At 41.6% G+C, this 230686-nt stretch carries 239 protein-coding genes, 1 other RNA gene, 3 pseudogenes, 1 riboswitch and 1 other annotated feature (2 of these 245 only partly in view); of the genes and pseudogenes, 166 read left to right on the forward strand and 77 right to left on the reverse strand.

Annotation, left to right across the window (positions count from 1 at the left end):
* Positions 1–354, forward strand: the 3' portion of a protein-coding gene (locus CSV69_RS04065) for a DUF421 domain-containing protein (protein ID WP_085426373.1). 282 nt of this gene lie to the left of the window's left edge; only the last 354 of its 636 coding nucleotides appear in the window; the start codon falls outside the window, past its left edge; its stop codon occupies positions 352–354.
* Here the strand turns inward: CSV69_RS04065 and CSV69_RS04070 are convergent.
* The gene (locus CSV69_RS04070) at positions 351–1868 is read right to left on the reverse strand and encodes a putative polysaccharide biosynthesis protein (protein ID WP_099692766.1); all 1518 of its coding nucleotides are present in this window, start codon (positions 1866–1868) and stop codon (positions 351–353) included. The two genes, CSV69_RS04065 and CSV69_RS04070, sit on opposite strands and share 4 nt — an antisense overlap.
* A gap of 132 nt (positions 1869–2000) precedes the next feature.
* On the opposite strand from CSV69_RS04070, the gene CSV69_RS04075 reads away from it, so the two are divergent.
* The 15 genes and pseudogenes from CSV69_RS04075 to CSV69_RS04140 all read left to right on the forward strand — a co-directional run bounded on the left by CSV69_RS04075 (position 2001) and on the right by CSV69_RS04140 (position 20622).
* Positions 2001–2312, forward strand: coding sequence for a post-transcriptional regulator (locus CSV69_RS04075; protein WP_099692767.1), 312 nt, complete (start codon positions 2001–2003; stop codon positions 2310–2312).
* Between the two features lie 131 nt (positions 2313–2443).
* Positions 2444–4711 (forward strand): protein translocase subunit SecDF, encoded by a 2268-nt coding sequence (gene secDF, locus CSV69_RS04080; protein WP_099692768.1) that lies wholly within the window; start codon positions 2444–2446, stop codon positions 4709–4711.
* A gap of 73 nt (positions 4712–4784) precedes the next feature.
* Positions 4785–5144: a LapA family protein gene (locus CSV69_RS04085; RefSeq protein ID WP_085426369.1), complete on the forward strand. Its 360-nt coding sequence runs from the start codon at positions 4785–4787 to the stop codon at positions 5142–5144.
* Between the two features lie 404 nt (positions 5145–5548).
* Positions 5549–5848: a single-stranded DNA-binding protein gene (locus tag CSV69_RS04090; protein WP_233192321.1), complete on the forward strand. Its 300-nt coding sequence runs from the start codon at positions 5549–5551 to the stop codon at positions 5846–5848.
* Between the two features lie 711 nt (positions 5849–6559).
* Positions 6560–8449 carry a group II intron reverse transcriptase/maturase gene (gene ltrA, locus CSV69_RS04095; RefSeq protein WP_199170392.1) on the forward strand — a complete coding sequence of 630 codons (1890 nt, stop codon included), beginning with the start codon at positions 6560–6562 and terminating at the stop codon, positions 8447–8449.
* A 179-nt stretch (positions 8450–8628) separates the two neighbouring features.
* Positions 8629–10011, forward strand: a pseudogene (recJ, locus tag CSV69_RS04100) (single-stranded-DNA-specific exonuclease RecJ); the annotation flags it as partial.
* 33 nt (positions 10012–10044) lie between these two features.
* On the forward strand, positions 10045–10686 hold the full coding sequence (locus CSV69_RS17235; protein WP_255396849.1) for a single-stranded-DNA-specific exonuclease C-terminal domain-containing protein: 642 nt from the start codon (positions 10045–10047) through the stop codon (positions 10684–10686).
* Positions 10677–11189, forward strand: a complete 513-nt coding sequence (locus CSV69_RS04105) for an adenine phosphoribosyltransferase (RefSeq protein WP_085426367.1) — start codon at positions 10677–10679, stop codon at positions 11187–11189. Before CSV69_RS17235 ends, CSV69_RS04105 begins: the two co-directional genes overlap by 10 nt.
* 145 nt (positions 11190–11334) lie before the next feature.
* Positions 11335–13533, forward strand: a complete 2199-nt coding sequence (locus CSV69_RS04110) for a RelA/SpoT family protein (RefSeq protein ID WP_099625902.1) — start codon at positions 11335–11337, stop codon at positions 13531–13533.
* Between the two features lie 15 nt (positions 13534–13548).
* Positions 13549–13989, forward strand: a complete 441-nt coding sequence (gene dtd, locus CSV69_RS04115) for a D-aminoacyl-tRNA deacylase (protein WP_099625903.1) — start codon at positions 13549–13551, stop codon at positions 13987–13989.
* A gap of 248 nt (positions 13990–14237) precedes the next feature.
* Positions 14238–14456: a binding site (T-box leader), on the forward strand.
* A gap of 74 nt (positions 14457–14530) precedes the next feature.
* Positions 14531–15793, forward strand: coding sequence for a histidine--tRNA ligase (gene hisS / locus CSV69_RS04120; protein WP_085426364.1), 1263 nt, complete (start codon positions 14531–14533; stop codon positions 15791–15793).
* 467 nt (positions 15794–16260) lie between these two features.
* The gene (aspS, locus tag CSV69_RS04125) at positions 16261–18030 is read left to right on the forward strand and encodes an aspartate--tRNA ligase (RefSeq protein WP_099625905.1); all 1770 of its coding nucleotides are present in this window, start codon (positions 16261–16263) and stop codon (positions 18028–18030) included.
* Positions 18031–18106: 76 nt separating this feature from the next.
* Positions 18107–18287: non-coding RNA, 6S RNA (ssrS, locus tag CSV69_RS04130), on the forward strand.
* A 134-nt stretch (positions 18288–18421) separates the two neighbouring features.
* Complete coding sequence (locus CSV69_RS04135; protein ID WP_085426362.1) at positions 18422–19189, forward strand: tRNA threonylcarbamoyladenosine dehydratase; 768 nt, start codon at positions 18422–18424, stop codon at positions 19187–19189.
* A 14-nt stretch (positions 19190–19203) separates the two neighbouring features.
* A complete protein-coding gene (locus tag CSV69_RS04140) occupies positions 19204–20622 on the forward strand; it encodes an NAD-dependent succinate-semialdehyde dehydrogenase (protein ID WP_085426361.1) in 1419 nt (472 codons plus the stop codon).
* Positions 20623–20671: 49 nt separating this feature from the next.
* On the opposite strand, the gene CSV69_RS04145 is transcribed toward CSV69_RS04140, so the two are convergent.
* Complete coding sequence (locus CSV69_RS04145) at positions 20672–21244, reverse strand: GDYXXLXY domain-containing protein (protein ID WP_099692771.1); 573 nt, start codon at positions 21242–21244, stop codon at positions 20672–20674.
* 364 nt (positions 21245–21608) lie between these two features.
* The gene (gene ilvA / locus CSV69_RS04150) at positions 21609–22877 is read right to left on the reverse strand and encodes a threonine ammonia-lyase IlvA (RefSeq protein WP_085428957.1); all 1269 of its coding nucleotides are present in this window, start codon (positions 22875–22877) and stop codon (positions 21609–21611) included.
* 686 nt (positions 22878–23563) lie between these two features.
* Between ilvA and yhfH the strand changes: the two genes are divergently transcribed.
* The 3 genes from yhfH (at position 23564) to CSV69_RS04165 (ending at position 25136) form a co-directional block, all read left to right on the forward strand.
* On the forward strand, positions 23564–23695 hold the full coding sequence (yhfH, locus tag CSV69_RS04155; RefSeq protein ID WP_085426359.1) for a protein YhfH: 132 nt from the start codon (positions 23564–23566) through the stop codon (positions 23693–23695).
* 510 nt (positions 23696–24205) lie between these two features.
* Positions 24206–24628, forward strand: a complete 423-nt coding sequence (locus tag CSV69_RS04160; protein ID WP_085426358.1) for a DUF948 domain-containing protein — start codon at positions 24206–24208, stop codon at positions 24626–24628.
* 19 nt (positions 24629–24647) lie between these two features.
* A complete protein-coding gene (locus CSV69_RS04165; RefSeq protein WP_232319572.1) occupies positions 24648–25136 on the forward strand; it encodes a DUF948 domain-containing protein in 489 nt (162 codons plus the stop codon).
* 375 nt (positions 25137–25511) lie between these two features.
* On the opposite strand, the gene CSV69_RS04170 is transcribed toward CSV69_RS04165, so the two are convergent.
* Together CSV69_RS04170 and CSV69_RS04175 are read right to left on the reverse strand one after the other, a co-directional pair.
* Entirely contained in the window at positions 25512–25949 is a 438-nt protein-coding gene (locus CSV69_RS04170; RefSeq protein WP_085426356.1) for a DUF948 domain-containing protein, read from the reverse strand.
* A gap of 5 nt (positions 25950–25954) precedes the next feature.
* Entirely contained in the window at positions 25955–26368 is a 414-nt protein-coding gene (locus tag CSV69_RS04175; protein WP_233192330.1) for a DUF948 domain-containing protein, read from the reverse strand.
* 225 nt (positions 26369–26593) lie between these two features.
* On the opposite strand from CSV69_RS04175, the gene CSV69_RS04180 reads away from it, so the two are divergent.
* Together CSV69_RS04180 and CSV69_RS04185 are read left to right on the forward strand one after the other, a co-directional pair.
* Positions 26594–27592, forward strand: coding sequence for an EAL domain-containing protein (locus tag CSV69_RS04180; RefSeq protein ID WP_099625908.1), 999 nt, complete (start codon positions 26594–26596; stop codon positions 27590–27592).
* A gap of 81 nt (positions 27593–27673) precedes the next feature.
* Positions 27674–28426: an SDR family NAD(P)-dependent oxidoreductase gene (locus tag CSV69_RS04185; protein ID WP_085426353.1), complete on the forward strand. Its 753-nt coding sequence runs from the start codon at positions 27674–27676 to the stop codon at positions 28424–28426.
* Between the two features lie 140 nt (positions 28427–28566).
* Here CSV69_RS04185 and CSV69_RS04190 read toward each other — a convergent pair whose 3' ends face one another.
* Positions 28567–28992 (reverse strand): MarR family winged helix-turn-helix transcriptional regulator, encoded by a 426-nt coding sequence (locus CSV69_RS04190; protein WP_232319571.1) that lies wholly within the window; start codon positions 28990–28992, stop codon positions 28567–28569.
* Between the two features lie 230 nt (positions 28993–29222).
* Between CSV69_RS04190 and CSV69_RS04195 the strand changes: the two genes are divergently transcribed.
* Positions 29223–30935 carry a methyl-accepting chemotaxis protein gene (locus CSV69_RS04195; RefSeq protein ID WP_085428955.1) on the forward strand — a complete coding sequence of 571 codons (1713 nt, stop codon included), beginning with the start codon at positions 29223–29225 and terminating at the stop codon, positions 30933–30935.
* A 107-nt stretch (positions 30936–31042) separates the two neighbouring features.
* Positions 31043–31393 carry a YolD-like family protein gene (locus CSV69_RS04200; protein WP_099692773.1) on the forward strand — a complete coding sequence of 117 codons (351 nt, stop codon included), beginning with the start codon at positions 31043–31045 and terminating at the stop codon, positions 31391–31393.
* A gap of 34 nt (positions 31394–31427) precedes the next feature.
* Here the strand turns inward: CSV69_RS04200 and CSV69_RS04205 are convergent, their stop codons facing one another.
* Positions 31428–31805 (reverse strand): nucleotide excision repair endonuclease, encoded by a 378-nt coding sequence (locus tag CSV69_RS04205; RefSeq protein WP_085426351.1) that lies wholly within the window; start codon positions 31803–31805, stop codon positions 31428–31430.
* A gap of 119 nt (positions 31806–31924) precedes the next feature.
* On the opposite strand from CSV69_RS04205, the gene CSV69_RS04210 reads away from it, so the two are divergent.
* The 7 genes from CSV69_RS04210 (at position 31925) to CSV69_RS04235 (ending at position 36562) form a co-directional block, all read left to right on the forward strand.
* Positions 31925–32542: a DUF3298 and DUF4163 domain-containing protein gene (locus tag CSV69_RS04210; protein WP_099625910.1), complete on the forward strand. Its 618-nt coding sequence runs from the start codon at positions 31925–31927 to the stop codon at positions 32540–32542.
* 89 nt (positions 32543–32631) lie between these two features.
* Positions 32632–33642, forward strand: a complete 1011-nt coding sequence (locus tag CSV69_RS04215; protein WP_099692774.1) for a proline dehydrogenase family protein — start codon at positions 32632–32634, stop codon at positions 33640–33642.
* Positions 33643–34144: 502 nt separating this feature from the next.
* A complete protein-coding gene (locus tag CSV69_RS04220) occupies positions 34145–34567 on the forward strand; it encodes a hypothetical protein (RefSeq protein WP_099625912.1) in 423 nt (140 codons plus the stop codon).
* Positions 34568–34599: 32 nt separating this feature from the next.
* Positions 34600–35070 carry a GNAT family N-acetyltransferase gene (locus CSV69_RS04225; protein ID WP_085426347.1) on the forward strand — a complete coding sequence of 157 codons (471 nt, stop codon included), beginning with the start codon at positions 34600–34602 and terminating at the stop codon, positions 35068–35070.
* 117 nt (positions 35071–35187) lie between these two features.
* Entirely contained in the window at positions 35188–35355 is a 168-nt protein-coding gene (locus CSV69_RS16995) for a hypothetical protein (RefSeq protein WP_198166205.1), read from the forward strand.
* 32 nt (positions 35356–35387) lie between these two features.
* A complete protein-coding gene (locus CSV69_RS04230) occupies positions 35388–36044 on the forward strand; it encodes a hypothetical protein (protein WP_158232604.1) in 657 nt (218 codons plus the stop codon).
* An 80-nt stretch (positions 36045–36124) separates the two neighbouring features.
* On the forward strand, positions 36125–36562 hold the full coding sequence (locus tag CSV69_RS04235; RefSeq protein WP_099692776.1) for a hypothetical protein: 438 nt from the start codon (positions 36125–36127) through the stop codon (positions 36560–36562).
* A 30-nt stretch (positions 36563–36592) separates the two neighbouring features.
* Here CSV69_RS04235 and CSV69_RS04240 read toward each other — a convergent pair whose 3' ends face one another.
* Positions 36593–37609 (reverse strand): DUF1646 family protein, encoded by a 1017-nt coding sequence (locus CSV69_RS04240; protein WP_099692777.1) that lies wholly within the window; start codon positions 37607–37609, stop codon positions 36593–36595.
* A gap of 100 nt (positions 37610–37709) precedes the next feature.
* Between CSV69_RS04240 and CSV69_RS04245 the strand changes: the two genes are divergently transcribed.
* The 6 genes from CSV69_RS04245 (at position 37710) to deoC (ending at position 43130) form a co-directional block, all read left to right on the forward strand.
* Positions 37710–37970, forward strand: coding sequence for a hypothetical protein (locus tag CSV69_RS04245; protein ID WP_099692778.1), 261 nt, complete (start codon positions 37710–37712; stop codon positions 37968–37970).
* A 313-nt stretch (positions 37971–38283) separates the two neighbouring features.
* On the forward strand, positions 38284–38679 hold the full coding sequence (locus tag CSV69_RS04250; protein WP_099692779.1) for a hypothetical protein: 396 nt from the start codon (positions 38284–38286) through the stop codon (positions 38677–38679).
* A 101-nt stretch (positions 38680–38780) separates the two neighbouring features.
* Positions 38781–39722: a DNA-binding transcriptional repressor DeoR gene (locus tag CSV69_RS04255; RefSeq protein ID WP_099692780.1), complete on the forward strand. Its 942-nt coding sequence runs from the start codon at positions 38781–38783 to the stop codon at positions 39720–39722.
* 197 nt (positions 39723–39919) lie between these two features.
* Complete coding sequence (locus CSV69_RS04260; protein ID WP_085426340.1) at positions 39920–41101, forward strand: NupC/NupG family nucleoside CNT transporter; 1182 nt, start codon at positions 39920–39922, stop codon at positions 41099–41101.
* Positions 41102–41143: 42 nt separating this feature from the next.
* Positions 41144–42448, forward strand: coding sequence for a pyrimidine-nucleoside phosphorylase (locus tag CSV69_RS04265; protein WP_099692781.1), 1305 nt, complete (start codon positions 41144–41146; stop codon positions 42446–42448).
* Between the two features lie 19 nt (positions 42449–42467).
* Positions 42468–43130: a deoxyribose-phosphate aldolase gene (deoC, locus tag CSV69_RS04270; protein WP_099692782.1), complete on the forward strand. Its 663-nt coding sequence runs from the start codon at positions 42468–42470 to the stop codon at positions 43128–43130.
* A gap of 438 nt (positions 43131–43568) precedes the next feature.
* On the opposite strand, the gene CSV69_RS04275 is transcribed toward deoC, so the two are convergent.
* Positions 43569–43991, reverse strand: coding sequence for a DUF1259 domain-containing protein (locus CSV69_RS04275; protein ID WP_099692783.1), 423 nt, complete (start codon positions 43989–43991; stop codon positions 43569–43571).
* A gap of 913 nt (positions 43992–44904) precedes the next feature.
* Positions 44905–45018 carry a 50S ribosomal protein L36 gene (gene rpmJ, locus CSV69_RS04280; RefSeq protein WP_099634460.1) on the reverse strand — a complete coding sequence of 38 codons (114 nt, stop codon included), beginning with the start codon at positions 45016–45018 and terminating at the stop codon, positions 44905–44907.
* A gap of 555 nt (positions 45019–45573) precedes the next feature.
* On the opposite strand from rpmJ, the gene CSV69_RS17240 reads away from it, so the two are divergent.
* On the forward strand, positions 45574–45708 hold the full coding sequence (locus CSV69_RS17240; RefSeq protein WP_255396843.1) for a hypothetical protein: 135 nt from the start codon (positions 45574–45576) through the stop codon (positions 45706–45708).
* Positions 45709–45835: 127 nt separating this feature from the next.
* Here the strand turns inward: CSV69_RS17240 and CSV69_RS04285 are convergent, their stop codons facing one another.
* Positions 45836–47041 (reverse strand): MFS transporter, encoded by a 1206-nt coding sequence (locus tag CSV69_RS04285; protein WP_099692784.1) that lies wholly within the window; start codon positions 47039–47041, stop codon positions 45836–45838.
* 450 nt (positions 47042–47491) lie between these two features.
* On the opposite strand from CSV69_RS04285, the gene CSV69_RS04290 reads away from it, so the two are divergent.
* Positions 47492–47857 (forward strand): hypothetical protein, encoded by a 366-nt coding sequence (locus CSV69_RS04290; protein WP_085426335.1) that lies wholly within the window; start codon positions 47492–47494, stop codon positions 47855–47857.
* Between the two features lie 32 nt (positions 47858–47889).
* Here the strand turns inward: CSV69_RS04290 and CSV69_RS04295 are convergent, their stop codons facing one another.
* The gene (locus CSV69_RS04295; RefSeq protein ID WP_099692786.1) at positions 47890–48309 is read right to left on the reverse strand and encodes a hypothetical protein; all 420 of its coding nucleotides are present in this window, start codon (positions 48307–48309) and stop codon (positions 47890–47892) included.
* A gap of 248 nt (positions 48310–48557) precedes the next feature.
* Here CSV69_RS04295 and CSV69_RS04300 point away from each other — a divergent pair, with 248 nt between their 5' ends.
* The 19 genes from CSV69_RS04300 (at position 48558) to CSV69_RS04395 (ending at position 65807) form a co-directional block, all read left to right on the forward strand.
* A complete protein-coding gene (locus tag CSV69_RS04300; RefSeq protein WP_099692787.1) occupies positions 48558–48845 on the forward strand; it encodes a 3-isopropylmalate dehydrogenase in 288 nt (95 codons plus the stop codon).
* Positions 48846–48956: 111 nt separating this feature from the next.
* Positions 48957–49178, forward strand: coding sequence for a hypothetical protein (locus CSV69_RS04305; RefSeq protein ID WP_232319569.1), 222 nt, complete (start codon positions 48957–48959; stop codon positions 49176–49178).
* Between the two features lie 98 nt (positions 49179–49276).
* Positions 49277–49729 (forward strand): immunoglobulin-like domain-containing protein, encoded by a 453-nt coding sequence (locus CSV69_RS04310; protein ID WP_099692788.1) that lies wholly within the window; start codon positions 49277–49279, stop codon positions 49727–49729.
* Between the two features lie 5 nt (positions 49730–49734).
* On the forward strand, positions 49735–49914 hold the full coding sequence (locus CSV69_RS04315) for a hypothetical protein (RefSeq protein ID WP_085426332.1): 180 nt from the start codon (positions 49735–49737) through the stop codon (positions 49912–49914).
* A 135-nt stretch (positions 49915–50049) separates the two neighbouring features.
* On the forward strand, positions 50050–50883 hold the full coding sequence (locus CSV69_RS04320) for a hypothetical protein (RefSeq protein WP_085426331.1): 834 nt from the start codon (positions 50050–50052) through the stop codon (positions 50881–50883).
* Positions 50884–51032: 149 nt separating this feature from the next.
* A complete protein-coding gene (locus CSV69_RS04325; protein ID WP_085426330.1) occupies positions 51033–51572 on the forward strand; it encodes a hypothetical protein in 540 nt (179 codons plus the stop codon).
* Positions 51573–51739: 167 nt separating this feature from the next.
* Positions 51740–51878: riboswitch (cobalamin riboswitch) on the forward strand.
* Between the two features lie 180 nt (positions 51879–52058).
* The gene (locus CSV69_RS04330; RefSeq protein WP_158232605.1) at positions 52059–54104 is read left to right on the forward strand and encodes a DUF4430 domain-containing protein; all 2046 of its coding nucleotides are present in this window, start codon (positions 52059–52061) and stop codon (positions 54102–54104) included.
* Positions 54105–54122: 18 nt separating this feature from the next.
* Positions 54123–55958, forward strand: coding sequence for a prenyltransferase/squalene oxidase repeat-containing protein (locus CSV69_RS04335; RefSeq protein ID WP_099692790.1), 1836 nt, complete (start codon positions 54123–54125; stop codon positions 55956–55958).
* Between the two features lie 9 nt (positions 55959–55967).
* The gene (locus tag CSV69_RS04340) at positions 55968–56522 is read left to right on the forward strand and encodes a DUF4430 domain-containing protein (protein WP_099692791.1); all 555 of its coding nucleotides are present in this window, start codon (positions 55968–55970) and stop codon (positions 56520–56522) included.
* The gene (locus CSV69_RS04345) at positions 56523–57392 is read left to right on the forward strand and encodes an energy-coupling factor transporter transmembrane component T (protein WP_099692792.1); all 870 of its coding nucleotides are present in this window, start codon (positions 56523–56525) and stop codon (positions 57390–57392) included.
* Positions 57365–58990, forward strand: a complete 1626-nt coding sequence (locus tag CSV69_RS04350; RefSeq protein ID WP_099692793.1) for an ABC transporter ATP-binding protein — start codon at positions 57365–57367, stop codon at positions 58988–58990. The genes CSV69_RS04345 and CSV69_RS04350 overlap by 28 nt, the downstream gene beginning before the upstream one ends.
* Positions 58991–58993: 3 nt before the next feature.
* Positions 58994–59938 carry an AAA family ATPase gene (locus CSV69_RS04355; RefSeq protein WP_099692794.1) on the forward strand — a complete coding sequence of 315 codons (945 nt, stop codon included), beginning with the start codon at positions 58994–58996 and terminating at the stop codon, positions 59936–59938.
* Between the two features lie 11 nt (positions 59939–59949).
* Positions 59950–60996 (forward strand): DUF58 domain-containing protein, encoded by a 1047-nt coding sequence (locus tag CSV69_RS04360; protein ID WP_099692795.1) that lies wholly within the window; start codon positions 59950–59952, stop codon positions 60994–60996.
* Positions 60993–63212: a transglutaminase-like domain-containing protein gene (locus tag CSV69_RS04365; RefSeq protein WP_099692796.1), complete on the forward strand. Its 2220-nt coding sequence runs from the start codon at positions 60993–60995 to the stop codon at positions 63210–63212. Before CSV69_RS04360 ends, CSV69_RS04365 begins: the two co-directional genes overlap by 4 nt.
* 436 nt (positions 63213–63648) lie before the next feature.
* A complete protein-coding gene (locus CSV69_RS04375) occupies positions 63649–63834 on the forward strand; it encodes a hypothetical protein (protein WP_099692798.1) in 186 nt (61 codons plus the stop codon).
* Between the two features lie 285 nt (positions 63835–64119).
* On the forward strand, positions 64120–64380 hold the full coding sequence (locus CSV69_RS04385) for a hypothetical protein (protein ID WP_099692800.1): 261 nt from the start codon (positions 64120–64122) through the stop codon (positions 64378–64380).
* A gap of 68 nt (positions 64381–64448) precedes the next feature.
* Positions 64449–64625, forward strand: a complete 177-nt coding sequence (locus tag CSV69_RS17000; protein ID WP_198166203.1) for a hypothetical protein — start codon at positions 64449–64451, stop codon at positions 64623–64625.
* Between the two features lie 81 nt (positions 64626–64706).
* Positions 64707–65102 (forward strand): VOC family protein, encoded by a 396-nt coding sequence (locus tag CSV69_RS04390; RefSeq protein WP_085426318.1) that lies wholly within the window; start codon positions 64707–64709, stop codon positions 65100–65102.
* Positions 65103–65501: 399 nt separating this feature from the next.
* Positions 65502–65807: a TIGR04104 family putative zinc finger protein gene (locus CSV69_RS04395; RefSeq protein WP_099692801.1), complete on the forward strand. Its 306-nt coding sequence runs from the start codon at positions 65502–65504 to the stop codon at positions 65805–65807.
* A 132-nt stretch (positions 65808–65939) separates the two neighbouring features.
* Here the strand turns inward: CSV69_RS04395 and CSV69_RS04400 are convergent.
* Positions 65940–66910, reverse strand: a pseudogene (locus CSV69_RS04400) (siderophore ABC transporter substrate-binding protein).
* A gap of 281 nt (positions 66911–67191) precedes the next feature.
* Here CSV69_RS04400 and CSV69_RS04405 point away from each other — a divergent pair.
* From CSV69_RS04405 to CSV69_RS04420, 4 genes are all read left to right on the forward strand, one after another.
* Positions 67192–67443: a hypothetical protein gene (locus CSV69_RS04405; protein ID WP_099692802.1), complete on the forward strand. Its 252-nt coding sequence runs from the start codon at positions 67192–67194 to the stop codon at positions 67441–67443.
* Between the two features lie 499 nt (positions 67444–67942).
* Positions 67943–68260, forward strand: coding sequence for a hypothetical protein (locus CSV69_RS04410; RefSeq protein WP_085426316.1), 318 nt, complete (start codon positions 67943–67945; stop codon positions 68258–68260).
* Between the two features lie 133 nt (positions 68261–68393).
* Positions 68394–68945 (forward strand): CPBP family intramembrane glutamic endopeptidase, encoded by a 552-nt coding sequence (locus CSV69_RS04415; protein ID WP_099692803.1) that lies wholly within the window; start codon positions 68394–68396, stop codon positions 68943–68945.
* 112 nt (positions 68946–69057) lie between these two features.
* Positions 69058–69777: an endonuclease V gene (locus CSV69_RS04420; protein WP_099692804.1), complete on the forward strand. Its 720-nt coding sequence runs from the start codon at positions 69058–69060 to the stop codon at positions 69775–69777.
* Positions 69778–69850: 73 nt separating this feature from the next.
* Here the strand turns inward: CSV69_RS04420 and CSV69_RS04425 are convergent, their stop codons facing one another.
* Positions 69851–70279, reverse strand: a complete 429-nt coding sequence (locus CSV69_RS04425; RefSeq protein ID WP_099692805.1) for a HEAT repeat domain-containing protein — start codon at positions 70277–70279, stop codon at positions 69851–69853.
* A gap of 262 nt (positions 70280–70541) precedes the next feature.
* On the opposite strand from CSV69_RS04425, the pseudogene CSV69_RS04430 reads away from it, so the two are divergent.
* The 6 genes and pseudogenes from CSV69_RS04430 to CSV69_RS17115 all read left to right on the forward strand — a co-directional run bounded on the left by CSV69_RS04430 (position 70542) and on the right by CSV69_RS17115 (position 73576).
* Positions 70542–70810 (forward strand): annotated as a pseudogene (locus tag CSV69_RS04430) (VOC family protein).
* Between the two features lie 164 nt (positions 70811–70974).
* Complete coding sequence (locus CSV69_RS04435) at positions 70975–71385, forward strand: SRPBCC family protein (RefSeq protein ID WP_099692806.1); 411 nt, start codon at positions 70975–70977, stop codon at positions 71383–71385.
* A gap of 233 nt (positions 71386–71618) precedes the next feature.
* Positions 71619–72044, forward strand: coding sequence for a GyrI-like domain-containing protein (locus CSV69_RS04440; RefSeq protein WP_085426313.1), 426 nt, complete (start codon positions 71619–71621; stop codon positions 72042–72044).
* Positions 72045–72127: 83 nt separating this feature from the next.
* On the forward strand, positions 72128–72547 hold the full coding sequence (locus CSV69_RS04445; protein WP_099692807.1) for a DUF1801 domain-containing protein: 420 nt from the start codon (positions 72128–72130) through the stop codon (positions 72545–72547).
* Between the two features lie 81 nt (positions 72548–72628).
* The gene (locus CSV69_RS17110) at positions 72629–72949 is read left to right on the forward strand and encodes an alpha/beta hydrolase family protein (protein ID WP_233192324.1); all 321 of its coding nucleotides are present in this window, start codon (positions 72629–72631) and stop codon (positions 72947–72949) included.
* A 54-nt stretch (positions 72950–73003) separates the two neighbouring features.
* A complete protein-coding gene (locus CSV69_RS17115) occupies positions 73004–73576 on the forward strand; it encodes a dienelactone hydrolase family protein (protein WP_233192325.1) in 573 nt (190 codons plus the stop codon).
* 64 nt (positions 73577–73640) lie between these two features.
* Here the strand turns inward: CSV69_RS17115 and CSV69_RS04455 are convergent, their stop codons facing one another.
* Together CSV69_RS04455 and CSV69_RS04460 are read right to left on the reverse strand one after the other, a co-directional pair.
* A complete protein-coding gene (locus tag CSV69_RS04455; protein WP_085426310.1) occupies positions 73641–74300 on the reverse strand; it encodes a hypothetical protein in 660 nt (219 codons plus the stop codon).
* A 41-nt stretch (positions 74301–74341) separates the two neighbouring features.
* Positions 74342–75817, reverse strand: a complete 1476-nt coding sequence (locus tag CSV69_RS04460) for a BCCT family transporter (protein WP_099692808.1) — start codon at positions 75815–75817, stop codon at positions 74342–74344.
* Positions 75818–76382: 565 nt separating this feature from the next.
* On the opposite strand from CSV69_RS04460, the gene CSV69_RS04465 reads away from it, so the two are divergent.
* From CSV69_RS04465 to CSV69_RS04485, 5 genes are all read left to right on the forward strand, one after another.
* Positions 76383–76691 carry a hypothetical protein gene (locus CSV69_RS04465; protein ID WP_085426308.1) on the forward strand — a complete coding sequence of 103 codons (309 nt, stop codon included), beginning with the start codon at positions 76383–76385 and terminating at the stop codon, positions 76689–76691.
* 165 nt (positions 76692–76856) lie between these two features.
* Positions 76857–77651 carry a conserved phage C-terminal domain-containing protein gene (locus CSV69_RS04470; protein ID WP_099692809.1) on the forward strand — a complete coding sequence of 265 codons (795 nt, stop codon included), beginning with the start codon at positions 76857–76859 and terminating at the stop codon, positions 77649–77651.
* A complete protein-coding gene (locus CSV69_RS04475; RefSeq protein ID WP_099692810.1) occupies positions 77648–78901 on the forward strand; it encodes a replicative DNA helicase in 1254 nt (417 codons plus the stop codon). The genes CSV69_RS04470 and CSV69_RS04475 overlap by 4 nt, the downstream gene beginning before the upstream one ends.
* Positions 78902–78918: 17 nt before the next feature.
* Positions 78919–79383 (forward strand): hypothetical protein, encoded by a 465-nt coding sequence (locus tag CSV69_RS04480; protein WP_085426305.1) that lies wholly within the window; start codon positions 78919–78921, stop codon positions 79381–79383.
* An 18-nt stretch (positions 79384–79401) separates the two neighbouring features.
* Positions 79402–79656, forward strand: a complete 255-nt coding sequence (locus CSV69_RS04485) for a hypothetical protein (protein WP_085426304.1) — start codon at positions 79402–79404, stop codon at positions 79654–79656.
* Positions 79657–79759: 103 nt separating this feature from the next.
* Here CSV69_RS04485 and CSV69_RS04490 read toward each other — a convergent pair whose 3' ends face one another.
* Genes CSV69_RS04490 through CSV69_RS04505 form a run of 4 tightly spaced genes read right to left on the reverse strand, consistent with a single transcriptional unit; the run spans position 79760 to position 83952 of the window.
* Positions 79760–80872, reverse strand: a complete 1113-nt coding sequence (locus CSV69_RS04490; RefSeq protein ID WP_233192326.1) for a GerAB/ArcD/ProY family transporter — start codon at positions 80870–80872, stop codon at positions 79760–79762.
* Between the two features lie 35 nt (positions 80873–80907).
* Positions 80908–81141 carry a hypothetical protein gene (locus tag CSV69_RS04495; protein WP_085426302.1) on the reverse strand — a complete coding sequence of 78 codons (234 nt, stop codon included), beginning with the start codon at positions 81139–81141 and terminating at the stop codon, positions 80908–80910.
* A gap of 6 nt (positions 81142–81147) precedes the next feature.
* Positions 81148–82338, reverse strand: coding sequence for a Ger(x)C family spore germination protein (locus CSV69_RS04500; protein ID WP_369823934.1), 1191 nt, complete (start codon positions 82336–82338; stop codon positions 81148–81150).
* A gap of 12 nt (positions 82339–82350) precedes the next feature.
* A complete protein-coding gene (locus CSV69_RS04505; protein ID WP_099692811.1) occupies positions 82351–83952 on the reverse strand; it encodes a spore germination protein in 1602 nt (533 codons plus the stop codon).
* A gap of 612 nt (positions 83953–84564) precedes the next feature.
* Here CSV69_RS04505 and CSV69_RS04510 point away from each other — a divergent pair.
* The 15 genes from CSV69_RS04510 to msrA (CSV69_RS04580) all read left to right on the forward strand — a co-directional run bounded on the left by CSV69_RS04510 (position 84565) and on the right by msrA (CSV69_RS04580) (position 98138).
* Positions 84565–85479 (forward strand): ABC transporter ATP-binding protein, encoded by a 915-nt coding sequence (locus CSV69_RS04510; RefSeq protein WP_099625300.1) that lies wholly within the window; start codon positions 84565–84567, stop codon positions 85477–85479.
* Between the two features lie 12 nt (positions 85480–85491).
* Positions 85492–86262, forward strand: a complete 771-nt coding sequence (locus CSV69_RS04515; protein WP_099625299.1) for an ABC transporter permease — start codon at positions 85492–85494, stop codon at positions 86260–86262.
* A gap of 310 nt (positions 86263–86572) precedes the next feature.
* Positions 86573–87799 (forward strand): S-layer homology domain-containing protein, encoded by a 1227-nt coding sequence (locus CSV69_RS04520; RefSeq protein WP_158232607.1) that lies wholly within the window; start codon positions 86573–86575, stop codon positions 87797–87799.
* Between the two features lie 231 nt (positions 87800–88030).
* Complete coding sequence (locus CSV69_RS04525) at positions 88031–88882, forward strand: DUF5067 domain-containing protein (RefSeq protein ID WP_099692812.1); 852 nt, start codon at positions 88031–88033, stop codon at positions 88880–88882.
* 117 nt (positions 88883–88999) lie between these two features.
* Positions 89000–89641 (forward strand): hypothetical protein, encoded by a 642-nt coding sequence (locus CSV69_RS04530; protein ID WP_099692813.1) that lies wholly within the window; start codon positions 89000–89002, stop codon positions 89639–89641.
* 251 nt (positions 89642–89892) lie between these two features.
* Positions 89893–90864, forward strand: a complete 972-nt coding sequence (locus tag CSV69_RS04535) for a 2-hydroxyacid dehydrogenase (protein WP_099692814.1) — start codon at positions 89893–89895, stop codon at positions 90862–90864.
* A 1083-nt stretch (positions 90865–91947) separates the two neighbouring features.
* Positions 91948–93018, forward strand: a complete 1071-nt coding sequence (locus CSV69_RS04540) for a pyridoxal-phosphate-dependent aminotransferase family protein (protein WP_099692815.1) — start codon at positions 91948–91950, stop codon at positions 93016–93018.
* 14 nt (positions 93019–93032) lie between these two features.
* Positions 93033–93752, forward strand: a complete 720-nt coding sequence (locus CSV69_RS04545) for a phosphocholine cytidylyltransferase family protein (protein ID WP_085426293.1) — start codon at positions 93033–93035, stop codon at positions 93750–93752.
* Positions 93753–93870: 118 nt separating this feature from the next.
* Positions 93871–94140, forward strand: a complete 270-nt coding sequence (locus CSV69_RS04550; RefSeq protein ID WP_198166202.1) for a hypothetical protein — start codon at positions 93871–93873, stop codon at positions 94138–94140.
* Between the two features lie 180 nt (positions 94141–94320).
* Positions 94321–94950 (forward strand): DUF3885 domain-containing protein, encoded by a 630-nt coding sequence (locus CSV69_RS04555; RefSeq protein WP_099692816.1) that lies wholly within the window; start codon positions 94321–94323, stop codon positions 94948–94950.
* A 190-nt stretch (positions 94951–95140) separates the two neighbouring features.
* Positions 95141–95512, forward strand: a complete 372-nt coding sequence (locus CSV69_RS04560; RefSeq protein ID WP_099625291.1) for a GntR family transcriptional regulator — start codon at positions 95141–95143, stop codon at positions 95510–95512.
* A gap of 1 nt (position 95513) precedes the next feature.
* On the forward strand, positions 95514–96386 hold the full coding sequence (locus CSV69_RS04565; RefSeq protein ID WP_099692817.1) for an ATP-binding cassette domain-containing protein: 873 nt from the start codon (positions 95514–95516) through the stop codon (positions 96384–96386).
* Between the two features lies 1 nt (position 96387).
* Positions 96388–97092: a hypothetical protein gene (locus CSV69_RS04570; protein WP_099692818.1), complete on the forward strand. Its 705-nt coding sequence runs from the start codon at positions 96388–96390 to the stop codon at positions 97090–97092.
* A 51-nt stretch (positions 97093–97143) separates the two neighbouring features.
* On the forward strand, positions 97144–97506 hold the full coding sequence (locus tag CSV69_RS04575; RefSeq protein ID WP_099692819.1) for a hypothetical protein: 363 nt from the start codon (positions 97144–97146) through the stop codon (positions 97504–97506).
* 95 nt (positions 97507–97601) lie between these two features.
* The gene (gene msrA, locus CSV69_RS04580) at positions 97602–98138 is read left to right on the forward strand and encodes a peptide-methionine (S)-S-oxide reductase MsrA (RefSeq protein WP_099692820.1); all 537 of its coding nucleotides are present in this window, start codon (positions 97602–97604) and stop codon (positions 98136–98138) included.
* A gap of 124 nt (positions 98139–98262) precedes the next feature.
* Here msrA (CSV69_RS04580) and CSV69_RS04585 read toward each other — a convergent pair whose 3' ends face one another.
* Complete coding sequence (locus tag CSV69_RS04585) at positions 98263–99063, reverse strand: arylamine N-acetyltransferase family protein (protein ID WP_099692821.1); 801 nt, start codon at positions 99061–99063, stop codon at positions 98263–98265.
* 750 nt (positions 99064–99813) lie between these two features.
* Between CSV69_RS04585 and CSV69_RS16765 the strand changes: the two genes are divergently transcribed.
* The 4 genes from CSV69_RS16765 to CSV69_RS04600 all read left to right on the forward strand — a co-directional run bounded on the left by CSV69_RS16765 (position 99814) and on the right by CSV69_RS04600 (position 103632).
* Positions 99814–99966, forward strand: a complete 153-nt coding sequence (locus CSV69_RS16765) for a hypothetical protein (protein ID WP_158232608.1) — start codon at positions 99814–99816, stop codon at positions 99964–99966.
* Between the two features lie 12 nt (positions 99967–99978).
* Positions 99979–100446: a cytochrome c oxidase subunit II gene (locus CSV69_RS04590; RefSeq protein WP_085426284.1), complete on the forward strand. Its 468-nt coding sequence runs from the start codon at positions 99979–99981 to the stop codon at positions 100444–100446.
* A gap of 12 nt (positions 100447–100458) precedes the next feature.
* Complete coding sequence (locus CSV69_RS04595) at positions 100459–102123, forward strand: cbb3-type cytochrome c oxidase subunit I (RefSeq protein ID WP_099692822.1); 1665 nt, start codon at positions 100459–100461, stop codon at positions 102121–102123.
* A gap of 159 nt (positions 102124–102282) precedes the next feature.
* Positions 102283–103632 carry an S-layer homology domain-containing protein gene (locus tag CSV69_RS04600; protein WP_158232609.1) on the forward strand — a complete coding sequence of 450 codons (1350 nt, stop codon included), beginning with the start codon at positions 102283–102285 and terminating at the stop codon, positions 103630–103632.
* Positions 103633–103756: 124 nt separating this feature from the next.
* Here the strand turns inward: CSV69_RS04600 and CSV69_RS04605 are convergent, their stop codons facing one another.
* Positions 103757–105124: an MDR family MFS transporter gene (locus tag CSV69_RS04605; protein ID WP_099692919.1), complete on the reverse strand. Its 1368-nt coding sequence runs from the start codon at positions 105122–105124 to the stop codon at positions 103757–103759.
* Positions 105125–105369: 245 nt separating this feature from the next.
* On the opposite strand from CSV69_RS04605, the gene CSV69_RS04610 reads away from it, so the two are divergent.
* The 4 genes from CSV69_RS04610 to CSV69_RS04625 all read left to right on the forward strand — a co-directional run bounded on the left by CSV69_RS04610 (position 105370) and on the right by CSV69_RS04625 (position 109502).
* On the forward strand, positions 105370–106425 hold the full coding sequence (locus tag CSV69_RS04610; RefSeq protein WP_099692824.1) for a dipeptide epimerase: 1056 nt from the start codon (positions 105370–105372) through the stop codon (positions 106423–106425).
* A gap of 166 nt (positions 106426–106591) precedes the next feature.
* Complete coding sequence (locus CSV69_RS04615) at positions 106592–107440, forward strand: aldo/keto reductase (protein WP_099692825.1); 849 nt, start codon at positions 106592–106594, stop codon at positions 107438–107440.
* 174 nt (positions 107441–107614) lie between these two features.
* Positions 107615–108073: an OsmC family protein gene (locus tag CSV69_RS04620; protein ID WP_099692826.1), complete on the forward strand. Its 459-nt coding sequence runs from the start codon at positions 107615–107617 to the stop codon at positions 108071–108073.
* Between the two features lie 202 nt (positions 108074–108275).
* Complete coding sequence (locus tag CSV69_RS04625; protein ID WP_085426278.1) at positions 108276–109502, forward strand: AI-2E family transporter; 1227 nt, start codon at positions 108276–108278, stop codon at positions 109500–109502.
* Between the two features lie 74 nt (positions 109503–109576).
* Here CSV69_RS04625 and CSV69_RS04630 read toward each other — a convergent pair whose 3' ends face one another.
* Positions 109577–111289: an ABC transporter ATP-binding protein gene (locus tag CSV69_RS04630; protein ID WP_099692827.1), complete on the reverse strand. Its 1713-nt coding sequence runs from the start codon at positions 111287–111289 to the stop codon at positions 109577–109579.
* A gap of 316 nt (positions 111290–111605) precedes the next feature.
* Here CSV69_RS04630 and CSV69_RS04635 point away from each other — a divergent pair, with 316 nt between their 5' ends.
* Both CSV69_RS04635 and adhP read left to right on the forward strand, forming a co-directional pair.
* Positions 111606–112559 carry a calcium/sodium antiporter gene (locus CSV69_RS04635; RefSeq protein WP_099692828.1) on the forward strand — a complete coding sequence of 318 codons (954 nt, stop codon included), beginning with the start codon at positions 111606–111608 and terminating at the stop codon, positions 112557–112559.
* 214 nt (positions 112560–112773) lie between these two features.
* Positions 112774–113787 (forward strand): alcohol dehydrogenase AdhP, encoded by a 1014-nt coding sequence (gene adhP / locus CSV69_RS04640; RefSeq protein WP_099692920.1) that lies wholly within the window; start codon positions 112774–112776, stop codon positions 113785–113787.
* A gap of 257 nt (positions 113788–114044) precedes the next feature.
* On the opposite strand, the gene CSV69_RS04645 is transcribed toward adhP, so the two are convergent.
* The 3 genes from CSV69_RS04645 to CSV69_RS04655 all read right to left on the reverse strand — a co-directional run bounded on the left by CSV69_RS04645 (position 114045) and on the right by CSV69_RS04655 (position 116408).
* The gene (locus tag CSV69_RS04645; RefSeq protein WP_099692829.1) at positions 114045–115646 is read right to left on the reverse strand and encodes a GMC family oxidoreductase; all 1602 of its coding nucleotides are present in this window, start codon (positions 115644–115646) and stop codon (positions 114045–114047) included.
* A 147-nt stretch (positions 115647–115793) separates the two neighbouring features.
* On the reverse strand, positions 115794–116078 hold the full coding sequence (locus CSV69_RS04650; RefSeq protein WP_099692830.1) for a hypothetical protein: 285 nt from the start codon (positions 116076–116078) through the stop codon (positions 115794–115796).
* An 84-nt stretch (positions 116079–116162) separates the two neighbouring features.
* Positions 116163–116408 carry a hexameric tyrosine-coordinated heme protein gene (locus CSV69_RS04655; protein WP_085426275.1) on the reverse strand — a complete coding sequence of 82 codons (246 nt, stop codon included), beginning with the start codon at positions 116406–116408 and terminating at the stop codon, positions 116163–116165.
* A 274-nt stretch (positions 116409–116682) separates the two neighbouring features.
* On the opposite strand from CSV69_RS04655, the gene CSV69_RS04660 reads away from it, so the two are divergent.
* The 5 genes from CSV69_RS04660 (at position 116683) to CSV69_RS16770 (ending at position 121481) form a co-directional block, all read left to right on the forward strand.
* Positions 116683–118845, forward strand: a complete 2163-nt coding sequence (locus CSV69_RS04660; RefSeq protein WP_099692831.1) for a M28 family peptidase — start codon at positions 116683–116685, stop codon at positions 118843–118845.
* A gap of 225 nt (positions 118846–119070) precedes the next feature.
* Positions 119071–119946, forward strand: coding sequence for a M23 family metallopeptidase (locus CSV69_RS04665; protein ID WP_233192327.1), 876 nt, complete (start codon positions 119071–119073; stop codon positions 119944–119946).
* Positions 119947–120016: 70 nt separating this feature from the next.
* A complete protein-coding gene (gene csaA / locus CSV69_RS04670; protein WP_099692832.1) occupies positions 120017–120346 on the forward strand; it encodes a chaperone CsaA in 330 nt (109 codons plus the stop codon).
* A 229-nt stretch (positions 120347–120575) separates the two neighbouring features.
* Positions 120576–120938, forward strand: coding sequence for a hypothetical protein (locus CSV69_RS04675; RefSeq protein WP_369823935.1), 363 nt, complete (start codon positions 120576–120578; stop codon positions 120936–120938).
* 393 nt (positions 120939–121331) lie between these two features.
* The gene (locus CSV69_RS16770) at positions 121332–121481 is read left to right on the forward strand and encodes a hypothetical protein (RefSeq protein WP_157129913.1); all 150 of its coding nucleotides are present in this window, start codon (positions 121332–121334) and stop codon (positions 121479–121481) included.
* Positions 121482–121650: 169 nt separating this feature from the next.
* On the opposite strand, the gene CSV69_RS04685 is transcribed toward CSV69_RS16770, so the two are convergent.
* Entirely contained in the window at positions 121651–122322 is a 672-nt protein-coding gene (locus tag CSV69_RS04685) for a response regulator transcription factor (RefSeq protein ID WP_099692923.1), read from the reverse strand.
* A gap of 18 nt (positions 122323–122340) precedes the next feature.
* Positions 122341–123699: a sensor histidine kinase gene (locus CSV69_RS04690; RefSeq protein ID WP_099692834.1), complete on the reverse strand. Its 1359-nt coding sequence runs from the start codon at positions 123697–123699 to the stop codon at positions 122341–122343.
* 219 nt (positions 123700–123918) lie between these two features.
* On the opposite strand from CSV69_RS04690, the gene CSV69_RS04695 reads away from it, so the two are divergent.
* The 16 genes from CSV69_RS04695 (at position 123919) to CSV69_RS04770 (ending at position 135620) form a co-directional block, all read left to right on the forward strand.
* On the forward strand, positions 123919–124476 hold the full coding sequence (locus CSV69_RS04695; RefSeq protein ID WP_099692835.1) for a YdhK family protein: 558 nt from the start codon (positions 123919–123921) through the stop codon (positions 124474–124476).
* A gap of 54 nt (positions 124477–124530) precedes the next feature.
* Positions 124531–125058: a CueP family metal-binding protein gene (locus CSV69_RS04700; RefSeq protein WP_099692836.1), complete on the forward strand. Its 528-nt coding sequence runs from the start codon at positions 124531–124533 to the stop codon at positions 125056–125058.
* Positions 125059–125311: 253 nt separating this feature from the next.
* A complete protein-coding gene (locus CSV69_RS04705) occupies positions 125312–125704 on the forward strand; it encodes a disulfide bond formation protein DsbD (protein ID WP_099692837.1) in 393 nt (130 codons plus the stop codon).
* An 11-nt stretch (positions 125705–125715) separates the two neighbouring features.
* Positions 125716–126003: a hypothetical protein gene (locus CSV69_RS04710; protein ID WP_099692838.1), complete on the forward strand. Its 288-nt coding sequence runs from the start codon at positions 125716–125718 to the stop codon at positions 126001–126003.
* A gap of 45 nt (positions 126004–126048) precedes the next feature.
* Entirely contained in the window at positions 126049–126204 is a 156-nt protein-coding gene (locus CSV69_RS04715) for a tRNA U-34 5-methylaminomethyl-2-thiouridine biosynthesis protein (protein WP_099692839.1), read from the forward strand.
* Between the two features lie 30 nt (positions 126205–126234).
* Positions 126235–126699 carry a hypothetical protein gene (locus CSV69_RS04720; protein WP_099692840.1) on the forward strand — a complete coding sequence of 155 codons (465 nt, stop codon included), beginning with the start codon at positions 126235–126237 and terminating at the stop codon, positions 126697–126699.
* A gap of 158 nt (positions 126700–126857) precedes the next feature.
* Positions 126858–127442 carry a GNAT family N-acetyltransferase gene (locus CSV69_RS04725; protein WP_085426265.1) on the forward strand — a complete coding sequence of 195 codons (585 nt, stop codon included), beginning with the start codon at positions 126858–126860 and terminating at the stop codon, positions 127440–127442.
* 334 nt (positions 127443–127776) lie between these two features.
* Positions 127777–128697: an urea transporter gene (locus CSV69_RS04730; protein WP_099692841.1), complete on the forward strand. Its 921-nt coding sequence runs from the start codon at positions 127777–127779 to the stop codon at positions 128695–128697.
* A 107-nt stretch (positions 128698–128804) separates the two neighbouring features.
* Positions 128805–130385: an ABC transporter substrate-binding protein gene (locus tag CSV69_RS04735; RefSeq protein ID WP_099692842.1), complete on the forward strand. Its 1581-nt coding sequence runs from the start codon at positions 128805–128807 to the stop codon at positions 130383–130385.
* On the forward strand, positions 130375–131343 hold the full coding sequence (locus tag CSV69_RS04740; protein ID WP_099692843.1) for an ABC transporter permease: 969 nt from the start codon (positions 130375–130377) through the stop codon (positions 131341–131343). Before CSV69_RS04735 ends, CSV69_RS04740 begins: the two co-directional genes overlap by 11 nt.
* Complete coding sequence (locus tag CSV69_RS04745; RefSeq protein WP_099625266.1) at positions 131344–132156, forward strand: ABC transporter permease; 813 nt, start codon at positions 131344–131346, stop codon at positions 132154–132156. It begins immediately after the preceding gene.
* Positions 132149–132898, forward strand: coding sequence for an ATP-binding cassette domain-containing protein (locus CSV69_RS04750; protein ID WP_099692844.1), 750 nt, complete (start codon positions 132149–132151; stop codon positions 132896–132898). Before CSV69_RS04745 ends, CSV69_RS04750 begins: the two co-directional genes overlap by 8 nt.
* A 15-nt stretch (positions 132899–132913) precedes the next feature.
* A complete protein-coding gene (locus CSV69_RS04755) occupies positions 132914–133678 on the forward strand; it encodes an ABC transporter ATP-binding protein (protein WP_099692845.1) in 765 nt (254 codons plus the stop codon).
* Positions 133679–133836: 158 nt separating this feature from the next.
* On the forward strand, positions 133837–134037 hold the full coding sequence (locus tag CSV69_RS04760) for a hypothetical protein (protein ID WP_143560798.1): 201 nt from the start codon (positions 133837–133839) through the stop codon (positions 134035–134037).
* Between the two features lie 88 nt (positions 134038–134125).
* Positions 134126–134926: a metallophosphoesterase gene (locus tag CSV69_RS04765; RefSeq protein WP_369823936.1), complete on the forward strand. Its 801-nt coding sequence runs from the start codon at positions 134126–134128 to the stop codon at positions 134924–134926.
* Positions 134927–135275: 349 nt separating this feature from the next.
* The gene (locus CSV69_RS04770) at positions 135276–135620 is read left to right on the forward strand and encodes a PadR family transcriptional regulator (protein WP_099692848.1); all 345 of its coding nucleotides are present in this window, start codon (positions 135276–135278) and stop codon (positions 135618–135620) included.
* Between the two features lie 57 nt (positions 135621–135677).
* On the opposite strand, the gene CSV69_RS04775 is transcribed toward CSV69_RS04770, so the two are convergent.
* Positions 135678–136736, reverse strand: coding sequence for an acyltransferase family protein (locus tag CSV69_RS04775; protein WP_099692849.1), 1059 nt, complete (start codon positions 136734–136736; stop codon positions 135678–135680).
* Between the two features lie 320 nt (positions 136737–137056).
* Here CSV69_RS04775 and CSV69_RS04780 point away from each other — a divergent pair, with 320 nt between their 5' ends.
* Positions 137057–137383: a YnfA family protein gene (locus CSV69_RS04780; protein ID WP_085426254.1), complete on the forward strand. Its 327-nt coding sequence runs from the start codon at positions 137057–137059 to the stop codon at positions 137381–137383.
* 110 nt (positions 137384–137493) lie between these two features.
* Here CSV69_RS04780 and CSV69_RS04785 read toward each other — a convergent pair whose 3' ends face one another.
* Together CSV69_RS04785 and CSV69_RS04790 are read right to left on the reverse strand one after the other, a co-directional pair.
* Positions 137494–139914, reverse strand: coding sequence for an ATP-binding protein (locus CSV69_RS04785; protein WP_099692850.1), 2421 nt, complete (start codon positions 139912–139914; stop codon positions 137494–137496).
* A 260-nt stretch (positions 139915–140174) separates the two neighbouring features.
* Positions 140175–140339, reverse strand: coding sequence for an aspartyl-phosphate phosphatase Spo0E family protein (locus CSV69_RS04790; RefSeq protein WP_099625258.1), 165 nt, complete (start codon positions 140337–140339; stop codon positions 140175–140177).
* A 313-nt stretch (positions 140340–140652) separates the two neighbouring features.
* On the opposite strand from CSV69_RS04790, the gene CSV69_RS04795 reads away from it, so the two are divergent.
* Positions 140653–140865 carry an alpha/beta-type small acid-soluble spore protein gene (locus CSV69_RS04795; RefSeq protein WP_085426251.1) on the forward strand — a complete coding sequence of 71 codons (213 nt, stop codon included), beginning with the start codon at positions 140653–140655 and terminating at the stop codon, positions 140863–140865.
* Positions 140866–141013: 148 nt separating this feature from the next.
* Here CSV69_RS04795 and CSV69_RS04800 read toward each other — a convergent pair whose 3' ends face one another.
* Entirely contained in the window at positions 141014–141238 is a 225-nt protein-coding gene (locus CSV69_RS04800) for a hexameric tyrosine-coordinated heme protein (RefSeq protein WP_085426250.1), read from the reverse strand.
* Between the two features lie 232 nt (positions 141239–141470).
* On the opposite strand from CSV69_RS04800, the gene CSV69_RS04805 reads away from it, so the two are divergent.
* On the forward strand, positions 141471–142448 hold the full coding sequence (locus CSV69_RS04805; RefSeq protein ID WP_099692851.1) for a DUF5050 domain-containing protein: 978 nt from the start codon (positions 141471–141473) through the stop codon (positions 142446–142448).
* Between the two features lie 213 nt (positions 142449–142661).
* On the opposite strand, the gene CSV69_RS17390 is transcribed toward CSV69_RS04805, so the two are convergent.
* Positions 142662–143213, reverse strand: coding sequence for a YhgE/Pip family protein (locus tag CSV69_RS17390; protein ID WP_369823937.1), 552 nt, complete (start codon positions 143211–143213; stop codon positions 142662–142664).
* Positions 143207–144667, reverse strand: coding sequence for a YhgE/Pip family protein (locus CSV69_RS04810; protein WP_369823938.1), 1461 nt, complete (start codon positions 144665–144667; stop codon positions 143207–143209). The genes CSV69_RS17390 and CSV69_RS04810 overlap by 7 nt, the downstream gene beginning before the upstream one ends.
* Before the next feature lie 425 nt (positions 144668–145092).
* Between CSV69_RS04810 and CSV69_RS04815 the strand changes: the two genes are divergently transcribed.
* The 7 genes from CSV69_RS04815 (at position 145093) to CSV69_RS16605 (ending at position 149546) form a co-directional block, all read left to right on the forward strand.
* The gene (locus CSV69_RS04815) at positions 145093–145977 is read left to right on the forward strand and encodes a D-alanyl-D-alanine carboxypeptidase family protein (RefSeq protein WP_085426248.1); all 885 of its coding nucleotides are present in this window, start codon (positions 145093–145095) and stop codon (positions 145975–145977) included.
* A 265-nt stretch (positions 145978–146242) separates the two neighbouring features.
* Positions 146243–146716 carry an Rrf2 family transcriptional regulator gene (locus tag CSV69_RS04820; protein ID WP_099692852.1) on the forward strand — a complete coding sequence of 158 codons (474 nt, stop codon included), beginning with the start codon at positions 146243–146245 and terminating at the stop codon, positions 146714–146716.
* Positions 146717–146750: 34 nt separating this feature from the next.
* Positions 146751–147707, forward strand: coding sequence for an LLM class oxidoreductase (locus CSV69_RS04825; protein WP_085426246.1), 957 nt, complete (start codon positions 146751–146753; stop codon positions 147705–147707).
* Positions 147708–147726: 19 nt separating this feature from the next.
* Positions 147727–147942: a DUF896 domain-containing protein gene (locus CSV69_RS04830; RefSeq protein WP_085426245.1), complete on the forward strand. Its 216-nt coding sequence runs from the start codon at positions 147727–147729 to the stop codon at positions 147940–147942.
* 30 nt (positions 147943–147972) lie between these two features.
* The gene (gene hslO / locus CSV69_RS04835; protein WP_099625253.1) at positions 147973–148836 is read left to right on the forward strand and encodes an Hsp33 family molecular chaperone HslO; all 864 of its coding nucleotides are present in this window, start codon (positions 147973–147975) and stop codon (positions 148834–148836) included.
* A gap of 197 nt (positions 148837–149033) precedes the next feature.
* Positions 149034–149303 carry a hypothetical protein gene (locus CSV69_RS04840; RefSeq protein ID WP_099692853.1) on the forward strand — a complete coding sequence of 90 codons (270 nt, stop codon included), beginning with the start codon at positions 149034–149036 and terminating at the stop codon, positions 149301–149303.
* A gap of 72 nt (positions 149304–149375) precedes the next feature.
* Positions 149376–149546, forward strand: a complete 171-nt coding sequence (locus CSV69_RS16605; RefSeq protein ID WP_158232610.1) for a hypothetical protein — start codon at positions 149376–149378, stop codon at positions 149544–149546.
* On the opposite strand, the gene fabG is transcribed toward CSV69_RS16605, so the two are convergent.
* Positions 149521–150264 carry a 3-oxoacyl-ACP reductase FabG gene (gene fabG, locus CSV69_RS04845; RefSeq protein ID WP_099692854.1) on the reverse strand — a complete coding sequence of 248 codons (744 nt, stop codon included), beginning with the start codon at positions 150262–150264 and terminating at the stop codon, positions 149521–149523. The two genes, CSV69_RS16605 and fabG, sit on opposite strands and share 26 nt — an antisense overlap.
* A gap of 90 nt (positions 150265–150354) precedes the next feature.
* Here fabG and CSV69_RS04850 point away from each other — a divergent pair, with 90 nt between their 5' ends.
* The 6 genes from CSV69_RS04850 (at position 150355) to CSV69_RS04875 (ending at position 154766) form a co-directional block, all read left to right on the forward strand.
* On the forward strand, positions 150355–150750 hold the full coding sequence (locus CSV69_RS04850) for a hypothetical protein (protein ID WP_143560800.1): 396 nt from the start codon (positions 150355–150357) through the stop codon (positions 150748–150750).
* Positions 150751–150905: 155 nt separating this feature from the next.
* Positions 150906–151337, forward strand: coding sequence for a BrxA/BrxB family bacilliredoxin (locus tag CSV69_RS04855; protein ID WP_085426240.1), 432 nt, complete (start codon positions 150906–150908; stop codon positions 151335–151337).
* Positions 151334–152119 carry a class I SAM-dependent methyltransferase gene (locus CSV69_RS04860; RefSeq protein ID WP_199170393.1) on the forward strand — a complete coding sequence of 262 codons (786 nt, stop codon included), beginning with the start codon at positions 151334–151336 and terminating at the stop codon, positions 152117–152119. Before CSV69_RS04855 ends, CSV69_RS04860 begins: the two co-directional genes overlap by 4 nt.
* A 362-nt stretch (positions 152120–152481) precedes the next feature.
* Complete coding sequence (locus tag CSV69_RS04865) at positions 152482–153069, forward strand: YpjP family protein (protein ID WP_099692856.1); 588 nt, start codon at positions 152482–152484, stop codon at positions 153067–153069.
* Between the two features lie 259 nt (positions 153070–153328).
* Positions 153329–154270, forward strand: coding sequence for a thymidylate synthase (locus tag CSV69_RS04870; RefSeq protein WP_099692857.1), 942 nt, complete (start codon positions 153329–153331; stop codon positions 154268–154270).
* Between the two features lie 13 nt (positions 154271–154283).
* Positions 154284–154766 (forward strand): dihydrofolate reductase, encoded by a 483-nt coding sequence (locus tag CSV69_RS04875; protein WP_099692858.1) that lies wholly within the window; start codon positions 154284–154286, stop codon positions 154764–154766.
* Between the two features lie 9 nt (positions 154767–154775).
* On the opposite strand, the gene trhA is transcribed toward CSV69_RS04875, so the two are convergent.
* The gene (gene trhA / locus CSV69_RS04880) at positions 154776–155411 is read right to left on the reverse strand and encodes a PAQR family membrane homeostasis protein TrhA (protein ID WP_099692859.1); all 636 of its coding nucleotides are present in this window, start codon (positions 155409–155411) and stop codon (positions 154776–154778) included.
* 82 nt (positions 155412–155493) lie between these two features.
* Here trhA and CSV69_RS04885 point away from each other — a divergent pair, with 82 nt between their 5' ends.
* The 10 genes from CSV69_RS04885 (at position 155494) to CSV69_RS04930 (ending at position 163090) form a co-directional block, all read left to right on the forward strand.
* Entirely contained in the window at positions 155494–156330 is an 837-nt protein-coding gene (locus CSV69_RS04885) for a DegV family protein (RefSeq protein ID WP_099692860.1), read from the forward strand.
* A 25-nt stretch (positions 156331–156355) separates the two neighbouring features.
* Entirely contained in the window at positions 156356–157159 is an 804-nt protein-coding gene (locus CSV69_RS04890; RefSeq protein WP_233192328.1) for a GDSL-type esterase/lipase family protein, read from the forward strand.
* A gap of 8 nt (positions 157160–157167) precedes the next feature.
* On the forward strand, positions 157168–157740 hold the full coding sequence (locus CSV69_RS04895; protein WP_085426233.1) for a YpmS family protein: 573 nt from the start codon (positions 157168–157170) through the stop codon (positions 157738–157740).
* A gap of 13 nt (positions 157741–157753) precedes the next feature.
* Positions 157754–158284, forward strand: a complete 531-nt coding sequence (gene msrA / locus CSV69_RS04900; RefSeq protein ID WP_099692862.1) for a peptide-methionine (S)-S-oxide reductase MsrA — start codon at positions 157754–157756, stop codon at positions 158282–158284.
* Positions 158281–158706 carry a peptide-methionine (R)-S-oxide reductase MsrB gene (gene msrB, locus CSV69_RS04905; RefSeq protein ID WP_099692863.1) on the forward strand — a complete coding sequence of 142 codons (426 nt, stop codon included), beginning with the start codon at positions 158281–158283 and terminating at the stop codon, positions 158704–158706. Before msrA (CSV69_RS04900) ends, msrB begins: the two co-directional genes overlap by 4 nt.
* Positions 158707–158721: 15 nt before the next feature.
* Positions 158722–158946 (forward strand): YozE family protein, encoded by a 225-nt coding sequence (locus CSV69_RS04910; RefSeq protein WP_085426230.1) that lies wholly within the window; start codon positions 158722–158724, stop codon positions 158944–158946.
* 76 nt (positions 158947–159022) lie between these two features.
* A complete protein-coding gene (deoD, locus tag CSV69_RS04915) occupies positions 159023–159727 on the forward strand; it encodes a purine-nucleoside phosphorylase (RefSeq protein WP_085426229.1) in 705 nt (234 codons plus the stop codon).
* 75 nt (positions 159728–159802) lie between these two features.
* Complete coding sequence (locus tag CSV69_RS04920; protein WP_099625242.1) at positions 159803–161299, forward strand: lmo1851 family serine protease; 1497 nt, start codon at positions 159803–159805, stop codon at positions 161297–161299.
* Between the two features lie 64 nt (positions 161300–161363).
* Positions 161364–162263, forward strand: a complete 900-nt coding sequence (locus CSV69_RS04925; protein ID WP_085426227.1) for a CobW family GTP-binding protein — start codon at positions 161364–161366, stop codon at positions 162261–162263.
* 179 nt (positions 162264–162442) lie between these two features.
* Positions 162443–163090 (forward strand): CAP domain-containing protein, encoded by a 648-nt coding sequence (locus tag CSV69_RS04930; protein ID WP_099692864.1) that lies wholly within the window; start codon positions 162443–162445, stop codon positions 163088–163090.
* A gap of 326 nt (positions 163091–163416) precedes the next feature.
* Here CSV69_RS04930 and CSV69_RS04935 read toward each other — a convergent pair whose 3' ends face one another.
* Positions 163417–164775, reverse strand: coding sequence for an MATE family efflux transporter (locus tag CSV69_RS04935; protein ID WP_099692865.1), 1359 nt, complete (start codon positions 164773–164775; stop codon positions 163417–163419).
* Between the two features lie 83 nt (positions 164776–164858).
* Between CSV69_RS04935 and CSV69_RS04940 the strand changes: the two genes are divergently transcribed.
* The 4 genes from CSV69_RS04940 (at position 164859) to CSV69_RS04955 (ending at position 170518) form a co-directional block, all read left to right on the forward strand.
* Positions 164859–165932, forward strand: coding sequence for an undecaprenyldiphospho-muramoylpentapeptide beta-N-acetylglucosaminyltransferase (locus tag CSV69_RS04940; protein WP_099692866.1), 1074 nt, complete (start codon positions 164859–164861; stop codon positions 165930–165932).
* 186 nt (positions 165933–166118) lie between these two features.
* On the forward strand, positions 166119–168929 hold the full coding sequence (locus tag CSV69_RS04945; protein ID WP_099692867.1) for a 2-oxoglutarate dehydrogenase E1 component: 2811 nt from the start codon (positions 166119–166121) through the stop codon (positions 168927–168929).
* Positions 168930–169027: 98 nt separating this feature from the next.
* Positions 169028–170257, forward strand: a complete 1230-nt coding sequence (gene odhB, locus CSV69_RS04950) for a 2-oxoglutarate dehydrogenase complex dihydrolipoyllysine-residue succinyltransferase (RefSeq protein WP_085426223.1) — start codon at positions 169028–169030, stop codon at positions 170255–170257.
* Positions 170258–170320: 63 nt separating this feature from the next.
* Complete coding sequence (locus CSV69_RS04955; protein WP_085426222.1) at positions 170321–170518, forward strand: DUF6501 family protein; 198 nt, start codon at positions 170321–170323, stop codon at positions 170516–170518.
* A 286-nt stretch (positions 170519–170804) separates the two neighbouring features.
* Here the strand turns inward: CSV69_RS04955 and CSV69_RS04960 are convergent, their stop codons facing one another.
* Positions 170805–171995: a toxic anion resistance protein gene (locus tag CSV69_RS04960; protein ID WP_085426221.1), complete on the reverse strand. Its 1191-nt coding sequence runs from the start codon at positions 171993–171995 to the stop codon at positions 170805–170807.
* Positions 171985–172644: a 5-bromo-4-chloroindolyl phosphate hydrolysis family protein gene (locus CSV69_RS04965; RefSeq protein WP_085426220.1), complete on the reverse strand. Its 660-nt coding sequence runs from the start codon at positions 172642–172644 to the stop codon at positions 171985–171987. The genes CSV69_RS04960 and CSV69_RS04965 overlap by 11 nt, the downstream gene beginning before the upstream one ends.
* 234 nt (positions 172645–172878) lie before the next feature.
* Between CSV69_RS04965 and CSV69_RS04970 the strand changes: the two genes are divergently transcribed.
* Together CSV69_RS04970 and CSV69_RS04975 are read left to right on the forward strand one after the other, a co-directional pair.
* Positions 172879–173172, forward strand: a complete 294-nt coding sequence (locus CSV69_RS04970) for a DUF1033 family protein (RefSeq protein ID WP_099625234.1) — start codon at positions 172879–172881, stop codon at positions 173170–173172.
* Between the two features lie 210 nt (positions 173173–173382).
* Complete coding sequence (locus tag CSV69_RS04975; protein WP_085426218.1) at positions 173383–173583, forward strand: cold-shock protein; 201 nt, start codon at positions 173383–173385, stop codon at positions 173581–173583.
* Between the two features lie 47 nt (positions 173584–173630).
* On the opposite strand, the gene CSV69_RS04980 is transcribed toward CSV69_RS04975, so the two are convergent.
* The gene (locus tag CSV69_RS04980) at positions 173631–174317 is read right to left on the reverse strand and encodes a hypothetical protein (RefSeq protein ID WP_085426217.1); all 687 of its coding nucleotides are present in this window, start codon (positions 174315–174317) and stop codon (positions 173631–173633) included.
* 168 nt (positions 174318–174485) lie between these two features.
* Positions 174486–175244: a hypothetical protein gene (locus tag CSV69_RS04985; RefSeq protein ID WP_099692868.1), complete on the reverse strand. Its 759-nt coding sequence runs from the start codon at positions 175242–175244 to the stop codon at positions 174486–174488.
* Positions 175245–175511: 267 nt separating this feature from the next.
* Between CSV69_RS04985 and CSV69_RS04990 the strand changes: the two genes are divergently transcribed.
* Positions 175512–175877 carry a helix-turn-helix domain-containing protein gene (locus tag CSV69_RS04990; protein WP_085426215.1) on the forward strand — a complete coding sequence of 122 codons (366 nt, stop codon included), beginning with the start codon at positions 175512–175514 and terminating at the stop codon, positions 175875–175877.
* Positions 175878–175987: 110 nt separating this feature from the next.
* Here the strand turns inward: CSV69_RS04990 and CSV69_RS04995 are convergent, their stop codons facing one another.
* A complete protein-coding gene (locus tag CSV69_RS04995; protein WP_099692869.1) occupies positions 175988–177586 on the reverse strand; it encodes an ABC-F family ATP-binding cassette domain-containing protein in 1599 nt (532 codons plus the stop codon).
* A 150-nt stretch (positions 177587–177736) separates the two neighbouring features.
* Between CSV69_RS04995 and CSV69_RS05000 the strand changes: the two genes are divergently transcribed.
* The 8 genes from CSV69_RS05000 to CSV69_RS05035 all read left to right on the forward strand — a co-directional run bounded on the left by CSV69_RS05000 (position 177737) and on the right by CSV69_RS05035 (position 185279).
* Positions 177737–178915 (forward strand): MFS transporter, encoded by a 1179-nt coding sequence (locus CSV69_RS05000; protein ID WP_099692870.1) that lies wholly within the window; start codon positions 177737–177739, stop codon positions 178913–178915.
* A 73-nt stretch (positions 178916–178988) separates the two neighbouring features.
* Entirely contained in the window at positions 178989–179945 is a 957-nt protein-coding gene (locus CSV69_RS05005) for an LCP family protein (protein ID WP_099625231.1), read from the forward strand.
* Between the two features lie 73 nt (positions 179946–180018).
* Complete coding sequence (locus CSV69_RS05010) at positions 180019–181215, forward strand: AI-2E family transporter (RefSeq protein WP_099692925.1); 1197 nt, start codon at positions 180019–180021, stop codon at positions 181213–181215.
* Between the two features lie 314 nt (positions 181216–181529).
* A complete protein-coding gene (modA, locus tag CSV69_RS05015) occupies positions 181530–182318 on the forward strand; it encodes a molybdate ABC transporter substrate-binding protein (protein ID WP_099625230.1) in 789 nt (262 codons plus the stop codon).
* A 28-nt stretch (positions 182319–182346) separates the two neighbouring features.
* The gene (gene modB, locus CSV69_RS05020) at positions 182347–183021 is read left to right on the forward strand and encodes a molybdate ABC transporter permease subunit (RefSeq protein ID WP_199170394.1); all 675 of its coding nucleotides are present in this window, start codon (positions 182347–182349) and stop codon (positions 183019–183021) included.
* 17 nt (positions 183022–183038) lie between these two features.
* Positions 183039–183707 (forward strand): ABC transporter ATP-binding protein, encoded by a 669-nt coding sequence (locus CSV69_RS05025; protein WP_099692872.1) that lies wholly within the window; start codon positions 183039–183041, stop codon positions 183705–183707.
* A gap of 126 nt (positions 183708–183833) precedes the next feature.
* Positions 183834–184865, forward strand: a complete 1032-nt coding sequence (gene fni / locus CSV69_RS05030) for a type 2 isopentenyl-diphosphate Delta-isomerase (RefSeq protein WP_099692873.1) — start codon at positions 183834–183836, stop codon at positions 184863–184865.
* A 39-nt stretch (positions 184866–184904) separates the two neighbouring features.
* Positions 184905–185279 carry an rRNA methyltransferase gene (locus CSV69_RS05035; RefSeq protein ID WP_099692874.1) on the forward strand — a complete coding sequence of 125 codons (375 nt, stop codon included), beginning with the start codon at positions 184905–184907 and terminating at the stop codon, positions 185277–185279.
* Positions 185280–186401: 1122 nt separating this feature from the next.
* Here CSV69_RS05035 and CSV69_RS05040 read toward each other — a convergent pair.
* From CSV69_RS05040 to parE, 14 genes are all read right to left on the reverse strand, one after another.
* Positions 186402–188402, reverse strand: coding sequence for a helix-turn-helix domain-containing protein (locus CSV69_RS05040; protein WP_158232611.1), 2001 nt, complete (start codon positions 188400–188402; stop codon positions 186402–186404).
* A 168-nt stretch (positions 188403–188570) separates the two neighbouring features.
* Entirely contained in the window at positions 188571–189557 is a 987-nt protein-coding gene (locus CSV69_RS05045; RefSeq protein ID WP_085426205.1) for an electron transfer flavoprotein subunit alpha/FixB family protein, read from the reverse strand.
* A 29-nt stretch (positions 189558–189586) separates the two neighbouring features.
* Entirely contained in the window at positions 189587–190360 is a 774-nt protein-coding gene (locus CSV69_RS05050) for an electron transfer flavoprotein subunit beta/FixA family protein (protein ID WP_085426204.1), read from the reverse strand.
* A gap of 33 nt (positions 190361–190393) precedes the next feature.
* Positions 190394–191836 carry an MFS transporter gene (locus CSV69_RS05055; RefSeq protein WP_085426203.1) on the reverse strand — a complete coding sequence of 481 codons (1443 nt, stop codon included), beginning with the start codon at positions 191834–191836 and terminating at the stop codon, positions 190394–190396.
* Positions 191837–191996: 160 nt separating this feature from the next.
* Positions 191997–193484, reverse strand: a complete 1488-nt coding sequence (locus tag CSV69_RS05060) for an aldehyde dehydrogenase family protein (RefSeq protein ID WP_085426202.1) — start codon at positions 193482–193484, stop codon at positions 191997–191999.
* An 18-nt stretch (positions 193485–193502) separates the two neighbouring features.
* On the reverse strand, positions 193503–194636 hold the full coding sequence (locus CSV69_RS05065; RefSeq protein WP_099692876.1) for an acyl-CoA dehydrogenase family protein: 1134 nt from the start codon (positions 194634–194636) through the stop codon (positions 193503–193505).
* 20 nt (positions 194637–194656) lie between these two features.
* Entirely contained in the window at positions 194657–195853 is a 1197-nt protein-coding gene (locus tag CSV69_RS05070) for an acyl-CoA dehydrogenase family protein (RefSeq protein WP_099692877.1), read from the reverse strand.
* Between the two features lie 31 nt (positions 195854–195884).
* Positions 195885–196322, reverse strand: coding sequence for a Zn-ribbon domain-containing OB-fold protein (locus tag CSV69_RS05075; RefSeq protein ID WP_099692878.1), 438 nt, complete (start codon positions 196320–196322; stop codon positions 195885–195887).
* 11 nt (positions 196323–196333) lie between these two features.
* The gene (locus CSV69_RS05080; RefSeq protein ID WP_099692879.1) at positions 196334–197494 is read right to left on the reverse strand and encodes a thiolase C-terminal domain-containing protein; all 1161 of its coding nucleotides are present in this window, start codon (positions 197492–197494) and stop codon (positions 196334–196336) included.
* A gap of 30 nt (positions 197495–197524) precedes the next feature.
* The gene (locus CSV69_RS05085) at positions 197525–197950 is read right to left on the reverse strand and encodes a MaoC/PaaZ C-terminal domain-containing protein (RefSeq protein ID WP_099625221.1); all 426 of its coding nucleotides are present in this window, start codon (positions 197948–197950) and stop codon (positions 197525–197527) included.
* Positions 197951–197964: 14 nt separating this feature from the next.
* Positions 197965–198408 (reverse strand): MaoC family dehydratase N-terminal domain-containing protein, encoded by a 444-nt coding sequence (locus CSV69_RS05090; RefSeq protein ID WP_099625220.1) that lies wholly within the window; start codon positions 198406–198408, stop codon positions 197965–197967.
* 19 nt (positions 198409–198427) lie between these two features.
* Positions 198428–200578 carry an acetate--CoA ligase family protein gene (locus CSV69_RS05095; RefSeq protein WP_099692880.1) on the reverse strand — a complete coding sequence of 717 codons (2151 nt, stop codon included), beginning with the start codon at positions 200576–200578 and terminating at the stop codon, positions 198428–198430.
* Between the two features lie 335 nt (positions 200579–200913).
* Complete coding sequence (parC, locus tag CSV69_RS05100; protein WP_085426194.1) at positions 200914–203340, reverse strand: DNA topoisomerase IV subunit A; 2427 nt, start codon at positions 203338–203340, stop codon at positions 200914–200916.
* Entirely contained in the window at positions 203337–205352 is a 2016-nt protein-coding gene (parE, locus tag CSV69_RS05105) for a DNA topoisomerase IV subunit B (protein WP_232319564.1), read from the reverse strand. Before parE ends, parC begins: the two co-directional genes overlap by 4 nt.
* Before the next feature lie 231 nt (positions 205353–205583).
* Here parE and plsY point away from each other — a divergent pair, with 231 nt between their 5' ends.
* Together plsY and CSV69_RS05115 are read left to right on the forward strand one after the other, a co-directional pair.
* The gene (gene plsY / locus CSV69_RS05110) at positions 205584–206186 is read left to right on the forward strand and encodes a glycerol-3-phosphate 1-O-acyltransferase PlsY (RefSeq protein WP_099625216.1); all 603 of its coding nucleotides are present in this window, start codon (positions 205584–205586) and stop codon (positions 206184–206186) included.
* 28 nt (positions 206187–206214) lie between these two features.
* Positions 206215–206508 (forward strand): HesB/YadR/YfhF family protein, encoded by a 294-nt coding sequence (locus tag CSV69_RS05115; protein ID WP_099625215.1) that lies wholly within the window; start codon positions 206215–206217, stop codon positions 206506–206508.
* A 21-nt stretch (positions 206509–206529) separates the two neighbouring features.
* Here the strand turns inward: CSV69_RS05115 and CSV69_RS05120 are convergent, their stop codons facing one another.
* The 3 genes from CSV69_RS05120 to acnA all read right to left on the reverse strand — a co-directional run bounded on the left by CSV69_RS05120 (position 206530) and on the right by acnA (position 210717).
* Positions 206530–206847: a hypothetical protein gene (locus tag CSV69_RS05120; protein ID WP_085426190.1), complete on the reverse strand. Its 318-nt coding sequence runs from the start codon at positions 206845–206847 to the stop codon at positions 206530–206532.
* Positions 206847–207272 carry an acyl-CoA thioesterase gene (locus CSV69_RS05125; RefSeq protein ID WP_099692881.1) on the reverse strand — a complete coding sequence of 142 codons (426 nt, stop codon included), beginning with the start codon at positions 207270–207272 and terminating at the stop codon, positions 206847–206849. The genes CSV69_RS05120 and CSV69_RS05125 overlap by 1 nt, the downstream gene beginning before the upstream one ends.
* 730 nt (positions 207273–208002) lie before the next feature.
* Positions 208003–210717 carry an aconitate hydratase AcnA gene (gene acnA, locus CSV69_RS05130; RefSeq protein WP_085426189.1) on the reverse strand — a complete coding sequence of 905 codons (2715 nt, stop codon included), beginning with the start codon at positions 210715–210717 and terminating at the stop codon, positions 208003–208005.
* Positions 210718–211072: 355 nt separating this feature from the next.
* Between acnA and CSV69_RS05135 the strand changes: the two genes are divergently transcribed.
* Positions 211073–211621, forward strand: a complete 549-nt coding sequence (locus CSV69_RS05135; protein WP_099692882.1) for a cysteine hydrolase family protein — start codon at positions 211073–211075, stop codon at positions 211619–211621.
* A gap of 139 nt (positions 211622–211760) precedes the next feature.
* The gene (locus CSV69_RS05140) at positions 211761–212015 is read left to right on the forward strand and encodes a GlsB/YeaQ/YmgE family stress response membrane protein (protein WP_085426187.1); all 255 of its coding nucleotides are present in this window, start codon (positions 211761–211763) and stop codon (positions 212013–212015) included.
* 339 nt (positions 212016–212354) lie between these two features.
* Here the strand turns inward: CSV69_RS05140 and CSV69_RS05145 are convergent, their stop codons facing one another.
* The 5 genes from CSV69_RS05145 to CSV69_RS05165 form a co-directional block, all read right to left on the reverse strand.
* Positions 212355–213059, reverse strand: a complete 705-nt coding sequence (locus CSV69_RS05145; RefSeq protein ID WP_232319563.1) for a lytic transglycosylase domain-containing protein — start codon at positions 213057–213059, stop codon at positions 212355–212357.
* Positions 213059–213649 carry an SCO family protein gene (locus tag CSV69_RS05150; protein ID WP_085426186.1) on the reverse strand — a complete coding sequence of 197 codons (591 nt, stop codon included), beginning with the start codon at positions 213647–213649 and terminating at the stop codon, positions 213059–213061. Before CSV69_RS05150 ends, CSV69_RS05145 begins: the two co-directional genes overlap by 1 nt.
* 119 nt (positions 213650–213768) lie before the next feature.
* Positions 213769–213897 (reverse strand): YvrJ family protein, encoded by a 129-nt coding sequence (locus tag CSV69_RS05155; RefSeq protein WP_085426185.1) that lies wholly within the window; start codon positions 213895–213897, stop codon positions 213769–213771.
* A gap of 66 nt (positions 213898–213963) precedes the next feature.
* Positions 213964–214182, reverse strand: a complete 219-nt coding sequence (locus tag CSV69_RS05160; protein WP_085426184.1) for a DUF2922 domain-containing protein — start codon at positions 214180–214182, stop codon at positions 213964–213966.
* 23 nt (positions 214183–214205) lie between these two features.
* A complete protein-coding gene (locus CSV69_RS05165) occupies positions 214206–214427 on the reverse strand; it encodes a DUF1659 domain-containing protein (protein ID WP_099692883.1) in 222 nt (73 codons plus the stop codon).
* Between the two features lie 133 nt (positions 214428–214560).
* Between CSV69_RS05165 and CSV69_RS05170 the strand changes: the two genes are divergently transcribed.
* Positions 214561–214971, forward strand: coding sequence for a DUF2621 domain-containing protein (locus CSV69_RS05170; RefSeq protein ID WP_085133516.1), 411 nt, complete (start codon positions 214561–214563; stop codon positions 214969–214971).
* Between the two features lie 487 nt (positions 214972–215458).
* Here CSV69_RS05170 and CSV69_RS05175 read toward each other — a convergent pair whose 3' ends face one another.
* The 8 genes from CSV69_RS05175 to CSV69_RS05210 form a co-directional block, all read right to left on the reverse strand.
* Complete coding sequence (locus tag CSV69_RS05175; protein WP_099625210.1) at positions 215459–215992, reverse strand: CcdC family protein; 534 nt, start codon at positions 215990–215992, stop codon at positions 215459–215461.
* Positions 215985–216314 (reverse strand): thioredoxin family protein, encoded by a 330-nt coding sequence (locus CSV69_RS05180; protein ID WP_085426181.1) that lies wholly within the window; start codon positions 216312–216314, stop codon positions 215985–215987. Before CSV69_RS05180 ends, CSV69_RS05175 begins: the two co-directional genes overlap by 8 nt.
* 31 nt (positions 216315–216345) lie before the next feature.
* Positions 216346–217056, reverse strand: coding sequence for a cytochrome c biogenesis CcdA family protein (locus tag CSV69_RS05185; RefSeq protein ID WP_099692884.1), 711 nt, complete (start codon positions 217054–217056; stop codon positions 216346–216348).
* 130 nt (positions 217057–217186) lie between these two features.
* The gene (locus tag CSV69_RS05190; RefSeq protein WP_099692885.1) at positions 217187–218959 is read right to left on the reverse strand and encodes an ABC transporter ATP-binding protein; all 1773 of its coding nucleotides are present in this window, start codon (positions 218957–218959) and stop codon (positions 217187–217189) included.
* A complete protein-coding gene (locus CSV69_RS05195; RefSeq protein WP_099692886.1) occupies positions 218952–220712 on the reverse strand; it encodes an ABC transporter ATP-binding protein in 1761 nt (586 codons plus the stop codon). Before CSV69_RS05195 ends, CSV69_RS05190 begins: the two co-directional genes overlap by 8 nt.
* A 172-nt stretch (positions 220713–220884) precedes the next feature.
* Entirely contained in the window at positions 220885–222135 is a 1251-nt protein-coding gene (locus CSV69_RS05200) for a Y-family DNA polymerase (RefSeq protein WP_099692887.1), read from the reverse strand.
* A gap of 201 nt (positions 222136–222336) precedes the next feature.
* Entirely contained in the window at positions 222337–222750 is a 414-nt protein-coding gene (locus tag CSV69_RS05205; protein ID WP_099692888.1) for a pyridoxamine 5'-phosphate oxidase family protein, read from the reverse strand.
* A 79-nt stretch (positions 222751–222829) separates the two neighbouring features.
* Positions 222830–223582, reverse strand: a complete 753-nt coding sequence (locus tag CSV69_RS05210; RefSeq protein ID WP_085426175.1) for a DUF2087 domain-containing protein — start codon at positions 223580–223582, stop codon at positions 222830–222832.
* Positions 223583–223802: 220 nt separating this feature from the next.
* On the opposite strand from CSV69_RS05210, the gene CSV69_RS05215 reads away from it, so the two are divergent.
* Positions 223803–224582 (forward strand): NRDE family protein, encoded by a 780-nt coding sequence (locus CSV69_RS05215; protein ID WP_085426174.1) that lies wholly within the window; start codon positions 223803–223805, stop codon positions 224580–224582.
* Between the two features lie 52 nt (positions 224583–224634).
* Here the strand turns inward: CSV69_RS05215 and CSV69_RS05220 are convergent, their stop codons facing one another.
* From CSV69_RS05220 to CSV69_RS05240, 5 genes are all read right to left on the reverse strand, one after another.
* Positions 224635–225090, reverse strand: coding sequence for a helix-turn-helix transcriptional regulator (locus CSV69_RS05220; protein ID WP_099692889.1), 456 nt, complete (start codon positions 225088–225090; stop codon positions 224635–224637).
* Positions 225091–225281: 191 nt separating this feature from the next.
* A complete protein-coding gene (locus tag CSV69_RS05225) occupies positions 225282–226736 on the reverse strand; it encodes a carbon starvation CstA family protein (protein WP_085426172.1) in 1455 nt (484 codons plus the stop codon).
* Positions 226737–226873: 137 nt separating this feature from the next.
* Entirely contained in the window at positions 226874–227599 is a 726-nt protein-coding gene (locus tag CSV69_RS05230) for a LytR/AlgR family response regulator transcription factor (RefSeq protein ID WP_369823939.1), read from the reverse strand.
* Positions 227568–229328: a sensor histidine kinase gene (locus CSV69_RS05235; protein WP_099692890.1), complete on the reverse strand. Its 1761-nt coding sequence runs from the start codon at positions 229326–229328 to the stop codon at positions 227568–227570. The genes CSV69_RS05230 and CSV69_RS05235 overlap by 32 nt, the downstream gene beginning before the upstream one ends.
* 27 nt (positions 229329–229355) lie before the next feature.
* Positions 229356–230189, reverse strand: a complete 834-nt coding sequence (locus CSV69_RS05240; protein ID WP_099625203.1) for a squalene/phytoene synthase family protein — start codon at positions 230187–230189, stop codon at positions 229356–229358.
* 287 nt (positions 230190–230476) lie between these two features.
* Between CSV69_RS05240 and CSV69_RS05245 the strand changes: the two genes are divergently transcribed.
* Positions 230477–230686, forward strand: the 5' end (the start) of a protein-coding gene (locus tag CSV69_RS05245; RefSeq protein ID WP_099692891.1) for an MOSC domain-containing protein. Its footprint extends 474 nt past the window's final position; only the first 210 of its 684 coding nucleotides appear in the window; the start codon lies at positions 230477–230479; its stop codon lies off the right edge, out of view.

The raw sequence follows: 230686 nt of genomic DNA on the forward strand, positions 1-230686 counted from the left end.
ACCCTAATTATTAGGCATGGAGAGATCCAGCAAGATGAAATGCGTAAACAGCGATATAATCTCGACGATTTGTTTCAACAATTACGTGAAAATCAAGTAGGCTCGATTCATAATGTAACGTTCGCTTATCTCGAACCTTCCGGAAATTTATCCGTATTCACAAAAGACGGTGATTTGCCGATTGTGGGACTGGTGCTTGATGGTGATATTCAGCCAGAGCATTTGGAATTGATTGGCAAGACAGAAGACTGGTTGCTACAAGAGTTACATGCTAAAAATATCACTGATTTAAGCAAAATTTTCTATTGCTCGTATGAACAAGGTGAAATAAGAGTACAACTCAAACATGATTAATAACGTTTAACTAAATTCCGTAGCATGATAAAGTCCTGCGCTTTGATTTGTCTAGTCAGTAATAATAAAGCGAACAGCACACCTGACGTAATGGCGCATTCGACAAATAAATGTTGCGAACCGATCGGAATGAAAATCGGACGGATGACGACGGTCAGTAAAAATACAATATAGGTCATTGCGAACATCGAGAATCCTGTGGCGGTCGATTTGTTTTTACGCAGTGTCGCGATATGTAGGAAAGACGTGATGAGTACGCCGAATCCGATCGCTAGTACAGCACCTGTTTCTTGAAGACCAGGTTGCGATGCTAAAATGAACATGACTGCAAGCTTCGCGATCCCGCCATAGACGGAGTTCATCATGCCGGCTTTTGCGTCACCGGTGGCCTGCAAAATTGAATAAAGTGGACTTTGAATATAATAAAAGAAAAAAATTGGCGCGAGCATCGTCATATAGCTGCCGCCATCTACAATATGAAATAGCTTCTCGGCGAGTTCTTGGCCGTGAATATAAAATACAGTAGCCGCAAATGCACCTGTCAAAGCGGATAAACGTAATGCCAAGTGAATTCTTTCTTGCAACTTTTTGACGTTACTCGAAGCAGCTGCACCGCTGACGGCCGGTACAAGCACGACGGATAATGCATACGGAATGAATGCCGGAAACAATAATAACGGAATAAGTACCCCTGAAATGACTCCGTACAATGAAGTGGCAGCTACCGTTCCGACGCCTGCCATGGAGAGTGCGCGTAAAAAGATAATAGGCTCGAGAAACCATGTGAAAGTTCCAAATAGACGACTGCCTGACGAAGGAAGTGCCACCTCTAGAATGGGCTCCATCGGATAGCGCGGTTCTTTTTTTTGTGGTTTTGGCTCCTTCTTTTGTTGCTGGCGGTATTTGTACAAAAGATACAGTACCGACACGACTTCAGCTACGAGTGTCACAGCCATCGCATATGCCGCGTTCATCATCGGATCATCAGGAGCTAAAATGTACGGAAGCATCCACGTGATCAATAAAATACGGAAGATTTGCTCGATGACTTGTGCCCATGCGGTTTCCTCAATTCGTGAAACCCCTTGAAAATATCCTCTGATTAATCCACCAATTGAAGCGATAGGTACGATGGCGAGGCCTACGTATAATGCAGTGGAAGTTGCGCTATTACCGAGTAAAGTTTCGGCTAGAAAAGGGATAAACAGAATACATGCTGGAATGAAGACTGCGCCAGATAAGATCGTAATAAATGTGGCAGTTCTCATAACTTGTCGTAATTGTACAGTGCTGCCTTGCGCTTTTAGTTCCGCTATCACCTTAGCTATTGCAATTGGTACGCCAAGCTGTACTAAGGAGAGGAAAAAGATGAATGCCGGGTATGCGGTCATATAGATTCCAACCGTTTCTTCTCCCGCTACTCGCATAAATTGAATTCGATAGACAAAGCCGAGTAATTTCGATAAAAACACGGCCGCCATCAAAAAGATTGTCCCACGTATGAATGACGACACCCTGCACCACTCCTTCTGTTTTGCCGCTCGTTCAATTACTTACATAATGCTTGGGCAAAACCCAAATATAGTTAAGTGTATGTGATATAATCAAGTTTATTCCGGAACAAAACGCGAGGGGGGGAAGCGGCATTGGATCAACAGCTGACAGACTTATGCAGACAGTTGCTCCCTGCACTAGAAAGTAAAAAAAAAGAATTGATGTTTTACGGCTACTCGGAGATTACGGAAGAAGATTTATTAGGATATTTGGTAGCGAAGAAGTGGCGGAAAAAGGATGTTTCCACTATGCGTTTCCATGAAATGATTTCAGATGTCCTGGCAATTACCGCGGCGCAGTTCATGACCCATACACAAACAGAGGCTCAACGCAATAGCGAAGACGTCTTGGAATTGAGCGAAGAGGAATGGTCTGTGTTATTTTCGCCCAAAAAAACTGATTGATTTGCGATTCTAGTCATGAAGTATTTGACACAGACAACCGACTGTTTCATAATTGGTATGTTGTACAATGAGAGATCGAAAGTACATAACAGGTGCTATGCCGCTCTAGTATATGAGGGGGAAAAGGAAATATGAAAAACAGAGGAAGGATCGTCGCGTTTTTGCTGCTTATCGTTATTTTGGCATCAACGGTATTTTCCACGACGAGTCCGATTTTAAAAGATGTCAAGCTAGGTCTAGACTTGCAAGGTGGTTTCGAGGTTCTGTACCAAGTGAAGCCATTGAAAGACGGACAGAAGATCACGGAGTCGACGGTTGCCGATACGGCCCGCGCTTTGACGAATCGTATTGACGTACTCGGTGTAAGTGAGCCAAGTATTCAAATCGAATCGAACAACCGGATCCGCGTTCAGCTTGCTGGGGTAGAAGATCAGGAATCTGCCCGCGAATTATTATCCACTCAAGCTAATCTGTCGTTCCGTAATGCGAATGATGAATTGATGCTAGATGGAAATGATTTGAAAGAAGGTAAAGCAAAAGCCAATTTCGATGAGAACAACAATCCTGTTGTCACATTGGAAATGAAAGATCCAAATAAGTTTGGAGAAGTTACATCTCAAATTGTACAAATGAAGCCAGACAATATGTTGGTCATCTGGTTAGACTTCATTGAAGGCGAAAGCTCCTTTAAAGAAGAAGCCATGAAACCAGAACCTGCTTTTATCTCGGCTCCTTATGTGTCTAAAACGATCAACTCTTCAAATGTCGAGATCTCAGGTAACTTCTCTATTGAAGAGACAAAGAACTTGGCGGGTATTCTAAACGCCGGTGCATTACCTGTTGATTTAGAGGAAATTTACTCGACTTCTGTCGGTGCACAATTTGGTGAGCAAGCACTTGATAAAACGATATTTGCTGGAATTGTCGGTGTCAGCTTGATCTTTATCTTTATGGCACTCTATTACCGTTTGCCAGGGCTTATCGCAGTTGTCACACTCTCTGTTTATATCTTTTTGATTTTGCTAGTGTTTACATTAATCAATGGTGTATTGACACTACCAGGTATCGCGGCATTAATGCTCGGGGTCGGGATGGCAGTCGATGCCAATATCATCACCTATGAGCGGATCAAAGAAGAATTACGTGTCGGAAAATCGGTTAAAACGTCCTTTACGGCCGGAGCGAAGTCTTCGTTCACCGCAATTCTTGATGCGAACGTCACGACACTCCTTGCGGCAGTAGTATTGTTCATTTATGGTACAAGCTCTGTTAAAGGTTTCGCGACAATGTTGATTATCAGTATTATGGTCAGTTTCTTAACAGCAGTTTGGGGATCACGTCTATTGCTTGGTCTACTCGTTCACAGTGGATACCTCGACAATAAAGTCAGTTGGTTTGGACTGAACAAGAAACAAGTTCACTCAGCGGATGAAGGCTATGAAACACTTGATTTGACTACGAAATTCGATCGTTTTGATTTCGTTCATTCAAGAAAACGTTTCTATACATTGTCCATTGTCTTGTTGTTAGTCGGAGCGATCATGCTCGGGGTCTTCAAGCTCAATCTCGGAATCGACTTCTCCGGTGGTACACGTGTTGAAGTACTGGCTGAACAGCAGCTGGATGAAGCAAAAGTAACGAAACAGCTTGAGGATATCGGTCACCCAACGTCAGACGTCGTCATTTCAGGCGATGAGAAAAATATTGCGGTGGCTCGATACAAAGAAGACTTCTCACAAGAAGAAGTCAATAAAATTAAAAAAGAAATGTCTGCACTTTATGGCGCAGAGCCAAATGTTTCGACGGTTTCGGATACAGTAGGTAAAGAGCTTGTGCGCAATGCGATCTATGCATTAGCCATTGCAGCACTCGGTATCATCATCTACGTGGCGTTCCGTTTCGAATGGCGTATGGGTCTTGCGGCCATTATCGGTTTACTGCATGATGCGTTCTTCATGATTGCGATCTTCAGTATTTTACGATTGGAAGTAGACATTACATTCATCGCGGCGGTTCTGACGATTATCGGTTACTCTATCAACGATACGATCGTCACCTTCGACAGAATACGTGAGAACTTGCAGCGCTCGAAGCATATTAATAACGACGACGAGTTGGCATCCATCGTCAATAAATCATTGCGACAAACACTTGGACGTTCGGTGAACACGGTTCTGACAGTTATTTTCGTCGTCGTGGCATTGATGGCACTTGGTGCAGAATCGATCCGACCGTTCTCGATCGCATTATTGATCGGTTTGATTGCAGGTACGTATTCTTCCATCTTCATCTCTGCTCAACTTTGGTTCGATCTAAAGAGAAAGCAGATTGCAAAGAGTGGCGGAATGAAAGTAGAAAAAGAGAAAAAGCAATGGGGCTCAGACGAACCTGTTGTGTAATACGTTTGAACTATATAAAAAGCAGGGTATACTTCGGTATATCCTGCTTTTTTTGAATGGAGGAATGAAGCCTATGAAATTTCAGTGGACAGTGTTATTCGGTTTGTTATTTGCTGTGTTGATCGCAGTGTTTGCGGTGTTTAATGTGGAGTCTGTACCGGTGAATTATTTCTTTGGTACAGAGATGATCCCACTTGTGTTAATTATTTTAGGTTCGGCTTTGCTAGGTGCGATTATTAGTGGGTTCTTTGCTATTTATAAGTCATACCGAAATAGTCGCCGTGTGAAGGAGTTGGAGAAGCAGTTGCATTTGAAAGAGGAAGAGTTGACTGCGCAGCGTAGGCAGATGCAGGAGATGGAGGAGCGTATCGATACGTTGATGGAGCCGCCGTTGGTTCAGGCGGAGATTATTCCACCGAAAGAGTTATATTGAGTTCGTGTTGCCACAACAGGTCGTGCTTTGCGACTTGTTGTGGTTTTTTTGATAAGTGAGTGAGGGTAGAGTTGAGTTTTTGATGGTTGCGTAATAAGCGACATTGGTAGTTGTTCTTGCAAGTGATTTTTCGATTGGGGATTGAATGGTGGTAGTGGTTCTGCTGACGATTTGAGTGGGGCGGTCATTGACCCCACTTCGGTGTTGGTGGAAGGCTTTCGTGAGGAGATTGAGACAGCGAGGGCGCCTGACTTAGTCTCCTCGCTACGCCTACCACTGGCAGCACCTTCGTTGGAATCAGCCTGTGCCTGGAACGCTGATCATCGGAGCCATCCGATTCCCAATCTCCTCATATCGTTTCCTTTCAGTCTCCACCTACATTAGCTATAATAAGAACAGAGGAAGTGAACGCATTGATACAATCCAAAAAAAGATGGAAAATCGATCGGCCTGATGAAGAACTTGTCAACCAGCTAGCGAAAGACTTGAAGTTATCGACTATGCTGACCAAAATACTTGTCTCGCGCGGCATCACGACAAGCGAACAAGCAAACGCGTACTTGTACATGGACGAAACCAACCTACACGACCCGTTTTTATTCCATGACATGCAAAAAGCTGTTGACCGTATTAAGCAGGCCATCGACACACAACAACAAATTACAATATATGGAGATTACGACGCGGGTGCGACACGTTTCTAACTGAAAAGGTTAGACACTAGGGAGTCGAATAAAATCCCTAGGAGAACTGATTTCTTGATAGGTGGAATGATTGGGTAACGCCTTGAAACGCCTACTCTGATACTCCGACATGCCTTCTAAATGGTTAAATCAAAAGGTGTGAAGCTCGGTGAAGTCGGCAGAGAGATACCGTAAGTTAGGGAAAGCATAGCGAGTACCTGACACGAAAGCTGTCCAGAGGTGGACGGTGTATCCTATATGCCGGGAGTCCATAAAGTATCTATGGTTAGAATGTGCTGCAGAAGCACTGACGAATCTCTGAATGTACGGGTCTAGACGTAGTTGTCACAGAAATGTGACAGGTGGCAGTGCCATCGTATGTGTGGGCGAGTAAAAATCTGGCGTTATGAAACCCCATAACTTGTTATAGGCAAGTTCAAGCATACAGGACCATAGGAGAAACCTAAGGATATATGTAAGGATAAAGAAATTGGAACGTGGAAAGCGAAGGATGTGGAGGTATTAACCTACCTACGAAGCAGTTCGGTATATAAAGGGGCGACCTATTAAAACTGATTTACCATTCGTGAGAGTGGAGCCATAGTACCTTTGAAACCATGATAATAAGTGGTGGAGGAATAGGCTCTAGTCGGAAATTTCAAAGACTTATAAATGCATAACAGACACAGATTCGAGTATGACTAAAAGAATCACCACTTGAGAGAGGGGTTGATGTCTGTGGCAAATTCACAAATCGTTAAACATGTTAAAAAGTCCAAGCTCAGAAACGCAGAGTATTATCACATGCAAGATACATTTGACATGTTGCATGAACAAAGCAAAAATGACAGTTCTTTTAAAAACTTAATGTCCATGATTAGTTCAGTTGAAAACATTAAGTTGGCGTATCGAAATATTAAGAAAAATACAGGCAGCAAAACGGCTGGCGTAGATGGTCGAACAATCGATCATATTTCCGAGCTGACCGAAGAGCAATTTGTTGGTTTTGTTAGAAACAAACTGCGAGATTATAAACCGAAAGCAGTTAGACGAGTAGAAATACCAAAGCCAAATGGAAAAATTAGACCTTTAGGAATTCCCGCTATTTGGGATAGGATAGTCCAACAATGTATATTGCAAATTCTTGAACCCATAGTGGAAGCAAAATTCTCGGGGAGAAGTCATGGATTTAGACCGAACCGCTCAGTAGAGAATGCGATAGCTCAAAGTTATCGTCTTATGCAGAATTCAAAAATGTCATATGTAATTGATATAGATATTAAGGGATTCTTCGATAACGTGTCCCATGCCAAGTTGTTAAAACAAATGTGGGCAATGGGTATTCAAGATAAGAATTTACTCACTATTATTTCGAAAATGCTTAAAGCAAAAATCAAGTTGCCGGATGGTCGAATCATTGAGAATGAGAAAGGTACGCCACAAGGTGGCATCCTATCTCCATTATTATCTAATATTGTTCTTAATGAACTTGATCGTTGGATTGAAAGCCAGTGGGAGACAATCCCTATCTGCGAAGATAAAATAATCAGACGTGAAGATCGTGGGAATTCCACGGACAAAGGAAATCAATATAAATCGTTACGTAAAACTAACTTGAAGGAATGTTATATTGTTCGATATGCAGATGATTTCAAAATCTTTTGCAGTAATCCTAATCACGCCAAACGATTATTTTTTGCAGTACAAAAATGGCTGAAAGAAAGACTTGGTTTAGAAATAAGCGAAGACAAATCAAAAATAGTGAATCTCAAAAAGAGTTACTCAGAATTCCTAGGGTTTAAGATGAAGTTAATTCCAAAAGGCGAGAAATGGGTTGTGAAAAGTCATATGTGCGACAAAGCAGTTCAACGCACAAAGAAAAACTTGAAGCAAATCATAAACGGTATTCGATATGATAGCGGTGTTAACGACCAAGCAAGAAAAATAGCACTCTACAACTCGACTGTAATAGGACTTCATCAATATTTCCGTACCGCTACAATGATTTCCGAAGACATGGGGAACATTGCATACGAAGTGAATGCATGTATGAAAGACCATCGTATGAAAAGGCGAATTAAGAAAACAGGTGTGATAACATCTGATTTTATTAAGAAAGAATACGGGAAGAGCAAACAATTAAGATTTATATCACGAGATCCGCTACTTCCAATTGGATATATTAAACATAAGAATCCGATGATGAAGCGTAACACGGTTAATGCATATACAAAAGAAGGCAGAGAAGAAATTCACAAAAATCTGACGACTGTTGATATCACTATACTTCGTTTTCTGATGGAGCATCCAATTCCACAGCGAAGTATAGAGTACAACGATAATCGTATTGCATTATACTGTGCACAAAGAGGGAAATGCCACGTAACAGGGCAAATGTTAAACCCGATGACGATTCATTGCCATCACAAAGTACCACGGTTGCAAGGTGGTACTGACCAATATAACAACCTCTGTCTCGTTGATAAAGACATTCACATCTTAATCCATGCAAAAGATGAAGAAATAATCGCAAAGTATAAAAAGTTAATAACCAACTCACAAAGCCTTAATAAAATAAATACGCTACGAAAGAAACTGGAACTACAGCAAGTAACACTCTAATTGGACGATTAGACATACCAACGAACAAGTGAATTCTGTTAAGTTATGTAGATTACCAAAGTTTTGAAATTTTTCGATGGAACGCCGTGTGAGGTGAAAGTCTCACGCACGGTGTGAAGTGGGGGAAAAGCCGGAGATAACTTTCAAAGGTTTACCTATCACTATACGGCGTAACAAGCGTCACTGTGCTAACGACAGCACTTGAACGTCTCGGTGCTAAAGTGAACTTTGCCATTCCGAACCGTTTTGAACACGGTTATGGACCGAATAGCGACTACTTTGAACAACTACATATAGACGGAACCGAAGTGCTCATTACCGTTGATAACGGAATTTCAGGCATTGAGCAAGTCGCATTTGCGAAATCGCTCGGCATGACGATCATCGTTACTGATCACCACGAAATGGGCGAAGTATTGCCTGATGCGGACGCAGTCATTCATCCTCGTCATCCTGAAGGCAATTACCCGTTTGGAGAACTCGCGGGGGTAGGTGTAGCGTTCAAACTCGCTTCTGCGCTACTTGGAGAGCCACCACTCGACTTGTTAGAATTTGTCGCAATCGGCACCATTGCAGATTTGGTTCCGCTAGAAGATGAGAACCGGTATATGGTGAAGGAAGGGATTCGCAGATTGCGTCGCACGCAGCGTTCGGGAATTAAAGCATTGATGCAAGTGAGCGGACATGACCAGAACGCATTATCGGAAGAAACGATTGGCTTTACGATAGGTCCACGCTTAAATGCACCTGGGCGACTCGGTGATGCGGACGTCGCTGTGGAGTTATTGAAGTCTGACAATGATCAACAAGCGCTCGGAATTGCGGAGTCATTGAATGATTTGAATAAAGAAAGGCAACAATTGGTGAAAGAGATCGCAAAAGAGGCGGAAGAACAAGTGGAAATTCGCTATGGCGATCAAATTCCTCACGTTTTAATCGTCGAAGGTGAAGGTTGGAATCCGGGTGTTGTCGGCATCGTGTCGTCGAGGTTGACGGAGAAACACTACCGTCCTTCCATCATTTTGTCGCTTGACCATGAGACAGGGATCGCAAAAGGTTCTGCCCGCAGTATCGAAGGCTTTGATTTGTATAAGGAATTGTCTAAGAATGCATCGATTCTGCCACATTTCGGCGGGCATGCGATGGCGGCTGGAATGTCATTGAAAATAGAAGATGTCGAATTATTGCGTTCGAATTTGAATGAACAGGCGAGAGACGTGTTGACGGAAGAAGACCTTCAGCCTATTTTATCGATCGATGTACCGCTGTCGATGAATGAAATTGATATTGCGTCCATCGAAGCGCTTGAGAAAATCCGACCATTTGGTATGGGGTTCCCGAAGCCTGTTTTCTTGCTTGAAGATCTAGATACGATATCTGTCCGCAAAATCGGTACGGCGAAAGATCATCTAAAACTGGAAATGGGTGATCACGGTGAGCGACTGGACGCGATTTATTTCGGAGCGGGTGCATTGGCAGATGAAATGGCACCACAGAGTAAGTTGAGTTTGACGGGTGATTTGCAGATCAATGAATGGAACGGCAATAAGAAAGCGCAGTTGCTTGTTGGTGACGTAAAATGTGACGAATGGCAGTTGTTTGATTATCGTGGAATTCGTGAACCGGCTAGATGGTTGCCGATGATTCCAGATAAAGCGCAATTCATTGCGTTCAGTGAAGAAGCCATTCAGCATTTCGCACCATTCTTTAAAGAAGTTCCGATTGCTTTGATCGGACGCGATGAAGTGTATCCGTCTTCCGCGATTGTTTTGCTCGATATGCCACAGGCGAAAGAACAGTTGAAGCTAGTGATGGAAAAGACGCTTGCTGACCGTGTCTATCTACATCTACATGTGCATGATTCGATGTACTTCGAAAAGATGCCCGACCGCCAACAATTTGGTTGGTATTACAGCTTTTTGAAAAAGCGGGAGACATTTGATATGTACAATCAAATCGAAATGCTTTCAAAACATAAAGGTTGGAAAAAAGACGTAATTAAGTTCATGACAAAAGTGTTTTATGAACTAGAATTTGTTACACTAGAGAATGGTAAGGTGACGATGCTAGAATCTGCCGGCAAACGTGATTTGGCAGAAGCACCATCCTATAAAAAACGCCAACAGCAAATTAAACTAGAAGAGTTATTGCTTTATGCTCCGTATCAGGACTTAAAGAAAGTATTCGATTCTTTACGTGAGACAGACGCTGTTGAGGAGGAAAAACTGTGGACTTAAAAAAGTTTGTAACGACTGTAGACGATTATCCGAAACCGGGTGTCAGCTTTAAGGACATCACGACGATCATGGATAACGGAGAAGCATATAAATATGCGACAGACCAAATTGTCGAGTATGCGAAAGGATTGGACGTAGATATTATCGTGGGGCCGGAAGCACGCGGTTTCATCATCGGATGTCCTGTGGCCTATGCCCTTCAAATCGGTTTTGCGCCGGTTCGTAAGCCGGGGAAATTACCTCGCGAAACTATTTCGGTCTTCTATGATCTGGAATATGGACAAGATGAACTAACGATCCACAAAGATGCGATCAAGCCTGGACAGCGTGTACTCGTTGTCGATGATTTGCTTGCAACTGGCGGTACAGTGGGTGCAACGGTCGAATTAATCGAGAAACTAGGCGGCGTAGTGGCTGGCTGTGCATTCTTGATCGAACTGACGTACTTAGAAGGTCGCAAAAAGTTGACGAATGAAAACATCAAGGCGCTTATTACGTATTAATTCCTAACGAATCCTTCGCTAAACGCGGAGGATTCTTGTTATATGGGCACTGAGTTTGATTCGCTTTAACGATAAATGATATTATACATATACTACTAAAAAAATTATCTAAATATTTACGGAATAGGTTGAAAGGGGTAACATAATGGCGAAAAATCAAGACCTGACAGAACAAGACGTATACGACTTGGTCGCCAAATACATGAATGAAGAGCACGTCGAATTCATTAAGCGCGCGTATGTCATGGCGAAAAAGTCTCACGAAGGACAGTTTAGAACTTCAGGTGAGCCGTATATCAACCATCCGATTCAAGTGGCAGGCATTTTGGCTGAACTTCAAATGGATCCAGAAACCGTTGCGGCAGGCTTTTTGCACGACGTGGTAGAGGATACGGAGATCAGCCGTGAAGATATCATCCGCGAATTTGGTGATGAAGTCGCGATGCTCGTGGATGGCGTAACGAAGCTCGATAAATTAAAATTCAGATCCAATGAAGAAAAACAAGCGGAAAACCACCGCAAAATGTTTATCGCGATGGCACAAGATATCCGTGTCATTCTAATTAAATTGGCGGACCGCTTACATAATATGCGGACATTGAAGCATGTTCCTGCTGCTAAACAACGTCGTGTCTCCGAAGAAACACTGGAAATTTTCTCTCCACTTGCTCATCGTCTTGGAATTTCCACGATTAAGTGGGAGCTCGAAGATATTGCATTACGCTATTCCAATCCGCAACAGTATTATCGCATCGTGAATTTGATGAAGCAAAAGCGGACAGAACGTGAACAATATTTGACAGACGTCATGAACCAGATGCGTGTCGAACTGGACGAAATGGGTATTGCGGCAGAAATGCATGGCAGACCGAAGCATTTGTATTCCATATATCAAAAAATGGTCATTCAGAAAAAAGAATTCAATGAAATTTATGATTTATTAGCAGTCCGTATTGTGGTGAAAAGTATCAAGGATTGCTACGCGGCGCTCGGGATTATCCATACGCTATGGAAGCCGATGCCTGGACGATTCAAGGACTATATCGCGATGCCGAAACAAAATTTGTACCAGTCAATTCATACGACGGTCGTGGGGCCTGCAGGAGATCCTCTCGAAGTGCAAATTCGTACAGAAGAGATGCACAGAATTTCTGAATTTGGTGTAGCGGCACATTGGGCGTATAAAGAAGGTAAACCAGTGGCAAAACTGGATAGTGATATTGATTCGAAATTTACATGGTTCCGTGAGATTCTTGAAATTCAAAATGAATCTTCCAATGCGCAGGAATTTATGGAATCATTGAAGTTCGATTTATTCTCGGACATGGTCTATGTATTTACACCAGACGGGGATGTTGTCGAATTGCCGCAAGGATCGGTGCCAATCGATTTTGCTTATCGTGTGCACTCCGAAGTCGGTAACCGGACGACGGGTGCAAAAGTCAATGGTAAAATTGTTCCTTTGGATTCGGCGTTGTCGACTGGCGACATTGTGGAAATTTTGACATCGAAACAATCATTTGGCCCAAGTCGTGATTGGCTGAAACTGGCTCATACTTCTCAAGCGAAAAATAAAATTCGCCAGTACTTTAAAAAGCAATTACGCGACGAGAACATCGACAAGGGTAGCGAAATGATCCAGAAGGAATTGAAAGCTGAAGAGTATGACGTCAAAGAAGCGTTGAGTAAAGAAAATATGCAGCGCACGATTGATAAATTCAGTTTCACTTCTGAAGAAGATCTCTACGCAGCAGTCGGATCAGGCGGCATTACCGCACAACAAGTTGTCAATCGACTAGCTGAGCGAATGCGCAAGGAACGCGTGAAGCAAGAAACGATTGACAAAATCGTTTCGGATATTCATACGCCGAAGCCTGAGAAACAAACCGAATCAGGCGTAATCGTCAAGGACATTGATAATATGTTGATTCGTATTTCGAAGTGTTGTAATCCTGTTCCAGGCGATGAAATTGTAGGCTTCATTACACGTGGACGCGGGGTTTCTGTTCACCGTACCGATTGTCCGAACGTTTTATCCGAACAAGGACAGCAAGAGCGAATTATCGACGTAGACTGGGCGGTTCAGGATGAGAAGGTTAAAAAAGAATTCCAAGTTGATATTGAAATTTCAGCGTTTGACCGACAAGGCTTGCTGAATGAAGTGATGATGGTCGTGGCCGATATGAATACGCCGATTATCGCGGTTAGCGGTAAAGCAGATAAAGACGATATCGCGCATATCCATATGTCGATCAAAATCCAGAACATCACTCATCTACAGCGTACCGTCGAGAAAATCAAACAAATTAAAGATGTGTATTCCGTAGAACGCGTGATGAACTAAACAGGAGGTGTGAACATGCGAGTCTTATTACAGCGTGCGAAAGATGCTTCTGTAACAGTTGACGGAGAAATTACGGGTGCCATTTCAATAGGTTATGTATTGCTTGTTGGCATCACGCATGATGATACTGAACAAGATGCCAACTATATTGCGAATAAAATTGCGGGCTTGCGCATTTACGAAGACGACGAAGGAAAATTGAATCGTTCGATCAATGAAGTCAATGGCGCGATCTTATCGGTTTCCCAGTTTACTTTGTATGGCAACGTACAAAAAGGCCGTCGTCCAAGCTTTATTGACGCAGCGAAAACTGATGTAGCAGAACCGTTATGGGAATACTTCAATGAACAGCTGCGTAGTCACGGACTCCACGTCGAAACGGGACAGTTCGGTGCGATGATGGACGTGCAGTTGACGAATGATGGTCCGGTGACGTTGATGATTGAGTCGAAGTGATGAGGTGGTGTGCGTGTGATAAGTCTATGAGCAGTTGCGTGGCGTGATAGAGCGCTTGGCTGAATTCTATGAGCGAATAACAGGCGCGATAGAGCGGTCACGACGTTTCATAGAGCACTCACGAGTTCGAATAGAGCGGATGAACAGTTTGTATGAGCATTCGCTAATTCTCCCCATCACATATAATTCGTCAAACGAGTTGACAGTATCGGCGGTTGCGACTAACATAGATAGTAATCGAATTAATTCATACACCGATGATGTGGAAAATATCTTTACTACAGGCTGGAAAGAGAACGGGGAACTTGGCTGAAATTCCCTGACAGAACCGTAAAGCGAACAACACCACGGAGGATTCATGCTGAAAGTAGTAGGCATGGACGGAACCGGCCGTTATCCGGATTCGAGTGGGCACAATTGTGTCAATTTGGGTGGAACCGCGGAAGCTACAAGCTCTCGTCCCTGTTTTATTAGGGATGGGAGCTTTTTTGTGTTTTCTGGAAGTTCACCCGTTATCAGATGATCGAAAGGAGTTTTACTTATGAATTTTAAGGTTCCCCGCGGTACACAGGATATTCTTCCTGACGTTTCTTGGAAGTGGCAACGCGTTGAAAAAATTGCACGTTCGATTTGCGACGTTTACAACTACAAAGAAATCCGCACACCGATTTTTGAGCAAACTGAATTATTCCAGCGCACAGTTGGAGATACGACAGACATTGTGCAAAAAGAAATGTACACGTTCACGGACAGAGGCGATCGTTCGATGACATTGCGCCCTGAAGGCACAGCACCTGTCGTTCGTTCATTCGTCGAACACAAAATGTTTGGATACGCAGATCAGCCTGTGAAGCTATATTACACAGGTCCGATGTTCCGCTATGAGCGCCAACAAGCCGGCCGTTATCGCCAATTCGTCCAGTTCGGCGTAGAGGCAATCGGTAGCGCGGACCCAGCAATCGATGCAGAAGTGATTGAATTGGCAATGAACATTTACAAAAAAACCGGTCTATCGGACATCAAACTCGTGTTGAATTCACTTGGAGACAAGGAATCACGCGACGCGCACCGTGAAGCGTTGATCGCACACTTCAGTCCGCGCATTGAGGAATTCTGTTCAGACTGCCAAAACCGTCTGGAAAAAAACCCATTGCGCATTCTCGACTGTAAAGTGGACAGAGAACATCCATTGATGACAACAGCTCCGTCACTCGCTGATTATCTTAATGAAGAATCAAGCGCATATTTCGAGAAAGTGAAAAACTACTTGAACATCGCGGGCATCGAGTACGAATACGACCCGAATCTCGTACGTGGACTTGACTACTACAACCACACGGCATTCGAAATCATGAGCACGTCTAAAGGCTTCGGTGCGATTACGACTCTTTGTGGTGGCGGACGCTATAATGGGCTTGCTGAAGAAATCGGCGGCCCACCTGCTCCCGGGATCGGCTTCGCCCTCAGCATCGAGCGACTTTTGCTGGCGCTTGATGCAGAAGGAAAGTCCTTCACGGACGAACCGTCACTCGATGTTTACCTCGTCACACTAGGCGACGCAGCACGCGAAAAAGGCTTCGAGATCCTTAGCAAACTACGCGACAATGGCTTGCGTAGCGAGATGGACTACATGGACCGCAAGATGAAGGCCCAGATGAAGTCCGCTGACCGCTTGCAAGCGAACCACGTCATCGTCATAGGCGAGGACGAAGTGAACGAAAACGTCGTCCAGCTAAAGAACATGGCAGACGGAGAACAGAAGAAGGTTGCGGTTGATGAATTGATTGGGGAATTAAAGAAGTAAGAGCAGGAAACGTCATGGGGATTTCCGTTCCGAGCGGACGCTTTCCTGCGGGCATGGCTTGAGCCTCCTCGGCGCTTCGCTTCTGCGGGGTCTCAAGGCTCATGCTATTCCCGCGGGAGTCGCCGCTCTGCACTCCAATCCCTACTTTTAGAGGGGGAAGTACTTCGTTACTGTTCTTGAATTTAAATAAATTTAAAAAGTACATTAAGTCACTTATGAACTTCAGTGATGTCATTAACTAATCATAGTCTCCACATAGGATTGGAGCGTAAGAGGGGCGACTCGCGGAGGATCAGTCCGACAGGTGAGACAACCAAAGGAAGCATAGCGACCTGGTTGGCTCACCGCGGGCCCTCGGGAAAGCGTCCCCTCTGAAGCGCAAATCCCATGCTCAACACCATGTAGCTCTCTATATTTAATAATATTTACAAAATACAATCCAAACATCAGAAGGGTAGTGTAGCACTATGCAACGCACACATTATTGTGGGAACTTATCAGAACTACAAATCGGAGAAGAAGTCACGCTTAAAGGTTGGGTGCAGAAGCGCCGTGACCTTGGTGGTCTGATCTTTATCGACGTCCGCGACCGCGCAGGTATCGTCCAGACGGTATTCAACCCGGACATCTCCAAAGAAGCACTAGAAATTGCTGAAACACTTCGTAACGAATACGTCATCGAAGTAACGGGCCTCGTGATCGAACGTCAAGAACGCACAAAGAACAAAAACATCGCGACAGGCGCAATCGAAGTTCAAGTGGTTGAAGTGAAAGTCATCAACGAAGCGAAGAACCCACCATTTACAATCGAAGACGAAACGGATGTAGGCGAAGAAACGCGTCTGAAGTATCGTTACCTCGATCTTCGTCGTCCTGAGCTTGCAAAAGTGTTCAAAATGCGTTCGGACATCACGAAAACGGTTCGTAATTTCTTGGATGATGAAGGATTCTTGGAAGTAGAAACACCGATCCTGACGAAATCAACTCCTGAAGGCGCGCGTGACTATTTAGTGCCAAGCCGTGTTCACGAAGGTGAATTCTACGCATTGCCACAGTCACCACAGTTATTCAAGCAGTTATTGATGGTGTCTGGTTTCGACCGTTACTACCAAATCGCTCGTTGTTTCCGCGATGAAGATTTACGTGCAGACCGTCAACCGGAATTCACGCAAATCGATATGGAAATGAGCTTTATGTCAATCGAAGAAATTTTGGAGCTTAACGAACGCTTAATCAAAAAAGTGATGAAAGACGTCAAGCAAGTAGATGTGGAAACACCATTTAAACGTCTTCCATATGATGAGGCAATGGGTCGTTACGGTTCAGATAAGCCGGACACTCGTTTCGGAATGGAATTAACGGATGTTTCGGAGATTGTTAAAGATTCTTCATTCAAAGTATTCGCTGGCGCAGTTGAAGCAGGCGGACAAGTGAAGTTGATCAACGTTAAGGGTGCTGCAGAAAAGTATTCCCGTAAAGACATCGATGCCCTTGGTGAATTTGCGAAAGTGTACGGCGCTAAAGGAATGGCTTGGTTGAAAGTGACGGAAGACGGCTTTAACGGCCCGATTGCGAAATTCTTCGACGGTGAAATTGGCGAAGCATTGAAAGCGGCTGGCGACGGAGAACCTGGAGATTTATTCTTGTTCGGAGCTGACAAGAAGTCAGTTGTAGCCGATTCACTTGGCGCATTGCGTCTGAAGTTAGGAAAAGAATTGGACTTAATCGATCAGTCTCAATACAACTTCCTATGGGTAACGGATTGGCCGTTATTCGAGTACGACGAGGAAGATGGCCGTTACTACGCAGCGCATCACCCATTCACGATGCCTGCTGACGTGGAAGAATTGAAGACGAGCCCGGAAACTGTAAAAGCACAAGCGTATGACTTAGTATTGAACGGCTATGAGCTTGGTGGCGGATCATTGCGTATTTATCAGCGTGACGTACAAGAAGCGATGTTCAAAGCACTTGGCTTTACCGATGAGCAAGCGCGCGAGCAGTTCGGATTCTTGTTGGATGCGTTCGAATATGGAACACCTCCGCATGGCGGAATCGCGTTCGGTCTTGACCGTATCGTGATGTTGCTTGCAGGATCTACCAACTTACGTGACACCATCGCGTTCCCTAAAACAGCTAGTGCGAGCGATCTATTGACAGAAGCACCAAGTTCTGTAGATGACGCCCAGCTGAAAGAACTCGGGATTAAAGTAGTCGCTGAACCAGTAAAAAAGTGAGTATCTAACTATTTTCAGAACACTTTATACAAATTGATTGAATTATAAAAACGTGTGTGATAAGATGAAGTTAGTAGAAATCCTGAAGTGTTCGTCATTTGTAAATTAGTTTTGACCCAACATCTTATCGTCGGGAGTTCAACGTTATAGCTTGGATGACATGCCTTTAATCGGGACGCCAAAAGAGTTATACAGGACACCCACCTGCTATTAGCGGGTTCAAAGCGATATTCAAAGACGGCACAGTCGGGATTTCACTTAACTTTAAAATTTCAACCTTCTTGCGGAAGCGAGGAGGTTTTTTATTGCCTAAAATTCAGTTAGTTGCGCGAATACAGGTGGCTGTTTTAGGATAGAGATAATACAATTTACGATAAAGGATGCGGTATAGATGTTACATCAATTTTCAAGAAATGAATTGTCAATCGGTACAGAAGGCGTGGAGCGAATGAAAGGCAAGACTGTGGCCATTCTAGGTGTGGGGGGAGTCGGTTCATTTGCTGCCGAAGCATGCGCGCGCACAGGTGTTGGACGAATTATCTTGGTAGATAAAGATACGATCGACGTTACCAATATCAATCGTCAACTGGTCGCCTATTTGTCTACTGTCGGGCGTTCGAAGTCGGAAGTCATGAAAGAACGTATCTTGGATATTAACGCCGAGTGTGAAGTGATCGATCTACATATGTTTTACACAGATGAAACAGCGGAAGAATTTTTCTCATATAAACCCGATTATGTTATCGATGCATCGGATACGATTAGCTATAAAATTCATTTGATTCAGCAATGTCTTGAACGCGGCGTGAAAGTGATTTCGAGTATGGGTGCTGCGAATAAAACGGATCCGACGCGATTCCAAATTGCGGATATTTCGAAAACGCATACTGATCCACTCGCGAAAGTAATGCGTCTTCGTTTGCGCAAACTTGGTATTCCAAAAGGTGTGCCGGTCGTATTTTCTGATGAAAGTCCGATTGTCGTGCGTGAAGACGTCCTTGAAACGGTCGGAAAAGCGGATGCATCCATTCGAAAAGCACAAATGCCTCCAGCTTCCAATGCATTTTGTCCGTCTGTGGCTGGTTTAATTCTCGCCAGTTGGGTATTAAATGATATAGTGGCAGATATTCCAGTAGAACGTGTCAATGATGCCAAATAAAGGAGAGATCGAATATGAAGACAACTGAAATGATCATTAATGGTAAGCAGATCGGTAAGGAGTTAGAAAAAATCGATGTAGTAAATCCTTCAACTGGTGAGACAATCGGTGCAGTGCCTAAAGGAGGCAAAGCAGAAGCTACGCAAGCAGTCGATGCCGCTTCTGCAGCGTTTTCAGACTGGGCAGCGTTGTCAGCATATGAGCGCAGCGCCTATTTAATGAAATGGCATGCGTTGATTGAGGAAAATGAAGAAAGCGTAGCCGACACTATGACGACTGAGCAAGGCAAGCCGTTAGCCGAAGCGCTTGGCGAAATGCGTTATTCGAATGGTTACATTAGCTGGTTTGCTGAAGAGGGTAAGCGGATTTATGGTGAAACCATTCCGGCTACACAATCGAATAAGCGATTGTTCGTGCAAAAGCAACCAGTAGGTGTAATCGCGTCGATTACGCCATGGAACTTTCCAGCGGCTATGATTGCGCGTAAAGTCGCTCCGGCTCTCGCAGCAGGCTGTACGGTCGTCATGAAGCCAGCTTCTCAGACACCGCTTACTGCAATCCGTTTAATAGAGCTAGCGCAAGAAGCAGGTATTCCGGATGGTGTTCTTAACATCGTAACAGGTAGTGCGAGTGAAATTGCAGAAGCATGGCAAGAAGACGGTCGTGTGCGCAAGCTGACGTTTACAGGATCTACTGAAATCGGTAAGACATTGATGAAAGGTGCAGCCGATACGATGAAGAAGATTTCATTGGAACTCGGTGGGCAGGCACCGGCGATTATTATGGCGGACGCGGATCTGGATAAAGCAGTAGATGGCGTTATCGCAGCGAAATTCCGTAATGCAGGACAAACATGTGTTTGTGCCAACCGTATTTATGTTCATTCATCAATCGTTGAAGAATTCACAAAGCGCATTGCAGAGGAAACGAAGAAATTGAAAGTCGGCGACGGCAAAGAAGAAGGCGTCGTAATTGGTCCGTTAATTGACCAAGATGCAATCGATAAAGTGGATGAGCATGTACAAGATGCGAAATCTAAAGGGGCAACAGTTGTTACTGGCGGTGAACTCATTAAAGGCTTATTCTACCAACCGACTGTCTTAAAAGATGTAACAGACGACATGCTCTGTATGCAAGAAGAGACATTTGGCCCGGTATTGCCAATTACCACGTTTGAAACACAAGAGGAAGTAATCAAGCGTGCAAATGATACAGTATTTGGACTAGCGTCATACGTCTTCACGGAGAATATCACAAAAGGTATTCAGATTTGCGAAGCGTTAGATTATGGTATCGTGGGTCTAAATGACGGCTTACCATCTGCTCCACAAGCTCCATTTGGCGGCTTTAAACAAAGTGGTCTTGGACGCGAAGGCGGACATCAAGGAATGGATGAATACTTGGAAGTAAAATATATTTCATTAGGCTTATAATAAAAAAAGAAGCAAAAGGGAAGAGTTCGACTCATCCCTTTTGCTTCTTTTAATTGGTTTTGAACTCACGTAAAATGCTATTTCCGTCTAGTACTTTAAAATGTGCAGTCATCGTCCGGTCGTTTACACTATCCGCTGAGACATGATGACCGAATTTTGGAACATAGACGCGGTCCAGTCCGAAATTCACGATATAATGGTCGTTCTGACGGTATTCTCGTTCCGTCGTTTGCGCCAACCATCCCATTAGATACACGCCTTCCGCAGGCTTTTTATTGCTCAATGAAACGACTTGATGCACATCTCCTTTTTGTTCCAATACGCCAAACACTCGTGTTTGACCTAAATCATCTGGTTTCATTAAAGCGGTTATCAAACTAGGAGTCATGCGCTCTTTCGGTACTTTTTCCACATCATAGCGCAACATGACATAGTTTTCGTTCGTGTCTTGCTCGGTGATGGTTTCAGATTGAAGATAAATATCCGCTCCGTTTTTGAGTGTGGTGAAGTAGGGAACCGTGAGACTGGCTAGGATGAGCAGGGGAACGATGAAGAGAATCGATATACTGAATTTACTATGCTTAGGGCCCATTTCAGAGTCACCGCCTTTCTGCAGTTTCATAAAAAAGTTTCTTCTTATGTACAGATAGCATGTGCAGTTTAAGTGTATTTTAGTAAGTATTTACCCAAATTTTTTATTTCAGAAACCTTTCACATCTGTTTGTATGGGGAGAGTGATTTACGTTTTGTTGCATTTGAGCGTACTTTGCTGCGTAGGTTGTGGTTTTTGCAGGTGGTTTTTTTGGGTGGAGATTGGAGTTTGGTAGTAGTTTAGCTGGCGTTGTAAGTGTATATGGCCATTCAGGTCCTCTAAGAAACGCGTCCGCCTGGAACACAGATCAACGGTGCCTTCCCACTATCCCATACGCTATCTCCTAACAAAAAACTGCCGCAAAAGTCATATGACTCTCGCGGCAGTACTTTTATTAAATCAATAATCCGAACAACGTACTATCCTTATTCACTTCTTTATAAGGGAAGCCGTTCTTTTCCATTCGTGCAATCAGCCCATTATAGTCTTCTTTGCGCTTAATCTCAATTCCAACAAGACCGGGGCCGCTTTCTTTATTATTCTTCTTCGTATACTCAAACATCGTAATATCATCCTCAGGCCCAAGCACACCATCAAGGAACTGACGCAATGCACCTGCACGTTGTGGGAAATCGACCAAGAAATAATACAACAAGCCTTCATAAATCATCGACTTCTCTTTAATCTCCTGCATTCGTCCGATATCATTATTACCGCCACTGATCACACAAACGACGCACTTGCCTTTGATTTCATTCTTATAAAAATCAAGTGCTGCAATCGGAAGGGCGCCTGCTGGCTCCGCGATAATCGCGTGTTCATTGTATAGATCAAGAATTGCGGTACATACTTTCCCCTCAGGGACACTGACGATGTTTTCAAGATATTCATTGCAAATTTCATAATTAAGCTCGCCCACACACTTCACGGCTGCTCCATCGACAAATTTATCGATATTGGCTAGCGGCACGATCTTTTGTGCATCAATCGACGCTTTCATACTAGCGGCGCCTGCTGGCTCTGCCCCAATCATTTTCGTATGAGGCGACAAGTTTTTGATGTACGTGCTGATACCAGACATCAATCCACCGCCGCCGATACTTGCGAAGACATAATCGATCGGTTCTTCAATATCATTCATAATTTCGACAGCCACTGTCCCTTGGCCCGCGATAATATCCTTATCATTGAAAGGATGAATGAAAATACGCTTTTCTTTTTCCATTAATTCGACTGCACTTTCGAAACAATCATCGAAAGTATCACCGACTAAAATGATTTCGATACGATCGCGTCCGAACATTTTCACCATATTAACTTTCTGTTTAGGGGTCGTTTGTGGCATAAAGATTTTGCCGTCAATGTCCAGGTTCGCACAAGCGAATGCTACGCCTTGTGCATGGTTTCCTGCACTCGCACAGACAATTCCTTTTTTACGAGCTTCTGTTTCAATGCGTTTCATCTTATAATACGCACCGCGCAGTTTAAAGGAACGGACATGCTGCAAATCTTCGCGCTTAATATACACGTGGCAATCATACTTTTCCGATAGACGATCATTCTTCTGTAAAGGCGTGTGCGCAACTATGTCTTTCAGCAACTGGTTGGCAATTAAGATATCTTCTACTTGTACACTTTGAGTTTCCATTTTTTTCACCTTCATCACTTATCATCTAACCTCCGTTACTGAGTCAACGTTTACTCATAATAACATGAAAAAAACTGATTGAACATAAGAAAGTTCTAAATTGTGTGTTTATTTTATGAAGTTTGATAAAAAGGAAAAAGTCTTGTAGATGTAAGCGGTTACTTGATTGGTGAGATTTCTAACATATCCATTTCATTATTCATTTAATAAATTCATGCAAAAATTTATCAGCTTTTTGTGATGAAATACTAGTAAGTACATTCACTAATAGGGAAGTCTTTTCTTAGTTATACGTAAATAAGCATTGTTTAATTCACCGATGCAAGGGAAAACTAATATATGAAGAACTAACACATCAGAAAGGAAGCGTTTGTTCATGCAGAAATGGGATAGTAGACCAGAGAAGCCTGATAACATGCAATGGACGGTGTTTGTTATAACTCTTGTCATCATCGCGGCTGTGATGGTATACGGCCTGATGATGTAAAGTAAAAAAGTGGTATGTCAGTACAGTGACATACCACTTTCTATTTTAAAGCACATAATCTATCATTCGTCGTGCTCTTTTGGAATTCGTCGCGAAATAATAGCTTCTGTCTGAAATGAATGACAACTCAGACTACTCTGTTATATATTAATAACAAGAAAAGAAGCTGTATCAGTACAGAAGAATACTAATTAACCGAATGGAGGAATGAACGATGAAAAAGAACACAGAGCAGACGAGACAAATGGTGGAAAAGGTTTGTACAGAATGTGGTAACCAATTCAAGGAAAAGCAAGAATCTGTAATGTACGAATGCGAGCGTTGCGTCGGACGACATGAACATTAATAAAGAATCCTATGCTTCTAATGGGGCATAGGATTTTTTGCACGAAATAGCATGACTATTGCCAAATACATAGCAAATACAAAATCCCTCGCCTGTAAAAATTAGCTGAGGGATTTTGTAATATAGAAATACTCTATATTCAGCTCATGATAAAGTAGTATTCACCAATAATAGGTTGATCTCTTCGATATTAGAGTTTGATCTTATACTAACTAAGTTAAAAAACGACACCAAGTTGATCGAAGTGGAAGGCGGCGACTCGGGGAGGATCAGCTCGACAGGAGAGACAACTAAGAGAGCGAAGCGAACAGTTGGCTCACCGCGAGCCCTCCCGAACGCGTCCGCCTGGAACGTAGATCAACTTTTCTCTCCCCGTCCCCATTTACAAAACATGAAAAGTAAAATTCCTAAATCCGATTACAGAACTTTAGATGTTTAATGTTTTAGAAAAACTGAGAGTGGTATAGAATGATAAGGTGTATTTAGTCTGTTAGAGAGGAGGATGTATGTATGGCGTACATTGGTCTACTATTGATCGCAATCTCACTATTGATTGTCGCCATCTACCTTTCATTGTTACTGACGAAGTCTTCAAACTTATTGCTGACAGTCATGGGAACGGTAAAAGGGGTAGAGGCAGAGCTGGACAAAAGCATGGAGCAATTATATGGAACCTTAAATGAGACGGAACAACTGGCAACAGATGTTCAAGTGAAACTCGCTGCAACGACACCTTTATTTTCTACTATTGAAAATATCGGACGGTCAAGCCAGTACTTGAGTGAAGAAGTAAACAAACGGACAAGACAGTTTGAAGAGGACGGTTCTCTTCCGGGAACAGAAAAGTTCGTTCAAGCCATTCAATATGGAGAGTTCGGCGCTCAGGTTTATAATTCATGGCAACGCGGCAAAAGAAGTACAAAAACTACGTAAAAGGAAATGAGGGTTGAGAATGGATCTCGTTGGAATTGGCGTTATACTGATTGGTATTGCCTTCGTCATTTTAGCTATCTATTTCGCTAAAGTACTACAACAAGTTGGAAATATCCTACACGATGTCGATGAGACAGTAGGGGCACTTCCGAAACAACTTGACGGTATCTTGGATGAAACAGGAAACTTAATCAAAAACAGTAATGATTCATTAGCAGATATCAATACAAAAATTGAAAATCTCACACCATTGTTCCAAGTAATCGGGGACCTTGGCGAATCTACACATCAATTAACTTCTTCACTTGTGGACGTGTCATCATCTGTCCAACAAAAAGGAGAGCACACAGACACATCAGAGCAAAACAAAAAACTAGGCAACATCTACGGTTCAGCCATGCTAGGTTACTACATCTTCAAAAAGCGTAAACAATCCGTAAGTACAGCAAAAGACCACGCAGAGCAGAACCAACCAACAAAAAGACTACCAGCGCCAGACTCTATCTAAGCGCTGGCAAAGACTGAAGACCAAACCTACCCAGGCTTGATCTTCAGTCTTTTTTTTGCTTCTAACCTAGTGAGTGGGGAAGTAGAAACGTCATTGAACTCACTACGGCGCTAGCAGATAGCTTCCGTGAAAAGCCAAGGACAGGTAAGGGCGCCTGTCCCTGTCTCTTCACTACGCCTACTGCTTGGGAGGCGCCTTCGTTCGGTTTAGGTAGGACAGATAGTGTTTCGCTTTAGAATAGAATCAGATTGAAAGTGGGAAATTGACTAATGTTTTATCTTTTATTATTTCTCCACGTTTGCTTCTTTATCCCAACCCACAAAAAAAAGAGCCATTCACAAAGTCTCTGTAAGACTCTCTGAACAGCTCTTCCACTTATGGTCGCATCTTCTTAAGCTCTTTGCGCTGCTGCATCAAATAAAACGCCAGCGTCGCCACACCATACAACCCTTTATACTCTTTCTCTCGGACAAACTCACCCGCATGGCCTACACGATCTTTAAAACGAATCGTCGTATCCAGTGCAGCCGTCGTTACCTCACGTGAAGCCTCACCGACATCTCCAACAATCTGGAAAACAGGAGTGACTTCATAAATCTGCTTGTTTACATTACTGATCGTATCATTTGTCGTATGAAGGATCTGCTGTGTCTGACCCGTAACTTCCGCTACCGTTGACGGCAGGGTATCGGTCGTCTTCTTGACACTCTCCAACACCTCGGTCAACTTCCCGAGCGGTTTGATCAACACGATTGCGACAATTAGTAGCGCGATGCCAATTAGCAGTACGCCTATTCCTAGTACCCAATCCATCAAGTTCACCTCTCTCCGTTATTCTGCTTCATTTTGTAATACATCTTGGACGCTACTTCAGACAATGCAGTCGTCTGCTCCATCAACTTGGCATACTTGCCATGAGGCGCTGATACTTGATCCGCCATTTTAGCGATAGAGTTCTGCACGTACTCGGTGGATTCACGAAGTTCTTTCGCTGAAGCCGCCAATCCGTCAACCGATTGCAGTTTTGCATTCGCATCTTCTGCAATTTGGTTCGTCTGCGTCATGAGCTGATCGGCTTTATCCGTAATCCCGCCCACTTTCAGTTCTACACGTTTCATCGTTTCTTTTACATCTGTCATTGCTTCTTTGACCGCTTTGGCTGTTTTGATAATAGCAATTGCGATAACTACTAAAGCCGCAACGGCGACTATGGCACTAATATACAAGAGCACCTTCAATCTAGTCACCTCCACATAATAAGTGCGTTTCTAACCTTGAACGTCTTACTTACGTTTAAACGGGTAAACGTTCTATATCCTTGTCATTCCACAAATGAAAGTAATCTAAACACTGGCATGCTAATTAACTAGAAATACTCTACTTTTACATCGTATATGTGAGTAAAGTACCTCAAATGTGATATAATTTTTCAATCAGACGTAGAAGGAGTGAAAAAAATGCCTTGTAAAGGTTGCATTGTCCGTGATATTGATTATGAAGTATCATTTGAAAAATGTCAGCAACCCGCACTGATCGTTTCAATAGAAGAGCATTTGAAACGAGCTCACATGCTGGTGCGCCAGGAAGACCAAACATTTCATGTAAAAGAACAAGGGATAAAAGAATTATACGACTTTTGCGTCGATCATGCAGTAGAAATGGATTCTATTCAGTTTCGTCTGGACCAAACCGACTGGCGACCGTTCACGGAAGTCATGCAAGTCGTCGAAATGCAGTGGATTGACCAAGTGATTAAAGATGAACAACTAACGAGCCACTATCAGCCTATTGTTACACCGGACCTTGAGATTTATGCTTATGAATTACTCGCACGTTTCTACCATAAAGACGGTAGAGTGATCTATCCAAATGAAATCTTCACCGCAGCAAAAGAACGCGGTAGGTTATATGCTCTCGACAGAGTCTGTCGTCTGACGGCCGTTCGGTATGCAAAGCGTATTACGCAAAAAGCATTCATTAATTTCATTCCAACGTCTATATATTCACCTGAGTTTTGCTTGCGATCTACTATTAAATTAGCGAATGATTTGGAGATTGACCCATACCGTTTGATTTTTGAAGTAGTGGAGTCAGAAAAAGTAGAAGACATGGACCATTTAAAAACCATTTTGGAGTACTATCATTCAAGAGGATTCGAGTATGCGCTTGACGATGTAGGGGAAGGCTATAACACGGTTGAAGTATTGTCTTTTCTTCGTCCGAACTATATGAAGCTTGATATTAAGTATGTGCAAGGTGTCGCTACTGATCCTGCTAAGCAAGTTATAGCAGCGAAGTTTCTTGAAAAAGCGCTAGCGGTAGATGCGATTCCATTAGCGGAAGGGATAGAAGAAGTAGAAGATTTTGAGTGGTTGAAAGCGAAAGGATACCAATTATTTCAAGGTTATTTATTTGGTAAACCTTCAGCAGTTCCACTAGCTGAAATCTTGATATGAAGCATACGTGTGGACGGGGTTAATTAGTTTACATTGAATTTAGTTTAATGTTAAAATAAAATTAATAAGGAGATGATACATATGAAATTAGACAAAAAAGTGGCAATCATCACAGGCGGAGCAGGAGGCATCGGATTAGGAATCGCTACGGCATTCGTAAAAGAAGGAGCGACTGTTGCGATCGTTGACTTGAACAAAGAAGCAGGCGAAGCGGCGATTGAAAAATTGCAGAAAATCTCTCCGCAATCGATTTTTCTTCAAGCGGACTTAACTGCACGAGAAGAATTACCTTCCATTGTTGAGCAAGTTGTAACGAAACTCGGTAAATTGGATGTTTTAGTTAACAACGCTCATGCTTCACGTATGAAATCTATTGAAGAGATGACACAAGAAGACATAGACCTGTCGTTCAATACAGGATTTTATCCGACGCTCTACTTGATGCAAGCGGCTCTTCCGCACTTGAAAGAGTCAAAAGGATCCGTTATTAACTTCTCATCCGGTGCAGGATTAAACGGTGATGTGAACCAAGGTTCATACGCTGCGGCGAAAGAAGCTATCCGCGGGATCACAAGAGTGGCGGCGAATGAATGGGGAGAATACGGTATCACGTGTAACCTTATTTCACCAATTGCTAAAACACCAGGCATTGAGCATTGGGGTAAAGAAAATCCCGAAGCTTATCAAGCGATTCTTGCGAAAAATCCACTTGGACGCCTTGGTGATCCAGAGAAAGACATCGGTCGCACCGCAGTATTCCTAGCGAGCGAAGACGCTTCTTACATCACCGGTCAAACGATGATGGTCGACGGCGGATCTATCAAATTACGTTAATACATTATTCAAAGCTGTCCTGATTTTATGGGGCAGCTTTTTTGTATGGAAGAATGAGCGAGTTCGCAACAGCCTTTACCAGTTATCTAGCTATACCCTTGCCAAAACAAAAAAGCTGCTCCGTAGTGGAACAGCTCCCCTCAAACAAACGTGTTATTTAACTTAGTGTAAATTTGGATTAAACTATTTCGTTCAGCTTCCGATAAGTGACTAAAGAACTCCGAACGCACTTGCATTCCACATCTCTGTGCTTCACCTAAAATTTCTAGGCCCATGGGAGTTATTTTCCAATACTTTGTTCTGCGGTCTTTTTCATCATTCCGCAACGTAATAAACTCGCTTTTAATGAGCTTTGACGACAAATGCGTCAATGAAGCGGGTGTAAAGCCTAGTGTCTCAGCCAAGTCAGAAGGACGTTGCTCACCTTTGTTATGTAACTCTAGCAACACAAGGATATGGGAGATGCCTAGGGACAGCTTAGATTCTTGCTGGAAACGGATCAGCATTTTATTCGTCACTTGATCCATTAAATGTACCAAATTAAAAATTGTTTGTTTTTCATTCAAAAAGAACGCCTCCCTTTCCTTCAAGAAACTTTATGTTTATATACTATTCATCATACAATATTATATACGAAATGAAACAGTTGTGACACGATAATAATACCTACGTCTTGCTTATTATTTTATATTTAAAGAGTTTTTCATTTTCTTCTTTTTAATTGTAGATTGATAGCGTATGATAAAGACAACGAATGAACTAGATGAACTAAATAGGAAGGTGGGCATAAGGTTTGATGAAAGTTAAAGATTCGTTAACATTTCAGCTAGGTACGATTATAGCTGGAATCTTGGTGGTGATGTTAGCCATTACATCACTAGCTACATATAAGACTGCTTATGACAAATTATATGACGCTGCAGGAATTGAAGCATATGGATGTGCCAATATTACTACTGGATTGATTCGACCGGGTGATATGGACAAGGCATTAGCTGGTGAGGCAGATACACAAGATGAGATTGGTAAGACGTTGAACTGGACAACTGAACACAAGAATATATTTGAAACACAATATATTGTGGATTTGGACGGAAAACTCATTGCGCTTGACGATAATTTGAGGGCGAAAGGGTTTAAACCGGGAGATCAGTTCCATTTGGACAAAGAAGCGATTGATGAGTTACTTGAACACCAACATCCAACCTACTCTCAACCTTACGAGTATGGCGACATGAAGCGACTTTCAGGTTATGCGCCTATTCATAAGGATCAGGATACTAGTAAAGAAATCATTGCAGTAAGTGTCATTGATTTTGATGCCAACATTGTCAAACAACGTACATGGGATGTCGTACGCGATGGGATTTTACTCAGTATCATTCCGATGTTGCTGGCTTCAGTCGGAACAGGCTTCCTGATTCGCCGGAAAACGAAGCCGATTACGAGTTTAATTGAGCAGGCGAAGAAAATTGCGGACGGCGACTTGGCGGTTCAACCGACAGAAGTGAAATCACAAGACGAAGTGGGCGACTTGGCTCGTACACTGAATCGGATGACGGTGAACTTACAAGATATGATTGCGACGATGAATACGACTTCGCAGCATTTATCTGAAAACGCGGGAGAAACTTCTGCATCACTTTCTGAAATGCGTGAAGCGATCACGATGGTTGCGAATAATATTGAAGAAGTTGTCACAGCGGTTACGGATAGCACGTCGTCTGCGGAGCACGCAACAGGTATTCTGACGGGATTAGCAAGTGGTTTGGACAACACGAAGCAAAGTGCCGATTCCATGCTAAATAATTCCAATGAAACGATGAAGATTGCACTAGAAGGCGCGAAACGTGCGGAAGAAATTCGTGACGATATGGAATTAATTCGAAATGGTTCACAGGAAGTAGGAGACACCATCCAAAACTTGGTTGAATCTACGACGAAGATCCAAAATATCACGGGCTCCATCGCAGGAATCGCAGCTCAAACGAATTTACTCGCATTGAACGCATCCATTGAAGCGGCTCGTGCAGGTGAACACGGTAAAGGCTTTGCGGTAGTTGCGGAAGAAGTACGAAACCTTGCTGAGCAATCCAATCAGGAAGTACTTGAAGTAGAGAAGCTGGTAAAAGATATTTCGGATCGCATCCAGCAAGTTATTACTTCTACATCAGAAAATACGAAACATATCACGAAAGGTACAGAAACGGTGAAGCTAACGTCTGAGTCTTTGAGTAATATTTCCGTAGCAGTTGGAGAAACTGTCAAAGAAATTAAAAACATCTCGAACTTGATGACGTCAGAAGCTTCGAAATCAACAGAAGCTGTTCAGTTGATCGAGCACTTGACACACTCTGTACAAAATATAGAAGATATGACGAATAATATTGCAGCAGCTGCCGAGCAAACGACAGCAAGCATCGAAGAAATCTCAGAACGTTCCATGCAGACCAATCAAATGGCGCAGGAACTTGAAGTGTTTGTCGGTTCATTCAAATTACCTAAATAAACACTCGGCCATCGCTTTTCAAGCGATGGTCTTTTTTACTATTGATTTTCGAATGTACGTTCTGTATACTACGAACATACATACGCTTAAGAAATGGGGAATACGTGATGGAAAGGAATCGAGATAGAGGGAAATTGAAGTGGACCTCGCTAATGCTGCCTGAACACCTCGAGAGACTGCGTGATTGGCAACGAGAGGACCACTATATAGAACGACTCGAGTTGACTGACTGGGAGCTACAAACGATGCAGGAGACGCTTGAAGTAGCTTGGCGCAGACGTTGTGAGACATGGATCAAAACGTGGCATGATGGGGAAGTCCGCTTTCATCAAGGGGTGATTGAAGCGCTCGATTTGCAAACGATGACAATTGTACTGCGCGATCCGTTCGGAACAGAAAGAATTCATGTGGCGGATGTGATGGATGTTCGGTTATCAAGAGAAGCTGACGGATTGTAGACAAAAATAAAAGCCGTCTGCGAAGGCAGACAGCTCAGTCTCTGAAAAATGCTTTTTCTACGTTGTACTTGGCTTGCTGTGTGTTGATTACGTACGTTTCGTAGATTTCGCGTTCCATTGGATCATCGATGATAACAGCGGAAATTTTCGCTACTTCTTCACGGTGATTACGCAATGGAGACACTTGGTCTTCAAAATGCTTTTTCAGACGTGGACGTAATTTTCGTGCTTTTCCTACGAATAACAACTCGTCGCTTTGGTTGAAGAACAACAAAAGGCCGCCTTTATCCCGTGGAATATCATGAAAATCGATGAAACCATAGATTGGCTTGATCGGTGTTTCATCCGGTCCCATTTCTTGTTTTCTGCGAACGATCGTTACGTCCGGTTTAGGTAATGTAATATTGATCATTTTACTTCACATCCTCATATCAGTCAGTGTTTATCCTATCATATGACAGAAAAAAAAGCGAGAAACTTTCCATCCAACCCTTGCATATAGTAGACAAATGTCTGGGGAAGGATGAAACGATGAAAAATCCTGCTGTTATAGAAACGTATCATCTATCGAATACGAGGCCAAAAGTGGATGTGTATTATCCTGTCATCACGAAACTAGATGATCCAAAAGTCCAGAAGAAGCTAAATGACGTACTCTTCAAGGAAATGAATAAATTACTTGTGGAAAATAATTATTATGAATCAAGTCTTGTGGAATTGGTGGCAAATTACGAAGTCAAAAATAACCAACGTGATATTTTAAGCATCAACTTAATCGTCTACTCATTCACAGGCGGAGCGCATGGTATGACATACGTTAAATCGCTGACGCTCGATACGAAGACGGGAAGGCAATACAATTTGCAAGATTTATTCAAGCCGGGCAGTCCATATGTCCAGAAAATCTCGGAATATATTAGACGTCATATTCAGCAATGGAAAACGCCCGTCTTAGAACCATTCACTAAAATACGTCCTGATCAGGATTTCTATATAGGTGATACTAGTTTGGTTGTTTATTTCCAATTGTACGAAATTTCTCCTTACGTGGCAGGTTTCCCTTATTTCCCGATACCGTTACTCGATTTACAAGAAATCATCAAACCGAATAGTCCCGCAGATCGCATGTTACCATTTATCGGATTTTGAGAATAAACTGAATAAACTATTGTATGGGCTTACATGACGAAATAGTGTTATAATTTCAATATACTAAATATACAATTGAGGTGGAAACTATGCTAAGAGATTTCTTTATCGGTTTATCTGAAAATCAACTATTGAATCAAGCTGCCCAAAAATACGGCTTCCAATTAGGAGCCCAACAAGTGGTGGCAGGAACCAACATCGAAGAAATGATCAAAAGTGTCAAAGAGCTCAATCAAGCAGGTATTTCATGCACGATCGACAATCTGGGTGAATTTGTGTTCGAAAAAAGCGAGGCCATCGAAGCGAAAGAACAAATCTTAGCCGTAGTGGACGCAATCCAAGAACATCAAGTGGATGCGCACATCTCACTCAAACCATCACAGCTTGGCCTCGATATTGACTATGACTTTTGCAAACAACAAATCGAAGAAATCGTTGAACGTGCAAGCCAAAACGAGATCTTCGTTAATTTCGACATGGAAAATTACGACCGACTAAACCCGACGTTTAAGCTACTCGATGAATTGAAGGTGGCGGGCTATAAAAATATCGGTACGGTCATTCAAGCGTATTTCCACAATGCGATGGACAATACGAAAAGATACGAAGATACACGTCTTCGTTTAGTGAAAGGCGCTTACAAAGAGTCGCCTGATGTCGCGTATATGGATAAAGCTGATATTGATGAAAATTATATAAAGATTATTGAAGAACATCTATTGCATGGAACGTTCACGTCGATTGCGACACATGACCACAATATCATCAATCATGTGAAGCGATTTGTGAAGGAGCATGATATTTCCCGTAATCAGTTCGAGTTCCAAATGTTATACGGTTTCCGCAACGAGTTGCAGTTGCAACTGGCGAAAGAGGGCTATAACTTCTGTACATACGTACCATTTGGCGAGGACTGGTACGGGTACTTCATGCGAAGATTAGCGGAGCGTCCGCAGAATATGAATTTGATTGTCAAGCAAGTGTTTAATAAGAAAACGAATACGGCGATTGGTTTAGTTGCTGGAGCGTTTGTGCTTGGGCGTTTGAGCAAGCGTGGGAGTGGCGAGAAGAAAGATGGCGGCTGGATTAAATATCGGTGATTGGATTTAGGACAAAGTGAGTGGGAGACGAGAAGGCTGCGCCTTGCATTTCGATCAACTAGGGTTCATCTTTGAATATGGAATCGTGGATAATGGATTAGGGCGGGTGCGTGTTTGCGTCCGTATCCGCTCATAGATTTGCGCCAGTGCTCATAGAATGGGATTGACCGCTCTATCGCACGTGATATTCGCTCTATCCGCGTCCGCGGGTGATCATAGGTTCAGTGCAAGTGATCATAGACGATCCACGACCGCTCATAGAACACCGCTTTTTTAGGATCTTGGACTAAATGAGTCGGGAAACCACACTTAGTTAGTCAATAACTTCAAATAAATCCGGATATACAGACTACGTAAACTTTCTATATTATTATCAAAAAACACTGTTCTTTCCCGCAGTGTTTTTTTGCACTTGCTTTACATAAAACATGGGAAATAGTAGTGTTATAGATAATTAAAGAAATCTTCACTCTTTACCACACAAAAGGCAGGAGGAGAGTTGATGAAAAAACTTTTGGTAATGGCTCTTTGTGCACTAGTGCTCGTAGGATGTAACACGAACCGGACGTTGTCTTATGAAGAAGTAGCGATAAAGGACTTGAGTAAGAGCGATCAGGAATTCTACGAACAAGCACAAGTTGATAATGGTGTGTACTTATTTTTCAACACGTCGGAAGATAAACTGATCATTTATTTTAACGCTTCTCATGAAAATCAAGAAGATTATGCCGCAGAATTTGCAAACTTTGACGTAGAAGGCGACGGAGATACATTGCGTATACTGTATGATAAAGATCAAGACAAAGGTCAATCAAAAACGTTTCAAGAACAGACACTCTATGAAATTCAGTTAGACAAAGAGTATGAGACGATTGAGCTGTTTGAGAATGGAGACATTGCAGCGTTCACTTCTGTATTTTCATGAGAACACTAGAATGATTTGAAATGAGGGTGACTATGAACATTATCGAAGCAAAATTATCTGACGCGCCAATTATCCGTGACGTGATGATTCGCGCCTTTTTGATATACGAACATGCTGAACCGCCAACGAGTGCGCTGAAAGAAACGGTAGAGAGTATTACAGCTGCATTGAAAGATGGGGAACAGGCGGTTATCGGTTATATAGAAGAAGAACCCGTTGCGATGGTTCGTTTTCGATTGGAAGAGGAGAGCCTCTACTTTTCTAGATTTTCTGTCGTGCCAGAAAGACAAGGTCAAGGCATCGCGAAAGAAATACTCCGCTTTTTAGAGGATTATGCGACACAACAAGGGAAAAGAGTAGTAGCATGCAAAGTGCGAGCAGATGTGCAGAAAAATATCTCGCTCTATCAATCGATCGGCTATCATGTGTGTGAAGAATCCGTATTACATAGAACGGATGGTACGTCAATTGCTGTAGTTTCTATGGAGAAATCACTCTCCTGAGCAGTAGAACGTCTTGCAAGTGAAGGAACCAAGTGATGTATTGCAATCCGAGGCTGGTATCTAATCTGTTTTCAAAAAAGAAGCGGTCCACATAAGTCATGAAAGGAGGAAGTACATATGCACAACAATATGTTTTTATCGTTTATATCTATTTTCAGCCTATTGATCTACATTATCCCAATCGTATTCCTGATTTTTAGTGTATGGTTTGCGTTGAAACTTCTTAAATTACAAGAACGGAAAAATGAAATCCTGCAATCGATTGCAGACAAATTAAATAAGTAGATGAACAATTTTTCAACTGAAGGAGAAACGTTTTGATAAAAAATATAACCGCACTTATAAGCGCAGTGGTGCTGCTTGCCATCTGTATGTTTTTATTTTTCCCCTACCCGAATAACCCGCTCATAGGGGCGACCATTACCTTTATGTCGTTTCCTATTCAAAACGAAGATGGATTCGTGTGGAAAGGGATAGTGGCTACTACTATATTCTTGATCGCAATGGCATTACTGATTTATGGGTTGAAGAAATTTTATGTAGTGGCGGCTGTACTGGTGTTGTTTTTGTACGCACTGCTTCCAGGCTATCTCGTGACGGCATATCAGGAAACGATCGCGAGTGGAATTGGCGCGATTTCGTACGACCAGAACGGTGAATGTACATTTGATACAGTAGAAGATAATGTACGAATGAAGGGGGAGTGTGAGCTGACATTGAAAAATCACAGCAGCAAACCCGCAACATTCGAACTGGAGTTTATGGATACAGGATTTGGCTCAGAAGGATCGAAAATGGAGTCACTGATGAATATAGGAGGGCCTTACACGATGACAGTGGAAGGAAATCGTACAGAATTCATTGAGCTCAATGAAATTCTCGATATCTCGGATGTGAGTAATCATATCTATAGTGGATCGTCATCAGACGTGCATTTCAAGCTTATCGAGAAAAACAAAGAACGTATTTTTTAATTAATAGATTCTAAGATGAAATAATAATTGAATATAACCCGTAGTAGGGTATTCAATAAAATAGATAAGGAGAGGATCTTATGCTTCGGAAACTATTTTATATTACATTTTTGGCAGTTATACTGGCTGCTTGTCAGACCGCAGATAAGAACAGTACATCGAACACGCCACAAGAGGCACTCGAACAGCTTCATACAGATGAAGGTTATGCGGAAGTTGTGAAAATATACCGCACGTTGGAAGTCGATAATAATAAAGTAATCAGTGTCTATAAAGGGACATTAGATGACACAGAAGAAATATTTATCGCAAAGTTGAACAGAGAGAAAGATGATACGTGGACAGTAACGGATGCGATTGGAATCGGCATGCCTTCTGAGGAAAATCTAGGGGAGAGTACTAAAACATCTTCGTTTGAAGCAGGCTTCACAAAGAAAAATAATGCACCGAGCCCTAATACTAAATTGGTTCAGACGGATGACAAAAAGTATAGAGTCTGGGTGAAAGTAATCGAGTAAAACGAAAAGACCGCCTACGCGGTCTTTTTTTCATTGTCTGTAAAGTAAAATAACAAAATAGACAACCATCGCAAGCAAGCCAAGTGGTACACCGACTCGCGCCCACTCCCCGCTACGGATATTGAGTTTACCGGCTGCAATAATATTCGGGATGTTTCCGGGAATCAACATCCCACCACTGATCAGCAAGCCGAGCAACAGCGCTTGGATCGTTGACTCGTCCATCGCGGGACTGATTTCCGCGGCAGCCAGTGTTGCATTGTCAAGTACAGCTGAAATCATATTGATCCAGTACAGTGTCAAGGGCTGCAGGTCAAGCAAGTACAGCGTGATCAGCGGCTCAAATCCTGCGCCAAGTAATGTTAAAGCTAATACAAATACATATACTTTTACACTGCGTCCAAAAATACTTATGTATGACTCTGCCGCTTGTCCGGAAGAACGGAACAGCGAACGGTTGCGTGGACGAATGATGAGGAAAGCGAGCAGTCCGAAGACGAAGACACCAGCTAGGATATCTGTACCGAGTAAGTTCATTAGATAGTAAAAGTCCTCGTCGAGTTTATTCGTCGCAATCGTTGAAAGTGGCTCGCCGATTGGCGTCAGAACAGCACCCATGCCGATTGCGTAACATGCGAGTATCACAAAGCGGATTTCTGAACGTCGATCCATCTGCAAGACGGACGCAATAGCCACGAGAACTAGCGCTGCGATGATGGCAGTAATCACGCTTGAGATCAACCCTAACATCATAATAGTCAATGCCAGAAAAAGTCGGAATGGTAGAATTCGACTTACTGAAAGCACAGTCTTCTCAAACGGTTTACGTATCCAGCGAAAAAGAATTCCTGCTACAAGAACGGCAAGCGTAATATGCAAGGGATCGCGTACCGCCTGCATCCACAACTCCCATTGCAACACGCCACTGACAAATGCCGCAGCGCATCCCATAACGAATAAAAACATTTCCAAATTACGTTCGATCTTCGGAACGGTAAACGGCAATAAAAGTACTAATCCCAAAATTATGAGCAATCCAGTGACCATACGTATCTCCTTTCGGCAATCTTTCTTCTACACTGTATGCAAACCGCCGATTCATCTTGCATACAGTCTGAATAGAATAGTAAAAAGAGGAGGACACGCATTGGAAGTTTCAGATATTGTATTAATCCCCGTTATTATCGGATTAACGGAAATTTTAAAGATGTACGGATTGCCGAAGAAACTGATTCCGATTTTTTCTTTACTATTAGGCATCGGTGGCGGAATCTTCTACTTGTTTCCCCAGGATTGGAAGTCTGGGATACTCGGAGGGATTATTATGGGGTTGTCGGCAAGTGGGTTGTATTCAAGTGGAAAGACGATTGTTAGGAAGCCGCCGTGTGATGAGGAAGAGGAACAGTAATTTTTACAAAAGTAAGCCCTTTGTTTATGTCGTGAATGGACATGAATGAGGGGCTTTGTTATTTGGTGCGTATATGATTGCCGAAGATGCTGAAGTTCATCATGGTCTTTACTGTCGTCGTTTGCTGTTTGATCCTATAATTTTTACGTTTTAAGAACGAGGTGTATATTCTATTTTAAAACTGTATAATAATACTAATTATGGATTTTATCCGTAAGTTGTTTAATAATGCAAGAGATGAATGCAGAGTAAACATCTATTTCTCTAATTGTGTATAGTGAGAAATTTAATATGTTTGAAGAGGTGATGTAAAGTGAAACGTTATTTTGGGGGCATTATAGCACTAGTATCACTCACATTATTACTGATTTATGATTTCTTTCCCAAGTTGATTCCTTTTATAAATATACCCAAATCAATACTTGTTGGACTCATACTATTGATTACTGTTATTAGCCTTTTTATGAATCGACCTCAAAAAGAGGATGTCTCAAGATTTAATCCTTTGTGGCAAGTTATATTACTTACGTATTTCTTTTCATTAATTATAATCTTTACTCTAATGGGCGGTATTTCACAAGTTGGTTTATCTTTATCGAACCCTTTTCTATGGATTGTGTTTTTCATAAGTATTTTTGATATTGTCAATGGATATAAGAAAATAAGAGCTGATCTTCTGGGAGTAAAAAAATCGCCTCGCGAGGAATAAATGTGAGAGCGGCTTTCCGCTGATTTACGACTGTGATATACTCGGCCTAGTTTAGCAGTTTCGGACTCATGATTAGGTCGGAATATAAAGGGGGACTCGCATTGGAGATTGATAAAAAGCAACTTATTATAGAGGCAGCCAAACTTTACTATCAATTTGATTATACTCAGCTCGCCATTTCAAAAAAACTAGGCGTTTCGAGGCCGACCGTTTCGAGGCTTCTGCAACAAGCGAAAAAGAATGGCTATGTGAAAATCGACATTATCGATCCTTTTCATGATAATAATCAATTGGCGAAATCTTTGCAGCACAAATATCAAATCGAAGAAGTGAATATTGCGTACTCGGCAGTAGAAGACGAGGGAGATGTGATTCAAGCCATCAGCACGGAAGCGGCGGATTATTTGCATCGAACTATAAAAGACGGCGATATCCTTGGCGTGACGTGGGGGCGGACGATGTATCGGGTAGCCAACGCGTTGAAGCAAAAAGATGTAAAAGGAGTCGAAGTCATCCAGCTAAAAGGCGGTATTGGCCTGTCGGACGTTAATACATACGATTCTGAAACGGTTTATAAATTTGCGGAAGCCTTCCATACTGTTCCGCGTTACTTGCCACTCCCTGTTCTGGTCGACACGCCTGAAGTCAAAGAGGTGATTGAATCGGACCGCTATATGCACCGTCTCATTGAACTTGGAAGACAGGCGAATATCGCCATGTTTACGGTAGGTGCGGTCGATAGCGAATCGCTACTATTCCGTCTTGGTTATTTGACGACTGAAGAAGAACAGCAACTCCAACAAGAAGCGATTGGCGATATTTGTTCACGCTTTTTCAAACGTACAGGCGAAGTTTGCAAGACCACCGTCAGTGACCGGACGATTGGGATCCGGCTGGAAGAGTTGAAGCAAAAAGAAAAGTCTATTCTTGTGGCTGGCGGAAACCGCAAAGTAGAAGCCATTCACGGAGCGCTTCAGGGTGGTTATGCGAACATCTTCATAACCGACCAGTACACAGCACAGGCTTTGTTGCTCCACCAATAGTAAACTAGGAGAATCCACTTATTTAAAAGTGTGATTCTTTTTTTTTATTCGGAATGAACAATGTTTCACTTGCATTGCACATCTGCTCAAAGTCTGTGATATACTATACATAAAGTCAGGTCGCAATGGTATCCTAAGGAAAATGGTGTGCAAGAAGCAAAGTGTAAGCGTAACCAACATGCAAGGGAGGAAATATGATGAACTTTGTATTTTATATAACTGGATTGTTGCTCGTGTTAATCGTGGGCTTGATTGTCAGTGTAGACCGCAGGAAAATTCGCTATAAACCGATTGTGATCATGCTGATAACCCAGCTTGTCTTGACATTTATTTTGTTAAATACAAAAGTGGGCGTAGTCTCCATTGGCTTTGTTTCAGCTTTATTCTCGAAGCTAGTTGATCTTGGGGTAACGGGAGTCAACTTCGTGTTTGGCGGATTGGAAAATGAAGGAGAATACGTATTCTTCTTGAACGTTTTATTGCCAATCGTGTTCATTTCCGTGTTGATCGGTATATTGAATCAATTCAAGATCTTACCGTTCATCATTAAATATGTAGGAATCGTTCTAAGTAAGTTGAATGGCATGGGGAAAATGGAGAACTACATAGCCGTATCCTCTGCGGTTCTCGGGCAGTCCGAAGTGTTCTTAACTATCAAGGACCAAATGGATGATATTTCAAAAAGACGTTTGTATACGTTTTGTACTTCCGCGATGAGTGCAGTCAGTGTTGCCATCGTTGGTGCATATATGGAAATCATCGAACCGCAGTTTGTCGTAGTGGCGATTGCGCTCAATATTATGTCGGCACTGATTGTCGCAAGTATCATCAACCCTTATGAATTATCGGAGGAAGAAGATACGCTAACGATCGAGTCGAAAAAGAAGTTGTCATTCTTCCAGATGATCAGCGAAAGTATTATGGATGGTTTTAAAGTCGCGGTTATTGTAGCTGCCATGCTGATCGGTTTCATCGCATTGATGAACGGAATCGATTATCTCTTTGAAATGATGTTCAACGTTTCCTTCCAGACTATCTTGGGGTATATCTTTGCGCCAATTGCCTTTGTAATGGGCGTGCCTTGGGCAGACAGTGTACAAGCCGGCAGCATCATGGCAACCAAACTTGTCACAAACGAATTTGTGGCGATGTTGAGTTTTAAGGAAATTTCGGCTGGTCTATCAACGAAAGCAGTAGGTATGATATCGGTGTTCCTTGTTAGTTTTGCGAATTTCAGTTCCATTGGGATTATTACAGGAGCTGTCAAGGCGTTGAGTTCAAAACAAGGAGACGAAGTGGCAAGAAACGGTTTGAAATTACTTTTGGGTTCAACATTGGCTTCAGTCCTTTCAGCGACTGTCATTGGCCTATTTCTATAATAGAAATGAAACATAAATTTAAAAACAGGAGTGGTGGATGCTATGCGTATGGTAGATATGATTGAGAAAAAACGAGATGGACATGTGTTAACAAATGAAGAAATTTCATTTGTCATCAATGGATATACGGACGGATCAATTCCAGATTACCAAATGTCGGCGTTTCAAATGGCGGTATATTTCCAAGGGATGACGTTGGAAGAAACTGCGCAGTTCACAATGGCGATGGTAGAGTCAGGCGACCAAGTCGATTTGTCTGCTATTGAAGGCGTGAAGGTGGATAAACACTCTACAGGCGGAGTTGGCGATACGACAACACTCGTGCTTGCGCCACTTGTCGCTGCACTTGGTATCCCGGTAGCTAAAATGTCGGGCCGCGGATTGGGTCATACGGGCGGAACACTTGATAAGCTAGAGTCCGTTCCTGGTTTCCATATCGAAATTACAGACAAAGAATTCTTCGATCTTGTCAATATGAACAAAATTGCGGTGATCGGACAATCCGGCAATATCACTCCTGCAGACAAGAAGATTTACAGTCTGCGCGATGTCACGGCAACGGTCAGTTCTATTCCGTTGATCGCAAGCTCGATCATGAGCAAGAAGATTGCGGCGGGATCGGATGCAATTGTTCTTGATGTAAAAGTCGGAACAGGCGCGTTCATGAAAGACCTCGATATGGCTCGTGAACTGGCGGGAGAAATGGTGCAAATCGGAAATAAAATCGGTCGTCAAACGATGGCCGTAATTTCGGATATGAACCAGCCGCTCGGTTATGCGATCGGAAATGCTCTCGAAGTCAAAGAAGCCGTCGAAACATTGCAAGGCAATGGACCAGAAGATTTGCACGAACTGTGCTTGACGCTCGGTAGCCATATGGTTCGTTTGGCAGGAAAAGCGGACTCGACGGAAGAAGCACGAAAAATGCTCGAAGAAGTTATTCAAAACGGCAGAGCGCTTGAAGTATTTAAACTGTTCTTGCAATCTCAAGGCGGCGACACATCCGTCATTGACGATCTATCAAAGCTTCCTACGGCCAAGTTTACAATAGACGTGCCAGCTAAAGAAGCGGGATATGTATCTGCGATTACTGCGGATGAAATCGGTACGGCTGCAATGCTTCTAGGTGCGGGACGCGCAACAAAAGAATCCGAAATCGATTTGGCGGTTGGGCTAGTGCTGCATAAGAAAATCGGTGACTTAGTAGAAGTGGGCGAATCTCTCGTGACGATTCACAGCAACACGGAAGATATCGAAGACGTAAAAGAAAAGATCTATCATGCTTACGGAGTTTCGGCTTCTAAAGTACAGCCTGTAACACTTGTGCATGACGAAATTACAAAATAATTAAAGGAGTGGTTCATAAATGAATAAAGCACAAATGATCGACCATACATTATTGAAAGCCGACGCAACGAAAGACAAAGTCGCGGCGCTCATACAAGAAGCAAAAGACTATCAATTTAAATCAGTGTGCATTAACCCGGGCTGGGTTTCATATGCCGCTGAACAGCTAAAAGGCAGCGATGTGTTGGTCTGCACGGTAATCGGTTTCCCTCTTGGAGCGACTACTTCTGCAGTCAAAGCATTCGAAACTAAAGATGCAGTGGCGAACGGAGCAGGAGAAATCGACATGGTCATCAACATCGGAGCGCTGAAAGACGGAGATGACGAATGGGTTGAATCAGATATTCGTGCGGTAGTCGAAGCGGCTAACGGTACATTGGTCAAAGTTATCATCGAAACATGCTTGTTAACAGATGAAGAAATCATTCGTGCATGCGAGCTATCCGTCAAAGCGGGCGCCGATTTCGTCAAGACGTCAACTGGGTTCTCAACAGGCGGAGCAACGGTAGAAGACGTCGCTCTTATGCGGAAGACAGTTGGCCCAAACATTGGTGTCAAAGCGTCCGGCGGCGTGCGCAGCGGAGAAGATTTCGATGCGCTAGTCGAAGCAGGAGCTACACGTATTGGTGCAAGCTCGGGTATTAGTATCGTAAAAGGCGAAGTCTCAGACTCGAATTATTAATAGTTCCGTTACAGGACTGTTCTGCATAGATGCAGGGCAGTCCTGTTTTTATGGAACTTACTAAACTTGAATGTCTCTAGCAATTGACATTGTACTTCTCACTTCAACTTGAAAAATTCCACATATATGCCGCAGTGATAAACTACGACAATCATTAGCTTGTCTACTATTGCAGAGCTTTCCGTACTTCAGGAACTATTTGAGGAAGTATATGTACCGGAAATCATCTATCAATAAATGGTAGATTGAATAAGGACTATGGTAGAGAAGAATTAAAGAAGTATGTCAAAGAGGATCAATTTTAACGTCTACAAATAAAAAGAACTCAATGCTTTTGAACGGTTTATAATAAGCCACTCCCACCTAGAGGGGGAGGGCGCTAGATTACATAAATAATTCAGATCACAAGAGAAGCTTTTAATCATATACCTACCGATATTATACTGACGCTACCGGCAAACTGTTTAATTGCGAAAATGCATAAACCATTTTTTTCGCAAACTGAAGCGGCGGTTCAACTGACTGGGCATGAATGTACATAATTTGCGGTGGGTCAGTAAAAAGCCAATGATTGTGAATAGCACTTACAATAATACCTTGTTGTGTCAATGCGAATAGATACGCCGGAATTTCCTCTTGCAATACAGCTATTTCAGAGATATTTAAAGCATTTCCTTGGTTATCTAGATCGTAAAACTCAACACTAACTCCTAAAATAGAAGAAGCATCCTTCCCCATCATTTTAACACCAAATGTGCGATGTAAAGATACGGAGCAAGTATGATTCTTTGTTTTGCTCTTTCCGTTTAAAATGTTGGCAAAATCATTGCAAATTGAATTGAAATTCACATTACTATTCATCGCTTCCCTCCCAAAGTATCCTATGCGTAAACCTATAAAAAATCCACCGAATGTAAATGTCTAGAGCAATTGTTAACGTAGCTCAATAAAAAATAATTGCCCAATTAATAGTGGCTTGTGTAAGAGGCTGTGTAGTTATGAAACAATAACGAGCCATTCACTTCAATAGAATTACGTTATTTTTGAAAACATTACCAATACAGATCGTCTGACATATGAATAAATGGTAATGTGAATATTCTAAATAGAATGAGAGATTAAGTTGAGACAGATTTTACTATTGGTTACTTTAGTATTTTTACTGTTCAATCTTTGGGGGCAATTCTTAAACTAGGATTTGCGCCGGCTAAGCAATATTTCCGGATTAATAAATGGAGGTTGTTATTTGCAATCCATAATTGAATTCAGCCAAAAGAGGCATTAACGGCAGAAGGTTAGTGCCTCTAAAGGTTATTAATAGCTTAATGGGCAGGACAGGATGAACGTATGAAAAAAATATTAGTTATGTTGCGTAATATCCCGGTGCTACTTTGATTTTTGTAGCAGTTAAATTTAGTGAGAAAAACGGCGGAAAAGCACTTTGATAACTATATAAACGAACACAGCTATCAGGGGGATATATTATCAAGGAAATCAATTACGATTTGAAACTCGAAAATATTTATATTGCCAATTATTTTTTATACTCAGCAACATTTGCTCTTTTTCTTTGTTCAATTTCTTTGGTAAGAACTTCATTAATTTCATTATAAGATAGACCAGATTCTGCATTCAGTTTTTTACTTCGTCTATATTCGTTCCAGCTACCGTATATTTTTTCTTATCCATTTAATAACCTCCTTTTAAGTTCTATTTCGGATAGGCATCTATTTACTACTCTATACGCTTTAAGACTGGTATAGAGCATCTTGCGTTAACCTTGACTTTGTTTATGTTTGGGATTTTCGCAAATCACCATTACCTTTCCGCCTCTATTGATCACTTTACATTTTTCGCAAATTGGCTTGACAGATGGTCTGATTTTCAAGTTTATTGCCCCCTTTATACTCGAGTTTAATATTAGTGAAAACATCTAGGTACTACAATCTTTAAATTGAATACATAAATATGATCTCCTATTTATCATTTATTATGTACACGGATTTGAAAAAGAGCTTTTAGATATTAAAACGCTAAAAACAGAACCCTACCCCAGTTATACGGTCTAGTGATTTTACTCCGCAAAGTCTATCTGCTTAGTAGAAGTTATATAGAGAGTTTTGATTCTTCGTCGAGCAAACGACGAGTATACAGGAATCAGGTGAAAAACCTGAGCGGGCCGGTCACTTTAATGGTAAACATATACATAGGTTCCAAAATAATTAATAGTCTCTTATTTTTAGACTAACACAAACACTTTATTCAACAAATGAACTACGATATCATTTAAAAATGATATCTGATGCACTAGATGTAGTCGATTTTAATAAACTTAAGCCTAGTGATGAAGCCTCTAGTAATTATTATGTTATTGGAAAATACGATGTTTACAAATATGAAGAACTATATTTGGACATTGATCTTGATTATGAGGAAGGATAGAATGAAAAAGAAAAGTATAATGATGTTGATAGGAATAATAATGATTTTAGCTGCTTGTTCAGAAGAAAATGTCAGTAAAGATAAAGAAGATCAAAATAAAGTGGATACTATTGATTGCAATTTAGGATCAAAATAATTTATTTATAGTAGGATTTAAAAAAACGATTGGACAACTAAACTGCCCAATCGTTTTTTATTAAACTATATTAATTGCCTTAGTTAAATCTTTAAAACCAATAAGTCGATCTAAAGATTTAAGCATATTATTTAGTTGTAATGCTGAAATCCCGACTGCGAATTAATGCAAAGAGAGCACCAAGTCCTAACAATGTTGCTGCAAGAACAAATGTGATCCTGACATCCCAAAGCTCCGCAATAGCTCCAAAGCTTATTGAAGAAATACCGAATAACAGTGATATTAAAGCACTTTGAACGGCATAAATTTTAGGGAGTTCATCAGTAGTCGCGGATTTTTGAAGAATTGTTTCACTTACGATGCCTTTTAATTGTTGAATAATTCCATTCAGAATCACAAGTAGTATTGAAATCCAGGGAATGGTTGTTACTCCGAAAAGAAGAGTGACAAGACTAATGCCAAACGACAATAGAATAAGCAAGCGTTTCAGATTGTTTTCAACCACAATTATAAAACGAGTGCAGATGATTCCTCCAATTATCATACCCAAGAAGAAAGCTGTGTTAATGTAACCCCACCAAGCTTCTGTCTGACCTAGAACTTCTATCACAAAGATATAGAGAATAGAAGCAATCCATACAACATTGGCAATCGCTTCAAAGATGATGAACACATGTAGACTCCTGAAAAGCGGATTTCTCCATACAATCTGCCAACCTTGGGTTAATTCACTACCCCATTTACCTTTAATCTCTTTTTTCTGGAATGGAGTGGGATCGTCAATACCGAACATCATCATCGTTGCAAATATATAAAAGCCTACTGTACCGATAATAACAAATTGTCCACTCGTCAATGCGACAACTACACCTCCGAGTGCCCAGCCTCCTAAGTTCATGGTTTCAGAGACGATAGAGAAGAAACTGTTTGCTTTTACAAGTTGCTCTTTTGGTACCAACCGAGGCAGCATAGCATGACTTGCCGGCGATGCCCAGCCATCCAAAAACGCAATACACCCCACAAACGTTAGAATGATGAATAAATTGGTCGTCGTTTCAGAGATTAATAAAAGCGATAGAACAACCAATAGAATGGTCTTACTTGCTTGTGAATTAACGAGCAATGTCTTTAAAGGAAATCGATTGATCCACCATGGCGCAATAATACCACTTATAAAGCGACCGAACATATTAATGAAAGGCACCAGTGCTAATGCAAAAGGCGACTCCGTAAGTGTGTACAATAAAGAAATAATCCCGACAATATAAAAAACATCACCTAAATTAGCCATTGATTGGCCAATCCATAAAAAACGAAACGATTGATTTTTCATTCTTACTACCCCTTTACTATCAAAATTACATCTGATTTCTTAGGGTAGTTTTACACTCGTAATATTCCTCCTTTAAATTAAGAAAAACATCATATATAGAACACGAAACGTTTACTAAAGGAATTGCAAACTAAAAGAAGAGTAGTAAGAATGAAAGGGACTTCACATAAATCAAATTATAACAACAGTTAGAATATATTTCCATACTATTAGAAGTTATTATATACTGAAACAAAATACGCCATTACTTTCCAATCAATTAGAGGGCGATGTTGTTTTCAATTGGTTGATGTTGATTTTGTAAAACCCAAGATGACAAAGGCAAGGAAATGGGGAAGGTCAATGAAAACATTCATTCGAATATATATTAGTAGGATACATGGGGGATTACGTTGAATTGCAGAAGGAAGATTTACAACAGATTCAAAAAGAACGTATTGGAAATAGCAGATGATGATAGAAAGAAGTGGTGAAATGACAAATTATTATTATATTGCCTCAGATAAAAAGTTGGAAGATGGTAATGCGTCTCTACAATTTGTAGAGACAGAAGAGTGGATCATTCCCGGTTTTGATTATCCCGTTCAACGAGAAATTATAAATGGTGTAGAAAAACAGTGGGAATTGCGTGAGTTACTCCAGTATATCCATAATAATACTGCACCTTATGATGTATGCACCGTTCAGATAGCACACGTAATAAATCCAACTGAATTAACGATACAAAATAAATCAAGTATATTACTACATGAAATTATTGATCCTAAACAACTCCTATTAGCGGAAGGGCAATTATTGACCATAAACAAAGTATAAAGTCTTCAGATTAATATGGTCAATTTTTTCTTTTAGTTCTTTAGAAAAGACGCAACCCAATTTTCAATATCTTTCCGGGTAGCGGATAGAGTGATTCCAAGTTTTGATTCAGTTCCCATATACGAATTAATATAGCCAGTATCCATGAAAACCGTGAACTCATAAAAGTTTTCATCATGAGGGTCTTGTGAATAAGAGAATGAAACGCCTGGTGAAAGCACACTTAAAGTTCCATTATTCTTTCCATCCATTTTCTTCAATTGTTCAAGTAATGTTTCGATATCTTGATTGAGCCAAACAAAGTTATGTGAGTAATTCAAGAATCCGTAAGAGAAGGTTAATTTGAATTCAATTTCGAAAAGGCCATCTTCTGGCTCTCCAATTTTAAATACTTCATGTGTAACTTCTGTTTCGCTAAAATCAAAACTTTCATCTTTTAGTGTATATTCCATAGTCACGTATCCTTTCAATATGAAGATTTCTGTGAAGTGAACTAATGATCGTGTGACACATGAAAAATGATACTATAAAGATCAGAAAAAATGAATCAAGATATCTTTTTATAATAACTTTGTTTCTTGCCATTCAATTAAACTAACGTAGCTTGGTTGTAACACTTAAATAGCAAAGTGTTATGACAAAAATGTCAAATGACTTTAATTCAAATGGGCAAATAGGTTTTTACGAAGGGGAGAGCTAGATGAGTGATTTTTTCTTAATACTTATGGGCGTTTTTATTGTGGTTGCAAATCTTATTGGTTTTATATATTACAAGAAAAAGAAAAGCCTATACTATGCAGCTTTTACCGTATTACTTTCAGCAGTTTTTTTGGGGGCAATCGGTGGCGCAGTAGCACTTTTTGTTATTCGTGATGCTTTTGCGATATTTTACGGCATGCAGATAGGATACTATTTATTAATAAATAGCGCCATCGTTTTATTTATTGCCATTTTAGCAACTATAATAAAAAAATTATCAACACCATGATATAGTACTTGATTATATTTTAGAAGTTGTATTCGATCTACATAAAAACTAAACCCATTGATATATATGATTGTTAAATGAAGTATCCTATTTTGCTTTTCATAGTGGGAGTTGAATGAACTGGTTAAAACTATAACTTTCTCATTTGCTAGTAATGCCTTTAAAGGAACTGAGGCAACAGAGACATTTACTTTTGAAGAATTAGAAATTAATGAAAATCTGAATGAAAAAGAATTGGAAATTGAAATTGACCGGATTTATCAGGAGTGGATTTGGAATAAGCTAAATGTATCGGGAAGTATCGTTATAGACGAACCCAATAGATGTCAATAATGCTTGTTTAGTAAATGTTAGAGACAACCGCGAAAGATTATAAAAAAATATGTGACTTATTTAATTTTTGTCCGTCTAACAGGGTGAGGAGGGATAGAATGAAAAAAAGTTTAATGATGTTGATAGGAATAATAATGATTTTAGCTGCTTGTTCAGAAGAAAATGTCAGTAAGGATAAAGAAGATCTAAAAAAAGTGAATACGATTGATTCAATTTATAAAAATGGAGATATTTCCATTTCTATAGCAGTTAGCCAAAAGAGAGTTGATCAGGGAGAGACACCGATTGTTAGTATAAAAAATGAAGGTGAGACACCGGTGGATTACACAGGGCCAGGAACGAGCTTGGAATACTTCCAAGATGGCAATTGGGTTGCAGAGGATGTAGTCATAGAGGATAAGTTGAATGTATTAGAACCTGGAAAAGAAATCGAGCAGAAACTTTCGTCATCCTATATACAACAAAAAGGTGTTTATAGGATTGTCTTTACATTTCATGCCAACCAGAATGAAGAAAGTAAAAAAATAGCGTTTACGTTTCATAAGGAGTGATCAAAATGGAGAATTCTGTTTTGTGGTCAAAAAAAATTATACCAGTTTATTTTGTAGTAGCTTTTTTAAGTTTTTTGCTCTTCAATAATTACATACAAGCCAATATATTAAGTACTCTATTAATCATTCTTCCTGTTATTGGGGTAGGAATAGCTAGTATTTTGTTTAATTCAAAAAGAAATTAACTCATTTAAAGATAATTAGCTGCAAATGGTGTGGATGTTGGAATAAGGATTTGAAACCGATCAACAATAAGGCCATACTATTAAAACATGTAACTTTTGTAACTTATCTCGGTCTAATAATATTAGGAGGATAGTATGAAAAAGTATAAGCAAAGACCTAGTGTGAAAAGTATCTTGATTGTTGTTGCTGTAATGATGTCTATTGGAATATTCACTTTAATCAATTATGTCCCCCAAGATAGTACAAAAGACAATCAAGATGAGAATGTGGAAATCCCAGCTATTCAATTACCTAAAAATAATACAAATGCAGACATGGTCGGTTTAATTGTGTATAACGGAAAGATTTATACCCAAACAAACACAAAGATAAATGACACAGATGCAAAAGCTCTTAAAGACGAGAAACTCGGAACTACAAAAGGGAATATTGATGAATGGAGCAAGCAAAAAGCCTATGACAAAGAATTAGCTTCTACAATTGGTGAAATGGATGTTTATTCTGTGAAAGGCTATGACCAAGATTTTAGATTAATGGTTTATCATATGCAGGATGGAAACCATTACGCAGAGTTTTTTGAAAACCTTAACGGAATAACAATAAGCAGTGGTGAGGATATATTTGGTAAATTAAATCTGGTGGGAAATATACACTCTGCCCAGTGGAGAGCTTTCAGTGATTGGGATCACGATAATGAAAATTACAAGCCAATTTTCGATATGGACGCACTAAATACTTTCTTAAAAGAGCTGAACAAAACAAAGCCCTATCTTCGTGAACAAAAGTCAGACCCCATAAATAGTTCCCGAAACAATGAAGAATACAGAGAGCTAGCGTTAAAATTACATGATGGTTCAACGGTTAAACTTACTCTTTTAAGAGATGGATATATCTATTATGGAATTGCAGATGTTTATTTTGAGATGAATGAAGGCGTGTTTTCAATGTTTTGGAACCAACTTAAGTAAAGGTAATATTCAACATTCGGGGGCAGTTGCTTGGTAAAAATTACGCTGTTAACGGGCGGTTTAATTAAAGAAGAACTCGATCTAAGCAGAGAGCGAGATAAATGCTTTGAAACGTATAATCAGCATTTAGGATGTGAGGTGTACTGGCAATGATTGATTGGCGTTGGGCTGAAGTTGATACACTAGAAAATAAAGGGGAGTGGAATGAAGCAAAATCACTCTTGATAAAAAAATGGAACCAAAATCCTGATGATTTAAAGACTGTTATTCGTCTTGGCTTTTTTTGTTGGTATGTTCTAACAGAAGAGGGACCAGTAGAGATTCAGGATGTAGACTTTGATGAATTAGAGACTATACTACGTAAGGTTACAGATTTTGGATTGGTTAATTGGTGGACAAATGAGGATTTTTTATGGTGTTTTGGTTTTATGATTTCATTATTCCCATATTATTTTGGAGAATTTGAGCATTGGGAAGAAAAAGGGGTTTCCATGTTAAAGCGTGCTTATGAAATTTGTCCAGATGAACCAGTGTATAAATATTCTTACTTGGGATCTTTTCCGAATTCAGACGAAAATCTTAAAGATGAATTTCAAAAGCTTTATGTTGTTCTTGAAGATAGATTTCAAGGAAATGGAGTTTTATCGGAATACTTTAAAAGCGTTTGGAATTGTTGGCATGAGAGTTGAATTAACGAATGCGGTTATTGAACACCGATCGCTTGCTATAGGAACCACTTTGCTAAATAAAATGCTGTAACTAAAATAGAAAACACAGTCTCATGCGATGACAAAATCGCGCAATGTACTTACACCGTCTATTGATTTTACCCTGCAAAAACTATATGCTTAGTAGCAGTTATATAGAATATTTTGGTTCTTCGTCAAGTAAACGAAGAGTAAATAGGAATCAGGTGAAAATCCTGAGCGGTCCGGCCACTGTAATGGGAAAATATATCCCTAAGTCAGGAGACTTGCCAAAGTATGTAAGCATGACGCCTTCCGGTAAAGGGTGAATTGTGTATCATTCAATTTGCGCTGTCTAATTATTGAACATACATGGTCCCCATCTCTATCAGGAGGTGGGGACTTTTTTAATGAATTAGTCACTGCGTATAGCATGCCTTTACTAGAAAAGAAGGGATGGATTGAATGAGAAAAACGAAAAACACCTTCATGAAATATCAAAACATAATCTATTACAGTCTCATATTCTTACTATTATTTAGCACGATTGCCTATGCAGCCACATCGACTGAAGAATCCGCTCCGTTTGATTTCAATGAAAAAGTAGAAGCTTCTACGCTGAAGTTAGCTAGCGGTAGTGGTGGACTACCTGATGCGGAATCCGATCAAACGACAGATAGTAAGACCGATCAAGAAAACTTGTCAAGCTCGCAACAACCGACAACTCCGGACAAATCGCAACAGAAGCCGGAAGAACAGCCGCGAGAACCAAAAAATACCGAGCTGGAATCGCAGAATAAGCCACTCGCTAATCCTGAGACTACTACACAGGACACGAAACCGGCTCCAAATGACAAAGTCCCTGCTGGTGGCAACACGACACCTGCTTCCGGTAAAACAAAACCGAACAACCATCCAGATATCGAGATCGTCGACATCGCGGATCAGCAAAATCGCTATTTTACAACAAGTATCACCAATAATGAAACCGTTACCGATCCATTGTACAGCGTCACGGTAAATCACTTGGATGAAACACTCATTGCCCAGGAAATGAAAGTTACGGTAAACGGTAAGAAATTGAGTGACTATAAAGGGGTTCTTTTATTAACAGAAGGCACGAACGATATTCAATTCCAAGTGATCTATAAACAATCGGACAATAAACTTTTGCGCGTCAGCCAGTCGTATCACGTGACCTTAAACAGTCAAGATATCGTGATCACAACCGAACTAAAAGACCAAACGGTGACCGAAGACATCATTTCATTCACGGCAACAGCTACGCAAGGTGAACAAGATGCCAAGCTCAAGGTCTTCATGAATAACAAAGAACTTAAACCACTGACTGGCAGTGCCTATAAAGCCACGCTAACCAAAGGAAAAAATACGTTCAAGCTTACCGCGCAAGTAAACGGAAAAATAGCGGAGCAAAACTATATTGTGATCTACGAGAAAGAAAAAATCTCGATCAAGTTGAACACTGACTTAAAAGACCAACAAGCTAACAGCGCGGAGTTTTCATTTTACGCAAAAGCTACTGCGAATGAAGCAGACGTATCACTCAGCATCACAGTGAACGATCAAAAGGTCGAATCGGCAGACGGTATGAATTATGTTGTGCAGCTGAACAATGGAACGAACGTTGTCAAATTATCAGGAAACTATCAAGACGAACAAATTGAACGACAGTATAAAATTTCCTACAACGACCCGAACGTCAATGAAAAACCACAAGTCGATCCCGATGCACCGAAGCTCGTGACCGATCTCAAGTCCGGCAGCAAAGTCAAAGGTGATATTAAAACGATCAACGTTTGGCCAGTGACTGCTTCTGGTGAACGGATCAGAGGGAAAAACGTCCTTGTGCAAGTGAATGGTGAAAACGTGCCATTCACTTGGGATGACAGTGCAAAAACGAGTTATAAACTGACGTTGCAAACTGGACAAAACACCGTCACCATCAAAGTGTGGGACGACGAAGACCGCACAGTGACCGAGACATTCATGATCACGTCCGTTGCACCGGCGGAAGATGGCATTATCGGACAAGTGACGATTAGTCTAGAAGCTTCCGTTCTCGGTGTTCCGTATTTGATCAAACCGACGAAAATGGATATTCATCAAGGGGAAAAAGGGTCGTATATCCTCGACCAATTCATGCGAGAACATGGCTATGATTACGGCAAAACGGGAAATCTCGACAGCAGTTTTTATTTACGGGACGTCAGTAAGCCTGGCATGCTAAATCATGTAGCGATTCCCGACGATTTATGGGAAATAGTAGAGGAGGTTTCCACTACTTCAAATCGCGATGCGTATTCACCGGATAGTCTAAGTGAATTCGATTTCGCGAATGGTTCCGGCTGGATGTTCAGCGTCAATAATGATTATCCGAACTACGGCTTCTCGGATGCCTATTTCTTAGATGGAGATGTAGTGAGAGTGCGCTATACTCTTCATTACGGAAAAGACATTGGTGGGCATGAAGCGTCAGGAAACGGCATGAATGATAATTGGAAGAAAGAATGGTAATGAAAGAGAAGTGACGGAATGCGACAATTAACTGCGTGGCTTGTGACGATTATGATGACGGCGGTAGTACTCCTGCCGTCTATTGCGTTCGCGACACCGGAAAAAGAAGAATCTCTGCTGCAGACGATAGAAGAAATTATTGCGTGGAAAAAGCAAGATGAACAAATTGACGAATCGGCTCCGCTACTCAGCAAGCCGTTTCTAGCGCACGCGGGAAATACGAATGGTGATTGGTATCCGGTAGGCCTCGGCCGCATCGGCTATCCTGACGATTACTCCGCGTATCTAGCGGTCATCAAGAACAATGTTATTGAACGTTATAAAACGAGTGAAAAACTTAGTGAAATGAAAGCGACAGAGTGGCACCGGATTTCACTGGCGATTCTTTCAGCTGGCGGTGACCCGACGGCAGTATCCGGCATCAATCTTATTGCGGACGGTACGTATAACCGTGGATTGACGACGTCACTCGGTGCACAGGGCATTAACGGCTGGATTTGGGGGTTAATTACACTTGACAGTATGCGTTATAAAGTGCCAGAAGACGCGGACATGAAAAGAATCGAAATCATCAAAGAAATCATTTCACTGCAACTCGAGGATGGCGGATTTTCATTCTACGGGAACGAAGCGGAGCCGGATATGACTGCGATGGCAGTACAGGCACTCGCACCGTATTATCAAAGTACCAAAGAATTCACGTATATTCAGAAGGATTTGGATGAAGAAGTAACGAAAACGATGCATATGATCATTGACGAAGCACTCGAAAAATTATCGAATATGCAAACGTCGTCTGGCGGCTTTAGTGCACAAAATGACGACAACGTCGAAAGTGCCGCACAAGTTCTCGTCGCGTTGACGTCTCTTGGCATTCATCCCGAAGAAGACGAACGCTTCGTAAAAGGCGATCATTCATTGCTTGATTTCATCATGAGCTATCAACTGGACGACGGAGGCTTTGTCCATGCGAAAACGTATAACGCGGACAATCCGTCTTCGTTGCCAGATGAATCAAACTCGATGGCGTCCGAGCAAGTGCTCTATGCGCTCGTATCGCTCTATCGACTCGAAAATGGCTACCGCACGATGTATGATTTCCGTCCTGAAAACCCAGTCGAAATGAAGCAGCAAATGCTCGAATTGATGGAAGACATTCAGGATATCCATGACAACACAGACGCTAAAAAACTTCAACAATTACTTGATACATATGAAAACTTCCCGATAGAAGAGCGCTCGTATGTCTACAACTTCCATAAGCTCGTAGAAGCCGCAGAGAAACAGTCGATCGAAATTGATTTACCTGCGTTTAGTGAAAACTACGACGTCTATACGAAAGGAAACGGTACGATTGCCCCAATTTATCAGGAGCAAACTGCGCCACGAAATATCAATGAACGAGATGTAGAAAAAATCAACGCCATTCCAACACCGCTTACGACAGAACACTATATCGACGTCGTGTCGCTAATTGATCAGTTCGAACAAGCGGACAATAAAGACGATTATGAAGCAGAGCTCGCACAACTCTATCGATATAAAGAAGACATGGAGAAGATCGAAGCCGAAATACAAAGTATTAACGAAACGGTGCTGGATCAACTGTATCCATTCACTGATTTGACAAGTAAAGACCGTGACAATGTGGATGCGATTTTGGAACGATTCAACGCATTGGCTCCATACGATCAAGAGAAAGTCTTAAACTATGAAGATCTTAAAAAATCGAAAACGCAAATCGACAATGCTGTTCGTGCGAAGCGAATTTCATGGCTACTTGGAATCGTGGCGACGGGGTTGATCATTATAATTCTATTAAGAATTCAAAAAAGAAGGCGTCAGAGAGACTAGAGGGATATAATGAAGAAAGATCTATTAGTCGTAGCATTCATCCTCTTTATTGTCGGATGGCTCATTACGGGAACGAAAATCCAGTCGGTAGAAGAGTATTATTTGACACATGTCGACGAAATTACCGAAGACTCAGAGACAGTGACGCTCGAAATACGCAGTGATGCCGTTCTCGATTCAATGGACCAGTTAAAAGCCGGCCTTGAGAAATATATCGAACCGGACGGCGAAATCCTTGCGAAATCGGAATATGTTTTACGTAGCGGGGATACCGCGTTTGATCTTCTCGACCGCGCGACTCGCCACCACCGCATCCCGATGGAGTACCAAGGAGCCGACTATAATATCTACAACAGTATTTACGTTCAAGGCATCAACTATTTGTATGAGTTTAATTGTGGGCCGTTAAGTGGTTGGATGTATAAAGTGAACGACGAATTCCCGAGTCAGGGGGTTAGTCAATACAAACTGCATGACGGCGATGAAGTCGAATTCTACTACACATGTGATCTAGGACGGGATCTGGATGGCTACATACCTCAAACAAAGAAAGAAGGAAACTAGATGAGCGCATTTTCGAACTTTCATCCTGTATTGCTACTTGTCTATATGACCGTTGTCCTCGTCACGATGTTCAGCTCGTTTCATCCGATCATCGTGGCGCTTTCGCTCGTCGGCGGTATTCTGTATTTTTCCATGTTGCACGGAGTACGGGCGGCAAGTAAAGATCTACTGTATTACTTTTTCGTCTTTCTATTCATTGCGCTCGCGTACCCATCGTATGTGCATAACGGTTTCACTCCCTTGTTTTTTCTGAACGACCATGCGGTGACGCGGGAAGCTGTAACGAAAGGTCTCGTTCTAGCGGGGGCCATTGTCGCGACGTGTTTTTGGATGAAGAGTTATTTCGAGATTTTCACGACGAATAAAATACTTGCTGTAGTGACGAAAGTGTCTGCTAATCTCGGTATGCTCGTTTCGATGCTATGGCGGTTCATTCCTACATTTAAAACGAAATGGCAGGAAAAACACATGGCGCAGCGTGGGATTGGTTATTACAAAGTATCCAGCAGATTCGTGAAATTTCATCGAGCGTTCGCTTTATGGCGGCAGACACTTGTCCAGACGGCTGAGTTCGTCTTTGTGAAGCCAGACGTTATGAAAGCACGTGGATATGGTATGACGAAAGCGAGGACGCAGTATGAAATCATGCGTTTTACGAAGCGTGACGGTGTGCTGACTGCAGGACTCGTTTTATTTCTTCTCTATTACATCGGGTACTTCACGCAACACCAAACACAGTATTACCCGGAAATTAGTGAACAGACACTAGGTACAGGGCATTATGTCATTATTAGCTTACTGATGCTGTTGCCGTTTATCTATGAAGCGAAGGAGAGTGTCAAATGGCGATACTTACAGTCGAAAATCTAAACTTCTATTATGAAGAACAACAAGTCTTGCGTGACGTCTCCTTTTCGATTATGCCAGGGGAGTTCGTGACGTTATTTGGTCCTACGGGCTCTGGAAAGTCGACGTTACTCAAGATGCTGAAGCAGGAAATGCGACCTACTGGTAAATTGAGCGGCAATGTGTATTTCAGCGGTCGAAAACTCGATGACCTGCCCGCTACAATGACGGCGACCGCGATCGGCTATATGATGCAAAATCCCGACGAGCAGATGGTCATGGAGAAAGTTTGGCAAGAGCTCGCGTTCGGCCTCGAGAACATGGGGGTCGCGACGGAAGAGATGCAGCGGAAGATTGCGGAAGTGGCCAGTTTCTTCGGCATTCAGAACTGGTTACATGACAGTATTAGCGACTTATCGGGCGGGCAGAAACAACTCGTCAATTTAGCGGCAGTGCTTGCGATGGAGCCGGAAATTTTATTGCTCGATGAACCGACTTCTCAGCTCGATCCGATCGCGGCTTCCGAGTTTTTGACGTTGCTTGATAAAATCAACCGAGAACTCGGCATGACGATTCTCATTGTCGAACATCGGCTAGAAGAATTGTTGCCTGTCTGTGACCGCGTATTATTCATGGAAAACGGCTCGCTTCTGTACGATTCGACGCCGAAGTTGATCGGTCATTCGTTACTCGACCATCCGATGCTTGACGCACTCACTGCGGCGATGCGTGTCTATCATAAGCTTGGTTTTCTGGAGAACACGCCGATTACTGTGCGCGAAGGGATGGACTTCATTCGGCGCTACCCACCCGCTGTACCGCCGATGGATCCGATGAGGAAAAAGCATCCCCCTCTCATTACAGTAAAAAATCTGTATTTCCGTTATAACCGTAAAAGCGATGATTTGCTTGCGGATATGAGCGTGACGATTCACCGTGGAGAAATTTTCACGATCGTCGGAGGCAACGGGGTCGGCAAGTCGTCGTTCTTAAAGTTGCTTGCGGGATTGCATAAGCCGTATGCAGGTAAGATTCTTATGGATGACGTCGTGCCAGCTAAGTGGAAAGGTAATATCGTTTTATTGCCGCAAAACCCGCAAGCGTTGTTTATGCACTCGACAGTGAACGAAGAACTGTTGGCTGCTGTGCAAAAATTGCCGAAAGAGCAAAGAGAATCCACTGTTACGGATATGATGAAACAGCTACAAATTGAACAGTTAGCAAAGAGAAACCCTTTTGATGTAAGTGGCGGTGAGCAGCAAAAGATCGCATTGGCGAAATTATTGCTGCATAATCCAGCTATTTTATTGCTCGACGAACCGACTAAAGGAATGGACGTCATGTCGAAACAAGAAGTGGTTCAGTTGATTCAAACACTGCAAAAACGCAATATCACGACGATCATCGTAACGCACGACATAGAATTTGCGGCAGAAGTGTCAACACGAGTCGGCATGCTGTTCGACAAATCACTGATCGCGATCAATAACCCGAAGACGTTCTTTACGTCCAATCGATTTTATACAACCGCGGCGAGTAAAATCGCGCGAGGATTATTTCCATTTGCTATTACAGCGGACGATATCGTGGAAGCTGTGAACAGCAACAACAGGAGGAACTGACGAATGAGCAATCAATCAACACACGTACTCAATGAAATGAAAAAAGTAATTAACGGGAAAGACGACGTCATCCAAAAAGTATGGATGACGTTTCTAGCTGGAGGACATGTACTGCTCGAAGATTTACCGGGAGTCGGGAAGACGACACTCGCAAAAGCATTCAGCCGGGTCGTCGGACTTGATTCAAACCGTATCCAGTTCACACCAGACGTTGTGGCATCTGACGTCATCGGTTTCACGATGTTCGATAAAGAAAAGAATGAATTCGTCTTTAAAGAAGGTGCCGTCATGTGTAACTTATTGCTCGGAGATGAAATCAACCGGACGTCTTCAAGAACACAAGCGGCATTGCTTGAAGCGATGCAGGAAAGACAAGTGACAGTCGATGGTGTGACGTATCCATTGCCCGCACCGTTTCACGTCATTGCAACGCAAAATCCGTACGGCACGATCGGAACGCAGCCGTTACCTAGCGCGCAAATCGATCGTTTTATGACAAAATTAAGTGTCGGATATCCTGATTTTGAAGATCAAGTCGAGATGCTGAAAAATCGACAGCAGACCGATCCGCTATCTTCACTGGAACAGATCATCACAAAAAACGAATTACTTGCGCTTCAACAGCAAGTACAAAACCTCTTCATTCACGAAGAAATCTTGCGTTACGTCACGGCACTTACGGAGAAAACGCGAAACCATCCGTCAATTCATCAAGGAATTAGCCCGCGTGGCGCACTCGCACTCTGTCAGATGGCGAAAGCACATGCCTTCCTGCAAGACCGCGATTACGTCATTCCAGAAGACGTCCATGCCGTGTGGTTACCGACGAGCCGACACCGCGTCATCCTATCGAGCGTACCAGGTGCTGAAGCGGAACAAGATGCGCTACTCGAAAAACTACTGCAAAGTGTTGCCACGCCCGATCAAGCAATGCTTGCGACATTTTAAGGGCTGATAGTATGCTGTTTACATTACTGATCAGCGTCGTCTGGCTGCTGTTCACGCTCGCATTTTTCATCTTTACGACGACGCATTTCGCGCTACTGTTCGCAGTCGGATCATTCATTGTTTGGCTGTGGCTCGTGTTAAGTGTTTACCTCGTAAAAGGAAAATTACATTGCGAGATCATAGCAACGAATGAACTATATAAGAATGATCAGATGGGCTATCAACTACGCGTAGAAAACACGACTCGATTACCCGTCACACAACTACATATCCAACTCGTCATCGAGCACGTATTCACAGGCAGGCAAGAAACTCACGAGCACATCTTATCCATCCCCGCGAAGAGTGCCGAAGAATTTGCATTCATTCTGCCGCAGAAATATATGGGACAAGTGACGATAAGAATGAAACAGATGACCATCAAAGACAGTTTCGCATTCTTCCGTTCGGTGCAGAAGATCGATACGCAGTCCACGATGTTGATCATGCCGAATCCGTATTTCTTGAAACTTCAACGCATCGAGCAGAATCAGCATGTGCTGCAAACGCCAGGTGCGATTCCGATGAAGAAAATCGATGGCGAAGAGCTTGCGGAAGTATCGGTGTATAAACCAGGCGACTCGGTCAAACAAATTCACTGGAAGTTATCGAGTAAAGTCGACGAGCTATTCGTCAAACAGCATGAAACGCTCATAGGGGATGCGGTAATGATGACGGTTGATTTCACGTCGTTTACAAATCGCGTCGCACTCTATAATGAATTCATCGAAACGTTTTCCGCGTTGTTGTATTCCTATGTCGCAGGCCATCATGAAGTCCAGCTTCTAGTAGATCACACAACAAGTGAGCAGTTGACGATTAAAAATGAACGCGAAGCCGCACTGGCGATAAAAGAAGTACTAACAAAAAGTGCATCCGCGTTATCGATGTCGGATGAACAATGGAAAACGTTGAGAAGAACGTATCCAAATTGTATCGTGTTGACAACAAATAATGCGCGCAGCACAGAATATCAAACGATCGTGATCTCGGAGAATAAGGAGGGATCCGCTGTATGAAATGGCTCAATGGAGTAGTAGCGTATAGTGTGCTAGTGGCGGCCTTCCTTGTGATCCGTGCGATGTTGTTTCCAGAAATTCATATCGGACCTGCACTGGTGCTCGTGTTGCTGTGGATGGTCGCGCGCATTCAGTGGACACAACGTGGTGGCGACGCCGTATTAATCGCAAGTGTCGTCTTCAGTTTAATCTTCCTATCGAAGTACGTGGATGACGTGAAGCGGACGATCAACGCGTTGTTCGTTACACTTGCAGAACACAATCATATTTATATGGATGTATTGTCTGTAAATGAAACAGACTCCTGGCTGAACGGTATGATCCTCGGTCAAATCGCTTTATTGGTCGGTAGTGCTATCTATTACGCGATTGCCAATCAAAAACGTTGGATCGTCGTGACGCTAGCACTTGTGATTTGGTCGATTCAAGTACTTCTAGGTACGTCTCCATCATTGATCCTGGACATTTTGTTTTTCGCAGTGTTGATTTTGACACTGTTGTATATGAATCAACTTTCATTGCGTTGGTGGAAACGGGTGGCGATCTTACCTATTTCATTGGTCGTGCTGATGTTTGCTTATACGGCAATCAACCAAAACGGCAATGGAGAATTTACGGGCAGTTCAAAATGGGAAGACACTGTACGTTATCAAGGGGAGAAAGTACGCTATTTTAAAGGCGGGGCACCTGTGCTGACAGGCGGCAACTTCAATCGGCTTTCCACGTTTACACCGGACGACCATACCGTGTTAAAAGTCGTGATGGAAAATCCGAGTCCACTGTATTTGAAAGGATTCGTCGGTTCGACTTACACACCGGTCGGCTGGAAGGAAATCGAGGGCGACGCATATAGGAAAGAGAAGTCGTTGCTTGAAGCGCTAGAGAAAGAAGATTTCACCGGAGCGAAACAGTTAAGCTTGGCTGCAAAAAGTAGTTTGCCAGAGAAGTACGAAGAAGCGAAACTCATCATTCAAAATGTCGGTGCATCAAGTCGATATATGTATGCACCGTATGAATTGGCAGGGATCGATACAAACCTCATCCGTACGAAACAAGCAGACGCGCTGCATGCGACAGGGATCTTCGGCAGACGCACAGTAGAAATGAACTATATGTTAACGCCCTACACCGATTATCCACAAATCGCTAATGCGTTATATGCAACAAAAAACACTGACTATTTACGTCGTGAAAGTCATTACAATCAATATGTCTACAATGAATATCTTACTGTGCCGCAAGATAGCTTGAATGTGTTGCGTAACCATTTAGACGAGAACGTACTCGATTTAGAAAGACGTTTACCATATGAACAAACGATTCAAGAAGTGGAACGTTTCTTAGCACAGTCGATGAGTTATAACGAACATGCCGAACCGATACAAGATCAGGATTTTGTGACGGGCATATTGGAAGAGTCAAAAGAAGGCTACTCCGTTCACTATGCGACGGTCGCGACATTAGCATTCAGAATGCTCGGCACACCTGCGCGTTATGCGGAAGGCTATATCGTTGGGCTGGATGACGTGAAAGATCTTCAGTCATTCAGTGAAATCAACATCAGCGAGAAAAACGCTCATGCGTGGACAGAAATCTACGTCGATATGGTCGGCTGGGTGCCGATTGAAGTGACACCGGGGTATGCTGAGAAAATGCCAGAAATCAATAAAAAAGACTATCCAGCTTCGGGCGCTGATTCACCGGATGTCACTGGCGGAGGTGCAGCTGAACCTGAACCGAATGATACGACGGAAGTGCAGCAAGATCAGGACAAACCAGAAGATGCAAAGCAAGTGAATCCAAACACGGTGTTGTGGTTCTGGTTGAATATGATCATCGTTGTGATTCTATTCATCCTGTTTGTATGGTACGTCTTAAGAAAGAGAAAACGTCAGCACAAACTCCAAGTTAAAGATCATCGAGTAGCTGTTGTGAACCATGTCCAGCTCATGGTGCAAATGTTAGAAAAAGAACAAGTTGTTGCGAAACTACCTTCATTTAAAACAATACCTGACGCAGTTGGGGGAATTGATCCGCAACTTCAACAAGACACAGAAGACAGTTTGAAAATTTATCAAAAAGCCAAATATAGTCCGCATAGTGTGACCAATGAAGAACGCGCAAAGGTAGAGAAGTTATTTGCGCAAGTTTATGTGGCGGTGAAGAGATCGAAAAAAGGGTTGAAGAAATTGCGATTTGTTTTGCGTCATCAATAAATAGGAAGTAGAAGAAAGCATCGCATATTGCGGTGTTTTCTTTTTTAAATAGATAGAGCAGTAACAATAGGAAGAAGGCCGGGACATAGTTCTATGAATTCGAAACCGTCAAAAAAGTGAAACCTACTCTACTATATAAACGTAAGAATACTAGAGTGGTCCATGTTCTTACTGGAAGTTAGTTTTTCATTAAGAACATGGGTGTTGGTTAAAGAAGGATAGGAGGGGATCGTCATGCCACGTTGCACTAACTGTAACAACAAGTGGAATGTATTAGACATAATCGCACTTGGATTTTTAAAGAAGGGAAAAGACTGCCCCAATTGTGGTGGCAGACAATACATCTCAGCTGAATCGCAGAAATTATTAACTTTGGGATGGTTAAGTCTACTATTTGTTCCGTTTTTAATTTCGAAAATCAAATTAAGTGGAAAAGATGAACCACTTTGGTAGTTCCATAAATGAAGGCGCCAACTGGGCGAACATTGCCAAGCAAACAGATCCGATGATCGAGGATTTGTACAAAGGAAAAATAAGGCGGTGGTTAATATTACTAATAAATACTTTAGCTACAGCGATGTTGATTTTAGGGCTAGTAGAGTTCAAGAAAGCTATTAAATGACGGTTTGTTATTCAAGTAATGGATATAATTACGTCTCTGTCGCAAACAGTGAAGAGACCTTTATTGGAATTAGAGTGTCAGCTATGCAAAACTTTGTTCTCATAACAATTTTCATATTTCTAGACGAAATGCATAACTGGAATAAAGCAGTCTTTTCTTGTATTGGAGCAACTCTCGATCAAAGACTTACACCTGTTAAGCAATCGGACCATTTAGTTTAACAAGGATTAGTTTTTAGAAGTGAGAATAAGTAAATATAGATATATACAACTGGGAGGAGAAAAATTGGAGGAAAACGATAGGAGCACTTTATACTTTAATATGTCCATTGGTACACTAGGACTTCTCATCATTGTAGTAGGATTAATCAAATATGTTGAAGCCGTTGGTGGGGATTCTTCATTTGCATTGTTAGGTTTTCCTTTAACAATGATTTACTTAAATTATCTTGAAGGGAAAGCTGGTATAGGTAAAAAAATATTATGGATTAAATCTATCATAGCGATTTCTTTGCTATTTATAATTTACATTTACTTATTACGATAAAGGGCGCAATTCTTGTATTAGAGATCTGCACCTATTTCAGGAATAGACCATTTTGTGGGGGTGTGAAAATGAAAGAAATAATGGGATTATACGTTATTTTAATTGCCATATATTTTGTGAACCTAACAAATATCACATTGTTTAATGCCGAATGGAACGGTATAGCGATGTGGCTTAGTACAGGGTTATTTATAGCTGGCACTGCTTATTATTTAATGAGCCGAGAGTCCATTAAAAAAAAATAGCGATTACTACAATCGGGGGGATAACAGAACAAGAACTGTGCCTAAATGGGACTATTTGAATAAATAAAGGGGCGTTATTTATTGTCGAAAGGATTACTTCATCACGTTGAGATATATGTTTCGGATTTGAAAAGAACAATCAATTTTTGGGGTTGGTTTCTTGAGGAATTAGGATACAGCTCCTTTCAAGAGTGGAAAAGCGGACAAAGTTGGAAATTAGATGATACTTATCTAGTTTTTGTTCAAACAGAAGAACGTTTCCTTGACGTCCCCTATCATAGATCTAGAGTGGGATTAAATCATTTAGCATTTCACGCTGCTTCACGTCAACACGTCGATGACATAACAGAGAAATTGAAAAGTAAGGGGATTTCTATACTTTATACAAAGAAGCATCCATTCGCTGGTGGAAAGGACTATTATGCTGTTTATTTTGAAGACCCAGACAGAATAAAAGTGGAGCTTGTAGCCCCTTAATAGTTCAAGAATAGAGGGCAATAACGAAACATGACATGTTGTGCTTTAAACGAGCTAGATTGTTGCAGACGCACTAGGCTATTAACAAGTGAAAGGGTGAATTTTGTGTTAAATATTTTCGTGGGATTAATGATTTTCATATCACTTATTCTTCTTTTTCTCGGGCTAAAGAGTAAGTCCAGATTAACTATATTTTTTGGTGCAATTGCTTTTATTGCGCCCTTACTTTATTTCAGCTTTAGAAATTGGATAATTTTGTTACCGTTAGTTCCCGTAATATCATTTGTAGTTTCGGATTTATTAATTAAAAAAAGGAATTCAGCACGGGGATAGTGGGTATGGCTTTAGATATTCCATGCCGTTAAAAGGCCAGACAAAAGAGATATAGGAGTGATTTATATGCCAACATGCCAAATTTGTCATAATAAATGGAGTTGGATACAAACAATAAAAAAGACTTCCACATTGAACCCTGCCATGACTTGCCCTCACTGCGATAAAACACAGTATCAAACGCAAAAGTCTAAGGGGAAAATGGGTATATTAACTTTGATTGTTTTATTGCCATTAGTTATTCAATTGTTTTTTGACATTCCGGGGACTATAATATTCAGCTTATTTCCTATTTTATTTATTTTGGTTCTGATTCTGTATCCATTTATAGTGAAGTTAAGTAGCCAAGAGACGTACATAGGGGAGGAGTGAGATTAGTATAGCGCCAAGGGCAAGCGCTATTCACTTGATTACACAGAAAAAAACCATCTAATGCAAACGGAGAGACTCCGACAGCTTTAGATAGTTTTTCTTTAGTCTATAAACAACAAGATGTGAATCTTGTTAATTCCAATACGCACTTGTATCTTCAACCATCACTTTCGATGATTGCAATCCGCCGCCATAAAACCATGCTTCTGTGTCCAGATAAATAATATGGTCATTCTTGTACGCAGTTGTTCTTTTCACAAGCTCATTTTCAAATATTTCCTTCGTGCTATCATGCGCGGTATTTAGCACTGCACTACGGTCAACCACAAAGATAATGTCTGGATTTTTGTCCGTTATATATTCGAAGTTAATGGATTGACCAAATCTCGCTTTTTCAATGTTTTCATCTACCGCTTTATATCCAGCGACATCATGGATGAATCCACCGTAACGAGAACCCGGCCCGTAAGCACTTATTTTTCCTTCATTGACCATGACAATTAACGTTTTCGCATCTAGATCTTTCGTTTTCTCTTGAACAGCCTCGACTTTTTCATTTAATTCAGCTACTTCTTTGTCGATTTGTTCTTTTTCATTAAATATATTCGCAATCGTTTCCATATTGTCTGTAAATGAATCGATATAGTTCGTGAAGTCGACACTCATATAAACGGTTGGCGCAATACTCTTGAATTCGTCATACATTTCAGCTTGACGATCTCCGATTATAATAAGGTCTGGTTTCATTCCATCAATTGCTTCAAAATCCGGTTCCACTAAACTTCCGACATTCGTATACTCAGATCCAGCGTATTTTTTTAGATACTCAGGTACCGCATTTTGTGGAACACCTGCAACTTCAATGCCTAATGAATCTAAAGTATCTAAAACACCAAAATCCAATACTACAACTTTTCTGGAACTTTATTCAAAACTACTTCTTGATCATCAAGTTCATGCTTAATCTTGATTTCAGTCGATTCCGTGCCTTCTTGAGTAGTGCTAGACGATTTGTCTATTTGTGTATCCGTTTCATTCGATCCGCATGCGGAGATCACAAGCATACAGGCAAATATGAATACAAATAATGACCATTTTTTCACGATAATTAACCTCACTTTTGATGAATTTACGAATGACTCTACCTTACATGGAAATACGGATAGAAAACCATTTGCATGTTGCAAAGTATGTATATATGTTTTATTAACTCGTCCTTTCTTTGTATAATAAAGCTGATCCCTACAAGAAATCAAGTAGAGGAAGATTGTTTTTAGTATACAATAAACAAGTGATAATGACTATCATTTTCAAGTGGAAGGAAAAGGGATAGTAGCTTTTAAAAATTTCTAATGAATCGAACTCAATAATAGGAGGTTAAAAGATGACGGATAGGTGGAAAACTGAGGATATTATATTTGATAGCTTGTTCGAAGCGGATGTGTGGGCCGATTCAATAGCAAATGAAATGTATGCCAGATTGTATGATGGCTATGACACGTGTGATTATAAAATAGCGTATGCATTAGCTTTTAGGCTTGCTGCGATAGAAGAATTCAAGGTGATTACAGAAAACACACCAGAGGACCGATATAAAGTTTGGGTCATACCTTCTACGAACGGAAGAATATTTTAATAACGCTAGACAAGGTGAATGGGGAGTCAAGAATTTGAGAAAACGTCATACTAAATTTTTGAAATACTTTTTGATTCTTTTTGTTCTTTGTATACTAAGTAATATTATTTTTAAAGATAATCTCAACGTATTAACTGCTTTTTCAGTAGCGCTCGGCGTTAGTCTAGGAATCGCATACTTGAGTCCGTACTTTATTGAGGAGTGAAAAGTAGTAGCATCTGTACGTTCGAATGATCGTATGGTGGAAATCCTGGTTCTCGTAGATAGACAAGCAGACGTTGGTTTTTCCGTAAAGCTTCAACTTTAAAGGCATTTGTAAAGAAGAGGCGTTACACATTTTTAAGTTAATAAATAAAAGGCAAATAATAAAAATCTACGTGACGCTAATAGGGCCGCTCATTATCTTGGCAGTATTCTTGGAAACCTACATAAGTGATATAATATTACACTTCATTCAAAAATAGAGCATGATCTTGTACGTTAATAGAGGAGGGTGAACGTGAACGATTATGTTTTAATTTCATTATTAGTACTACTAGTGATACGGAATTTCATAAAAGACAAAGAAACTTGGAGAGAGATTAAAAAGCTACATACAAGCCAACGTATAGGTGTGGCCATTAATTTTGTCTTTACGGTACTAGCTATAACGTCTCTGATTTATTACGGTGGAAATTGGATGGCGGGACAGTTTTCGAATATCTTCTTGCAATCTCTCGTTTTCCTCATTATTGTTTTCCTTGTTCTGATCAGCATTGGAACTTTGTCGGATAAAATGATGAATAAGATAACGAATGGAACGCTCCCTAGAAAATGAGGGGATTTTAGAAAGTTTAAGAATCACCAGCTAGTATTTCAACTTGAACAACGTCATCTAGAGAGGAAGTCATTTTAATGGATCAAGTTCACAATGTGTCAAAAAAAAAACACATAAATCCAAAACTTTAGATATGATTATCGTATTTACTTCATTTACGTTTATTTGTATAGCTATTCTATTTGCCTTGTTAGTTTACGACATTCTCACCATACAAAATCTACTTTCATTTGATCAACCAATGGAATCTATCATGATTGTAGTTTTTTCATCCATTGCTTTAGTCATATACGGAGTCGTTCTGACTTTTACGATTCCATCTACTTTTATCGATGATAACAATAATTCCTATCAAGACGAATCACTGCCAAGGATTTTCCTGTTTATGTTCATTGCCGCAGTATTTGAAGAGACATTCTTTAGGGGCATCATTCAAAACGTACTTTTCCTTTATATATCCCACGAATGGGGTGCTATTTTATTAACAACTGCTTTGTTTTTGCTCATACATACCCAATACTTTAAAAAGCCTATTATGTTACTGAATATTTGCATCCCAAGCTTAGTTTTTGGTTGGATTTACTTTGAAACGAACAATCTGCTAGTGCCGATTTTTGTTCATTTCATCATGAATGTTGGGATGACTATATTATTCAAATATAAATTAATAAATTTCAAGAAATGATTTCACTAGTAGCGGGGAAGAGTATATATATCGTTCATACCGAACATATTATAGTTAAAAGTAGGTTAGCTGATTTCTAAATAGAAAGAAGTAATTTATTCATCTGGGAGGAATGAAAATACATATACAGGATGTTCATCCGCTATTGAATGACCATAAGAAATGGAATGCCATTCAAAGCGGTTTAAACGAAAAGATACGTTTGGTAAACAGTACGACTGCTTCTGCTATGCATCTCATTGCAGGGGTGGACGTAGCTTACTGGGAAGATGATGGGATGGAATGGGGTGTTTGCAGCATCGTCGTCATTGACTATGCTACAAAGGCAGTTATTGAGGAAACAACGAGCAAAGGAATGATCACCGTTCCTTATATTCCCGGCTATTTGGCATTTCGGGAACTTCCTTTAGTTATTGAAGCGGCCAAAAAGCTTACGCACACGCCAGATCTATTTATGTTTGATGGCAATGGCTATTTACATCCGAGGCATATGGGAATCGCAACGCATGCTTCTTTCTTTCTGGATAAACCAACTATCGGCATTGCCAAAAGTTACTTGAAAATAGCGTATGCCGAATTTAAAATGCCTGAAAACGAGGCGGGTTCTTATGAAGATATACGTATACACAAAGAGATCTACGGCAGAGCTTTACGAACGCATCGAAATGTAAAACCGATATTTGTTTCATGTGGGAACTATATAGACTTACCGACTGCAACTTCTATTACTATGGAATTAATCAATAATGAAAGTCGAACACCTATCCCGGTTAGACTGGCAGATTTGGCGACAAAGAGAAATAGAAGGCTGCTACGGGTGAAGGAATTTTGAAGTGGATGATTTTAATGTAAATGTGAAATAAAGAAAGCCATTTTCTCTGCTGAGAAAATGGCTTTCTTTCATATTACAGCTTCGCCCAACGTTGCTCTAACCAGTTCATAAATTCTGCACCTTTGTCGCCTTCATATGCATCAAAGACATCTATACGCATACGTTTTAATTTATCCGCAAAGTCTGCCACGGTATGATCTTTCGGCAAGCTTTTTTTCACGCGCAAGAAGATCTTGTCTGTGTTTTTGATAATGTCAAAACGTGCAGGCGCTGGCTTCTCTACATCCTCGCCAAACGCTGCTAGTGCTTCATACGCTGCTACTTGCACTTCGTAAACAGTGTCATGCTGCATGCGGTTTTTTAATAAATCTATGACTTTGTCATGTTTATAATCCGATAACGTTTTGACTGCTTCCAAACGATCTCGCCAGCTAGACGTATAATTGGCCTGTTTTTTTAATGCTTCATACTGCTCAGGTAATGTTGTTTCAAATTGTTTCAAGTCATTGCACCTCTTTTTTAAACTAAAGAATAAATAAATCTTCTTCTGTTACCTCATTATACGTTGTAAAGGCAAAAATAGCGATGAATCACTAGTACAGGTATATAGAGAAAGTGGTTCATTTGCAACAAAAGTTGAAAATGAATTCCACATAGAATGTTCGTATTACTTAATGGTATATTGGGTAATATACTAGTTAGGTTATAAAAATTTCGATAGCAATAATAACTTATTTGACATAACAAGAAAGGAATGATCACCAATGAAAAAAGTGACGCCATTCTTAATGTTTCAAGAAGGCAACGCAGAAGAAGCAATGAATTATTATTGTTCACTTATTGAAGACTCGGGTATTACAAGCATAATTCATTATGGAGAAAATGAAGCGGGAGAAGAAGGTACAGTGATGCACGCAATCTTTACCCACTGTATGAAAAGTTATTGATGAATGGACAAGCACTTATGCCGTTGGGGGACTATGGATTCAGTAAGAAGTTTGGTTGGCTAAATGACCAGTTTGGTGTTTCTTAGCAACTGGACTTACCGATGGGTTGAAAATAGTGTTAGCGGATGCGTAAGACTTACCTTTTGTACGAAATTACCGATAACTTCAAAATAGAAATTCAGATGGTTATTTGCGAGAATTTGAGTATGGAAGACGTATCGTCTATAAGAGAATATTGAAGGAATAGAAAATGGCAGACGTATCATTAGATTTTCAAATGACAAGTTCAGTTGAGCAAGTGTGGAAGGCATTAACAGATTCAAATATATTGGAAAAATGGATTTGGAAAAATGATTTTAAGCCAGTAATAGGAGAAGCCTTCCAATTTCGTTCAGAGCCAAATGAATGGTGGGATGGCATCGTGGATGGTGAGGTGCTCGAAGTAGAGGAGCCTTATATCCTCTCTTACAAGTGGGCAAGCGAAGGGGAAACCACTATAATTACATGGACATTAAAAGCAGAATCAGAAGTTGCTACACGAGTACATTTTGAACAAACCGGCTTCAGTGAACAAACAAAAGCAACAAAAGGAGCACTGGAAGGAGCTAAATATAGTTGGATGAATTTTGGTGAGCAACTCAAAAAAATGTTGGAACAATAACTACATTTAGCTGCAACTAAGTCTACAGGCACAATTAGTATAAAATAAGAGATATTAAACAGCTCACTAAAGGATACTCTTTACCAATTAGTGTGCTGTTTTTAAACTTCAGAAGTACTGGATCATAAGTTCATTCAATATAAACATTTGTTGAAAAAAATAATAGTAGTTGTAACGTTTACTGTAATTTCAGAAGAAGATCATAATTAAGTAATGAGTAGGAAGTGAAGTCAATGGAAACACGAATAATATATATGGAATCATTCACAGTGAAAGGTTTTGAAATGAAAGGACCTATTTCGGAGATTCCTAAGTTGTGGGATCGATTAAACGAAGAACTGCAGAAATATCCAAATGTTAAACTGGCTGATGAATCCTTTGGCATTACCATAGCAATAGAGGATGGTTTCATTCATTATTTAGCAGGTATCAAAAAAGAGCACTGTATAGGGATACCTGACTTGCAAGAAATAGTGATTCCAAACGGCAAATTTATTGTAGCAGACGTATTGGACGGAATAGAGAGCATACCTTATGTATTTTCAGAACTGATAAATAAACCTGGGATACGGATTAGAGAAAGCTTTGGATTGGAACGTTATATTCATGCATTGGGGGCGGAAGCCTATACACTGGAAGTTCTGATGGCCATTGAATAATACATAATGTTACGGTGTTAGGGAAAGAATTTCTTCAACTTTAAACGAGTAACTAACATCTAGCATTTAAAGGAGTTTAGATGATGTACAAATTAAAAACTACAGAAACTGACAGCAGTGTTATAGAATTTATTGAAAACGTAGAACAACCTAAAAAACGCGAAGATGCATTTAGGTTATTAGATATATTTACAGATGCAACAGGTTATGAAGCTAAAATGTGGGGACCAAGTATTATAGGATTTGGCAAATATCATTACAAATATAAATCTGGACACGAAGGGGATGCACTGATTGTTGGCTTTTCACCACGAAAGGCTAAAATCAGCTTATATGTTACTCCGGGGGAAAAACATAGAAGTGCGTTATTGGAACGTTTCGGGAAACATACAACCGGAAAATCATGTGTGTATATAAATAAAGTAGACGATATTGATATAGAAGTATTGGTGGAATTAATTAAGCAAACTGTCATTTATCTGAAAGAAGCCTATTCAAGTTAAGAATAACGTTATGTCAGCGGTGCATACTATACGAAACTATTATAATTCGTATATTGATTGACCATTTAAGGAGGGAACAGAATGACGGATGAAATGATTGTGATCGGTGCCAAAACGAAGTATCCACTAAACGGAATTTTAGCCATTCCTGATGAATCGAATAAATTGATACCTGGAGTTGTATTGGTGCATGGCTCTGGTCCAAGCAATATGGATGGAAAAATCGGAAACATTTATCCTTTTAAGGATCTTGCTGATGGTTTGTCGAAACAGGGAATTGCCGTCCTACGATTTGATAAGAGAACATTCATCTACGGCAAAGAAATGAAAAAAGATAGTGCCCTATCTGTAAAAGAAGAAACGATCGAAGATGCAATTCTCGCCGCTAATTTTTTACGATAAGATTCACGTATTGATGCAAACCAAATATTCATTATTGGTCATAGTTTAGGTGGAATGTTGGCCCCAAGAATTGATGCAGAAGGTGGTAAGTTTGCTGGGATTGTAATAATGGCTGGGTCCCCACGCAAATTGGAAGAAATCTTAATAGATCAAAATAATCAAGTATTACATTCACTTAATAAATTTTTGAAAGTAATTGCAAGTAAACAAATAGCAGCGTTATCGACAAAATTTGAGAACATCTATAATCTAAGCGATGAAGAAGCAAAAACAACTAAAGTTTTGGGGAAACATGTTAGAGCATACTATTTGAAAGAAATGGGTGAACATCCATCTGCTAAATATTTACTTGCATTAAATAAGCCTTTGTTCATTCTACAAGGAGAGAAAGACTTCCATGTTTCAGTGGATAATGATTTTAACGGTTATCAGGAAATTTTGGGAGATCATCCAAAGGTTAAGTATAAACTTTATCCCAATTTGAATCATGCGTTCATGCCATCTGTTTATGGTGAAATACGAAAAGCAAAGAAAGAGTATAACGTTGCACAGCATATTGATCAACAAGTGATTCAGGATATTTCCGACTGGATTCATTCAGTATCTAGATCCATTAATACAAATTAATGCACAACGTTTAGTAACGTTGTGCATTAGAAATAGGCAACTATTCCATTGTCATCTCAAATTACTAGTTCAATATACTTGGTACATAACTCCATTCTTCATTATCTATTAACTCACTCATTTCCACTTCTACATTGCCACCTAAAAAAACGTTTTCCCCTTTTATTGCGATGATCATCGCTTTAAAAGGCACACTATCATTTTTTTGATACACATCCCCGACTTTCGGTATATGCGTTTCCAGCAATTCGGCTTCTGTCTCATTTAATACGTGTTCATCCACTACATCTACCGCTGGATTTTGTAAGTCAATATCCGTTGCACCTTCCATAAGCCCAGGTACCATCACCCAATATTCATGATGTTTAATGCCATTAGATTTACTACTAACTATGCCATTTTTCTCAATCGATGAAACGAGTTCTATTGCATGAAGATGATGGAAATCGAGCAAATCAGGCTTTGGATTGATAACTAAAATGTAATCGCCAACTTTAGCTTTGACGTTTTTATCAAGTGTATAACGTTTTTTAAGGAAAACAAAACTATCCAAATGTCTTGGTTTATAATAATCAATGTTTTTCGCTGTAGCCAATTCTTGTTCATAATCTTCCAACCGAATGAGGTGAACCGACTTTTGAAGGAACGTTTTTATAGAATATACTTTGTGTAATTTATTTTTATAATAAACGAATTGACCTTTACGAACGTTTAATAGCTTCATCTATGATCCCGCCTCATCTAAAATATAGTCTATACTACCATTTACCGTGTTTTCTTGATTGTCTTGTAAAAAGACAGGAGCATCAAAATAAGAATAATGGAAAAAGGTAAACCAGCAATAATAAGCATGTTCTGAAATCCGCCAATCCCTCCGTAATACATGACAATGGCAGCCATCGATGAAAGTAGTAAACCCCAAATGATTTTCACTGAGTTGGATGGATTTAGCTGACCACCGGTACTGAACATACCAAGTACAAACGTGGCTGAATCGGCTGACGTAATAAAGAATATCGCAATGACGATGATCGTCAAGAATGAAAGTGCGGTTCCAAATGGATACTGCTGCAACATACCGAATGTCACCGTTTCTGTAGCTAATTCAGATAACTTGGCAATACCGTTTCGCTCTATATTCAATGCTGAACCACCAAAAACAGCAAAGAAGACCATGGTCACAAGTGTAGGGGCGATTAATACACCCGTAATAAATTGTTTGATGGTACGTCCTTTTGATACGCGAGCAATAAACATTCCAACAAATGGAGCCCAAGAGATCCACCATGCCCAATAAAAAATTGTCCAATCGTTAATCCAGGCTCGTTGTTCTGTGTTTTCTGGTTTTAACTCGAAGCTCATTTGAATAAAGTTGCTTATATAATTACCAATACCCGTTGTGAACATATTTAAAATATACATCGATGGACCAACTACAAATAGTGCGCATAATAGTATGATGGCAAGCCACATGTTAATTGAACTTAAGTATTTTATACCACTTCCAATACCTGACCAAGCAGATAGGATGAAAATGACAGTCGCAATCGCCAAAATAAGCAACTGAAACCAAAAAGTGTTGGGTGTATTAAATACATAGGTTAACCCACTATTAATTTGTGCTGAGCCAAATCCAAGTGTGGAGGCAACGCCGACAACGGTTGCGAAAATAGCGAGGGTATCAATTATTTGCCCGAATGGACCACGCATAGCCTTTGCTCCAAATAATGGTTCAAGTGTTGCGCTAATTAACCCAGGTGCACCGACACGAAATTTAAAATAAGCGAAGATCAGACCGATAACGGCATATAATCCCCAGCCATGAAAACCCCAGTGTAAGTATGTATATTGGATAGAATCCAAAATCGCCTGTTCTGATCCCGGCACAGCGTTTGGTGATTTAATGAAAGCATGTGAAATCGTTTCTGCTGTTGTAAAAAACATGAGCCCAATTCCCATACCTGCACTAAATAACATGGCAAACCATGCTGGTAAGCTGTAATCTGGTTGATCACTATCTTTTCCTAGTTTGATTTTACCAAAACGTGAGAACATCATATAAAAACAAAAGCTTATCATGGCAACAATGACGAGCATATAAAACCAACCAAAATGAGTATAAATAAAACTTGTCATAGATGCGGTTAATCCATTTAGATGTTCAGGGGCAATAGATCCCCAAAGTACAATTGCTATACATATGACTATGCTATACCAGAATACTTTTGTGATATTCAATATAATCCCCCATTTCCAACTGCAAATTAGTATGTGCAGTTTTATGTAATGTCATTCTTTATGTGAAATTCGAAGAGCATGTCTTGTAAACGGTGATGAAATGATCCATTGCATGATTCGAATGAGTTGTAGCTAAGTTTAAAAGAAGCATGAATGATACACGCTGCAAAGCACTCATTTAGCAGATTTTTGATTTGACGATATGGATGAATGATTAAAAACTGCAAATACTTCTATGCGTAAATAGGCATCCCCAATTACTTCCTCAGCGGCTATTCTTCTGCAGTAGAAAACTGAAATCGTTGGAAAATCATTACAACCATGTCTATCGATGATGATAGCTTAAAGCAGTCTGTTTTCAACGTATCTTAGTATAGCATTCATTGGAGTATCAATGGAACGATAACACGGCACGACACTTGTGGGTGAGATTGAGCACCCAATCAGTAAAGATCATAAACTGACCGCTTGTAGTAAAAGCGACCGGTTTATTTTTTGTGTATCCCTCTCTATAAATCTCGCTATATAACGTATGAAACGAGCAAGTTACATCGAGGGGGAATGGGATATGAGACAAACCGCTACTATGCACTATTTAAAAACGCCGAATTTATTAGTGGAACAAAACGCCTGGCATGAATACCTCGCATTGCAAGAAATTCATGCGTATGTTTACAGCTTGAAAAATGAACAAAATCAAGATTGCTGGATTTATAAAACGGCAAATGAATGGCAAGAGATGTTCCCATTCTGGTCGCTCAAGATGATCGAAAGCATTCTTTTGAATTTGGAAACCATCGGCTATTTGGACGTAATGACCGGCAGAGAAGGAAGTACATCGAAATATTATCGAATTAATTATGCAATGTATGTGTAGAGAAAAGCGATACGTTACAAGGGGTTGGAGTACATTACTTCAACTCATTTTTAAATTTCGTAAAATTAATTTTCAAAATGAGTATCCTTTCCTGAAAAACTTTCTATATGGAGTGTAAGGAGTGCGAAACGCGTACTCTTACAACAAATTTAGGGGGACCACCATATGAAATTATTAATTGAAGAAGAGACGATTCCGTTATTACCATCGCTTGTACACGAAGTGGGAATAAATGGCGCACTATTTTTACAGCAATTGCACTTCCGTTCGCTTGTTTCCAAAAACAGTAAGGACGGTCATAAATGGGTCTATAAGACGTATGTGGACTGGACAAAAGAATTTACGTTTTGGTCTACAAATACGATACGCCGTATAATTTATGATTTGGAAAATAAGGGCTATCTCATTTCAACGGATCAACACAACCATATGAAAATTGATAAAACGAAATGGTATCGAATCGACTATACGTTACTTCCAAAAAAATCGTTCGGAATCGGGCAAATCGCTTGCTCAACACCGCCATCTGCACGTGTCGATGTTGAGCAACTCCAGGTGTCGGAATTGGGCAAGCCAATAACTAAAGAACTTAAAGAACCTTTAATAATAAAGAATAAAAAGAGTGTCGAGATGAATCTCGACGTCCTCCATTCTGTTATTGAGTACTTAAATAACAAAACCGGAAAAAAGTTCAAAACTGAAAACGTTACTACTCGAAAATGTATCAACGATCGATTGAGCGAGGGATATACACAAGAAGATTTCATACGTGTCATCGACCTCAAAACAAATCAGTGGTTGCATCTACCGGAATTCAACCAATACTTGCGGCCTGCGACGTTGTTTAGCGCAAGTAACTTCGAAAATTATGTGAACGAACAGACTTTGTCGAAGAAACCGAAAAGACGCCCGCTCGTTCCGCCAGTGCTAGATTTCACGAAAGGAGATGATCACGTATGATGAACGAACTAGTAGAAAAAAGTCTTCTCGGTACGATGATGCAAGAAAACTATCTAATACTCGACAGTGGAATCCAAGTAGCTTTCTTTGAGACACAGCTACACAGAAGTATTTATCTGTCCATGAAAGGATTGGCATTACAGGGACGCTCAGTCGACTTCATTACCATTCTGACGACACGTGAACCAGCAGAACTAGGTGGAGCAAATTATGTATCGGATTTACGTCGCTTTGCAAACCCGGATCGCTTTGACGAATACTTGGATATCGTGATCAACAAGTATAAGAAGATTGAAACGGAAAAGACTTTGCAGCGAGCGTTGGCCGAGCGGTGGGTGATTGGGAAGGTTCAGAATGCTTTAGACGAACTGGATAGTGATCATGCATCCGTGGAACTGGAGTTACTCGACAACTATCTTGCATCTCAATACGAACAACCATTCATCAAAGCACCGGACATGACAGGAATAAGTACGGGCTTACAGTCTATGGATTATGTACTGAACGGATTCCGAGATGGTGAATTCATTGTCATTGCGGCGAGACCATCGATGGGCAAGACGGACACACTCAATCATTTCGCACTTACTGCTGGATTGGCTAATCATTTGCCAATGATTTTCTCACTGGAAATGAGCCGTAAAACACTATCAGACCGACTCATTGCCTCAGTTGGTGGATACAGTCGTTTGAAAATGCGCGATCCGTATAAGTACTTTCCTGATTCACAAAAGAATAGCTGGATGAAGGCGCTAGAACTCCTGCAAAGTGCTATGATCCGAATCGACGACCGAAGCGGATTAAAAGTGAGCCAAATGAAAGCAGCAGCCCGTAAAATCATTAAAGCAAATCCAGAAAAGCGTCCGATCATTTTCGTCGATTACTTGCAGATCATCCGACCAGAAGAAACAGCGAACAATCAAAATCAGGCAATCGGTCAAATTAGCGCAGATCTAAAATCCATGGCGAAAGAATTTAACTGCCCTGTCGTCGTCTTGTCGCAGCTATCAAGAGCCGTCGAACAACGTCAAGACAAACACCCGGTGATGAGCGACTTACGTGACTCAGGCAACATCGAACAAGATGCTGATGTCGTGTGCTTCCTTTACAGGGATGACTACTACGACCAGGACTCGGAAGTATCGAATCATCTGGATATTACCGTTGCCAAACACCGCAATGGCCCAGTCGGCAGCTTCACCGTCTACTACGACAAAGATACGGGTCGACTCAGAGACCTACAAGGTTAAAAAAGGAGAGGTTACACATGATCACAGTTGAAGAACTATTCGATTACGCGATCGATAACGATATGTCCCTAACCGCCCACAGTATTTTCTGGGCAATCAGTAATCAAAAAATCCGCATGGAAGAAGACAGCGAGAAACTGAAAGAGATCGATTTCGATCAGGAAGCGATTCAGCAATCGATGAAAGAAAACATATTGCGTATTGGAGACATCAAACTCTTTGTGGTGGAAAGTAAGCAACCGAATTGGTATGCGTTTTATCTCAGCAAGAAAGAGGCAGACGCTTATCGGTTACATAGCGAAACGTTTCGCGAGACCGGTGTGAAAGTCACACATGCCGACCGATTGATGCCGAATTTATTAACCTTTGTTGAATCAGGCGAAGAAGAAAGTTTGTATGAGTACCGAAAACGAGTGATGCAGTTTCCGGTGTACGTTGGTCATGTAGAAGCAGGGAAGCGCTTAGTGCAACGTATGTTATAAAGGAAAGGAGAGAGGGGTGTGGAAATAACAGATATGGTGTTGGTCCCAGTGATCGTCGGATTGGTAGATGCGTTAAAAGGCTATGGGCTGCAGAAGAAATGGTGTCCGGTTGTATCGATAGTACTTGGAGTAGCAAGCGGAGTCGTATATGTATTTCCAGAGGACTGGGCTAGTGGAGTATTGAGTGGAATTGTCATGGGTTTATCTGCTGGCGGTTTGTATAGTGGGGGAAAGGCGGTAGTGGGAAGTAAGCCAATAAGAGATACTCTGTAGCTGATATGTACATTTTGATCTTTTTACATCAAAATCCAGCTCATCTTCACGTTAGCAAATGAGCTGGATTACTTGATGTACCATCAATTCCTAAGCGGATTCACTAAGGGCTATCGGGTTCCTTTTTCAATTTATTTTTTCGAAATGCGTATACGATAGCGAGCAAAAGAGGAAAGAACAGTCCAATAGTAATAGAGAAATATATTTCAGTCGATTGTTCCACTTCTTTTTGGTAGACGACGTTAGGATAGATCACAAGAGAGAGTATAATGGCCAACATGCCTAAGGGTAACGTTAAAGGGCGGTAGTCTTTCAAATTTAATAGTTGTGCAATGCCTAAAACAGAAGCATAAAAATAAAGAATCGTCTTAAAATAGAGGGCGATAAACCAAAGGAAACCCATCAATTCTTCAATGCGCTGTACAAAATCCCCAACATTAATTCGTTTGGCCAATTCATAACTTGGATAAATCTGTCTTGCTGTATCATCGGCACCTACTACCGAAACGCTTAAGAATGTAAAAATGAAAATGAAGATTCCGCCTATTAAGTTTCCAAGTAGAAATGACTTTTTAGCTTGTTTCACTTTATTAATTAAGGCCGGGAAGATCATTAATAACACAATGGCGTTGACAGAGGAAGAGGTAATAAAATAGATGCTGGATTGAACGATCGTTTTGGTCCCTGCCTCAAATACAGGCTGTAAATTTTCAAACTTGATTTGAGGTGAAATAAACACCGCTAAAATGAGAAAAAGGACAAAAAATACGACAATAAAAATTTCTGCAGAACGAGCGATCGTTTCCAATCCAAGCCGGACGCCCATTACGACGATCCCCATCATTAGAATATTCAGGGCTACTACTGGAGTGTTAGGCATCATATTAGTCATTATAAATGTAGCCGAATAATACAAAAGACTAGATGTGTAAAGAGTAGCCATGGATACGAATAGTACGGAAACAGCTTTTCCTATCCATTTACCAAATATCTTTTCATTGATTTGGATATAGGTTAGGTGTGGGAACCAAAGAGATATAGTTGTGAATAGCCATATGACTAATAAGCCGATTACTGTCCCCACGATTGCTGCAATCCAAGCATCTTGCTTCGCTTCAGTAGCTAAAACTGACGGGACAATTAAGATGCCTGTACCAATCGTAAAGAAAATAACCAAAATTAGAAATTGATATGGATTAATTTTTACGTTTTGCATCATTTCATATCCTACCTTTCCCTTTACTTAGATCTTTACTTCAGCAAAGGAGCCATCAGGTTAGTTAACAGTGTGAATAAAAAAGTGAGTAAGTCCAGTGGTGTTGGAATCGACTTTCCAAATCCAAGCACCATGCCTAATACAACTCCAATTGTAAGAAAAACAGAAAACGCGAGCAATTCTTTTTTATGTTTTTTATCTAAGAGAGGGGGAACTTCAAACCAGATAATGGCAGCTGCTATTAAGAGAATACCTATACTATTTATCATGATGAGTTAGTCCTTTATCTTTTTTAAGAAGGAATTATTTACTGTACCGATGCGACGAATTTTCATATCAATATGAACATTTACGGTTAAATCGGAAAACTTTTCATCCCAGTGCTCTTTCATCTCGTTCCATTCTTTCGGGTTGGATCTGTGAATAGCTTCACCAAATCCAAAAATGTCTGATTGATATTGTTTTTGTACTGACTCGATCGTTTGATGAATAATCTCTTTCACTTCTTCTTCATAAATTTTCTCTAGCTTGTCAATGGTTTCAGGTTCCATAATATCAATTGAACATAAAACCTCCCCTATATTGCCTTCCGCTTCAATTTTGATATCCACCTCAGGTTCACCTTTGTTTATAGAACCTACAATTTTAGAATGAAATCGAAAAATATCTATAATGATTTTTCCTTCTTTAGGACATGAAATAGAGGTTACGGTTTTTTTAACGGTGTTGGTGATATCTGAGTAGCCTCTGCTTTCTTCTTCATTTAACCAGCCGACTAGCTGATCTCCTTTAAACACAGCTAAATTATCATACTCAATTCGCGTAGATGGAGTAATCGATTCCACATTCTGTTTGCTAGTTCCTGTTTCTTTGTTACCTAATACTTGAATCCCTGTTAACACCGCTTCCTTTCCGTCACTTATCAGATTGGTTACTAGCTCATCTAATATAACGCCTTCTGTCCCGGCCCAGTTTTTTTCTGATGTTTTTAAGGAATTAAACATTTTATTAGCTGGGATGTTTTCTATAGGTGTAGTCACATTCAATACTTCAGTAGCCGTTATATCTTTCGTAACTACTACGTAGAAGTCCGATCGAAGCTCCCAATCCCTTGATAGCAATTCTAATGATTCGGCTATTCCTTCTTTAGCCAAGTCCTCATTGATGACTAGAATTTGTAGATGTCCCGGATACATTTTTCGTGGGTCGTTCTTTGTCATTTTTCGAATGGCTTCATATACAGTCTCCCCGGTTGCTGTATAGAGAGTGACTGCAGAACGTCCCGTACTTGCCTTCATGGATACTTCCGAAGGTACGACCACTTGTGCACTTATTACGTATTCATTTTCTATTTTATCGATTCCTATTGCCATTGCGATACCCAGCTCATTTAATTCCCTCCTGTCCCAGCACCCAGACAAGAAAAGAGTGAGAAACAGAAGAGTAACTATGCACTTTTTCATCATATACTCCCTTTCCTAATCTTCATTTTTTGGTGGCTGTGGCTTTGCGGAAGCTGGATTTTGTTGTCTTACCCTATTTGTTTGATTGGTTAGGCGTGGGCGGGTAAACATTTTCCATATAGGTGCCACAATCAACGTATCTTTTTGATCGGAAACATTGAATGGAGCTAATGGTGACATATAAGGCACACCAAATGAACGTAAACTGCATAAATGGAGAATCAGAGCTACCATACCTATGGCAATACCGTATAAACCAAACGAAGCAGCTAGTGCCATAAATCCAAAGCGGAGTATCCTTGCAGATATCGCAAGGTTGTAAGTAGGCGAAACAAAACTTGATATGGCGGTTATGGAGACGACGATGACCATCGCGGCTGAAATAATGCCTGCTTCGACTGCTGCGGTACCAATTACGAACGCACCTACAATGGACATGGCTGAACCGATGGAGCGGGGCATCCTAACGCCTGCTTCCCTTAAAATTTCAAAAGTGATTTCCATTATGACGGCTTCAATAAATGCCGGAAATGGCACACCTTCTCGTTGTGCTGTCAAGCTAAGCAGGAGCGCTGGCGGTAACATCGTTTGATGGAAAGTGGTGATCGCAATAAATGATGCGGGTGCAAGCAAAGCAATCACGTATGCAAAGAAGCGTAGAAGTCGAATCAGACTTCCAATACCGGTATGCACATAGTAGTCTTCAGGAGATTGGAAAAATTGGACGAATAGTGCGGGAACAAGTAGTACAAAAGGAGTTCCATCCACTAAAATAGCTATGCGTCCTTCGAGAAGTGCTGCAGCGACTGTATCGGGACGTTCGGTATTAAAAACGGTAGGGAAAGGGGAGTACGTTGAATCTTCAATTAGCCCCTCGATATTACCGCTTTCCAAAATCCCATCAATATCAATTCGGTCCAAACGTAAACGGACTTCATCGACGATTTTGTCATCAGCAATGCCATGGATATACATAATCGCAACATTCGTTTTCGTCCGTGTCCCAATCACTTTTGACTCCATCCACAGACTTGGATCTTTCAGTTTCCGACGAACCAATGCCGTATTGACACGTAGATTTTCAGAAAAACCTTCGCGCGGTCCTCTAACTACTGTCTGAGACGTTGGTTCCGTTACCCCACGCTCAACCCAGTGCTTATTTCCAATGACCAAACCTTCAGAATATCCATCAATTAACAAAATAGCATCCCCAGATAAAAGAGAAGTAAAAAGATCATCAAAGTTGGTTAGATCTTTAATCTCTCCCACTGTCATAGCAAAATCTTTTAATGCAGTTAAGAGGTTATGTTCTGGCGTTAACTTCTTCTCCAATGGAGTACCTTTTATATCCAACATCAACGATTCCATGATGAAATTTTGCAATGCCGGTGTATCGCTTAAGCCGTCAGTATAGAAAATCCCTGCTTTTACCGATCCACCTTTACCAATTCGAATTTCACGAATGACAATATCCGTGCTCGAACCAAGGCTATCTTTTACAAATTGTATATTGTCTTGAAGACTTGTCTTTAGATCATTAGGTGAAGTATTTTCTTTCGTTTGGCTAGGGGGAGTGGATTGTACTTTAGTATTCACTTTCTTTTTGAAAAAGCCCATACACTACCTCATTTACTGTTTGGTATTTTGCGTAGGTCCGCATATATATTGATTTTTCATTACTGTTTTATTCATCATGTCCTTATTGTTGTTGTTTTATGCGGGTTGGGGTGGTGATTTTGTGGGAGGAGCGGGGAAATGAAAGGAGTATTTGACTATAAAAGCGTATAGATTAATGTAGAATAAAGTAAAAGAGTAGAGTTATTGGCAGAAGTAATTGGAAGTCTAGAAGATAACTAAAATTGCTTAATATAATATGAGCGCAAAAAAAAATTTAAACTTATCTTGCATTTTGCCGTCTGAACGGAGCTATCGTGCTAGAACGATCAGAGAAACAAAAACGAGTATTTTTCAAGATTTCTACTACATCTGGTAAAAATATTAGTTTTTATAATCCAAAAATGTATTGGAACAAGGCACCTTAAAGTACCAGCTATCGATCACCATATCGATGGCTGGTACTCTTTTTTTATTGAGTTGAATCGTGAAATACTAGGTTTTACTACGATGCAGACTGGTGCGAGAACCTGGTACCTCTACTATAGGAATGGTATACTGGCAAATGGATATTTATATAAACCCGATCACAAAGATGGTGAGGAGATAAATAGAATGACATACGCATTAGAAATTAAAGATCTAAAAAAAGTCTATGCTGGTGGTGTGGAAGCTTTGCGTGGCATCGATTTGAAAGTAGAGGAAGGGGATTTTTATGCTCTTTTAGGTCCTAACGGTGCCGGCAAATCTACAACTATCGGAATTGTGACGTCTCTCGTCAATAAGACATCAGGAAAAGTGAATGTCTTTGGCTATGATATGGATACACAGTTAATGCAAGCCAAGCTACAGATCGGTCTGGTTCCTCAAGAATTCAACTTCAGTCCGTTTGAAACGGTTCAGCAGATTGTAGTGAATCAGGCGGGCTATTACGGTGTGTCTAGGAAAGAGGCGCTAAAGCGTAGCGAAAAATACTTGAAGCAGTCTGATTTGTGGGAGAAACGAAATGTTCAAGCCCAGATGCTTTCTGGAGGGATGAAACGTCGACTGATGATCTCACGTGCTTTGATGCATGAACCGCGCTTACTTATTCTTGATGAGCCTACAGCTGGGGTAGATATTGAATTAAGACGAGAGATGTGGACATTTCTTAAAGAATTGAATGAAAATGGCACGACGATTATTCTGACAACACATTACTTGGAAGAAGCCGAAATGTTGTGTCGTAATATCGGGATCATTCAAAAAGGGCAGCTGATTGAAGATACTAGTATGAAATCATTGCTCGCTAAGCTTCAATATGAAACCATTATTTTAGATATCGAACCTTCAGGACAGACGCCAGTGATTAAAGGTTATACTAGTGAACTCCTGGACGATGGGTCTCTTTCTGTAGAGGTAGCACGTGATCAAGGGATCAATGAAGTGTTTAACCAATTGACAGAACAAGGGATTAAAGTGTTATCTATGCGCAACAAGTCCAATCGATTAGAAGAGTTATTTTTAAAGCTTACAGAAGAAACTGCGTAGTGGAGGATGTACATGTTTAAATTATATTTAACCGCATTAAAAGGTCTATCGGTCAAAGAAACGAACCGCTATTTAAGAATCTGGATCCAAACATTGGTCCCGCCAGTCATCACAACTTCTTTGTACTTTATCATTTTCGGGAATTTGATTGGTAAACGGATTGGCGAAATGAACGGATTCTCTTACATGGAATTTATTGTCCCAGGATTGATCATGATGTCAGTCATCACCAGTTCCTACTCAAATGTTTCGTCATCATTTTTCTCGCAAAAGTTTCAAAAGAACATTGAAGAACTATTAGTTGCCCCTGTACCGACTCATATTATTATTTGGGGCTTTGTCATTGGAGGAATAGGTAGAAGTGTTCTCGTAGGGATACTGGTCACGATCATCTCTCTGTTTTTCGTTCCGTTGCAAGTGCACTCGTGGAGCATGGTCATCTTGACGTTTTTGATGACGGCTATTCTGTTCTCGTTGGCCGGCCTGTTGAACGGTATTTTTGCCAAGTCATTTGACGATGTGTCTATTGTACCTACGTTTATTCTTCAGCCGTTGACTTACTTAGGTGGGGTGTTTTTTGCCATCTCGATGTTGCCTCCATTTTGGCAGGTGATTTCACAGTTCAACCCAATCGTTTACATGATTTCCGGATTCCGATTCGGGATTCTCGGTGTGATCGACGTTCCCATTTTATTTTCCATTCTCATTTCGATTACGTTTATCGTAGTGCTTTACGTAATCAACTGGTATTTGATTGAAAAAGGCCGTGGACTGAGAAGTTAATATCTGTGACGTACTGTAACTGTTACTTGAGAAATTAACTTGAATACCTAAACAATACACTAGACTCCTGATCAGCCCACTTCGTCATGTGAGCCAATCAGGAGTCTGTTTTAATTTAACCTTGCATAGCTTCTTGAGCAGCAGCTTCAAGTGTAATAAGTCCTTCAAATTCGTTATGCTCAAAAGATTCTATTTACCTATATATACCAACCCTATTATACAAAAAAATAATAATAATCTTTGAAACTATATTGGAAATTTAGCGTCTGTACGTTGACTTATGATTACAGAACAGAAAGGAAGGAACACAATGAAAAAGATCTGGATAGCATTTAGTACGGTAGCTCTCGCTCTGAGCTTGCCATTAACAAGTATGGCCACTAGTAACCAGAAGTTCACAGATGTGCCTGAAACAAAGCACTTTGCGGAGGCGGTTAATGAATTGGCAGAACGTCATATTATTACGGGGTATGCGGACGGTCTGTTCAAACCAGGCAATCCCATCACTCGCGGGCAAGCTGCAGCGATCATCGTGAAGCTGCTGAAAGAAAACCCGGATTATTATGTACAGGATCCAGGATTTAAGGATGTTTCAAAAGCAAATGGCTATTACAATTCCATCGCGAAGCTTGCAGAACTAGAAATCATGTCAGGCTATGCGAACGGCAATTTCGGTCCGAATGATCCTGTCACACGTGGGCAACTGGCTTCTATTCTTGTTAAAGCATATGATTTGCCGCGTTTTGATTTCATTTCTAAGGAAAATCCTTTCCGTGATGTGAAATCGACTAATTCACACGGTGCCAATGTGTTGATTCTGTATAAACTCGGCATCACTTCAGGCGTGACACCCGAGAGGTTCGGCATCAATGAATTCGTGACAAGAGGGCAAGCTTCTAAACTGATGCTGACAACGGAGCGCGTGTATCCTGATACGTATTCTATAAAAACGCAAGGCGATAAGTCCGGAATGATGATGCGATTTTCGGAAATCATGGCGGATGAGGATACGGATGAATTCATTCCGAACTCTGAAATCTACCATGCAGCGATCATTAAAGGCAGACAAACACCTGCTGGCTATACAGGCGACCGCTTGCAGTTGACGCCGCTTAAAGAGGGCAGAGGAACACTTCAAGTCGGTGGTAATTATGGCATGGAAGCGCAAAACATTAAACGGTATTACGATAAATATTATGTCGATGTGAAAAAGGTGAACGGTCGATTGAAGATCGAGCTTCAACATCCGAGCGAAATCTTAAAGACTCGTGCACGGCTGAAAATGGCAGCGGGTGAAAAGGTCGAAAGTATTCATTTCGCGCAAACCGATGGAGTGGTGATATCCGACAATATGGCTTTTGAAGGATATATCGATTCACCGGATGTGTTCATTCGCGTCAATAGACACGGCAACTATATCGCGACAGTCCGTTTAACTAACGGAAAAGAAGTGCGTTATGCGGTGGATGTGAAAGCGCCGACTAAGCATAAGCTGTATTATGAAATTGAGATAACAAAAATGAAAAACAGCAAGTGAGTTAAGAGTGCTAGGTTTCGACACTATTTAGAATAGTGTTGGGGCTTGGTGCTCTTTTTTAAAGCTACTAAAATGAAGTATAAGAGATAGTTGGAATTGATTAATAAAAAAGTTTGTATAAATAATCTGAAACTTTTCTCACAAGATGCCGTCTGTACGTTGCTAACTTGCAACATATTTGAACAGATGTCGTAGAAATACATAATTTTATGAGTAATGGAGGAGAATGAAATGTTTAAGAAAAGATTTTACGTTGGAAGTGCTTTAGCAGTTTTATTATTGGCTGGATGCGGAACTGATGAGGCGAAGGAAGAGAAGAACGACACGGCACAAGAAGTTGAAGAAACTCAAGCTGATGGAAAAGGCAAAGTGTTAGCAGCAGAAGATTTCGATAAAATGTACACCAATCCAAAGAAGTACAAAAACTACGAAGTCAGCTATATAGGCAGAGTGATGAATACGCCCGAAAAAGATGACGACGGCGTTTACTTGCAAGTATACGCAAATCCAGAGAAATATGAACAAAATACTATCGTATTCTATCCTGACGCATCCCTTTCAGTATCTGATGAAGACTACCTAAAAATAACAGGCATAATAAAAGATGAGTTTAAGGGGGAAAACATGATGGGTGCAGAACTCACTATGCCCATGATTGAAGCAACAGAATTAGAAATCATAGGTTATACAGACGCTATGGCCCCTACGTTGCAGACAATAGAAGTTAACGAAACGAAAGAGCAACACGGTTTTGAAGTGACCGTAGAGAAAGTAGAACTATCAGAGAAACAAACACGAGTATTTTTCACAATTACTAATACATCTAGTGAAAAAATCAGCTTTTATAGCTTCAACTCTAAGCTAGTCGCGGATGGAAAACAACTTGAAAACGAAAGTGATTACGAATCGGATCTAGAGGAGCCTCAAAGCGAAATTCTACCAGGAACAAATACGTCCGGTGTAGTAATATATCCACCTTTAAGCGAGGATATAACAGAGTTCCAAATCTATGCAGAAGGCTCTAGTGATAATTACGAAAATACTATTGAGCCGTTTAGGTTTGATGTGAGTGTTCAGCAATAATTAAAATATGCATTATTGAAAAAGTGTTTCTATGTATTAAACTATCATGAATGTTTAAGGGTTCTGGTTGTCGCTCACATAGCTGCACAGGTCATTCTAAATAGGGAGATGAGGAAAATGAAAAAGAACGTAGCTACACTATTATTACTCATGCTAGTTCTTATAGCGGGCTGTTCATCAAATGAAGTGAAGAATAGCAATCAAGAGCAAAGTGAAAAAGCGGACGAAGTGGAAAAATCAGAAGATACGAATGGAGCAGTAGCGGTAGACAAAGGTTTGCTAGATGTGGAAATAACCATACCGGGATCCTTCTTTCCAGACGAGGATCTAAATGAAGTAGCAGCAAACGCAAAAGAAAGTGGCATGAAGAGTGCGACCGTAAATTCAGATGACACAATTACGTATAAAATGTCGAAAGCAAAGCATAAAGAATTAATGACAGAGATGAAAAACAACCTGGTTGAATATACGGATGATTTAGTCAGCAATGATGAGTTTTCTTCTATTAAAGATATTACCTACGACAAGAATTTCAAAGAATTTTCAATGGTTGTTGATCAAGAAGTATTCGAGAACAGTTTCGACGGATTCGCTGTTCTAGGTCTAGGTATGGCGGGTATGTTCAATCAATTGTTTGATGGAGTACATGCCGACAAGCTGGATGTGACAATACATTCAGTGAATGAAGCTACTGGGGAAAGAATTGGGACGGTGAACTACCCGAAGGACATGGAGGATTTGGGGGAGAATGAGGATTAAAAACTTTGTAAAGAACTTGTGCGGAAAGTGATCTTGAAAATTTCATAAGGTACCTGTGAACAAAACTTTCATGAATGTTTAAGCATTCACGTTAGTGTCTCTCGCAGGTACCTTTTAAAATACTCGCATTTGTCTAAAGCACAGATATGTTTATCTATGAAAGTTCCTCTAGAAGGTAAGAAAGCAGATGATTTGTCAGAACCCATTCATGTATACTGACAGTAAGGATCAACCTATAGGGAGGAATATACATGAAAAAGAAAATACTCGCTTATCGACGTCTTGAGCAACCGGTTTATGATCGACTAGCGAAAGACTATAACGTTCGACTGTTCATAGATCCAGAAAACGACTCTGATTTTCCTGAATTCTTGCGTGAGGCGGAAGGCGTGATCGGAATTGGTTTCCCTGGGAATGCAGCGACACTCGATAAAGCGCCGAATCTGAAAATTATCAGCAACGTCTCCGTTGGTTACAATAATCTCCAACTGGCTGATCTGACAAAACGCGGTGTGATGGGGACCCATACGCCTGGCGTGCTCGACGATACTGTGGCTGATATGGCGATGGGGCTGATGCTTGCGACGGCGCGGAGGATGCCTGAGCTTGATGGTTATGTTAAACGAGGTTTGTGGAAAGGCCTTCTGCCGAATGAATGGTACGGTGTGGACGTCCATCACAAAACTCTCGGTATCATCGGTATGGGGCGTATTGGCAGTGCAATCGCCAAACGCGCGCGGTTCGGCTTCGATATGGACATCCTGTATCATACGAGAACAAGGAAGCCGGATGTGGAGGAACGATTTGATGCATCTTACCGGGACCTTGACAGTTTGCTGAAAGAATCTGATTACGTCTGTCTTGTAATCCCGTTGACTGAAGAAACACGGGGCATGATCGGCAGCGAGCAGTTTCGTCTAATGAAGTCGTCCGCTATATTCCTCAATATTTCACGTGGCAGCACTATCATTGAAGAAGATCTAATCGATGCACTACAACAAAATGAAATCGCCGCAGCTGGCCTCGATGTGTTCGCACAAGAACCTGTCGACCCCGAGAATCCGCTGTTGCAGATGAAGAACGTCGTCACTTTGCCGCATATTGGCTCCTCAACCCATGAAACAGAAGTCGCGATGGCGCATCTTGCTGCTGATAATCTTATAGCAGGACTTGAAGGCAAGAAACCAGCGAACTTGTTGAATCCCGATGTTCTCGGACGATAGAATAGAAAAAAGCACCTGGGCAGGAAACATTTATTGTAGTTTCTTAACCAGGCGCTTTTTAATCTGCCGATATTTTCATTGTGTATCTATTTTTTATTTGCACCACAGCTATGACAGTTATAGGATTTTGATTTGTTCAAAGAATTACAATGCTTACAAACCCAATCCCTTTTTACATTCTTTTTAATAGAAAAACCATCTAATAAATAATAAATAATCGAATTTAATAAAGATAACATTGAGAAAAATTCCGTCATATCTAAATGCCCACGGTTTCACTTATGTTCTATTTATGATTAGAACATCATTAAAGTAAATAGCATAGCTTTGCTAGTTACTTGTGTAAAGAAACTACCATAAAAATCTAACATGATAGTTTCAATATTCTTGTTTACTAATAACAGAATGAATATTTTAAACTCAGGAATTTCTTAGGATAGAATATTTCCAAAAAGAAGGAACCACATGACAACATTAGATTTCCTGGAAAATAAATTCTCCAACCTGAAAGTAGGAATTCGCTCTTTTACTCATGGAATCCAAGCAACCGATTCGAACTCCGAGTGAACGAAGGTTCTTAGCATTTACGAAAATCGATTGAGAGGTCTACTGAAAAGCTATCGATTTATTCGAAGCGCTACATGCTCTTGAAAATAATCTTTATCTTAAATTCAAAGTAGCATGACGTAGCACCTAATACCATTCCCTAAATTTCAATTATTTTGATGGAAATATACTTTATAAAAGAAATCCCTTCTACGACCTAAATCAGTCGCAGGAGGGTTTTTGCTGATAAATGTAATTCACCGTCGCTTTATAAACAGTTGGAGATGGATGGGGTCTTAAATTCGAGATACTAGGTCCCAATGCTTGTTAGCTAGATTAGGGGTAGGATCGCTATCTTGGAGTAAGTGTGGATAAAGAATAGGGATTTCCGTGAATTTCCATTGAAATGAATACGTGTCGTTAACTATATAGAAGATTTAGATAACTATTTATATCTCTTAGTGTATACTTTAAATATATTTAAACTAAGGCGGTCAAACCATCGATACATCAACACATATAGAAGGAGGAGCTATATTGTTAAATTTCACAGTCGGCCCTGTCACACTTGATAAAGAAATACTGGAGATAGGGTCCAATCAAATTCCTTACTTTAGGAATGAAGAATTCTCTGCCATGACATTAGAAAGTGAAGAGCTGTTAAAACAAAGTATAAACTCTCCTTCAGATTCTAGAGTAGTTTTTTTAACTGCTTCTGGTACAGCTGCAATGGAAGCAACCGTTTTAAATTTGTTTGATCAAGAAGATAAGTTGCTTGTTGTAAATGGAGGAGTTTTTGGTTCTAGGTTCACGGAGATTTGCCAAATCCACAGTCTACATTATAAAGAGATTAAATTAAACTTCTTTGAAGATTTAACTAATGATGATGTAATTCCTTACGAAAAAAAAGGTTTTACCGGACTTCTCATTAATATACATGAAACTTCTACAGGTGTACTCTATGATATAAACTTGGTTAAGGAGTTTTGTAAAAAAAATCATTTACTCCTAGTGGTAGACGCAATTAGTTCATATTTAGCCGATCCTTTTGACATGGAAGGAAGTAATGCTAATGCAGTTATTATAAGCTCCCAGAAGGCATTAGGTCTTCCGCCCGGTATGTCCTATGTTGTTCTCGACAAAAAAGCACAAGATCGTGTAAGTGAAATTTCCTTTAAAAGCGTTTACTTTAACTTCAACAAATACTTGTTTGACGGTGAAAGAGGGCAGACCCCCTATACTCCAGCCGTAGGTAATTTAATCCAATTGAATAAAAAATTGAAGTATATTGAGAAGGAAAGTGTTTCAAAAATTATTAAAGAAACTAGAGAACTAGCAGTGCATTTTAGAAATGAAATTATCAAGTTGCCTTTTAAAATTCCTACTAAGAGCCCTTCAAATGCATTAACAGCTTTAACTCCACTTACATCAATAAGCCCTGAATCAGTTGTTCAATCGCTTAAGATGAATAGTGATATCTATGTAATGCCTAACGGAGGAGAATTAAGTCGTAAAATATTTAGAGTCGGACATCTCGGTGCTATTACTATCGAAAATAACCAATATCTACTTGATGAAATAAAGAAAAATCTAAAAACCATTTCGTAAAGGGAGGGTTATATTTGAAAGCTATATTATTGGCTGGCGGAAGAGGGACAAGAATTAGCGAATTTATTGGAGACGTACCTAAATGTTCACTTGATATAGGAGGGAGGTCATTAATTCGCCATACTGTAGAATTATTCCAAAGAAATAATATTGAAGTAATCATTGTCGTTGGGTATAAAGCGGATATCATCAAGGATCTTTTATGCGATCTTGATGTTAAATATTATTTCAACCCATTTTATAGTGTTACAAATAGTCTAGCCTCTCTATGGTTTTCGAGAAACGAATTGAATGATGAAGATATTATCATAGCGAATGCAGATGTATACTTTGAGCAGAATATGTTGGACAAACTACTAAGCTCTGAGCATGAACAAACTTTACTGATGGATTCGAATAGTGAACTAGATTATCTTTTCTATTGTAATGGTAATCAGCTAATTGGGCATGGTAAAGAATTAAAAGAATATAGTGGTGAATATGTAGGCATAGCAAAAATCAAGAAAGTATTTTTGGGAAAGTTCGTAGAGAGACTTGAGGAACTAATAAAACAGCAAAATCACTATTTTTGGTGGGAAAACGTTTTATATTCTTTTATAAATGAGATACCTATAAATGTTATAGACGTTAGCGGTATGTTCTGGTCAGAAATAGACGTTATAGAAGACTATAAAAGAATCCTTGATTTTCGGAGAAAGACTGATTTTGGGTACCAGGTCCCGACACGGTTATGAATTGTGTCGAGACCTGGTACGCTTTTATTAAAATACAGAGGAATTTAGTCAACAGCACAGGAATATATCTTTTTCTTACATATCTTACTAGGAAAGAATAATATGTGGAGTGTGGTTGATGGCTAGATATATGGATCCGGGAGATTTCAATCAACAGTATAGACCTGGTATGAGAATATGGGTATCACTTCCTAACGGTACTTTTTCGGGTACACTTATCAGAACATTTGGGAATTCTGCCGAGATACAATTGGATTCTGGTTCTATGATTACAGTAGATGTCAATCAGATTAGTGTTGCTGGGACCGGCGCGCCCCCAATGCAACAAGGTCAAGGCTGGCCCGGTTCAAGCCTTCCATTTCGGCACGGCGGTCAAGATCGGCCATAATGTAGGCCGCTGATGTTCTAGGTATTTCAAATTGGAAAAAGCCAATGATACTATTTGTGTCGTTGGTTTTCTAAATCCATTATATTCATGAAGTAAGGTTCCTTTACAAGAAACTATCTTAAATATTTTACACGGAGATTAATTCCATCAGAACCCTATTCTCTAGAAAGAAGGAACCACATGACACCAACAAATTTCCTGGAAAATAACTTCCCAAATTTAAAACTCGAATCTCCACTATTTTACTCATGGAAACCAAGCATACGATTCGAACTCGGCGTGAACGAAAGTTCTCTCAGCATTCACGAAAATCCTGTATATCTACCAGGAGTCTACCGACGAGCTATCGACTTATTCAAAGCGCTACATTCTCCTGAAGATGAGCTATATCTCGTAGTAGATGTTTACGACTTTGGAGAAGGTTCTACCTTGCAGCGGAAGTTAAATGTCTTTGCTAAGTATGTGAAACACCAGTCAATATTGTACCGATTACAACACGAGACGTTTCTAGAAGAGAATGAAGATGAGAGCTATCGTATACATCGATTCAGCTTGAGATGTCATCGTTCGGATTTCCACTATGCGGCACTTTTGAAAGCGATTTGCAATCAGGATATGGGGAAAAGTCCGAGCATTCACTATCCAATCTACTTTTTGAACGAAACGAAAGGTACCATCTACTATGTCTACGACGACAGGGGCTGTGATCTGCTTGGAGTGGATACAGAAACAATTCGTTGGATATATAACGAGTTCAATGAATGGATCTTAGATTATGATCGAGTAGAAATCAATAAGACGTTTAGTTAATTAAAATTGAGATACATTCAATTGACTAATGAAAGCGACACAATAATCTTATACCCGAAAAAACGATCACGTACAATGTGATCGTTTTTTTAGTTGACTTAAAGAATAAACTGTTATATGGTTATATACATAACTATAACACCATGCAACGGTATAGCATAACATAACATGAGAAGAGGTGAATAGAGCGGTGAGTAAAACTTTGGATGATAAAAAGCTCATATATCTTCAAATTAAAGAAATGATTGAGGACCAGATTATGAATAATCAACTGCAAGCGCATGATCAAATTCCATCCACAAACCAGCTTGTTCAGTTTTATAAAATTAATCATATTACGGTTTCGAAAGGGATTAACCTCCTGGTCGATGAAGAGATTATTTATAAAAAAAGAGGTGTGGGCATGTTCGTGATGGAAGGGGCAAAAGAGAAATTGATCGTCAAACGAAGAGACGAATTCGCAGAGGAATTTGTATTGCCGATGTTAAAAGAAGCGAAGAAATTGATGTTAACCGACAATGATATTCTGAAATTAATGGAAAAGTTGAAAGGGAGTGTGTAGGATGACTAAAAAAGTAGAGGCGAAGAATGCAAATGTTTCTTATAAAGATTTTCAAGCATTGCATGATATCAACTTGGTGTTAGAAAACGAGAAGATTTATGGATTAATCGGACGTAATGGAGCAGGGAAAACTAGCTTGCTATCTTTGTTAGCCGGCTACCGAAAAGCGACAAGCGGTGAAGTTGAAATGGTTGGAGAAACGATTTTTGAGAACGAGAAAGCCATGTCTCAAATTACATTTGTTTTTCAATCAGACTATAAAGATAACCATGACACCATTCACAAATACTTTGATCTAGCCGAGCGCTACCGTCCTACATTTGATCGAACATACGCCGAACAATTAGCTAAAGTATTTCAACTCCCACTAATCAAACCTCTAAAGACGTTGTCGGCAGGTATGCAGTCTGCTTTTCAAGTAACGATTGGGTTAGCGAATAGAACGCCTATCACGATTTTTGACGAAGCTTATCAAGGGATGGATGCTCCGACTCGTGAAATTTTTTACAATGAAATCTTAGAGGAACAATCACGATATCCTCGGACTTTCATTTTATCTACACACTTAATTTCTGAAATGGAGTACTTATTTGACGAAGTTCTAGTTGTTCATCAAGGTAAGTTAATACTTCAAGAGCAAGTGGATACGCTTCTAGAAAGAGGGTATTCGGTTACAGGTCCAACTCATGATGTACTAGAAGCTGTCTCGGGCCTTCACGTATTAAATGAAGAACAGCTAGGTGGCACAAAATCGGTCATGTTGTATGGTGAATTAACGAAAGAAAAAGAAGATGAAATAAAACGAAAAGAGCTAGATATAGGTACTATTTCACTTCATGATTTGTTTATTCATTTAACGAAGGAGGGCTTGTAAAATGAACGAAGTAGGAAAGAAAGTAGCTGCTGATCTCTACTTGATCCAAATGAAATGGGTAGCGTGGTATTTATCGATTGTGTATATAGCGTACTTTGCAATTGTTTGGTTTATCAATGAACCAGATATACGATCCATGTCGTTACTCACTTTTACATTTCAAACATCTACAATATTTATGCTTGTGTGTGGAATCCTTTCAAGCACCGTATTCTTACCTCTATATGTGAAGAATGGTGTTACTAGAAAGTCCTATTTCCAAGGTGTGTTGTTGTCCGCAATAGGCTTAGCTATTACGATCATCGGTCTGACAACCATTCTAACGTGGATCGTACATGTATTGAACATACAGGTGTTCAGAGAAGTTGTATTATCATCACTTGGAGTAAATAGTTGGTTCATGACTAGTATTGCTTATTTCCTAGTCGTCATGATGTACTCTCTAGTCGGATGGCTAATCGGATTAGGATTTTATCGCTATGGGGGGATGGGCGGATTTGTAACGATTATGGCAAGTCTCGTAATTGTATCGTTAAATGATTTATTATGGTCATTCAATACTCCTAAACCTTTGATGGGATTGCTTACCTATCACATTCCAGTGCCTACTATTGCAGTCGCGATTATAGCGTCATTCGCTATAGCGGCGATAACAGCCATAGCCGTTTATAAAGTAGTGAAAGACACACCGATTAAAATAACATGATATAAAACTATTCGATCGTAGAATAGTTGAAATGAAAGACGAGGTTCATAAATGAAAATAGTTAGCCGACAAGTTCAAGAATTATCTATCGCATCTTTAGAGTCCACTTATATGAAGCTTTCGAATGCGTATGAAAGTATGACGAAAAAAGGTTCCAATACTACACTCGTACTAAAAAGACGTGATGCCCTACATGTGGGCTTGGAGAGCTTACGAGATGTTTGGTACGATGTAGACTTTTTCTATGATGAAGAAGCGATCTTACCATCTAAAGATATTCTACAAAGTATGATTCCCTCTATTGAAAAACAACTTGCGAAAGCAGGGGATAGTAGTTCTCAAAAGACATTAAATACGCGTCGTTTAACTGCACTTAAACTGGCAATCGAATCATTGGAAGACCGTCTGATCTGAGTACCTGTATGCATCTTAATTGCTTGTAATACAGGTGCTTTTTCTACTATAATCAAAAATACGTATTCGGTATCATATAAAAGGAGACGGTAGAAATGGTTGATAAAAAAGTTGAAAAAGCAGCATTTGCGGGAGGCTGTTTCTGGTGTATGGTGAAACCGTTTAAAGAATGGCCAGGAGTGCAAGACATCGTGTCCGGCTACATGGGCGGGCATCTCGATCATCCAACATATGAAGATGTGAAAAAAGGTACATCCGGTCATGTGGAAGTCGTTGAAATCACGTTTGACCCTGTACTATTTCCTTATGAGAAGTTGCTTGAAGTATACTGGCAACAAATCGATCCAACTGATGCAGAAGGTCAATTTCAAGACCGTGGCCCATCCTACACAACTGCTATTTTCTATTACACAGAGGCACAACGGGAAGCTGCTGAAAAATCGAAAGACAACCTAGCTGCAAGCGGTATTTTCGCAAAACCGATCGTCACTCCCATCCGCCTAGCCGAAACGTTTTATCCAGCAGAAGAGTACCATCAAGATTATTACATAAAAGAAGAAGAACATTATGAAGAAGATCGTGCACGTTCAGGGCGCAATGAATTTATTGCGGAGCACTGGGGAGAGAAGTAAGAATCACGAGAAGTGAGAACGTTCTTACATACGTATGACAATAAAATAGAAATGTGAAAGTAGTTATATTTCCCACCACAATTCAACAGCGAGTCAAATACAAGAAACCCTTCCACGACCTAAATTAGTCGTGGGAGGGTTTTTGTTCATTAATATAATTCACAGTCGCTTCATAAACAGCTGGCGCAGCATGCCGTCTAACTTGATCGAGCAGTTCACCGTGATCTTGGAACGGCAGAGTTTCTTCATCGCCATTATATTTACGATAGTAACGGTCTTCATTAATCGAGTATGTGCCATCATCCGTCAATTTAGCGATAAGTAATGCTTTGTTGAAAGAAGAATCTGGGCTGTGATGGATTTGCTGTTTCACGTCGTCCAAATGTTCCCAGTCAACTACGTCAGGTGATAGGCTATAGCGAAGTTCCCAGTTGTTGTCTTTCAGTTGTTCAAATACCATCGTACCTTTTTCCGTCGTTTCGGTCCGCAACCGAAATGTGCCAGCGGGAGAAGTAACAGGTTCTCCATCTAATGGTACAGGGTGGTTGACGAGGTTGTTGCCGAAACCATTGTCGATCAGGTACAGTGTATTTTCGTATTCGAGTAAATTCACGACGTGAGTACTATCCATGACGAAACTGTTTCGTGGCGAGGGTGCCCAAACAGTGCCAGCAGCGAGTTGTACAGGAAAACCTAAATCTCTAAGTACGATATACAGCAGGCCATTAAGTTCATAGCACAGGCCGCCACGTCCTTGTTTCATCATTTTATCTTCCAAGTATTGCTCCGTAATAGGTTCTTCATTCGCAAGCAAAACATCCAAGTTTTCAAATTCGAACTGCTCGGCGAAGAGTTTCTGAACTTGGCTGATCTGCTCAAGCGGTGTGCCGGTAAGTGTTACACGTTTCGAAATCCATTGCAGCATATGTTATCGATCCTTTCTTCAGTAGGAATAACCCCATCATAGCAAATTTACTTGCAATGATAATAGTGTTGGGACTTGGCGCTATTTTCACTATCGAACAAATCTGCTTCTGACTATAAATATATGATCGATACGATGAAACTATTTGCAGATTTTTCTGTTTGTACGTTGATCTATTGTTACATAACAGAAAGGAAGTAATACGTTTTTTTAGGCTATGTAAAAATCCAATTAAAGTACATTCACAAGAAACTTACCTAATGCGCTCAAATATTTTTAATTAATCGTGTTAAGAAATAGAATAAAAAAACTTGATGCACATCAAGGTGTAAGTCTGCTACTTGTTTCATACTAAAGCTAGGAGTTACGTAATACTAAAAATAGGTAAGGGAACAACTGATGCGATGGCTGAATCACTCATTATACATAAAATGAAAACGGTAAAATCATTCTAGGTAACCACTAATCTAAAAATTTAAAACCTATTAATAATTATTCTTATATAGTAAAAACGATCTAAAAATTAACATAATATTCTATTAATTAATACAATATTTCTGTAATCTATGTTATGTTTATACTATTATCAATAGTTACTTGCCTATAAGTAGTGTACAAGAAACTTATGATTTTTTAAAAGAGGTAAGTTGAATTGATTTTACAATAGTATTATGGTTCATCACTCATAGAGCAGACATCGTAGATTTGCTTTATGTATTTGCGTCAACCACTTATTAAGGGGGGGATAAAATGAAGAATTCACCAAACGAACGAGTGAACAATGAGGAAGTAGTGGATGAAGGTTCATTCAGAAATGCTATGTATGCTTCTATACTGTTTGTTGGAGGCGGAATCGCTTTGTTTTGGGTACTATTATTTATTTTCTTTTCAGTACGACTATAAGGAGGTATTCAAATGAAAATGCATCGATATGAAAAAATCTGGCTTTTCTTAGCGGCTTCTATGTTGGTCATCGCAGTAGTCTATAGTGGAGTCCAGACTTTTGCATTAGGCCAAGGTCCGCCAAGTGGTGTAGGCATGATTGATCCAGAAAAAGTCGAAGAGACAGCACCGTTTGATAATCCCGGAATTTCAAAGATTGGCGATAACGAATACGAAGTCGTCATGATATTACGCGCCTTTTCGTTTGAGCCAAATATAATTGAAATACCTGCTGGCGCAACTGTTCATTTTAAAATGACTTCTATAGATGTCATGCATGGCTTCCAAGTAATTGGTACAAATTTAAACGCCATGATCATGCCAGGACATATTCAAGAAGCGAAACAAAAGTTTAAGAAACCTGGTGAATATTTAGCCATTTGTAATGAATATTGTGGCGTCGGACATCAATTGATGAGCATGAAAATCATAGTGAAATAGGAGGTGAATCAAATGGAAACAATTGAAAATAAAATCAGTACTATGTCAGGAAGTAATAGACTAGACGCTCGTCTTACGTTAACGTATTTCTCCATAGCTTTTATCACCTTGTTGATAGGTGGACTGTTAGGTTTACTTCAAGGACTTAACCGTGCAGGATTACTTGAACTACCCACAAACTTTGATTACTATCAAGTCTTAACTGCACATGGTATTTTATTAGTTTTAGTGTTCTCTGTGTTGTTTGTAATTGCTTATTTTTACTCGATACTTTCTCACACGATGGACGGTTTATTTCCGATCGTTAGGAAGATGGGTTGGATTTCTCTCATCACAATGCTGGTAGGAGTAGTACTCGTCGTTACGCAAGTCGTAATGGGGAACGCATCCGTGATGTATACATTTTATCCGCCTATGAAAGCATCTCCTTGGTTCTATGTCGGCTTATTTATTGTAGTCGCAGGGATTTGGATTGCTGCGTTTGGTGGATTTACACAAATCGCTAAGTGGAGAAAAAGAAACCGAGACAAACATATACCGTTGCTAGGATTCTTTGCGATGGGTGTGTTCATCCTTCTGTTCTTCGGAAGCCTTGGTGTAACAGCAGAAGTGTTAATGCTGATCCCATGGGCGTTTGGTTGGACGGAAACAATTAATGTTATGCTCAGTAGAACGTTATTTTGGAGCTTCGGCCATACGTTTGTAAACATTTGGTACTTAACGGCAGTTTCATTATGGTATGTCGTCGTACCGAAAGTGATTGGCGGGCGCTTATTCAGTGATACATTAACGAGAGTAGTTGTCATCCTGTTAGTCGTATCGAATATCCCAGGCGGTTTTCATCATCAAATTGTTGACCCAGGAATGTCAGAAGGAATTAAACTTACACATGCGCTAATGAGCATGGTAATCGGCTTCCCGTCCTTAATGACCGCATTTGCGATGTTCTTCGTATTCGCTCGTGTTGGGAAGAAAAAAGGAGCAAAAGGAGTCTTCGGCTGGATTAAGAAAATGCCTTGGGGAGATGTTCGTTTCCTTGCCCCTATGATTGCGATGATCTTCTTCATTCCAGGTGGAGCTGGCGGTATAGCGCAAAACGCGAACCAATTGAATCAAGTCGTTCATAATTCGCTTTGGGTTGTAGGTCATTTCCATATAACCGTCGGAGTGACAGCGGTGTTGACTTTCTTCGGTGCAATGTATTGGTTAATACCTTATTTATCCAAACGGACACTTACGCCAGCAATGAATAAATTAGGCGTAATTCAAACACTCATTTGGACTATTGGAATGGTATTCATGGCCGGAGGAATGCATACGGTAGGTCTACTTGGTGCTCCAAGAAGAACTTCTTACACAACGTATGGCGATAGTGCAACGGCTGCAAGTTGGGATCCATACTTACTATTATTAGCTGTCGGTGGAACATTATTAACTATAGCCCTCGTGATGATTGTCTATATCGTCTTCAACTTAATGTTCTTCGCACCAAAAGGAAATACAGAATTTCCAATTGCCCAAGGTGAAGAAAACGCAAGTGAGACACCGAAGTGGACAGAACGATGGACTGTATGGATTATTATCATGCTGGTCATTGTCGCGTTCGGTTATGTGATCCCTCTAGTGGATATGATACAAAATGCACCACCCGGATCACCACCATTTGTCACTTGGTAAACATGTTATTTACTAAACGAGAACTATTTATATACCAAGCCCCTACATAATTGGGGGGTTGGTATTTTTTATTTGAAACTTTTTCTGAAATTCTCCGTCTGTACGGTGCATAAGTGATGAAAGTACACAGCACATATGACGGATAAAGGAGAGAAACAGATGAAGAAAAAACTTATAGCGGCGTTCATCGCATTACTACTCATAGTTCCAGCCATGCCGTTTCCAGCACATGCAGCAGAGTTTACAGATATGAATGGCCACTGGGCACAAAAAGAGATCAAGTATTTATATGACCGCAACATTATTGGAGGATACCCAGACGGTACATTCAAACCGAATGAACCGATCACACGGGCACAAGCATCCGCCATGCTGATCAAAGCTCTAAAGATTCCACTCGTGGAAAATCCAAACGTAGTGTTTAAAGACGTTTCAAAGAAGTCCCCTTATTATAAAATTCTCGCGACGGTAAATGAAAAAGGAATTCTCCGTGGAGACCATGGGTTAATGCGTCCAGGGGAAAATACATCACGTGCGCAGATGGCGGCCATTTTACGCCGTTCATTCAATATACCGTTTGACAGTCAACCGACTTTTGTTGATGTAGTTCCGACGCACTGGGCGTATGCTGACATTAACGGTATTGCTAAACATCGCATTGCTGGCGGATCAGAAGGCAAATACATGCCATCTCAATCGGTGACGCGCGCACAGTTTTCGGCATTTCTGACACGAGCGCTTGACGATTCGATGAAACTCAGTCGTTACCATTCATATGTCAGCCAGAAAGGAAAAACAGTTGAGCAGAATGGCTTTTCATACAATATAAATAATGGATTGGTGAAAAAAGATTTAAAAACGGCTAAAAGTGAAATAATCTTGAGTAAGCAAAATTTCGAACCCGTCGACGGGGTTTGGGTTAGTTATATGGAAGATTGGTTTGATGTAATTGTCTATAATGATGAAGTATTCATTCCCTATTTACGTGCAATCGGCCAAGCTTCAGAATTACCGATGGAGTATGGTATCATACGGACGAAAACAGAGCGTTTTACGGGGCCGAAAGATTCTATGATTATGTCTTCCCTTTTCGGTGAGACGATGCGAAACGTATTTATTTGGAATGATCGCATCTATTATACAAATGAAGCAACGAAAAGAGACTATTACCGAACGCCTAACATCCCAAAAGATAGTAAGTTGACACTCAACTCTGTCGCAATGAATGGATCGGACAGAAAAAAAGAACGCGATTTTGATGCAAGAATCCTATTTTACGAAGATCCGAAAGAAAAATCATTTATTCCAAATGAAAATCAAAACAATGCATCCGTGCTGTACGATCATTCGACGATGTATTATTTCAATAAAACAGGTATTTATAAGTACAGCTTGCTAGATAAGAAGACGAGTAAATTATCAAGTATTCAAGGGAAACATATGTCTGTATCTGACACACAGTTGATCGTAATAGGACAAGATGGGAAGAAATATGTGTTTAAGAAGTGAGGGAGCATTTATGTAACGGCCATTAAGATGTAGATACTTTTATAAGACTATATAATAGAAAAGACCGCTAATCATTAGATAAATTAGCGGTCTTTTTTACGTACTATATACATAACTTGTCTACTTACACCCGAACCCGTTTCACAAACAATGACGCTATGAATCCAACAATAGCGAATCCAGCGATAAAGTAGAACGCATATTTCGTACCTGCCGCAATCATTTCAGCAGCCGAAGCACTAGGTAAAGTGTCTAAAAATACATTTTGCCCATGTATCATAAATGTAATCGCCAACGCCGTTCCTGTAGCGCCTGCAATTTGTTGTAAGGTATTCATGACAGCTGAGCCGTCCGCGTAAAGTTCGCGCGGTAATTCATTTAACCCATTCGTTTGAGCAGGCATAATAATCATAGAAATACCTACAAAATAGATTAGGAATGCGATGACCACTTGCCAAATTGGCGTTTCAGCCGAAATAATGACGATAAATAAAACACTTGCGACCGCTGTAAATAAAAAGCCAATCGGTAAGATCTTTTTGACACCGAACTTGTCCGACAGCATGCCAATGATGGGAGACAATAATGCGTTCAAAGCGCTACCTGGCAGCAAAGCAAATCCTGCGACTGCTGCGCTGACGAGCAAAGATGTTCGCATATACAGAGGAAGTAAAATGGCTGAAGAGAGAATTAAAAACATGCCGATGAACAACAGCACGACCCCTAAAGTGAACATCGGATATTTAAACACACGTAAATTGATCATCGGGTGCTTCATCTTGAACTGCCTTACCGCAAATAATAATAGCGAGACTAAACCAACTATTAATGGAAGGTATACGTATGCAGATGTTAAAGGCTTTTCTGCCATAGTACTTAAACTATAAATGACTCCGCCAAATCCAACTGTTGATAATACAATCGAAACGATATCAATTGCTGGCTTCGTGATTTGTGAGACGTTGTCAATTTGTTTGAGACCGAATACGATCAATCCTACATAAAACACCAAGCTGACCCAGAAGATATATGACCAACCGAGTGTATCGACGATCAATCCGGACAACGCAGGTCCAATCGCAGGAGCTGTCGTGATCACAAGCCCCATGACGCCCATAACGGCACCGCGTTTATGGATTGGGAATATCAATAAAATGACGTTCATCATTAATGGTAATAATATTCCTGTTCCTATCGCTTGCACGACACGACCTATAAATAACACGGCAAAACTCGGAGCGAACCCCGCTAGAAATGAACCGGCTATGGAAAAGGCCAAAGACGCAACGAGCAATTGTTTCGTTGTGAACCACCGAATTAAGAGAGAAGACACTGGTACTAGAATACCGAGCGTTAATAAGTATCCTGTTGTCAACCACTGAGCGGTGGCGGAGTTGACCGAGAAATCGGCCATAATATTTGTCAGAGCCATATTTAATGCTGTTTCACCAAACAACCCAATAAAGGCTCCGAACATCAGAGTGAAAGCCATAGCTTTAGGATGACGTACTTGAACAATTTGTAATGATGACACGAGTTACTTCCTTTCTAGAACAATAAATTAAACAAGCTTGCATGCAAATTCATTATGCCGCTAGAGCAGTATAACATGTAACTATAACCTGGGAAATAGTATAGCACTGTACACGATAGGTTTAGGTCTATTAGTTTCGGCATGATGTAAACATACTCGTTTAAATAAATTAGTACTTAATTAAATATCTAAGGAGAGATTGCGTGAGAATAATCGATGTAGAAGTCACATGTCGTAACATTCTTCTTGAAAGACCATTCAAAACCGCTCTACGGACAGCGACTGAAATTGACAGTATTGAGGTAACAATTCATTTGGAAAACGGGGTGGTAGGTATGGGATCCGCCGCTCCTACGTGGGTAATTACAGGAGATTCAACTGAAAGTATCCAAGCTGCTTTGTTGGGTCCAATAAAAAAAATATTGTTAAATCAACATATGGATAATTTTCAATCCTTATTGATGGATATCCAAACTAGTTGCGTAGGAAATACAAGTGCCAAAGCAGCAGCAGATATCGCGATGTATGATGCTTACAGTAAGTTGTTGGGAATTCCGCTCTATCGTTATTTAGGAAATCATAAACACTTGAAAACGTGTATGACAATTGGGGTAGATACACCTGAAATTATGTCAAAAGACGCGATAAAAAATGTGCATTCTGGGTTTAAGAGCTTGAAAGTAAAGGTCGGCTCCGCACCGGAATTGGATATGGCTCGAGTTTCTGCAATACGTGCCGTTATACCGCCAGATGTTACGTTGCGCCTAGATGCCAATCAAGGATGGACCCCTAAACAAGCTGTTCAGTTAATCAATCAAATGGAACGTGAAAATTTGAATATAGAATTCATTGAACAGCCAGTCGCTGCACATGATTTGGAAGGATTAAAATTTGTTACGAACAACGTCAATATTCCGATCATGGCAGACGAAAGCTTATTCTCTCCGCATGATGCGCTAAAGCTAGTCAGTGGAAAATATATTGATTTATTGAATATCAAGCTGATGAAGTGTGGAGGGATCTCCAATGCGTTGAAAATTGCCAGCATTGCTGAAACAGCTGGTGTTCATTGCATGATAGGCAGCATGATGGAATCTGACCAATCGGTAGCGGCCGCAGCACATTTTGCAGTAGCTCATCCTAATGTGCGATACTTTGATCTAGATGCACCTTTGTGGTTGAAAGAACAGCCAGAATTCATGAAGTATGTGGGGGAAGACATCACCTTGTCTACACAGCCAGGTATAAGCAAAGTATAATCACCCAGAAGCACCCATGCATGGAGCATTTCCGCGTGGGTGCTTTTTAGATGTGCACGATAGAAAGCGTCAGAAATGTAGAAATGTTTATTTGCGTTTACGCAGGGAAGATAAATAGAGTATCTACACAAGTACAATTAATAAAAATGAAAGGTGTTTGAGTAAAATGGAAAAACTACAAACGATTCGATTAAATGACGGAACGAGCCTTCCATCCATTGGATTCGGAACTGTACAAGTCAAAGGTGCACAAGGTGTCACGTCCGTATTATCCGCAATCGAAGCTGGCTACAGACTCATCGATACGTCCACTAACTACAATAACGAAGGCATGGTAGGCGAAGCCGTTCGACGTTCATCTACTCCTCGCGAAGAATTGATCATCAGTTCGAAACTTCCCGGACATTCACACGGTTACGACAGAGCGATACTCATGATTCAAGAATCGCTGTATCGTCTAGGTCTCGACTACTTTGATAAATACTTGATTCATTGGCCGCTTCCAAAACAAGGTCAATATGAAGAAGCATGGCAAGCGTTAGTCGATGCACAGAAATTCGGACTGATCAAGACGATAGGCGTATCGAATTTCTTGCCGGAGCATTTGGAGAAAATCATTGAAAAAACTGGCGTCACACCAGCGACCAACCAAATCGAGCGTCATCCGTACTTTAACAATAATGAATTGGTTGAATACAATAAGAGCCGTGGAATCGTAACAGAAGCTTGGAGTCCTTTAGGTCGTGAATTAAATGACGTCTTAACAAATGAAACCATTGTTTCGATCGCTGAAAAATACAACAAAGAACCTGCACAAATCATTATTCGCTGGAACTTACAGAACGACGTATTGACTGTCGTGAAATCCTCGTCATACGCTCATCAAAAAGCTAATCTAGATGTATTCGATTTTGAACTGAGCGAAGAAGATATGAAACAAATTGATGCATTGGATAAAGGTGAAGCTGGAAGAGTGGAAGGACAACATCCGAATGAATATGAAGAGTTTGATTGATTGAATATTTTTTGATAAAAAACAAATGACTACCACCTGTATGAGAAGCAGAAACACCTGTTTTTTCTACAGGTGTTTTTCTATGCAAAAGAATTCTAAATACTCTATTACATTTTATAATCTTATATGCTACAATACATATTATATTACTAAGGATTAAAGGGAGATGGGTATATGTCGACGAAAAACAGTACATTAGTTAAGATTGCCGCAACAGCGAAGTGGGATCAAGGCGTTCGCTCAACGCATAGCATTCGTAATTTCGAAGCGTTTCCGATGGATGAGCCGGTAGAATTGGGCGGAACGGATACCGGCGCCAATCCACTTGAATTTATCGCAGCTGCACTGAATGGTTGTAAAGCGGTCATGATCCCTTTAATTGCGACAGAACAGAACTTCACATTCAGTGCAATTGATTTTGATACAACAGGAATTGTAGATGCGCGTGGCTTGATGGGAGAAGAAGGTGTGAAAACATATTTCCAAAAAGTACGCTTTGTTTGTGAAATCACCACGAATGAATCACAAGAAGCGATCGATCAATTGAAAGCTGAAGTAGAGAGAAGATGTCCAGTGTATAATTTATTTGCGGATGCGGGAATTTCGCTTGAGTCTAAATGGATTAAGAAATAATTATTCAACGTTTGTACCGGATGTATGGGTGCAGACGTTTTTATTTGTGCATTCGTTTGCCTATTAGCAAACAAAGTTTAGTTTTGTTTGCTAATAGGCAAACAACTATTATGAAAGATAGTATTACTAACTGCTTTTCTCTTAACGTTGTATACTATATATACAGCATGTCACATCTAGAAAAAGGAATGGGGTACAGCCAATGGATCAGGAGAGAGCTAAGTTAAAAGGCATGGCGACATGGTTCCGCAAATGGTTTTTAGATAATAAGGTCGTTGCGATTTTATTGATTACTTTATTGCTACTAGCGAATTTATTACTCTTTTCAAAGATTACCTACCTTCTGCATCCCGTAAAAGAGTTTTTCAGTGTGATTGGATTGCCAGTAATTATGGCGGGGATTTTATTTTATCTACTGAATCCGTTAATTGATTGGCTTGAAAGAAAAAAAGTTCCACGTATCGGTGGAATCGTTACCGTCTTTCTAGTGATTATCGGCTTGGTCGTATGGGGGATTATTATTCTGATTCCAATCATACGTGAACAGACCATTAGTTTGATTGAAAACTGGCCGACTTATTGGAATCGATTAATCGAACAGATAGATCATTTATTAAATAGCACGATATTTTCGCAGTTGCAAACACAATTGGCCGATGTCAATGCCAATGTCATCAAGTCCATTTCGGAGCAAGCGAACCAAGTGATGGATTCCACATTCTCAGGAATCGGTAGCGTAGTGGGGACCGTTACAAATCTAGTCATCGCCTTAGTGACGATGCCGATTTTATTATTCTTTTTATTGAAGGATGGACGCAGTTTACCGTATCACGTTATGAAATTACTTCCGACGAAGACTCGGATACCGATGTATAATTTACTGAAAGAAATCAATACGCAAATCAGCCAGTATATTCGTGGCCAATTGCTTGTAGCTTTCTTTGTAGGATTAATATTTTGGATTGGATTCGCGATTATCGGTCTCGAATATGCGGTGTTATTAGCCATTGTGGCAGGATTATTGAATTTGGTTCCGTATTTAGGTTCATTTATGGCGATGATCCCAATTGTCATTGTCGCGATTGTTGCATCACCGTTCATGCTCGTCAAAGTACTCATTGTTTTCGCTATTGAACAATTACTAGAAGGTCGTTTGATTCAGCCTTTAATTTTAGGCAGTAACTTAAAAATCCATCCCGTGACGATTATTATCGTCCTACTGACTGCGGGTAAACTATTCGGAGTACCTGGAGTTATTCTTGGAATACCTGCTTATGCAGTACTGAAAGTAATATTCCAGCATATTTTCGCGTGGTACCAAGACTATTCGGGCTTATATACCGTTGCGTACAATCCGGCACCTGAACCGAGCGCGCCGATTGCGAAGAAGCGGAAGAAAGTACGATCATTCAGGAAGAAAAAGAAATAAAAAATCCCTGTGCGTTAAACGTTTGTGAGGATAAAACATTCACGAACGTTGCGCACAGGTATTTTCATGTTCAGTTAGACTTGGTTCGCTTGATGTAATTGAGCGAATGTCCCGTTTTGCTCGAGTAAACTTTGATATGTTCCTTGCTCTTCAATGCCGTCTTCCGTCATGACGATGACTTGATCGGCATTGCGGATCGTCGTCAAACGATGTGCAATGATGAGTGTCGTGCGATTAACTGCCAATTCTTCGAGCGATTGTTGAATGATGCGTTCAGTCTCCGTATCGAGTGCGGAAGTCGCTTCATCCAAAATAAGAATGGGTGGATTTTTTAAGAACATGCGGGCGATTGCCAGCCGTTGTTTTTGACCGCCTGACAGTTTCAATCCGCGTTCACCGATCTGTGTTTCATAACCGTTCGGCATACTGCTGATCAAGTCGGTAAGATGGGCTTTTTCTGCCGCTTCATACACTTCTTCGTCCGTCGCGTGCAATTTACCGTACGCAATATTATCACGAATCGTTCCAGTAAACAAAAACACATCTTGTTGGACGATGCCGATTTGATCTCGTAATGATTTTTGCGTCATATTGCGAATGTCCATTCCATCAATGGAAATCGAGCCTTCATTGACTTCATAGAAACGGGGAATTAGTGAACAAATCGTCGTCTTTCCTGCACCGGACGGACCGACGAACGCAACGGTTTGTCCTGCCTGAATCGTTAAATCGATATTGCGTAAGACAGGACGCTGTTCATCGTATCCGAATGTAACATTAGAAAGAGTAATATCACCGTGTAAATGAGCAACTTCAACAGCGTCCTTCGCGTCTTTAATTTCAGGCTCTTGATTGATCAAGTCACGAAAACGACTGAATCCTGCCATGCCTTTTGGATATAACTCAAGCAACGCACTGATTTTATCGATCGGTTTGATCAAAATATTGCTGAATAAAATAAAGCTGACGAGTTCACCGTAAGTTAACTTATCATTGACCGTGAACCACGCACCGACGATCAGAATGACGAGAGTTACGAGACGTGTAAGCATGTACATCGAAGACGTCGCCCACGCCATGACTTTATACGCTTTTAGTTTAGCTAAGCGGAAATAGTCATTGTCTTGTTGGAAACGGCGCAATTCGAAGTCTTCATTCGTAAAGGATTTCACGACGCGTGATCCTGAAACCGAATCTTCTACTCGACCATTGACATCTGCAATATTTTGGTACATTTTATGCCAGGCTGCATTCATTCGCTTATTCGAGAAAGCTACGACTACTGCGAGAAGCGGAACCATGACAATGGCGATTAACGCAAGTTCAGGATTGATTGAATACATTAGCGCGAAAGCACCGACAATGGTCATGATCGCAATGAACGCATCTTCAGGTCCGTGATGGGCGAGTTCGCCGATATCGAACAAATCGGTCGTGATACGCGTCATAATATGGCCGGTCTTCGTATTGTCAAAAAATCGGAATGATTGCTTCTGTACATGTTCGAACAATTCGCGCCGCATATCGGTTTCGATATTGATGCCGAGCTTATGCCCTAAATAGCTGACGATATAATGAAGAAACGTACTGACTAGATAAACAAGTAATAATAAAAAGCTGATTGTGACAATTTTATTCCAATCACCGGACGGTAGAAGTCCGTCGATAAACCACTGAACGGCGAGAGGAAAAGCGAGTTCAAGAAGTGCTACAAAAATCGCACTGAAAAAATCGATCAAGAACAAGCGGCGATGTGGCTTATAATAAGCGAAGAATTGTGTAATCATGTAGTAATTCCTTTCGTTTGATGTATTCCTAGATTCCTAGTATAAGAGAACGATCTGAAAAAAGCATCTAATTGAGAATGAAATAGGTGAAATACGATGAAAAACACATCTAATTGAGAATAAACACGATAATATTTGTGAACATACATGTGGTTTGTAGTATGCAAAAGTGTTTACAACGTGAGATAATCAGGTTTGTTAAAAGATGATGGATCAAGAAAGCTGGATGCTATGAAAACGCAGAAGCTTCACGGTTTCAAGCGATGTTCATACTAGTAATGAGAACGTTCTTTTCATTAAAGGAGGCAACAACTAGATGACGTATGTTTTACTACTAATTGGTTTTGCATTATTAATAAAAGGAGCCGACTATTTTGTCGATGGTTCTTCTAATATTGCTAGACTGCTGAAAATCCCGCCTATTTTGATCGGCTTGACGATTGTTGCTCTTGGTACGAGCTCTCCAGAAGCGACGGTCAGTATTATCGCGGCGCTCGGCGGAAACGCGGACGTCGCAGTCGGTAACGTAGTCGGAAGTAATATTTTCAATATCACCATCGTAATCGGAGTGGCAGCTTTTCTGTTTCCGCTGAAGGTACAAAGTGAGACGATCAAGAAAGAAATTCCATTTACATTGCTTGCAAGTATCGTTATGTTGGTGTTGATGAGTGATATCGCACTACAAGGTTTCAGCAGTAATGTGCTCACGCGTAGCGATGGTATTATTTTCTTAATATTCCTTTCGATCTTTATGTATTACGTGATTGAACTCGGCCTCCGTAGCCGACAAAATGCCACATTGACCCAAGTAACGGAAAATGTGAAGTGGGGCAAGAATATACTCATCACGCTCGTCGGACTGGCAGCGATTATATTCGGCGGTGATCTAGTCGTGAATAACGCAACGAAAATCGCGTATTCCCTTGGGATGAGTGAAACACTGGTCGGTCTGACGATTATCGCCATCGGAACATCATTACCTGAATTGGTAACGTCGATTTCGGCCGCGTTGAAAAAAGAGAGTGAAATTGCGCTTGGGAACATTGTCGGGAGTAATATTTTCAATATCCTATTTGTACTTGGAGCGTCTTCGGCCATTACACCGATCGCGGTGAACGATAAAGTCTTTATCGATGTCATCATCATGATCGCACTGACTCTGGTTTTACTCGTATTCGCGAGAACCGGCTTCAGAATCGGCAAACGCGAAGGCTTAATGCTCGCCTCAGCCTACGTCATGTACTTGGTGTATGTTATTTTACGAAATTAAATGATGTAATGAAATTCAGATCGCAACAATAAGAGTTCCTGCCAATGGCGTAGGAACTCTTTTATTTTATATACCAGTGAAAATATTTCTTTAGCTCTATCATAATTACCCCTGTACTCCCGTATACATGGACGGTACGAGAAAAGGGAGGAATTAATTCATGAAACCAGCAATCCAAAACAACAAGGCACTACAAACGAAACAACAGACGTCGATGAAAGCGGCAATCGTAAAAGAATTTCAAACAAAACTACAAATCGAGGACACGGCAAAGCCTGTACCAGGTCCGGGTCAAGCTTTAGTAAAATTGGAAGCATGCGGCGTTTGCCATACAGACTTGCATGCGATAAACGGAGATTGGCCCGTTAAACCGAAACTACCTCTCATTCCCGGACACGAAGGCGTCGGCATTGTAGAAGCAATAGGACCGAATGTGACTGCGGTAAAAATAGGAGATCGTGTAGGGATTCCTTGGCTGTATTCGGCATGCGGAGAATGTGATTATTGTCTACAAGGAAAAGAAACACTGTGCCACAAGCAGGAAAACGGTGGCTATTCAGTTGATGGCGGCTATGCGGAATATTGCTTGGCAGCGGCAGAGTATGTAGCCAAAATTCCTGAAAACCTTAGCTCGGTGGAAGCAGCTCCGATTCTTTGCGCGGGTGTGACAACGTATAAAGCGTTAAAAGTATCGGGTGCGAAGCCAGGAGACTGGGTTGCGATTTACGGTATTGGCGGACTAGGTCATGTCGCGTTGCAATACGCAAAGGCAATGGGCTTTAACGTAGTGGCAGTCGATATTGCGGATGAGAAATTAGAACTTGCGAAGAAGCTAGGCGCTGATATCGCAATAAATGGACAGAAAGAAGATCCTGCTGAAGCGATCCAACAACAAGTAGGCGGAGTACAAGCAGCGATCAGTGTAGCGGTCTCCAAAGTACCATTTGAGCAGGCATACCGTTCCGTTAAACGTGGCGGAACACTCGTCGCAGTCGGACTACCACACGAGGAACTGCCTATTCCAATTTTTAACACAGTATTAAATGGTATAACGGTAAAAGGATCGATCGTCGGCACACGCATCGATATGAAAGAAGCGCTTGATTTCGCTGCGCGCGGAAAAGTAAAAGCCCAGATCGAAACGGCACCTCTTTCTGAAGTGAATGAAGTGCTGGATAAAATGGAGGCAGGGAAGATCAACGGTCGTATTGTCTTAACGTTTGATTGATAACTGTTGAAGAACGCATGGTGTACTTTATAGACAAATAATAAACAGGCTACTCTCCAGTTCAGTTGGAGAGTAGCCTGTTGTGCGTTCTTATACATTTACGCATGTACAGATCAATGATTGCAAAAGGTGCATGTTCGTGACCTTTCAAAATGTATACCTTATAGTTCAGCGTTCATCACCTGTAGCAAAGCCGTTCCCACACATATTTAGTGCGAAAACAGCTTTGGTTACTATTTAATTCCAAACTCTCACAGTCAGTGTTCATCCAGTAACAATTGTTCCGCAATCGTCTGCCCAATTAGAAAAGATGGGGCGGAAGTATTCCCATCGACAGTGAATGGAATGATCGTATCGTCTGCAATGACTAGGTTCTCCACTCCGTACACATGACCTTTCGCATCGACGACTCCACTTTCAGGATTTGGCCCCATTCGATTCATACTTTGTGGATGGAAACCTGCAGCCAAATTTTCTTTGATGAATTTCTCCAGTTTGGCATCGTCATTAATAATATCCATAGACGGTGAAACTAGTTGGTAACTCGGATCAATTGCCGCCAGCTTTTCAGCTACACCTTTAAAATATACTTTGAACGTATACTTGAATGTTTCCAAGTCTGCGGCATTAGCCAAATACCCTTGATCGCCAAGTACGACTTTGAGTGGATCGCGGTCTTGTATAACCGCACTTCCGCGACTAGCAGGTTGCAGTAAAATAGCACCCATTGTAACTGTACAATCGGGTCCGCTTTGGAAGAATAATTGTATTCCGCGTCGCTCTGGATTTGATCCAGGTGTTGGATTTGGAAGGAATCCACCTCCAGCAAAGATAGAGTTTGGATCGTTTTCGGGACTAACATGATCAGCTAAATTGGTCGTAAACGTAGCTTCTACAGCCGGATGATCGGCATAGTGCATCCCAACATTTGGGTTATCGAATACGACAGGAATGCCATGTTTTTGAAGCAACTGTGCATTCCCGATTCCCGAATGCATCAAAATAGGCACACTACTGATCCCGGCGGATAGAATGATTTTCTTTCGCGCAAATGCACGGACACATTTCCCTTCTTTGATATACTCTATGCCGATTGCCCGATTTTGTTCGAAAATTACACGCGTAACCGTTGATCGAAAAGATACTTGTAGTTTCCGACCATTTACGCCGTGACCATCTGGGTCCATAATATCACTTGAAAGAAAAGCGCTATCCGCACTCTCGCGTATGCCGTCAGGGAATTGGTATAGTTGATACCGTGTGAACGGTCCAATTGGCGTATTTGGGTCATTGTAGTCCAGAATCTCAGGGTAACCCGTCGCTTGCGATATAGCAGTGACCAGTTTTTCTGTCATGTCTGTTGGATTGACTTGCGTTTGTCTAATATCTAAACGACCGTTAGTTCCTCTTGCAGAAGGATTCGTTGTTTCCCCATTATAATTCTCCAGTTCGACAAAACGTCGCGTTTCTTCCTGCGGTGACCAAATAGGGCCCATAAGACGTTCCCAACTTTGCATGACAGCTGCTGATGGCCTAACATATTGTTGGTTATTTACACTGGAACCGCCACCTAAAAGACGTCCGCCCGTCCATGGGAATGTTCGCCCAGCCGCGCCTCTTTGCGGTATCCCGTGGCCTGGTATATAAAACTCCGGTGCAAAATCTTGATACAGCAAGATCGGAACCGCAAATTTGGAATCACGGACGAGTCGCTTGTTGCTGTCATTGCTACCGGCTTCCACTACTAACACAGAGTTTCTTTTGTCATTGGATAATTTATTGGCCACGACTGAACCTGCCGGACCTGTTCCCACGACGATGTAATCATATGTTTGATCTTCAACATTCCCGTGAAGCATTTGATTCCTCCATTTAATGAATTATATTCCATGTAGCTTATGGTATGGACTCCTACATTAGACCGGTTGAAGTACAGCATCCGAACAATTTTCTCAAGGAAAGGAATTTCACTTCTGAATTTAGCCTTTCACGTCATTGCCGACTTTTCAGTATGGCATTGGCTGATGAAACTTAGGATTTCTACAGGAATAGCAACGAGGGCAATACGGATAAAACCAAATGACCGGCGCCATGAATGTGGGTACGCCTGCTTGGGGTAGTGGCCACGAATATGCATGTGGACTAGGACCTGCATTGCTATTGGGTATTGCTTGATTCTTCGATGTAGAAGGAAGAGCTTGCTGTAGTTCCCAAGCTTCCCTGCGGATAGGCGAGATACCATCTGGATCTTTGCATTGCGCTAAAACATGTTCATTTGTACTGTTTGTCATCATTCCGTCTCCTTTATGGACAGTGTGAAAAACGTTGTTGTACGTCAGACTCTGTAAAACTTCACTACACGTTTCTTTGTGCACTTAATATAAAGGCATCCACGTCCGCCAATAGTTATTGGCCGCAGCTACCGTTTGAAAGTGAATCGCAATGACTTGGGAAGCGGCCGTTAAACTATCCGCGTCTCGCGAATACGTAGGACGCAATACTTTTCTAATTTCTTCTGAAGGTTGTGTTACTTCTACCCCTTTTTGCGCGAGTTTAACAGCGAGCGCAAAGCCTTCATCCGGATTTGCTGTAATCAGCGTTTGGAATGTTTGATTTGCCATGAAGTTCACTCCCTTTGTCTAGTTAATCCTTCTATATATATGCAGTGAAACTGGGTATGTGCTGAAACACAAAAGCAGATTTAAATAGCATAGATTTCTTTTAAGAGTAAATTTTCGATTGTAATAGACAAGTATAAAAGGAAGGAACATCATTTTTAAAAATAAATAAAAACCGATGATTTTTTATCAATAATTTATGAATTTTGTATTGCCAAATATGAATCTATGTCGTTTAATTGATTAGTTGTTAAAAAAATCTAAAGGACTGTGATATATGAAAAAGATCGTAAGTGGCATGGCTCTATCCATGCTCGTTGCAGCGTCACTCGTTGCGTGTACACCAAAAGAAGATACTTCGAAGACGAAAGACGAACCAGTAGAAGACGTAAAGACCGTTCCGCTTTCAGGTGAGAAAGACAAGTACTTATCTGTAGTTGACGTAGAATACGCTTTTGATTTCGCTAAAGGATTGGAAGAATTTAAAACGAATGAAAAGCTCGGCTATCGTACGGCTGGATCTGAAGCGGAACATAAGACGGGCGAGAAAATAGAAAAAGAAATGAAGGAAATAGGGCTTACTGAAGTAACAAAAGACGCATTTAAAGTAGATAGTTGGGAGTTTGAGAAAGCAGATCTAACCTTTACAGACGCCGACGGGAAAGAACATCTCGCTGTTCTTGGCGGTTACCAAGTGAACTTCAATACAGATGGTGTGAAAGAACTTGAAGTCGTCTATGCAGGAAAAGGGACGGCTGCTGACTTAGAAGGCTTGGATATTGAAGGGAAGCTTGTGTTAATCGACATTAACCAGCGTGAAGAATGGTGGATTAATTATCCTACCTATCAAGCACATGTAAAAGGGGCAGCTGCGGTAATTGCAGTACAAGAAGCTGGCTATGCTGAAGTAGATCCCGATGCATTGAATGCCCAAGATATTTGTGGACCGGACGATGCACCAGCATTTTCGATGTCTCAAACAGATGCAGGTAGTCTGAAAAAGGCACTTGAAGCAAGCGAAGCAGATGCATTTACTGTAAAGTTCGATGCGAAATCGACTGTCAAAATGGACGGCGAAGCGTATAATTATTATGGAAAGATTGTAGGGAAAGATCCTGAATCGTATATTCTATTATCTGGACACTATGATTCGTACTTCGCTGGATTCCAAGATGATAATGCAGCAATCGGCTTGATGATGGGGATTGCCAAAGGGATAATCGACAGTGGCTATCAGCCGGAGAAGACCATTATTTTCAATGCGATCGCAGCGGAAGAATGGGGAGTTTCGAACACCCGCTATGATTGGTCAACAGGCGCTTATAATCAAATCTTCAAGATTCATCCGGAATGGGTCGGTAAAACATTTGCCAATATGAACTTCGAGCTTCCGGCATTTGAACATACGACACAAGATGAAATCCGTTCCGTGTATGAATTGAATAATTATTTGACAGAGTTTACAAAACAAGTACCTCCACTATCGGATGTATACAAAGACGGCATTTCCGTCGTTTCGCCACTACGTACATGGTCGGATGATTTTTCATTCGGAATTGCTGGTGTGCCGGCACTTCGGAATGATTTCCAAGATAGTGAATTCATGCATTCCCATTATCACTCTCAATTTGATAGCGAAGAGGCATTTAATGCAGAAGCATTGAAATTCCACTTGAATCTCTATGGCTTGTTAACGATGCATTACGATAAAACAGCGATCGTACCACTCGACTTCACGACACGTTTGCTTGCTATGAAAGAATTGATGGATACAAATGTATTTGATCAAGCAGAAGTCGCGTCAGATAGTTTGACTAATGAAATCGATCAAGCGTTATCCGCAGCGGAAGAGGTTAACGTGAAAGTCGCAAAAGTGAATGAAGAATACGCAACCGCTCTTAAAAAAGAAGATGCGGACACTGCGAAAAAATTGTATGAAGAAAGCCGTGAGTTGAACAGTGGGTTACTCGCTGCATTCAAATATGCAGAAGATCAATTTGTAAGATTAACATGGGAAGACGAACCGATTTTCCCTCATGAACATGCCCAAAACAACGTCAATCATTTGAGTGCTTCCATAGAGGCACTACAAAAAGGTGATGTCGCAACACCTTTGGACGAGAACTTGTCCGCAATCGATAATAACTGGTACGCCTACGCTTTTGATAAAGAAGTATTTACCTACTTCACGGATTACGTGATCAAAGCACCAAAAGAACAACTGATGTGGGGTGCTGGACGAATTGTCGATCACGAAGACCTATTCGATACGATCCAATCGTTGAAATCGAAAAAAGACCAGGACAAGCCAGACGTGTCAGAAGAAATCGTGACATTAACTGACGCTCTAGATCGCCAGAAAGCGTTATTGCAGAAAACCGTAACAGAGCAAACAGCAAGTGTGAAAAAACTTGGTGAGCTGTTAACAGAATTAAAATAAATTAAAAAAGCATCGCATTCAGCGGTGCTTTTTTAATTGTAAAAGGATTTTCATAGTAATACAGACGCAAAACTACTAGAATTGGTTTATATTGAAAATTCAATATAAAGACATTATATACAAGTGATTAGGAGGGCGAATGTGAGGAATTTGAAGAATCTTTTAATAGGCGCCACTTTTTTAACGGTTTTCTTAACTTCCTGTAGTAATGGAGGGGAAGAAGAAATGACTGGAGAAAGGGAATTGATCGAGCCAAAAGATTTTCCTAGTACGTTTCTAAAAGGAGACTATGAACAGGTCTACAGTCAGATGAGCAAAGCGTTTCAAGATGAAGTTACATTGAAGCAGCTTCGAGAGTTAGGTGATGATTTTAATCAAGACGTGATCTCGTATAAATTACAATCTGAACTACCTTATAGTAATGGTGTGAGGCAATACGCTTGGACAGATGATAGCGGTTCTAAAGGGATGGTGGCGGTCTTTGACGAGGCTGATGTTATCCAAGGATTACAGATCATGCCACTCACAAATTATCCAGAAACGGATGAAGTATATACTAAAACAGTTATGGATCTTCCTTTTCATGATACGTGGTTTGTGTTGTGGGGAGGCACAAACAGTTTGGTCAATTATCATTACGACTATGAAAACCAGCGCTACGCTTACGACTTTGTGATAATGAATGAACACAGTACGTACGATGGTGATCCAGAATTGAATGAAAGTTATTATGCATTTGGCAAGGAATATCTGGCTCCTGCAGCGGGAACCGTTGTCAAAGTAGAAAATCGCGTAAAAGACAACAAGCCAGTCGGTAAAATGAATGAAAAACAACCCTTAGGGAATTATGTCATCCTAGATCACGGAAATAATGAATTTAGTTATCTAGCTCACTTTAAATATGAGTCGGTACTCGTGAAGGAGGGAGATCAGGTCGATCAAGGGAAGGTACTTGGCCAAGTCGGTAATTCAGGAAATTCGAGTGAACCCCATATTCATTTTCATGTAGCTGATTCGCCGGACTTCATGAAGTCGAAAAGTATAAACAGTACATTTGATCGTGAAGATACATGGATCCAGGGAGACTTTGTGGAAAAATGAAATCTATATATAAGTGATATTGAAAAGCAGAATAGACTTAGAATTAAAATAAAACCATGAGGTGATAGTGATGGCTACAATCGAGGATTTTTTAAAATTAGATATTCGTGTGGGCACGGTGTTGAAAGCAGAGCCATTCCCAGAAGCGCGAAAGCCTGCAATTAAGTTAGAAATCGATTTTGGGGAAGTAGGCATTAAATATTCTTCAGCCCAAATTACGCAAAGATATGAACCAGAACAACTAGTAGGAAATCAAGTAGTGGCCATAGTTAACTTCCCACCAAGACGAATCGCGGGCTTCAAGTCCGAAGTTTTAGTAATCGGTGGCATTCCTGGTGAAGATGACGTAGTACTCTTACAACCTGAACAACCCGTCAAAAACGGTACGCCGGTTGCTTAAGATTTACAGAAACAGATTATAGATGAAGAAAATAAGCTTATTTGGCAAGCTCTTTTAATAAAGAAGATTGAGGAATACAGTTATTAGGAGAACTGGCTGAACAAAATAAAGACAGAATTGAAGTGCTGATAAAGTAGTTGAATGAATAATCGAGCCTTCTTTATGGTGATAGAATACTTGTAACTTATACAATTTCAATCCGTCTAACCTTGCAAGGAGGCGGGGTAAAGTGAAAATGAAATATATATGCTTTATCTTAATAGTGTGGTCAGCTTTACTAATTGTAGGTTGCGCAAATAAAGTAAACGTAGAAAGTTCAGAAAGCGTAGACGAATATGTTGATGTTAAGGCAGCGGCATGGGCATTTGTAAAGGAAAAAGGTTGGAATCATACAGCTAAAGATGATTGGCAAAGTGCAGATGTAGAAGAAACTATTGCCGATCATCGATATGTTCTGTTAGATAAAAAGGATGAGGATCGTGAGGTATTGCTTGTTTCTTTTAAAGACGTAGAAAATGTTGTTGCCGGAACACCTCCAATCCTGGTTGACTCGAATACCTATGAAGTAATCGGTTATATGTCAACTGAATAAGAAATTACTATATATAAAACGAGTTGAATTCTTGAAGAAAGATTGCACCTATTACAGTAATAAGGACAAATCATCGAACTGCTAGTTATTGGAGGAACAGAAGAAATGGATATATGGTTTATAATTAAAGAGCGTTTTGCATTCTTATCAATTTTTCTTATTATAATTTTACTGAGTGTTTTCCTGTTAGTAGCTATTCGGAAAAACCGTACGAACATACCGAAAAGTTTAACTGTAAGTATCACTATAATTTCTATAATTTTTATCGTAGTATCTGTGACTGCAATGATATTCATCATTTCATTTGGCTATAACTCTTGAAGTAAACTTATTTAAGCTAATAAGCGCGATAGTAGAACACAATAGCACCAAATTCTAAAGGGGGGAAGTTATTTGGGAAGAATTTTAGTTGCCATGATAGTAACGATCTTGGGTGGTGTTTTCGGAAGTTTCTTAGAACCGCCAGTCTTTGCAAATTCCATTCCTCTTGCAATAATGGGAGGTTTTATTTTAGCCGAGATTCAGCGTAATAATAATAAATAACCAGCTAAGATCAAGTACTAATTGAAACTATAAGTGAATATTTTCGAATTTTAAAAGAGTCCCATTCAAATGAGAATTGGACTCTTTTCGTTTTAGTACACGTATTATACTAGCACTCTCGTCTTAAAAAGGGATCACTACGGAAAATCGAATCGTCCCTAGCGCTACTTCATCTCCATTTGTACCCGATTCCCCAAACCGTCACTAGAATATCGTCAATCGGAAAATCAGACTTTCTTAACTTGTCACGCAAATTTCGAATATGGGAATCAACCGTCCGAACTTCTGTGTAAGTGTCATATTCCCAAGCGACTTGAAGCAAGTCTTCCCGAGTAAACGTCCGATTCGGTCTTGTCATCATAGCTTCTATAATATAGAACTCTTTTAATGTAAGACGAACTTCATGCGTGTCATATAGGATGGAATAAGACTCCAAGTCCAACGTAAATAAACCTTCCTCGATTGTCTTTGGTTCGTCATCGGGAATACGCCGCAAAGCAACGCGCACTCTCGCTGTCAGTTCACCTTCGTCAAACGGTTTCGTAATATAATCATCTGCGCCTTGGTCGAGTCCTTTGACGACATCTGATTTGTCGGAACGAGCAGTCAATAAAATGACGGGTACATCCGATACTTCCCTGATCCTACGGCAAACTTCCCAACCGTCCATGCCTGGCATCATAACATCTAACAACACGAGGTGTACATTCTTTTTATTGAATAGTTCAAGAGCTGTTTGACCATCTGTTGCTTGTAAACATCGATAACCATGTGGTGCTAAGAATAGCTCAAGTAAATCGAGCATGCGTTGCTCATCGTCAATCAATAATAGTGTCTTCATATCCGTCATCATCTCCAGTTATAGTCGTACCGTAAAGATACTTCCTTTGTCCAATTCACTTTGCACCTCGATCGTCCCACCATGTGCTTCTGTTAACTCCTTCACAGTCGCTAAGCCTAAACCAGCACCGCCAAACGAACGAGAACGTGATTTCTCCACACGGTATAACTTTTCAAAAATTTGTTGTTGATCTTCAATCGCAATCCCACATCCACCGTCTTCTACTTGAAAGACCGCATGCTTTTTCTCTTGAAAAGCACGAACGATTACCGTACTGCCACTTTGAGAATAGTGAAGAGCATTGTCCAATAAATTGAGAATGATTTGTTCTAACCGCATGCGATCTGCGAATAAAGAGAAGTCTCGGACTGGTTCAACGAGAAGCGTTATTCCTTTCATATCAAATGCAGGTTGGACGAGTTGAACGGTATCCTTGATGAATTGTTCTGCAGAGAATTCGGATTTCTTCACAGTGAAAGTCATTTCATCCATTTGAGCTAAATCCATCAAGTTTTTCACAAGCGTTTTTAAACGCTCGGCTTCTTCTTCGATAATCGATAAATAGTTAAATCGTTCCGTATCATTCAATTCTGTACGTTGTGCTACTTTGGCATAGCCAATCAAGTACGTTAAAGGTGTTCCCATTTCATGAGAAACAGACGCCAAAAACTCATGTCGTTCGCGTTTGACACGACTTAAGTCATTCGATAATTTACGGATCGACGCAGCCAATTCCCCAAGCTCATCATTTGAAAACTTAGGCAAGTCAACATCGTAGAACCCTTCGCTAATCTGTTCGGTCGCTTCTTTCATTCGAATCAGTGGACGTGTCAACCATTTGGAGAGTAATAAATACACGACAAACAGCACGACAATACTTCCTCCACCCGCCAGTATAAAATGAATATTGAGTTGATTCACAAGCTGACGTATGGGAATAGTGCTTTGAAGCATAACGAGAGTTCCTGAGTTATCGCCGACTTTATATGGATGGACACTGACAAGGTAAGGAGACTCGTTCCAATCAACAGGTAAAATGCTGTCTTCAGTCGGTTTCTCTTCTTGGATTTTCTTCAAATATGGAGCGAGAACTTCTTCGTTTTTCAATGAGTGCTGTACGCTATTCCCTGAATCATCAAGAATAACAACATCTCGTTCGCCACCGCTTTCCATTAGAATGATATGATGCAAAGTCGTTTCGGTATAATTATCTTCTAAAACATTTCGATGGTTACTACCCGTTTTCAATAGTCGATCCAATTCTTCATCAACCCGGGCGTGTGTGATGGTCTGATGTAAATAGATCATCAACAATGTGTCCATAATCAGAAATGAAATAATAAATGCTGACGCTAACTTGGTGGAGATTTTTTTCATGGCACGCGCTCCTTTTCTCTCTATTGAGCAGTATAAGGTAAACGTATCGAAAATGTATGCAGAAAGCACGAATGATGTACCATAATTCAAATGCTTGTATCGAAATAATTTATTGTACTATTTTTCGCAATTAAGGAGTTTCTAAGGAGTTTAGGAATATAGCGTTACTCTGAATGAAAAGTGGCTATACTACTAGTAAAGTAAAAGGAGTGAAGACATATGAAAAAACAAATACTATCAGTCAGCGCAGCTTTCGCCCTTGTGCTTGCAGGATGTGGAGCGTCGACAACCAAAGAAGAACCTGTTAAAAATGAAGAAACGTCCCCAGGTGAAATGGAAGGGATGGACCATTCAAGTGATGGAAGTATTCCTGAAGGTATAATGAAAGCCGAAAACCCGACATATCCTGTTGGATCCGAAGCAGTTATTGAAACAGATCATATGGAAGGAATGAAAGGAGCCACTGCAACAATTGTAGGCGCATTTGATACGACTGCTTATTCCATCAACTACATGCCGACAGATGGTGGCGAGAAAGTGATGGATCATAAATGGGTCGTCCATGAAGAAATTGAAGATCCGGCACCTGCCCCTCTTGAAAAAGGTACAGAAGTGACTGTCCTTGCCGATCATATGGAAGGAATGGAGGGAGCAAAATCAGAAATTGAATCTGCGGAGCAAACGACTGTCTATATGATTGATTATGAATCCACAACAGATGGAGAAGAAGTTAAGAATCATAAATGGGTTGTTGAAGATGAGCTATCCGAACAATAATCATTACATGAATTGGTATAGTTTTGCTAAAAATAGGGATAGGTAGTGAAAATAATGAAAATGAAACTGATTGCCGTGTTGCTATTGATTACTGCTTTATCAGTAGGTTGCAGCAATGAAAAAGCGAATACTGAAACACAGGAACCAGAAGTAGATATTAAAGAGTTAGTAAACGACTACACGGTGAGAAATGCCGTAGCTGCATCCGCATCGATTACATCGTCTGAACTGATTGTCACAGATGATGATAAAAACGTTACGACATATGATCTTCCTGAAGATGAATTTTTCGTATCCATTGCACCATTTGTCGACAGTACGCATCCTTGCGATATTCATAGTCTAACAGGCTGTCAAGGTGAACTCGTTGAAGAAGATTTTGAAGTGCATATAGAAGACTCGGAAGGCAATGTCATTCTTGATGAAATCAAAACAACCGAAACGAATGGATTTATTGATCTCTGGCTTCCACGTGATGATACATTTACTGTAACGATTAAACGAGACAACAAAGAAACCGTCTCTGAAATTACTACGTTTGAAGGGGACAATACATGTATTACAACGATGCAATTGCAGTGAAATAAGAACTGTGCTTTTCATTTAACCTTCTAAAGAACAAACTAAATATCCATTTAGCATCGCATATTGCGGTGCTTTTTTATATGATAAAAAAGTTTTCGCAGTAATGATCATGTTATTCTACTAGAAATAGTTTGTATAGAAGATTCTATAAATTGTAAGAAATTCCTCAAGAAGTGAAACTTAAGCCAAGGTCTATTCGTACTTACAAGAAGATATGCTAGAATAATCAGAACCTAGGTAGGTGAAGAAAATGAGCAAAAGGATAAGTAGTATAATTGGCTGGATTTTACTTTTAGTAGTAGGTGTTTCTTGGATTTCATTCGGCTATTCAAGTTGGTTCTTATTGCTAGTCCCACTATCGTATATTAGCTTTACAATTAGCGACGGCAGTATTCAAAAGTTAAGAAAGCTGTCTATATCTCAGGTTGTTTTAATTTTATTTGCGCTGGCGGTTTCGGTCGCTATTGTATTCAGTTTAATTCAGTTGGCAAATTACGTTATTATTGATCAACTACATCTGACAGGAGCAACTAAGACATTCAGTCAGATCGTTGCAATTCTTATTTCGTTGTATCCTATCAAGTTTTTATTTGGTAGCCTCGTGTACAAAGTGTACGAAAATTTGAATTCGACTAATCACTAAGGGGAATGTAAATGGAATTAACAAAAGAAGTTTCAAACACTAGAAAACCGTATTTTCTTAGCTTACTTCTCACCAGTAGTCTTGGTGTTGTTACGTATGTAATGATTCGATTTATCACATTCCAATACTATGATAGCTTTTGGACAAATTGGGTACTATTTGTTTCCTTTACAACCATTGCGTTCATGATCTGGCACAGAATAGATCCACTTCGAGGCGACGGGACGCGGAATAAATGGATCACACGAGCAGCTGGCATTACGATTTTTCTAGTTCTTGCTTTTGTAATTGGCTTCTAGTATTTGTGAGATACCGTCTTGGCAAATGAAGGAGTCTGATAAAAGATGTCTAAAAATTTAATTTTGTTAACTGCTGGAATTTTATTTGGTTGGATCATAATTAGTATTTTCACAAAAAATGTCGACGGAGATTTCTTACTCACACTATTGCTAGGCGTTATCATGGGGTATGGAGTTGGATATAAAGAGAAAAAAGAATAGAACTTTTTATTGCCTATAAGGAGGGGTAAAGTGGATGAATCAAAATGGAATATAGAAGAAGTGAAACGTCTTAAGAAAAAGCAATTGGTAGAATTCAATATAGGGATGCTCGTGCTATTCGTTCTGTCTCTTCTTTATATAAAAGCGGCATGGCCACTTTCTATTTTCTTGGTATTAATTTGCCTGCTATTATGGTGTTTCGCTCTACACGCGCTTTACATCCTCCTAACAGCAAGAACGACAGGTACCAAAACCAATCAGCTTGTTCAGGCTTTTGATAGAGATCATTGGGGGAAGAAGCGCTGGAAGAGAAAAAAGATAACCGAGTTTATCCTTCTCAGTATCGTAAGCATTATGTTCACAATATTTGTCTTTACATTAGATACTAGCTCCGAAACGCTACAATTTTATAATTTACTACCATTTATCGGGGCTTGGATCGGTTCGAATATAGGAAATGTCGTTAGAATAAGTAATTTGGAATTAGTAAATTAGTATTGTATAGATTGTTGAACTTACGAGCAACTTGTAGAATAATAAAGTAAGTGACTGATAATGTTTTAGTGTAATGGGATGCAATTCTTTGAAAAGAATTTGCATCTTTTTTACTAACATAGCCAATATGTGATACTACTAAATCTGGAGGATATGTGATGAAAGAAATTTTATTGCCGGGTGTTCACGTTACACTAAGACCGATGAAAAAAGATGATGTGGAAGCCCTTTATAGTGTAGCGCAAGACGACCGGATCTGGACGTACATGACGAATCCCATGAAAACTCGACTGGATATGGAGAAATACATTCAAGCAGCTCTCCGTACAAAAGATCTTGGAAGCGAGTATCCTTTCGTAATTATTCATAATGAATCGGGCAAAATCATTGGTTCAACTAGATTGATGGATATAGTTTTGTCGCATAAGCGTTTAGAAATCGGAAACACGTGGTTGCATCCTGAGTTTTGGCAGACTTCCGTTAATACGGAGTGCAAGTATTTGCTGTTCACTTATTGTTTTGAGGAATTACAATTGAATCGTGTCCAACTGAAAACCGATCATGAGAATATTCGTTCCCAACAAGCAATTGAGCGGATTGGAGCTGTAAAAGAAGGTGTTCTTCGCAATCATATGATCCGAGTAGACGGTACAATTCGTCACACTGTGATGTTTAGTGTGACCAAGGAACAGTGGGCAAGTGTGAAAGGAAGTATAGAAGACAAGATAAATTATATAAAGTGAATAGTTTAGGGGCGCAAAACGAGAATAATCCTCCCCTGCAATCAAAGTATTTTTGTGTCGGCACTCCTGCACAAGATCAAGCAAAGGTGTTTTGAATTTATCTGTAAAGTACCTTCATTCTTTAATTCGTGAAAAAGGATAATTCATTTATAAAATGAAAGTGAATCGGACATAGTGTGTTTACATGTATTAATGATCAAAAACAAATTGAATTACTTTTATGAAATAATCATTGGATGTTTTGATGAGTAAATCTCACTTTGTTCATTCACAAGAAAATGTGATTGATGCTCTCCGGAAGTTACTATATCATACACTGTTGGGAGGGCAATCGATGAAAAAAGGGGAATTCATTAATTTACTGAAGGCTTCCATTAAAGGGATATCACAGATTATATTTATAGAAAATACAATAAGCGGCCTTCTAATTTTATTGGCTATTACCATCACTTCGGTACCACTTGGAATCATAGTGTTTTTGTCTGCTGTGATCGGTACATTGGTTGCAACAGTTGGCGGTGCGGACAAAACGTTGGTTAGTAAAGGATTGATGGGATATAATTCTGTGTTAACTGGTTTGGCGTTACAATCGTTTTTGACGGGTCCGAATGCGTGGGTTGTCGCATTGATCGGCGCTGCAGTAGCTGCGATTTTCACTGCGACCTTGATGCATTTCATTGGCCACATAGGTATTCCGGTTTTAACGTTACCGTTCATCTTAGTCACTTGGTTTGTACTGCTGGAATCGTATAAATTCAAAAGCATTACATTGAGTGATGAATTAGTACCTCAAAGTTTAGCCAATTGGGAATTGCATATAGCAGGTGAAATTAATTTGCTTGATGTGATTTTCAATGGAATCGGCCAAATCTTTTTCATTATTGAAACGATCCCTAGTATTTTACTGTTTCTTGCGGTTTTTTGGGCCAGCAGAAAATTCGGTATTTATGCGATCATCGGCAATGCGGTCGCTTTCTTCACAGCACTTGCATTAGGCGGGGAGCATACGCAGATCGTGCTAGGTTTATATGGTTATAATGCTATTTTAACTATTCTCGCGGTATCTGCTGTGTTTAACACGAAAGAAAATCGCTATGCCCCTATTACCGGCGTGCTTGCTGCCTGTATCACAGTGCCGCTGAGTGCAAGTGTCAGCATTTGGTTATTACCGTACGGGCTTCCTGCGTTAACGATGCCATTTGTACTGAGCACTTGGTTAATTTTAGGTGCTAGAAAAATCATGCCCAATTTATAATTACGTGATTTGAACTAGCATAAAGCTTTATACGAGACAAACTAGCCCCGAAGTAGAATAATAGGTAAGTTAGTAAGTACACGCAATAATTTAAACAGGAGGTTTTTATGCTTAAGTGGAATAAAAACATGCTGATCGTGCTACTAGTACTTATAGTAGCGATCGCAGGATGCAACAAAAAAGAAGAGGTTAAAGAAGCAGATACAGCGAAAGAAAATCGACTTGTATATGCATCAGAAGAAGAATTCGAAGGGTTGAATCCGATTTTGGAGGAAACAAATTTAGACGCTTTATTATTTCGCGGTTTAATGCGATTTGATGAAAATAATAAAGTCATTACGGATATCGCCGATTCATTCGACATGTCCGAAGATCAACTCTCGTATACTTTCACATTAAAAGAAGGCATTACATTCCATGACGGTGAAGAGCTTACAGCGGATGATGTGGTGTTCACGATTGAAAGTATTATGGATGATCAAACGGCCTCGTTCTTGAAATCCGATTTTGAAGAAGTGGATTCCATTAAGAAAGTGGATGACTACAAAGTGGAAATCAAGTTAAAACAACCATTCACCCCTTTATTGGATAAATTAACGGTACCTATTCTCCCGGCACATGCATTTGAAGGTGTCGATATGAGAACAGCAGACTTTAATAGCCATCCAATTGGGGCAGGACCATATATGTTCGATAAATGGGATCGTGGCAACGCGTTAACATTACAAGCGTATAGCGACTTTTTCGGAACGAAGCCTTCCATTGAAAAAGTAATATTCAAGTTCATTCCAGATAGCAACGTACGTGCACTTCAATTAAAGTCGGGCGAAGTGGATGTTGCTTTGCTAGATCCTGTGCAAGTAGAAAATCTGGAAAAAGAAAAGAATTTAACGATTTACGATATAGAATCTGCGGATTACCGTGGCGTATTGTTTAATATGAATGTAGATCTTTGGAAAGATGTCAATGTACGTAAGGCGTTCAGTTATGCGACTGACCGCGAACAAATCGTCAAAGGAATCTTAAAAGGACATGGCTCCGTCGCCTATTCACCACTACAGAACCATGAATTCAATAATGATCAAGTGGAAAAGTACACGTACGACGTAGATCAGGCGAAATCATTACTGGAAGAATCAGGATGGAAAGTAGAGAAAGATGGTTTCCGTTATAAAGATGGAGAAAAACTAACCTTTACGATTACTACACCTGCCAGTGATTCCGTTCGTGTGAACATGGCGAATTATATTGCGGAAGGATTCACTGAAATAGGTGCAGATGTACAAGTCGCTGCACTTGATTGGAGCGCCATTACGATTGAAGACACGGAAGCGTTCATGGTTGGTTGGGGAAGTCCGTATGACGCGGATCACCACACGCACATCTTATTCCATTCGGATGAATCCAGCGTAACGAGCTCAGGGTATAACTATGGTAGTTATTCGAATGAAAAGGTAGATGAACTGCTTGCGAAAGGATGTATAACAACAGATCCAGAAGAACGTAAACAGATCTATATGCAGTTCCAAGAAGAACTTGCGAACGATCCAGCATTTGACTTTATTGCGTATGAAAATGCTGTCTATGGGATCAATAAAAATCTCAGTGGCGTGAAAGAACGAATTTTGGGTCATCACGGATCCGGTTTCCTCTGGAATGTGGAGGAGTGGAAGTGGAATGACCGCTAAGTGGGTAGGGAAGCGCATGGCGATGGGGATAATTGTCCTCCTCATCGTGAGCTTCCTTTCTTTTTTTATTATGCAAGCCGCCCCAGGTGATCCCGCTGCCGCTTTTTATGGTGGCAATTCACAGACGCTCACAACAGCTGAAAAAGAGCGAATTACCCATGCATTCGCATTGGATCAACCGGTTGCTTATCAGTATGTAGCGTGGCTAGGAGAGACCGTAAAAGGGAATTTTGGTACTTCGTATAAAGAAGGTAGGCCAGTTTCTACTATTTTGATGGAAAGACTACCAAATACTTTACTGTTATTTAGTGTAACGATGTTTTTCATTATAGCGGGCTCTATCTGGCTCGGTACAGTAGCAGGGATGAAGGAAGGTTCTATTTGGGATAGAGGACTTTCCACATTCAGTATTGCGACGTCGTCCATCCCTGCTTTTTGGCTGGGGATGTTATTCATCTACTTCTTTTCAGTGAGTTTAGGTATACTTCCTTCTTCTGGTTCGAGTGATGTAAGTGGACATGGTGGGTTGTTCGATATGATTCGTCACCTAATCATGCCTGCAAGTGTAATGATTTTGACGCATGTCGGAATCTATGCGCGTTTTCTCCAGGAAGGCATTAAGAAAGAAAATCGACAATACTATGTGAAAGTGGCACGCGCAAATGGTGTTAAAGAATCAATCATTCGTAGGGGAATCATGCGTAACGCTGCGATTCCATACTTAAATTATATCGCTATCACCATCCCGTCGTTCTTTGGTGGTTCCATCATCGTTGAATCACTTTTCGGTTGGTCTGGACTGGGGCAACTGACCGTGAAAGCAGTCGTCACAAAAGATTTCCCCTTATTAATGGGAAGCGTTATGATTACGGGCGTCATCGTTGTCATTAGTTTATTTATATTGGATTTAATCATGTACGCTATGGATCCGAAGTTGCGAAAAGGAGGCGTCCGGTAAATGAAGTCACGGAAAGCACTCTGGTTTTGGTACAGCTTACTTGGATTGATTGTCTTTTTGACAGTCTTTTCGAGTGTACTCGCCCCGTTCGGATCCAATGAAATGAATATGGATGAAGTGTATAGCGCCCCGAGTGGTGATCACTGGTTAGGTACGGATCATTTGGGTCGTGATGTGTTTACTCGCTTACTTGAAGGTGGGAGAGTCACGCTAGCGGTTGCCGGCGGTTCGGTTATTTTATCGTTGATCATCGGAATTGTGTACGGTGGGATTAGTGGCTATTTTGGCGGTGTAATTGATACTGTGATGATGCGCTTGTTAGAAGCATTGATCACAATTCCTTCACTTGTCATTATTTTGGCGTTTCAAGTGTTTATGCAAGGCGGCATGTGGGGCATGGCGCTCATCATCGGATTGACGGGCTGGCTTGTTACAGCGAGAATTGTACGTTCAGAATTCATTCGACTAAAAGAAGCGGAGTTTGTGAAAATGGCTACTATGTTTGGGACGCCTGTATGGAAAATACTGTGGGGCCATTTACTACGCAATAGCGTACCTGCTATTTTCGTCATTACGCTCTTCAACTTCGCAGCAGCTATTTTTACGGAAGTATCGCTCAGTTTTCTAGGAATCGGTATTCCTCCTGCGATTCCATCCTGGGGCAATATGTTATATTACGCGCAAAATGATATTTTAATTGGCGCTTGGTGGATCGCATTGTTTCCGGGAATTATGATTTTCTTGACCATTCTTTCAATCAATTTTATCGGAGAGGCATGGAAAGACCCAGAGCGGAGGCGAGTGAATGATTAGTGTTAGCGATCTATCTATACAAATAAATGATCAACCAATTATAGACCGTGTAGAATTTACGATTCCGCGTGGTAAAATCACTTCATTAATCGGTGAGAGTGGTAGTGGGAAGAGTATGACAGTTTCTGCCATGCTAGGACTGTTGCCAGCGAATGCGAAGGTAAGTGGGAAAGTCTTGTATGACGGTCGAAATTTACTGAGTGAGCCGGCTCAGGTAATGGAAAGCATACGAAAGAAAGATATTTTCACTATTTTTCAGGACGCAGCAAACAGTTTTAATCCGTCTGTCAAAATGGGAAATCAACTGTATGCATTTTCTGGTGGTCGTGTAGGCGATGCGAAAGATGTATACGTTACGAAAATGTATGTAATTCTAGAAAGTTTGGGCCTCTCTTTAGATATTGTCGAACAATATCCATTTGAATTATCGGGGGGCATGTTACAAAGGTGCATGATTGCTTGTGCATTTTATGTGGAACCTGCGTTACTCATAGCGGACGAACCTACTTCTGCACTCGATATGGTGCTGCAGAAAGAATTCATTGAATTAGTGACTAACTTAAATGAAGAACGCGGGACGACTATTCTTCTCATTACACATGACCTCGACATAGTCGCTGAAGCAGCCCATGCGATGGCCGTAATGCAGCGAGGACAAGTAGTGGAAACAGGGACGGTAGAAGCGGTTTTTGCGCAACCTGCTCATGCGTATACGAAGCGATTGCTTGCGAGTCGTTTTTAGAGGAGTGGATGATCGATGTTAGATTTAGTGAATGTGTCGAAGAGCTATCGCCATGGAGTTGAGACGAAGAAAGCGTTGGACAGTGTTCATTTGACTGTGAATACAGGTGAGATTGTAGGACTCGTTGGGGAGAGTGGGAGTGGAAAAAGTACGCTTGCACGCGTCGTGATGCAGCTCGAATCAATAGAATCCGGCTCAATTTTATTCAATGGTCAAACCGTTACCCGTAAAAACAGAAAATCATTTTACGAAGCCAGTCAATTAATTTTCCAAAATGCAGCGGCTGCGCTGAATCCTTCGTGGACAGTCCGTGAAATATTGCACGAACCTCTTCGTACGATGAAGGGAGATCGTGAAGCGCATATACGGCACATGCTCACGCGAGTAAAACTATCAGAATCACATTTACAACGTTACCCATCAGAATTAAGTGGCGGTGAACGCCAACGTGTCAACTTGCTTCGATCACTATTAGTTGAACCGAAGTTATTGATTTGTGATGAAATTGTATCGAACTTGGATCGGTTAATTCAAAAAGAAATCATTGATTTACTTCTAGAACTAAACCGTGAAATGAGAATGACAATATTATTTATCGCGCACGACCTACAAGCCGTTATGTATATGTGTAATCGCGTGTATGTGATGAAAGATGGGGAAATCATAGACGAGAGTACGAAAACAAATGGAGAATTCCACTTTTCGCATTCGTATTCCAAACAGTTATTTGACTCCGTGTTAGGTAGTCGGATAAAAGCTCAAATAAACGAAAGCCTCTGACGAATTGGTTGGGGGCTTTTTTGTTGATGTTAGACCCGTGTTTCGGCTAAGAATCTACAGTTTAGGGTTTTGGGGGCTATGTGAAACCTTTCATTGTATACTAGTAAAATAGTAGAATAACAGAAAAATGGAGTGAATAGATGATGTTTTTTAAACGGATGAATAAACAAGAATCGGTAAACAGTAAGCGCGCTGCTGAAGCAGGTTTTATTACCTATATGCTTCTCACAGCTATTAACTATTTCTGTTATTTACTTATAGAACAAACGTTTCTCTCTCCAACTTTAATTTTCTGGAGTGGATTGGTCGTATTCTTTGGATATGGTTTACTCATCAACAGCAAAGAAAAAAGTAAATAGATCAACTTTAAAATACTCCCAATAGAATTGGACTGATTTGATAGTGAAAAAGAGACTTCTGTCTGCATTGATATTACTTTTAACTATAATGAGTTTTATTTGGTTTCAAAATAATTCCATCACAATTTCCCAAACCGTCATTCGCTCAGAGAATCTTCCTGCCAATTTTGATCAATTCAAGATTGTTCATTTGTCTGACCTCCACAATAAAAGCTTCGGACATAATCAGCAGCGATTAGCGCGGAAAATCAATAAGCTTCAACCTGATATCGTCGTCTTTACCGGCGATCTTATTGACAGTAAAAGAGCAGGAGATCGAGCGAGCTTACAATTAATGAAAGAGCTAACGTCTTCTGTTCCCGTGTATTACGTATCAGGAAACCATGAGTGGTGGTCAGGGAAATTTGATGCGCTAGAACAATCATTGAAAGCGGCCGGTGTACACGTTTTGCGAAATGAACATGCGATAGTAGAAAAGAAGAATGAAAAAATTTACGTGGCGGGCATTGATGATCCGGCACATAACAGTGAAGGTTTTGCAGAACGAGAAATCGCAAAGAAAGACCTTATTCACTCGTTAGAAGGAATGGAAGAAGATCCTTTCACTATCTTATTGACGCATCGTCCAGAGTTACTGTCACTCTACGCGACGTTCGATTTGGATCTGGTGTTTGCAGGTCATGCGCACGGAGGGCAAGTTAGGCTTCCATTTATAGGTGGAGTTGTAGCGCCCAATCAGGGATTTCTACCAGAATATACGGCAGGAAGACACGAACTGGATCAAACACAAATGATCGTAAGCAGAGGGCTTGGTAACAGTATCATCCCGTTACGGATGTTCAATCGTCCCGAGATCGTGGCGGTTACGTTAGAAGTAGTGAAAGAATAAGGAGTATTAGTAAATAAAAACGTACTTGTCTACGAACAAAAATGAGTGAGTAAACATTCATGTTAGTTTCGTATTCAGGTACTTTTTAATCTTGCGCAAACTAATAAGTAACACTATTTACCGAATGGAAGCGTTGATATATATATAAGTAGTATCTATTACTATATACCAAAAGTACGTATAACTATATACCATTAGTCTGTATTGCTATATACAAGTAGATAGTATTACAGTATACTATAATTAAGTAATACCACGTACCGGTAAGCAGTTATACATATTACTGTTTCAAAACTGAAAAATTAATGTGGTTTTACAAGTTATTCATGAAATTTCGTAGGAGGAAGTTATGGAGAATATTACTGAAATGTTGAAAGGTGTGCTTGAAGGCTGTGTCTTGGAAATCATCAATCGAGGGGAAACATACGGCTACGAAATCACTCAACAGCTGCGAGAACTTGGGTTCACCGATATAGTAGAAGGCACAGTCTATACGATTACTGCGAGACTCGAGAAAAACCATTTAGTGATGATCGAGAAAAAACCATCTGTTATTGGACCACCAAGAAAATTTTATACTCTCAATGCAGCAGGAAGAGAACGACTTGAAAATTTTTGGATTAAGTGGGAATTTGTTTCGGGGAAAATAGACGAACTTAAACATAATGAAGATGTAAACTATGAGTTTTTTTGAAACAACATAAAAGTACCTGTGCACAATACTCACCAGAGTTATGTGCACAGGTACTTTTTAAGTTATAACTTGATTCCCAGTAGTCTTTTTCTGTGTAAATCCACCAAGGAACAGCTTTCCGTGTGGTAGGAACTTTTGAATAATGATAGAAAATACGATGGGTACGAATAAACCGAATGCTGTGAATCCGATAATCCCATAGGTGAAGTAATCATTTAACAAGATATCCGTAAAGATGTGTAAATACATAATCGTTAACGAGTGTTTTTCGATTTTTTGTAGCCAATTTAACGAAAGGTAAGCAGCGGCTTGTTGGAACACGCCAACTAACACCAAAGTGAATGAAAGCGGAATAACCAAGTCTAGAATAAAATGATCGTAACGTAAAAATTTCATACTCAAGTGATAATCAATAATTTGACTATTATCGAGTATGATCGCCGCGCCACTGACGAACACTCCTGCGATCAACCATTTCTTCGTCACGTTCATCCAAAAGCTTTTCATATAATATCCAAGTGAAAAGTACACAACGGCCATTAATGCCACATCGATATTCCAAATCATTGGGATCGTTTGAGACGCAGTAGAAGGTGCTCCTCCAATTACATGCATCGCAAATAAACTTTCGAAGTGTGCAATCGTATAGAAGATCGCCAAAATAATGATTTGCTTTGTTCGATTAAAATATTTAGTCATCCATAAGAAGAATAAATACGTGAAGAAAAGGGTTGTAACGAACCAGAAGACACCGTACGCACCACGCACAAAACGACCGCCGACCACAAGTGTCCAGATGTCATGTACATACCATGATAAATCTAAGTTGCCCGAACCGATCTCTATCCCGTAGCGAATAAACGTTATACTCACTAAGAAAAATAAATACGGAACAATCAACTGCATAAATCGCTTGTGAATTGTGGGTTTTATTAAGCCTTTTTCAATTACAGGCTTAAAAAATAAGCCGCTTAAAATAAAGAAGGCGGGCATGTGAAACCAATAGATATATTTAACGAGAGGGAAATCAAGCTCACCTGGAAAATGACCGATTACGACAAGGATCATTAAAAAACCTTTGGTGACATCTACCCAAGATAAACGTTTATTCTTCATAATCAAGCTCCTCAAGAAAACTAACGCATGTCTATATTGTACAACCAATCGATCAGAAAAAATGAAATGTAATCGAAATGACTCAAGAATGTAAGCTGGCTGTAAATACGTTGGATTCATTTGGTGATTTATTACGGTTGACTGATTAATCAGACTGTCGGATCAGTATATAATGTCTTTTACCTGATATGTTTTGTCAGAACAGCTTGTAATCTTTCATTCAACATCAATATAATAAGAAGTACGTGTTTTAGGTCATAATTTTATGAAGTCTTAGTGCATAGAACAAGTACTCTAGTATATTTTAGGACGTGATGTAAATTTTCTACGCTGTAATTTTATTTATAGTAGCGGGGTTGGCTGAGATTGGCGGAGGCTATTTAATTTGGTTGTGGTTAAGAGAAGGCAGACCTTTTTACTGGGGAATAGGTGGAGGAATTATTCTAGCACTATATGGTGTGGTCGCTACGTTTCAGCATTTCCCGTCATTCGGGAGAGTATATGCTGCATATGGCGGTGTCTTTATAGTCCTATCCGTTTTATGGGGATGGGGAGTGGATAAAAAAGTGCCGGATTTATATGATTGGATAGGTGCTGGCATATGCGTAATAGGGGTTGCCATCATATTGTTCGCTCCACGGCATTAAATACATATCGTTTTCCATTTTACATAATAAATGAATTGTCAACATGTCTCTACGTAAAATTAAAACGCCTGTAGAACACATTTTTATGAATGGGTTCCACAGGCATGTTTTTATTTCTCTTGTTCCTTCGCAAATTCCATAAACATCCGTAATTTCTCGGATACCTTGCCATAGACCGTATCTTCATCATACTCTCCAAGTTCATTCGGTTGTCCAGCCGCAATACCGGTTAAAATTTCTATTCCTTCTTCAATCGTTCGCACTTTATAAATATGGAATTGTCCTTCACGTACAGATTCAATGATTTCATCGTTTAGCATTAAGTTCTTCACGTTTTGGTGAGGGATGAGTACGCCTTGCTTGCCTGTAAGTCCTCTATTTTTACATACATTATAAAAGCCTTCTACTTTTTCATTCACGCCACCTATTGGTTGGATTTCGCCATTTTGATTGACGGAGCCGGTTACAGCCAATCCTTGATCGATTGGAATTTCTGCTAGGCTAGACAAAATCGCATAAAGCTCTGTACTTGAAGCGCTATCTCCATCTACGCCGCCATAAGACTGTTCAAACGCGATGTGTGCAGTCAATACTAATGGATACTTTTGTGCAAACTTTTGTCCTAAATAGCCACCTAATATATAGACACCTTTATTATGCGTATTGCCACTCAACTGGCTTTCCCTTTCAATATTGACAAAGCCTTTTTTGCCCATAAAAGTGGTAGCCGTAATACGTGAAGGTTTGCCGAATTGGTATTGTCCTAAGTTGTAAACAGCCAAGCCATTCACTTGTCCAATTTTCCCTCCGTCCGTATCAATTAGAATACTCCCTTCATCGATGCTCGCTTGAATCTTTTCCTCATATAAATTGGAGCGATATCTTTTTTCTTCAATTGCCTTTTCAATATGCTTTTCGGAAACTAGGTCATCTCCCATTATGCTGGCCCATGCATCCGCCTCGTAAATCAATTCGACTTGCAGATTAAATCGTGTGGATAATTTGCGTTGATCACCCGCAATACGTGAGCTGTATTCTATAATCTTTGCGACAGCGGAAGGGTCAAAATGTCGCAGTCCGTGCTTTTTACAATGCGTGTGAATAAAGCTAATCAATCCTGCAATATTCTCTTGGTTGTATTTCATTTCTACATCAAAATCTACGCGTATCTTAAATAATTTACGGAAATCTTCATCGTGTTGATAAAGGGCTTGATAAATATTCATATTGCCAATGATAATAATTTTTACATCGAGTGGAATGGGATCTGGGTTTACCGATGCTGTCGCAATTATACTAGCATGCTCGCCTATATTTTCAATTTGAAGTTTATGAATTAATAATGCTCTTTTTAAACCTTCCCATGCTTGGCTCTTTGAAAAAATATCTTTCGCTTGAATGAGAAGATACCCGCCATTTGCGTCATGTAAGTAGCCAGGTTTTATCTTCGTGAAATCAGTGCTCATGACACCCATTCGGTTTTCATATTCTACTTTACCGATCAGATTATAAAAAGTAGGGTTATCGGCTGTTATTACGGGCATACCTGTAGTATCGCTATTATCAACGAGTACGTTGATTGTATACTTATTAAGTGCTTGGTTTTCGTCTTTAAACAGATTACCTAACTGCTTTTCATCTTTTTTCGTTGGATTCGGCAGGAACACTTGGAAATTATTCGCTAAATCTTTTCTGACGGTTTTTAAATAACGAACGACTTCTGGACAGTCTTTATAGTCTTTTTTTAGCTCATCAATGTGAAAATCGATTGTCGTAATGGCCGTCTGATGGTCAAATCCTGTTAATGATTTCTTCAACTCCTGCTCGAAATGGAGTATAGTTTTCGTCGCTTCCAATATGATTTCCTGTAGTTTGGCAGAGTTTTCTTCAATAGCAGCTCGTTGTTGATCATCTAAAGCGCCGTAGGCTTCTTCGGTTATTGGTTGTCCATCTTCGCCCATCGGAATGGTAGCGACTGTTGAGTCACTTTGTTTCAGTATAAATCCATTCTCTGTAGCTATTTCATTTGTTTGTTTATATACTTGGTCCACTTTTTCTTTATATTTCTGGATGATGGATGTACGATTTTTTTGTCGATTGTTTTCACTAAACGCATTCGGAATATCTACTTTTAAATCATTTAATAGCTGCTCCATCGATTTTTTGAGTTGATTGCCTAATCCGACAGGAAGCTTCAATACTTTAGGTTTGTACTCATCCTCGAAGTTATTGACATAACACCAATCAAAAAGTTTAGCTTCTTTTTTTGAAAAGTCCTGTACTACGGTAGTAACAAAAGAAGTTTTTCCGACACCTTCTGTCCCTGCGACATATAGATTATATCCGGGTTTATTGACATGCAAGCCGAAATTCATCACAGATCGTGCCCGTTGTTGACCGATAATATTCGTCAGCTTTTCTACATGTTCCGTAGAGTCGAATGAAAATATGGAGTAATCTACTACCTTCTTCAAGTCATTCGGTTGTAATTCAGCTTTTCGTTTAATGGACTCTTCATTGAAATTTGTCAATTACACTCACCTCACTCGTGATTTCTCTTTACTCTTCTTATACCCTTAATGAAGGTGGAACACGCAATAATCAAACAATATTTTTTCATAAGTAATATTTACCTAAAATAAGGTACGAATAGCCGGCAAAATTATTCGATTTCAAAAAGAATTGACAAGGGGAAGGTATGTAGTTAATAGGAAAAGACAGTTCCGAAAAGTCTCGGAACTGTCTTTTTGTTAGGATATGATTGTGGATACAAAAGCTTTAACTTCTATAGTTAAGAACAAATCCCTTGCGCTTTGTTCAATAAATGATCCAGTTTCCGACTACTTTTCACAACGCTTGGATGTGTAAAACCGAAAAGATTTGCTTTCTTATACATGATCATTCTTTTTACTTTAATCCTAAATGACAATAATACTGTAGTAATTTTTCTCTTCATTTCTATTCCTCCGACTATAAATTACGCTTCAATTATGCAGAAGTTATCTAGTTAGTAAAGAAGCAACGTCTACATCATATTAAACGCAGAATGAAAAGCATGTCGGATTTTGGCTCGCATTTTAATTATTGCTGAATTATGACAGCACTGTGAATGATAACTGACTAATTAAAAATCTTGTGCTGTACTACATATGAAAGGTAAGTGTAATTCGGACAAATTGTTAATGTGATAACAATTTAAAAACATTTTTAAACTCGATGTATGATATTTTAAAAAATGCTCATTCTATTGTCAGAAGGAGGTGGACAACATGCCAAACAACAACAGCAGCAACAACTCAAACCAACTTTTAGTTCCAGGCGTACAACAGGCGATCAACCAGATGAAGGAAGAAATCGCTAACGAATTCGGTGTAAACCTTGGACCAGACTCCACATCGCGTGCCAACGGATCCGTCGGCGGAGAAATTACAAAGCGATTAGTGCGTCAGGCTCAATCACAAATGAACGGTAATATGGAATAACAGCAGTAACCAGCCAGATTAGCATATGAAAAATCATGAGCACTATACGCTTTGATTTCTCAAAAAATGAAAGACGACGATTCATTCGATTGCGAATGGATTGTCGTCTTTTTTAGTATGTGGTTTTTTAACACAATCCCCATAACCTTTACTTCCAATAATTATTCGCTGCTGAAATCGTCTGGAAATGAACAGCGATCACATGTGATGCCTTAGTTAAGCTATCTGCATTTTCTGCATACTCAGGGCGTAGTTTTTCCCTTACTTCCGGAGATGTTTGTGTGTAAGCGACTCCTTTTCTAGCCAATGTGATAGCCAGTTCAAAACCTTCTTGCGGTGTGTCTGTTTGTAAACTTGTAAGCCAGTTCGCCATTGTAATTCCTCCCTTTTAGCTATAATACTAAGTTGACTAATAATTTCGTTAAATTAATATTAACATAATTATTTTGATAAGTAGAATTTATTTAAAATTATACAGTACATATTTTCAGATAGTTGATACGCTGAATATACTTGCGAAAAACAAAGCTCATTTAGTATTTTGATAATAGATTAATTATTCAGATAATGATATAATGAATGTAAAATAACGGAGGGATGTTCAAATGAAACGCTGGATACGGTTAATAGTCGTCATCCTGTTTGTCGGTTTGCTATTCCCCAATGTACTATCATCAAAAGTTAGTGCGTTAGATGATGTAAAAGGAGATAATCATTTCGTTAATAGTTTTGCTGCTAAAGACGGAAGCAATTACTATGTAAATAGAGGACATCTAGAGGATATGACACTGGGTATATATAAGGTCAGTAATGATATGAAGAAGTTTCGCTTGATCAAGCAAGGAAACTATACCAATATCCAATTATATAAAAACACGATGGTTATATTTAATGATGATGTAAATAAGCTGCAGCGGTTTTCTTTTGATGGGACCCTAGTTAGGGAATATCCTCAAGTGACCAGTAGCAACTTCTTGATTGATCACGATAGAATTTATTATCATACAGGGCGCAATGTTTTTGAGATCAATATAAACGGTCAAGGAAATAAGCATCTGTATACATCCGAAGGCACCATTCAAGAATTCTCGGTCCACAACGGCTGGCTCTACTATACGTACTTGATACCTACTGTTCCTCTGCCCTATGACTATTCAATGAGTTTTGCCAGATTCAAAATATCTACTCCTCAACAAGTCGTTCCAATCATTAGTAAAGTAAGTAACATTGATTCACTAATTGTTCGGGATGGGTATATTTATTCCGTTATTCATCAAACCTCTACAATGAATGGCAGATATTTGTACCGAATGAATTATAGCGGTGACTTCTTACAACGCATATCTACTGTTGACACGACTGCATTATTCATTGGCACAAAATACGTGTATTTCGTCGATAACACCGGAACCTATAGACAGTATTTCTATCGAATGGATAAGGATGGAAAGAATGCCGTGAAGGTAGGAGATTTGACCGGTTCCAAGCTTAGCGCAGAGTACCATAACGCAGCCTTTTATTTTGAAATTCAAAATGTTCAACAAGATACTTTTTATTTGCGTAGAATTTTACAGACGCGCTGAAGTCGCTAGTTTTATAATAAAACCTCCTTACGAGCGTAGGGAGGTTTTGTTGTGCTGCGTGTAATTTTAGTTGAATCATATGCTTCACCAGGACCTACTACTTCAGAACGTTCATCAAGTCATAGTAAATCTTCGGGTTCTGGATTCTAAGTTTTAAACAATAGGTAAAGCTTGTGGTAGTAGTTTAAATTGAAAAAGATTATATATAGCAGTTCAGTGAAATAAATCGGTCTCACTTGATTTCGCCAAAAGATGGTCGCTTGCTTTATTCATTTTTTCTTTGAATAAAACACCGAAACTAATTAAGGCTATTCCAACGACCGCTAAAAACAGCATATCTTTTAAAGCACGTGCCCAGACGATTCCGCCAACTGCCTCTCTCATCAGATCAATTGCGTACGTAAAGGGTAAGAAAGGATTGATCCACTGGAAAAAGGAGGGGAGAAGCATAATCGGATACGTGCCACCTGAACCTGCAATCTGCAGCACGAGTAAGACGATAGCCATTGCTTTACCAACATCTCCGAAAACTGAAACAAGCGTATAGACGATCGACATGAACACTACGCTGATCAAAACACCAAATAAAATGAATAATACCGGCTCTTTGACTGTGACACCCAGTAGCACCAAATCTCCAATCGTCACGATGAGTGTCTGTATACAACCAATTAAACCGAAAGTAAATAACCGACCTACATAAATTTGTCTTGATGTGAATGTACCTTCCCGGCTAATATCCGTGGATAGTAAGGAAATTAACAATAAACAACCGACCCAAATCGAAAACTATAAAACGGTGTCATTCCCGTTCCATAGTTTTCGATTGGAAATAGCTTCGTTTCTTTCAGTAGAATTGGTTCCTCAAAGAAGCTGCGTTCTGCTTGCGGATCATTTCGCAGTAAATCAATAATTTCATTAATATCCGTTTCGCCTTGAATGTCTTTGATGCGATTTGCGAGCTTGTTCACCTTACCATATACGTATGGGTATTGATTTAGCGCGTTCTCGACTTGTTGTTTACCTTGCGTCAAGTGTTGATCCGCACTAAGTAATGTTTGCTGTACTTTAGGAATGGAGGCTTGTACTTCTGTCAGTAGCGTTTTGGCACTAGTTAATGTTTTCAATGCCCCGGATATTTGTTTGCGAATGTAAGGTTCTATCGTGTCGCTATATTCTTTTAGGAATGAACTGCCTTGGATGGTTGTGTTTTCAGCAATCTTTTGCAAGTCATTTAGACTATTGCGTAGCTGTTCTTCTTCACCTTGCACAAGCGTGTCCATTGTGCGTGCATGTTGTTGAATTTCATTTAGCAAATTCTTTAGATTATCGATTTTAAGTAGAGCGGCGTCTGTTGCAGCCGATTGTTCACCATTCAATTGTTCAGCTACATTCTTTATATTCAGAAGGTCTTGCTCAAGGCCTTCTAGTTTTTCCATACTGCCTGTTACGCGATCGTCCACTGCTTGTTTCGCACGATTCCATTCAGTAAAGTCAAGTGATAATTGCTGAATTTGTTTGAGGAAATCGTTCGTTTCATTCGTAATAGCAACTATTTTCTCCAAATCTGTTCTAATACGCGGTGCAGCCGCTTCTAGTCGATTCTGCGCTGTTGTCAGCTGATCGATCGTATCGTTTATCGTTTTTAGTCCTGAATTCGTAGTGCGTTTCGCCTCAGGCAGTAGCTGTTGCGCTTTGTTGATGATGTGCTGCGCAGAGTTCGCATCCGTCACGATTCCTTCTAGCGTCTGATGAATCGTAGGTAATTGCTTCTGAATGTCAAAAATATATTGTTCGAATTTCTGAATGTCAGGTAAATCCTTCTCGATTTCTATTCCCAGTTCATTAAATAAATCGAGTACTACGCCATTCACAGTAGAAATAAAGCGGCGGCTTACTTTGTCGACAATGACAGAAGCGCCTTTTTCTGTGATTTTTGGTGCGATAGAATTCAACTTTTCATTGACGAAGTAATGAATTTCTGCTTTTTCAGGCTCACCTGAAGTGACTGTCGCCAATTTGCTGGAGAAATCTTTTGGAATAAAAATCGCCGCAAAATAGTCACCATATTCTACACCGTCCATCGCTTCTTGGCTTGTGGTGAACGACCAATCCATCTCTTTATTATTTTGTAACGTTTTGATCAATTCTTCACCGACATTAATGTGTTTGTCACGTACCATCGCGCCTTCATCTTCATTGACAATCGCCACAGGCAATTGGTCAGTGTGGCCATAAGGATCCCATGTTGCGTATATATTTAGCCAAGCATAAAGATGGTAAAATGGTCAGTCCGCCAATCAAAAGGGCGGCAACCCAGTTTTTACCGATGTGTTTCAAATCCAATTTAAATATATTCCAGCTTGTTTTCATGATTGTGACTCACTCCAGTAGCTCTTTTTATTAGCTATTGTGCCCATAAAAATGCTAGTTCAACTGAATTTTTATGATTCAAACAGAATAGGATGTATCTTAAAAAGCTTTAAGGATTAAGTTTTGTATACTAAACTGGAGAAACTGCGAAAAAAGACTTGTTACCTGTAAACGTAGATATTTTTTAATCATCTTCATTCATTCTTAAGAAATTACCACTATTAAACTTCAGACTTCTACTTCATAATGAATAGCATAGGCAGGTGTATACATGAAGAAGCTGATATTGGTCCTACTCATCTGTTTAGGAATCTATGCAGTCGTCACGCAATGGAACGACGTACAAATAATAGATGACAATTGGAGCGCCACTTCCAAAGCTATGATTCTTTTAAACGCAGAGACAGGTGAAGTGTTATATGAAAAAAATAGTAAAAAACCTTTACCGATCGCAAGCATGACCAAGTTAATGACGCAATATATTGTCTTGAATACGATTAAGAATGGGATGATCTCCTGGGAAACCACTTATCAACCAAGTGCCACTGTGCTAGATATGGCACAGTTTGCGAGCGCTTCTAAACTAGGGATGAAAGCAAATGAAAACTATACAGTACGTGAACTTTTTACTGCGATGACCGTCATTTCAGCAAATGATGCAGCTCTTGCGTTGGCTGAGATCGTGGCAGGAACGGAAGAAAATTTCGTTGCGATCATGAATGAACAAGCACGCGCCTTTAGATTAAAGAAAACGGTTTTCTTCAATCCACACGGTTTGGATGGCACTTATCTCGGTAGAGGCGAGAACAAGAACAACTTAGCGTCAGCTCACGAAATGGCAATCATGGCAGATCGGCTTATTAAAAAGCATCCTGAAGTACTCGAATTCACCCGCATGACGCACTTCATGTCTAGAGACGGAATGAAGATGTGGAATACAAATTTACTGTTACCGGGTATGCGCATGCAAATGGATGGCATTGATGGATTGAAGACGGGGTATACCGATGCGGCAGGTTCTTGTTTTACAGGAAGTGGAATCTTCAATGGACAGCGTGTGATTACTGTTTTGATTGGAGTGGAAGAAGTCGACGGAAACAATTCAGAGCCGCGTTTTAATGTAACGAGGGAACTGATTACTCGTTATGTAAAATGATGTACTGTATATGTTGGAACATAATAAAAGAATAATAAAAGACTATCCGAGCCTGATTAGGTTGGATAGTCTTTTTTTAGAATAAGAGAAATTACAGAGTCGATTTTGTAACACCGTAAGTACACGACTCCCATCTAAAAGCAATCGCAAAGTAGATTACTGTACTTTTTATGAAATGCCTGTTAATCTAATAAGGATAAACATTATCTACGTTAGAAATCAATAGACTTATCGCGAATATATACTCATGAAAGGGGATGATGGAATGCAAATGAAAACCGGAGTGGAACAATCCTTGTATGCCATTCTCATCCTGAATTTGCTGCCAGATAGAGTAGTATTACCAGGTGAAGCAATTAGTCAACAACTTCATGCATCGCCAACATATACGCAGAAAATATTGCGGAAATTAGTCAGCGCGGACTTGATCACATCTGTTCCTGGAGTGAAGGGTGGATTTAAGTTAAATAAAAAGCCTGAAGAGATTTGTGTATATGATATTTATCTAGCGATTGAAGGCAAACAATCACTTTATTCTCCAAGTGGCGTTTTCCATGACATGCTTAATATAGAAGAAGATCGTGACTGTGCATTAATCGCTTTAATGACAGAAGCCGAAAATTCGTGGAAATCTATTCTAAAACGCGAAACGGTTGCGTCACTCTATGAGGAAATAAATAAAGACTATAATCCGAAAGTACAAGCACTGCAAGAATGGCTGAAGGTAAAAATGGTGTGAACATCAATAGGATTGTCCGTTAGGTGGAATTACGATGAAATCATTTCAATCGCATCAAGGCTTCGTGCGCACATTTAAAGAAAATACATTAACATTGGGCATTACATTCCCTATGGATCTTGCTGTTGATTATCATATGCCACTGGATCTAGCCGAACAAATGAAGCTGGCCAAGCAAGCTGAAGATGCGGGATTTGCGGCATTGTATGTCAGAGATTCGCCTCTTTACGATCCGAACTTTGGAGATAATGGCGTCAAGCATGATCCATTTCAACTTCTCGCATTTGTAAGTGCGCATACAAGTAAAATCGCGCTAGGCACAGCAAGTGTCGTCACGACTTTGCGGCACCCACTTCACTTGGCGAAATCAGCTGCTTCATTAGATGATATATCTAACCAGCGCTTATTACTGGGTGTTGCCACTGGCGATCGGCCAATTGAATTCCCAGCATTTAAAGTGAACCGAGATCAACGTGATGAATTGTTTAGAGAGTCTGTAGACGTAATGAAAACATTATGGAAAGAATCTTTCCCTACGATCCAGTCTGAACGTGTTGGACTCGAAGCAGGTGATGTGATTCCTAAGCCATTAGTATCTAAAATTCCGATTTTAGGTACCGGGTATTCCGGACAAACGATCGAATGGTTAGCTAAGAATACAGACGGTTGGATGTTTTATGCCCAAGAAGCCAATCGCCAACAAGAGTTGATCAAGCTATGGCGTCAAGCGACAACTGAATTTAAACCGTTCATACAGCCCCTAACTATACATTTATCAGACAAACCCAATGCGTCGCCTAGACCGATTCCAATAAAAGTTGGCTTCACATCGGGTCACCAGTTTTTAATCGATTATTTGTATGCACTACAAGATATCGGAGTCAACCACGTCGTTCTGGCAATTCGTAACGAAGACCGTCCGATAACAGAAGTGATACAAGAGCTGCAAGAATTTGTCGTACCACATTTTAGTGCACATAATAAAAAATAAATGAAAATGAGGGATTTACATGATTAATCAATTAGGTCGTATTAATGAATTAGCTAAAAAACAGCGTGAAGAAGGCTTAACAAATGCTGAAGTAGTGGAGCAGACAGTATTGCGTCAAGATTACTTACGTGAAATCCGTGGGCAAGTCATGGGCACATTTTCAGGTTTAACCGTCATCGATCCGCTTGGAAATGATGTCACACCCGAAAAATTACGTGAAACAAAGCTAAACTAAACGTGTAGGGCTATAGAAAGGGTGTATAGAATGAATGATTATTTGGTAAAAGCGGTAGCTTATCAAAATCAAGTGCGCGCGTACGCTGTGAACTCAACTACAACTGTAGCGGAAGCACAGCGACGACATGCGGCTTGGCCAACAGCCGCAGATGCCCTTGGACGTTCAATGACTGCTGGTTTAATTCTAGGCTCTATGTTAAAGGGCGAGGAGAAAATATCAGTAAAAATTAACGGTGGCGGCCCACTCGGTACCATTATTGTGGATTCGAACGCCAAAGGTGAAGTGCGAGGATATGTCTCGCATCCCCAAACCGACGTAGAATTGAACGAAGTCGGAAAGGCAGTCGGCACAAATGGATTGCTAACGGTCTCAAAAGACGTGGGGCTAACATATCCTTTCGTAGGACAAATCCCACTCATTTCCGGGGAAATTGGAGAAGACTATACATCGTATCTTTCTAAATCTGAACAAACCGCATCTGCTGTTGGAGTTGGCGTGTTAGTAAATCCTGATAATACGGTGAAAGCGGCAGGTGGCTTCATCATTCAACTCATGCCAGGCGCAGATGAAGAAGTGATGAGTAAGATTGAAGAACGCATGAAGGTAATTGCGCCACTCTCTTCCATGATCGAAGAAGGCAGTACACCCGAACAAATACTTGAGCACGTGTTAGGTCCGGAACATGTCACCGTGTTAGAAAGCATGCCCGTTCAATTTCAGTGTCAATGCTCTATGGAGCGAATCACTAATGCGATTATCAGCTTAGGTAGCGAAGAAATTGAAGACATGATTCAAACAGATGGACAGGCCGAAGCGAATTGTCATTTCTGCAATGAAACCTATCACTTCGATACTGAGCATTTGGAAGCACTGAAAGAAGTCGCTTTATAAAGAAATGAAAAATGAGCATCTGAATGAGAAACTACCGTGTTTTGTAAACATGGAATATTTCATTTAGATGCTTTTTTATATTGATTCTAATTCGTCCATATGAGTAGTTCTTGAGACAATTCTTAATAATGATAGAATAAATTAATCGCCATAAAAGCATAAGGTTCAAAAAAGCTGGAATAAAGGGAGATGATTTTATGTTATACTATTTACCGTTCTTTTCCTTACTTATATTTACTGCTGTAATCAGCGCCGTCGTTGGCTTTTTATTTCATGAATTCACTACCAAACTACTACGTTCTAACGTAAGCCGATTCATCGCAGGAGCAGGTGTATCCATGCTCGTCGGTGGTTTTATCACCAAGTTATTGCGGTTTGACAATTGGTATTACTACCTAGCTACAATCTCGTTGACGTTCGTGTTATACGTCATTTCAATTAGATCATTAACTAAAAGTAACGAATAAGGTTCTTCATAGTAAATTTTCCTGTAAAACTTTTCACTTGCTAACTTGAAAATAATGTATGCAATACATTATTTGGCGATTCTGGAATTGAAAGAAATGAGTAAAGAACGGAATTTCATTGAGAAAAATGGTTCACGTATCGTAGAGGATGGTATGACGTTTACGATTTTCTACATAGATATTATTGTGAATCATATTCCGATAAAATTGCGGTTCATCAAACCATCAAAAATCCGCCACTGACGCTAATACACTCACCATTGACAAAACTCGAATCAGCGGAAGTCAAGAAGGAAACAACGGATGCCACTTCCGCAGGATCTCCCATACGACCCGCCGGCGTTAACATCGTTGCCATTCTCTTAACGTCTTCTGGCAAGTCCTTCGTCATATCTGTATTGATCTGCCCTGGCGCAATGGCATTTACCGTAATCTGCTTACTGCCATTTTCCTTGGCTAACGTCCTCGTTAAACCAAGCACTCCAGCTTTTGACGCACTGTAATTCGCCTGTCCCATATTGCCCCAACTCGAAGAAGAGGACACATTGACAATTTTTCCATATTGCTGTGCACGCATTTGTGGAATGACCGCTTGGCACGTGTAGAACATGCTGCTGAGATTGACGTCGAGTACAGAGTGCCATTGTTCGGCCGTCATTTTATGGAAGAATGAGTCTCTCGTAATCCCTGCATTATTCACTAGAATATCCACTTGACTGAACTTTTCATAAATAGCAGAAAATGTTGTCGCCACATCTTCTGGATCGGCTACATTACACTTCATAGGGTGGACCTTATCACCTGAAGCGTCCAACGCGGAAGCGGTTCGTTCCAGCTTTTCAAAATTGACATCCAAAATAATTACTATTGCTCCGTCATCGAGTAAACGCTCTACTATTTTCTCTCCGATTCCTTGTGCTGCGCCTGTTACGACTGCGATTTTATCTACTAATTTCCCCATATCCTACACCCCTTATGAATTTCATAGAATTGTAAGTTTACTTTATCATAAATGAATGGGTATTCATATAGTGAATAGTTTGAATGAAAAATGTTAAACTATATTGTAAGAGGTAAGAGAAATGTATATAAAGACATTTACGAAGAACTGGAGGCGATTGTGATGAAGGATGAGCATCTACAAGACGCGTTCACCAGCTGGGTTGACATGAGTCGCGATTCACAAGGGTTATTAGCGTATAATGCGCGTTTGAAAGAGGTTTTAGATGAAGAAGCTTTTATTAATGAAGCGAAGTTGAGAGAAGAAGCGGCTAATTTGAAACTAGAGGCTAAGAAAGATCAATGGATAAAACAAGGTTTGGAACAAGGTGTAGAACAAACGGCTCGTAGACTATTAAAAATGAAAATGGATGAAAAAGCTGTGGCGGAGGGAACAGGGTTAACGATCGAACGAGTGAAAGAGATTAAAAAGGAAATGAATCTCTGAAAGCTATCGTAAAGCTAGCTATGCATTTTGCGCCTCTACATACAATATTCCACCTCCCGCCAACCCAATCACGTGAAATAATTTCCTCTATCCTTTACTATTAAAAATAGTACGACATAAAACACGTAACCATACGAGAGGGCGGAGATATTTAAATGAACGCATATGATGAGTACATGCGCGGAATTGTTACACCGATGCGCGAAGAACTAACTACTGCAGGATTTACAGAACTAACAACGGCTGAAGAAGTCGATGATACTTTAAAGGGCCTTGAAGGTTCAGCAATCATCATGATCAACTCGGTATGCGGTTGTGCGGCAGGTCTAGCACGTCCGGCAGTACGCGAAGCAGTGGCAGAAGTGAAACCAGATCATCTATTTACGGTATTCGCGGGGCAAGATAAAGAAGCGACGGAAACATTCCGCTCGTACTTCCCTGAGATTCCTCCAAGTTCACCTTCGATTGCTATTTGGGATCAAGGCAAAGTCGTGTATTTCATTCCACGCGAACAGATCGAGAACTTCCCGAAAGAACATATTAAAGATCACCTCGTTGACGTCTTAACGAAAGTCGTTGCTCAGTGAACGTGATCATTACGACAGCAGGACGTCCTGATGAACACTCCACTGCACTTATGCAACAAGCAGCGGAGTCGTTACAGGCGCCTGTCGTCGAACGTAAAAAGCGGTCCATCCCTAAACTACAAGACGTCTATCAAGCAGATGTCTTAGTGGCGGGGAAGGACCGCTATTCGTTTTATACAAGAGGCAGCAACGAACCGTTCTTCTTTCATCCGAATTCTGCAACCTATCGTTTGAAGCGCATATTAAAAGGCGAAACCGATCCACTCGTGGCGGCAGCTGATCTTCAAGATGGCGACTCGTTCCTAGATTGCACACTCGGACTTGGCTCGGACGCAATCATCGCATCTAGCACTGTCGGAAAGTTAGGATCGGTAGAAGGAATTGAAGCGGATCCAATCGTCGCGTTCCTAACAAAAGTCGGTTTGCATAATTTCCCGATCGACTTTCCGCTGCTACAAGAAGCGATGCAACGAGTCGAAGTGATTCATTCGGAAGCGGTAGAGTTCTTGAAAACTTGCGAATCCAACTCACGTGACATCGTCTTTCTCGATCCGATGTTCACAACACCGATTGAGGAATCTTCCAATTTTGAAGTGCTGCGAGAAATTGGTGTGACTGATAGCGTAACGGAAGAATGGGTAGAAGAAGCGTTGCGCGTATGCAGACGCCGCGTCGTATTGAAAGACCACTATCAGTCACCGATGTTCAAACGCTTCGGCTTCATACAGCAGATTCGTCCATACACGAAAGTGCATTATGGCGTGTTGGAGAAGAGAAAATGATATATTACGTAAAGCTACACAAAAAAGACTATGAACAAACCTGATCACATTCCAGGTTCTGTCCATAGTCTTTTTTACGTTCTTCACTATTAATTAATGTGTGAAATTCAGGGAGCTCAAGTACAAAGTCAATACAAGCATACCAATTCCTAATAATAAGTTAACATCCATTGTGGCGACCTCCTTTTATGTAGCGCGTTTGATTGAAATCCGCTTAACTTGCAATCAGAGAACATTTTGTGAATATTGATGATTGAAGTTTGACTTTATTGTACAATGAAATAGTAAAAGATGAAACCTTTTGTGACGCTTTTCGTATGAGTTATGTAGATGTATGACGGAATGTTGAAGGAGTGATGGAAATGAAGCAATGGTTACAGCGGCTGATGATCGCATCTGTTGCCGTGTTGACATTGGGCGTCATTACACCCAATCATGAAATTTGGACAAACTTTACGGATAAGAATGAACCAAATGAATCTGGAACCCACGCAGAAGGCATGGAGTATTCCCTTGAACTGCAAGACAATCGAGATGACTTACTGACACTAGACAGCTACACTAGAGAACAACAATTGGTCGCACACGCGCGTCTATTAACGTATGAAAAATTCGGACAGCGTATCGGCCCCGTAATCCAGAACGAATTCGATCAGGAGATTTTCCCGCGAATCGAAGCCGTGATCCAAACGACCGTACATAATGCAGCGGATCGCCGTCTCGCAATCACCGAGCAGCCTTCAGGTGATTATGCGGAAAAGATCTTCCACGTTTACGACAAAACAGCGAACCAGGACCTGATCAAGTTCCACGTTCGTACCGAAAAACGCCCAAGTGACGGCTACTTCTATAATTTCCATTACCACACAGCGGATGATGGATTTGTCGCGCATCACTCAGTTGGGGATATTTACTGGTCGAAGAACACACCACCGAAATGGCTATCGTAAAATGGTGCGGTTGTGTGAAGAGAAAACTGAATTGAATAAAAACCGTGTGAAACCAAGTGTGGAATTTGGGTTCATGCGGTTTTTTGTTTTCTACAACTCATAAAATGTATGAAACTCACAATTAACACCTCGCGAAAACAGCTTTTACAATCCGCTGTTCTGTGGTGTGTTTTTTTGTCCCCTTTTCCAATGTCTTTCTCTTTGACCTAACACAAACAATGTTATAATAGGTGTAATTTCTTATGAGGGAGCTTGAAGCATGAAGCAATATTTGGATCTATGTCAACATATTCTGGATACAGGAACAAAAAAGGGAGATCGTACGGGTACGGGGACATACAGTGTCTTCGGTTATCAGATGCGTTTTGATTTAGCGCAAGGGTTTCCTTTATTAACGACAAAAAAGACGGCGTTTCGTCTGATTGTCTCGGAATTACTATGGTTTATAAAAGGTGATACGAATATCCGCACATTGATTCAGGAACGTAACGGTATTTGGGATGAATGGGCATTTGAGCGGTATGTGAAAAGTGAAGCGTATACAGGACCGGATATGACGGATTTCGGTCGCCGTGTACTTAAAGATGAGGAATTCGCGGTTACGTATAAAGTGGAGCTCGCTTCATTTAAAGAGAAGATTTTAGCGGATGAAGAATTTGCGAAGGAGCACGGTGATCTCGGACCTGTGTACGGCAAGCAGTGGAGAGCGTGGGATAGCGAGAGTGGTGTCATCGATCAGCTTGCACAAGTGATCGACAGCATCAAAAACAATCCGGACTCCCGCCGCCACATTGTCACGGCGTGGAATCCTGCAGAAGTGGACGAGATGGCGCTTCCACCATGCCATTTGCTGTTTCAGTTCTACGTAGCGGACGGCAAATTATCATGCCAGCTCTACCAACGCAGTGCGGATGTTTTCCTCGGCGTACCGTTTAACATTGCATCGTACGCGTTACTTATTCATTTAATTGCACATGAATGTGGTTTAGAAGTAGGCGAATTCGTCCATACACTAGGTGACGCACACTTATATCAAAATCATATCGATCAAGTACATGAACAATTGTCGAGAGAACCAAAAGAGTTGCCGACGTTGCACGTGAATTATGATGGACGGTCGATCTTTGATTTGACGACGGAGGATATTTCGATCGAAGGCTATGATCCGCATCCACGAATCAAAGCGCCGATCGCAGTATAAAGGAGGACATACATTGATTTCATTATTGGTGGCACATGATCTTGGCCGAGTAATCGGCAAGGACAATGAGATGCCGTGGTATATTCCGGAAGAACTTCAGTATTTCAAAGAGAAAACGATGGGCAAGGCGATGATCATGGGACGCAAGACGTTTGAATCGATCGGCCGCCCGTTAAAAGGTCGGTTGAATATTGTCATAACGCGTAATGAAGATTACGAAGCGGACGGGGTAACGGTCGTTCATGATCTAGACAGTGCCGTGAAACTCGCGAAAGACTATGCCGACGAAGTAATGGTCATCGGTGGCGCGGAAATTTTCAAAATGTCGATGGCAGACGGTGCCGACAGATTGTATGTGACGGTCATTGAGAAAAATTACCCGGGTGATACGTTTTTCCCGGAATACGAAGAGGATTACACGTTAACGAGTAGGTCTGAGCCGCATTACGCGCAAGACGGCACTGCCTATACGTATCAAATTTGGGATAAAAAATAACGTTCTCCTCTATACATAGAGAAGAACGCTAAAGAACATCGATGCGCTGCCTGCCATGACAAATAAGTGCCAGATCGCGTGATTGTACGGAACACGGCGTGACATGAAGAAGTACGCGCCAGCCGTATAGAATAATCCACCGATCACGAGCAACCAAACGCCTTCTGGCGGCAGTGCGTTATATAATGGTTTGATCGCAAGGACGATGAGCCAGCCCATAATGAGATAGAGGGCAAGCGATAGTTTGGCGAAGCGGTGAATATAAAAGATTTTGAACAAGATGCCAAACAAAGTCAATCCCCAGATGATACCGAATAACGTCCAGCCGAGTGCACCTTGTAACGTGATAAGCAAAAACGGTGTATACGTACCGGCAATGAGTACATAGATGGCGGAATGGTCGAGAATCGCAAAAAACGATTTCACTTTAACCGGCATACTATGTAGTAGCGTACTTGCGAGGAACAGCAATAACATGGACACGCCAAAAATCGTGTAGCTAGTTATGGCGATGCCTGTTCCTTGTTTCACACCTTTTAGAATTAGCAAGACCAATGCAGGTATGCTGAGTAAGAATCCAATCGCATGAGTGATCGCATTCCAGCGCTCTTCATGTAAATTTTTATAATCGAATGATTCTTCCATTCTCATAAGCACCTCCTGCATCACACTATACCAAATACAGCGAAAAAAATCGCAGAAGCCACACGCTAAGGAGATAGAAATCATGAAAAAAATTCATATCGTCACCGATTCCACTGCAGATTTAACGGATGAACTGATTGAGCAATACAATATTCACGTGGTACCTTTAACACTGATTGTCGATGACAAGTCTTATATTGACGGTGTAGAGCTGCAACCCGAGGAATTTCTCGACTTGATGCGCGACGCAAAAGACTTGCCGAAAAGCTCGCAACCAGCAGTCGGCGTATTCCAGAAGCTCTATGACGAACTAGGGGCGGACGGATCGCAAATTATCTCGATTCATATGACTGGCGGCATGAGTGGGACAGTAAAATCGGCGGAGACAGCAGCCCATGCATCAGACGCAGATGTTACGGTAATCGACTCGATGTATATTTCACATGCATTGACTTTCCAAGTGCTTGAAGCCTGCCGACTTGCTGAAGAAGGCAAGACGGTAGCCGAGATTGTCGAAGGCATTGATCACGTCCGTAAAAGTTCCTCTTTATTCGTCGTACTGGACGTGCTGGATAATATGGTCAAAGGCGGTCGGATCGGAAAAGGGAAAGCGATGTTCGGCTCGCTCATGAATATCAAACCGATTGCGTCACTAAAAGACGGTGTCTATACGCCGGTCGCAAAGGTACGTAGCCATAAACAAGTAGTCTCTTATTTGTTTGATGAGTTTAAGAAGGAAACAGCGGGGAAAGTAATTCGTAGTGTCGGCATCGCGCATGCGAACGGACTTGCGATGGCAGAACCGCTGAAGAATAAGATTGAAGAAATGGGTATACAAGTGAAGTTGACGTTCACTACACCGATTGTTAGTACGCACACCGGTGAAGGCGCGATTGGCTTCATGTATTACACCGACTGATTCTAACTACAAAGGATATGACATTATGAGAAGAATGCTAATGCTGTGTTTCGTCTTCTCATTGTTCTTAGCAGGGTGCCAGGCCCCATTTAGCCAAAAAGAGACGACGCTTTCGGAACGTGAAACCGTAGCGTTCGAACCATTCATTGTGCCGGAAACGTTTATCCCTAGACGTGTAAATGTCTTAGGCCTAGGCGATTCATTGACACAAGGAGTTGGCGACGAGCGCAAAGAAGGCGGGTATTTCGGCCGTTTGACGTCGGACATGGAACAATGGAAAGGCATTATGGAAGTGGACGCCGTGAATTTAGCAAAACGCGGGCGGCGCAGCGACCAGTTTTTAAAGCAATTGCAAGATGAAGATGTACAACAAGCGGTCATTGCCGCAGATTATATCGTCTTTACGATTGGCGGCAACGATGTGATGAAAGTGGTCAAAGGGAATTTCATGCAGATGAAGATGTCGGATTTCTATAAAGCGCTTGGAAAATTTGAAAATAGAATTGAAGAGTTGTTTGAAGTCCTGCGTCTTTACAACCCAGATGCCCCCATCATTGTAGCCGGTCTTTATAATCCGTTCTCCGTCGTAACGGACGAAGTACAAGAGTTCGAAGAAATTATTGGCGACTGGAACCGTTCGATCGAAGAACAAGTGGAAAAAGACGGCATGGCTTGTTTTGTGCCTGTAGAAGATTTATTTAATTCGAATGAAAACCTGGTTTATCACACAGACTTCTTCCATCCGAACAGTAAAGGATATGATTTGATGGAAGAGCGTTTTGTGGAAGAAATTAAAGGCTGTTCAGCGGTTGATGTGGAAGTGGAGTGAAGTACAAGATGAATATTTGGAAAGTAGCGTTTTTTAGCCTGGCAGGAATAATGGTGGCGGCGCTCGTAGGATTAATCATCCTCATCAGTAGCGCCACTGCTTCTCCACCTCTACCAGAAGATAAAGCGGTGAATGAGGCTGGCTATACATTGGCGTTAAATACGACAAAAGATAATTTTGAAGGTATTGCGAACACCTATATACGAAAAGCTGTAAAAGGCGCGTTACCGGTTGAGCTTGAAATGCGCGATGATGTATTGTTGACGTCCGAACTCACGGTGTTCTCGCATACATTACCGCTCGCGATGCATTTTGATCCTATTGTCCGAGAAGACGGAAACTTAATTCTCAAACAATCGTCAATGGAATTAGGACATTTGACGATTCCACCATCAACAGTACTGAAATTACTGAAAAATTCAGTAGAGCTTCCATCGTGGATGATTGTCAGGCCAAAAGAAGAGGAAATTTTCATCGATTTGAAGGACTTGCCGATCTCAGGTGATGTTCAAGTCAAGGCAAAAGAAGTGAATTTAGCAAAAGATGAGATTATATTGGAAGTATTGATACCGAAAAACTAAGGAGGCAATAACGATGGCAATACAATACGCAACATTTGCAGGCGGGTGCTTCTGGTGTATGGTCAAGCCTTTTGACAAATATGACGGTGTCCATTCCGTAGTTAGTGGTTATACAGGCGGACATACTGTCAATCCGACATACGAAGAAGTATGTACGGATACAACGGGACACCGTGAAGCGGTACGTATCGAATTTGACGACAGCGTGATCAGCTACGAAGAACTGCTGAATATTTTCTGGCAAGTGATGGATCCGACAGATGCAGGTGGACAATTCGGAGACCGCGGGGAGTCGTACAAAACTGCGATCTACACGAACTCCGATGAACAGCAGCAAGCAGCGGAAAAGTCAAAGCAAGCGTTACAAGATAGCGGCAAGTTCAGTTCGCCGATCGTCACAGATATCTTCCCGGGTAAAGAGTTCTACCCGGCCGAAGAACATCACCAAGAATATTACAAAAAGAATCCAAGTCACTACGAGCGTTATTCAGTTGGATCAGGACGCGCAGGATTCATCGAAAAAAATTGGGGGAATCGTTCATGAAAAAAGACTTACGCAATGAATTAACGGAAATACAGTATCATGTGACGCAGGAAAACGGAACAGAACCACCATTTCGCAATGAATATGACGCGCATTATGAAGATGGTATTTATGTAGACGTGGTGTCAGGTAAACCGTTATTCAGCTCAAACGATAAATACGACGCGGGTTGCGGATGGCCAAGCTTTACGAAGCCGATCGAAGCGGTAGAAGTAACGGAGCATTTTGATACAGCTCATGGCATGCGCCGCACGGAAGTACGCAGTAAAACAGCAGATTCTCATTTAGGACATGTGTTCCCTGACGGACCGCAAGAGCAAGGCGGATTGCGTTACTGCATTAACTCTGCAGCACTACGTTTTGTTCCAACAACAGACTTAGATAAAGAAGGCTATACAGAATACAAAGGATTATTTGAGTGAAGGAAGGTGACGGCGATGGATCGATCCTTTTACCATTTCGCATTACGCTATCGTAACGGCGGAAAAGATGACGCGAAGGCGTTGTTTGCGGACAAGATGTTTCTCGATGCCGGTTTCCCGAAAGATTTAGAGGATTTCGATTCATTGTCCCGTTACGTCGAAGACATGGCGGACGATGATTTACGTTCCACCACTTTTGATGAAATATACGCAATCTATCAAGATCTGTGCAGTAGGTAAGTGGCGAGGGTTTCATTGCATCTCGCCATTATACACTGTATGATAAAAACAAATTAGTGAAAAGAGGCTAAAAAAGATGAGTATACATATCGATGCAAAACCAGGCGATATCGCGGAAACAGTTCTTCTACCTGGAGACCCATTGCGCGCGAAATATATCGCGGAAACATTTTTGGAAGATGTCGTACAGTACAACGAAGTACGTAATATGTTTGGCTATACCGGAACATACAAAGGCAAGCGCATTTCCGTACAAGGTACTGGAATGGGCGTTCCATCCATCTCCATTTACGCAACAGAATTAATGCAGGAGTTTGGCGTACAGCAATTGATCCGTGTCGGTACGTGTGGCGCGATTCAAAAAGACGTAAAAGTGCGTGACGTTATCCTTGCACAAGGCGCGACAACGAATTCGTCTCTAAACGATGTAACATTCGGACCAATCCGCTTTGCACCACTAGCGGACTTCGACTTATTGTTGAAAGCGTACACTGCAGGTAAAGAAAAAGGCTTGCACTTGCAAGTAGGAAACATTTACACGGAAGACTTCTTCTACAATGAAAATGCTCAGCATGAAGAGCTAGCACGCCACGGCGTTCTTGCAGTTGAAATGGAAGCGGCAGCACTCTATACATTAGCTGCTCGTTACGGCCGTAAAGCACTTGCTGTTCTTACAGTAAGTGACCACATCATCACGGGCGAAATCACGACGCCTGAAGAGCGTCAATTGACATTTAACGACATGATCGAAGTCGCGTTAGACGCAGCCGTCGCTGAATAATAGAATAGATAGAAACCTACAAAAGACCGCTCTTGGCAGCGGTCTTTTGCGGGGATTTGGAAAGTAGGGAAGACAATGAACGAAAACGATTCGCATGAGAACGGGAAACAAGAGCCGGAAGCGCCGAAACCTAATCGCTATATACGGATCAAACCGTTTTCTCTGATCATGCTCATTTTTTTCCTTGTGCTAGCAACAGCAGCGGTTACCTTCATTGCACTGACAGTCGGTGACGAAAAGGTTGTAGAAGTCGTCAAACCGCAGCAAGTAGGCATGGAGCGAAAAGAGTTCAAGAAACTGTATGATGCATATGATCAACTGAAAGAAAGTTATTTTGACGAAGTAGACGATCAAGTCGTGATTGATGGCGCGATCAACGGAATGGTCGATTCACTAGGCGACCCATACTCCGATTACTTGAATGAAAAAGAAGCCAAACAATTGAATGAAAGCATCTCTTCTAGTTTTGAAGGAATCGGGGCAGAAATTCAAGAGTCCAACGGCTATATTAGCATTGTGTCACCTATCAAAAACTCTCCAGCTGAAAAAGCCGGTTTATTGCCGAACGATACTGTGCTTTCAGTAGACGGTGAAAGTATTCAAGGTCTATCTTCTTCTGAAGCGGTTTTACTGATTCGTGGAGAAAAAGGATCGACAGTGACATTGTCTGTACGACGCGGAGAGAAATCCGATCCGTTTGATGTGAAAATCGTCCGTGACGTAATTCCGATCAATACGGTGTACGCGGAAATGCTCGACGACAACATCGCGCATATCAATATCACGTCGTTCTCTGAACATACGTATGAGGAATTGCTTGAAGCGTTGAATGAAATGACCGACAAAGGCATGGAAGGCGTACTCATTGACGTACGTCAAAATCCAGGCGGTATTTTAAGCGGTGCTATCGATATTTCCGATCTATTTGTTCCGAATGGCAAAGTGTTATTCCAGACAGAAGAAAAAGGTAAAGCACCAGAAGCCTACCCTTCATCTGACGGACAAAAAGTAACAGTTCCTGTTGCATTGATCGTAGATGACGGCAGTGCGTCCGCTTCAGAAATCCTAGCAGGTGCGTTAAAAGAGTCTGCAGGCATTCCAATTGTAGGGGTTAAGACGTTTGGTAAAGGTACCGTTCAAACACCGACTCAATTACCAGACGGCTCGAACTTGAAACTAACGACTGCGAAATGGTTAACACCTGACGGCAACTGGATTCATAAAAAAGGAATTGAGCCAGACGTGAAAGTGCCATATCCTTCATATGCATCTCTACCGTACCTTGATTCGTCTGAAGAGATGGACGAAGGTCTTGTCTCTCCTTCCGTACAAGCGGCAGAAGAGATGTTAGAAGCAGTAGGTTATGACCCAGGCGAAACAGACGGTCTCTACGACGCAGATACGGCAGCAGCTGTTAAAACGTTGCAGAAAGACTTAGAACAAGAACAAACAGGCATCTTGACTGGCGATACAACAGTCGGCTTAATGCAGAAATTACGGGACAAGATGAAAGATGATGACCCTCAATTGCTAAAAGCGAAAGAAGTCGTGTTAAAAGAAATCAACTCATAATCAAAGAAACACGCGTCCAGCAATCGTTGGGCGCGTGTTCTCTATGGAAAAGGATGATACAACTATGATCGATGTATATTTACTCAGCGGCTTTCTAGGAAGCGGTAAAACTTCACTACTCGTTACTCTTGTAGAGCAAGTAAAGAAGTCCGGCAGACAACCGGCTGTTCTAATGAATGAATTCGGAGAACTGAATATCGACAGTCAAATCGTCGAAGATGCAGGGGACGTTCCGTTAAAAGAATTATTGAATGGCTGTATTTGCTGTACGGGTGCCGAATCTACAGAAGCTCAACTGCAAGGTTTACTCGCGGATTATCCGGAGATTGACGTGCTGTTCATTGAAACGACAGGTGCCGCTCACCCGGTAGAAGCGTTGGACGCCGTATATTCGCCGTTATTCGCAGAGAAGCTAGACTTCAAGGGAATCGTCACTGTAGTAGACGCAAAGCGCTGGGTCGACCGTGACAAGCTCTCACCACGTATACAAGCATTATTTCTTGAACAGATCCGTCACGCCCATTTCATGGTGCTCAATAAAACGGATTTGCTGACGGACAATCAATTGGCTTTCGTGACAATGCAAGTGACACAGTTCAATAGTCACGCGCCGCTCGTCCAGGCCGTCAACGCAAAAGTCGACTTCAGCTATATTGAGAAAATGGTGAATGTGGCGGCACCGAAACAGCCGATCACGTCAGGTAGTGGATTGCCGCTCGATTCGAAAGTGCTGTCGTTTGATACACCAATCAACCAACAACATTTTGAAGACTGGGTTCGCACATTACCGGAGAGTGTCTATCGCATGAAAGGGTATATCCAGCTAGAAGATACGCGGTACTCGCATTTATTCCAATACGCTTATGGCATGGTCAACTGGATACCGGAATACATGCAAATCCCGTCTAAATTGGTGATCATCGGAGAACAGGTAGACGGCATCGAATATACGCCGGAAATCTAGTTGTCAATAGCTTTTTATTGTTAATAGTCCTCTCCACTGGACAGAGTTACCAAAATCACATCTCTCAGACTCTCATTTCATAGCTTCGCAGAGTTCATTGGCTAAATTGGCAAGATTGGCCAAGTTTCCTTCTTTTCTTTGACGTTATGCTAGGTTGCGTAAAGAAGGAGGGGAACAAGATGAAAAAACCTTTATCACTCATCTTATTAAGCTCAGCTATTTTATTGCCTACTCATGCAGCAGAGGCAAGCACGACGAAACAGGTGCAGACACAGACGTATACGTGGAATGCATCCAATCACCAAGTATATTCGTATTACTTTGGAAACTACAACTACCAAAAGCCGCAGCAGCCTAGTAGACCGGTAGAGAAACCAACAGTACAGCAACCAACTCAACCAGTGGAGAAACCACAAACGAACAAACCGGCGCAGCAACAGACAGCAAACGTGTCCGCTACAGAGCAAGCTGTACTCGATTTAACGAATGCGGAACGTACAAAAGCAGGACTCAAGCCGTTGCAGATCGATGCAGCATTGCAAAAGTCTGCGAAGCAAAAATCAGCAGATATGGCAGCGAACAATTACTTCTCTCACACGAGCCCTACATACGGTTCACCGTTTGATCAAATGAAGAAGAATGGCGTTACCTACCGTTCGGCAGCAGAGAATATCGCAATGGGTCAACGCAGTGCACAAGAAGTCGTGAAGGCTTGGATGAACTCAGCTGGACACAGACAGAATATCTTGACGCCAGGGTTTACGCATATCGGTATCGGATATGACGCGAACGGACAGTACTGGACACAGCAGTTTATACAGAAGTAAGAATGTGAAAGGTCAATGGATTTATGTCCATTGACCTTTTTTTATTGGAGAGAGTTGGAGGGTGATAGCAAGTGGATGCGCGCGGGCGAGTAGGCTATGAGCGGTTACCCGTCCGCTATGACCGCTTAGATGGTTTCTATGAGCGGTCACGGACGTGTATAGAGTGTTCAGCGGGTGTAATAGAGCGGTTAACTGGGTTCAATGATCACTTACACGAATTATTGAGCATACACGTACCTCTCTAACTGTTTATCCACGTAACGCAAACTACGCTTTCACAATAAAAAAAGTCAATGGAATAAAAACTCCATTGACCCGTAAACGTATCATGATTCCACTTCACGATACTTATTCTGTATAAACCGCAAACGGAACGATAGAATGACCGCACCGACCGTTAAGCCGGCAATCAGACCGACCCAATAGCCGAACGCGCCAAGTTCCGTAAAGCGTGCTAGCACAAACCCAGTAGGCAATCCAATTAGCCAGAACGACACGACGCCAACCAAGAACGTCATCGTCACATCTTTATACCCGCGTAGCGCACCTTGAATCGGAGCCTGCACAGCATCCGATAACTGGAACAATGCTGCATAAATAAAGAAATGCACGGCGAGTGTAATAATCTCTGCGTCCATCGTATACATAGAAGCAATAGACTCACGAAACATTAGTAATATGAATATGGATAGGAAACTGAAAACAACGGCGAACGCTATGCCGAGATACGTATACTCGCGCGCGTCTTTCGTTTTATTCGCACCAATCGACTGACCGACTAGTATCGTCGTACCCATCGAGACGCTTAACGGTACCATGTATAGAAGGGACGTAAAGTTAAGTGCTATCTGGTGAGCTGATATGACTTGTGCGGTATAGCTACTCATCAACAACGTCACGACAGAGAAGATACTTGTCTCGACGAAGATGGAGAGTCCTATCGGAACACCAATCAGTAAAATCTCTTTCCACCGTGGGAATGAAATCCGTTGCCAACCAGTAAACAGCGTAAACTCTTTAAAGTGGCGGGACGTCCAGGCAATCAATACCGCAATGAAAAATACGAGCCAATACGTGAATCCGGATGCATACCCAGCACCCGCACCCCCAAGCTCAGGGAAACCGAAGTTACCGAATATCAAGAGATAATTCAACATGATATTAATCGGTGCTGATAACAGGATGATGAACATCGATACACGTGTTGCCCCTAACGCATCAAAGAATGAACGCAGTACAGTGTAGGCCATCAGCGGAACCAATCCGATGCTCATACCCGTCAGGTAGGCGGACGCCACTTCTATAACCGGTGCATCCAGTGGCATTCTTGTGATAGCGGGTAACACGACCCAGTGGATCAAGACAAAAATGATTGCTGAAAGAGCGAGAGATACGTATAATGCTTGCTGGACAGTAGGGCGGACATCCTTTTTGTTCTTCGCACCGATTTGCTGTGCGATAATAGGAGTTAGACCCATGAGAATTCCGGAAAGGCCGGTATAGACCGGTATCCAGAAGGAACTACCGATGGTCACGCCTGCTAAGTGGAACGTATCATAGCGTCCTGTCATGAGAATATCGAAGAACGACATCAAGTACAGTGCCACTTGCGTAATGACAATGGGAATCATGATCTTAATGAAAATGGATGTTTTTTGTTGCAAAGGGTTCGTTACAGTAGTCATAGTTTTGATTTCCTCTACTAAAGTTTTTTACTTTGACTATTGTAGCATGAAAATATAGTAGGTAACGCGGAAGGATGGAATGAATGAAGCAACCGGTAGTCGTATTAACAGGTGGCGGGACAGCAGGGCATGTGTCCGTCAACCAAGCGTTAATTCCCATATTTTTAGATAAAGGATATAGTGTGCATTATATTGGTTCTCATGAAGGTATTGAAAAAGAGCTAATTGGAGAAGGTCATCCTGAAGTGGTCTATCACGCCATACAAAGTGGTAAGCTCCGCCGGTATTTCTCAATGAAAAATTTTACGGATCCATTTCGGGTCGGAGCGGGTACGCTACAAGCACTCGCTATTCTCCGCAAATTGAAGCCGGAGATCATCTTCTCTAAAGGAGGCTTCGTTTCAGTGCCGGTCGTTATGGCAGCCAAACTTGCGAATGTCCCTGTCGTTGTCCATGAATCAGACGTGACACCAGGACTTGCGAATAAATTGGCATTGCCGTTCGCATCACAAATTTTTACGGTCTTTGAACAGACGCTGCAATATGTGCCGACAACGAAATCTGCATGCACGGGCCCGATTATCCGTCCAGAGCTGTTTACGGGTAACCGAGAAGAAGGATTGCGTAGAACCGGTCTGAATTCGGAAAAGCCCGTGTTCATTATAATGGGAGGTAGTCAAGGCTCTGCTGTGTTGAATGTGGCGGTGCGCAATGAATTGCCTGCTTTGCTTGAGAAGTATCAGATCATTCATTTATGTGGTAAGGGGAATGTGGATGACAGTCTGGCGGTGGCGGGATACGTGCAGTATGAATATGTTACCGATGAATTGCCGGATCTACTCGCAGCGTCCGATTATGCAATTTCACGCGCGGGCTCGAATGCGATATTCGAACTTCTTGCAATCCATAAGCCAATGCTACTCGTTCCGTTAGCTGCTTCAAAGAGCCGTGGCGATCAAATATTGAATGCCAATTACTTTGCTTCTAAAGGATTGGCATTGCAAATTGAAGAAGAACAATTTGAAGTTCAGCCTGTTACAGAACAATTCGACGAACTCGTAAAGGAGAAAGCTCGATTGTTGTCGAATATTGAAAAGACGACAGAACCGAAGACGCCTGAAAAGATGGCAGAATTGATTTTGTCGTTCCAAAAATGAAAATGTACGCGAAGTACCTAAGAGGCGTAGTTTTCAGTATTATTTAATATATTTGCTAGTACTTTGCAGAAAACTATGCATATTAGGATTAATCCCTTTCAGTTCTAAGGTTTGCGTGCTATTATTGTAAAGAAGTAGTGAAAATAAACACAACACGCCGGTAGGCAAATGTGGAGGTTATATTACATGTCGAACAATGTGGATTCCCATCGTTCCCCGTATGCTGATTTTTCGGGTCCAAACCTTGGGTATGTAATGGAAATGTACGATCTGTTTAAAACAGATCAAGATGCAGTAGATCCTGATTTAGCAGAGCTATTCAGGAATTTTGGTGCGCCTCAGATGGATGATTCAGGTCAAGAGGCAGTTATAGCGCAAGGTTCCCAAACGGATTTGCGTAAAGTTCTTGCCGTTTATTCTTTACTTGAAGCTATTCGTTCTTATGGACATCTTGCAGCTGATATTTATCCATTAAACGATCGACCTAAAGATACATCCCGTCTTGAACTGTCTTATCATGGATTGACAGAAAGCGATCTGGTCGGATTGCCAGCAACTTTGTTCTTAAAAAATGTTCCAGCGACAGTGGAAAACGGATTGGATGCAATGAATTACTTGAAGTCTCTTTACACAGGCTCCATCGCATACGAATTCGCACACTTGATCGATGAAACAGAGCGTACGTGGATTCAATCAAAAATTGAAAACGGCGACGTACAGTCAAACTTGCAAGAAGACGAGAAAAAACAACTTCTTGAGCGTTTGACGGAAATTGAAGGATTTGAAAAGTTCATTCACCGTACATTCGTTGGAGCTAAACGTTTCTCTATCGAAGGTGTGGACACATTAGTTGTCTTAATCGACGAATTAATGCGTCGTTCTGAAGAAGCGGAAATGGAAAAAGTGCTAATCGGCATGGCTCACCGTGGACGTCTGAACGTGTTGACACATAACTTAAATAAACCATATGAAATGATGTTCGCAGAATTCGCAGGCGTACCTGCTTCACCGTTGTTGCCAAAAGACGGTTCTTTAGAAGTAACACGCGGCTGGTTCGGCGATGTGAAATACCATATGGGAGCTCTTCATAAAGGCAAATCGGGAATGAACCGCTTCTTAGCGTATAACCCGTCTCACCTTGAAGTAGTGAACCCGGTGATTACTGGACAGACTCGTGCTGCACAGGAAAACACGGATAGCCCAGGTATTCCAAAGCAAGATACTAACAAAGCATACGCGATCCTAGTACACGGTGATGCGGCGTTCCCAGGACAGGGAATCGTACCGGAATCATTCAACTATTCACGCGTTCGTGGTTTCAGAACAGGTGGATCGGTTCACGTCATTGCCAACAACACAATTGGCTTCACGACAGAATACTATGATTCCCGTTCTACACACTATGCATCCGATCCAGCAAAAGGCTTTGAAGTGCCTGTATTCCACGTGAATGCAGATCACCCAGAAGAAGTTTTAGCTGTCGCAAAACTGGCATTCGAATATCGCCAGCAGTTCGGTAAAGACGTCTTGATCGATTTAATCGGTTACCGTCGTTACGGGCACAACGAAATGGACGAGCCACTAGTGACGAATCCAGTGATGTACAACGAAATCCATAAACACCCGACAGTTCGCCAAATTTACGGACAACGCCTGGTCGAGCAAAAGCTCATGACTGACGAAGAAGTAAAGGCAATGGACAAGTCGGTCAACGCAACTATGCAAGAAGCTTACGATCATGTTAAAGAAGAATCTGCAGATGCACCTCAAATTTCCAATGCAACACCGGAAGTGGTACAAGCTGGACTTCCACGTGATCTAGAAACAGGGGTTTCGGAAGATCGCCTTCGTAAAATGAACGAAGAGCTATTAACGTATCCAACTGACTTCGCTGTCTTCAGCAAATTGGATAAAATATTAAAACGACGCCAAGAACCATTCAATGGTAAAGGCAAAATTGACTGGGCACATGCTGAGCAATTGGCATTCGGTTCCATCATTCAAGACGGTAAGCCTATCCGTATCTCTGGACAAGATATCCAGCGCGGTACGTTTGCACAACGTCACTTAGTTTTACATGATGAAAAAACAGGTGAAGAACTTGTTCCGTTGCATCATATTAGCGGATCTAACGCTTCGTTCGTGGCTTATAACAGTCCATTAACAGAAGCAGGAATCGTCGGATATGAATTCGGTTATAACTTAGAAGAAGACAAAACAATGTCTATTTGGGAAGCACAATACGGTGACTTCTCGAACATGGCACAAGTGATGTTCGACCAGTTCGTTTCTTCAAGTTATGCGAAGTGGGGACAGCAATCCGGCCTAGTGCTATTGTTGCCACATGCATTTGAAGGACAAGGACCAGAACACTCCAGTTCTCGTATTGAACGTTTCCTACAGCTTTGTGGAGAAAACAACTGGACAGTCGCGAATATTTCCAGTGCAGCAAACTACTTCCACGTATTGCGTCGCCAGTCGAAAATTCTCGGCAGCGAAGCAGAGCGTCCGCTAGTAATTGCAACGCCTAAGTCTTTACTTCGTCACCCACTAGTTGGAGCAGACGTTGAAGACTTAACGGAAGGTCACTTCAAGACAGTTCTTGAGCAACCTGGTACAGGAACTAAACCTGAAAAAGTGAAAAAGATCTTGTTCGCAAGCGGTAAGATGGCAATTGACTTGGCTGAGAAGATCAAAGACGGTGAAGGATTCGACTACTTGCACGTAATCCGTGTAGAGCAGCTATATCCATTCCCATCCGACAAAATCAAAGAAATCGTTGCTCGTTTCCCGAAAGCAAAAGATTTAGTATGGGTTCAAGAAGAGCCGAAGAACATGGGTACATGGTCATTCGCTTATCCATTCCTAGAAAAACTAGCTGACGGCAAGGACATTTCTTATGTCGGTCGTATCAAACGCTCAAGTCCTTCTGAAGGCGACGGCGCATCTCATAAAAAAGAACAAAACCGAATCATTGAAGAAGCTTTGAAAAAGTGATATAACAAGTAAAGAAGCTTTACAGAAAAAGTTAAAAACTACTTATACAAAGTAGCTTATCCGTTAAAAAACGGTATACCTACGAGGAGGAATTTATTGTGGCAGAGATCAGAGTACCTGAACTAGCAGAATCAATTACAGAAGGTACAATTGCAAAATGGTTGAAACAACCCGGTGAAAACGTGGATAAAGGTGAATTCATCGTTGAATTGGAAACAGATAAAGTGAACGTCGAAGTCATTTCAGAAGAAGCAGGTGTATTGTCTGAACTATTGGCTGCAGAAGGCGACACAGTTGAAGTTGGCCAAGTAATCGCGATTGTAGGCGAAGGTTCAGGTGCACCGGCACAACAAGCTCCACAAGCAACTGAAGCAGCAGCGCCAGCACCTGCACAAAAAGAAGAAACTCCGGCTCCAGCAGCAGCTGTAGCAGAAGAAACTTCTTCTTCAGACCGCACAATTGCAAGTCCAGCAGCACGCAAGCTTGCACGTGAAAAAGGTATCAATCTTGCGGACGTATCACCTGTTGATCCAATGGGTCGCGTACGCGCACAAGACGTATCTGCTCACAACAACGCTCCTGCACCTGCTGCGGCGGCTCCAGCTCCTAAAGCAGAAGCGAAAGACGATGGCCGTATCACTCGTGAAAAAATGACTCGTCGCCGTCAAACAATCGCTAAGCGTTTGCTTGAGGTTAGACAATCAACAGCAATGTTGACTACATTCAACGAAATTGATATGTCGAAAATGATGGAACTTCGTTCACGCAAAAAAGACCAGTTCTTCGAGCAAAACGATGTACGTCTAGGCTTCATGTCATTCTTCACGAAAGCAGTCGTTGCTGCATTGAAGAAGTACCCATATGTTAACGCTGAAATCGATGGCGATGAAATCCTATTGAAGAATTACTTTGATATCGGTATCGCAGTATCTACTGACGGTGGACTAGTTGTACCAAACGTAGTAGATGCAGACCGTAAGAGTTTCGCACAAATCGAAGCATCTATCGGAGAGCTTGCAAAAAAAGCACGCGACAACAAGTTGACATTGGCTGATATGACAGGCGGTTCATTCACAATTACAAACGGTGGAGTATTCGGTTCACTATTGTCTACTCCAATCCTAAACGGTACACAAGTAGGAATCTTGGGTATGCATACTATTCAGAAGCGTCCAGTAGCTATTGGTGACAATATCGAAATTCGCCCAATGATGTATGTTGCACTTTCTTACGATCACCGTGTAATTGATGGTAAAGATTCTGTAGGATTCTTGAAGATGGTTAAAGAGTTGCTTGAAAACCCTGAAGACCTTCTACTAGGTTCTTAATTAACACAATCCAAGCGACCCGCTAATCAGCGGGTCGTTTTTATTTAGAAGGGGAGAGGTTTTATGTCATATTTACAATGGTTGGATGAGCCTACTTTGAAGACAGTAACGTGTACGCACACGGATGCAGCGAAGTTTTTCGTTAGTAATATGCTGACGGTGGGGAAGGCGTATGACGTGAAGAACGAGACCGAGGAGTTTATTTTCGTAGTAGACAATTCCGGCAAAGTCGGCGGGTATTATAAGACGTATTTTGAGTGAATAGATAGAGATGGGGAGACAGTTCTTAATTGAACTGTCTCTTTTTATTGTGTTTTGAAGTTCGATTTGTGAGGAAGTTAGTGAGGGCAATCGCGGTGCCGCTCATTGATTTGGTTAAGTGATCTTAGAACCTGGTTAAGTGCTCTATGACATCTCTCATCCGCTCTATCGGGGACCTCGGTCGCTCATAGACATCCGACAAGCGATCATAGAGACACGGCAACCGCTCATAGCCTGACTTCACATGTCACTACTTACAACAAATCATACAAAAAAACCGTCTCTCTTATGAGGGACGGTTTTGTGACTCTTCATATACAGCTAATAAACGTGTCTTGAGGTCTTGTTCCATTCTGGCAATCTCGGTCTCGGCAGCTTTTCGTTTTGCGCGACCGTCTGCTTGGATCAGCAATGTCTCTTCGATTGTCTGGATCAAGTTCTCTTGTGTGGTTTTCAATGTATCAATTTCAATAATGCCTTTTTCATTCTCTTTCGCTGTCTCAATACTATTCACTTTCAACATTTCAGAGTTGCGAAGTAGTAAATCATTCGTTGTCTTCGTCACAAGCTTCTGTGACTCCACAGCCTTTTGCTGACGGTTGAGTGTTAAAGCAATCGCAATCTGGTTCTTCCAAAGGGGAATAGCTGTCATGATGGACGCCTGAATCTTCTCAGCTAACGTTTGGTTCGTTTGTTGGATCATTCGAATCTGTGGCGCACTTTGAATCGTGATTTGGCGTGATAGTTGCAAGTCGTATAGGCGTTTTTCAAGACGATCTACAAATTGCGCCATGTCGTTGACTTCTTGGACCATCATTTGATCATCTGACGCCTGTGCTTTTTTATGCAATTCTGGAATAATCGTGCTATTGATTTCATCAATCTTTAATTCTGCAGCTGCAATGTAGACGTTCAGTGCTTGGAAGTAGGTTTTGTTTTGTTCATACAAATTATCCAGCATGCGGACATCTTCCATTAAACCACGTTTGGAGTGTTCTAGTTGAACGCTTATTTTATCGACTTGTGTGCCGAGTTTTTCGTATTTTGTCATGATTTCTTTAATAGGGCGAGTAGCCTTGTTGAATAAACGGCTTAGTCCCGATTTCTTTTTATCCGATAGATCATCTGTATCGATTTCGGATAATTTGGCCATTAATTCGTTCAGTACATCACCGACAGGGCCGATATCTTTGCCTTGAACATGGTCAAGCATTTTGTGAGAGAAGTTGGAAAGTTCATTTTGTGCATTGGCGCCATAGGAAATGACGGCTTCGTAATTGCCTACCGGAATCTGTGAAGCCAATTGTCTTGCTTTGACTTGTTCTTCGGGTGTTAAACGGTCAATGAGTTTGACAGGTGCTGTCTCATCCGCAAGCGAGTTTTCCATCTCTTTTGGAAGTAGGCTAGCGTCCATATCGAACGGATTGCCGAGTAAATCGTCTACTGATTTTTCTTCTAGTGTGTGTTTATCTGTCATTAGAATGTTCCCCTTTCGATTCGAGCAACGGTTTGTTTCTCTTGAGTGTAATGTCCACATAATCAATTTCCATGCGTAGTTTCTCTAAATCGGTTGCTACGGCATTTCGAAGATCGCGTTCCATTTCGAGACTTAAATCGGCTAATGTTTCGCGTGTATGCTGCAAGGCAACTTTGATCTCTTGATCTTTTAATGGTTGATTCACTAGCAAGCTATACTTTGAAGTAAGTTCTACGACCGAGTCCAAGTGCGCATAGAAAAAGCTCTCGACTTGATAGAACTTCCGTGGGTTGTTTTGGACAATTTTGATGATACGTCGAGCCATTGAAGACATGTCGTACACTTGTCTAAATGCTTGAATCGAACGTACTTGTCCATACATATTACCGAGTTGTTTCAGTTTTTTCTTGGATTCACTCAATTGTTGTTCAATATGTTTATATTCAGAGCGCGCCATACCGAATTGTTTCAGTGTGGAACGTAACTGCAGTTCTTTAATGGCTACGTTGCCTCCTGCATACATGGCAATCCCGATTGCGGACCCTAGGAAGAAATTGATGCTCGTCCCACCGATGAGGATGAACCATGTCAGGAAACTAGTAGGCGCCATAATTAAGTGTCGTGTGAAAAAGTTTTTTATATTCGTCATGATTGTTCAGGCCACCTTCCATTCTGACTCTATATAATACTTACGGATTAACTGCGAAAAGGTTTCATTTATCGTGCAGACAGTAAGGTTACTGGAGCCTATCTCAATTATAGCCGAAAATGGTCGAAAACTCATATATTACGCCACGTGAATCATTTTACTTTGAATAGTGGGAAGGATTTGCTAAAATGAGTATCATTCCTGCATAGCGCAAGATAAAGGAGTGCATACTGAATGTATGAAGTGGTATACATGAAGGCGGACTTTGAGCCGTGGTGGATGTTTGAAGAGTGGAGAGACTATAGCGTCACATCCAAAACATTTACGAATGAAATCGAAACGCAAGCATATATTGAAGAAGTGATCAGCAAGATGGAATCATACTTTGAGCATTATGAAGTTCGTAAAGGTTGTTTCCACGCATTTTGGTCGACAACCGAAAAACATTATTGCGATGGCTGTGAAGGAGATTTACAATTGTATCACGGTATCATTGTGTTACTAAACGGTGAACCGAACATATCGTAAGAACATTCTGTAAAAAGTGTTATTTATTTATTGACAATCAAGTTAAATATGTTATACTTAACGTAAGTAAATTAATCGAACGACCGTATGCTAAGTGATTCACCTATTACAAAAGTGATCGGCGACGTCGGTATCTTTTGTAATACGTGAATTTTTTGCTTTGCTAAGGTTCGTGTATTAATAAGTACGTATATTTTTGGAGGTAATCGAATGAAACAAGGTACAGTAAAATGGTTTAACGCAGAAAAGGGCTTCGGTTTTATCGAAGTTGACGGAGAAGAAGACATCTTTGTACACTTCTCAGCAATCCAAGGCGACGGATTCAAATCTCTTGACGAAGGTCAGCAGGTTGAATTTGAAGTTGTCGAAGGAAACCGTGGTCTACAAGCAGCTAACGTTGTTAAAATCTAAACCACTTGAAAAGGCGCCCATTGTGGCGCCTTTTTGTTTGCGGAAAATTAAGGTTGTGTCACGGTTTCGAGACTAGAAGTAACCACAAATTCTTCTTCGCCTTCCATAGACATCGTGGATTCACGTTTTACTTCCCCGAAATCCTTCACGATATAAATCCTATTCACAAAATCCTTCCCAGCCTGTTCAATGACAACTGCATCCTCGAATTGCTGATAAGGTGTCTCTACTGAGGCATTCATCTCGACGATCTTCCAGTCATCAAACGTAGTTCCGACTTCGATAGGGCCCTTCAAATACGTTCGGATCGGCTTCATGGACTTTAATTCCTCTGGTGTAGGAACGCCAGCATCCAATTCGATGTGTTCTTCCTGCAAGACTTGAATTTCATCCCCATTGATCTTATACACTTTTTGAACGAATGTACCTCCGTTATTTTCATGAATGACGACATAATCTTGCGAAGGTCTCGCTACGGTGATATCTAATTCAGCATATTCATTTCCTACGCCTTTATAATGTGCGCTGGAACCGTCGGGAAGAAAGTACTCCAATAAAGACACATCGGTCAGATTCGCATCGTCATTTTGCTGATCCTTCTTTTCGTCAGTCTTTCCTACGGTACCTGTCTTGGAAGAGCCCGTCTTATCATCAAGGGACGTAACAGGTTTATTTGAGCATCCAGCAAGCACGAGAAACAGCACAACCATCAGAAACCAAAGATTACGTTTCATAATGAAAAACCTCCTTTTATTTTGTGGTATTCCCTTATTAGTAGAAGCTATTCATATCAAGTGAAGAATAGGGAAGCGTAAACGTATGTAGTTTCAAGAAAAAGACTACCCAAAGTTCGAACTTCTGGATAGTCTTCCTACATAGTCTATTTATTATACTTCCATTAATTAAGGCTGCGTCATATTTTCTAAAGTGGACGTTACAACGTAATCCGGTTCTCCTGCGATCGTCATGATCGACTCCCGTTTTACCTCGCCAAAGCCTTCAGCCAAATATATTCTATTGACGAAATCACTATCAACTTGCTCTACAACTACCACGTCGTCAAATTGTTGATAAGGTGTCTGTAGGGAAGCGCCGACTTCAATAATCGTCCAATCATCAAATGTCGTCCCCACTTGAATAGGTTCCTTCAAATACGTTCGAATGGGAACCATAGCATCCAATTCAGCCGGTGTCGGCAATAGTACATTGAAATCAACGGGTTCCTCCTTCACAAGTTGAATCTGGTCACCTTCCAATTTGTAGACCTTTTGAATGTAGGAACCACCATTATTTTCACGAATGACGACATAATCGGGTGCTGGTCGGGATATAGTATTAGCCATTTGCGCGAATTCATTCCCGACACCTTCATAATATACACTCGTGTCGTCAGGAGGGAAGTAATCCAACAAGGTATCAGGAATAGCCTGTGGATCGGCTGTTGTTTCAGGTTCCTCCACAGCATCTTCTTCGATATTTTCATCTATTTCAATTTCAGTATCGGGAATAGTCACTTCTGGTTCGATGTGTTCAAATATCGTGTCATCATCAACGGGTGGAGCAGGGCTACTTGTATTATCAGTCGATGCAGGCTTGGACCCACATCCAGCAAGTACTAAAAGAAGTGTAGCTATCAGAAACCATACAGTATGTTTCTTCATAAGAAAACCTCCTTTTATTCTTATAGTATTCCCTTAATTGATAGAAATAAATCACAGGATAATCAATAAATATAACTATTTTTATAACTTCATTAATACCAATCTTTTTTTCACCATCAACAACTAGGAACATACGGTCTATTATCCTATTGCATAGTTATAAGAAACCTGGTTCCAAATAATCCTAGTTCTTTACAATTCTCCTCGCACCACATAGTTTGCTATACTATAACTATCTCACGTACAGCAATCAAGGAGGGAAGATCAATGAAGAGTACATTTGTCATTCGTCAGAGAGCTTTTCTGAAGCTCTACATGCTACATAAAGCAGAAGAGGGGAACTTGTATGGTCTACAAATATTAGATGACCTTCTAGACCATTTCAGAGACCTTGGTTACCGTCCGACTAAGTCTGAAGTATATAAATCGCTTCATGATTTACTAAACGACGGCCTGATTGTTAGACATCCGGTCCATAAGCAAGGGACGGAGATGCAGACACTTTACATCTACCGTATAGGGGATCAGGAAAAGGTGAAAGCGTACAAAGACTTAATCAAGTTTGAACTGGATCGATCCATATCGTTACTTAACAGAGCGTTAGTAGACAACTACTCGCAAAAAAGAAAATAACAAAAAGGAAAAGAGAAGCTACGGCTTTTCTTTTTTTCATATAGTTTGTACGAACGAAAAAAGACTATCCTAGAAATTGTTGCTAGGATAGTCTCAAGATTACCTATATATTATGCTTTCTGACCTTTAAACTCCAAATACTCATCATATGTCATCGATTTATCAAAGATCGTTCCATCATCATTGATCTCGATTACACGATTAGCGATTGTTTGGATGAACTGATGGTCATGTGATGTGAAGATCATAGCGCCTTTAAACGCAATTAAACCATTGTTAAGCGCTTGGATAGACTCCAAGTCCAAGTGGTTTGTCGGTTCATCAAGCAACAAGACGTTCGCACTTGTAAGCATCATTTTCGATAGCATACAACGAACTTTTTCTCCACCTGATAATACGCTAGGACTTTTCTTCACTTCTTCACCAGAGAACAACATACGTCCAAGGAATCCACGCAAGAATGTTTCTGTTTCATCTTCAGGAGAGTATTGACGCAACCAATCGACTAGCGTCTGCTCCGAACCTTCAAAGTACTCCGAGTTGTCCATTGGGAAGTATGCGTTAGTTGTTGTAACGCCCCATTTAATCACTCCAGAATCCGGCTCAGTTACTCCAGCGAGCATATCAAGCATTGCTGATTTCGCAAGTGGGTTACCAATCAAAACGATTTTGTCTTCTTTATCGAGTGAGAAAGAAGCATCTTTAATCATTGTTTTGCCATCAACTGTTTTCGTAACATCTTTAACAGATACAACATCGTTACCGATTTCGCGTCCCATTGTAAAGTTGACGAATGGGTAACGGCGAGAAGATGGTTTGATGTCATCCAACTCAATTTTTTCCAATGTCTTTTTACGTGAAGTGGCTTGTTTGGATTTTGAAGCGTTGGCACTGAAACGCGCGATAAACGCTTGCAATTCCTGAACTTTTTCTTCTTTTTTCTTGTTTGACTCTTGAGATAGTTTCAACGCCAGTTGGCTGGACTCATACCAGAAGTCATAGTTACCAGCGTAGATCTGGATTTTACTGAAATCAAGATCCGCAATATGTGTACATACTTTATTCAAGAAGTAACGGTCATGGGAAACGACTATGACAGTGTTTGGGAAGTTGATTAAGAATTCTTCTAACCAACGAATTGCTTTAGTGTCCAAGTTGTTTGTTGGCTCATCCAGTAGCAAAACGTCCGGCTTGCCGAATAATGCTTGTGCAAGCAATACTTTTACTTTGTTTGATCCGTCCAGTTCAGACATTTTGGAGTGGTGCATACTTTCAGGAACGCCAAGACCTTGAAGGAGTACAGAAGCTTCAGATTCTGCTTCCCATCCATTCATATCTGCGAATTCGCCTTCGAGTTCAGCTGCACGCATGCCGTCTTCATCGGAGAAGTCTTCCTTCATATAAATAGCGTCTTTTTCTTTCATCACTTCATACAGCTCTTTGTAGCCCATGATGACAAGATCCATTACTTCATATTCTTCGTATTCAAAGTGGTTCTGTTTCAAGACAGCCATACGCTCGTCTTTTCCAAGAATAACATTACCTGTTTGAGGTTCAAGTTCACCTGACACGATTTTGACAAATGTAGATTTTCCTGCGCCATTCGCTCCAATTAATCCATAGCAATTACCTGGATTGAACTGTATATTGACGTCTTCGAATAGCTTGCGGTCGCCGAAGCGAAGACTTAAATTACTAACTGCTAACATATATAATATCCTCCTAAGTTCACAATGTTCCTAGTATACATTAAAATTACGTGAAATGGAATGTTTGAACTAGTACTGTTTACAAATTTGATTTACGATATAATGATGATAGACGATCTATACGAATTATGAGTAAAAGGAGTCTTGGTATTGCGCTCTAAATCTAGTCAAATTCTTTTATTATTTGCGATCTTCTTAGTCGCGCTCAATTTACGACCAGCCATTACATCTATTGGGCCCATGCTGGATATTATTCGAGATGATTTGGCGTTGTCTAACACACAAGTGAGTCTCTTAACTGTTATTCCAGTCATTTGCATGGGGGTATTCGCCATGCTCGCACCGATACTGAATAAAGCGATCGGCTTAAACAAGACGATGTACTTAATGTTGCTGTTACTTGCTGTAGCAACCGGAATTCGCTTTTCGGTTACGTCATTTAGTGTATTATTACTGACAGCTTTCATTGCGGGAGTCGCGATTGCCGTTATTGGACCTTTGCTGTCCGCGCTAATCAAACAGTATTTTCCGATGCATGTTGCAGTAGTAGTCGGCATTTATTCATTCGGTATGGGGATGGGGGCGACGCTAAGCACAGGTTTAACGGGGGTCTTTTATGAAAAAGCAGGGTCCTATTCATTTGCGCTAGCCGTTTGGGCCGCTATTGCGATTCTAGGAATGATTGCGTGGGCAGTCACTGCCAAGCATCCAATTGAAGTGAAGCAAGTGTCAGAACAACCTGTAGTAAAAGGGGAAAATCCATGGCGCAGCAAGAAGGCATGGAGTTTCCTTATATTCTTCGGTTTACAGACGGCATTGTTCTTCTCCGTTTTAACGTATCTCGTTCCGATTGCTGTATCGAACGGCATGACGCTTTTACAGGCGGGGACATTGCTTAGTTTGATGACGGTTGTGCAGATCTTCATGAATATCGGTTTCCCGATTGTCTTGCAGAAGTTTACAAGTAGAACGCCAGCACTTGTTGTAATTCTCGCGCTCGGTATCGTGTCGATCGGCTTGATGTGGACGGCAGATCCGTTGTGGTTCGCAATCGGCGTACTCGTGATGGGCATTCCGCTCGGTGGATTATTCCCGATTTGCTTGCTCATGCCAATGGACGCTACTGATACAGCCGAAGAAACGAATTCTTGGACTGCGATGATGCAGACAGGGGGGTTCATCATAGGTGGAATCTTGCCTCTACTCGTCGCTTCCTTATATGACTACACAGAAAATCATTACGTTACATTGTTCGTATTTCTTCTTTTATTTGTGGCAATGCTAGGACTAGCGTTGCAAATAGGTCGATCCGCCAAGCAAAGCTCGTGACTGGACGCAACCCGTTGTGAACAGAAACGTCCTGATAACTGGATACACACGGATAATGGAGGAATGACGCTACATGGATGAACACTTCGACGAACAGCAGCCACATCGCAGGAAAAAGAAGCGTAAATTACGCGTTGGCAGAGTTTTTATAACAGCAGTATTGCTATTCACTGTAACGATTTCGGCTTATAGCTACTTTCAATATAAACAAGGCAAGGCAATGACAGCGGGCAGCAAGATCAACCCTGGAGAATTTCAAGGCGATTTGCTAAACCCGCAAGATCCAACGACAGAGAATTATTTATTGCTCGGTGTCGATAATGATGGATCAGGAAAATACCGTACCGATACGATGATGGTATTATCTTGGGACCAAACAGCTGGTACCGCACATTTAATTTCATTTATGCGAGATATTTATGCACAGATCCCAGGGTACCAGTCGTATAAACTGAATACCGCCTATTACTTGGGTGGTGTCCAAACTGCGAAAGAAACGATTTCGGGGATGTTCAATATACCTATTCATCATTACGCAGTCGTCGATTTTGATAATTTCGAATCCATTATGGACATTGCGTTTCCGAAGGGTCTTGAAATGAACGTTCAAAATGAAATGTCTGAAAAAATCGGAGTCACGCTAAAACCTGGCGTCCAGCGATTAAACGGCAAAGAGTTACTTGGTTATGCACGATTCCGCGCAGATGATGAAGGGGATTTCGGGCGAGTCAATCGCCAGCAGGAAGTGATTCAAGCAGTAAAGGACGAGCTATTTAGCGTATCAACAGTCTTGCAAGCACCGAAAGTAGCTGGTGCACTCGATAACTTCATTGAGACGGACCTCACTTCAAAGGATGAGCTAACAAGAGTGCTGACAATTGTTGCGAAACGTAAACTGGATCTTCAAACATTACGTATTCCAGTTGAAGGAAGTTATTCTTTTACTTCCTATAGTCACGCAGGATCTGTAATTGATATTGATTTAGATAAAAATAGAGAAGCGATTCGTTCGTTTTTAGCTACACCATAACGGATCGAATAAAGGGGGGAGTGAAACATTGAGGCAGCCACCAAAAAAATCTTCTTTACGGAACTTCTGGTCGATACCCTCGACTTCACCGGTTGTTGGATTTCTCGGTGGTCAATCTACATTGTTTGTTTTACTTTGTTTATTGTTCATTGGATTGATCATCTTGGTCTTCACTCAAGTTTCATTTATTTTCTATCCGATTAAAGTGTTTTTCTCAACTGTTGTTTTACCGGTCGTACTCGCGACGATTTTGTATTACTTAATGCGTCCGATTCTTCGGTTTTTGGAAGAACGTCTGCGTATACCACGCGTCTACGGAATCTTGATTATTCTACTAGCGACTGCAGGTTTACTAACATTAGTGATTTTCTTAGTATTACCGTTCCTGCGTTTACAGATGATCAATCTATTCGATGAATTCCCAACGTATTTTAAACAGTTAATTTTGGACACCGATCAGTTTTTCCGCAACTCCATATTTGCGCCGGTTTATGAAGGATTCAACTTTAACGTGAATAGCTTCCTTGATTCTGGTTTTGAGAGTATCGGTACGTTCTTCACGGAAACTATAGGTGGCATCGCATCAGGTATTACTTCCTTCGTTTCTGCGTTAACAGGAATCATTTTGAGTATTTTTACGGTACCACTCATACTGTTTTACTTACTGAAAGACGGTGAGAAGTTGCCCCAAATGATTTTGCGTATGTTGCCTCCACGTTTGCGAGACGATGCATCGATCATCTTCCGCAATGCAGATCGGCAAATCAGTGCGTATATTCAAGGACAAATTCTGGTTGCTATTGCGATTGGAATCATGGTGTCGATTGGCTTCCTCATTATTAAAATGAAATATGCATTGTTGCTCGGGGTACTTGCGATGTTCACGAGTATTGTACCGTATTTAGGTCCAGTCATTGCTATTACGCCCGCAGCTATTATCGCGATTGTCACATCACCGTTCATGCTGGTGAAGCTTGCGATTGTTTGGACGATTGTGCAAGTAATCGAAGGGAAGTTCATTTCACCGCAAATCATGGGGAAATCACTACATATCCACCCGATCACGATTATTTTCGTCCTACTGACAGCCGGTTCGCTATTCGGTGTCGCTGGAGTGATTCTCGGGATTCCTGCGTATGCGCTGCTGAAGGTAGTCGCGACGCATATGTTTTACTTGTTCACGCTGCGCTATAATCGTTTCGAGACAGATGAAGAGATGTATTATGATGCAGATTCGCTTGAGGAATATTATGAGATAGATAGAGAGTAACCCGCCGGTAGAAGGCGGGTTACTTTTTTGTTTATAGAAATATGTGCGCGCTCATAGAAACGCTCGATGTGCTCTTAGAGTCTAGTTAATCGCTCTATGACATGCGATTTCCGCTCTATCACACTTCGCGAGCGCTCATAGAAATAACTAAGTGATCATAGAACACCTATAACCGCTCATAGCAACCACGCAACTCACGCAACTCCTGAGACTGCTAGAGAATGATCATGGCGAATGATAGGCCCGTTTCATTTCAAAGCATATTATGATACTTTTAACTATAATTAGTTATATGTGTTAGGGGGTATTACATAGTGAAACATTTTTTACTTTCTACTTTGTTCGTTATGCTAACTATTTTTCTGATAGGATGTTCAGATACGGATAATACGGATGCAACAGATCAAGAAACACCTGAAGCTGAAATATTAGTCTCAGCTGCCGCTAGCTTAACTGACGCACTTGAAGACTTGAAAGCAGATTTTGAAGAAGCCAACGAAGGTGTTACCGTTACATACAACTTCGGAAGTTCTGGTAAACTGGCAACCAATATTGAAAATGGCGCGCCGTCTGATGTCTTCTTATCAGCAAGTTCAAAAGACATGAATGAAATGGAAGACAAAGGCTTACTCATCAATGAATCAAGAAAAGACTTTACTGAGAATGCGCTCGTATTGATTGCACACAAAGATTCTGACAGTACGATTTCTTCATTTGAAGAAATTGATCCGGCAGCACTCAATCATTTCGCAGTAGGCGAGCCGGAATCCGTTCCGGTTGGACGCTATACGAAAGAGACATTTGAAAACTTGGATTTATGGGAGCCTTTGAAAGAAAAGTTAGTTTTAGGATCCGACGTACGGCAAGTGTTGACACATGTGGAAATGGGCAATGCGGATTACGGTGTCGTGTACTCGAGCGACGCGTTCATTTCGGACGATGTGAAAGTATTGGCTGTGGCAGACACGGGTTGGCACTCGCCAATCGTCTATCCTGGGGCTGTTGTTAAAGACTCGAAGCATCAGGAAGCTGCACAGCAATTCCTTAATTATTTAACGGGTGCTGAAGGTAAAGAGGCATTACAGAAGTTTGGATTTAAGTAAATGAAAGGGGGGAGAAGGCGTGCTGGAAATGGATTACTCTCCATTGTTATTATCTTTAAAAGTGGCTGCCATCTCCACTTTCTTTGTATTTATAGTTGGTGTGTTCATTGCATATTTGCTCGCAAAGCGTGATTTTTTCGGAAAAAGTATATTGGAAGCCCTGTTTTTGCTGCCACTTGTGTTACCCCCGACTGTTGTTGGATTCGGTTTACTTATTTTATTCGGCAAAAAAGGCTGGATTGGAAGTTGGTTACTTGAGTGGTTCGATTTTCAGATTGTCTTTACGTGGATTGGCGCTGTCATTGCTTCGATTGTTGTGTCATTTCCGCTGATGTATCAAAGTGCTGCGGCCGCTTTTGACAGTTTGGATGAACGGCTATCCAATGCCGCGCGTACGATGGGCGCTTCTGAATGGCGCGTCTTCTGGTCAGTAGTGTTTCCGCTCGCTTGGCCTGGATTGCTGGCAGGGTTGGTGCTTTCATTCGCAAGGGGACTTGGGGAGTTTGGTGCTACGTTGATGTTGGCAGGGTACATACCGGGTAAAACCGACACCATTCCAATGGCGATCTACTTTGCAGTGGAGTCGGGTCAGATGGAAAAGGCGACGTTTTGGGTCGTTATCATCATTACATTCGGATTTAGTTTGATTTTATGGGTGAACTGGTGGAGCAAACGTAATATGAGACGTTTTACAAAATTGTGAGTCTAGGGGGAATCGACATGTTGGATGTAGAAATCACTAAACAGCTCGCACACTATGAGATGAATATTCATTTTCAAATGTGTTCAGAGATACTTGTATTAGTTGGTCGATCAGGCTCTGGTAAGACCACTATCCTGAACAGCATTGCGGGGCTTACACACCCAGATTCCGGCATGATTCTTTCAAAAGAACAAACCTTTTATGAAACCGGCGAAAAACCATTGCCCGCTCGTGATCGTCAAATCGGTTATTTATTCCAAGATTATGCGTTATTTCCGCATAAGACAGTGGAGAAGAATATTTGGTTTGGTGTTAAAAAGAATCGGCGAAAAGAGAGTACCGAAACCATTCGTGAGTTACTTCACGTACTGGGCATTGAACATTTATTGCAGAAGTATCCGCACCAAATCTCGGGTGGTGAAAAGCAACGTGTTGGCTTAGCGAGAGCGTTAGCTACACAACCTTCCGTACTATTGCTCGATGAACCATTATCCGCTCTCGATAGAGAAACACGTAAACAGTGTCAGGATGAGCTATTACGCCTGCACGACCGTTGGAAAATCCCTTTTATTGTCGTTACGCATGATTTAGATGAAGCAGAACGTCTTGGAGACCGGATTATTTATTTAAATGAAGGACAAATTAAAGATGAAAAGTGGAAAAAACAATTGATTTCCACCTATTAACACACAGAAAGCTCCGATTTCATATCTGAGCTTTTTTATGTTTTGTGTAATCTTCGGAGAACCGCTATAATGCTTAGTAACTGATATGTATCGAAATGGATTCACTACCAGATAGGAGCTAAAATCATGGGCAAGCAACTAAATGATCGGAAAGCACAGCATATCCAGATTGTACTAGATGAACACGTGACGGGAAACTCGATCACAACAGGCGTGGAACAATATGAATTTTTACATAATGCTTTACCTGAATTATCATTTGAAGACATCAATACAGATCAAGACTTTCTAGGCAAAACATGCAAAACTCCTTTTTTGGTCAGTTCAATGACTGGTGGAGCAGATTTTGCGGAAACGATCAACCGCAATCTGGCACTTGCTGCAGAGCAACGAGGCTGGGCACTTGCGCTAGGTTCTACACGCGCTTTAATTGAAAGTAAAGCATTCCGGCCTTCATTCGCATTACGAAAGTACGCCCCAACTACACCAATTATCGCCAACTTAGGTGCCGTACAGCTGAATTATGGATTTTCTGCCGATGAATGCCGTCAAATTATCGACTACACCGATGCAGATGCGTTAGTACTGCATATCAATGTATTACAAGAAGTCATTCAACCAGAAGGAAATACGAATTTTAGTGGATTACTTTCTAAAATCGAGAAATTATGCAATGAATTAACGATTCCTGTAGGCGTTAAAGAAGTTGGATGGGGAATAGATGGGGAAACCGCGAAGAAGCTCCTAGACATTGGCGTGTCATTCATTGATGTAGCGGGTGCAGGCGGAACATCTTGGAGCCAAGTGGAAAAATACCGTACGACACCGATCAAACAACAAGCAGCGGCAGCGTTTAGCGAATGGGGAATTCCGACAACGAAATCACTTGAGCTAGTTAGACCTCATATGAACGGAAAATTACTCGTTGCAAGCGGCGGACTTCATACGGGTGTCGATGCAGCAAAATGTATTGCACTCGGCGCAGATTTTGTCGGTTTTGGACGTGCAATTCTAGAAGAAGCCACTATATCTGCTGAAAGCGTTTTCCAAACAATGGAAGTGCGTGAATTAGAATTAAGAATGGCGATGTTTGCGACAGGTTCAGCGAATATCCAAGCATTGCAACAAACCGATCGATTACAAAGAATAAACTCGTGAATCATCTGCGAGTTTATGATGACTTAGGAGGTATAAATAATGTGGAAATTAGTAAGTGGTAGAATCATTCAAACTACTGATGAAACACGGATTAAGTTTCGGACGAATATTAGTCAGGAGATTTTAGAGAAATTAGAGGAATTATCAGAGCGACATAATACACATAGCAATTATTTGCTGGAAAACGGTTTGTGGAACGTATTGGCCGCAGGAGTTATTGAATTCGATAAGAATTTGCGTCCAGTAGATCGAATTCAGTATAAAACAACGTATGATAAAGAATTGCTTGAATCTGTGAAAGAGTTCGCTAAGGATCATAAGTTGTTCATAAACGATGTCATCGAGTACAGTGTAGGATATATCGACTTCAAAGATATAAAGACTAAAGAGCATAAGAATCGCTTAGAAAGCTAGGGCGAGAAGGATACGTGGAGATTGGAAACTATATAGATCGTAGAACGCCCCGAACATAATATAAATTATAGGAAGTTACGTGTCACTTAGAAGTATACTTGAGATAGTGAGATATTTGCGCTTTTTTCAATGATTTATGCGCTAGGCTTATTATAATTACTTAACGTGTTTACTTCAAGGTTTTTTAATGTTTAGGTGTTGTTTAAAGGTTTGTTTAATACTTTCTTAATTAAACACTATAAAATGCTTTATTATTGCTCTGCGTTTTATATTTCATTTTAAATATGGATGATCGGTTTCATTAGCTTAACTTAATTTAACCAGTCATTTATACGCTCTCTTGAACTCCGTGTTGAATTTGTTAATTGACGTATCGCTTTTAAAGACTTTTGACACGTACTATCATGGCGATTATCCTATCGATCACTGTTTGACCGCCCTTTCCCTTGCAATTGACTGATTAAACTTCTTATCTTCTGCTTGTTTTAGTACTTGATGGTCCTCTCCTTGATTACTTTACGTGGAATAGTCGATGTTCATTTGATAGCATGATGCGAGGAAAATTATGCAAAGAAGGATTATTTGGAACCATGTTCAATAAGATTACATATAGCATTTAGATTTTCTGATACATATAGACCGTTCTTAGTCTATCACTTTTACCGCTTGTATGTTCGTATTCGTTAATGGAATTGTATAAGTTGATCAGGAAATCTGTCTTGCATACACCTTGTCCGTGTGGCGCAGCAAACCTTTCACTCGTATCACGACATGTAAATACATCGCAACACAGATTTTCTTCATATTCTATCGATCCACATATGATCTGGTTGTTGCCCTTTCCACTTCCCCCCTTGATTACAACACGTGAGATATTTATTGCGTTCCTATTTATACGGCGCGAACAATAATAAACTAAACAAGGATTATTTGGAACCAGGTTTCTTATGATTTTAAAGTCCATTAGTTATTACTTTTGACGATAAAAAAGCAAAACTCGACAATTTACGAGCTTTGCTTAGTATACCCTAGTATGGCGTCTGTATGTTCGCTTTTTTATTTTTTATAACATATATTTTTATCTTCATAGTATGTTAAGTCGAAACTTAAATAGAATCGAGTTTAATTTAACCATTCCTTCATCTTTTTGTAGACAGTTTGCGATGGTAATGCCCCGCCTCGTTCGATATTACTTATATAGGATGTCGAAATTTTCAATTGATCCGATACTTGTTTGAGTGTCAAACCACGTTTGATGCGGCATTCCTTAAAATCACTACCTATGCTTTTGCAGACTTTTTCTTTAGGTGGCTCCAAGGAGAAGTTGGTCGGCGTCTTGACCGACTTCTTTCTCTCAATCGGTTCATAATAGCTCACAATCTCGTCAGGCGGTGCGATGATGATCGTAGCATCTAACCAGACGCGCAGCCATCCTTTTTTCGACATGCTGTCTTCGTTCCATTGATTGTACTGCCAAAACGTAATGACGCCTTCTTCTTCGAGTAGATCTAGCGCTTTCTCTAGACGGTCGCGAATGCGTGACGGAGCCTGTGTATCAATTTGTATACCTATTTTTTCGAGCAATGTGCTGATTTTATGTGGCTGCAAGTAGCTTGCTTTGCGGGCTTGTGTACGCCAGCGCCAGCTAATATACCGAATGAGTTTTTTCTCCCATTTACGCTGGTATGGATTTAGTTCGATCGCTTGATTCGGCAGTAGTTTCACTTGTCTCGTGGAGCCTTGTAAGAAATGATTGAATACTTCCCCGATTTTCACATATAGATGTTCGGGTAGTGTCCTTTCAGTTAATTCGCACGGACTGCCATCTTCATTCGTAAAGATGAACGCACGCCCTGCCATTGTTTTGTTGACGGGCTTTCCTTGTTCGTAGATTAAGACGGTGTCAAATTCCAACCAGAGTGATTGTAGTATAGAAAGCGCTTTTATCACTTGTGTACGTTGTTCCTTTTCATAACCGCCTCGCCTACCTGTTCCTCCAAGCTTGGTCTTCAATCCACGAATGGTCAGCAAATCATCAAAGCGAATTGCTATGCGATCCTCTGCTTGTCCTTGTTGCGCCAAATACATATGGCATAGCGAATCCAGTACGTCTACATCAACTTCTGATAACGTCTTTGCCTGTTCTTGCAGCTGATTCATACGGCTTGCTGTTCGATCTTCTTTGCGCGCAAGTAACTGCAAAGAACCTGACAACGTCGTGCTGCGTATCGTCGCTTTTGGCCACTGATCTCGCTCATAAGTAAATTTTTGATTGGAAATGGCTTCTGTGATGAATTGATAGACTGCGTTACTCATAACCACAAGATTATTCGTTTTTACTGAGGACTCTACCGGTTGATGATCAGCTATTCGGTCGCTAACACCGAGCAATTCATTGATTTGTACCATTGAATCTTTTTCTAATTCAAAGACTGCGAGAATTTCTGAGACCATTTTTTCTATATATACATTGACAGCGTCTGTAAATGTATTCAAGAAACTATCGTTTGAAGCAAAGCTCCTATTGAGTATTTCTAGAAATAACTTGTTTATATCTTCATTTGTCAATATGTTCAGTGTGTCATAGCCGTGGATCTCTAGCATTTCATTCACCGTATGATTTGTTAAATACGTTCTATACCATGTGCTGAACGCATTCCAAGACTCTTCGTCGTTAAAACGGGCGTGTTCACTTAATAGCTTTTCATATTTACTATATAGTTTATTGATAATCTCCCATTTGAGCGTTGGTTTATTTTCGAGCAGCGGTACGAGATGACTTTCATACGTACTGAAGAATTTAGCCGTCATGAATTCCGTCACTTTCGCTAGCATTTCGTATCTTGCATTCATACGCTGCTTGAAAAACAATTGAATGTTTTCTTCGTAGCTTTGCTGTCGAACAATGAAGGTTTCATTTTTCACTCTCGGGAAAATGCGATTCGTGTTAACCTTTTTCCGTACTTTTTCACATGGGAAATGGAGTAGATAGTTGTAGTCAAAGAAGTTGGGCTGTCGATCGTACATAATGATGACTTGGAAACGCTCAATTTTATTGGCAATTTGTTGATGATGGGTTAGTTCGTAGTTTGTAGTATTCAACAGTAAATTGTATTTGATCAAATATGGTCCCCCCCGATAAACCGCGATATCTGAATAGTATAACATGAATTTTCTAGATTCACTATTTACTTTTGGCTCAGATGAAGGGTCGGGTAGATACTGCTACCATAGAAAAAGCTTGGAATATCCCGTTATAGGACATTCCAAGCTTTTTTTAGTGGCGAGTAGTTAAGATATTAACGCGCCTTCTAGTTTAAGTTCTTCAATGAATAAAGGAAGGACTTCGAACAAGTCGCCAACGATTCCGTAATCTGCCATTTTGAAGATGTTCGCTTCTTCGTCACTGTTGATCGCGACGATGACTTTGGAGTTTGACATACCTGCCATATGTTGGATCGCACCGGAAATACCTACCGCGATATACAGGTCAGGTGTCACGACTTTTCCTGTTTGTCCGATTTGCAGTGAGTAATCACAGTAATCTGCGTCACACGCGCCACGAGAAGCCCCTACAGCGCCTCCTAGCAAGTCCGCTAACTCATACAACGCTTTGAACCCTTCAGCGCTCTTAACACCGCGTCCGCCAGCGATAACAATTTTCGCTTCCGACAGATCGACGCCTTCCGTTTTCTTGCGAATGACTTCTTTAACGATTGTACGTAAATCTTTGACATCCACTTCTTTCGCTGTGATGTCGCCTGTACGGCGCGCATCCTGCTCGAGTGCTGCGATATTGTTCGGGCGGATAGTAGCGAACAGCAGTCCATCGTCTTTCATCACTTTCTTTTCGAACGCTTTACCTGAGTAGATCGGGCGAGTGAAGACGACTTGATCGCCTTCTTTTTCGATTGACACGGCATCCGAGATTAAGCCAAGTTCTAGGCGGCTCGCGATTTTAGGTGTTACATCTTTGCCGACTGACGTATGGCCCATGATGATGCCGGATGGATTTTCGTCTTGCATCACTTCCATGATGACCTGTCCATAGCCTTCCGATGTATAATTACTTAAGTTGGCATGAGTGACGGTAATGACACGGTCTGCACCGTAGTGGATCATTTCTTCAGCTGGTTGCTGCAAATCTACGTCACCTAGTACCAATGCTAGAATTTCTGCGTCAGCGTTTACTTGTTTCGCTGCTGCGATCGTCTCATAACTTACTTTACGAAGAACCCCTTGCTGCAATTCCCCGATGACTAGTATCTTTTCACTCATAATAAAACTCCTTTCGTTTCGTAGATGGTTTAGATTACTTTCGCTTCATTGGACAATAGATTGACCAGTTCTTTGACTTGCTCGCCTGTTTCGCCTGCTAAAATGCGTCCTGCCTGCTTTTTAGGTGGCAAGAAAATAGAAATCGTTGCCGTCTTCGCTTCCACGTCGTCTTCAGCGAGATCTAGGTCATCGAGTTCAAGTTGCTCAAGAGGCTTCTTTTTCGCCTTCATGATACCTGGAAGGGATGTATATCTCGGCTCATTCAGTCCTTGCTGGCACGTTACGAGCACCGGCAAAGATACTTCGATTTTCTCGAGATCCCCTTCAACGTCTTTTTCAATCTTCGCTGTACCGTCTTCAATATCAAGCTTGACGATCGTTGTAATGAATGGCATGTTGAGGCGCTCTGCAAGTCGAGGTCCAACTTGTCCGCTCGCTTCGTCGATTGCCACGTTACCAGCGAGAATCAAGTCCACTTCTTTATCCTCAAAGAATTTTTCCAAGATCTTTGCCGTTGTAAATTGGTCGCCTTCATCCGGGTCGTCATCCGTATTGATAAGTACCGCATCATCTGCTCCCATCGCAAGTGCTGTACGCAATTGCTTCTCGGATTCTTCATCACCAATTGTGATGACCGTTACCGTGCCGCCATGCGCGTCACGCTGCTGGATCGCTTCTTCGACTGCATACTCATCATATGGATTGATGATGAATTCCGCACCGCTTTCATCTATTTGATTGCCCGACACAGAAATCGCTTCCTCCGTGTCGAATGTTTTTTTCAGCAAGACGTAAATATTCATGTAATAATCTCCTCTCTATACTTTGTTGCCTAGTTATTTGATTTCTTCAGTTTGTAACGCTTTCGGCACGACATTTGTATCGAGTAAATCAGACTCGCTTGTATGAATTCCAGGAATGGTTCGAGGAATCAACGGTAAGAACAACAATGCGATGATGATGAAGCCCATAATCACCCAAGAAGTATTCACTACCGCTCCAACGTTGTTACCACTTGCAGAGAAGATCGAGAACGCAACAAGAGCGAATGATGCACCCATTCTCTGTGCCAAGTTTTCAATTACTGTATTCGTAAATGTCACGACATTCATTCGTTCTGTTGAAGCTTTCGACACAACGAGTCCTTTGACTACAGGTGTTTGGAAACCAACACCAAGACCGACGAGACTCATCGCAATGAACAAATACACAAATGATGTCGTCAGCGTAACGAAATTCAGCATGATGATGCCAGAAGCAAAGACGAGAATTCCTGATCCCATAATTAATCGCGCAGACAATTTCTTCATGATTCTTCCGCTTAAGTAGGCTGCGACTGATGTGCCTAAGAATACGGCCATCTGTAAGAATCCTACCGTGGTCGCTGCTTTTCCTTGGACGTTCTGAACGAAGAATGTTAGCAAGTACATGACACCCGAGTAACCAAGGAAGATGAATACGGCAATCGTCGTAGGTACCCAGAAGTTACGATTCGCAACGTACACTAAATCGAGTAACGGAGCTTTTTGCTTTTTCTCTACGAAGATCAAGATGATCAACGCTGTTACGAATACTAGCAATGATGGAATCCACATACCAGATTCGATACCGAAGCTGTTGATGAATGTTGGGATTGTCAGCAAACCGAGTAATAGTGCGATGACAAAAATCAAGCCAAGAACATCCAACTTCTTGCGTGCTTGTACTTTAACGTGTGGAACAAACATAAAGAACGCAATCCCTAAACCACCGAGAATGGCTGTGAAGATGAAACTTGCTTGCCAGTTTGCCGTATCGACGATCATACCGCTGATGACCGGACCGAATACTGCACCGATTGTAATGAACGCCGCAAACGTTCCAATTGCTTTTGCACGTTGCGTCCCGACCATAAATTTACCAGCATAGGCAATACCTGATGGTGCAATCGCCGCACCCGAGATTCCTTTAAAGAATAAACCAAGAACGAGCACCCAGAAAGAAAATGAGAATGCTACGAGCAACGATCCGACAACCATGAAAATACCGCCAATGAGAATGACAATCTTCAATCCGAACGAATCACCAATCCATCCAAGCAATGGCTGGAATCCTGTCAATCCAACAGCCAGACCTAGTTGCATCCACACCGCATAACCTGGCGTCAGGTTAAATTCCGCAAGCATATGCGGGTATGCGGGAAGATGGGTTGCTAAACTTAACATAATAAAGAACGCTCCAAAACTTATGAATAAAAAACCTCTATTAATCGATTTATCTTTCAATGCCGCTTCATTCATATAGTGGCCTCCCTTTATCGATGATGTACTAGTTTTTAAAAGCTTTATTCATTATGTCAAATCTAGATGTGGTCTAAAGTGAAGAACTGTAGAAGGAGGTTTCGGTATGCTTGGTGCAAAACCGAAGCTCTCCCGCCACAGATCAAACGTTACTGGCTATTTATCGAATATTGATGACGCAAGCTTTTTCTACTGTGTAATCCAGAACTGAGTCCGTACCATAACCGCTTTCTTTCACTCCGCTAAACGGCAGATCTGCGCCTACTCTTGCGTACGTATTCACCCACACGTTTCCTGCTTGAAGCTTGTCGATCATGCGATGTGCAATACCGAGGTTTTGTGTCCATACACCCGCTGCTAGACCGAAGTTCGTGTCATTCGCAATTTGAACGGCTTCTTCTTCCGTATCGAACGGAATGGCTATTGCCACAGGCCCGAAAATTTCTTCGCGAGCTAGTTTAGAACTGTTGTCTGCTACTTTAACAAGCGTAGGTTGTACCCAATAGCCGTCTTTGAATTCCGGTTGACCTGGTAGAACCGCTTCTCCGCCGTACTTTCCACCGAACACAACTTCATACTCGTCTTTAGCTGCCTCGTCGATGAATCCGCACACCGACTGATATTGCGCTTCATTTGCGATAGGACCCATCGTGTTGTTCGTATCGAGTGTATCGCCATGCTTAACGAATTCATTGTCCGTCATCAAGTCTTTCAAACGTCCAATCACTTCTTCGTAAATGGAGCGCTGGATCAACATGCGTGAACCTGCTACACAAATTTGACCGGAGTTCGGTGTGAAGATACCGTTGATCAACCCATGTACTGCTTGATCCAGATCTGCATCTTCAAAGACGATATTCGGAGACTTTCCGCCGAGTTCGAAGATTAACGACTTCGGTGAATGCGCAGTCGCTTTCGTGATGCGCTCCGCTGTTGCCTTTGACCCTGTCAAACTCACTTTATTCACTTCTTTGTGAGAGACGAGGTAGTCACCGATTTCACGACCCGCACCCGAAATAACATTCAGTACGCCTGGCGGTAAGATTTGTGAAATTAATTCGCCGTAGCGCAGTGAGCCGACCGCTGCACTTTCAGACGGTTTAATAATGACCGTATTCCCTGCTGCTAGCGCATAAGCTGCTTTAATCGTAAAGGTGAATAACGGGGCGTTCCATGGCAAGATGCCGACGACTACTCCGTATGGCTTACGTGAAGTGAAACCGAAATCTCCCGTACCCATCTGTACCGTACGGCCTTGTGCACCGACTAGAGAGGCTGCTCCTGCCGCGTCATACCAAACTTGCTTTAACACTTCAGCTAAATACCCGTACTCATCTAGTACCCAGCCGTTATTACGAGTTTCGAGTTCAAGTAACTCCGCCGCGTACTCCGGAATCATGTCCCCGATCTTGCGCATATAGTCACCGCGTGTTCGTGCTGGCAGATCCGCCCAGTCATCGAATGCGGCGCGTGCTGCCTGGATGATCAGTTCTGCGTCTTCCTTCTTACTGGAAGGAATGGTTGCCCATACTTCCGCTGTAGATGGATCGATACTGTTTGATACGGCCCCGTCTTGTGCCTGTACCGACTTGCCGTTAATGATATTACCGTAAGTCGTCAATTTGGATTTCTCGGATACGTTCGTCATGTGTTTTCCTCCTTCAAATTACCAGCCTAGTGAAGCGACTACTTTTTCTTGATAGAAAGGGGTAGAACCTAAATACTGATCATAATAGCGAGCGCGCTTAACAAATAAATGGCAATCAATTTCTTCCGTGAAGCCGATTCCGCCGTGGATTTGAATATTATGTGCCGAGATTTCGATGAACTTCTCCGTCGCATATGTACGGGCGCTGTATACGGCTGCTTCTCGATCGAATTCGTCTGTATCGACTACCCAGTTCGCATAATGGCTCAGTGAACGAGCAATTTCCAAGTTGACTTTCATGTTAACGATACTGTGCTTGATCGCTTGGAAACGTCCGATCGCTTGACCGAACTGCTCCCGGATCTTCGCATATTCCGTCGCCATGTGTACGACACTCTCCATTGCACCGACGATGTATGAACTAAGTGCGGCGTTGAAGTACAATAAACCTTCCTGAAGCTGAGTCCATCCTTTGTCTACTTCACCTATGATTTGCTCTTCTTTGATAACCAGATGATCAAATTCGATTTTCGCTACATGTTTTGATTCGTCAAAGGAAGATTGTTTCTCAATGTTCATCCCATCTGTCTTGTCGATCAACACAAGCGATAGTCCGTCCTCTGTATCTTCTCGGTTTGTGCGTACGAGTATAAGGAACGCATCCGCAAGTTCAGCTTCCGGAACAAGCGTCTTCGTGCCGTTTAGTACGTACTGTCCGTCTTGCTGCTCTAAGGCACACTCTATACCTGCTTGTGAGAAGTCGTTGAAAGGCTCAAGCGCTGCGAATGAAATCAATTTTTCTCCTGAAGCAATCGCTGGCAAATACTGTTGCTTCAGCTCTTCTGTACCATACTTCTTAAGGATCGGTACGACCAATGCAGATGTTTCCATGAACAAGCCCGGTACGAGTGAACGTCCCATCTCTTCGAACGTTGGAACGAGATCGAGTGCATCGAGATCCATGCCATCGTATTGTTCAGGAATATTGATGCTGCTACAACCAAGTTCAGCTAATGTCGTGTACACTTTCTTCAAGTTTTCTGGATTGTTGTCAATCATTTCGCGAGCTACTAGTGTACCGCCGAATTTATCCAGCATTTTGCGGATATGTCCACGGAACATTTCTTGCTCTTCTGTTAGTGAAAAGTCCATATTTCATCCCTCCAAGTCTATTAACGTCCCATGTCTTTTGGCAATCCCAGTACGCGCTCGCCGATCGTGTTGCGTTGTACTTCACTCGTACCGCCACCGATTGTCTGTCCGAATGAGGCGAGGAATAAATGCTGCCATTTCGGATCCGCTACGGCATCTTTATCAAATAGCACACCTTGATGACCTTGAATTTCCACTGCAAATGCAGAGAGTGCTTGATTCAGCTCGGTAACGACCAATTTATCGATAGACGTTTCTGCACCTGGTTGACCGTTCTTAATCGTAGTTGTTAAGTTTTTATAGTAATTTAGTAGCGATCCACGCACGCGGGCATAGAAATTCGCCAATTTTTGTCTAACTGCTGGATTTTCAATCAACGGCTTGCCATTTACTTTATACTGCTGTGCTAGTTCCACAGTATCGTTGAATTGCTTTTCGAGTGTGAAGAGTTCCGCACCGATTCCCGTACGTTCATGTAGCATCAAGGCGATCAATACGTGCCAGCCTGAGTCTACTTGTCCGACGATATCCGCATCTGTTGCGACAGCGTCGGTCATATACACTTCGTTAAAGTCTTTATGTCCATCCATCTGCACGATTGGAAGTGTTTCGACGCCCGGCTGGTGCATATCCATCATGAACACGGTAATTCCACGGTGCTTCTTTTCTGGATGTGTACTTGTTCTCGTCAGCAAGAAGCATTTATCCGCCACGTGACCAAAACTAGTCCAGACTTTCTGGCCGTTGATGAGCCAGCGATCGCCGTCTTTTACTGCACGTGTTTTAAGGCCTGTTAAATCCGACCCTGCGCCCGGCTCTGAATAGCCCTGACACCAAATTTCTTCACCCGTTAGGATTTTCTTCAAGTATTTCTCTTTTTGTTCATCCGTACCGATATCGATCAACGTAGGACCTACCATGTGGATCCCGATATAGTTGATGAGTGGCGGCGCTTTTACACGTACCATTTCTTGATGGTAGATAATTTCTTCCATCAGGCTAGCGTCGCGTCCACCGTATTCTTTCGGCCAAGCGATAGCAGCCCATCCGCCTTCGTACAATTTATTTTGCCATGCACGTAACACACGGGAATATTCATCGAGGTCTTCTGGTAAGTCGCGCTTACCTTCAAGCCACCCTTCAGGAAGATTGGCTTCAAGCCATGTTCGTAGTTTGGTTCTAAATTTTTCTTCTTTTTTCGTGAAAGAGAAATCCATACTCGCTCATCCTTTCTATCTCGTCTATCGATCAATTCGTAACGGGTACCCACTGTGGCAATGCGCGGTCTTCCGTAATATCCACCCATGTCATTTGGATCGGCATGCCGATTTCCAAGTTTTTTTCTTCACAATTCAAGATGTTCGCCATGATTTTCACTTCTGGCACATTGTTGAGCTGACCGAGTACGATAATCGTTGGCAGTTCATCTTGGAAGCCTGGTAAGAATGGACGATAAGAAACTACATACGAATACACTGTCGCTTTAATATCATCGCCGAACTGTTCCCAGCTAACGTTTTCACTACCGCACTTTGCGCACGTAGGACCAGGTGGTTGTGAATAGGCATTGCAGTCGTCACATTTTTGCAGCGCCAGTTGGTGTTGGTCTGCTGCATCCCAGTACGGGGCATTATCTATATCTTTCAATGGAATAGGTTTTTGGTAAGCAGTCGTTGCGTGTGTCATAATTATTCCTCCTAGTTTCGTAAGATCATAGCGCCTGCAATATCCGGTCCAGCCCAGCCAGTACAAATACCGATTTTGCAGTCTTCTACTTGGCGGTCCGTTCCTTCGTAGTCATGGCGTAGCTGTCTGACGATTTCAATGGCATTATTCATTCCGTGTGTGTAGCCTTCCGACAGCATACCGCCCGCTGTATTGGTTGGCAGTTTACCGCCGATCTTCAAGTTGCCTGCAGCGACGAAATCTCCCACTTCTCCACGTTTCGCAAAGCCGTATGCTTCAAGCTGACGCATAACGACCCAGCTGAAACAGTCATAGATCGAAGCTACATCGATATCGTCCGGTGTCACACCCGCGTTTTCATAGAGCTCTTCCGCTACGTAATCAGATGCGACTTGGTCGATATCATTCCAGTAGTGAGCGTGCGGATGACATTGTCTTGCTGCCATTCCCATGATGTAGACGGGTTTTGATGTACAGTCTTTCGCTTTTTCAGCGGACATAACGATGATCGCATTTCCTTCATCGAGCTCAAGGCATGAATCATGGATATTGAATGGAGAACTGATATCCGGTGTAGCGAGATAGTTTTCCATTGTTAACGGCTTACCATGTAGGAATGCTTTCGGATTTCTTTGCGCATGCTCATAGAAACTCAAGCACACATGTCCGAGATGTTCTTTCGTGATGCCCGTTTCATGCATATGACGCGTTGCGTACATACCGAACCATTGCGAAGGGCTTGCTGAGCCGTACGGAATAACGAAGCTTCCGCCAGTGAGTGCTCCTTGTAGCATATCTGGATCATAGCCGCGGCCTACGCGTGTTCCTGAGCTACCATTCATTGAACGATAGATCAATACCGTGTTCAGCTGACCTGCTTCAATGAGTGCCACTGCATCTGCAATGAGCATTTCCGTACTCGCTCCGCCACCTTGGATATCTTTGACGTACTTCGGTCGAACACCGAGATACGTTGCGAGTTGATGCGACGTACAAGAATCGCCTTCGTTGTAGTTCATGAATCCGTCGATGTCTGTCGCTTTCAAGCCAGCATCTTTAATCGCTGATCGTGCAGCGTCGAGCGCCAAATGAAGAGGCGTTGTCCCCGATTTTCTTGAGCGTTCGCTCTCTCCTACGCCGACAATGGCATAACGGTCTTTAATAGTTCCCATAGATAAATTCCTCCTATTTCACAATAGCTTTTACGTTAATTGCAAGATGGCGCTCCCTGATCCGACGACTTCTCCGGATACTTTCTCGGCAGTCAGTTCAAGCGCGATACATCGCTTGCCCTCTTCTTCGTATGTTCGTTCCACTACACCCAAGCAACGAATTTCGTCACCTGGTACTGTCATTTTGCCGAAACGCATTTTTAAATTTGCGACGCGTGCTTCCTGGCCGGCAATTTTCATGACGTACTCACCAAGGAAACCCATTACGAGCATACCGTGTGCAATGACACCGTCCATGCCGATTTTTTTTGCGAAGTCATCGTCGAGGTGCAACGGGTTAAAATCTCCGGATGCACCTGCATATTGGGCGAGCTGTACTTTCGTAATCGGTGGCTTCACCATCGGTTCAAGTTTCTGATCTACAGTTAGTTCTTCCAACACCCAATCTTTGATCATATGAGGTCCCTCCATTAGTTCGCTAGTGCGCGATAGACGATATTCATGCGGCTAATACAAACCAGTTCGCCCGTTTCATCTTTCATTTCCGTATCGAGCTTCAAAAACTGCATCTTTCCGCTTTTGCCTTCTTTGTCATACAGATCGCTTACTTTGATCTGGCAACGCAGTCGGTCTCCAATGCGGATTGGCTTGTAGTACAGGAATTCCTGCTCGCCGTGCAACATTCTGCGCTGGTCGAGATCGAGTGGCATTTCCGTCTCGCCGTCATTCATCGCGATCGGGAATGTCGGCGGTACTATCAGTCCTGCGTAAGCCGATTGCTTGGCGTACTCTTCGTCTGTATAAAGTGGATGATCGTCGCCAATCGCCGCAGCGAATTGACCCACATGTCGTCGTTCTACTTCAAAGACGTATTCATTACTCGTTAAGCCAATGACATTTTGATCTAAGTCCATTTTCCATCCTCCTCATGAGTTACTTTGTAATAATCAATGCATCTGCCGCTACAATGCCGTTTTCGTACACGATGAGCGGATTTATATCGATTTCCTGTATTTCATTCGGATAATCTTGAATCAATTCGGACACTTTCAGCAACACGTCGATGATTGCTTCTCGGTCGACGGGCTTTTTATTTCGTACACCTTTTAATAGTTCATAGCCTTTGAGACTTTCCATTTTGTCGATCGCATCTTGTCTCGTGATCGGTGCGACGCGGAATGATACATCTTTGAACACTTCAACGAATACACCACCGAGACCGAACATGATAACCGGACCGAATGTCGGATCATTCGTAACGCCTACAATGACCTCCACGCCTTCAGCTAACATTTCTTGTATGGACACACCGTGAATAGTGGCGGTTGGACAGTTTCGTGTAGCATTTTGATACACTTCGTCATACGCTTTTCTGACTTCTTCCGCGTTTTGTACGTTCAAGCGAATACCGTCTACTTCCGTCTTATGCGGAATGTCAGGTGAATCGATTTTCAACACGACAGGATAGCCGATATTGTCCGCAAACCGTACCGCTTCTTCAGCAGATTGTGCGATTGCGCGTTTTGCTGTCCGAATTCCGTATTCGTTCAAGATTTCGCTTGACTGCGACTCACTTAACGTCTGGTTTTCTAGTAATAAGTGGCGGATATTCTTTTTATTGATTTTCTTAGGTTCCGCTTGCATTCGCTGTTCTTTAGCTTTCTCGTAGGTTTCTCTATATTCAACGAGCTTGGCAAGTGAGCGGATCGGGTTCATATCACCTCTAACGAACGCGATACCGTGATCTTCTAAATAACCGACACCTTTAGGAACGGACATGCCTTCAAGTGGGAATGTCGTCACGAGAACGAACTTATCGGAGTTCTCGCAAAGCTGCACAAATTCTTGTAACTCGGGCGTGTTTTCATCCCAGCCCATTGGGAATTCGGAGAAGATGATGATGTCTGTGTCCGGATCGTTGACGAGCACTTTCAATGGTTCAATAAATAGCTCGGGATGAGTAATCGATGCCGCTGCAGTCAGATCAATCGGGTTGGAAGCGCTTGCATAACTAGGAATGTTTTTCTCGATTTCTTTTTTCACTTGATCGCTTAGCGGATGAATGTTCAACCCGTATGATTCACAGCGATCGGCTTCGTTGATTCCTCTTCCGCCGGAGCTCGTAATGATGACCGCATTTCTTCCTTTTGGTGTCTTTTTCGACATGAATAGCTTAGAGAAAGAAATAATGTCTACGTAATCTTCCACTCGAACAATACCGGTTTGTTTGAAGAATCCGTCATATACTTGATCAGCGCCCGCTAGTGAACCTGTGTGAGACGCTGCGGCTCGACTGCCTGCACTGCTTCGTCCTGATTTCATGATGACCATTGGTTTGTTGATCTCGAGTGCGAATTTCGCTAGCTTGCGTAACTTCTCAGGATTTTTCTCTCCTTCGAGATAGCCGGTTGCGATTGTCGTGTTCGGGTCATGCAGCATGTATTCCATGACGTCCGCAAAGCCTACGTCAGCTTCATTACCAACACTGACAAAATAGTTGAATGTTAAACCTTGCTGGGCAGCGGCGATATACGTCAACACGCCGAACGCTCCACTTTGTGTGACGAAGCCTGCTTCACGTTTTTTATTCAACGGCATATTCGTCAATCCTGGCGAGAAAGTTCCCATCAACCCATTCGTTGTATTGAGTAAGCCGACACAGTTCGGTCCGATAATGCGGATATTGTACGTGTCGGAAATGTCTTTTAGACGTTGTTGAGCTACTAGACCCGCTTCCCCAATTTCGGAATAGCCTGAAGCGAAGACGATTGCCGCTTTGACACCGCTTTCACCGCACTCGATCAAACATTTTTCCACTTGGTCGATCCCCACACAGAGAATAGCTAAATCTACTGTATTCGGTACATCCTTAACACTTGGGTAACACGTCAAATCTGCAATTTGCTGCGCACTGCGATGGATCGGATAAATATCTCCTGCAAACCCTCCGTCAAGTAGCGCCTTTAGCTGCAAGTATCCAATTTTATTTGGATTCTCGGAAGTTCCTAAAACCGCAATCGTACGTGGATGGAATAATGGATCCAATTCTAAGTTCGATACAACCTCTTCATTTATCAATTTCATATACTCTTCACCTCTCCACTCTCATATCTGCTAGTTGTTTGTCTAACTTGTATCAAATCATAGCAAAGCCTGTCTTTTACTATTTTTACTTTTTTGAGATTAAGTAATTAATGTTATTAGCGCTGGAAAAGTTTGAAGACGTCCTGATCAAGCATTGGGAATACAGTGTTTTTCATTCTCATTATTTTCTGACTAGAATAGATACACCCGACTTCTATGCGAGATCACCACGACATGGAAGAAAGATCACCGCTTTTTTCCTGTATGGAACGCAAAAAAGAGCTGCCCAGCCAGTCGGATATAACGACTAGCGGACAACTCTATGTTTATGAAACTTATTTACGTTCTTTTTTCACCGTAGAAACTTGCACAATCTTGCCGTCCTTCGCCTCATCTACGACAGCACTGCCTGTCGACTGACGGGTTGTGTTCTTCAACGACATCGGATCGATTTCTATATTGTGATTCCGTGTCGTCAACAAAACCATTTCCTCATCGTCTTTCACCGTCTTCATCGCAATCACTCGATGTGGATTAGACTTCAATTCTTTTACAACCGTTACGCCTCTAAGTGCTCTAGAACTCACTTCAAACTCAGAAATATTCATTCGCTTCACTGATCCACGCTGTGTAGCAATAAAGATATTCCGCGTTTGTGGTGTAATGACTTCAAACGCCACGAGTGCGTCGTCGGCTTTCAGATTGATTCCTTTAACGCCGCCGGTACGGATGCCGGTAATGGCGAGTTCTGACAGCGCGAATCGTAGGGCATAGGCTTGTTTACTTACTAATAATACGTCTTCTTCGCCTGTGACAATCCGTGCACCGACTAGTCGATCGTCTTTTTTAACGTTCATTGCTTTGAATGAACGGTTAAAACGCTGTACTTGGTAATCGATCAATTTGGATATTTTTACGTTTCCATTGGAAGACGCAGTTAAAATGCTGCTTGTTTCGTCGAATTTCTCTAGCCCAATGACGTCTACTAGCTCTTCGCCAGGCTCGAGTCCCGCGATACTCGATATATGCTGTCCTAAATCACGCCAGCGTATCTCAGGAAGCTCGTGGACCGGTTGGTAGATGTAGTTACCGAATGACGTGAACAACAGCAAGTGATGCTGTGTATTCATCGCAGATTCGAATAGAGTATAGTCGGACTCCTTCATTTCTTGGCCTTTGCCAGCAGACGCGGAGTATGAACGCATGCTTGTGCGCTTGACATAACCACTTTTTGTGACGGATACCATGACTTCTTCGCTCGGAATCAAGATATCAAGATCTACTTTTAGCTCTTCGATTTTTTCTTCAATTACGGAACGACGTGGTTCGGCAAACTGCTTGCGGATCGCTTTGATTTCCTTTACCAACACGGATTTAAGCTTCGCTTCGCTTGCAAGAATCGCTTCTAATTCTTCAATTAGATTGCGCAATTCTTCTTCTTCCCGCTTTAATTCCGTAATATCCGTATTCGTCAGTCGATAAAGTTGCAATGAAACGATGGCTTCTGCTTGAACTTCCGTAAATTCATACGCATTGATTAAGTTCATTTTTGCATCTTTTTTATCTTTTGACGCGCGAATGGTCTTAATGACTTCATCGAGAATGGATAAAGCTTTCATTAAGCCGTCTACGATATGTAATCGATCTTTAGCTTTACGAATATCAAAAGTAGAACGTCGTGTAATGACGTCTTTTTGGTGATCGATATACGCGTCAAGAAGCATTGGAAGAGACATTAGCATCGGACGTCTGCCCGCAATGGCGATCATATTGAAGTTGTATGTGATCTGTAGATCGGTATGCTTCAACAAGTATTGCATGATCGCAGTGCCGTCCATTTCTTTCTTCAACTCGACAACAATACGCATTCCGGTACGGTCGGATTCATCACGAATTTCCGCGATGCCATCCAATCGACGATCATGGCGCAGTTCATCCATCTTCTTGACCAAATTTGCTTTATTGACGTCATACGGAATTTCCGTGATGACGATTTGAGATTTACCGGCTTTTAATTGCTCGATTTCCCATAATGCACGAATGATGAAACGGCCTTTTCCTGTCTTATAGGCTGTGCGGATTCCGTCTGTTCCTTGGATAATCGCGCCTGTCGGGAAGTCTGGTCCCGGAATAACCGTCATCAGCTCATCTACGCTGACATCCGGCTTCTTTAAGCGCATCAAGACCGCATCGATGACTTCATGCAATGCGTGAGGTGGAATATCGGTTGCATATCCTGCGGAAATACCTGTACTGCCGTTGACCAATAAGTTCGGAAAACGTCCCGGTAAGACGGTAGGCTCGAGTTCCGTGTCATCGAAGTTAAACGCAAAATCGACCGTTTCTTTGCGAATATCGCGCAGCATTTCACTCGCAATAGCGGATAAACGTGCTTCGGTATAACGCATTGCAGCCGCGGAGTCTCCGTCGACCGAACCGTTATTTCCTTGCATGTCCACCATTTCATGACGCAGTTTCCATGACTGACTCATCCGGACCATCGCGTCATAAACGGATGTATCACCGTGTGGATGATAGTTACCGATGACGTTACCGACCGTTTTCGCGGACTTACGGAACGCTTTTTCATGTGTATTGCCTTCGTGGAACATCGCATACAAAATACGACGTTGCACTGGCTTTAATCCGTCCCGTGCATCTGGAATCGCACGGTCCTGAATAATGTATTTACTATAACGCCCAAAACGATCACCAATTACTTCTTCCAAGGGCAGATCTTGAAACGTTTCTGACTGTGTCATTCCGTATCCCCCTCAACATGTATAAATGCATTGTCTAAAATATTATGTTCTTCAATCAAACCGAAATCGACGTTTTCTTCGATCCATTTACGACGTGGCTCCACTTTATCACCCATCAATGTGGTCACGCGACGCTCGGATTTTGCTCCGTCTTCAATCGTTACTCGAATTAATGTCCGTGTTGACGGATCCATTGTCGTTTCCCATAATTGATCGGCGTTCATCTCACCAAGACCTTTGTAGCGCTGAAGCATATAGCCTTTACCGACTTTTTCGATAGCCCCTGCAAGATCGTCATCTGTCCACGCATAAGCAAGCTTTTCACTTTTACCGGTCCCTTTAAATACTTTGAATAAAGGCGGCAGTGCGATATACACTTTACCCGCTTCAATTAACGGTTTCATATAGCGATAGAAGAACGTCAATAGCAACACTTGAATGTGTGCGCCATCGGTATCGGCATCGGTCATAATAATGACTTTATCATACGCAGCATCTTCAATTTGGAAATCCGCACCGACTCCACCACCAACTGCATGGATGATCGTGTTAATTTCTTCATTTTTCATGATATCTTCAAGTTTCGCTTTTTCTGTATTGATGACTTTACCACGCAACGGCAAAATCGCTTGGAACGTACGATCACGTCCTTGTTTTGCCGAACCGCCCGCTGAGTCACCTTCCACGAGATATAATTCATTCTTTGCTGCGTTACGTGATTGCGCCGGAGATAATTTACCCGACAACAATGTATCGGATTTTTTCCGCTTCTTGCCTGAACGCGCATCTTCACGCGCTTTTCGTGCAGCTTCACGTGCTTGATGCGCACGGATCGCTTTACGGACAAGGTTTGCGCTCAGTTCCGCATTTTCTTCAAGGAAATACAGCATTTTTTGCGAAATGACGGCATCTGTCACCGTTCGTGCTTCGCTCGTACCGAGTTTTCCTTTCGTTTGACCTTCAAACTGCAAGATTTCTTCTGGAATACGGACGGAAACAATGGCTGCAATCCCTTCGCGAATATCGGAGCCATCAAGATTCTTATCTTTTTCCTTCAACAATCCTGCTTTACGTGCGTATTCATTGACGACACGTGTCATTGCAGCTTTCGCACCGGTTTCATGTGTTCCACCGTCTTTTGTCCGGACGTTGTTGACGAATGAAAGAATCGTCTCGGCATAGCCGTCGCTGAACTGGAACGCAAACTCGACTTCAATGCCGTCGACTTCGCCTTCTAGATACGCTACTTCATGCAACACTTCTTTTTCTTCATTCAAATACGCAACAAACGCTTCAATACCCGATTCGTAATGGAAAATATCTTGTTTATCCGTGCTTTCTTCTTTTAGCGTAATCTTTAAACCTTTCAATAGAAAAGCGGACTCACGCAATCTTTCTGCCAGTGTGTCATATTGATATTTAATCGTAGAGAAGATCGTCGTATCCGGTTTGAAATGAATCGTCGTGCCGGTTTCTTTCGTTTTACCGATTTCTTCAAGCGTCGTGACCGGTTTTCCTCCATTTTCAAAGCGCTGAAGGAATTTCTTGCCTTCACGATAGATCGTCACTTCTAGCCACTCGGATAACGCATTGACAACGGATGCCCCTACGCCGTGCAATCCACCACTCGTTTTATAGCCGCCTTGACCGAACTTTCCGCCCGCGTGCAAAACGGTCATGATGACTTCAGCAGTTGGCTTGCCCGACTCGTGGTTACCCGTTGGCATACCGCGCCCGTAATCTCGCACACTCACACTGCCGTCTTTATGGATCGTGACATCAATTTCATTACCGAAGCCAGCTAGCGCCTCATCCACTGAGTTATCGACGATTTCGTAGACTAAGTGGTGAAGTCCTCTCGTATCAGTCGAACCGATATACATTCCGGGTCTTTTTCGTACTGCTTCTAAGCCCTCTAAAATTTGAATGGAACTATCATCATACGTATTTTGTATTTTCTGTTTCGTCAAAATGAAACCCCCGTCAAACAAATGTTCTGTTATTTTAATCATACATCTTCTGATAAACCTTGTCAAATCAACGTTTTGTTTCAGCTCAACCTATTGTATAGAAGAAATGTACGGAATGCAACGAGCAAACCGTGACAACGTTCTGAACGATTTAAACAGAAATTCCGCTTTTCGTCTATTCTTCATCTTCCTCTAGAATTCTATTATTGTCCAGAACTTATGCATCTGCTACACTTATACTAAAATATTTTATCATGCATAAAGGGGTTCACTATGGAAAATTACTTGATCATTCTGGCAGCCTATTTGCTCGGTTCGATCCCTTCCGCACTATGGATCGGCAAGCTTTTTTATGGAACTGACGTTAGACAGCATGGCAGTGGAAACATGGGGGCAACAAATACATTTCGCGTGCTCGGGAAAAAAGCCGGCATCGTCGTGACATTGCTAGATATTCTCAAAGGAACAGCAGCCGTCCTCTTGCCGCTAGTACCATTTTTCCACGACACAGCGATTCATCCATTACTTCTTGGAATCGTTGCAGTGCTCGGCCACATCTTCCCTATTTTCGCAGGACTTCGAGGCGGAAAAGCGGTTGCCACTTCAGGTGGTGTATTACTTGGCTATAATTGGCCTATATTTTTATTGGTCGTCATTACGTTTTTGATTGCGTTAAAACTAACGAAGATGGTATCGTTAACATCCATCATCGTATCCGTATTGGGACCGATTTACTGTCTCATTTATTATTTTATGGGCGGCGACCTGTATTTATTTTTAGTCGTCTCACTGATGGGCTTCTTCATTTTTTACCGTCACCGCGATAATATGAGTCGAATTAAAAACGGAACTGAACCGAAAGTGAAATGGCTATAGGTACTCTACTGGAAAGGATGTTTACGGCATGAAAATTCACCTGTCCGAACAAGCAATACAGTGGTTTGAAGAAGAAATGGATGTTTCTTCAGGCGATTATATAAAGTTTTACGCACGTTATGGTGGCTCTAGTAAGTTACACGAAGGTTTCTCCATGGGGCTTACGAAAGAAGATCCTGACGAATTAGCGTTCGAAAACGTCATAAATGGTGTTCATTATTATGTAGAAGAACGCGATGTTTGGTTCTTTGATGGGCATGATTTGTATATCGATATGGACTCATCAACTGACGAAATAGCCTTTGACTATCACGTAGCATAATTAAAATGGTAAGCACAACTCTTATAATGAGTTATGCTTACCATTTTTTAATCGTGTTAATTGGTGTAATTGCCCTTCTTGCTTCAAAATATCCACTTGCCGCTCTCCTAGAAGGTCGAAATGTGGATATTCTTCGCGTGCATGGATCCATTCAGGCTGCAATCCGTACTGTTTTCCCCACTTTATGAGCTTTTCGACATCACTGCAACCTGCTTTTGTGACTGTATTGACGGTTGGGAAACGGTCATCTAGCCAGTAATGTGTCAAAAATGCTATTTCTCCACACTTTACCGCATGCTTCCACTCTCTTAATTGCTGTCGATCAATTCCGAACGCCATTAGCCTTCCACTCGCTGAATCTTCGTGTACATAGCGTCCCACTCCGGATGAATTTTACGCATTGATACTGGGCGGAAGCTGTCTTTTTTTACTACTACGTGCTCGGAAACGGCTGTTGCAGCAATCGATCCGTCGGCGTGTAGGATTTCATAACCGTAAACCGTACGGAGCTTGCCGTGCGACTCCACCCATGTTTTGACTGTAATGGTCTCGCCGTATGTAATGGACGTCTTGTACTTCACGGACAGCTCCGTCACGGGCGATAGGTAGCCTTCGCGCTCTAGCTGTGCGTATTCGTATCCCAAGTCTTTGATCAACGTGGTACGGCCAATCTCCATCCAAACTAAGTAGTTGGCATGGTAGACGACGCCCATTTGATCGGTTTCTGCGTAGCGTACTTCGATTTCTTTTTCACTGGTAAACATGTGATCACCTCATGGTCTAGTATAGCGAACGAGAAAGTGGATTGCTTGTGATAGACATTGGAATGGGTGTAAAAATCAGTTAGAAACGCGTTTGGGATTTACGCTTCGGAGGGGGACGCTTTCCTAGAGGGCTTGCGGTGAGCCAACCAGTTCGCAAGCTCTCTTTGGTTGTCTCACCTGTCAAGCTGATCCTCTGGGAGTCGCCCCCTCCTACGCTCCAACCCTAGCTATAGACCGTTGGTACTTTTGGATTTCATTGTAGTTAGTGACTGATTTAGTTATACTCTTTAGCTATGTGAACTTCAGATAAAAATGAGACGCGTGATATGAGGTAGGCTATGAGCGGTTGCGCGGTCTCTATAATCACTTGTCATGTGTCTATGAGCGACTAGGGGTCTTGATAGAGCGGTTAACGGTCGTCATAGAGCACTTACGCGTTTCTATGAGCACTTGACCGAATCTATGAGCGGCAACCGCGATTGCCCTCACTAAATCTCCCCGAATTGAATTTCAGAACACGACAGTAAGTGCAAGGCGACTCCCGATGGATAAGCGTGCGCTTTGAGACCCCGCAGAAGCGAAGCGTACGAGGAGGCTCAAGGCCACGCCCATGGGAAAGCGTCCGCCTGGAACGTCGATCAACGAGTGCTCCCACGTTACGCCCTCACTAAAGCCAATGAAAACGCAAAAAAGATGCCCGGCTAAGCCGGGCACCTTCATCTATTTCTTATTACTTTGCTGCTAATTTATTACGTAGAACCATTTGAAGGATTCCGCCGTGACGGTAGTAGTCCACTTCAACTTCAGAGTCGAAACGTGCTAGTACTTCAAATTCAGTTTCCTTGCCGTCTGGAGCTTTCGCTACTACTTTAAGGATTGAACGTGGTTTTACGCCTTCAGCGATATTAACACAGATTTCTTCTTCACCAGTTAAGCCTAGAGACTCAACGTTTTCACCATTGATGAACTGAAGTGGAAGTACACCCATCATCACTAGGTTAGAACGGTGAATACGTTCGAAGCTTTCTACGATAACTGTTTTGATACCAAGCAAGTTTGTACCTTTTGCTGCCCAGTCACGTGAAGAACCCATTCCGTAGTCTTTACCACCAAGGATAGCTAGACCCGTACCGTCTTCTTGATACTTCATAGCTGCATCATAGATCGGCATAACTTCTTTGTTTGGCCAGTACGTAGTGAATCCACCTTCAGTGCCAGCAGCGATTTGGTTACGAATACGAATGTTCGCAAACGTTCCGCGCATCATGACTTCGTGGTTACCACGACGTGAACCGTACGAGTTGAAGTTACGTGGCTCTACGCCATTTTCACGTAAGTAGATTCCAGCAGGTGTGTTCAAACCGATAGCGCCAGCAGGTGAAATGTGGTCAGTCGTGATAGAATCACCGAACTTACCGATTACACGCAAGCCTTTAAGCTGCTCGATGTCCGCAGGTTCTTTCGAAAGGTTTTCGAAGAACGGTGGGTTTTGAATATATGTTGAAGACTCATCGAAATCGTATAGAGAATCGTCAGTTGTTTCAATTGCGTTCCATGCTTCGTTTTCAGTGAATACGCGAGCATATTCTTTACGGAACAATTCAGGTGTAACTGTAGCGTTCAATACATCGTTGACTTCTTGTGTAGTAGGCCAGATGTCCTTGAAGAATACGTCTTTACCGTCTTTATCCGTTCCGATTGGATCTTTTGCGAAGTCAATGTTCACTGTTCCAGCTAATGCGTATGCCACAACTAGTGGAGGTGAAGCCAAGTAGTTCGCTTTAACGAATGGGTGTACGCGTCCTTCAAAGTTACGGTTACCTGAAAGGACAGATGTAACTAGAAGATCTTCTTCACCAATTGTTTTTTCGATCTCTGGAAGCAATGGACCCGAGTTACCGATACATGTAGTACATCCGTAACCAACTGTGTTGAATCCGATTGTATCTAAGTACTCAGATAGACCTGATTCGTTCAAGTAGCCAGTAACAACTTTTGAACCTGGTGCCAATGAAGTTTTAACGTATGCAGGAGGTGTAAGTCCTTTTTCAACAGCCTTCTTCGCAACCAATCCAGCCGCTAACATTACGTAAGGGTTAGATGTGTTTGTACAAGAAGTGATAGCTGCGATTGCAACGTCACCCGTTTTAAGCTCAACTTTACGTCCGTCTTCGAACTTAATTGTGCCTTTTTTCTCAAGCTCTTTTGGTGTTAAGCCAAAGCCTTGTGTTCCTTCTGGAGCTACAACTGCGTCTTTGAAAGACTGTTGCATTTCAGTCAATGGAATCAAGTCTTGTGGACGTTTTGGACCTGAAAGGTTTGCAGCGATATCGCTAAGGTTGATTTCTACAACTTTAGTGAATGTCGGCTCTTCCTTTTCAGGAGTGAAGAACATATCGTTTTCGATCAAGTATTGCTTCACTACTGCAATGTGTTCTTCGTCGCGGCCTGTTAAGCGCATATAGTTAAGTGACTCTTCGTCAACCGGGAAGAATCCACAAGTAGCCCCATATTCAGGCGCCATGTTTGCGATTGTCGCACGGTCAGCAAGTGGCAATTTAGAAACGCCAGGGCCGAAGAACTCAACAAATTTACCTACAACACCTTGTGCACGAAGGATTTGAGTTACTTTAAGCGCTAAGTCAGTTGCAGTTGTTCCGTCTGGAAGATCTCCAACCAATTTTACACCGATAACTTCTGGAATTGGGAAGTATGAAGGTTGTCCAAGCATTCCTGCTTCAGCTTCGATACCACCAACACCCCATCCAAGTACGCCGATACCGTTGATCATTGTTGTGTGGGAGTCCGTTCCAACTAATGTATCTGGGTATGTTTCGAATGATCCATCTTCGTTTTCAACAGCGTGAACAACGTTTGCAAGATATTCAAGGTTTACTTGGTGAACGATACCTGTAGCAGGTGGTACTGCACGGTAGTTATCATATGCTTTTTGTGCCCAGCTTAGGAACTGGTAACGCTCAGCATTACGTTCGAATTCAAGTTCCATGTTCATTTGTAGAGCTTGTGGCGTACCATAGCTATCTACTTGTACCGAGTGGTCAATTACTAGATCCACTGGAATTTCAGGGTTGATCTCGTTTGGATCTCCACCTAGTTCATTCATTGCAGAACGCAATGAAGCCAAGTCTACTACAACAGGAACTCCTGTGAAGTCTTGTAGAATTACGCGTGAAGGTTTGAATGGAACTTCAGCGTCTGCGTTTTGTACAGTGCCCCATTTAGCTAAATCTTCAACATGGTCGTCCTTGATTACGTATCCGTCGTGTTGACGAAGTACTGATTCTAGTAATACTCTTACAGAATAAGGAAGTTTAGATACTTTTGTTAGTCCTGCTTCTTCTAAAGCTTTCAAACGGTAGTAGTTATACGTCTTGTCGTTTACTGTGAAAGACTGACGGCTATTATGCAAGTTGCTTTTTGCCATTTTTTGTTTCCTCCCTTTATGTACTGAAAGATGAAAAGTTTACATCTTTCCTCTACTCCATCTTAGTATACCAAAGAACAATAGTAAAATACATATAATTTATCTGTACACATAAGAAAATCTTATGACTAATCAAAATATCCTTAAGAATTCTCAATTAGCTAATATGATTCTCAAATAGCCCTCTATTTTTCGATAAAAACAACATAAATTACATTTACTTACTATACAAAATGTTAGAATAGTTTTTATTTATTTATAACTTTGTAGAAAATAATGATCGTTACGGTGTCTTTACATATGTTTAGACATCGAGCCGCCACTATGACAAAATGAAGAAAAGGAGTGGATTTGTATGAATAAAGCTTTGCTAGTAGTAGATTACACAGTCGATTTCGTTGCAGAAGACGGTGCACTCACTTGCGGTGATCCAGGCATCGCGCTTGAAGAGTATATTGTCGATGTCACAAAAGAGTATGTCGAACAGAAGCTTCCGGTATTCGTCATCAATGACCTGCATGAAGTGGATGATCCTTATCATCCTGAAAGTGCACTATTCCCTCCTCATAATATCCGAGGTACGGAAGGCCGCCACTTGTATGGTAAATTACATGATCTGTATACGAAGCATTCAGACGATATCATCTGGATGGACAAAACACGTTACAGCGCATTTGCTGGAACGAACCTCGATATCCAATTGCGTTCACGCGGAATAACCGAAATTCATCTCATGGGTGTCTGCACGGATATTTGTATTCTACATACCGCTGTCGATGCGTACAACCTCGGTTACACGATAGTTGTTCATGAAGGAGGCGTCGCAAGTTTTAATCCAGCAGGTCACGAATGGGCGCTTTCGCACTTCCAAAACACACTAGGCGCAACGGTTATCGCCAAGTAAACTGATCATGAGTTCAGCAGGTAATTTCACCTGTCTGAACTTTTTTTATCGAAAAATGTTTGATGTATGAAAAAGTCGGTAATACAAAGACTAAGCGAGAGCTACATAACGTCACATACTAAAAAAGGAGATGAGCAACATGAGCTTTTTATGGTTCTTAATTATCGGAGGTATCATTGGTTGGTTAGCTGGACTTATTGTAGGTAGAGATATTCCCGGCGGTATTATTGGTAACATCATTGCAGGTATTGTAGGTGCATGGATTGGTGGTGCACTATTAGGAGAATGGGGTCCACAGATCTCTAGTTTCTATTTCTTACCCGCTTTAATCGGTGCGATTGTACTTGTATTCATCGTAAGCTTGATTATGAAGAGTATGCGCAAAGCATCATAATTTACACATCAAACGTGGAGTCACCTTTTGGGTGGGCTTCACGTTTTTTTGTTTTAGCAGAGGGATTGGGAGATGTGAAGGTGACGTTGATCGACTTTGCGTCGTGGATGAATCGCTTGGATCGTTATAACGCTCTAGGCGATCATAGATTCACTTGAGCGCTCTTAGAATCCCATAACCGCTCTATGTCACGCGATTTTCGCTCTATCCTCCCCGCTAACCGCTCTATCTGGCTACGCGAGTGCTCTATCAGCTTCTTTAACCGCTCATAGACCCACTCATTCCATCAACAAACTAAAAAACGCAGAGCCACCGAAGTTCGGTTGTTGGCTCTGCGTTTTATTTTTTCGCTTGTTTTTCTGATGCTTGGCGTTGCTCCTCAAACTCATGGTAGTACCATAAGACATCTTCTACATACTGATCACTGCGGTTATAGTTGAACACTGCTTTTTCTATATTGCCGTCAGCCGCCCCGCTATCCGACAGATAATGCGCTGCGCTGAAGATGGCGTCTTCTATGTCGAATGGATCGGCTATTCCGTCACCGTTCGCATCGACGCCATAGCCACCGTACTCCTTGATTACTGCTGGATCGATCTTGTCCCGTTCAGGTATATCTCCCTTGCCTAACTCCTTACAGCCGGGATAGTCCCAGCCGACGAAGGTGCATGGCATGAACTGCATCGGCCCTTCTGCCCCAACCGGTGAGACGTCGGTTTTCATCGTGGAAAACCTGGTCTCTATACGGTGATGCGCCGCAAGCAACGTCCAAGGAATGCTGTATTTTTCAGCCGCCGCGATATAGATTGGAATAAATTCCTGTGGGACAGCTTCTCCCGTTTTGCGGTCTTGAATATGAAATAATGCCGTAGCCGTTTCTGCAATCGTGTCGTGTTTTCCGAAATTCACCCAAAGAATGGCAGAAATCGTAAAGAGTGTGACAGCAACAGGAACTAATAAAACCAAAAAAGCGACCATAACGCGTCCCGATCGACTAAGCCTCTTCTTCTTTAATTTCTTCATTGCCTCACCCCTTCCGTTCATCACTTGCCTTCTTTGATGAGTGCTTTAATGTCTTTTACGATTGTATCATATTGTACGTCTTCGTTCCCACCATATAATTTTACCACTTCATTGTTTTGATTGACCAATCCAAATGAAACGCCATGGAGTACTTGATCATCGTTCGGAATTTGCTTTACTAATTGCTTAAACGATGAAGCTGCAAATTTTTCAATCGTTTTCATATCGTATCCTGTCAGCATTTGCCATTTACTTTCATCTGGCGCGCTGAACAAGTCGAGATACTTTCCGAGTTCTTCCGGTGTATCTACGTCTGGATCTACACTGAATGACACAATGTTGTAATCCTCGATCTTATTGTCAATTAATTTTTCCTGTAACGTGACCATATTGCTCATCATAGGTGGGCAAACAGTTGTACACTTCGTGAAGACGAACTGTGCAAGCCATACGGAGCCTTCCAAATCTTTATCGGTTACTGTTTCATTGTTCTGATTGGTAAACTCAAACGAATCTACCTTGTATTTATGATCTGGTTTAAATCCGCCACCACAGGCACTCAACATCAGCACAAAGATCAATGTAACCGGTATTAAAAACTTTTTATACATATTCGATTCCCCCACCTTTAACTAATGACTTTATCATAACGAAAGTTCACAAGTCATACAAGGTGAAGGTGTCTTCCATTTTGGCTAAACCATGGCGGATTCATGAAGTTCCTATGAAGTTATCGGTTTTTGATATCTGAGAGAACGCCATGGATCGCTTCTAGTTTGACTTCCAATCGATGTAACAGATAGAACGATACGAAAATCGGGAATCCGACATCTTGTATAAGCTGTAACCAGTTCTCCATTGTCCACTCCTCCTTTCATTCAATAAAAAGCCGGCTTCCAGTACGAGACTGAAAACCGGCAGCGTGTTATCGATTCACGAGCATTTCTGTATCGCGCGCTATAATACGCGCACTTTTGATTTTGGCGAGCGGGGATTCTTCAATGACGAAGATGTTGTTTGCGATCACTTGTTGCATAACGGCTTCCACTTGTGCCTCCGTAATACCCGTGTACGGTTCGTCTACCGTTAACTTTACCGGTTTATTCGCCGCGGTTAAGAATGTCAATTCCAATACTTTTGCCATGTGCGTTCTCCTCCTTTACGGTTTTATTTATGAAGATCTTCTGTTACAACTTTCTCAAGCTGAATTAATGGATAGCTAGATAATGATGCAAGTTGTGTCAAAGCGGTGTACATATTCGCCGGTGTTGCGTCGTCGTTGATGAATTTGTACGTTTTAATCTTGCGAATGAAGTGACCTTTCTCGTTTACGCCTGCGTTAAAGTGAACCTTTGCCGTAGCCTGGCTGAATTCTAGTCCTGCTGCCATGTCTATCACCTCCTTTCATCCGCTATATAGAGACAAATGACGAAAAGGATACGTTAGTAGTGAAATATTTCTCAATTGCTTTTATAATGGAAGATAGAATGGAAGAGGTGAAAAAACCGTGCCAGACCTATTTATGTGGTTTATTATATTTTGGGGTATTGTGATGATCGGCTTATTCGCTATCGGCGGATTCTTCATGTTCCGGAAGTTCCTGAAAGTATTGCCGAAAGAAGACGGAAAATCGACGTTGGATTGGGAAGAGCATTATGTCAACGAGTCGTTGCATTTATGGAATGACGAAGCGAAGAGTATGCTCAACGAACTGGTTACGCCTGTGCCGGAGTTATTCCGTGATGTGGCGAAGCAGAAGATCGGTGCCAAGATCGGCGAGATTGCGTTAGAAGACCGTGCCAAAACTATTGAATTTGATCATATTATCAAGGGCTATATTCTGGCTACACCGAAGCGCGACCATAATTTCTTGCGCAAGAAGCTCAAGCAGATGGAAATTGATATTCAGCCTTATGAGCACTTATTTACGTGACTATGCAAAAACAGGACGTCCCTATTGATGGGGCGTCCTGTTTTTTGGTTTTGAGTAATTAAGTTCAAGTTCATAAGTTCAGTGAGTTAGGGGGCTACGTCATGGGAAAGCGTCCGCCAGCTTCCGCTTCCATCCTACGTTGATAGTGTGAGTACTTAGATCACTCACTAGAGCCTATGCGTGAATTATTGTTGTATCTTGACTTGTTCTAGTTCTAGTTCTATTTCTAGTTCTAGTTCAAAATAGATTATAAGTCTAACTTTAATGCACAACAAAAAGTATGTTCCACTTACTTTGCAAGGGATTGGCGCGTAGGAGGGGCGACTCCCAGAGGATCAGCTCGACAGGCGAGACAACTAAGAGAGCGCAGCGAACAGTTGGCTCACCGCGAGCCCTCTAGGAAAGCGTCCCCTCCGAAGCACAAATCCCCTCCCCAAAACTACCGCCAGCCTCTCCCCCTTCATTTCCATTGCAAAAAAAGAAGCCGTCACAAGGACGACTTCTTCATTACCATACTCTTCTCAAGCATCTTATACTTCACCAGCATCCCGATCCGCCATGGCAGAATCATCGAGAACGCTAGGATGAAGAACATGCCGCCGAGCTCGCCGACGTCGATCGAGTTACTCAGCACAATTTTACCTACCATGCGAATCACCAGCAAGCTGAGCAGAATAATCAAAAACGCCTTCGACTTCTTCAAATAAATTCCGTCATGCTTGAGCTCGAACTTCGTCGTATAAATCAAGAACGTGGAAAATATCACGCCAACCAAACTCGCTTCGACTACTTGCGTCCACGGCACCTGGAACTCGTCGAACAAGAACATGAACATTCCCGTCGACATGAACAGTGGCGGTAAAATAATCTTCTTCGCCTGAATCGGCTTATTCGACGCCTTCGCCCGCATCGTGTAGACGAATGTCGTCATCACGAGAAAGACGACCGTTGAACCGATAATCAAATAGATTGAAGGAATAGTGGTAAAAACATAATCTATCATTTCTTGTATCTTATTCATCTACGTTCCCCCACTGCACTAGCTCATCGAGGCGTCTTTTCAACTCATTCATTGGCACGATTCGTGCGAAACGCGTCAATTCTTTCTGTTCGTTAAATAATAAGACGACCGGCGCAGTAAAGAGTGACAACTGTCCCGCCATTTCTGGAACTTCCGCTGCGTTAACACGATAAAAATCGAAAGGATAGTCGCTTTCGAGTTCCGCCACCTGCGGGTAAAGTCCTTCACAAACGGAACAATTATTGGTCTTCACGAACAATAGAAACTGTGGCGTCTCTTTCCATATATGTTGCCACTCTTCAAAAGAAGTAATTTCTTTCATACTACACCTCTTTTCTGCTTACCAGACTAAATTAAAATCCTTGGAAATCCCCAAATATCGGGCTTAACAAACTTGTGAAATAGACCATTCCGTTGAAGAACAGAATAATACCGAAAATGATCATCAAGTAACCACCGACTTTGGTAATGGTCATACTGTGTTTGCGAATCCAGCCAATTCTTGTGATGAAGAAAGACAAGAAGAAGAAAGGAATAGCAAAGCCGAGTACATACAACATCATATACAACATACTAGATCCTGGATTGGATGCTGCTAGGTAGATGATAGCGCCGATGATCGGCCCCATACATGGCTGCCATCCAGCTGAAAACGCTAGACCGATCAGCGCGGTACCGAGATAACCCGCAGGACGATTCTTAAATTGCAATTTTTTCTCTTTCATAAGGAATTCCGGTTTGAATAATCCAATCGTCATCAATCCAAAGATAATGATGAAAATCGCACCCAGCTGACGAATCAAATCTTGATATTGTAAGAAGATCGATCCGATAAATGATGTACTGAATCCTAAGATAATAAATACAATCGAGAATCCGAGTAAAAAGAATAGCGTATGCAGCATACCTGCACGGCTCATTCCCTTTTTCTTATCCCCGAGGTCATCCAGTGACATGCCGGTGATATACGATATAAAGGCCGGGTATAGTGGTAATACGCATGGAGAAATAAAACTCAGGAAACCTGCTCCAAACGCAAAGAAAATATTAACATCCGTCCCCAACAAAATTCCTCCTTTAACAGTAGGACAAGTAGAATGTCGGCAATCGCCAACATTCCCACTCTATCGTACCAAACAAAAGGCTAGATTACGCTTCATTAGATTGTGAAATCTTTTTGACAATCGTGCATGCTTAATCTTGCGTACCATTCTGCAATTCGTACATTGTGTAATACAATCCCTTTTGCGCAAGTAACTCTGCGTGTGTTCCCCGCTCGACAATTTCGCCGTGGTGGAGTACAAGAATTAATTCGGCATCAGCGATTGTACTTAGACGGTGAGCAATCGCAATCGTCGTACGTCCTTCGCGCATTTTCTCTAGACTCTTTTGGATCGCGACTTCTGTTTCCGTGTCGATGTTCGCTGTCGCTTCATCCAGCACGAGCACTTTCGGATTCATCGCAATCGTCCGCGCAAACGCGATCAATTGACGCTGACCACTTGATAATGTCGAGCCGCGTTCTGTCACTTTTTGTTCATAACCGTTCGGCAACTCTCCAATGAAGTGATCGGCTTGGACGAACTCTGCAGCTTCTCGCACGTCTTCATCTGTCAACTCTTCGTTATGCAGGCGGATGTTGCTTGCGATATCACCATAAAACATAAATGGATCTTGCAGGACGAGTCCTACTTTATTCCGCAGTTCTTCTATTGGATAGTCCTTTAGCGATACGCCATCAATGAAGATGTCGCCGCGCTCGTATTCATAGAAACGCATGAATAGATTGATAATCGAACTCTTTCCACTTCCTGTATGACCGACAAGTGCGACCGTTTCGCCTGCATTCGCGGTAAAGGAAATGTCTTTTAGTACATCATTTTTGCCGTCGTAACTGAACGTTACATTACGGAATTCGATCGTACCTTCTTGAATCTCTTGTGTAGATGCTGCTTTTTGTTTCGGTTCAATTTCCGGATTATCGATCAACGCGAATACTCGTGACGCAGATACAATCGCTTGTTGGAACATCGACAAACGTTGCATCACTTGATTGATCGGCTGGAATAGGCGTCTTAGCAACGTAGTAAACGCATAGATAATCCCGACATCGACGACCGATGTAAGCGAGGCCGTTCCGAAATAACTCAGTACTGCCACGATAGATAAGGCATACATCAAGTCGATAAACGGCCCAAGCATCAAGCTATCGAAACGAATATTTCGCAGTCCGACGCGGTAATGTCCTTCATTGACTTCAATGAACTCGTCAGACAAGCGCTTCTCCTGGCGAAAGGCTTGAATCATGCCCATACCGGATAAGGACTCGGAGATTTTCGCATTCAACTGACTGAGCCGTTCTCGGATATCTTGATAGAAGTCTGCACTGTAATAGCGGTAGACCGATACAAGAATGAGGAATAGCGGCAACAGGATCAGCGTATAGAGCGCGAGTTTTCCGTCTAGCGTAAAGAGCGCAATGTAGACGCCGACAATTCCGAAGATCGCCTGCATGAACGTAACCGCCACACTGACGAACATTTCCTTGATTGATTCGGTATCATTCGTTACACGTGAAACGATTCCGCCAGCTGGTGTCTGATCGAAGTACCGCAGTCCAAGCTTCTGAACTTTCGAGAACGCATCGATACGGATTTGCTGGATGATCGCGAGTGCGAGCTCTTGGAATCGCAATGTTTGGAAATACGACCCGACAATATTGACGAGTTGTAGTCCGATGTAGATCAGTGCAATAATCCATACTTCTTTCGCTGGGAAGTTTAGAGGTACGACATAGTCATCGAGGAATCGTTGGATCACTAGAGGTCCAAGAATCGTCGATGTTACCGTCAACAGCAATAATAGAGTCGCGATCAGTGCACTTTTCTTCATCGGCAAGACGTATTTCGCTAGCCTCATGAATGTTTTGAACTGATCCCTGGCGGACATCTTCTGTTTGTTATTCATCTGCGCCGCCTCCTTGCTCTACGATCGACTCTAGCTGTTGCAGATCGTACATTTCTTTATATATTCCGTTTTGTGCGATTAAACTTTCATGGTCGCCAATTTCAACGACTTCACCTTCATCAAGAACAATAATCTGATGAGCGTGCTGGATCGCACTTAAGCGGTGCGACGTAATGATAGTCGTCTTACCCGTTCTTTCTTCTTTCAATGAACGAAGAATCGCTTCTTCTGTCCGAGCATCGACGGCGGATAATGAATCATCCAGCAATAAAAGTTCCGGATCCATAAGCAACGCACGTGCAATCGACACACGCTGACGCTGTCCACCGGATAATGACACGCCACGTTCTCCAACCATCGTCTCGTAGCCTTCTTCAAATGTCAGAATGTCCTCGTGAATATGCGCGGATTTCGCAGCCGCCACAATTTTCTCTGGATCAATCTTCGGGTTCGTAAAGGCAATATTTTCACCGAGTGTCGTCGAGAACAAGAAATGGTCTTGTGGCACATAGCCGATTGCTTGGCGTAAACATTCTTTCTTATACCGCGTGATCGGAATGCCACCATACGTAATCGTTCCTGTATACCCTTCGAATTCTCGCATTAATAACTTGAGAATTGCGGTTTTCCCTGAGCCGGTCTTTCCGATAATGCCCAGTGTTTCCCCTTGCTTGATCGTAAAGTGTAAATTGCGCAACGATGCCCGCTTATCATCTGGGAACGAGAACGTATCGAGAGCGAAGACGATATCTCCGTGCGGTAATTGACTCACCGCATTCGGACGATCTTGAATGCCTTGCTCAACCGAAAGCAAATCTTGAATTCGGCTGTACGACGCATTTCCTCGTTCAACGATATTGAACAAGAAACCAATCGCCAACATCGGCCATGTCAGAAGTCCTAAATAGGAAGTGAACGCAACCAAATCACCGATCGACAATTCACCCGACATAATAAAACGTGTCCCGAAATAAAAAGATAGGACGTATGAGATCGCGAAAATTCCGGCAATCGTCGGATCAAACAGCGCATCGACTTTCGCCACACGCATATTTTCCTTGACGACTTGTTCCGAACGTCTCGTGAACGATTCAACATCTTCCTTTTGTTGACCGAACGTCTTTAGCACTTTGATACCTGAAATACTCTCTTGTGCTTTGTCGTTCAAATCGGAAAATGCTTCCTGCGCTACGCGGAATCGACTACGTAATAATCGTCCATAATAACTCGTCAGGATAATCATCACGGGAATCGGCACGAGGGCGATCAACGTTAATTTCCAACTAATTGAAAAGCCCATCATGAGGATGACGAATCCACCTGTCGAAATCGAATCGAAAAGTGTCAGAATCCCTGTACCTGCCGTTTGCTGCACTGCGTTGATGTCATTCGTTGCGTGTGCCATCAAATCCCCTACGCGTCGTCGCTGATAAAATGAAGGCGACATGCGTGTGAAGTGTATAAACAGCCGTTCTCTCATGACGCGCGCGAGATACACAGAGGATCCGAAAATCATCACACGCCATACATAACGCAAGACATACATCAAGACGCCTGCCACAATCAGAATAATCATCCAGCGTGTCAGCATGGCTCCGGTCAGTTCATCTTTCGCCACCGCATCGACAATATAACCGATGATTTTCGGGGGTGCCAATTGCAGTAACGCGACAATCATTAGCGCGGTGATCCCTATGCTGTACTGTTTTTTTCTCTCGGAAAAAAACCAGCGTAAATCCAGTAATACTTTCACTGGCTTTCCTCCTTTGATCTGCATTGCATCGATTGCAGTATTTTTATTGGTGCTTGCTATTTGATTTTAGCAAAGTTCGTATCATATCGAAAGTTACGGAACTTGAATGTTTCAGTTTCTGAAGTATATTATCCGTACTCCACTAGATCCCTTAGTCCATTTGCTAGTTTCTTCACTTATAATGACCGCCAATTAATTGATTTCTCCTATAGGCTGTACCGCCTGGCGTAACGGAAACCGCGCGAAGAATGGCAGCTGATCCGTACTTCACACGAATTTCATCCATCACTTGACCGATTTTTTGCTGTTTCCAGTTCGAAGGTTCGAATAAACTCAGCTGGAAACTGTCGTTTTCTTCAAGATTCGACAAGTTAACGGAAATATGGCGGACGGGTCTGCCATCATGGAACGTTTCAAACAGTTCTTGGCACACGCGATAAATCGCCAGCGTTTCATTCGTCGCTTCCGGCAGCGTTTTTCGTCGCTGGAAGCCGCCACCTAACGCGTGCTTCGAATAGCCAAACGACAACGTGATCGTACGTCCTTTCTTTTTTGCAAGGCGTGCGCGCATCGCGGTATCTTCACACATCTCAAGCAAAACGGCTAATACTTCGTCCGCCGTCGTATAATCGCGCAACAACGTCTGACCTTTGCCGTAACTCACTTGCCCCTCGATCAAGACGGAACCAAGTTCGGAATAATCGATGCCATGCGCGTGATAATATAATTGATTGCCCATCACACCGAACTTCTTCTCCAAGTTTTCGAGTGGTGTATGCGCGAGATCACCGACCGAGTAAACGCCCATGTCTTCAAGCGTTCGCTCCACTCTTCTGCCGATCCCCCACATTTTATGAAGCGGGGCAACTGGCCACAACTTCTCCGGCACGTCTTCATACGTCCAGTGCGCGATCCCTGTTTTCTTCGCTTCCAAATCCAGCGCAAGTTTCGACAGCAACATATTCGGCCCGACGCCGCAAGCTGAACGCAACTCGAATTGCCGATACAACTCGTCTTGGATCCGGAAAATCAAATTCTCGAGAGGCCCCCAAAGCTTTTCGGTGCCCGTAAAGTCCACAAAACTTTCATCGATACTATACACATGAATCGCTTCTTTTGGCACATAGCGATTCAATAATCTCGTCAACTCCATCGAGACATCTATATAAAACTGCATTTTCGGTTCAATCAAACGAATGCTCGGATCGTCCGGAATCTCATACAAACGCATGCCAGTCGTAATGCCGAACTCCTTTTTCAGTGGCGGTGAGGCAGCTAACACGACTCCGCCTTTGCGCTCGATATTACCGACGATCGCAATCGGCACCTTCATGACGTCGAGCCCTTCCATTGCCGCAGCACAACTCGCGTAGAAGCTACGCATGTCAAGACAGGCTATTTTTTTATTTGGTAACGGCTTCATATGTCGTTCACTCCTCAAAGGAACAAGTGTTCTTATATAGAGTATACCCGCATTTGACCTCTTTAAGCAATGGAAATCCGCGGGTTTTGCACATATTTTTGGCTAACTTGCCAGCTACATAAAAATATCCCGAAAGTGGGAGTATAACCTCTCACTTTCGGGATATAGTATTCAACTATACTTTTATAGCCTACTCATTATTTACAGGGAAATATCTTCTGGCGGTTGGCCTTTTTTGTTCATCAAACGGATCGCTTCCGGTTCGATTTTCAAAATAACCAAATTCGGATCTTCTGGTCCATCAAACCATGCTTTCATATGATCGTTCCAGATTTTTTCCTTCAATGACTCATCATCGGAAATCGTTACATGGCCAGAATATTCCACGTACGCATCACCGAATCCTTCACCGTCATATCCAAGTAGAATGTGCGTGTTGGGATTATCCTCCAGCTCATCCACCTTTTCCGTTTTCTTATTAGTAGGTGTATACAATGTCAATCCATCACTCATGAATGTCATGTAGCGGCTATACGGCTTGTTGTTGTCCACCGTTGCCATTGTGCCCGTCATACTTTCGTTCAAAATTTTAATCACTGTGTCTTTTGCAGTCATTTACTTCCGCTCCTTTCGCGATTACTCCTAGTCTTCCCACCTGCATAATTTCTAAACCTGATAACATTCAAACGGAAGCTTACTTTAGCCAATATTGATTGCCGTTACGCGTCTGACCGAAATAGCCATATTCGGTTAAATAATTACGCAATGTAATGAAATCTTCATGTATTGTTGACAGCAGATCATTCACTTCATGCTTACTGTACGAAATATCTCCGTCAAAGCGTTTACTGATTTCCTGGACAATAATACGTCGCTGTTTTTCTGTCGCTGGCATCTCTTTTAACTGACCATCCATTCCATCAGGGAAAAACGTTCGCAGTATCGCTTGCTGTTCTTCCTCCGCAACCGAATGATCATCATGAAATAACTGCGATGCTTTATGTGGCGGAATGAAAGCCGGAACGTATTGTTCTCGCTCTCTCAATAACTCCATCATCGCAAGAAACACTTTCGCCTGACGTTCTTTTTCTTTCAACGCAAACCGATGATGCCGAACCGTCGTCGCACTGCCGATCTCCAATTCTTCCTGGATATCCTTATCGCTTTTCCCTTGATAGAATAAACGCAATAGATCCCCTTGATGATCCGTAATCCCCGACCATTTCTTATCGAGCTCAAGCAAATACGCAAACACCGACTGATGGGAATGTTCGATATGTACATGCATAAATCGCTCCGCTTCATACAACGCATTCTCGTACGGATAAATCACGCCTTTTTCCATTTGCTTGCCACATAACAAACAATCATACGAAGTGTTGCTCTCTATATAACCCTGCTTTAATTCATCTAATGAAGCCTCCCAGAACGTTTCAATGATTTCCATGTAGTACGCACTCCTATCATCTTTTTAGTTATCACAAACAAATCCGATGATTGTTTGTTCGTTAACTCTTATGATACCTCTTACAATTCGTAACTTCAATAGTGTTCCAAACAATCAACAGCTTTGTTTGCTATCGTGTTTATCATACTGTCTGTACAGTCGCCAAACAAAACTGCCCGTGATACACTAATTTTATACATAACTAAACGAGGTGAGTGACATGTGTTTACTGGCATTCCAATTACAAAGCCATCCGAAGTATAAATTGGTTCTGATGGCGAACCGAGACGAAGCGTATCGTCGTCCAACAGCACCAGCAGACTTTTGGAGCGATTACCCGAACGTCTTGGCAGGACGTGATTTAGAACAAATGGGTACGTGGCTTGGCGTCAATACAGAAGGAAAAGTCGCCGCATTAACGAACTACCGAGACTTCACGCGACCGGAAACAGGCAAGCGTTCGCGCGGTCATATCGTCTCTTCCTATTTACAATCGGATTTGTCCGCGCAATCGTTCATGGAGCAACTGCATACGAATCGAGACGATTACGCAGGCTGCAACGTGCTCGCTGGATCTGCTGAAGAGATGTTCTATTACTCGAATATCGAACAATCGATCCAACATATCACGCACGGCACACACGGACTGAGCAACGCATTGCTCGATACACCATGGCCGAAAGTAGATAAAACGAAAGCGTTGCTTGCGGAGTATTTGGAACAGACTACGACAATCGATCCTGACGTGTTATTCGCTATGATGCAACGAGCGGAACGTTTCCCGACTGAACAACTGCCTGATACAGGCGTCGGAGAAGATCTCGAAAGCTTGTTGTCTTCTATATTCATTGCGTCGAAAGATTACGGTACACGATGTACGACAGTGCTATCGATCGACTGCGACGATCATGTGGAATTCGAAGAACGCATATATGAAAAAGGTCTATTTACAACTGCACAGAAATTCTCATTCCACATCGAAAAACCGACATACTCGTAAAAGAGTACAGTCGTTTTTCTTCTGTTTTTCATGAATTATTTTCATATAACAACTACGACATATCCATATATTTCTTGAATTCAGCTAACGCTTTTTCTCGGTCTCCCGTACCAAATAACCGCTTATTGTCCGCTGCGATAATGCGGTAATGTCCACCTGCTGTATGCTGTTGTAACTTATATTGCTGCCACTGACCCACTTCCGTCCACCAATTAATCGATGCACTCGCTGCAGTTTCCCGTGAATGAATCTCTTCATGCACAGCCATTTCAGCTAGCTCAATCGGATCTTCACCCATGACCGAACGCAGCAGAGCACTCTCGCGAAATAACGCACAAACGACGACCGCTGTAGACCAGCCAATCTCCTGGCGACCTTTCTCCAACTGTACAAGCGTCTTCTTAGAAATCCCCATAATCTCCGCCATCTGATCTTGCGTATAATCCATTTCCGTCCGAATTAATTTCAAGCGGGGCGACACCAAGTCTATGACTGTCTGCTTATTCAACGTCGAATTCCTCCTTTACATGTATAGTGTATATTTACACTATTAGTATCATTAGTTATTTTAATTGTATAAAAGACACTTATTGTGTAAACTAACATTCTTTAATTAGTAGTGTATCATAACGGAGCGTCTTTATATATCTCCATAAAAAAACCCGCTAAGCCGAAGCTCAACAGGTTGTATTCATTCGTTTAAACAGTTCGTGTGATTTCCCAGCCTGTAATATCTTCTTCCAGTGGAATCTGAGCAGCACGGGCTTTCACTGCGGCATTGAAGAATAGGGCGACGAGGAAGATCGAGATGACGGTTGCACCTATAAGGGCTACGTTCATCGGTAATCCGAATCCAATGGCTGCGTTTAGTATATACGTCATCGTGGCCATCAGCATGAACGTTCCGGGTATGAGTGCGACCCAGTAGTTCTTGCCGGCAATGAAGAGATACATAGCACCTACGAATAACGCGATGACTGCCGTGGACTGGTTCGCCCAGGAGAAGTAGCGCCATAGAATATTGAAGTCTATACGTGTCAGTGCAATAGAGATAGCGAACATCGGAAGTGCGATCCATAGACGGCTCAAGATTTTCGCTTGTGGATATTTAATGTAGTCTGCGATAATCATTCGCGCGCTACGGAAAGCCGTGTCACCCGATGTGATAGGTAGAATGATGACTCCGAGGATAGCGAGTGTACCACCAACCGCACCTAACATGACAGTGGATACTTCACTAACAATCACTGCGGGTCCGCCAGCTGCAAGTAATTCACTTAATGTAATACCGTTGAACAACGCCATACCAGCCGCTGCCCAGATCATTGCGATAATAGCTTCTGCAATCATCATACCGTAGAAAATTTTTCGTCCTTCGCTTTCTTTCTTTGTTGTCCGAGAAATGATCGGAGACTGCGTCGCATGGAAGCCAGATAATGCGCCGCATGAAATCGTTAAGAATAATAACGGGAAGATCGGAATATTATCCGGATGCAAGTTCGCAAATGTTAATTCCGGAATTGGAACGCCTTTGATGACCATCATGCCACCGATTCCGACTGCACTGATCACAAGTAGTGCGCCGAAGATAGGATAGAAGCGACCGATGATTTTATCGATCGGTAATAATGTAGCCAAAATATAATATAGAAAAATAAGTGCAACGATAATACCCATTGCCATCCAACCGTTCATCAAGTTGTACAGCAGTCCTGCTGGTGCCGAAACGAATACCGTACCGACCAAGACGAGTAATAATAATGCAAATGCATTGACGATATGCTTCATAAATTTCCCGAGAAATTTTCCTGCCAGTTCAGGCAAGTGTGCTCCGCGGTTTCGGATCGAAATCATACCTGTTAGATAATCATGTACAGCGCCTGCAAAAATCGCGCCGACAACGATCCAGATAAATGCAACCGGGCCGTATAACGCACCCATGATCGGTCCGAAAATCGGTCCAACTCCTGCAATATTTAGTAACTGGATCAATGAGTTCTTGCTTGTGCTCATCGGCACATAGTCGACTCCGTCTGCGCTTGTATACGCTGGTGTCGCACGGTCTTCCTTAACGCCGAACATTTTGACGATGTACTTACCATACGTAAAGTATCCGACTATTAATAATACGATAGAAAATAAAAATGTAATCATAGCTTCTTTCCCTCCCTTAAAGTGATAACGCTTACAATAACTATAATAGAAAGGTGTCCAATTCATGACAAAATCTCGTAACATGTCAAAATCGCGAAGTAAGATGCACTCCAGGAGATTAACAGGTTACGAGATGATTATCCTTCTAGACGTTGACGTAATTCTTTGACATAATTGCGACTGACAGACAGCTTTTCTGCTCGCTGATCGATCTCCAGCTGATACGCTCCGTTGAACCAAGGCGTCAAACTGCTGACGTGCGCCAAGTTGACAATAATACTTTTATGTATACGAAAGAACGACGCAGGAATCAACCGTTGCTCCAAATCCTTTAATGTCATGCGCGTCTCGTAATCTTTCGCCACCGTAACAATTTTTGTCCATTTATCATCACGATGTACATATAGAATATCTTGCACCGGAATATAGTGGATCTCGCCTTCCGTTTCAACAGGCAGCCGATCAATTCGTTTTGGTAGCGTAGCAATCGGCGGGTGAAGCAATTCTTCCACACGTTCAATCGTCTGGCGCAACTGATCTTCATCATACGGTTTCAATAAATAGTCCGTCGCATGAATTCGAAACGCTTCCGCTGCGAACTGCGGATAAGCAGTAGCGAAGACGATCAACGGTACTTTTTTCAGTGCGCCAAGCGTCTTTGCTACTTCCATGCCATCGACTTTCGGCATTTCAATGTCGAGAAATACTATGTCTGGTTGCAGTTGCATCGCCTTGACGATCGCCGCCTCACCCGAATCCGCTTCCCCGACAATGTGAACCGACTGAAATTGTCCCAATAAATAAATCAACTCTTCACGCGCGTACCGTTCATCATCTACGACCAATGCCCGGATTTCCGTCATGATCCTCCACCTCCACCTTCGGAATCTGGAAGGAAATCTTCGTTCCTTCATTCGGCGTACTCTGTATAGCAAGCGCTGAACGCTCATCAAACGACATAATGAGGCGCCGATTGACATTATACAGACCGAGACCTGTCCCTTTTTCAGACGTGACCTTCTCCTCGCCAAGCCGTGACAGTCGCTCACTGTCGATTCCTTTTCCATTGTCTTCTACTATAATATGAATCGCGTCATCGATTTCATGAATAGAAATATGGACAATCGCATGTTCATCAAGATCTTTAATACCATGCGTCATCGCGTTTTCCACAATCGGTTGCAACGTCAGTGGTGGAATCTTCACCTGCATAACGTGCGGATCGGTATCGATACAAATTTTCAATTTATCAATGAAACGCGCTTCTTCAATCATCAAATACGCTTCAACATGCGCTAATTCCTGTTGTAACGTCACCATCTTCGCAGTCGTACCTTCAAGATTCTGACGCAAGAAGAATGACAATGACGATAGTAATTTACGCGCCTCATCGGGATTTGTCCGGATCAATGAAATGATAATATTTAACGAATTAAATAAGAAATGCGGACTGATCTGTGCTTGCAGTGCTTGGATTTCCGCTTCTTTCGCAAGTTGATAGGCGTGATCCGCTTCAGCGATTTCGAGTTGATTGCTGAGTAATTCAGCGAGTCCTGCGATTAATTCGATCGTCACATCCGTAATTGCTTTACGCGAAGGATAGAATAATTTCAATGTCCCAACCGTCTCACCACGTGTTTTAAGCGGCGCAATGACAACCGCACCAAACGTGGGTACGTCGGGGGATTCATTCAGGATAGAATCGGTCACGATGAGCTTGCCTTCTTGGATTACTTGCCGTGTAATGTCTGTCTGAATCGGTCCGTGCGCAATACTTCCTTTTGTTCCAATGAATGCGAGAATCTCTGTTTTATTCGTCATCGCGACAGCACCGGGCTTGAGCTCATCCATCAGAATGCCGCAGACGGCCGTAGCTGTGTCTTTTCGCATGCCTGTCCGTAAATAGCCAAGCGTCTGATCTGCAATACGCAATGTTTTCTGCGCTTGCAATGCAGTCACTTTCTCTTGATCACTTATCACGCTGTACGCAATGAGCATGAACAGCGCCGTCCCAAGACCATTTGCGAGAATCATTGGTAAACCGATCGCCTGCACTAATGTGAGCGCTTTCTCGAGCGGTTGAGCAATCACGAGAATGAGTAACATTTGCAACGCTTCCGCTGCTGCACCGATTCCGAATGCCATGAGTGGACTGATGTGCTTGTTCTTTTTATAGAAGTATCCTGCGACTATCCCGGAAATAATCGTCGCCACACCACATGAAATTGCAGTAAAGCCGCCTAGTGACATACGGTGAATCCCGGCAATTAAACCGGCACCGATACCAAGTCGATAACCGCCAAGCAATCCCGCCACGACGACGCCGATGACACGGGAGTTCGCAATTGCTTCATCAGAATGCAATTGCCATGACATATTCTCGAAATGAAGCGTTTGCATATCAAGCGCCACGCCAAAATAAGTACCAAAAATCCCAAATAACCCAAAAAATAGAATGGCCGTCAGCTCTTGCCGACGATCCAAACCATCTTGGTGAATCATATTCTGGAAAAATCGGAAACGAGTCAAAAGGAAAGCGACTGCCACAATCATTCCGACTCGTTCGATCATGATGATCAGTAAATCTAGCATCGCTTTCCCCCTTTCCCTACTACACGCTTACTTTTGTATCGCTTTATTGACGACCGAAACTACTTCCAGGCGCGTCATCTTCTCGCGTCCTTCTTTCAGTGCATCTAGCGTACTATGCGCCAGAGCCAAAGGAATATTACAGAAGTTTAAAATCGTCTTTGTATGAATGTCTTCAATATATGCGTCTGCTAGCGCCAAATTTTCTTCAGCGTACGCAAACATCTCCGGCAACTTCCAGTCATTCGGGAAGAAATTGACGTCACGTACTGCGTCTTCTTTGTAGTTACGCAGAATATTGACCGACTGCAATCCACGGCCAAAGCCAATTGCCAAGTCGCGATCCGTCTCCGTGCCGTCATACCAGCGCCAAATATCGGCTAGCATTACGCCAACGAGCCCCGCCACGTAGTACGTATAATCATCGAGGTCTTCACGTGTATGAATGACCCAGTCTTTTCCAGCCCATTCTGCCATGCCTCGACCCATGATCGCAGTCGATTCCAGAACTTTATTGCGTGCTGTCGCTGGGCAGAACTCTACCCAATCAGCTAAGCGCAATGTCACTTCCGGCAATTGCTCGCGGTATGGTGCGAATAACGTTTCAAGTGCAGCGGCCATTGATTCTCCTGTCGCGATCGTGCGGTCGAGTATGTCGCTTACTTTGTTCAGCAAGTCGATCACGATCGTCACGTCGAGCTGTTCATGATCTTCGATTTCGTCGATTGCGCGCATGCACAAGTACGCAGACGCTACCGCTTCACGAACGTTCGGTTCAAGAAGTTTGATTGGTATGTAGAATGTACGGCTTGTCTCTTTAAGGACTTTCATAGCTTCTTTTTGTAGTTTAGCTTCGGTTTTCATGTAAGGTTCCCTCCATCAATCTTTGCACAGGTAGTGAATATATAGAATGGATTTATTATAGCATTGATTGGGTTGGGGGTGCGACTTGGAAGGTAGATGAGTAGGAAATGTTGGATTGTTATGGGACGGATACGACGGTGATTAATGAATGGAGATTGGGTTAGCACCGTTTCGCTGCGATTCACTTTTCAACTTAATAAAGCTATATATTCAGCTAGAGAGACGTTTACTAAAAATATTGGATGATGATACACTTACACTAAATAGATACATAGGAGGTAGATTCTATGGAAACAATTAAGGTTCTTTCATTGAATGTAGGGAAACCAAAAGAAACGGACTTTCGGAAAAAGAGTGTTTTGACTGGCTTTTTCAAGGAGCCAGTACATGAGGCAGTGTTTTTATCTTCTGTTAATTTTATAGGAGATGGCCAAGGGGATCTTGTTCATCATGGGGGTGTGCATAAAGCGGTTTGTGTGTATCCGTTTGCGCATTAT

Origin of the sequence: Sporosarcina sp. P26b, from assembly GCF_002743245.1 — a bacterium.
Classification (GTDB): domain Bacteria; phylum Bacillota; class Bacilli; order Bacillales_A; family Planococcaceae; genus Sporosarcina; species Sporosarcina ureae_C.

What these genes read in the sequence shown, in the direction of transcription:
- CSV69_RS04225 (WP_085426347.1), top strand. Translation starts at nt 34,600, where the DNA reads ATGAACATTATCGAAGCAAAATTATCTGACGCGCCAATTATCCGTGAC.
- CSV69_RS04180 (WP_099625908.1), top strand. Translation starts at nt 26,594, where the DNA reads ATGCCTTGTAAAGGTTGCATTGTCCGTGATATTGATTATGAAGTATCA.
- CSV69_RS04185 (WP_085426353.1), top strand. Translation starts at nt 27,674, where the DNA reads ATGAAATTAGACAAAAAAGTGGCAATCATCACAGGCGGAGCAGGAGGC.
- CSV69_RS04550 (WP_198166202.1), top strand. Translation starts at nt 93,871, where the DNA reads ATGGCTAGATATATGGATCCGGGAGATTTCAATCAACAGTATAGACCT.
- CSV69_RS04925 (WP_085426227.1), top strand. Translation starts at nt 161,364, where the DNA reads ATGATCGATGTATATTTACTCAGCGGCTTTCTAGGAAGCGGTAAAACT.
- CSV69_RS04500 (WP_369823934.1), bottom strand. Translation starts at nt 82,338, where the DNA reads ATGATGAAAAAGTGCATAGTTACTCTTCTGTTTCTCACTCTTTTCTTG.
- CSV69_RS04970 (WP_099625234.1), top strand. Translation starts at nt 172,879, where the DNA reads ATGTATGAAGTGGTATACATGAAGGCGGACTTTGAGCCGTGGTGGATG.
- CSV69_RS04775 (WP_099692849.1), bottom strand. Translation starts at nt 136,736, where the DNA reads ATGAAGAATAAACGTTTATCTTGGGTAGATGTCACCAAAGGTTTTTTA.
- yhfH (WP_085426359.1), top strand. Translation starts at nt 23,564, where the DNA reads ATGAAAAAGAACACAGAGCAGACGAGACAAATGGTGGAAAAGGTTTGT.
- CSV69_RS04630 (WP_099692827.1), bottom strand. Translation starts at nt 111,289, where the DNA reads ATGATTACACAATTCTTCGCTTATTATAAGCCACATCGCCGCTTGTTC.
- CSV69_RS05035 (WP_099692874.1), top strand. Translation starts at nt 184,905, where the DNA reads ATGTGGAAATTAGTAAGTGGTAGAATCATTCAAACTACTGATGAAACA.
- CSV69_RS04140 (WP_085426361.1), top strand. Translation starts at nt 19,204, where the DNA reads ATGAAGACAACTGAAATGATCATTAATGGTAAGCAGATCGGTAAGGAG.
- CSV69_RS05155 (WP_085426185.1), bottom strand. Translation starts at nt 213,897, where the DNA reads ATGGAGAACTGGTTACAGCTTATACAAGATGTCGGATTCCCGATTTTC.
- CSV69_RS04805 (WP_099692851.1), top strand. Translation starts at nt 141,471, where the DNA reads ATGAAACGCTGGATACGGTTAATAGTCGTCATCCTGTTTGTCGGTTTG.
- acnA (WP_085426189.1), bottom strand. Translation starts at nt 210,717, where the DNA reads ATGGCAAAAAGCAACTTGCATAATAGCCGTCAGTCTTTCACAGTAAAC.
- CSV69_RS05190 (WP_099692885.1), bottom strand. Translation starts at nt 218,959, where the DNA reads ATGAATAACAAACAGAAGATGTCCGCCAGGGATCAGTTCAAAACATTC.
- CSV69_RS05085 (WP_099625221.1), bottom strand. Translation starts at nt 197,950, where the DNA reads ATGATCAAAGATTGGGTGTTGGAAGAACTAACTGTAGATCAGAAACTT.
- CSV69_RS04975 (WP_085426218.1), top strand. Translation starts at nt 173,383, where the DNA reads ATGAAACAAGGTACAGTAAAATGGTTTAACGCAGAAAAGGGCTTCGGT.
- CSV69_RS04890 (WP_233192328.1), top strand. Translation starts at nt 156,356, where the DNA reads ATGAGAAGAATGCTAATGCTGTGTTTCGTCTTCTCATTGTTCTTAGCA.
- ltrA (WP_199170392.1), top strand. Translation starts at nt 6,560, where the DNA reads ATGTCTGTGGCAAATTCACAAATCGTTAAACATGTTAAAAAGTCCAAG.
- CSV69_RS04330 (WP_158232605.1), top strand. Translation starts at nt 52,059, where the DNA reads ATGAAATATCAAAACATAATCTATTACAGTCTCATATTCTTACTATTA.
- CSV69_RS05060 (WP_085426202.1), bottom strand. Translation starts at nt 193,484, where the DNA reads ATGACGAACGTATCCGAGAAATCCAAATTGACGACTTACGGTAATATC.
- CSV69_RS04275 (WP_099692783.1), bottom strand. Translation starts at nt 43,991, where the DNA reads ATGAATAGTAATGTGAATTTCAATTCAATTTGCAATGATTTTGCCAAC.
- CSV69_RS04690 (WP_099692834.1), bottom strand. Translation starts at nt 123,699, where the DNA reads ATGAAAAAAATCTCCACCAAGTTAGCGTCAGCATTTATTATTTCATTT.
- CSV69_RS04765 (WP_369823936.1), top strand. Translation starts at nt 134,126, where the DNA reads ATGAGTTTTATTTGGTTTCAAAATAATTCCATCACAATTTCCCAAACC.
- CSV69_RS04495 (WP_085426302.1), bottom strand. Translation starts at nt 81,141, where the DNA reads ATGATAAATAGTATAGGTATTCTCTTAATAGCAGCTGCCATTATCTGG.
- CSV69_RS05065 (WP_099692876.1), bottom strand. Translation starts at nt 194,636, where the DNA reads ATGGACTTTTCACTAACAGAAGAGCAAGAAATGTTCCGTGGACATATC.
- CSV69_RS04355 (WP_099692794.1), top strand. Translation starts at nt 58,994, where the DNA reads ATGAGCAATCAATCAACACACGTACTCAATGAAATGAAAAAAGTAATT.
- CSV69_RS05235 (WP_099692890.1), bottom strand. Translation starts at nt 229,328, where the DNA reads ATGCTAGATTTACTGATCATCATGATCGAACGAGTCGGAATGATTGTG.
- CSV69_RS04315 (WP_085426332.1), top strand. Translation starts at nt 49,735, where the DNA reads ATGGAGAATTCTGTTTTGTGGTCAAAAAAAATTATACCAGTTTATTTT.
- CSV69_RS04195 (WP_085428955.1), top strand. Translation starts at nt 29,223, where the DNA reads ATGAAAGTTAAAGATTCGTTAACATTTCAGCTAGGTACGATTATAGCT.
- CSV69_RS04465 (WP_085426308.1), top strand. Translation starts at nt 76,383, where the DNA reads ATGAGACAAACCGCTACTATGCACTATTTAAAAACGCCGAATTTATTA.
- CSV69_RS04570 (WP_099692818.1), top strand. Translation starts at nt 96,388, where the DNA reads ATGAACGAAGTAGGAAAGAAAGTAGCTGCTGATCTCTACTTGATCCAA.
- CSV69_RS05210 (WP_085426175.1), bottom strand. Translation starts at nt 223,582, where the DNA reads ATGGAAATCATTGAAACGTTCTGGGAGGCTTCATTAGATGAATTAAAG.
- aspS (WP_099625905.1), top strand. Translation starts at nt 16,261, where the DNA reads ATGCAACGCACACATTATTGTGGGAACTTATCAGAACTACAAATCGGA.
- CSV69_RS04575 (WP_099692819.1), top strand. Translation starts at nt 97,144, where the DNA reads ATGAAAATAGTTAGCCGACAAGTTCAAGAATTATCTATCGCATCTTTA.
- CSV69_RS05005 (WP_099625231.1), top strand. Translation starts at nt 178,989, where the DNA reads ATGGATGAACACTTCGACGAACAGCAGCCACATCGCAGGAAAAAGAAG.
- CSV69_RS04790 (WP_099625258.1), bottom strand. Translation starts at nt 140,339, where the DNA reads ATGAAGAGAAAAATTACTACAGTATTATTGTCATTTAGGATTAAAGTA.
- CSV69_RS04475 (WP_099692810.1), top strand. Translation starts at nt 77,648, where the DNA reads ATGATGAACGAACTAGTAGAAAAAAGTCTTCTCGGTACGATGATGCAA.
- CSV69_RS04480 (WP_085426305.1), top strand. Translation starts at nt 78,919, where the DNA reads ATGATCACAGTTGAAGAACTATTCGATTACGCGATCGATAACGATATG.
- CSV69_RS04910 (WP_085426230.1), top strand. Translation starts at nt 158,722, where the DNA reads ATGGATCGATCCTTTTACCATTTCGCATTACGCTATCGTAACGGCGGA.
- CSV69_RS04395 (WP_099692801.1), top strand. Translation starts at nt 65,502, where the DNA reads ATGCCAACATGCCAAATTTGTCATAATAAATGGAGTTGGATACAAACA.
- CSV69_RS05175 (WP_099625210.1), bottom strand. Translation starts at nt 215,992, where the DNA reads ATGAATAAGATACAAGAAATGATAGATTATGTTTTTACCACTATTCCT.
- CSV69_RS04220 (WP_099625912.1), top strand. Translation starts at nt 34,145, where the DNA reads ATGAAAAAACTTTTGGTAATGGCTCTTTGTGCACTAGTGCTCGTAGGA.
- CSV69_RS04565 (WP_099692817.1), top strand. Translation starts at nt 95,514, where the DNA reads ATGACTAAAAAAGTAGAGGCGAAGAATGCAAATGTTTCTTATAAAGAT.
- CSV69_RS04145 (WP_099692771.1), bottom strand. Translation starts at nt 21,244, where the DNA reads ATGAAACTGCAGAAAGGCGGTGACTCTGAAATGGGCCCTAAGCATAGT.
- CSV69_RS17115 (WP_233192325.1), top strand. Translation starts at nt 73,004, where the DNA reads ATGTTGGCCCCAAGAATTGATGCAGAAGGTGGTAAGTTTGCTGGGATT.
- CSV69_RS04620 (WP_099692826.1), top strand. Translation starts at nt 107,615, where the DNA reads ATGTCGACGAAAAACAGTACATTAGTTAAGATTGCCGCAACAGCGAAG.
- CSV69_RS04200 (WP_099692773.1), top strand. Translation starts at nt 31,043, where the DNA reads ATGGAAAGGAATCGAGATAGAGGGAAATTGAAGTGGACCTCGCTAATG.
- CSV69_RS05160 (WP_085426184.1), bottom strand. Translation starts at nt 214,182, where the DNA reads ATGGCAAAAGTATTGGAATTGACATTCTTAACCGCGGCGAATAAACCG.
- CSV69_RS04635 (WP_099692828.1), top strand. Translation starts at nt 111,606, where the DNA reads ATGACGTATGTTTTACTACTAATTGGTTTTGCATTATTAATAAAAGGA.
- CSV69_RS04265 (WP_099692781.1), top strand. Translation starts at nt 41,144, where the DNA reads ATGCGTATGGTAGATATGATTGAGAAAAAACGAGATGGACATGTGTTA.
- hisS (WP_085426364.1), top strand. Translation starts at nt 14,531, where the DNA reads ATGAATTTTAAGGTTCCCCGCGGTACACAGGATATTCTTCCTGACGTT.
- CSV69_RS04110 (WP_099625902.1), top strand. Translation starts at nt 11,335, where the DNA reads ATGGCGAAAAATCAAGACCTGACAGAACAAGACGTATACGACTTGGTC.
- CSV69_RS05115 (WP_099625215.1), top strand. Translation starts at nt 206,215, where the DNA reads ATGAAAATTCACCTGTCCGAACAAGCAATACAGTGGTTTGAAGAAGAA.
- CSV69_RS04165 (WP_232319572.1), top strand. Translation starts at nt 24,648, where the DNA reads ATGGATCTCGTTGGAATTGGCGTTATACTGATTGGTATTGCCTTCGTC.
- CSV69_RS04655 (WP_085426275.1), bottom strand. Translation starts at nt 116,408, where the DNA reads ATGGCAAATCAAACATTCCAAACGCTGATTACAGCAAATCCGGATGAA.
- dtd (WP_099625903.1), top strand. Translation starts at nt 13,549, where the DNA reads ATGCGAGTCTTATTACAGCGTGCGAAAGATGCTTCTGTAACAGTTGAC.
- CSV69_RS04360 (WP_099692795.1), top strand. Translation starts at nt 59,950, where the DNA reads ATGCTGTTTACATTACTGATCAGCGTCGTCTGGCTGCTGTTCACGCTC.
- CSV69_RS04825 (WP_085426246.1), top strand. Translation starts at nt 146,751, where the DNA reads ATGAAATCATTTCAATCGCATCAAGGCTTCGTGCGCACATTTAAAGAA.
- CSV69_RS04600 (WP_158232609.1), top strand. Translation starts at nt 102,283, where the DNA reads ATGAAGAAAAAACTTATAGCGGCGTTCATCGCATTACTACTCATAGTT.
- CSV69_RS05165 (WP_099692883.1), bottom strand. Translation starts at nt 214,427, where the DNA reads ATGGCAGCAGGACTAGAATTCAGCCAGGCTACGGCAAAGGTTCACTTT.
- CSV69_RS17240 (WP_255396843.1), top strand. Translation starts at nt 45,574, where the DNA reads ATGAAAAAGAAAAGTATAATGATGTTGATAGGAATAATAATGATTTTA.
- csaA (WP_099692832.1), top strand. Translation starts at nt 120,017, where the DNA reads ATGGCTACAATCGAGGATTTTTTAAAATTAGATATTCGTGTGGGCACG.
- CSV69_RS04755 (WP_099692845.1), top strand. Translation starts at nt 132,914, where the DNA reads ATGTTAGATTTAGTGAATGTGTCGAAGAGCTATCGCCATGGAGTTGAG.
- CSV69_RS05170 (WP_085133516.1), top strand. Translation starts at nt 214,561, where the DNA reads ATGTGGTTTATTATATTTTGGGGTATTGTGATGATCGGCTTATTCGCT.
- CSV69_RS04685 (WP_099692923.1), bottom strand. Translation starts at nt 122,322, where the DNA reads ATGAAGACACTATTATTGATTGACGATGAGCAACGCATGCTCGATTTA.
- parC (WP_085426194.1), bottom strand. Translation starts at nt 203,340, where the DNA reads ATGACACAGTCAGAAACGTTTCAAGATCTGCCCTTGGAAGAAGTAATT.
- CSV69_RS04525 (WP_099692812.1), top strand. Translation starts at nt 88,031, where the DNA reads ATGTTTAAGAAAAGATTTTACGTTGGAAGTGCTTTAGCAGTTTTATTA.
- CSV69_RS05135 (WP_099692882.1), top strand. Translation starts at nt 211,073, where the DNA reads ATGAATAAAGCTTTGCTAGTAGTAGATTACACAGTCGATTTCGTTGCA.
- CSV69_RS04945 (WP_099692867.1), top strand. Translation starts at nt 166,119, where the DNA reads ATGTCGAACAATGTGGATTCCCATCGTTCCCCGTATGCTGATTTTTCG.
- CSV69_RS17110 (WP_233192324.1), top strand. Translation starts at nt 72,629, where the DNA reads ATGACGGATGAAATGATTGTGATCGGTGCCAAAACGAAGTATCCACTA.
- CSV69_RS04725 (WP_085426265.1), top strand. Translation starts at nt 126,858, where the DNA reads ATGAAAGAAATTTTATTGCCGGGTGTTCACGTTACACTAAGACCGATG.
- CSV69_RS05095 (WP_099692880.1), bottom strand. Translation starts at nt 200,578, where the DNA reads ATGAAATTGATAAATGAAGAGGTTGTATCGAACTTAGAATTGGATCCA.
- CSV69_RS04800 (WP_085426250.1), bottom strand. Translation starts at nt 141,238, where the DNA reads ATGGCGAACTGGCTTACAAGTTTACAAACAGACACACCGCAAGAAGGT.
- msrB (WP_099692863.1), top strand. Translation starts at nt 158,281, where the DNA reads ATGAAAAAAGACTTACGCAATGAATTAACGGAAATACAGTATCATGTG.
- CSV69_RS04335 (WP_099692790.1), top strand. Translation starts at nt 54,123, where the DNA reads ATGCGACAATTAACTGCGTGGCTTGTGACGATTATGATGACGGCGGTA.
- parE (WP_232319564.1), bottom strand. Translation starts at nt 205,352, where the DNA reads ATGATTAAAATAACAGAACATTTGTTTGACGGGGGTTTCATTTTGACG.
- CSV69_RS04235 (WP_099692776.1), top strand. Translation starts at nt 36,125, where the DNA reads ATGCTTCGGAAACTATTTTATATTACATTTTTGGCAGTTATACTGGCT.
- CSV69_RS04820 (WP_099692852.1), top strand. Translation starts at nt 146,243, where the DNA reads ATGCAAATGAAAACCGGAGTGGAACAATCCTTGTATGCCATTCTCATC.
- CSV69_RS04840 (WP_099692853.1), top strand. Translation starts at nt 149,034, where the DNA reads ATGTTATACTATTTACCGTTCTTTTCCTTACTTATATTTACTGCTGTA.
- CSV69_RS04490 (WP_233192326.1), bottom strand. Translation starts at nt 80,872, where the DNA reads ATGCAAAACGTAAAAATTAATCCATATCAATTTCTAATTTTGGTTATT.
- CSV69_RS04285 (WP_099692784.1), bottom strand. Translation starts at nt 47,041, where the DNA reads ATGAAAAATCAATCGTTTCGTTTTTTATGGATTGGCCAATCAATGGCT.
- CSV69_RS05075 (WP_099692878.1), bottom strand. Translation starts at nt 196,322, where the DNA reads ATGACACACGCAACGACTGCTTACCAAAAACCTATTCCATTGAAAGAT.
- CSV69_RS04750 (WP_099692844.1), top strand. Translation starts at nt 132,149, where the DNA reads ATGATTAGTGTTAGCGATCTATCTATACAAATAAATGATCAACCAATT.
- adhP (WP_099692920.1), top strand. Translation starts at nt 112,774, where the DNA reads ATGAAAGCGGCAATCGTAAAAGAATTTCAAACAAAACTACAAATCGAG.
- CSV69_RS04520 (WP_158232607.1), top strand. Translation starts at nt 86,573, where the DNA reads ATGAAAAAGATCTGGATAGCATTTAGTACGGTAGCTCTCGCTCTGAGC.
- hslO (WP_099625253.1), top strand. Translation starts at nt 147,973, where the DNA reads ATGAATGATTATTTGGTAAAAGCGGTAGCTTATCAAAATCAAGTGCGC.
- CSV69_RS05140 (WP_085426187.1), top strand. Translation starts at nt 211,761, where the DNA reads ATGAGCTTTTTATGGTTCTTAATTATCGGAGGTATCATTGGTTGGTTA.
- CSV69_RS05150 (WP_085426186.1), bottom strand. Translation starts at nt 213,649, where the DNA reads ATGTATAAAAAGTTTTTAATACCGGTTACATTGATCTTTGTGCTGATG.
- CSV69_RS04415 (WP_099692803.1), top strand. Translation starts at nt 68,394, where the DNA reads ATGATTATCGTATTTACTTCATTTACGTTTATTTGTATAGCTATTCTA.
- CSV69_RS05215 (WP_085426174.1), top strand. Translation starts at nt 223,803, where the DNA reads ATGTGTTTACTGGCATTCCAATTACAAAGCCATCCGAAGTATAAATTG.
- CSV69_RS04940 (WP_099692866.1), top strand. Translation starts at nt 164,859, where the DNA reads ATGAAGCAACCGGTAGTCGTATTAACAGGTGGCGGGACAGCAGGGCAT.
- CSV69_RS04260 (WP_085426340.1), top strand. Translation starts at nt 39,920, where the DNA reads ATGAACTTTGTATTTTATATAACTGGATTGTTGCTCGTGTTAATCGTG.
- CSV69_RS04960 (WP_085426221.1), bottom strand. Translation starts at nt 171,995, where the DNA reads ATGACAGATAAACACACACTAGAAGAAAAATCAGTAGACGATTTACTC.
- CSV69_RS04930 (WP_099692864.1), top strand. Translation starts at nt 162,443, where the DNA reads ATGAAAAAACCTTTATCACTCATCTTATTAAGCTCAGCTATTTTATTG.
- CSV69_RS04290 (WP_085426335.1), top strand. Translation starts at nt 47,492, where the DNA reads ATGATGATAGAAAGAAGTGGTGAAATGACAAATTATTATTATATTGCC.
- CSV69_RS05205 (WP_099692888.1), bottom strand. Translation starts at nt 222,750, where the DNA reads ATGACTGCAAAAGACACAGTGATTAAAATTTTGAACGAAAGTATGACG.
- CSV69_RS04830 (WP_085426245.1), top strand. Translation starts at nt 147,727, where the DNA reads ATGATTAATCAATTAGGTCGTATTAATGAATTAGCTAAAAAACAGCGT.
- CSV69_RS05055 (WP_085426203.1), bottom strand. Translation starts at nt 191,836, where the DNA reads ATGAATGAAGCGGCATTGAAAGATAAATCGATTAATAGAGGTTTTTTA.
- CSV69_RS04795 (WP_085426251.1), top strand. Translation starts at nt 140,653, where the DNA reads ATGCCAAACAACAACAGCAGCAACAACTCAAACCAACTTTTAGTTCCA.
- CSV69_RS04745 (WP_099625266.1), top strand. Translation starts at nt 131,344, where the DNA reads ATGAAGTCACGGAAAGCACTCTGGTTTTGGTACAGCTTACTTGGATTG.
- CSV69_RS04995 (WP_099692869.1), bottom strand. Translation starts at nt 177,586, where the DNA reads ATGTTAGCAGTTAGTAATTTAAGTCTTCGCTTCGGCGACCGCAAGCTA.
- CSV69_RS04435 (WP_099692806.1), top strand. Translation starts at nt 70,975, where the DNA reads ATGGCAGACGTATCATTAGATTTTCAAATGACAAGTTCAGTTGAGCAA.
- msrA (WP_099692862.1), top strand. Translation starts at nt 157,754, where the DNA reads ATGGCAATACAATACGCAACATTTGCAGGCGGGTGCTTCTGGTGTATG.
- CSV69_RS05120 (WP_085426190.1), bottom strand. Translation starts at nt 206,847, where the DNA reads ATGGCGTTCGGAATTGATCGACAGCAATTAAGAGAGTGGAAGCATGCG.
- CSV69_RS04365 (WP_099692796.1), top strand. Translation starts at nt 60,993, where the DNA reads ATGAAATGGCTCAATGGAGTAGTAGCGTATAGTGTGCTAGTGGCGGCC.
- CSV69_RS05145 (WP_232319563.1), bottom strand. Translation starts at nt 213,059, where the DNA reads ATGAACGGAAGGGGTGAGGCAATGAAGAAATTAAAGAAGAAGAGGCTT.
- CSV69_RS05070 (WP_099692877.1), bottom strand. Translation starts at nt 195,853, where the DNA reads ATGGATTTCTCTTTCACGAAAAAAGAAGAAAAATTTAGAACCAAACTA.
- CSV69_RS04320 (WP_085426331.1), top strand. Translation starts at nt 50,050, where the DNA reads ATGAAAAAGTATAAGCAAAGACCTAGTGTGAAAAGTATCTTGATTGTT.
- CSV69_RS04760 (WP_143560798.1), top strand. Translation starts at nt 133,837, where the DNA reads ATGAATAAACAAGAATCGGTAAACAGTAAGCGCGCTGCTGAAGCAGGT.
- CSV69_RS04965 (WP_085426220.1), bottom strand. Translation starts at nt 172,644, where the DNA reads ATGACGAATATAAAAAACTTTTTCACACGACACTTAATTATGGCGCCT.
- CSV69_RS04935 (WP_099692865.1), bottom strand. Translation starts at nt 164,775, where the DNA reads ATGACTACTGTAACGAACCCTTTGCAACAAAAAACATCCATTTTCATT.
- CSV69_RS04375 (WP_099692798.1), top strand. Translation starts at nt 63,649, where the DNA reads ATGAACCACTTTGGTAGTTCCATAAATGAAGGCGCCAACTGGGCGAAC.
- CSV69_RS04440 (WP_085426313.1), top strand. Translation starts at nt 71,619, where the DNA reads ATGGAAACACGAATAATATATATGGAATCATTCACAGTGAAAGGTTTT.
- CSV69_RS04590 (WP_085426284.1), top strand. Translation starts at nt 99,979, where the DNA reads ATGAAAATGCATCGATATGAAAAAATCTGGCTTTTCTTAGCGGCTTCT.
- CSV69_RS05230 (WP_369823939.1), bottom strand. Translation starts at nt 227,599, where the DNA reads ATGACGGAAATCCGGGCATTGGTCGTAGATGATGAACGGTACGCGCGT.
- CSV69_RS04135 (WP_085426362.1), top strand. Translation starts at nt 18,422, where the DNA reads ATGTTACATCAATTTTCAAGAAATGAATTGTCAATCGGTACAGAAGGC.
- CSV69_RS04895 (WP_085426233.1), top strand. Translation starts at nt 157,168, where the DNA reads ATGAATATTTGGAAAGTAGCGTTTTTTAGCCTGGCAGGAATAATGGTG.
- modB (WP_199170394.1), top strand. Translation starts at nt 182,347, where the DNA reads ATGGATTACTCTCCATTGTTATTATCTTTAAAAGTGGCTGCCATCTCC.
- CSV69_RS04870 (WP_099692857.1), top strand. Translation starts at nt 153,329, where the DNA reads ATGAAGCAATATTTGGATCTATGTCAACATATTCTGGATACAGGAACA.
- CSV69_RS05025 (WP_099692872.1), top strand. Translation starts at nt 183,039, where the DNA reads ATGTTGGATGTAGAAATCACTAAACAGCTCGCACACTATGAGATGAAT.
- CSV69_RS04205 (WP_085426351.1), bottom strand. Translation starts at nt 31,805, where the DNA reads ATGATCAATATTACATTACCTAAACCGGACGTAACGATCGTTCGCAGA.
- CSV69_RS04515 (WP_099625299.1), top strand. Translation starts at nt 85,492, where the DNA reads ATGTTTAAATTATATTTAACCGCATTAAAAGGTCTATCGGTCAAAGAA.
- CSV69_RS04445 (WP_099692807.1), top strand. Translation starts at nt 72,128, where the DNA reads ATGTACAAATTAAAAACTACAGAAACTGACAGCAGTGTTATAGAATTT.
- CSV69_RS04170 (WP_085426356.1), bottom strand. Translation starts at nt 25,949, where the DNA reads ATGGATTGGGTACTAGGAATAGGCGTACTGCTAATTGGCATCGCGCTA.
- CSV69_RS04740 (WP_099692843.1), top strand. Translation starts at nt 130,375, where the DNA reads ATGACCGCTAAGTGGGTAGGGAAGCGCATGGCGATGGGGATAATTGTC.
- ilvA (WP_085428957.1), bottom strand. Translation starts at nt 22,877, where the DNA reads ATGAAGGTGAAAAAAATGGAAACTCAAAGTGTACAAGTAGAAGATATC.
- CSV69_RS04455 (WP_085426310.1), bottom strand. Translation starts at nt 74,300, where the DNA reads ATGAAGCTATTAAACGTTCGTAAAGGTCAATTCGTTTATTATAAAAAT.
- CSV69_RS04715 (WP_099692839.1), top strand. Translation starts at nt 126,049, where the DNA reads ATGTCTAAAAATTTAATTTTGTTAACTGCTGGAATTTTATTTGGTTGG.
- deoD (WP_085426229.1), top strand. Translation starts at nt 159,023, where the DNA reads ATGAGTATACATATCGATGCAAAACCAGGCGATATCGCGGAAACAGTT.
- CSV69_RS04615 (WP_099692825.1), top strand. Translation starts at nt 106,592, where the DNA reads ATGGAAAAACTACAAACGATTCGATTAAATGACGGAACGAGCCTTCCA.
- CSV69_RS04240 (WP_099692777.1), bottom strand. Translation starts at nt 37,609, where the DNA reads ATGGTCACTGGATTGCTCATAATTTTGGGATTAGTACTTTTATTGCCG.
- CSV69_RS04920 (WP_099625242.1), top strand. Translation starts at nt 159,803, where the DNA reads ATGAACGAAAACGATTCGCATGAGAACGGGAAACAAGAGCCGGAAGCG.
- CSV69_RS05045 (WP_085426205.1), bottom strand. Translation starts at nt 189,557, where the DNA reads ATGAGTGAAAAGATACTAGTCATCGGGGAATTGCAGCAAGGGGTTCTT.
- CSV69_RS04325 (WP_085426330.1), top strand. Translation starts at nt 51,033, where the DNA reads ATGATTGATTGGCGTTGGGCTGAAGTTGATACACTAGAAAATAAAGGG.
- CSV69_RS04595 (WP_099692822.1), top strand. Translation starts at nt 100,459, where the DNA reads ATGGAAACAATTGAAAATAAAATCAGTACTATGTCAGGAAGTAATAGA.
- fni (WP_099692873.1), top strand. Translation starts at nt 183,834, where the DNA reads ATGGGCAAGCAACTAAATGATCGGAAAGCACAGCATATCCAGATTGTA.
- CSV69_RS04665 (WP_233192327.1), top strand. Translation starts at nt 119,071, where the DNA reads ATGACTGGAGAAAGGGAATTGATCGAGCCAAAAGATTTTCCTAGTACG.
- CSV69_RS04310 (WP_099692788.1), top strand. Translation starts at nt 49,277, where the DNA reads ATGAAAAAAAGTTTAATGATGTTGATAGGAATAATAATGATTTTAGCT.
- CSV69_RS04530 (WP_099692813.1), top strand. Translation starts at nt 89,000, where the DNA reads ATGAAAAAGAACGTAGCTACACTATTATTACTCATGCTAGTTCTTATA.
- fabG (WP_099692854.1), bottom strand. Translation starts at nt 150,264, where the DNA reads ATGGGGAAATTAGTAGATAAAATCGCAGTCGTAACAGGCGCAGCACAA.
- CSV69_RS04215 (WP_099692774.1), top strand. Translation starts at nt 32,632, where the DNA reads ATGCTAAGAGATTTCTTTATCGGTTTATCTGAAAATCAACTATTGAAT.
- CSV69_RS04705 (WP_099692837.1), top strand. Translation starts at nt 125,312, where the DNA reads ATGAGCAAAAGGATAAGTAGTATAATTGGCTGGATTTTACTTTTAGTA.
- CSV69_RS04990 (WP_085426215.1), top strand. Translation starts at nt 175,512, where the DNA reads ATGAAGAGTACATTTGTCATTCGTCAGAGAGCTTTTCTGAAGCTCTAC.
- CSV69_RS04345 (WP_099692792.1), top strand. Translation starts at nt 56,523, where the DNA reads ATGAGCGCATTTTCGAACTTTCATCCTGTATTGCTACTTGTCTATATG.
- CSV69_RS04585 (WP_099692821.1), bottom strand. Translation starts at nt 99,063, where the DNA reads ATGCTGCAATGGATTTCGAAACGTGTAACACTTACCGGCACACCGCTT.
- CSV69_RS04700 (WP_099692836.1), top strand. Translation starts at nt 124,531, where the DNA reads ATGAAAATGAAACTGATTGCCGTGTTGCTATTGATTACTGCTTTATCA.
- CSV69_RS05180 (WP_085426181.1), bottom strand. Translation starts at nt 216,314, where the DNA reads ATGAAAGAAATTACTTCTTTTGAAGAGTGGCAACATATATGGAAAGAG.
- CSV69_RS04555 (WP_099692816.1), top strand. Translation starts at nt 94,321, where the DNA reads ATGACACCAACAAATTTCCTGGAAAATAACTTCCCAAATTTAAAACTC.
- CSV69_RS05225 (WP_085426172.1), bottom strand. Translation starts at nt 226,736, where the DNA reads ATGATTACATTTTTATTTTCTATCGTATTATTAATAGTCGGATACTTT.
- CSV69_RS16765 (WP_158232608.1), top strand. Translation starts at nt 99,814, where the DNA reads ATGAAGAATTCACCAAACGAACGAGTGAACAATGAGGAAGTAGTGGAT.
- CSV69_RS04855 (WP_085426240.1), top strand. Translation starts at nt 150,906, where the DNA reads ATGAACGCATATGATGAGTACATGCGCGGAATTGTTACACCGATGCGC.
- CSV69_RS04850 (WP_143560800.1), top strand. Translation starts at nt 150,355, where the DNA reads ATGTTAAACTATATTGTAAGAGGTAAGAGAAATGTATATAAAGACATT.
- CSV69_RS04160 (WP_085426358.1), top strand. Translation starts at nt 24,206, where the DNA reads ATGGCGTACATTGGTCTACTATTGATCGCAATCTCACTATTGATTGTC.
- CSV69_RS04650 (WP_099692830.1), bottom strand. Translation starts at nt 116,078, where the DNA reads ATGACAAACAGTACAAATGAACATGTTTTAGCGCAATGCAAAGATCCA.
- CSV69_RS04340 (WP_099692791.1), top strand. Translation starts at nt 55,968, where the DNA reads ATGAAGAAAGATCTATTAGTCGTAGCATTCATCCTCTTTATTGTCGGA.
- CSV69_RS16995 (WP_198166205.1), top strand. Translation starts at nt 35,188, where the DNA reads ATGCACAACAATATGTTTTTATCGTTTATATCTATTTTCAGCCTATTG.
- CSV69_RS04955 (WP_085426222.1), top strand. Translation starts at nt 170,321, where the DNA reads ATGTCATATTTACAATGGTTGGATGAGCCTACTTTGAAGACAGTAACG.
- CSV69_RS04735 (WP_099692842.1), top strand. Translation starts at nt 128,805, where the DNA reads ATGCTTAAGTGGAATAAAAACATGCTGATCGTGCTACTAGTACTTATA.
- msrA (WP_099692820.1), top strand. Translation starts at nt 97,602, where the DNA reads ATGGTTGATAAAAAAGTTGAAAAAGCAGCATTTGCGGGAGGCTGTTTC.
- CSV69_RS04535 (WP_099692814.1), top strand. Translation starts at nt 89,893, where the DNA reads ATGAAAAAGAAAATACTCGCTTATCGACGTCTTGAGCAACCGGTTTAT.
- CSV69_RS04710 (WP_099692838.1), top strand. Translation starts at nt 125,716, where the DNA reads ATGGAATTAACAAAAGAAGTTTCAAACACTAGAAAACCGTATTTTCTT.
- secDF (WP_099692768.1), top strand. Translation starts at nt 2,444, where the DNA reads ATGAAAAACAGAGGAAGGATCGTCGCGTTTTTGCTGCTTATCGTTATT.
- CSV69_RS04980 (WP_085426217.1), bottom strand. Translation starts at nt 174,317, where the DNA reads ATGAAACGTAATCTTTGGTTTCTGATGGTTGTGCTGTTTCTCGTGCTT.
- CSV69_RS04605 (WP_099692919.1), bottom strand. Translation starts at nt 105,124, where the DNA reads ATGGCTTTCACTCTGATGTTCGGAGCCTTTATTGGGTTGTTTGGTGAA.
- CSV69_RS04865 (WP_099692856.1), top strand. Translation starts at nt 152,482, where the DNA reads ATGAAGCAATGGTTACAGCGGCTGATGATCGCATCTGTTGCCGTGTTG.
- CSV69_RS04885 (WP_099692860.1), top strand. Translation starts at nt 155,494, where the DNA reads ATGAAAAAAATTCATATCGTCACCGATTCCACTGCAGATTTAACGGAT.
- CSV69_RS05240 (WP_099625203.1), bottom strand. Translation starts at nt 230,189, where the DNA reads ATGAAAACCGAAGCTAAACTACAAAAAGAAGCTATGAAAGTCCTTAAA.
- CSV69_RS04210 (WP_099625910.1), top strand. Translation starts at nt 31,925, where the DNA reads ATGAAAAATCCTGCTGTTATAGAAACGTATCATCTATCGAATACGAGG.
- CSV69_RS04730 (WP_099692841.1), top strand. Translation starts at nt 127,777, where the DNA reads ATGAAAAAAGGGGAATTCATTAATTTACTGAAGGCTTCCATTAAAGGG.
- CSV69_RS04505 (WP_099692811.1), bottom strand. Translation starts at nt 83,952, where the DNA reads ATGGGCTTTTTCAAAAAGAAAGTGAATACTAAAGTACAATCCACTCCC.
- CSV69_RS04405 (WP_099692802.1), top strand. Translation starts at nt 67,192, where the DNA reads ATGACGGATAGGTGGAAAACTGAGGATATTATATTTGATAGCTTGTTC.
- plsY (WP_099625216.1), top strand. Translation starts at nt 205,584, where the DNA reads ATGGAAAATTACTTGATCATTCTGGCAGCCTATTTGCTCGGTTCGATC.
- CSV69_RS05090 (WP_099625220.1), bottom strand. Translation starts at nt 198,408, where the DNA reads ATGGACTTAGATCAAAATGTCATTGGCTTAACGAGTAATGAATACGTC.
- CSV69_RS04985 (WP_099692868.1), bottom strand. Translation starts at nt 175,244, where the DNA reads ATGAAGAAACATACTGTATGGTTTCTGATAGCTACACTTCTTTTAGTA.
- CSV69_RS04085 (WP_085426369.1), top strand. Translation starts at nt 4,785, where the DNA reads ATGAAATTTCAGTGGACAGTGTTATTCGGTTTGTTATTTGCTGTGTTG.
- CSV69_RS04625 (WP_085426278.1), top strand. Translation starts at nt 108,276, where the DNA reads ATGGATCAGGAGAGAGCTAAGTTAAAAGGCATGGCGACATGGTTCCGC.
- deoC (WP_099692782.1), top strand. Translation starts at nt 42,468, where the DNA reads ATGAATAAAGCACAAATGATCGACCATACATTATTGAAAGCCGACGCA.
- CSV69_RS05200 (WP_099692887.1), bottom strand. Translation starts at nt 222,135, where the DNA reads ATGAAGCCGTTACCAAATAAAAAAATAGCCTGTCTTGACATGCGTAGC.
- CSV69_RS04815 (WP_085426248.1), top strand. Translation starts at nt 145,093, where the DNA reads ATGAAGAAGCTGATATTGGTCCTACTCATCTGTTTAGGAATCTATGCA.
- CSV69_RS04420 (WP_099692804.1), top strand. Translation starts at nt 69,058, where the DNA reads ATGAAAATACATATACAGGATGTTCATCCGCTATTGAATGACCATAAG.
- trhA (WP_099692859.1), bottom strand. Translation starts at nt 155,411, where the DNA reads ATGGAAGAATCATTCGATTATAAAAATTTACATGAAGAGCGCTGGAAT.
- CSV69_RS05080 (WP_099692879.1), bottom strand. Translation starts at nt 197,494, where the DNA reads ATGGGAACTATTAAAGACCGTTATGCCATTGTCGGCGTAGGAGAGAGC.
- CSV69_RS04295 (WP_099692786.1), bottom strand. Translation starts at nt 48,309, where the DNA reads ATGGAATATACACTAAAAGATGAAAGTTTTGATTTTAGCGAAACAGAA.
- CSV69_RS04350 (WP_099692793.1), top strand. Translation starts at nt 57,365, where the DNA reads ATGGCGATACTTACAGTCGAAAATCTAAACTTCTATTATGAAGAACAA.
- CSV69_RS05050 (WP_085426204.1), bottom strand. Translation starts at nt 190,360, where the DNA reads ATGAATATTTACGTCTTGCTGAAAAAAACATTCGACACGGAGGAAGCG.
- CSV69_RS04645 (WP_099692829.1), bottom strand. Translation starts at nt 115,646, where the DNA reads ATGCTTCACGGGAATGTTGAAGATCAAACATATGATTACATCGTCGTG.
- CSV69_RS04470 (WP_099692809.1), top strand. Translation starts at nt 76,857, where the DNA reads ATGAAATTATTAATTGAAGAAGAGACGATTCCGTTATTACCATCGCTT.
- CSV69_RS05125 (WP_099692881.1), bottom strand. Translation starts at nt 207,272, where the DNA reads ATGTTTACCAGTGAAAAAGAAATCGAAGTACGCTACGCAGAAACCGAT.
- CSV69_RS04770 (WP_099692848.1), top strand. Translation starts at nt 135,276, where the DNA reads ATGGAGAATATTACTGAAATGTTGAAAGGTGTGCTTGAAGGCTGTGTC.
- CSV69_RS04660 (WP_099692831.1), top strand. Translation starts at nt 116,683, where the DNA reads ATGAAAAAGATCGTAAGTGGCATGGCTCTATCCATGCTCGTTGCAGCG.
- CSV69_RS04510 (WP_099625300.1), top strand. Translation starts at nt 84,565, where the DNA reads ATGACATACGCATTAGAAATTAAAGATCTAAAAAAAGTCTATGCTGGT.
- CSV69_RS04300 (WP_099692787.1), top strand. Translation starts at nt 48,558, where the DNA reads ATGAGTGATTTTTTCTTAATACTTATGGGCGTTTTTATTGTGGTTGCA.
- CSV69_RS17000 (WP_198166203.1), top strand. Translation starts at nt 64,449, where the DNA reads ATGAAAGAAATAATGGGATTATACGTTATTTTAATTGCCATATATTTT.
- CSV69_RS04695 (WP_099692835.1), top strand. Translation starts at nt 123,919, where the DNA reads ATGAAAAAACAAATACTATCAGTCAGCGCAGCTTTCGCCCTTGTGCTT.